The 223,892-nt window shown below is 59.0% G+C and carries 205 protein-coding genes and 35 pseudogenes (1 of these 240 running past the window's edge); 119 read left to right on the top strand and 121 right to left on the bottom strand.

Annotation, left to right across the window (positions count from 1 at the left end; translation table 11 throughout):
• The 3 genes in view from ACZ9BX_RS21280 to ACZ9BX_RS21270 are tightly spaced (each overlapping or abutting the next) and all read right to left on the bottom strand, a layout consistent with a single transcriptional unit that may run on beyond the window.
• Positions 1–1,024: the 5' portion of an efflux RND transporter permease subunit gene (locus ACZ9BX_RS21280; RefSeq protein WP_132568674.1), read on the bottom strand. 2,048 nt of this gene lie to the left of the window's left edge; 1,024 of the gene's 3,072 nt are visible here — the first part of the coding sequence; the start codon lies at positions 1,022–1,024; its stop codon lies off the left edge, out of view.
• Complete coding sequence (locus tag ACZ9BX_RS21275) at positions 1,021–2,106, bottom strand: efflux RND transporter periplasmic adaptor subunit (protein WP_132568675.1); 1,086 nt, start codon at positions 2,104–2,106, stop codon at positions 1,021–1,023. Before ACZ9BX_RS21275 ends, ACZ9BX_RS21280 begins: the two co-directional genes overlap by 4 nt.
• The gene (locus tag ACZ9BX_RS21270; protein WP_027511246.1) at positions 2,103–3,179 is read right to left on the bottom strand and encodes an efflux RND transporter periplasmic adaptor subunit; all 1,077 of its coding nucleotides are present in this window, start codon (positions 3,177–3,179) and stop codon (positions 2,103–2,105) included. The genes ACZ9BX_RS21275 and ACZ9BX_RS21270 overlap by 4 nt, the downstream gene beginning before the upstream one ends.
• Positions 3,180–3,281: 102 nt before the next feature.
• Between ACZ9BX_RS21270 and ACZ9BX_RS21265 the strand changes: the two genes are divergently transcribed.
• Positions 3,282–3,899, top strand: coding sequence for a TetR/AcrR family transcriptional regulator (locus ACZ9BX_RS21265; RefSeq protein ID WP_027511245.1), 618 nt, complete (start codon positions 3,282–3,284; stop codon positions 3,897–3,899).
• Positions 3,900–4,140: 241 nt separating this feature from the next.
• Here ACZ9BX_RS21265 and ACZ9BX_RS21260 read toward each other — a convergent pair whose 3' ends face one another.
• The 7 genes from ACZ9BX_RS21260 to ACZ9BX_RS21230 form a co-directional block, all read right to left on the bottom strand.
• Complete coding sequence (locus ACZ9BX_RS21260) at positions 4,141–4,806, bottom strand: TetR/AcrR family transcriptional regulator (protein ID WP_027511244.1); 666 nt, start codon at positions 4,804–4,806, stop codon at positions 4,141–4,143.
• 259 nt (positions 4,807–5,065) lie between these two features.
• The gene (locus ACZ9BX_RS21255; RefSeq protein WP_027511243.1) at positions 5,066–7,342 is read right to left on the bottom strand and encodes a xanthine dehydrogenase family protein molybdopterin-binding subunit; all 2,277 of its coding nucleotides are present in this window, start codon (positions 7,340–7,342) and stop codon (positions 5,066–5,068) included.
• Between the two features lie 2 nt (positions 7,343–7,344).
• The gene (locus tag ACZ9BX_RS21250) at positions 7,345–7,794 is read right to left on the bottom strand and encodes a (2Fe-2S)-binding protein (RefSeq protein ID WP_027511242.1); all 450 of its coding nucleotides are present in this window, start codon (positions 7,792–7,794) and stop codon (positions 7,345–7,347) included.
• Between the two features lie 144 nt (positions 7,795–7,938).
• Positions 7,939–8,817 carry an alpha/beta hydrolase gene (locus ACZ9BX_RS21245; protein WP_165928344.1) on the bottom strand — a complete coding sequence of 293 codons (879 nt, stop codon included), beginning with the start codon at positions 8,815–8,817 and terminating at the stop codon, positions 7,939–7,941.
• Positions 8,818–8,897: 80 nt separating this feature from the next.
• The gene (locus ACZ9BX_RS21240; RefSeq protein ID WP_037142513.1) at positions 8,898–10,286 is read right to left on the bottom strand and encodes an MFS transporter; all 1,389 of its coding nucleotides are present in this window, start codon (positions 10,284–10,286) and stop codon (positions 8,898–8,900) included.
• 241 nt (positions 10,287–10,527) lie between these two features.
• Positions 10,528–11,028 carry an aromatic-ring-hydroxylating dioxygenase subunit beta gene (locus tag ACZ9BX_RS21235; RefSeq protein ID WP_087001728.1) on the bottom strand — a complete coding sequence of 167 codons (501 nt, stop codon included), beginning with the start codon at positions 11,026–11,028 and terminating at the stop codon, positions 10,528–10,530.
• 10 nt (positions 11,029–11,038) lie between these two features.
• Positions 11,039–12,388: an aromatic ring-hydroxylating oxygenase subunit alpha gene (locus ACZ9BX_RS21230; RefSeq protein WP_051336652.1), complete on the bottom strand. Its 1,350-nt coding sequence runs from the start codon at positions 12,386–12,388 to the stop codon at positions 11,039–11,041.
• Between the two features lie 551 nt (positions 12,389–12,939).
• Here ACZ9BX_RS21230 and ACZ9BX_RS21225 point away from each other — a divergent pair.
• The gene (locus ACZ9BX_RS21225) at positions 12,940–13,593 is read left to right on the top strand and encodes a TetR/AcrR family transcriptional regulator (protein WP_027511236.1); all 654 of its coding nucleotides are present in this window, start codon (positions 12,940–12,942) and stop codon (positions 13,591–13,593) included.
• Between the two features lie 175 nt (positions 13,594–13,768).
• Positions 13,769–14,017, top strand: coding sequence for a hypothetical protein (locus tag ACZ9BX_RS21220; RefSeq protein ID WP_132568678.1), 249 nt, complete (start codon positions 13,769–13,771; stop codon positions 14,015–14,017).
• Here the strand turns inward: ACZ9BX_RS21220 and ACZ9BX_RS21215 are convergent.
• The 6 genes from ACZ9BX_RS21215 to ACZ9BX_RS21190 all read right to left on the bottom strand — a co-directional run bounded on the left by ACZ9BX_RS21215 (position 13,979) and on the right by ACZ9BX_RS21190 (position 20,208).
• Entirely contained in the window at positions 13,979–14,950 is a 972-nt protein-coding gene (locus tag ACZ9BX_RS21215) for a SphA family protein (protein WP_132568679.1), read from the bottom strand. The two genes, ACZ9BX_RS21220 and ACZ9BX_RS21215, sit on opposite strands and share 39 nt — an antisense overlap.
• Positions 14,951–15,274: 324 nt before the next feature.
• Positions 15,275–16,369 (bottom strand): NAD(P)-dependent alcohol dehydrogenase, encoded by a 1,095-nt coding sequence (locus ACZ9BX_RS21210; protein ID WP_132568680.1) that lies wholly within the window; start codon positions 16,367–16,369, stop codon positions 15,275–15,277.
• 152 nt (positions 16,370–16,521) lie between these two features.
• Positions 16,522–17,055: a flavin reductase family protein gene (locus ACZ9BX_RS21205; RefSeq protein WP_087001733.1), complete on the bottom strand. Its 534-nt coding sequence runs from the start codon at positions 17,053–17,055 to the stop codon at positions 16,522–16,524.
• 9 nt (positions 17,056–17,064) lie between these two features.
• A complete protein-coding gene (locus ACZ9BX_RS21200; RefSeq protein ID WP_165928347.1) occupies positions 17,065–18,201 on the bottom strand; it encodes an acyl-CoA dehydrogenase family protein in 1,137 nt (378 codons plus the stop codon).
• A gap of 393 nt (positions 18,202–18,594) precedes the next feature.
• A complete protein-coding gene (locus ACZ9BX_RS21195; RefSeq protein ID WP_027511232.1) occupies positions 18,595–19,452 on the bottom strand; it encodes a fumarylacetoacetate hydrolase family protein in 858 nt (285 codons plus the stop codon).
• Positions 19,453–19,464: 12 nt separating this feature from the next.
• On the bottom strand, positions 19,465–20,208 hold the full coding sequence (locus ACZ9BX_RS21190) for a GntR family transcriptional regulator (RefSeq protein ID WP_051336650.1): 744 nt from the start codon (positions 20,206–20,208) through the stop codon (positions 19,465–19,467).
• On the opposite strand from ACZ9BX_RS21190, the gene ACZ9BX_RS21185 reads away from it, so the two are divergent.
• The 5 genes from ACZ9BX_RS21185 to ACZ9BX_RS21165 all read left to right on the top strand — a co-directional run bounded on the left by ACZ9BX_RS21185 (position 20,198) and on the right by ACZ9BX_RS21165 (position 23,604).
• Positions 20,198–20,332: a hypothetical protein gene (locus tag ACZ9BX_RS21185; protein WP_260308626.1), complete on the top strand. Its 135-nt coding sequence runs from the start codon at positions 20,198–20,200 to the stop codon at positions 20,330–20,332. The two genes, ACZ9BX_RS21190 and ACZ9BX_RS21185, sit on opposite strands and share 11 nt — an antisense overlap.
• 28 nt (positions 20,333–20,360) lie before the next feature.
• The gene (locus tag ACZ9BX_RS21180) at positions 20,361–21,320 is read left to right on the top strand and encodes a VOC family protein (RefSeq protein ID WP_165928348.1); all 960 of its coding nucleotides are present in this window, start codon (positions 20,361–20,363) and stop codon (positions 21,318–21,320) included.
• A 326-nt stretch (positions 21,321–21,646) separates the two neighbouring features.
• The gene (locus tag ACZ9BX_RS21175; protein ID WP_132568683.1) at positions 21,647–22,006 is read left to right on the top strand and encodes an alpha/beta hydrolase; all 360 of its coding nucleotides are present in this window, start codon (positions 21,647–21,649) and stop codon (positions 22,004–22,006) included.
• A gap of 31 nt (positions 22,007–22,037) precedes the next feature.
• Positions 22,038–22,946, top strand: coding sequence for a LysR family transcriptional regulator (locus ACZ9BX_RS21170; protein ID WP_027511231.1), 909 nt, complete (start codon positions 22,038–22,040; stop codon positions 22,944–22,946).
• A 277-nt stretch (positions 22,947–23,223) separates the two neighbouring features.
• A complete protein-coding gene (locus ACZ9BX_RS21165) occupies positions 23,224–23,604 on the top strand; it encodes a c-type cytochrome (RefSeq protein ID WP_245505962.1) in 381 nt (126 codons plus the stop codon).
• 128 nt (positions 23,605–23,732) lie between these two features.
• On the opposite strand, the gene ACZ9BX_RS21160 is transcribed toward ACZ9BX_RS21165, so the two are convergent.
• The 7 genes from ACZ9BX_RS21160 to ACZ9BX_RS21130 form a co-directional block, all read right to left on the bottom strand.
• Positions 23,733–25,208 carry a carboxylesterase/lipase family protein gene (locus ACZ9BX_RS21160; protein ID WP_132568684.1) on the bottom strand — a complete coding sequence of 492 codons (1,476 nt, stop codon included), beginning with the start codon at positions 25,206–25,208 and terminating at the stop codon, positions 23,733–23,735.
• Positions 25,198–26,208: an ABC transporter ATP-binding protein gene (locus tag ACZ9BX_RS21155; RefSeq protein WP_132568685.1), complete on the bottom strand. Its 1,011-nt coding sequence runs from the start codon at positions 26,206–26,208 to the stop codon at positions 25,198–25,200. The genes ACZ9BX_RS21160 and ACZ9BX_RS21155 overlap by 11 nt, the downstream gene beginning before the upstream one ends.
• A complete protein-coding gene (locus ACZ9BX_RS21150) occupies positions 26,205–27,191 on the bottom strand; it encodes an ABC transporter ATP-binding protein (protein ID WP_476220164.1) in 987 nt (328 codons plus the stop codon). Before ACZ9BX_RS21150 ends, ACZ9BX_RS21155 begins: the two co-directional genes overlap by 4 nt.
• Before the next feature lie 14 nt (positions 27,192–27,205).
• Complete coding sequence (locus tag ACZ9BX_RS21145) at positions 27,206–28,078, bottom strand: ABC transporter permease (protein ID WP_245505966.1); 873 nt, start codon at positions 28,076–28,078, stop codon at positions 27,206–27,208.
• Positions 28,079–28,095: 17 nt separating this feature from the next.
• Complete coding sequence (locus tag ACZ9BX_RS21140; protein ID WP_132568688.1) at positions 28,096–29,037, bottom strand: ABC transporter permease; 942 nt, start codon at positions 29,035–29,037, stop codon at positions 28,096–28,098.
• Positions 29,038–29,106: 69 nt separating this feature from the next.
• A complete protein-coding gene (locus tag ACZ9BX_RS21135; protein ID WP_027511224.1) occupies positions 29,107–30,669 on the bottom strand; it encodes an ABC transporter substrate-binding protein in 1,563 nt (520 codons plus the stop codon).
• Positions 30,670–30,690: 21 nt separating this feature from the next.
• A complete protein-coding gene (locus ACZ9BX_RS21130; RefSeq protein WP_132568689.1) occupies positions 30,691–31,887 on the bottom strand; it encodes an ROK family protein in 1,197 nt (398 codons plus the stop codon).
• Between the two features lie 946 nt (positions 31,888–32,833).
• Between ACZ9BX_RS21130 and ACZ9BX_RS21125 the strand changes: the two genes are divergently transcribed.
• Complete coding sequence (locus tag ACZ9BX_RS21125) at positions 32,834–33,055, top strand: hypothetical protein (RefSeq protein ID WP_027511223.1); 222 nt, start codon at positions 32,834–32,836, stop codon at positions 33,053–33,055.
• Positions 33,056–33,220: 165 nt separating this feature from the next.
• On the opposite strand, the gene ACZ9BX_RS21120 is transcribed toward ACZ9BX_RS21125, so the two are convergent.
• From ACZ9BX_RS21120 to ACZ9BX_RS21085, 8 genes and pseudogenes are all read right to left on the bottom strand, one after another.
• Positions 33,221–33,454, bottom strand: coding sequence for a hypothetical protein (locus ACZ9BX_RS21120; RefSeq protein WP_087005425.1), 234 nt, complete (start codon positions 33,452–33,454; stop codon positions 33,221–33,223).
• Positions 33,455–33,687: 233 nt separating this feature from the next.
• Positions 33,688–34,284 (bottom strand): hypothetical protein, encoded by a 597-nt coding sequence (locus ACZ9BX_RS21115; protein ID WP_087006344.1) that lies wholly within the window; start codon positions 34,282–34,284, stop codon positions 33,688–33,690.
• Between the two features lie 302 nt (positions 34,285–34,586).
• Complete coding sequence (locus ACZ9BX_RS21110) at positions 34,587–35,057, bottom strand: transposase (protein ID WP_087006347.1); 471 nt, start codon at positions 35,055–35,057, stop codon at positions 34,587–34,589.
• Between the two features lie 175 nt (positions 35,058–35,232).
• Entirely contained in the window at positions 35,233–36,273 is a 1,041-nt protein-coding gene (gene ligD, locus ACZ9BX_RS21105; protein ID WP_132568958.1) for a non-homologous end-joining DNA ligase, read from the bottom strand.
• Between the two features lie 176 nt (positions 36,274–36,449).
• Positions 36,450–36,710 carry a hypothetical protein gene (locus ACZ9BX_RS21100; RefSeq protein WP_132568959.1) on the bottom strand — a complete coding sequence of 87 codons (261 nt, stop codon included), beginning with the start codon at positions 36,708–36,710 and terminating at the stop codon, positions 36,450–36,452.
• 287 nt (positions 36,711–36,997) lie between these two features.
• The gene (locus tag ACZ9BX_RS21095; protein ID WP_132568960.1) at positions 36,998–37,201 is read right to left on the bottom strand and encodes a cold-shock protein; all 204 of its coding nucleotides are present in this window, start codon (positions 37,199–37,201) and stop codon (positions 36,998–37,000) included.
• Positions 37,202–38,512: 1,311 nt separating this feature from the next.
• Positions 38,513–39,739, bottom strand: a complete 1,227-nt coding sequence (gene pepT, locus ACZ9BX_RS21090) for a peptidase T (protein ID WP_476220157.1) — start codon at positions 39,737–39,739, stop codon at positions 38,513–38,515.
• A 141-nt stretch (positions 39,740–39,880) separates the two neighbouring features.
• Positions 39,881–40,471: pseudogene (locus ACZ9BX_RS21085) on the bottom strand (CapA family protein); the annotation flags it as partial.
• Between the two features lie 2 nt (positions 40,472–40,473).
• On the opposite strand from ACZ9BX_RS21085, the pseudogene ACZ9BX_RS21080 reads away from it, so the two are divergent.
• Positions 40,474–41,175: pseudogene (locus ACZ9BX_RS21080) on the top strand (ArdC family protein); the annotation flags it as partial.
• A gap of 38 nt (positions 41,176–41,213) precedes the next feature.
• Here the strand turns inward: ACZ9BX_RS21080 and ACZ9BX_RS21075 are convergent.
• Positions 41,214–42,551: a hypothetical protein gene (locus tag ACZ9BX_RS21075; protein WP_132568882.1), complete on the bottom strand. Its 1,338-nt coding sequence runs from the start codon at positions 42,549–42,551 to the stop codon at positions 41,214–41,216.
• A gap of 509 nt (positions 42,552–43,060) precedes the next feature.
• On the opposite strand from ACZ9BX_RS21075, the gene ACZ9BX_RS21070 reads away from it, so the two are divergent.
• The 4 genes and pseudogenes from ACZ9BX_RS21070 to ACZ9BX_RS21055 all read left to right on the top strand — a co-directional run.
• Complete coding sequence (locus ACZ9BX_RS21070; protein ID WP_132568883.1) at positions 43,061–45,346, top strand: AAA family ATPase; 2,286 nt, start codon at positions 43,061–43,063, stop codon at positions 45,344–45,346.
• Positions 45,343–46,461 (top strand): 5-methylcytosine-specific restriction endonuclease system specificity protein McrC, encoded by a 1,119-nt coding sequence (gene mcrC / locus ACZ9BX_RS21065; protein WP_132568884.1) that lies wholly within the window; start codon positions 45,343–45,345, stop codon positions 46,459–46,461. The genes ACZ9BX_RS21070 and mcrC overlap by 4 nt, the downstream gene beginning before the upstream one ends.
• 14 nt (positions 46,462–46,475) lie before the next feature.
• A complete protein-coding gene (locus tag ACZ9BX_RS21060; protein WP_132568885.1) occupies positions 46,476–46,808 on the top strand; it encodes a hypothetical protein in 333 nt (110 codons plus the stop codon).
• 3 nt (positions 46,809–46,811) lie between these two features.
• Positions 46,812–47,402 (top strand): annotated as a pseudogene (locus ACZ9BX_RS21055) (carbon-nitrogen hydrolase family protein); the annotation flags it as partial.
• Here the strand turns inward: ACZ9BX_RS21055 and ACZ9BX_RS21050 are convergent.
• On the bottom strand, positions 47,305–47,745 hold the full coding sequence (locus tag ACZ9BX_RS21050; RefSeq protein WP_165928370.1) for a Gfo/Idh/MocA family oxidoreductase: 441 nt from the start codon (positions 47,743–47,745) through the stop codon (positions 47,305–47,307). The pseudogene ACZ9BX_RS21055 and the gene ACZ9BX_RS21050 sit on opposite strands and share 98 nt — an antisense overlap.
• A gap of 65 nt (positions 47,746–47,810) precedes the next feature.
• Here ACZ9BX_RS21050 and ACZ9BX_RS21045 point away from each other — a divergent pair, with 65 nt between their 5' ends.
• Entirely contained in the window at positions 47,811–48,881 is a 1,071-nt protein-coding gene (locus ACZ9BX_RS21045) for a LacI family DNA-binding transcriptional regulator (protein WP_245505984.1), read from the top strand.
• Positions 48,882–49,160: 279 nt separating this feature from the next.
• Here the strand turns inward: ACZ9BX_RS21045 and ACZ9BX_RS21040 are convergent, their stop codons facing one another.
• Complete coding sequence (locus ACZ9BX_RS21040; protein WP_132568887.1) at positions 49,161–50,126, bottom strand: LysR family transcriptional regulator; 966 nt, start codon at positions 50,124–50,126, stop codon at positions 49,161–49,163.
• Positions 50,127–50,221: 95 nt separating this feature from the next.
• Here ACZ9BX_RS21040 and ACZ9BX_RS21035 point away from each other — a divergent pair, with 95 nt between their 5' ends.
• The 8 genes from ACZ9BX_RS21035 to ACZ9BX_RS21000 all read left to right on the top strand — a co-directional run bounded on the left by ACZ9BX_RS21035 (position 50,222) and on the right by ACZ9BX_RS21000 (position 56,294).
• A complete protein-coding gene (locus ACZ9BX_RS21035; RefSeq protein ID WP_132568888.1) occupies positions 50,222–51,403 on the top strand; it encodes a CaiB/BaiF CoA transferase family protein in 1,182 nt (393 codons plus the stop codon).
• Positions 51,403–52,347 (top strand): beta/alpha barrel domain-containing protein, encoded by a 945-nt coding sequence (locus tag ACZ9BX_RS21030; protein ID WP_087003479.1) that lies wholly within the window; start codon positions 51,403–51,405, stop codon positions 52,345–52,347. Before ACZ9BX_RS21035 ends, ACZ9BX_RS21030 begins: the two co-directional genes overlap by 1 nt.
• A gap of 109 nt (positions 52,348–52,456) precedes the next feature.
• Entirely contained in the window at positions 52,457–53,368 is a 912-nt protein-coding gene (gene dctP, locus ACZ9BX_RS21025; RefSeq protein WP_165928371.1) for a TRAP transporter substrate-binding protein DctP, read from the top strand.
• Between the two features lie 6 nt (positions 53,369–53,374).
• Positions 53,375–53,962, top strand: a complete 588-nt coding sequence (locus tag ACZ9BX_RS21020; protein WP_087003485.1) for a TRAP transporter small permease — start codon at positions 53,375–53,377, stop codon at positions 53,960–53,962.
• Between the two features lie 16 nt (positions 53,963–53,978).
• A complete protein-coding gene (locus tag ACZ9BX_RS21015; protein WP_087003488.1) occupies positions 53,979–55,256 on the top strand; it encodes a TRAP transporter large permease in 1,278 nt (425 codons plus the stop codon).
• A 26-nt stretch (positions 55,257–55,282) separates the two neighbouring features.
• Positions 55,283–55,819, top strand: a complete 537-nt coding sequence (locus ACZ9BX_RS21010) for a gamma carbonic anhydrase family protein (RefSeq protein WP_087003490.1) — start codon at positions 55,283–55,285, stop codon at positions 55,817–55,819.
• Positions 55,816–56,169 carry a hypothetical protein gene (locus tag ACZ9BX_RS21005; protein ID WP_087003493.1) on the top strand — a complete coding sequence of 118 codons (354 nt, stop codon included), beginning with the start codon at positions 55,816–55,818 and terminating at the stop codon, positions 56,167–56,169. The genes ACZ9BX_RS21010 and ACZ9BX_RS21005 overlap by 4 nt, the downstream gene beginning before the upstream one ends.
• Complete coding sequence (locus ACZ9BX_RS21000) at positions 56,139–56,294, top strand: hypothetical protein (RefSeq protein ID WP_087003496.1); 156 nt, start codon at positions 56,139–56,141, stop codon at positions 56,292–56,294. The genes ACZ9BX_RS21005 and ACZ9BX_RS21000 overlap by 31 nt, the downstream gene beginning before the upstream one ends.
• A 197-nt stretch (positions 56,295–56,491) precedes the next feature.
• Here ACZ9BX_RS21000 and ACZ9BX_RS20995 read toward each other — a convergent pair whose 3' ends face one another.
• Positions 56,492–57,277 (bottom strand): NADPH-dependent F420 reductase, encoded by a 786-nt coding sequence (locus ACZ9BX_RS20995; protein WP_281029999.1) that lies wholly within the window; start codon positions 57,275–57,277, stop codon positions 56,492–56,494.
• A gap of 55 nt (positions 57,278–57,332) precedes the next feature.
• On the opposite strand from ACZ9BX_RS20995, the gene ACZ9BX_RS20990 reads away from it, so the two are divergent.
• Positions 57,333–57,710, top strand: coding sequence for a winged helix-turn-helix transcriptional regulator (locus tag ACZ9BX_RS20990; protein ID WP_087003502.1), 378 nt, complete (start codon positions 57,333–57,335; stop codon positions 57,708–57,710).
• A 7-nt stretch (positions 57,711–57,717) separates the two neighbouring features.
• Here the strand turns inward: ACZ9BX_RS20990 and ACZ9BX_RS20985 are convergent.
• Positions 57,718–60,718, bottom strand: a pseudogene (locus ACZ9BX_RS20985) (Tn3 family transposase).
• A gap of 144 nt (positions 60,719–60,862) precedes the next feature.
• On the opposite strand from ACZ9BX_RS20985, the gene ACZ9BX_RS20980 reads away from it, so the two are divergent.
• The 3 genes from ACZ9BX_RS20980 to nhaA all read left to right on the top strand — a co-directional run bounded on the left by ACZ9BX_RS20980 (position 60,863) and on the right by nhaA (position 64,186).
• Positions 60,863–61,432, top strand: coding sequence for a recombinase family protein (locus tag ACZ9BX_RS20980; RefSeq protein ID WP_087003505.1), 570 nt, complete (start codon positions 60,863–60,865; stop codon positions 61,430–61,432).
• A gap of 80 nt (positions 61,433–61,512) precedes the next feature.
• On the top strand, positions 61,513–62,151 hold the full coding sequence (locus tag ACZ9BX_RS20975; protein ID WP_143534197.1) for a glutathione S-transferase family protein: 639 nt from the start codon (positions 61,513–61,515) through the stop codon (positions 62,149–62,151).
• A gap of 844 nt (positions 62,152–62,995) precedes the next feature.
• The gene (gene nhaA / locus ACZ9BX_RS20970) at positions 62,996–64,186 is read left to right on the top strand and encodes a Na+/H+ antiporter NhaA (protein ID WP_132568780.1); all 1,191 of its coding nucleotides are present in this window, start codon (positions 62,996–62,998) and stop codon (positions 64,184–64,186) included.
• A 143-nt stretch (positions 64,187–64,329) separates the two neighbouring features.
• On the opposite strand, the gene ACZ9BX_RS20965 is transcribed toward nhaA, so the two are convergent.
• On the bottom strand, positions 64,330–65,853 hold the full coding sequence (locus tag ACZ9BX_RS20965; protein WP_132568781.1) for an amino acid permease: 1,524 nt from the start codon (positions 65,851–65,853) through the stop codon (positions 64,330–64,332).
• Positions 65,854–66,292: 439 nt separating this feature from the next.
• On the opposite strand from ACZ9BX_RS20965, the pseudogene ACZ9BX_RS20960 reads away from it, so the two are divergent.
• A pseudogene (locus tag ACZ9BX_RS20960) lies at positions 66,293–66,742 on the top strand (chloride channel protein); the annotation flags it as partial.
• A gap of 1,509 nt (positions 66,743–68,251) precedes the next feature.
• Here the strand turns inward: ACZ9BX_RS20960 and ACZ9BX_RS20955 are convergent.
• From ACZ9BX_RS20955 to ACZ9BX_RS20925, 7 genes and pseudogenes are all read right to left on the bottom strand, one after another.
• Complete coding sequence (locus ACZ9BX_RS20955) at positions 68,252–68,953, bottom strand: alpha/beta fold hydrolase (protein ID WP_207917264.1); 702 nt, start codon at positions 68,951–68,953, stop codon at positions 68,252–68,254.
• Positions 68,851–69,588 carry an adenylate/guanylate cyclase domain-containing protein gene (locus tag ACZ9BX_RS20950; RefSeq protein ID WP_245505976.1) on the bottom strand — a complete coding sequence of 246 codons (738 nt, stop codon included), beginning with the start codon at positions 69,586–69,588 and terminating at the stop codon, positions 68,851–68,853. The genes ACZ9BX_RS20955 and ACZ9BX_RS20950 overlap by 103 nt, the downstream gene beginning before the upstream one ends.
• Before the next feature lie 246 nt (positions 69,589–69,834).
• Positions 69,835–70,023, bottom strand: a pseudogene (locus ACZ9BX_RS20945) (hypothetical protein); the annotation flags it as partial.
• Positions 70,024–70,562: 539 nt separating this feature from the next.
• Positions 70,563–71,054: a DUF305 domain-containing protein gene (locus ACZ9BX_RS20940; RefSeq protein WP_087006157.1), complete on the bottom strand. Its 492-nt coding sequence runs from the start codon at positions 71,052–71,054 to the stop codon at positions 70,563–70,565.
• A 948-nt stretch (positions 71,055–72,002) separates the two neighbouring features.
• The gene (locus ACZ9BX_RS20935) at positions 72,003–72,212 is read right to left on the bottom strand and encodes a hypothetical protein (RefSeq protein WP_087004561.1); all 210 of its coding nucleotides are present in this window, start codon (positions 72,210–72,212) and stop codon (positions 72,003–72,005) included.
• 180 nt (positions 72,213–72,392) lie between these two features.
• Positions 72,393–72,662: a hypothetical protein gene (locus tag ACZ9BX_RS20930; RefSeq protein ID WP_165928358.1), complete on the bottom strand. Its 270-nt coding sequence runs from the start codon at positions 72,660–72,662 to the stop codon at positions 72,393–72,395.
• A 39-nt stretch (positions 72,663–72,701) separates the two neighbouring features.
• Positions 72,702–73,052, bottom strand: a complete 351-nt coding sequence (locus tag ACZ9BX_RS20925) for a hypothetical protein (RefSeq protein WP_245505977.1) — start codon at positions 73,050–73,052, stop codon at positions 72,702–72,704.
• A 48-nt stretch (positions 73,053–73,100) separates the two neighbouring features.
• Here ACZ9BX_RS20925 and ligD (ACZ9BX_RS20920) point away from each other — a divergent pair.
• The 3 genes and pseudogenes from ligD (ACZ9BX_RS20920) to ACZ9BX_RS20910 all read left to right on the top strand — a co-directional run bounded on the left by ligD (ACZ9BX_RS20920) (position 73,101) and on the right by ACZ9BX_RS20910 (position 76,299).
• Positions 73,101–74,146, top strand: a pseudogene (gene ligD / locus ACZ9BX_RS20920) (non-homologous end-joining DNA ligase).
• Between the two features lie 358 nt (positions 74,147–74,504).
• Entirely contained in the window at positions 74,505–74,735 is a 231-nt protein-coding gene (locus ACZ9BX_RS20915; RefSeq protein ID WP_132568783.1) for a hypothetical protein, read from the top strand.
• 639 nt (positions 74,736–75,374) lie between these two features.
• Positions 75,375–76,299, top strand: a pseudogene (locus tag ACZ9BX_RS20910) (ArdC family protein).
• Here ACZ9BX_RS20910 and ACZ9BX_RS20905 read toward each other — a convergent pair.
• Positions 76,278–76,437 (bottom strand): annotated as a pseudogene (locus ACZ9BX_RS20905) (IS1595 family transposase); the annotation flags it as partial. The pseudogenes ACZ9BX_RS20910 and ACZ9BX_RS20905 overlap by 22 nt on opposite strands.
• Before the next feature lie 97 nt (positions 76,438–76,534).
• Between ACZ9BX_RS20905 and ACZ9BX_RS20900 the strand changes: the two are divergent.
• From ACZ9BX_RS20900 to ACZ9BX_RS20890, 3 genes are read left to right on the top strand one after another with little or no spacing between them, the layout of a single operon-like run.
• The gene (locus ACZ9BX_RS20900; protein WP_087004552.1) at positions 76,535–76,822 is read left to right on the top strand and encodes an acyltransferase family protein; all 288 of its coding nucleotides are present in this window, start codon (positions 76,535–76,537) and stop codon (positions 76,820–76,822) included.
• Positions 76,823–76,861: 39 nt separating this feature from the next.
• Positions 76,862–77,137: an ATP dependent DNA ligase gene (locus ACZ9BX_RS20895; protein ID WP_132568784.1), complete on the top strand. Its 276-nt coding sequence runs from the start codon at positions 76,862–76,864 to the stop codon at positions 77,135–77,137.
• 9 nt (positions 77,138–77,146) lie between these two features.
• Complete coding sequence (locus ACZ9BX_RS20890) at positions 77,147–77,413, top strand: hypothetical protein (protein WP_087004546.1); 267 nt, start codon at positions 77,147–77,149, stop codon at positions 77,411–77,413.
• Between the two features lie 328 nt (positions 77,414–77,741).
• Here the strand turns inward: ACZ9BX_RS20890 and ACZ9BX_RS20885 are convergent.
• Positions 77,742–78,155: pseudogene (locus ACZ9BX_RS20885) on the bottom strand (HD domain-containing protein).
• Between the two features lie 321 nt (positions 78,156–78,476).
• Here ACZ9BX_RS20885 and ACZ9BX_RS20880 point away from each other — a divergent pair.
• Positions 78,477–78,971 (top strand): annotated as a pseudogene (locus ACZ9BX_RS20880) (RES family NAD+ phosphorylase); the annotation flags it as partial.
• A 118-nt stretch (positions 78,972–79,089) separates the two neighbouring features.
• Here ACZ9BX_RS20880 and ACZ9BX_RS20875 read toward each other — a convergent pair.
• Positions 79,090–79,200 (bottom strand): annotated as a pseudogene (locus ACZ9BX_RS20875) (recombinase family protein); the annotation flags it as partial.
• A gap of 546 nt (positions 79,201–79,746) precedes the next feature.
• Between ACZ9BX_RS20875 and ACZ9BX_RS20870 the strand changes: the two are divergent.
• From ACZ9BX_RS20870 to ACZ9BX_RS20855, 4 genes are all read left to right on the top strand, one after another.
• Positions 79,747–81,048 (top strand): DUF445 domain-containing protein, encoded by a 1,302-nt coding sequence (locus tag ACZ9BX_RS20870; protein WP_087004542.1) that lies wholly within the window; start codon positions 79,747–79,749, stop codon positions 81,046–81,048.
• A 241-nt stretch (positions 81,049–81,289) separates the two neighbouring features.
• Positions 81,290–81,517 (top strand): DUF5132 domain-containing protein, encoded by a 228-nt coding sequence (locus ACZ9BX_RS20865; protein WP_087004539.1) that lies wholly within the window; start codon positions 81,290–81,292, stop codon positions 81,515–81,517.
• Positions 81,518–81,623: 106 nt separating this feature from the next.
• Positions 81,624–81,929 carry a DUF5132 domain-containing protein gene (locus tag ACZ9BX_RS20860; protein WP_087004536.1) on the top strand — a complete coding sequence of 102 codons (306 nt, stop codon included), beginning with the start codon at positions 81,624–81,626 and terminating at the stop codon, positions 81,927–81,929.
• A gap of 134 nt (positions 81,930–82,063) precedes the next feature.
• Positions 82,064–85,096 carry a cation-translocating P-type ATPase gene (locus ACZ9BX_RS20855; protein ID WP_087004533.1) on the top strand — a complete coding sequence of 1,011 codons (3,033 nt, stop codon included), beginning with the start codon at positions 82,064–82,066 and terminating at the stop codon, positions 85,094–85,096.
• On the opposite strand, the gene ACZ9BX_RS20850 is transcribed toward ACZ9BX_RS20855, so the two are convergent.
• From ACZ9BX_RS20850 to ACZ9BX_RS20840, 3 genes are all read right to left on the bottom strand, one after another.
• The gene (locus tag ACZ9BX_RS20850; RefSeq protein WP_087004531.1) at positions 85,093–85,569 is read right to left on the bottom strand and encodes an HMA2 domain-containing protein; all 477 of its coding nucleotides are present in this window, start codon (positions 85,567–85,569) and stop codon (positions 85,093–85,095) included. The genes ACZ9BX_RS20855 and ACZ9BX_RS20850 overlap by 4 nt on opposite strands.
• Positions 85,570–85,593: 24 nt before the next feature.
• The gene (locus tag ACZ9BX_RS20845) at positions 85,594–86,058 is read right to left on the bottom strand and encodes a hypothetical protein (protein ID WP_132568785.1); all 465 of its coding nucleotides are present in this window, start codon (positions 86,056–86,058) and stop codon (positions 85,594–85,596) included.
• A gap of 699 nt (positions 86,059–86,757) precedes the next feature.
• On the bottom strand, positions 86,758–87,675 hold the full coding sequence (locus ACZ9BX_RS20840) for a hypothetical protein (RefSeq protein WP_087004525.1): 918 nt from the start codon (positions 87,673–87,675) through the stop codon (positions 86,758–86,760).
• 1,304 nt (positions 87,676–88,979) lie between these two features.
• Here ACZ9BX_RS20840 and ACZ9BX_RS20835 point away from each other — a divergent pair.
• On the top strand, positions 88,980–89,186 hold the full coding sequence (locus tag ACZ9BX_RS20835) for a CsbD family protein (RefSeq protein WP_087004564.1): 207 nt from the start codon (positions 88,980–88,982) through the stop codon (positions 89,184–89,186).
• A 218-nt stretch (positions 89,187–89,404) separates the two neighbouring features.
• On the opposite strand, the pseudogene ACZ9BX_RS20830 reads toward ACZ9BX_RS20835, so the two are convergent.
• The 3 genes and pseudogenes from ACZ9BX_RS20830 to ACZ9BX_RS20820 form a co-directional block, all read right to left on the bottom strand.
• Positions 89,405–89,513, bottom strand: a pseudogene (locus ACZ9BX_RS20830) (transposase); the annotation flags it as partial.
• Between the two features lie 440 nt (positions 89,514–89,953).
• Complete coding sequence (locus tag ACZ9BX_RS20825; RefSeq protein WP_476220268.1) at positions 89,954–90,472, bottom strand: hypothetical protein; 519 nt, start codon at positions 90,470–90,472, stop codon at positions 89,954–89,956.
• 85 nt (positions 90,473–90,557) lie between these two features.
• Positions 90,558–93,965 (bottom strand): TM0106 family RecB-like putative nuclease, encoded by a 3,408-nt coding sequence (locus ACZ9BX_RS20820; protein WP_476220143.1) that lies wholly within the window; start codon positions 93,963–93,965, stop codon positions 90,558–90,560.
• A gap of 107 nt (positions 93,966–94,072) precedes the next feature.
• Between ACZ9BX_RS20820 and ACZ9BX_RS20815 the strand changes: the two genes are divergently transcribed.
• On the top strand, positions 94,073–94,984 hold the full coding sequence (locus tag ACZ9BX_RS20815; protein WP_087004512.1) for an HNH endonuclease: 912 nt from the start codon (positions 94,073–94,075) through the stop codon (positions 94,982–94,984).
• Here ACZ9BX_RS20815 and ACZ9BX_RS20810 read toward each other — a convergent pair.
• Positions 94,876–95,466 (bottom strand): VapC50 family PIN domain-containing toxin, encoded by a 591-nt coding sequence (locus tag ACZ9BX_RS20810; protein ID WP_476220141.1) that lies wholly within the window; start codon positions 95,464–95,466, stop codon positions 94,876–94,878. The two genes, ACZ9BX_RS20815 and ACZ9BX_RS20810, sit on opposite strands and share 109 nt — an antisense overlap.
• Before the next feature lie 124 nt (positions 95,467–95,590).
• A complete protein-coding gene (locus ACZ9BX_RS20805) occupies positions 95,591–96,037 on the bottom strand; it encodes a helix-turn-helix domain-containing protein (protein WP_087004506.1) in 447 nt (148 codons plus the stop codon).
• 1,028 nt (positions 96,038–97,065) lie between these two features.
• Between ACZ9BX_RS20805 and ACZ9BX_RS20800 the strand changes: the two genes are divergently transcribed.
• The 3 genes and pseudogenes from ACZ9BX_RS20800 to ACZ9BX_RS20790 all read left to right on the top strand — a co-directional run bounded on the left by ACZ9BX_RS20800 (position 97,066) and on the right by ACZ9BX_RS20790 (position 97,918).
• On the top strand, positions 97,066–97,344 hold the full coding sequence (locus ACZ9BX_RS20800; RefSeq protein ID WP_087004503.1) for a type II toxin-antitoxin system RelB/DinJ family antitoxin: 279 nt from the start codon (positions 97,066–97,068) through the stop codon (positions 97,342–97,344).
• Positions 97,341–97,632: pseudogene (locus ACZ9BX_RS20795) on the top strand (type II toxin-antitoxin system RelE/ParE family toxin). The gene ACZ9BX_RS20800 and the pseudogene ACZ9BX_RS20795 overlap by 4 nt, the downstream one beginning before the upstream one ends.
• Before the next feature lie 82 nt (positions 97,633–97,714).
• Complete coding sequence (locus ACZ9BX_RS20790) at positions 97,715–97,918, top strand: hypothetical protein (protein WP_087004500.1); 204 nt, start codon at positions 97,715–97,717, stop codon at positions 97,916–97,918.
• A 23-nt stretch (positions 97,919–97,941) separates the two neighbouring features.
• Here the strand turns inward: ACZ9BX_RS20790 and ACZ9BX_RS20785 are convergent.
• Positions 97,942–98,229: pseudogene (locus ACZ9BX_RS20785) on the bottom strand (hypothetical protein); the annotation flags it as partial.
• Between the two features lie 171 nt (positions 98,230–98,400).
• Here ACZ9BX_RS20785 and ACZ9BX_RS20780 point away from each other — a divergent pair.
• The gene (locus ACZ9BX_RS20780) at positions 98,401–100,518 is read left to right on the top strand and encodes a carboxy terminal-processing peptidase (protein ID WP_087004494.1); all 2,118 of its coding nucleotides are present in this window, start codon (positions 98,401–98,403) and stop codon (positions 100,516–100,518) included.
• Between the two features lie 10 nt (positions 100,519–100,528).
• On the opposite strand, the pseudogene ACZ9BX_RS20775 reads toward ACZ9BX_RS20780, so the two are convergent.
• From ACZ9BX_RS20775 to ACZ9BX_RS20765, 3 genes and pseudogenes are all read right to left on the bottom strand, one after another.
• Positions 100,529–100,897: pseudogene (locus ACZ9BX_RS20775) on the bottom strand (recombinase family protein); the annotation flags it as partial.
• A gap of 293 nt (positions 100,898–101,190) precedes the next feature.
• The gene (locus ACZ9BX_RS20770; RefSeq protein WP_132568737.1) at positions 101,191–101,595 is read right to left on the bottom strand and encodes a type II toxin-antitoxin system VapC family toxin; all 405 of its coding nucleotides are present in this window, start codon (positions 101,593–101,595) and stop codon (positions 101,191–101,193) included.
• Positions 101,592–101,864, bottom strand: a complete 273-nt coding sequence (locus ACZ9BX_RS20765) for an AbrB/MazE/SpoVT family DNA-binding domain-containing protein (protein WP_027512589.1) — start codon at positions 101,862–101,864, stop codon at positions 101,592–101,594. The genes ACZ9BX_RS20770 and ACZ9BX_RS20765 overlap by 4 nt, the downstream gene beginning before the upstream one ends.
• A 271-nt stretch (positions 101,865–102,135) precedes the next feature.
• On the opposite strand from ACZ9BX_RS20765, the gene ACZ9BX_RS20760 reads away from it, so the two are divergent.
• On the top strand, positions 102,136–102,702 hold the full coding sequence (locus tag ACZ9BX_RS20760) for an alpha/beta fold hydrolase (RefSeq protein WP_244564830.1): 567 nt from the start codon (positions 102,136–102,138) through the stop codon (positions 102,700–102,702).
• A gap of 300 nt (positions 102,703–103,002) precedes the next feature.
• On the opposite strand, the gene ACZ9BX_RS20755 is transcribed toward ACZ9BX_RS20760, so the two are convergent.
• From ACZ9BX_RS20755 to blh (ACZ9BX_RS20735), 5 genes are read right to left on the bottom strand one after another with little or no spacing between them, the layout of a single operon-like run.
• Positions 103,003–103,878, bottom strand: a complete 876-nt coding sequence (locus ACZ9BX_RS20755) for a sulfite exporter TauE/SafE family protein (protein ID WP_244564829.1) — start codon at positions 103,876–103,878, stop codon at positions 103,003–103,005.
• Complete coding sequence (locus ACZ9BX_RS20750; protein ID WP_132568738.1) at positions 103,860–104,291, bottom strand: YeeE/YedE family protein; 432 nt, start codon at positions 104,289–104,291, stop codon at positions 103,860–103,862. Before ACZ9BX_RS20750 ends, ACZ9BX_RS20755 begins: the two co-directional genes overlap by 19 nt.
• Positions 104,288–104,698, bottom strand: coding sequence for a YeeE/YedE family protein (locus ACZ9BX_RS20745; RefSeq protein ID WP_132568739.1), 411 nt, complete (start codon positions 104,696–104,698; stop codon positions 104,288–104,290). Before ACZ9BX_RS20745 ends, ACZ9BX_RS20750 begins: the two co-directional genes overlap by 4 nt.
• Positions 104,695–105,042, bottom strand: a complete 348-nt coding sequence (gene bigR / locus ACZ9BX_RS20740) for a sulfite-sensing transcriptional repressor BigR (protein WP_132568740.1) — start codon at positions 105,040–105,042, stop codon at positions 104,695–104,697. Before bigR (ACZ9BX_RS20740) ends, ACZ9BX_RS20745 begins: the two co-directional genes overlap by 4 nt.
• A complete protein-coding gene (gene blh, locus ACZ9BX_RS20735; protein ID WP_132568741.1) occupies positions 105,033–106,331 on the bottom strand; it encodes a bifunctional sulfur transferase/dioxygenase Blh in 1,299 nt (432 codons plus the stop codon). The genes bigR (ACZ9BX_RS20740) and blh (ACZ9BX_RS20735) overlap by 10 nt, the downstream gene beginning before the upstream one ends.
• A 116-nt stretch (positions 106,332–106,447) precedes the next feature.
• Here blh (ACZ9BX_RS20735) and ACZ9BX_RS20730 point away from each other — a divergent pair, with 116 nt between their 5' ends.
• Positions 106,448–106,654, top strand: coding sequence for a hypothetical protein (locus ACZ9BX_RS20730; RefSeq protein WP_087006135.1), 207 nt, complete (start codon positions 106,448–106,450; stop codon positions 106,652–106,654).
• Positions 106,655–106,975: 321 nt separating this feature from the next.
• On the opposite strand, the gene ACZ9BX_RS20725 is transcribed toward ACZ9BX_RS20730, so the two are convergent.
• From ACZ9BX_RS20725 to ACZ9BX_RS20710, 4 genes are all read right to left on the bottom strand, one after another.
• Positions 106,976–107,140, bottom strand: coding sequence for an oligopeptide/dipeptide ABC transporter ATP-binding protein (locus tag ACZ9BX_RS20725; protein ID WP_476220256.1), 165 nt, complete (start codon positions 107,138–107,140; stop codon positions 106,976–106,978).
• Positions 107,141–107,144: 4 nt separating this feature from the next.
• Entirely contained in the window at positions 107,145–107,498 is a 354-nt protein-coding gene (locus ACZ9BX_RS20720) for an ATP-binding cassette domain-containing protein (RefSeq protein WP_132568743.1), read from the bottom strand.
• Positions 107,499–107,810: 312 nt separating this feature from the next.
• Positions 107,811–108,050 (bottom strand): RraA family protein, encoded by a 240-nt coding sequence (locus tag ACZ9BX_RS20715; protein WP_087006138.1) that lies wholly within the window; start codon positions 108,048–108,050, stop codon positions 107,811–107,813.
• Between the two features lie 382 nt (positions 108,051–108,432).
• A complete protein-coding gene (locus ACZ9BX_RS20710; protein WP_132568745.1) occupies positions 108,433–109,350 on the bottom strand; it encodes a phosphotriesterase family protein in 918 nt (305 codons plus the stop codon).
• Between the two features lie 321 nt (positions 109,351–109,671).
• Between ACZ9BX_RS20710 and ACZ9BX_RS20705 the strand changes: the two genes are divergently transcribed.
• The 3 genes from ACZ9BX_RS20705 (at position 109,672) to ACZ9BX_RS20695 (ending at position 112,655) form a co-directional block, all read left to right on the top strand.
• A complete protein-coding gene (locus ACZ9BX_RS20705) occupies positions 109,672–110,574 on the top strand; it encodes a LysR family transcriptional regulator (protein WP_132568746.1) in 903 nt (300 codons plus the stop codon).
• Positions 110,575–110,723: 149 nt separating this feature from the next.
• On the top strand, positions 110,724–111,620 hold the full coding sequence (locus tag ACZ9BX_RS20700) for an NAD-dependent epimerase/dehydratase family protein (protein WP_087006143.1): 897 nt from the start codon (positions 110,724–110,726) through the stop codon (positions 111,618–111,620).
• A 66-nt stretch (positions 111,621–111,686) separates the two neighbouring features.
• Positions 111,687–112,655: an aldo/keto reductase gene (locus ACZ9BX_RS20695; RefSeq protein ID WP_087006146.1), complete on the top strand. Its 969-nt coding sequence runs from the start codon at positions 111,687–111,689 to the stop codon at positions 112,653–112,655.
• 425 nt (positions 112,656–113,080) lie between these two features.
• Here ACZ9BX_RS20695 and fba read toward each other — a convergent pair whose 3' ends face one another.
• Entirely contained in the window at positions 113,081–114,145 is a 1,065-nt protein-coding gene (gene fba, locus ACZ9BX_RS20690; protein ID WP_132568747.1) for a class II fructose-bisphosphate aldolase, read from the bottom strand.
• A gap of 932 nt (positions 114,146–115,077) precedes the next feature.
• Here fba and ACZ9BX_RS20685 point away from each other — a divergent pair.
• Positions 115,078–116,256: an acetate/propionate family kinase gene (locus ACZ9BX_RS20685; RefSeq protein ID WP_132568748.1), complete on the top strand. Its 1,179-nt coding sequence runs from the start codon at positions 115,078–115,080 to the stop codon at positions 116,254–116,256.
• A gap of 35 nt (positions 116,257–116,291) precedes the next feature.
• Positions 116,292–117,104 (top strand): ATP-binding cassette domain-containing protein, encoded by an 813-nt coding sequence (locus ACZ9BX_RS20680; RefSeq protein WP_245505971.1) that lies wholly within the window; start codon positions 116,292–116,294, stop codon positions 117,102–117,104.
• A 124-nt stretch (positions 117,105–117,228) separates the two neighbouring features.
• On the opposite strand, the pseudogene ACZ9BX_RS20675 reads toward ACZ9BX_RS20680, so the two are convergent.
• The 9 genes and pseudogenes from ACZ9BX_RS20675 to ACZ9BX_RS20635 form a co-directional block, all read right to left on the bottom strand.
• Positions 117,229–118,203, bottom strand: a pseudogene (locus tag ACZ9BX_RS20675) (glucoamylase family protein).
• Between the two features lie 184 nt (positions 118,204–118,387).
• Positions 118,388–119,002, bottom strand: coding sequence for a MarC family protein (locus ACZ9BX_RS20670; RefSeq protein WP_245505972.1), 615 nt, complete (start codon positions 119,000–119,002; stop codon positions 118,388–118,390).
• Between the two features lie 432 nt (positions 119,003–119,434).
• A complete protein-coding gene (locus ACZ9BX_RS20665) occupies positions 119,435–120,754 on the bottom strand; it encodes a glucoamylase family protein (protein ID WP_165928354.1) in 1,320 nt (439 codons plus the stop codon).
• A gap of 5 nt (positions 120,755–120,759) precedes the next feature.
• The gene (locus ACZ9BX_RS20660) at positions 120,760–124,671 is read right to left on the bottom strand and encodes a GH36-type glycosyl hydrolase domain-containing protein (protein WP_132568749.1); all 3,912 of its coding nucleotides are present in this window, start codon (positions 124,669–124,671) and stop codon (positions 120,760–120,762) included.
• A gap of 78 nt (positions 124,672–124,749) precedes the next feature.
• The gene (locus tag ACZ9BX_RS20655; RefSeq protein ID WP_132568750.1) at positions 124,750–125,319 is read right to left on the bottom strand and encodes a histidine phosphatase family protein; all 570 of its coding nucleotides are present in this window, start codon (positions 125,317–125,319) and stop codon (positions 124,750–124,752) included.
• 16 nt (positions 125,320–125,335) lie between these two features.
• A complete protein-coding gene (locus ACZ9BX_RS20650) occupies positions 125,336–127,795 on the bottom strand; it encodes a phosphoketolase family protein (protein WP_476220134.1) in 2,460 nt (819 codons plus the stop codon).
• A gap of 346 nt (positions 127,796–128,141) precedes the next feature.
• Positions 128,142–128,834, bottom strand: coding sequence for a CBS domain-containing protein (locus ACZ9BX_RS20645; protein WP_087006026.1), 693 nt, complete (start codon positions 128,832–128,834; stop codon positions 128,142–128,144).
• Between the two features lie 317 nt (positions 128,835–129,151).
• Positions 129,152–130,933, bottom strand: coding sequence for an FAD-dependent oxidoreductase (locus ACZ9BX_RS20640; protein ID WP_245505973.1), 1,782 nt, complete (start codon positions 130,931–130,933; stop codon positions 129,152–129,154).
• 12 nt (positions 130,934–130,945) lie between these two features.
• On the bottom strand, positions 130,946–132,376 hold the full coding sequence (locus tag ACZ9BX_RS20635) for a carotenoid oxygenase family protein (protein WP_132568756.1): 1,431 nt from the start codon (positions 132,374–132,376) through the stop codon (positions 130,946–130,948).
• 160 nt (positions 132,377–132,536) lie between these two features.
• Between ACZ9BX_RS20635 and ACZ9BX_RS20630 the strand changes: the two genes are divergently transcribed.
• The 3 genes from ACZ9BX_RS20630 to ACZ9BX_RS20620 all read left to right on the top strand — a co-directional run bounded on the left by ACZ9BX_RS20630 (position 132,537) and on the right by ACZ9BX_RS20620 (position 133,940).
• Positions 132,537–132,818, top strand: coding sequence for a hypothetical protein (locus tag ACZ9BX_RS20630; protein WP_087006029.1), 282 nt, complete (start codon positions 132,537–132,539; stop codon positions 132,816–132,818).
• 134 nt (positions 132,819–132,952) lie between these two features.
• Complete coding sequence (locus tag ACZ9BX_RS20625; RefSeq protein WP_087006032.1) at positions 132,953–133,240, top strand: DUF1236 domain-containing protein; 288 nt, start codon at positions 132,953–132,955, stop codon at positions 133,238–133,240.
• A 499-nt stretch (positions 133,241–133,739) separates the two neighbouring features.
• On the top strand, positions 133,740–133,940 hold the full coding sequence (locus ACZ9BX_RS20620) for a hypothetical protein (RefSeq protein ID WP_132568752.1): 201 nt from the start codon (positions 133,740–133,742) through the stop codon (positions 133,938–133,940).
• Positions 133,941–134,884: 944 nt separating this feature from the next.
• On the opposite strand, the gene ACZ9BX_RS20615 is transcribed toward ACZ9BX_RS20620, so the two are convergent.
• From ACZ9BX_RS20615 to ACZ9BX_RS20605, 3 genes and pseudogenes are all read right to left on the bottom strand, one after another.
• Positions 134,885–135,871: a dienelactone hydrolase family protein gene (locus ACZ9BX_RS20615; RefSeq protein ID WP_132568319.1), complete on the bottom strand. Its 987-nt coding sequence runs from the start codon at positions 135,869–135,871 to the stop codon at positions 134,885–134,887.
• A 470-nt stretch (positions 135,872–136,341) separates the two neighbouring features.
• The gene (locus tag ACZ9BX_RS20610) at positions 136,342–136,473 is read right to left on the bottom strand and encodes a hypothetical protein (protein ID WP_281029741.1); all 132 of its coding nucleotides are present in this window, start codon (positions 136,471–136,473) and stop codon (positions 136,342–136,344) included.
• A gap of 271 nt (positions 136,474–136,744) precedes the next feature.
• Positions 136,745–136,852: pseudogene (locus tag ACZ9BX_RS20605) on the bottom strand (transposase domain-containing protein); the annotation flags it as partial.
• Between the two features lie 196 nt (positions 136,853–137,048).
• Between ACZ9BX_RS20605 and ACZ9BX_RS20600 the strand changes: the two are divergent.
• A complete protein-coding gene (locus tag ACZ9BX_RS20600; RefSeq protein ID WP_165928311.1) occupies positions 137,049–137,387 on the top strand; it encodes a hypothetical protein in 339 nt (112 codons plus the stop codon).
• Positions 137,388–137,483: 96 nt separating this feature from the next.
• Here the strand turns inward: ACZ9BX_RS20600 and ACZ9BX_RS20595 are convergent.
• Both ACZ9BX_RS20595 and ACZ9BX_RS20590 read right to left on the bottom strand, forming a co-directional pair.
• Positions 137,484–138,121, bottom strand: a pseudogene (locus ACZ9BX_RS20595) (IS66 family transposase); the annotation flags it as partial.
• A gap of 63 nt (positions 138,122–138,184) precedes the next feature.
• Entirely contained in the window at positions 138,185–138,511 is a 327-nt protein-coding gene (locus tag ACZ9BX_RS20590; RefSeq protein WP_132568321.1) for a low affinity iron permease family protein, read from the bottom strand.
• Between the two features lie 340 nt (positions 138,512–138,851).
• Here ACZ9BX_RS20590 and ACZ9BX_RS20585 point away from each other — a divergent pair, with 340 nt between their 5' ends.
• Positions 138,852–139,013: a hypothetical protein gene (locus ACZ9BX_RS20585; RefSeq protein WP_207917242.1), complete on the top strand. Its 162-nt coding sequence runs from the start codon at positions 138,852–138,854 to the stop codon at positions 139,011–139,013.
• 268 nt (positions 139,014–139,281) lie between these two features.
• On the opposite strand, the gene ACZ9BX_RS20580 is transcribed toward ACZ9BX_RS20585, so the two are convergent.
• Together ACZ9BX_RS20580 and ACZ9BX_RS20575 are read right to left on the bottom strand one after the other, a co-directional pair.
• Complete coding sequence (locus ACZ9BX_RS20580; protein WP_132568322.1) at positions 139,282–140,001, bottom strand: SOS response-associated peptidase; 720 nt, start codon at positions 139,999–140,001, stop codon at positions 139,282–139,284.
• Positions 140,002–140,226: 225 nt separating this feature from the next.
• Positions 140,227–140,433, bottom strand: a complete 207-nt coding sequence (locus ACZ9BX_RS20575) for a hypothetical protein (protein WP_132568323.1) — start codon at positions 140,431–140,433, stop codon at positions 140,227–140,229.
• A 409-nt stretch (positions 140,434–140,842) separates the two neighbouring features.
• On the opposite strand from ACZ9BX_RS20575, the gene ACZ9BX_RS20570 reads away from it, so the two are divergent.
• The 4 genes from ACZ9BX_RS20570 to ACZ9BX_RS20555 are packed head-to-tail and all read left to right on the top strand — an operon-like array spanning position 140,843 to position 145,212.
• Positions 140,843–141,151, top strand: coding sequence for a hypothetical protein (locus ACZ9BX_RS20570; RefSeq protein WP_087001662.1), 309 nt, complete (start codon positions 140,843–140,845; stop codon positions 141,149–141,151).
• Positions 141,152–141,153: 2 nt separating this feature from the next.
• On the top strand, positions 141,154–143,790 hold the full coding sequence (ligD, locus tag ACZ9BX_RS20565) for a DNA ligase D (RefSeq protein ID WP_132568324.1): 2,637 nt from the start codon (positions 141,154–141,156) through the stop codon (positions 143,788–143,790).
• 23 nt (positions 143,791–143,813) lie between these two features.
• Positions 143,814–144,728, top strand: a complete 915-nt coding sequence (locus ACZ9BX_RS20560; protein ID WP_132568325.1) for a hypothetical protein — start codon at positions 143,814–143,816, stop codon at positions 144,726–144,728.
• Positions 144,703–145,212 carry a DUF4334 domain-containing protein gene (locus tag ACZ9BX_RS20555; RefSeq protein WP_132568326.1) on the top strand — a complete coding sequence of 170 codons (510 nt, stop codon included), beginning with the start codon at positions 144,703–144,705 and terminating at the stop codon, positions 145,210–145,212. Before ACZ9BX_RS20560 ends, ACZ9BX_RS20555 begins: the two co-directional genes overlap by 26 nt.
• Before the next feature lie 133 nt (positions 145,213–145,345).
• Here the strand turns inward: ACZ9BX_RS20555 and ligD (ACZ9BX_RS20550) are convergent, their stop codons facing one another.
• The 4 genes and pseudogenes from ligD (ACZ9BX_RS20550) to ACZ9BX_RS20535 all read right to left on the bottom strand — a co-directional run bounded on the left by ligD (ACZ9BX_RS20550) (position 145,346) and on the right by ACZ9BX_RS20535 (position 147,824).
• The gene (gene ligD, locus ACZ9BX_RS20550; protein ID WP_132568327.1) at positions 145,346–146,389 is read right to left on the bottom strand and encodes a non-homologous end-joining DNA ligase; all 1,044 of its coding nucleotides are present in this window, start codon (positions 146,387–146,389) and stop codon (positions 145,346–145,348) included.
• Positions 146,386–147,198 carry a non-homologous end joining protein Ku gene (gene ku, locus ACZ9BX_RS20545; RefSeq protein ID WP_132568328.1) on the bottom strand — a complete coding sequence of 271 codons (813 nt, stop codon included), beginning with the start codon at positions 147,196–147,198 and terminating at the stop codon, positions 146,386–146,388. The genes ligD (ACZ9BX_RS20550) and ku overlap by 4 nt, the downstream gene beginning before the upstream one ends.
• Before the next feature lie 5 nt (positions 147,199–147,203).
• Positions 147,204–147,501: pseudogene (locus tag ACZ9BX_RS20540) on the bottom strand (divalent metal cation transporter); the annotation flags it as partial.
• 92 nt (positions 147,502–147,593) lie between these two features.
• A complete protein-coding gene (locus ACZ9BX_RS20535; RefSeq protein WP_132568329.1) occupies positions 147,594–147,824 on the bottom strand; it encodes a hypothetical protein in 231 nt (76 codons plus the stop codon).
• Positions 147,825–148,366: 542 nt separating this feature from the next.
• Here ACZ9BX_RS20535 and ACZ9BX_RS20530 point away from each other — a divergent pair.
• The 3 genes and pseudogenes from ACZ9BX_RS20530 to ACZ9BX_RS20520 form a co-directional block, all read left to right on the top strand.
• The gene (locus tag ACZ9BX_RS20530; protein WP_132568330.1) at positions 148,367–148,873 is read left to right on the top strand and encodes a ferritin-like domain-containing protein; all 507 of its coding nucleotides are present in this window, start codon (positions 148,367–148,369) and stop codon (positions 148,871–148,873) included.
• A 45-nt stretch (positions 148,874–148,918) separates the two neighbouring features.
• Positions 148,919–149,206, top strand: a complete 288-nt coding sequence (locus ACZ9BX_RS20525) for a DUF2934 domain-containing protein (RefSeq protein WP_132568331.1) — start codon at positions 148,919–148,921, stop codon at positions 149,204–149,206.
• A 48-nt stretch (positions 149,207–149,254) separates the two neighbouring features.
• Positions 149,255–149,435, top strand: a pseudogene (locus ACZ9BX_RS20520) (SOS response-associated peptidase); the annotation flags it as partial.
• A 324-nt stretch (positions 149,436–149,759) separates the two neighbouring features.
• On the opposite strand, the gene ACZ9BX_RS20515 reads toward ACZ9BX_RS20520, so the two are convergent.
• The 5 genes from ACZ9BX_RS20515 to ACZ9BX_RS20495 form a co-directional block, all read right to left on the bottom strand.
• On the bottom strand, positions 149,760–150,737 hold the full coding sequence (locus ACZ9BX_RS20515; RefSeq protein WP_476220128.1) for a DUF3618 domain-containing protein: 978 nt from the start codon (positions 150,735–150,737) through the stop codon (positions 149,760–149,762).
• Positions 150,734–151,153 carry a phage holin family protein gene (locus ACZ9BX_RS20510; protein WP_132568333.1) on the bottom strand — a complete coding sequence of 140 codons (420 nt, stop codon included), beginning with the start codon at positions 151,151–151,153 and terminating at the stop codon, positions 150,734–150,736. Before ACZ9BX_RS20510 ends, ACZ9BX_RS20515 begins: the two co-directional genes overlap by 4 nt.
• 10 nt (positions 151,154–151,163) lie before the next feature.
• The gene (locus tag ACZ9BX_RS20505; RefSeq protein ID WP_132568334.1) at positions 151,164–151,703 is read right to left on the bottom strand and encodes a nutrient deprivation-induced protein; all 540 of its coding nucleotides are present in this window, start codon (positions 151,701–151,703) and stop codon (positions 151,164–151,166) included.
• A 424-nt stretch (positions 151,704–152,127) separates the two neighbouring features.
• The gene (locus ACZ9BX_RS20500; protein WP_165928313.1) at positions 152,128–153,117 is read right to left on the bottom strand and encodes a YihY/virulence factor BrkB family protein; all 990 of its coding nucleotides are present in this window, start codon (positions 153,115–153,117) and stop codon (positions 152,128–152,130) included.
• A 443-nt stretch (positions 153,118–153,560) separates the two neighbouring features.
• Positions 153,561–153,794: a flagellin gene (locus ACZ9BX_RS20495; protein ID WP_245505932.1), complete on the bottom strand. Its 234-nt coding sequence runs from the start codon at positions 153,792–153,794 to the stop codon at positions 153,561–153,563.
• A gap of 319 nt (positions 153,795–154,113) precedes the next feature.
• Here ACZ9BX_RS20495 and ACZ9BX_RS20490 point away from each other — a divergent pair, with 319 nt between their 5' ends.
• Both ACZ9BX_RS20490 and ACZ9BX_RS20485 read left to right on the top strand, forming a co-directional pair.
• Positions 154,114–154,377 carry a hypothetical protein gene (locus ACZ9BX_RS20490; protein WP_165928314.1) on the top strand — a complete coding sequence of 88 codons (264 nt, stop codon included), beginning with the start codon at positions 154,114–154,116 and terminating at the stop codon, positions 154,375–154,377.
• A gap of 293 nt (positions 154,378–154,670) precedes the next feature.
• Entirely contained in the window at positions 154,671–155,117 is a 447-nt protein-coding gene (locus ACZ9BX_RS20485) for a hypothetical protein (RefSeq protein WP_132568337.1), read from the top strand.
• Positions 155,118–155,402: 285 nt separating this feature from the next.
• Here the strand turns inward: ACZ9BX_RS20485 and ACZ9BX_RS20480 are convergent, their stop codons facing one another.
• The 4 genes from ACZ9BX_RS20480 to ACZ9BX_RS20465 form a co-directional block, all read right to left on the bottom strand.
• The gene (locus ACZ9BX_RS20480; RefSeq protein WP_132568338.1) at positions 155,403–155,663 is read right to left on the bottom strand and encodes a DUF982 domain-containing protein; all 261 of its coding nucleotides are present in this window, start codon (positions 155,661–155,663) and stop codon (positions 155,403–155,405) included.
• A gap of 968 nt (positions 155,664–156,631) precedes the next feature.
• Entirely contained in the window at positions 156,632–157,489 is an 858-nt protein-coding gene (locus tag ACZ9BX_RS20475; protein WP_132568339.1) for an SDR family oxidoreductase, read from the bottom strand.
• A 20-nt stretch (positions 157,490–157,509) separates the two neighbouring features.
• Positions 157,510–158,040, bottom strand: a complete 531-nt coding sequence (locus ACZ9BX_RS20470) for a DUF4142 domain-containing protein (protein WP_132568340.1) — start codon at positions 158,038–158,040, stop codon at positions 157,510–157,512.
• 218 nt (positions 158,041–158,258) lie between these two features.
• Positions 158,259–159,266: an SDR family oxidoreductase gene (locus ACZ9BX_RS20465; RefSeq protein WP_476220126.1), complete on the bottom strand. Its 1,008-nt coding sequence runs from the start codon at positions 159,264–159,266 to the stop codon at positions 158,259–158,261.
• 677 nt (positions 159,267–159,943) lie between these two features.
• Between ACZ9BX_RS20465 and ACZ9BX_RS20460 the strand changes: the two genes are divergently transcribed.
• Entirely contained in the window at positions 159,944–161,629 is a 1,686-nt protein-coding gene (locus ACZ9BX_RS20460; RefSeq protein ID WP_132568342.1) for a glycoside hydrolase family 13 protein, read from the top strand.
• A gap of 145 nt (positions 161,630–161,774) precedes the next feature.
• Here the strand turns inward: ACZ9BX_RS20460 and ACZ9BX_RS20455 are convergent, their stop codons facing one another.
• Positions 161,775–163,751: a potassium transporter Kup gene (locus ACZ9BX_RS20455; RefSeq protein ID WP_425376438.1), complete on the bottom strand. Its 1,977-nt coding sequence runs from the start codon at positions 163,749–163,751 to the stop codon at positions 161,775–161,777.
• A 138-nt stretch (positions 163,752–163,889) separates the two neighbouring features.
• Here ACZ9BX_RS20455 and ACZ9BX_RS20450 point away from each other — a divergent pair.
• Both ACZ9BX_RS20450 and ACZ9BX_RS20445 read left to right on the top strand, forming a co-directional pair.
• A pseudogene (locus ACZ9BX_RS20450) lies at positions 163,890–164,426 on the top strand (chloride channel protein); the annotation flags it as partial.
• A gap of 133 nt (positions 164,427–164,559) precedes the next feature.
• Entirely contained in the window at positions 164,560–164,994 is a 435-nt protein-coding gene (locus ACZ9BX_RS20445; RefSeq protein ID WP_132568345.1) for a hypothetical protein, read from the top strand.
• 357 nt (positions 164,995–165,351) lie between these two features.
• On the opposite strand, the gene ACZ9BX_RS20440 is transcribed toward ACZ9BX_RS20445, so the two are convergent.
• The 5 genes and pseudogenes from ACZ9BX_RS20440 to ACZ9BX_RS20420 all read right to left on the bottom strand — a co-directional run bounded on the left by ACZ9BX_RS20440 (position 165,352) and on the right by ACZ9BX_RS20420 (position 168,539).
• Complete coding sequence (locus ACZ9BX_RS20440; RefSeq protein WP_132568346.1) at positions 165,352–165,849, bottom strand: YciE/YciF ferroxidase family protein; 498 nt, start codon at positions 165,847–165,849, stop codon at positions 165,352–165,354.
• A gap of 425 nt (positions 165,850–166,274) precedes the next feature.
• Positions 166,275–166,532 carry a hypothetical protein gene (locus ACZ9BX_RS20435; RefSeq protein WP_132568347.1) on the bottom strand — a complete coding sequence of 86 codons (258 nt, stop codon included), beginning with the start codon at positions 166,530–166,532 and terminating at the stop codon, positions 166,275–166,277.
• Between the two features lie 303 nt (positions 166,533–166,835).
• A complete protein-coding gene (locus ACZ9BX_RS20430; protein ID WP_132568348.1) occupies positions 166,836–167,303 on the bottom strand; it encodes a DUF2269 family protein in 468 nt (155 codons plus the stop codon).
• A pseudogene (locus tag ACZ9BX_RS20425) lies at positions 167,303–168,131 on the bottom strand (SDR family oxidoreductase); the annotation flags it as partial. The pseudogene ACZ9BX_RS20425 and the gene ACZ9BX_RS20430, both read right to left, overlap by 1 nt.
• 267 nt (positions 168,132–168,398) lie before the next feature.
• Positions 168,399–168,539 carry a hypothetical protein gene (locus tag ACZ9BX_RS20420; RefSeq protein ID WP_165928315.1) on the bottom strand — a complete coding sequence of 47 codons (141 nt, stop codon included), beginning with the start codon at positions 168,537–168,539 and terminating at the stop codon, positions 168,399–168,401.
• A gap of 455 nt (positions 168,540–168,994) precedes the next feature.
• On the opposite strand from ACZ9BX_RS20420, the gene ACZ9BX_RS20415 reads away from it, so the two are divergent.
• The 4 genes and pseudogenes from ACZ9BX_RS20415 to ACZ9BX_RS20400 all read left to right on the top strand — a co-directional run bounded on the left by ACZ9BX_RS20415 (position 168,995) and on the right by ACZ9BX_RS20400 (position 171,530).
• Positions 168,995–170,563, top strand: coding sequence for an alpha-amylase family protein (locus ACZ9BX_RS20415; RefSeq protein WP_207917243.1), 1,569 nt, complete (start codon positions 168,995–168,997; stop codon positions 170,561–170,563).
• A gap of 109 nt (positions 170,564–170,672) precedes the next feature.
• Positions 170,673–170,773, top strand: a pseudogene (locus ACZ9BX_RS20410) (IS5/IS1182 family transposase); the annotation flags it as partial.
• A 20-nt stretch (positions 170,774–170,793) separates the two neighbouring features.
• Positions 170,794–170,929, top strand: a pseudogene (locus ACZ9BX_RS20405) (IS5/IS1182 family transposase); the annotation flags it as partial.
• A gap of 370 nt (positions 170,930–171,299) precedes the next feature.
• Entirely contained in the window at positions 171,300–171,530 is a 231-nt protein-coding gene (locus tag ACZ9BX_RS20400; RefSeq protein ID WP_244564633.1) for a hypothetical protein, read from the top strand.
• A gap of 1,098 nt (positions 171,531–172,628) precedes the next feature.
• Here ACZ9BX_RS20400 and ACZ9BX_RS20395 read toward each other — a convergent pair.
• The gene (locus tag ACZ9BX_RS20395) at positions 172,629–173,120 is read right to left on the bottom strand and encodes a hypothetical protein (protein ID WP_087001689.1); all 492 of its coding nucleotides are present in this window, start codon (positions 173,118–173,120) and stop codon (positions 172,629–172,631) included.
• A 213-nt stretch (positions 173,121–173,333) separates the two neighbouring features.
• Here ACZ9BX_RS20395 and ACZ9BX_RS20390 point away from each other — a divergent pair, with 213 nt between their 5' ends.
• Positions 173,334–173,909 carry a cysteine hydrolase family protein gene (locus ACZ9BX_RS20390; protein ID WP_280173974.1) on the top strand — a complete coding sequence of 192 codons (576 nt, stop codon included), beginning with the start codon at positions 173,334–173,336 and terminating at the stop codon, positions 173,907–173,909.
• A 265-nt stretch (positions 173,910–174,174) separates the two neighbouring features.
• Entirely contained in the window at positions 174,175–174,360 is a 186-nt protein-coding gene (locus ACZ9BX_RS20385) for a DUF3008 family protein (protein WP_087001690.1), read from the top strand.
• A 417-nt stretch (positions 174,361–174,777) separates the two neighbouring features.
• Here the strand turns inward: ACZ9BX_RS20385 and ACZ9BX_RS20380 are convergent.
• Positions 174,778–175,158: pseudogene (locus tag ACZ9BX_RS20380) on the bottom strand (FAD-dependent oxidoreductase); the annotation flags it as partial.
• 195 nt (positions 175,159–175,353) lie between these two features.
• Here ACZ9BX_RS20380 and ACZ9BX_RS20375 point away from each other — a divergent pair.
• From ACZ9BX_RS20375 to ACZ9BX_RS20350, 6 genes and pseudogenes are all read left to right on the top strand, one after another.
• Entirely contained in the window at positions 175,354–176,706 is a 1,353-nt protein-coding gene (locus tag ACZ9BX_RS20375) for a di-heme oxidoredictase family protein (RefSeq protein ID WP_132568350.1), read from the top strand.
• 49 nt (positions 176,707–176,755) lie between these two features.
• Complete coding sequence (locus ACZ9BX_RS20370; protein ID WP_132568351.1) at positions 176,756–177,082, top strand: twin-arginine translocation signal domain-containing protein; 327 nt, start codon at positions 176,756–176,758, stop codon at positions 177,080–177,082.
• A gap of 111 nt (positions 177,083–177,193) precedes the next feature.
• Positions 177,194–177,605, top strand: a pseudogene (locus ACZ9BX_RS20365) (DUF2231 domain-containing protein).
• Between the two features lie 55 nt (positions 177,606–177,660).
• Complete coding sequence (locus ACZ9BX_RS20360; RefSeq protein WP_132568352.1) at positions 177,661–178,404, top strand: PQQ-dependent sugar dehydrogenase; 744 nt, start codon at positions 177,661–177,663, stop codon at positions 178,402–178,404.
• Positions 178,391–178,774, top strand: coding sequence for a PQQ-dependent sugar dehydrogenase (locus ACZ9BX_RS20355; RefSeq protein ID WP_132568353.1), 384 nt, complete (start codon positions 178,391–178,393; stop codon positions 178,772–178,774). Before ACZ9BX_RS20360 ends, ACZ9BX_RS20355 begins: the two co-directional genes overlap by 14 nt.
• A gap of 445 nt (positions 178,775–179,219) precedes the next feature.
• Complete coding sequence (locus ACZ9BX_RS20350) at positions 179,220–180,107, top strand: MBL fold metallo-hydrolase (RefSeq protein WP_165928316.1); 888 nt, start codon at positions 179,220–179,222, stop codon at positions 180,105–180,107.
• A gap of 1,098 nt (positions 180,108–181,205) precedes the next feature.
• Here the strand turns inward: ACZ9BX_RS20350 and ACZ9BX_RS20345 are convergent.
• Together ACZ9BX_RS20345 and ACZ9BX_RS20340 are read right to left on the bottom strand one after the other, a co-directional pair.
• Positions 181,206–182,189, bottom strand: coding sequence for an NRAMP family divalent metal transporter (locus ACZ9BX_RS20345; protein WP_281029753.1), 984 nt, complete (start codon positions 182,187–182,189; stop codon positions 181,206–181,208).
• Positions 182,190–182,196: 7 nt separating this feature from the next.
• Positions 182,197–182,451 (bottom strand): annotated as a pseudogene (locus ACZ9BX_RS20340) (divalent metal cation transporter); the annotation flags it as partial.
• Between the two features lie 426 nt (positions 182,452–182,877).
• Here ACZ9BX_RS20340 and ACZ9BX_RS20335 point away from each other — a divergent pair.
• Both ACZ9BX_RS20335 and ACZ9BX_RS20330 read left to right on the top strand, forming a co-directional pair.
• Entirely contained in the window at positions 182,878–183,108 is a 231-nt protein-coding gene (locus ACZ9BX_RS20335) for a hypothetical protein (RefSeq protein ID WP_087001696.1), read from the top strand.
• Between the two features lie 363 nt (positions 183,109–183,471).
• Positions 183,472–183,747 (top strand): hypothetical protein, encoded by a 276-nt coding sequence (locus ACZ9BX_RS20330; RefSeq protein ID WP_087001697.1) that lies wholly within the window; start codon positions 183,472–183,474, stop codon positions 183,745–183,747.
• Between the two features lie 56 nt (positions 183,748–183,803).
• Here ACZ9BX_RS20330 and ACZ9BX_RS20325 read toward each other — a convergent pair whose 3' ends face one another.
• Both ACZ9BX_RS20325 and ACZ9BX_RS20320 read right to left on the bottom strand, forming a co-directional pair.
• Positions 183,804–185,279, bottom strand: a complete 1,476-nt coding sequence (locus ACZ9BX_RS20325; RefSeq protein WP_087001698.1) for an FAD-dependent oxidoreductase — start codon at positions 185,277–185,279, stop codon at positions 183,804–183,806.
• A 206-nt stretch (positions 185,280–185,485) separates the two neighbouring features.
• On the bottom strand, positions 185,486–185,728 hold the full coding sequence (locus ACZ9BX_RS20320) for a hypothetical protein (protein WP_244564635.1): 243 nt from the start codon (positions 185,726–185,728) through the stop codon (positions 185,486–185,488).
• On the opposite strand from ACZ9BX_RS20320, the gene ACZ9BX_RS20315 reads away from it, so the two are divergent.
• From ACZ9BX_RS20315 to ACZ9BX_RS20295, 5 genes and pseudogenes are all read left to right on the top strand, one after another.
• Positions 185,618–186,175 carry an alpha/beta fold hydrolase gene (locus ACZ9BX_RS20315; protein ID WP_244564636.1) on the top strand — a complete coding sequence of 186 codons (558 nt, stop codon included), beginning with the start codon at positions 185,618–185,620 and terminating at the stop codon, positions 186,173–186,175. The two genes, ACZ9BX_RS20320 and ACZ9BX_RS20315, sit on opposite strands and share 111 nt — an antisense overlap.
• Before the next feature lie 596 nt (positions 186,176–186,771).
• Positions 186,772–187,730 (top strand): annotated as a pseudogene (locus ACZ9BX_RS20310) (S1C family serine protease).
• A 201-nt stretch (positions 187,731–187,931) separates the two neighbouring features.
• A pseudogene (locus ACZ9BX_RS20305) lies at positions 187,932–188,087 on the top strand (transposase); the annotation flags it as partial.
• A gap of 509 nt (positions 188,088–188,596) precedes the next feature.
• The gene (locus ACZ9BX_RS20300) at positions 188,597–189,676 is read left to right on the top strand and encodes an ROK family protein (RefSeq protein ID WP_132568357.1); all 1,080 of its coding nucleotides are present in this window, start codon (positions 188,597–188,599) and stop codon (positions 189,674–189,676) included.
• Between the two features lie 1,497 nt (positions 189,677–191,173).
• Positions 191,174–191,428 (top strand): hypothetical protein, encoded by a 255-nt coding sequence (locus ACZ9BX_RS20295; protein WP_132568359.1) that lies wholly within the window; start codon positions 191,174–191,176, stop codon positions 191,426–191,428.
• Between the two features lie 116 nt (positions 191,429–191,544).
• Here the strand turns inward: ACZ9BX_RS20295 and ACZ9BX_RS20290 are convergent, their stop codons facing one another.
• Positions 191,545–191,838 (bottom strand): hypothetical protein, encoded by a 294-nt coding sequence (locus ACZ9BX_RS20290; RefSeq protein ID WP_087006277.1) that lies wholly within the window; start codon positions 191,836–191,838, stop codon positions 191,545–191,547.
• A 395-nt stretch (positions 191,839–192,233) separates the two neighbouring features.
• On the opposite strand from ACZ9BX_RS20290, the gene ACZ9BX_RS20285 reads away from it, so the two are divergent.
• The 4 genes from ACZ9BX_RS20285 to ACZ9BX_RS20270 all read left to right on the top strand — a co-directional run bounded on the left by ACZ9BX_RS20285 (position 192,234) and on the right by ACZ9BX_RS20270 (position 194,206).
• A complete protein-coding gene (locus tag ACZ9BX_RS20285; protein ID WP_245505933.1) occupies positions 192,234–192,779 on the top strand; it encodes a sigma-70 family RNA polymerase sigma factor in 546 nt (181 codons plus the stop codon).
• Positions 192,780–193,198: 419 nt separating this feature from the next.
• Complete coding sequence (locus ACZ9BX_RS20280) at positions 193,199–193,423, top strand: hypothetical protein (RefSeq protein WP_132568362.1); 225 nt, start codon at positions 193,199–193,201, stop codon at positions 193,421–193,423.
• Between the two features lie 45 nt (positions 193,424–193,468).
• Positions 193,469–193,705: a hypothetical protein gene (locus ACZ9BX_RS20275; protein WP_132568361.1), complete on the top strand. Its 237-nt coding sequence runs from the start codon at positions 193,469–193,471 to the stop codon at positions 193,703–193,705.
• A gap of 54 nt (positions 193,706–193,759) precedes the next feature.
• Positions 193,760–194,206, top strand: coding sequence for a CBS domain-containing protein (locus ACZ9BX_RS20270; RefSeq protein WP_087003815.1), 447 nt, complete (start codon positions 193,760–193,762; stop codon positions 194,204–194,206).
• A gap of 427 nt (positions 194,207–194,633) precedes the next feature.
• Here ACZ9BX_RS20270 and ACZ9BX_RS20265 read toward each other — a convergent pair whose 3' ends face one another.
• Both ACZ9BX_RS20265 and ACZ9BX_RS20260 read right to left on the bottom strand, forming a co-directional pair.
• Positions 194,634–195,659 (bottom strand): Gfo/Idh/MocA family protein, encoded by a 1,026-nt coding sequence (locus tag ACZ9BX_RS20265; RefSeq protein WP_280173984.1) that lies wholly within the window; start codon positions 195,657–195,659, stop codon positions 194,634–194,636.
• Positions 195,656–196,645, bottom strand: a complete 990-nt coding sequence (locus tag ACZ9BX_RS20260) for an MDR/zinc-dependent alcohol dehydrogenase-like family protein (protein WP_087003818.1) — start codon at positions 196,643–196,645, stop codon at positions 195,656–195,658. The genes ACZ9BX_RS20265 and ACZ9BX_RS20260 overlap by 4 nt, the downstream gene beginning before the upstream one ends.
• Before the next feature lie 270 nt (positions 196,646–196,915).
• On the opposite strand from ACZ9BX_RS20260, the gene ACZ9BX_RS20255 reads away from it, so the two are divergent.
• The 8 genes from ACZ9BX_RS20255 to ACZ9BX_RS20220 all read left to right on the top strand — a co-directional run bounded on the left by ACZ9BX_RS20255 (position 196,916) and on the right by ACZ9BX_RS20220 (position 206,348).
• Positions 196,916–198,022, top strand: coding sequence for an NAD-dependent epimerase/dehydratase family protein (locus ACZ9BX_RS20255; protein ID WP_087003821.1), 1,107 nt, complete (start codon positions 196,916–196,918; stop codon positions 198,020–198,022).
• Entirely contained in the window at positions 198,019–200,043 is a 2,025-nt protein-coding gene (locus ACZ9BX_RS20250) for an NAD-dependent epimerase/dehydratase family protein (RefSeq protein ID WP_087003824.1), read from the top strand. The genes ACZ9BX_RS20255 and ACZ9BX_RS20250 overlap by 4 nt, the downstream gene beginning before the upstream one ends.
• 83 nt (positions 200,044–200,126) lie before the next feature.
• Positions 200,127–201,200, top strand: coding sequence for a glycosyltransferase (locus tag ACZ9BX_RS20245; protein WP_087003884.1), 1,074 nt, complete (start codon positions 200,127–200,129; stop codon positions 201,198–201,200).
• A 3-nt stretch (positions 201,201–201,203) separates the two neighbouring features.
• A complete protein-coding gene (locus tag ACZ9BX_RS20240; RefSeq protein ID WP_087003827.1) occupies positions 201,204–202,334 on the top strand; it encodes a CgeB family protein in 1,131 nt (376 codons plus the stop codon).
• Positions 202,331–203,419 (top strand): CgeB family protein, encoded by a 1,089-nt coding sequence (locus tag ACZ9BX_RS20235; protein ID WP_087003830.1) that lies wholly within the window; start codon positions 202,331–202,333, stop codon positions 203,417–203,419. Before ACZ9BX_RS20240 ends, ACZ9BX_RS20235 begins: the two co-directional genes overlap by 4 nt.
• Positions 203,416–204,519 carry a CgeB family protein gene (locus tag ACZ9BX_RS20230; protein WP_087003833.1) on the top strand — a complete coding sequence of 368 codons (1,104 nt, stop codon included), beginning with the start codon at positions 203,416–203,418 and terminating at the stop codon, positions 204,517–204,519. Before ACZ9BX_RS20235 ends, ACZ9BX_RS20230 begins: the two co-directional genes overlap by 4 nt.
• A gap of 21 nt (positions 204,520–204,540) precedes the next feature.
• On the top strand, positions 204,541–205,584 hold the full coding sequence (locus tag ACZ9BX_RS20225; protein ID WP_087003836.1) for a UDP-glucuronic acid decarboxylase family protein: 1,044 nt from the start codon (positions 204,541–204,543) through the stop codon (positions 205,582–205,584).
• A 14-nt stretch (positions 205,585–205,598) separates the two neighbouring features.
• Complete coding sequence (locus ACZ9BX_RS20220) at positions 205,599–206,348, top strand: TIGR04290 family methyltransferase (RefSeq protein WP_425299087.1); 750 nt, start codon at positions 205,599–205,601, stop codon at positions 206,346–206,348.
• Between the two features lie 196 nt (positions 206,349–206,544).
• Here the strand turns inward: ACZ9BX_RS20220 and ACZ9BX_RS20215 are convergent.
• A pseudogene (locus tag ACZ9BX_RS20215) lies at positions 206,545–206,784 on the bottom strand (thiamine pyrophosphate-binding protein); the annotation flags it as partial.
• A gap of 80 nt (positions 206,785–206,864) precedes the next feature.
• Between ACZ9BX_RS20215 and ACZ9BX_RS20210 the strand changes: the two are divergent.
• Positions 206,865–207,128 (top strand): hypothetical protein, encoded by a 264-nt coding sequence (locus ACZ9BX_RS20210; RefSeq protein WP_087003887.1) that lies wholly within the window; start codon positions 206,865–206,867, stop codon positions 207,126–207,128.
• A gap of 36 nt (positions 207,129–207,164) precedes the next feature.
• The gene (locus ACZ9BX_RS20205; RefSeq protein WP_087003842.1) at positions 207,165–207,371 is read left to right on the top strand and encodes a hypothetical protein; all 207 of its coding nucleotides are present in this window, start codon (positions 207,165–207,167) and stop codon (positions 207,369–207,371) included.
• 234 nt (positions 207,372–207,605) lie between these two features.
• On the opposite strand, the gene ACZ9BX_RS20200 is transcribed toward ACZ9BX_RS20205, so the two are convergent.
• The 5 genes and pseudogenes from ACZ9BX_RS20200 to ACZ9BX_RS20180 form a co-directional block, all read right to left on the bottom strand.
• Positions 207,606–207,809 carry a hypothetical protein gene (locus ACZ9BX_RS20200; RefSeq protein ID WP_244564738.1) on the bottom strand — a complete coding sequence of 68 codons (204 nt, stop codon included), beginning with the start codon at positions 207,807–207,809 and terminating at the stop codon, positions 207,606–207,608.
• A gap of 129 nt (positions 207,810–207,938) precedes the next feature.
• Positions 207,939–207,989: pseudogene (locus ACZ9BX_RS20195) on the bottom strand (hypothetical protein); the annotation flags it as partial.
• A 60-nt stretch (positions 207,990–208,049) separates the two neighbouring features.
• Positions 208,050–208,304 carry a biotin/lipoyl-binding protein gene (locus tag ACZ9BX_RS20190; RefSeq protein ID WP_244564739.1) on the bottom strand — a complete coding sequence of 85 codons (255 nt, stop codon included), beginning with the start codon at positions 208,302–208,304 and terminating at the stop codon, positions 208,050–208,052.
• Positions 208,305–208,442 carry a hypothetical protein gene (locus ACZ9BX_RS20185; RefSeq protein ID WP_244564740.1) on the bottom strand — a complete coding sequence of 46 codons (138 nt, stop codon included), beginning with the start codon at positions 208,440–208,442 and terminating at the stop codon, positions 208,305–208,307.
• A 194-nt stretch (positions 208,443–208,636) separates the two neighbouring features.
• The gene (locus tag ACZ9BX_RS20180; protein WP_087003890.1) at positions 208,637–208,834 is read right to left on the bottom strand and encodes a hypothetical protein; all 198 of its coding nucleotides are present in this window, start codon (positions 208,832–208,834) and stop codon (positions 208,637–208,639) included.
• On the opposite strand from ACZ9BX_RS20180, the gene ACZ9BX_RS20175 reads away from it, so the two are divergent.
• From ACZ9BX_RS20175 to ACZ9BX_RS20125, 11 genes are all read left to right on the top strand, one after another.
• Positions 208,803–209,357, top strand: a complete 555-nt coding sequence (locus ACZ9BX_RS20175) for a recombinase family protein (RefSeq protein ID WP_425299088.1) — start codon at positions 208,803–208,805, stop codon at positions 209,355–209,357. The two genes, ACZ9BX_RS20180 and ACZ9BX_RS20175, sit on opposite strands and share 32 nt — an antisense overlap.
• Positions 209,358–209,599: 242 nt before the next feature.
• Complete coding sequence (locus tag ACZ9BX_RS20170; RefSeq protein ID WP_087003845.1) at positions 209,600–209,905, top strand: hypothetical protein; 306 nt, start codon at positions 209,600–209,602, stop codon at positions 209,903–209,905.
• A 19-nt stretch (positions 209,906–209,924) separates the two neighbouring features.
• Entirely contained in the window at positions 209,925–210,302 is a 378-nt protein-coding gene (locus tag ACZ9BX_RS20165; RefSeq protein ID WP_087003848.1) for a hypothetical protein, read from the top strand.
• A 114-nt stretch (positions 210,303–210,416) separates the two neighbouring features.
• Entirely contained in the window at positions 210,417–211,874 is a 1,458-nt protein-coding gene (locus tag ACZ9BX_RS20160) for a multicopper oxidase family protein (RefSeq protein WP_087003851.1), read from the top strand.
• Between the two features lie 57 nt (positions 211,875–211,931).
• Positions 211,932–212,192: a DUF2933 domain-containing protein gene (locus tag ACZ9BX_RS20155; RefSeq protein ID WP_087003854.1), complete on the top strand. Its 261-nt coding sequence runs from the start codon at positions 211,932–211,934 to the stop codon at positions 212,190–212,192.
• Positions 212,185–212,862: a methyltransferase family protein gene (locus ACZ9BX_RS20150; RefSeq protein WP_087003858.1), complete on the top strand. Its 678-nt coding sequence runs from the start codon at positions 212,185–212,187 to the stop codon at positions 212,860–212,862. The genes ACZ9BX_RS20155 and ACZ9BX_RS20150 overlap by 8 nt, the downstream gene beginning before the upstream one ends.
• On the top strand, positions 212,855–215,059 hold the full coding sequence (locus tag ACZ9BX_RS20145; RefSeq protein ID WP_165928318.1) for a copper-transporting P-type ATPase: 2,205 nt from the start codon (positions 212,855–212,857) through the stop codon (positions 215,057–215,059). The genes ACZ9BX_RS20150 and ACZ9BX_RS20145 overlap by 8 nt, the downstream gene beginning before the upstream one ends.
• A 95-nt stretch (positions 215,060–215,154) precedes the next feature.
• Positions 215,155–215,574, top strand: coding sequence for an EF-hand domain-containing protein (locus ACZ9BX_RS20140; protein ID WP_087003860.1), 420 nt, complete (start codon positions 215,155–215,157; stop codon positions 215,572–215,574).
• 101 nt (positions 215,575–215,675) lie between these two features.
• A complete protein-coding gene (locus tag ACZ9BX_RS20135; RefSeq protein ID WP_165928319.1) occupies positions 215,676–215,822 on the top strand; it encodes a hypothetical protein in 147 nt (48 codons plus the stop codon).
• A gap of 94 nt (positions 215,823–215,916) precedes the next feature.
• Positions 215,917–216,483 carry a recombinase family protein gene (locus tag ACZ9BX_RS20130; RefSeq protein ID WP_087003863.1) on the top strand — a complete coding sequence of 189 codons (567 nt, stop codon included), beginning with the start codon at positions 215,917–215,919 and terminating at the stop codon, positions 216,481–216,483.
• A gap of 531 nt (positions 216,484–217,014) precedes the next feature.
• Complete coding sequence (locus ACZ9BX_RS20125) at positions 217,015–219,489, top strand: glycoside hydrolase family 3 C-terminal domain-containing protein (RefSeq protein ID WP_087003866.1); 2,475 nt, start codon at positions 217,015–217,017, stop codon at positions 219,487–219,489.
• 32 nt (positions 219,490–219,521) lie between these two features.
• Here ACZ9BX_RS20125 and ACZ9BX_RS20120 read toward each other — a convergent pair whose 3' ends face one another.
• On the bottom strand, positions 219,522–219,671 hold the full coding sequence (locus tag ACZ9BX_RS20120; protein ID WP_280173985.1) for a hypothetical protein: 150 nt from the start codon (positions 219,669–219,671) through the stop codon (positions 219,522–219,524).
• Positions 219,672–220,140: 469 nt separating this feature from the next.
• Between ACZ9BX_RS20120 and blh (ACZ9BX_RS20115) the strand changes: the two are divergent.
• The 6 genes and pseudogenes from blh (ACZ9BX_RS20115) to ACZ9BX_RS20090 form a co-directional block, all read left to right on the top strand.
• A pseudogene (blh, locus tag ACZ9BX_RS20115) lies at positions 220,141–221,436 on the top strand (bifunctional sulfur transferase/dioxygenase Blh).
• A gap of 5 nt (positions 221,437–221,441) precedes the next feature.
• Positions 221,442–221,780 (top strand): sulfite-sensing transcriptional repressor BigR, encoded by a 339-nt coding sequence (gene bigR / locus ACZ9BX_RS20110; RefSeq protein WP_087003896.1) that lies wholly within the window; start codon positions 221,442–221,444, stop codon positions 221,778–221,780.
• Positions 221,777–221,911 (top strand): annotated as a pseudogene (locus tag ACZ9BX_RS20105) (YeeE/YedE family protein); the annotation flags it as partial. The gene bigR (ACZ9BX_RS20110) and the pseudogene ACZ9BX_RS20105, both read left to right, overlap by 4 nt.
• A 52-nt stretch (positions 221,912–221,963) precedes the next feature.
• Positions 221,964–222,395 carry a YeeE/YedE family protein gene (locus ACZ9BX_RS20100; RefSeq protein WP_087003869.1) on the top strand — a complete coding sequence of 144 codons (432 nt, stop codon included), beginning with the start codon at positions 221,964–221,966 and terminating at the stop codon, positions 222,393–222,395.
• Entirely contained in the window at positions 222,392–223,171 is a 780-nt protein-coding gene (locus tag ACZ9BX_RS20095; RefSeq protein WP_476220105.1) for a sulfite exporter TauE/SafE family protein, read from the top strand. Before ACZ9BX_RS20100 ends, ACZ9BX_RS20095 begins: the two co-directional genes overlap by 4 nt.
• Positions 223,172–223,287: 116 nt before the next feature.
• Positions 223,288–223,503, top strand: a pseudogene (locus tag ACZ9BX_RS20090) (zincin-like metallopeptidase domain-containing protein); the annotation flags it as partial.
• 5 nt (positions 223,504–223,508) lie between these two features.
• On the opposite strand, the gene ACZ9BX_RS20085 reads toward ACZ9BX_RS20090, so the two are convergent.
• Positions 223,509–223,685, bottom strand: a complete 177-nt coding sequence (locus ACZ9BX_RS20085) for a hypothetical protein (RefSeq protein ID WP_476220104.1) — start codon at positions 223,683–223,685, stop codon at positions 223,509–223,511.
• Positions 223,686–223,892: the final 207 nt, after the last annotated feature.

Genomic DNA, 223,892 nt, shown 5'->3' with positions numbered 1-223,892 from the left:
ACAGCGCGGTCGTGAACCCTGAAACAGCCTCTTCAACGACCGCCGGCTGGTCTGACACGCGGTGCACGTCCGCCCCGATAGGCAGGTCGGCAACAATCCGCTGCATCTGGGCATCAAGCGCTTCGCCGAACTCAAGAAGATTGGCCCCGGCCTTCATCCCGATGGCCAGGCCGATCGCCGGCTGGCCGTTGAACCGGAACAGCGATGACGGAGGATCCACGTATCCGCGCCTGATCGTGGCAACATCGGTCAGCGGGAAGAAACGGTCGTTGACACGCAGATTTATCGACCTCAGGCTCTCCTCGGACGTGAACTGCCCTCCCACCCGCAGAGCGACACGTTCCGGCCCGGCATTGACGAAGCCAGATTGCGTTACCGCGTTCTGTGCCTGAAGCGTCTCAATGATGGATTGACGGTCGATCCCAAGCGCCGCGATCTGACGCGTCGAAAACTCGAGATAGACGGCCTCGTCCTGTGCCCCGATCACGTCAACCTTGCCGACATTCTCGACGGTTAGCACCTTAGCGCGAGCATCTTCGACTAGGTCGCGGAGCTGCCTTTGTGTCAAACCATCGCTGGTGAAGGCGTAGATGTTTCCGAAGACGTCGCCGAAGCGGTCATTAAAGAACGGCCCGACCACTCCGCTTGGGAATTCACCTTTTATATCGCCAATCATGTTGCGGACTCGGACCCATATGGGTTCGACGTCCCGCGCCTTGGTTGTGGGGAGCAGTTCGACGAATATGGTCGTCTGGCCGGCGACGGTTTGGCTCCGGAGATAATCGAGGCTGTCGAGCTCCTCGAGCTTCTTCTCGATCCTGTCTGTGACCTGGCGAGCTACTTCTTCCGCTGACGCACCTGGCCACCGTGCGTTGATCACCATCGTCTTGATGGTGAAGTTCGGGTCTTCCTCACGTCCAAGATTGAGGTAGGAGAATGTTCCGGCAAGAACGAAGACCAGCATGAAGTACCAGACGAGCGAACGATGCTCGAGCGCCCAGTCGGAAAGGTTGAACTTCTTCACTCGCTGATCTCCTGGTCAATTCTGATGGTCTGGCCATCTTTCAATTTGTGGACACCGGCGACGACGATGCGATCGCCTGGTGCAACGCCTTGCACTACCCAAACCATCTCACCGGCGATGATCTGGCCGTCGATCTTTACCTCCCGAAGCGTGACCTTCTTATCGGCCGCATCGACAAGCCAGACGCTCATCGATCCTTCCTTCTGCAGCACCGCGGAAGCCGGCAAAAGGACCTGCGGTTCGTTTGAGATGGTTGCAGCGGCTGTGATGATCGAGCCCAATCGGAATGCCGCCGGGGGATCAACGAGGCTGATCTTTGTCCTGCGTGTGCGTGTCGCCGTTTCGGCCTCTGGGGCGATCTCCCGTATGACGCCGCTTGTACGAATGGTCGGGTCGAGTTGCAGGGTAATCTCGAACGGCTCTCCCGCCTTCAAACGCTCCGCCGCGCCTTGAGGAACATCGACGACGGCGTCGCGCTCGTCCGGTCGGGCGATCGTAACGACGACCTGCCCAGCAGATACGACCTGACCGACTTCCGCTGATGTGGCGGTGACCACGCCATCGAATTCGGCATGCAACTGTGCGTAGCCAAACTGCTCTTCAGCCTTATTGAGATTGGCCTGTGCTTTCGCAACGCTTGCCGCTGCACTGCGTCGCCCCTGTTCCGCCTCTTCCAGCGCAGCTTCGGTACCGGAGCGAGCTTGAGCGAGGGCCCTTTGGCGTTGCTCGGTGGTGGTGGCGTTGCGGAGTTGAGCCTGCGCATTCGAAAGGTCCGATTGCGCGCTGCGAACCGCAAGCTCAAGTGCCAATGGATCAATCGCTGCGACGATATCGCCTTTCTTCACGAGATCTCCGACGCCGACATTCCGGGCGATAACTCTTCCGAGCACCCGAAAGCCAAGCTCGGTCTCTATTCTTGGCTCGACTGTTCCCGTCAGCCGAAGCGAGGCGACGGGCGTCTGCTTGGCAGCGATGGAAAGCACCGGACGAGGAACGTCCTGCGCCACTTCCTCCTGTTTTTGGCACGACGCGAGGACCGTTGTAGCGAGCAGCAGGGCGACCAACTTAATGCGAGTGCTCATTTTACAGCTCCCCCGTCATACGAAACGATCTCGTTCGGCCTGAGGAACTTTGTGCCGTCCGAGACGACGATGTCGCCGGCCGACACGCCCGCTTTGATAGTGAAGTTGTTGGTCTGATACCCTTCGATCTCGATTGCTCGCAGCGCAGTCTTGGCGGATCGGGGGTCCACCACCCAGACCGCAGGCATGCCGCCTTTGGAGGCCATCGCAGACCATGGAAGCTGGATCATGCTGAGTGGCTTGTACCGGAAAGATCCGGCAACAGGAGCTCCGAGTGGCATCGACGTGTTGCCGTTCAAGCTAAGCTTGACCTTGATCGTCCCGGTGGAGGGGTCAATTGTCGGAGAAACCTCCCGCACTTTGGCATCGATTTGACGCGATAGGTCCGATAACAGTTTGACGGTCACCGATGGCTCTACCTCCCGCCCTAAAAAGAGCGTCTCGACGACCTCGAAGACGGCGTCGCGGGGGCCGTCATGGGCAAGTGTGAAGACGACCTGCGCGGCTTGAGCTACTTGACCGACCTCGGCATTGCGGGCGGTAATCACGCCATCGGCGTCAGCGCGGAGCTCGGTGAAGGAGAGCGCGTCCCGGGCGGTTTCCAGCTGTGCCTGCGCCGACTTTGCACTCCCCTGTGCCGTAAGCAGAGCCTCCTGGGCCTGGTCAAGCGCGGCGCGAGTTGTAACCTGCGTCCGAAACAGATTCTGCTGGCGATCGAAGGCGAGTTGCGCCTGGGTCTGTTGCGCCTCGGCTGCTTCCAAATTCGCCACAGCGACTTCGAGATCGGCTCGCTGCTCCTCCGCGTCGATGCGGGCGAGGATCTGGCCGGCCTTGACCGCCGCTCCGACATCCACAAGGCGCTCGATGATCTTGCCGCTCACCCGGAATGACAGGTCGCTTTGCACCCGCGCGCGGATATCGCCTGTGATCGTCCCGCCTTGGATCAGCGGCTGTTCCGTTGCCGTAACAACCGCTACTCGTCTCGGGGCTGTTTCCTGCGGACCTTGTTGTTCGCTGCATGATGATAGTACAGCGACGCTAGAAAGCGCCGTCGCGGCAAGAATGCGTTTCATTGGAAGACCTCTTGCTGTCCATGGCGGCGTCTATATAATTGACTGACGCATTAGTCAATAGATTGACGAAATTGACCACGCCAACTCGTGGAGGAAGTAAAAATGCCCGAAGAAAAGAAACTGACACGCGCTGAACAGAAGACACTGCGACCGCTGCAAATCCTTGAGGCGGCGTTCGAGGAATTCGTCAAGAACGGCTATTCGGCAGCCAGGGTAGAGGATGTCGCCGACAGGGTTGGCGTCACCAAAGGCACGGTTTATGTTTACTTCGAGACCAAGGAGAAGCTCTTTGAAGCAATGATCCAGCATATTTCGACACCATTCAAAGAGGTGTTGGAGACATCCGTGACCCTGAAGGGACGGTCAGCCGAAAGGCTGCAGCAATTCCTGGAACTTCTCTATGGTCAGCTTGTCGATAACCGGAAGACCAGGGAGCTGCTGAGATTCGTTATAGCTGAAGGGGCAAGATTTCCGGATCTGATCGATCGGCATCATCGGGAGTTCATCGCGCCCATCCTGAAGAAGATTCAGGAAATCTTGGACGAGGGGGCAGCGGCGAAGGAGTTCCCTCAAAAACCCGCCGAGTTTGCTGATGTCATTATGGCGCCCGCGCTGGCAATGATAATCATCCGGCTCATTTTCGATGATCGCCATACCATGGATCGACGTTCCTTTCGTGATGAGCACCTGAGAATGGTGCTGAAAGGGCTGACGGGCTAGGGGAGGCGGGTGGTGCCGAACATGCCGCGCAACCGGCCTAAAGCGTGTCGCACGTAACCGGATTCGGGATTGAACTAAGCCGCTATGGCGGCGAATGGCTCTGGCCTACTTCCGGTAGTAAAATGTGCTTTTGGGAAGGTCGATCGCACCCTCGTCTGACAGAGCAGGAACCGCACGATGTGAAAGCAGCCAGCCGGAAAAAGACGCCAAAGCTGACACTGGCGCTTGGGCATGCTCCACTTCATCGCTGGTCTGGATGCAGGAATGCGGCAAGGAATGTGGCGATGGCCGCCTCGGCGTGCCGCCGAATCTCCTGCTGGGTCGGAATCGCCTCGCCTCCCAGCATCATCACCCGGTTAACCGGGTCCGCCATCACTAGCCAGTTGAACTGCGACGCGGCGACCGTTGCGTCGGAGAACTGCAGCAGGTTCTCGTCGGCCAATTGTTCGAAGGCGCTAGCCAAGACCTCAAGCTCCCTTGCAGAGCCCCGCGCGTAAAGCACCTTGGCTAGCTCCGGGAACCGCTGCGCCTCCGCAATCACAAGCCGGCGCAACTGCATCAGCCCGGGCATGAGGACGATGGTGAGCTGCCGAACGGCATAGGCGAGGAGATAGGCTTTGAGCTGAGCGCGGTCTTCCACTTTGGGGAGGCCTATGCGAACGGCAGTATCTGCCTCGCCCGTCATCTGACTCATCACCGCGACAAACAGCGCCTCCTTGCTTGAGAAGTGCTTGTAGACCGTCTGCTTGGATACGCCAGATCGGCTGACGATTGCGTCCATGCTGGCTCCGGCATAGCCAGTGCTGAGAAAGACTTCGGCCGCGGCGCCGACGATAGCGGTCTGCTTGCGCTCCGAGCGTGTGCCAGGGACATGGGCTAGGTCGGCTTCAAGACCCGGTATCAACATTTTTCGAACTCCGTAGAAGTCTTTCCTATGTCGATGCCCAAAATCGAAAACATCACGGATCAGTTCCTCCTCCTTCAATGACGAGACATCATATTCGATGCCTCGAAAGGGCGGGCCATCCCATAATCAACAGCCGGACCACCTTTTAAAAAATGGCATCGCCAGCTTACCGCCGACCGGCGACCGTCGGGCACCGCCGACAGTCCTGGAGAACCGATGGCCGCTTGAAGACCTCTAGCGGCCTGTCAGCAGGCGTTCATCACGCGAAGCTCACGGCAAGGTTGAACGGCGTCTTGCGCAGCCGCTTTCCCGTCACCGCATGAATTGCGTTTGCCAGTGCCGGAATCGACGGCGGGACGCCACATTCTCCCGCTCCGCCGATCCGAGGGGAGTTTTCCAGGAGATGGACTTCAATTTCCGGGCATTGGGCCATGCGAATGGCGTCGAAGTCGTAGAAATTTTCCTGCTGGACGCGCCCGTCCTCGAACGTGATTGCCTGACCCATGGCGGTCGAAAGTCCGAAAATGATGCCTGACATCATCTGATCGGAATAGATGGCGGGATCCAAGACATGGCCCGGGTCTGCAACACACCAGACCTTGACGATGCGGATATCGCCATCTGTCACAGCAACTTCAACGACCTCGCCGACCCAGCTCCCATATGAAAGCGTGAAACCGACACCCTTTCCATGACCTGGCGGCAGTGCGCGCCCCCAATTGGATACGTCGCGCAGCTTTTCCATGACCAGTCTTGCGGGTCTGTGTTCCGCGGCGCTCATCATGGAAATGCGCATATCGATCGGGTCGAGCCCCGCCTTTTCGGCAAGTTCGTCCATAAAGCCTTCGTGGAAGAAGCCGTTGTACGATCCGCCGACCGAGCGCAAGAGCCCGACCTGGATGGCCGTCTTCATATTGTGTGCGGCAAAACGACTGTTCGCCCACACATTGGGCTGCCCGGCCATTCCCTCCAGCGTCTGTTCGTCCTCGGCGGGAAGAGGTGTTTCGGGTGCGAAACGCCCGAAAAGCCCTGCCATGACCGATGGTGCGGCAATGCTGACATCGATGGTTTCCGGCGATTTGCCCGGCTGCACGATCGCCCTGAGTTTCGCGAGCGCGCGCGGGCGGTAAAAGCCGTGTTGCATGTCCTCTTCCCTGCTCCAGGTGACTTTCACCGGCCGGCCTTCCGCTGCGGGCGCAAGAGCTGCCGCATAAAGCGCGGGGTCTCCGGCACGTCGACCGAAGCTGCCGCCCAGACGGGTAACATGAACAGTGACATCCTCCGTCTCGATGCCGAGAAACTTGGCGGCGACCTGTGCGTCGACGCCGGGCATCTGCGTGCCCGTCCATATGGTGAGTTTTCCATCCCGGAATTGTGCGGTTGCGCTCATCGGCTCCATGGTGGCATGCGCCAGGAAGGGCACTTCGTATTCCGCTTCGACAACGGTTGCGGGCTCGGCATCCGCGAATGCCTTATCCACGTCGCCGGCCTCGTCTCGGATCCAGTCTGGTGCGCGCGCCAGCGCATCCCTGTAGAGGGTTTCGATCCCGGCGTCATCGGCAGGATAGGGAGCCTCACCCCACTCGACCTCCAGAGCCTTTGCACCCTGAAACGCGGCCCAGGTGTTGTCGGCGATGATGCCGAAACCCGAGCCGACGGCGGTGTCGATCTGAACGACCTTCCTCACGCCCTTAATGGCCAGGGCAGGTGCATCGTCGAATTTGACGGCCTTCGCGCCCATGCGCGGCGACATACGTACAGTGCCGTAGATCATATCGGGCAGTTGAACGTCGATACCGAAGATCGGCGCGCCGGTCACCATTTTGCGTATATCGACCCGGCGTTGCGGCTTACCCAGGATTTTCCAATCCAATGAAGATCGCAGTTCAACGCTTGAAGGAATTTCCAGCTTTGCGGCATCGGTTGCCAGTTCGGTATATTCGAGTGTCCTGCCATCCGGATGAATGACTTTTCCAGCCTCGGTTTCCAGCTTCGAGACGTCGACATTCCAACGCTTGGCCGCCGCAGCCTTCAGCACTTCGCGGGCTGCCGCGCCGGCCCGGCGCATCTTCTCGTAGCCGTCGATGGTTGAGCTTGAGCCGCCGGTTGCCTGCATGGCGATGAATTTCGACATGACGCGCATCATCTCGCGCGTCGCCGTCGCCTTCAGCCCGTCGTCAAACCACGGAAAGGCAGCGACCTGATTGAACATCGCCTGATTATAATAGGCTTTCCCAGGCAATCCATGTTCGACCTTGATCTGATCCATGCCGACATCGAGTTCCTCGGCCACTAGCGCCGCCAGTGTCGTATGGATGCCCTGGCCCATCTCGGCGCGCGGCGCGATGATGGTGATGCCGCTTTCCTTGCCGATCCTGATATAGGGCGTGAACGCAGCCTCTTCCGCTGGAAGGTCTTCTTCAAGCGGATTGCTGTAGGGGCGCTTGTACATGTAGTAGCCGACGGCCAGCCCGCCCGCGGCGGCGACGCCAAGCCCGAGGAAGGTTCGACGAGCGATCTTTGCAACGCGGCCCATGTTCAAGCCTTCACATGCTTGGCCGCGGCGAGGATCGCAGCCTTGATTTTGGGATAGGTTCCACAGCGACACAGGTTCGTCATGGCATCGTCAATGTCCGCCTCGCTGGGGTTGCTGTTCGTGTTCAGCAAGGCGACGGCGGCCATGATCTGGCCTGACTGGCAATAGCCGCATTGGGGCACGTTGTGATCGATCCATGCATGCTGCACGGCGTGCAGCCCGCCCGGCGCCAGTCCTTCGATGGTGGTTACGCTCCCTTCGACGGCAGATACGGGATGAGAGCACGATCTTACCGGCTCACCATCGATCAGGACGGTACACGCACCGCAGGCACCGACCCCGCAGCCGAATTTCGGGCCCTTGATGTTCAGGAGATCACGCAGCGCCCAAAGCAGGGGCATATCCGGTTCCGCGTCCACATCATGCTTGGTTCCATTGACTGTGATTTGCATAACATTCTCCTCTCACCACGACGCAGATGCTGTCCTTCGCGATTATCGATGGTCCTCGTCTCGCAGCGTCGCTCCATCTTCCACCGGAGCGCCAAGCGGCCGTTTCAACCGCCCGGCCGGCATTCCGGTGCTGCAATTCGTCACTCAAAGGAACTGCTTGAAGAAACGCAAAAGCCGCGGAGCGATGTAACCCGTGTAGCCGCGCGGGTCGTCGATCGGTTCTTCGCCGAACCAGAAATGGCCGGCGCCGATCACAGGGAAATCCCGGACCATGAAGCCGGCCTGCTTGAGCGCCCCGATGAAAGGTATTGTCTGAAACTGCGGGTTCACGGTTTCATCCGCAGTTCCATATGCGATGAACATCGGGATCGTGTTCACCGCATATCGGACATAACTTATCGGGGATGCATCGAAGTAGCTCTGCCGGTTCGCGAAAGGTGGCGCACCGATCAGGCACTCGGAGCGCCGTTCCTTCGGGTCGGTGATATCGGCAATTTCCTGCTGCCACAGCGCAAACAGATCATAGACGCCGTAAATGCCGGCAAAGGTCTTGACGCTTGCATCAGCGCTCGAGAAGTCATTGGCCGGCTGCGCATTCCGGAAATGCGGAGAATCCCCGCCAAGCGTCGCCAACGCTCCCACATGGGCACCTGCGGACGAACCGAGCATTGCTATTCGGGCAGGGTCGATTCCAAGTTCGTCAGCAGCGCCGCGGACAAACTGTATAGCACTGACCACATCACAGACTGCCTCCGGAAACATCTTCGTCTTGTCTGCGACACGATAGTTAAAGCCGAACAATGCGATACCGTTCATGGCAAGAAACGGTCCCCAGACCTTGGCTGCTCTTGGATCGCAAAGACGCCACCCGCCGCCAGGGGCCGCAACCACGACCGGAAACGGTCCGTCGCCGGCGGGCAGGTACAGGTCACCCCGCAACTCTACATTACCATGTCGCGCATAGGCGATTCCTTTGCGGACGACCACTCCTGCGTCTTCCGTTGTTATCGTTGCGGTATCCACACCCAATCTCCTTGCCGTGCGCTGTTTCCGATTAGATACAATGGGCTGGCAGCACCCGCAAACATGGCGAGTGCTGTCGGTCATTTGACGGCAGTCAACTCCGCCGTCGGCACAATCGTCGCCTGGGGATCGGACGATTCATTGACGTGCAGGCTACCAAAGCGCTGCTTGCACAACACGACAAGAAAAATGGAACCGATTGTTCCGATGGCCATGGGAATGGCCGCGAAAGCGATCATGTCCTTCGCAGGCAGTTCAAGTGTTAGTATGGCACTGCCGATCATCGGGCCGACGATTGAGCCGAGGCGCCCCGCACCGAGACCCCACCCAATGCCGGCCGCCCGAACCCTAGTCGGATAAAAAAGCCCGGCGATGGTCGAACAACCGACCTGCAGCGCACCCACGGACATCCCTGGTATCAGGACGCACAGGACAATTCCCGCTTGTGGAAGATCATACCAAGAGAACGCAAGCAGGAAGGGGATTGCGATGACAAACAGTATCGGCAGCAGCAAGACCCCGACACGCGAAACCAGCAGGGCGATTACGATGCCGCCAAGAATACCGGCGCCAGCAAATATCGCCGAAAACTTACCGGCTTCCTGAATGCTGTAGTTGAGGCTTTGCAGCACGAGCGGAAGCCAGCTGATGATCAGGAAAAGCGCCATCCCGGTGGAAAAGAAGGCCAGCCAAAGCATCAGGGTCATAGGACCCTTTCCGCCGTCGAACAGACGTCCGACAGAGCGGCCATCACTTTTTTCCGTTAGCTGATTTTCAAGGCGCGGAACCCAGTCGGGGCTTGCATCGAGCCGCTTGAGCAGCGACTTCAGTTCGCCGTGTTTTTTCGGGTTGTTTGCCAAGTATTTGACCGATTCCGGCATCGTCAGCAATAGCACAGCTGCCAGGATGATAGGACCTACGCCTCCAATGATGGCCAGAATGTGCCAGCCGTAGGTCGGCACCAAGACAGCTGTCATCACGCCGGGAGCCATCGCGCCAAGCGGAACGCAGCTGGCAGCAAGCGCCAATATCCTGTTGCGCGACTTCTTCGGGGCGAATTCCGCGACCATTGCAGCCGCCGTTGGCATCGCGCCGCCCAGACCGACACCGATCACGAAGCGACAGAGGATCATTTGCGATATCGTCGTCGCCCACAACATCGCGAGCGTCCCGAGACCAAAAGCGAGGCAGCTTCCGACGATCGTCAGCTTGCGACCGTAACGATCGCCGACCAAACCGAGTAAGGGTCCGGCAAGCGCAAAGCCGACCAGGCTCGAGACAAAAACGGGCCCAAGCGCGGATTTATCGAACCCGAATTCCTTTACTAGTTCGGGGGCAATAAATGTAATGACGGTCAGATCGTAACCGTCCAAAAAAAACACTAGGCCGCAGAGGATCCATACAAGGATCATCAGTCCACCCGGTTTGGCCATGTCCAACGGGCCGTCCACATCGCTTGCTCCTGCCACAGTCCTCTCCCTTTTTTCCACCTGCGCATCTGACGCCGCCACGGCTCTTCCGTCTCTTTAATATCGGACCCGTAGTAGCGACCTCGACGTTTATGAATGCCATGCCTGCATTACCAAAGGGGCGTTACCCAACTCACGCGAGTCTGCATCGTTGGTTCCTTGAGGCCATCCCCCTCAAGGCGCTGCGTGCTGCATGTCGGCTTGCATGTATGGCCGCCCGGCATGCTCCGGGCGGCTTTCTTTAGAGATAGATTTGAAGGATCGTGTCGTGGAGTCCGTCGCAATCGATGAGGTCCACGCGCTGTCTGCGGATTTTGAAGCCCTCGTCCGTAGTGACAAGGTGATGTGTGAAGCCACCTACATATGTCTTCAGCACATCGCGACGGAATTGGGTGACATGAAAGCGGGAGTGTACGACAATGTCGCCATTGCTATCGGGCTCGCCCAAGCGGACATTTCCGACGACATGGCTGCTGCGCGTGATCGGCTGCTGCCCTGCGGTTCCGAATGCCAGCAGACGCTCGCAGCGGGCAACCATCGTCGGCAGGTCGTCATACATGAATGACAGCTGCATCTCGGGGTCGGAGTCGTGCGGCGTCGCGGGGATCCAGTAAGTCCCGTCGTCTGTGAAGAGGCTCAGCCAAGATTCATAGTCACGAGCATCGATGAACTCGGCCTGCTGGAAGATGAAATCTTCCACCTCGGCCCGGGTGACGGTTACGTCTTTGGGTCTATTCAACATAAATTCTTCCTCAAATTTCGCGACGGGTCGTTTCGGCGGTCATATATTCGCGCCATGCCTTGTACATGTTGCGCATGCAGACCTCGGAATTGCCGGTGGCGCCCTTGAAGCTGCCCTCTCCGACCTGGACGTCGCGATTGGCCTCGCGATGCAGACTGATCCATTCCGACTGAGGCCCCTTGAGACCCTGATGAACGCGGAAATAGGCTTCGAAATCGTCCGCCGCGACGACATTCGACGGGGAGTTGGCGAGGTTGCCGCCGGTGATCGCGCGACGCGTGAAGCTGTCCGGAGCGCCCTTGAAGCGGAACACCCAAATCTCCAGTGCGGTCTTATCGACGGAAATCGGACGCAGGACGCGCATCTGCTGAAGCGACTGCTGCATCACCAACGTCGGGAACATCATCACATTATGGAAATTCTGCTTCAGCACCGCGGCCGCCTTGTCGGCGCCGTGCCGGGCGATCAGGGCGGCCTTGTAGTGTTCCCCGTCTTCGCCCGTCAGTTCGGGCGCGAATGCCGCCATATCGAAATGTCCGTGCGGATGGGCGACGAGATCGATCTTCGCCATCTGGTCCGGCTCGCCGGCAAGCATCGCCGCCACGTCGAGGCCGCCCGGACGGGCGCGGCCCTTGAACTTCTCTAGCGTGCGCTGGGCGGCCCGCGCCATCTGGTGATGCACGAACGAGGTGTGCATGCCGTCGCTCATGTTGTCGAGGAAGATCTTCCAGTTGCTGTTCTGGACGGTGCGGTAGCAATTGCCGATGACCTCCAATTCGCCGCTCGGCGAGCGGTCGATGAGGTTGTCGAGACCACGCAGCCCTTCGCCGGCCCATGTCTTGAAATCCAGACCTTCCGGGGAAAGCGATGCGAAGACGAACCCGTGGTGATTATGCACGCGCGGCAACTGGCGCATCCCGTTCTTCGGATCCTTCACATTGAATTCGGTTCCGTCGTAGCCGGATTGCACCGGAACGGAAATGAGCGAGCCGTCGCCGTCGAAGCGCCAGCCGTGATACATGCACATGAAGTGCTTCGCGGTGCCGTTTCGGTCGGGACAGACGAGCGCGCCCTTGTGCGGGCAGCGGTTTTCGAGGACATAGATCTCGCCATTCTTGTGGCGCGTCATGACCACCGGCTGACGTCCGACCTGGGTCGAGAAATAGTCGCCGGGGTTGGGAACTTGGCTTTCATGTCCGACATAGATCCAGGACTTGCCGAAGATCTGGTCCATTTCCTGCTCGAACACATCCTGATCGGCGAAAACGCGCCGGTGAATGCGCTCCTTCTCGACCAGATCGCCGACATCAAGATCGTATTGTGAATCGTAGCTTCTCGGTGTTGAGACCTTTGTGTCCATAATTTCACTCCTCCAGGGATGATTTGTCTTGTGAGCGCCGGATGTGGCGCTCGGCTGCAATTCGAGCCGCGTCGGCTGCGCAGACAGCCGGCAGCGGCCAACGCGAAACTCCGTCTGTTTTGCGGAGGCCTTTTCGAGATTCTACGGAAATCGCCCGTCATCGCCGACCGTTGACGCGGGCGCGTCCCGGCGCAAACATTCAGCTCGTCGACGGCTTAGCGGAAGCCGTGAACGGCTCGAGATCCACGGTGACGATCATGAAGGCATGCCCGCTACGACAGTCGAGCGACGCCATTGATGCTGGCACGGCCGTGGGTCCGGCATGATGAAAACTCGGCATTATGATTTTCTCCTCCAAGGCGCACTCCCGCTGCGCCAACGTTCAGCTTGGACTTGTATCGGCTGCCTTCCCGCCCGAAGGAGCCGGCAGTTTTCCGCCGCGCACAAACGACATTCATACGTTTGTATGATTTGTGTATATGCTGGTATAGTTTCTTGTCAACCGGATTCAGCGAAGGTAGACCTTTTTTGTCAAAAGGACCGAGCGCATTATGAATCGCCGAAAGATCCAGAAACCCAATGCCAAGCAAGAAATATTGGACGTCTCCATTCGTCTTTTTGCGGAGCGCGGCCTCGATGCGGTTTCCATACGCGACATCACCGGTGCGGCAGGCGTCAATCTCGGCGCTGTCACCTATCATTTCGGCTCCAAGGAACAGCTCATCCACGAGATTTTCGAGATGCTGTTGGGTCCGCTTCAGGAAAAGCGCATGGAGCTTCTCGATCGGGTGGAAGAGCAGACCGGAGACGGCCCCTTGGATGTGGAGCTGGTTCTGCGGGCGATGATCGAGCCGGCGATCACCAACTCCATCGGTAAGAAGGGCATCGTAACCTATCTTCCCCGTCTGATGTTTCAGGCCTATTCGGTCGAACGACCGTTTCTGGACAACAAGCTTTCCGAACAAAGCGACGCAGTCGCAAGGCGCTTCATCGACGCCATCGCGCGCGCCATGCCGGATATGCCATATGAGCAGGTGTGCTGGCGCTACTACATGGTCTTGGGCGGACTTCTGCAACTGACCTCCGATGCGCTGGGCGCAAACCGCCTGTGGCGTCTGTCGGGCGGACTCTGCAAGACCGATGATCCGACAGGAATGATCGAGGAGCTCGTCGCATTTTCCATGCGAGGCCTGGTTGGCCGGTAGAGTCACCTCAAGTTTTTCAGTGACACGGCCGGGGGATGACTACAATATCCTATGCGACCTCCATTGGCCTGCGTCATGTCGAGGCTTTATCGGTGCCCTGAGCATCGCCCGGCACAAAGTCACCAAGATTCAGCTGGAATTCTGATCCCCCCGCCCGACAGCGGGCGAGGGCGTGATGGGTCAAACCACCGGCGCGACACTGCCATTTCCTCACATCACGGTCGGATTTCCAACACCATCCTTCGTCGCCGCAATCATGGAACTGCCGCTGAACATTGCGAACCGTGCGTTGCAGCTTCCGCTGTCCGGCCTTAAATCGCTTTTTGGCACGCCACCTGATGGTTACTCCGACACTTTTCCGCCGCTTGGTGCGTACAAGGCGACGTTACCTATCCGCTTCGCTCGGCGGTTTCGGCATCCATAGCGGGACCGCCAGGCTGACCCAAAAGGAATTCGATTTGGTGGTATTCCGGGCAATGGGGGTTGTTTTGAAGTTGAAGTTCAAGATAGGCCCGCCGAAATCGTAGGAGATGGACGGACCGATGGACAACAAACGCGTCTTGCCATTCACTGCACCGTCGCCGCTATCCGACTGGAACTGGTCGTAGAAGCCGCCGACGACACCAGCCCTCCAGTTGCCGGACTGCCATCCCGAACGAAAGTCCACGTTAATCGCATTTCCGGTCCTGTAGTGCGTGGTGTCATTTGTTTCGTTGAAGATCCCACGAGCGAGGGCCGCGAAATAGAATCCATCTTTCCCGGCGTGGGTGAAACCGAAAGTCGGTTGGTGGGACGCGTAACCCACCGCGGGGCTGAAAGCGTCCGTGGCGCTATAATTTCCCAGCTTACTGGCGTAATCATATCCGAATGTTATCGAGTTATATTCATCAAAGTCGTATTTCCCAATGATTGGCCCGAAGAAGATATTGCCGAATCCCGTTTTACTCCCGTCTGCCGCAGTAAAGCCCCCAAATTTCACGGTCGTGTCGCCATGCACAACGGGGACAATAATCTGACTGTAAAGATGGAGATCGCCGATAGATCCCCAGGAAAACAGAAAGCGCGACGTACTGGTGGTGACATTCAGGTCCAGATCGCTGCCTGGAATTGTTTTTCCGTCGTCGCCAACCAGGGCATAGCTGTTCGAATACGATAGGTTCTCTTGCATGAAGAGCCCGGGTATATACGGAAGCACGCCGATGAAATCGCCGCTCGAACCCGGTTGATACGGCAGCGCGCCACTCTCCGCTGCATAGGCAGACGTTGCGACGGTATTCGCCGCGAAAGAACAAGAAATGGCCAGAATGCTAGCAAGAACTCTCAACTTCATCATGTATTCCCCCCAAGTGGCGTTCATTCTCTATTTCGTCTGTGTGGTGGCCTTTCCTTCTCCGAAGTTTCCGCGACGGAGAAGTTACGGCTCAAGCCGCGCTGGATCGCTCTTGCGATGCTCCAGCAGAAATTGATCGGATAGTTTGCTCTGCCCCGAAGACTTCCTCGCCCTTGCGTGTCGTCCGCATGCCTCCCCGCCGCATGGACGAAAACGGCTCCCGGTTCATGGATTCGGGAAGACGTCTAGCCGGCTATAAAAGTTCATGCGTATGGTCTTGAAACGTGGGACGCTGGATCGAACCATTCCAGGCGCCATGTCCCCGCTGTAAGCATTGAACGATCGCTGTCCTCACATGTTCAGGATCGGCTTGATGACCTTACCAGTGCGATATTGCTCGAAAGCGTCGGCGATCTGATCGAAGCGGAATTCGGTGAGCAGCTTTTCAAACGGAAACAGTCCCTTGCGCCAGTAGTCTATGAGCAGCGGGATTCCGACCTTAGGATTGCTGAAGCCACCGATGATGCCCTGGAGCTTGCGCCCGCCCGTCATCAATTCCTGCATGTTCGGCACCCAGGGCGCACTTGGAAAAATTACGAAGCCGGCCGTACCCTCAACGGCAAGGCATGCCGTCGCCGCATCGAATACCGCCGGTGGCGAGGCTGTAATGAAACTGAAATGGAAGCCGTGCGGCTCAAGCCGTTTTAGGGCATCACCGGCGCGGCCGTCCGAGAGCACGATGTCGGTCGCGCCGACTTCCCGCGCCAGTTCGAGCCGTTCCTTGTTGACATCGACCGCGGCGATCCTCGACGCTCCGGCGATCTTCGCGGCCATCACCGCCGAAAGACCCACGGCGCCGGTGCCGAAAATCGCGATGGATTGGCCGGGCCGAACGGCAAGCGCCTCCAACACCGAGCCTGCGCCGGTGGCCATGCCGCAGCCCAGCGGGCCGCACAGATGCAGTGGTACGTCCTTCGGCACCTTGACAGCCGTCCGTTCGGAGGCGACGACATGTGTCGCAAACGAAGATTGCCCGAAAAACACCCCCGACACGGGTGTCCCGCCTTGGCTAATCGGAGACGAGCCGTCGGCGCGGCAGCCGCACCAGCAGAGCTCGACCATATGATCGCAATAGACCGTGCGGCCCGTGTGACAGCTTGCGCAGTGGCCGCAGGAATTCCCACTGAGAAGGACGTGATCTCCGACCTTCAGCCCATGCACGCCGGGGCCGACGGCTTCGACAATGCCGGCGCCCTCGTGGCCGAGCACCATTGGCTTGGTGGCGAAACGAGCGCCGAAGGGACCGTGAAACATCAGATCTGAATGACAGATGCCCGTCGCGACCACCTTCACCTTCACCTCGTCGACCAAATGTTCGCCGAGCTCCACCGTTTCAAGCTGCGGGGCAGATTCATTTTCTCGCGAAATCGCGGCCGTTATCTGCACGAATTACCTCCCATTGCGCTGAACCGGCAAAGTCGGTCGGCGCTCCTCCTCATTCCGGCGCCAAAAGCCGAGCATTATTCAAATCCACCCTGTTTGCCGCCTTTCAGCGGCCTGCAGACGGTGCGAAGCCCGTCCTAGGCGGGGCCGAAAAGTCAGGCGGGGGCCTGCAAGAGCTGCGCGGGGATGACGAAGCCACCGGCAAAATATCCCAGCGCCTTGTCGTCCTGCGATCGAGAAACGGCACGCACCTGGCCGATAAAGATGCGGTGAGAGCCGCTGTCCAATTCCTCGACGACCTCGCAATCGAAGCTGGCGGAGCTGTTCTGTAGGATCGGAGCACCGGTTTTCAGCATGGTCCATTCGCCCACCGAAAAGCGATCCTGAAGATCAGCCGGTGCGCTCGCGAATGTGCTGGCAAGTTCGACATTTTCCGGACCTAGCAGATTTACCGAAAATGCGCCGCTCTCGCTCACCGCGGAACAGGTGCTCCCCTTTCTATTGAGACAGACCAGCAGCGTAGGCGGGTCCGCGGAAACGGAACACACGGCCGTCGCCGTCATTCCATACGGACGGTTGCCGCTGTTGGTGCAGATAAGCGCGACGCCTCCGATGAGCTTACGCATGGCCATCCGGAAATCGTCCCGGCTGCATTCTGTAAGGTCCTGTTGTCCGGCGCTATGGTCCATCGCTTCCTCCTAGAGCAGCATGTCGTCGGGCACCCGCCCCATCATAACCCTGCTGAATGATTTGCCCGCCGCGTCGAAATTCAACACGACCTGCCCGGCCACCGCGTGCATGTCGCGAAATGCTTGCTGCATGCTGTTGCCTTCGTAGATGGCGTAAGCGCCGGCTGCGGTATAGAGCCGGTCAACCGCGACCATGCAGAGCCGCGTCGCAAAGGCCTGGTCACGGCGGCAACGGGCGCGGGTCCCGATGGTCAGCGTCCCAGTCGCGGCGACCTCGGCCATCGCCTCCGCGGTGTTTGCCTTGAGGATTCGAAGGGCGGCCTCCGCCTCTGCCGCCGATTCCGAAATCTTCAGCTGAATCGTGTCCAGATCGCCCATGGTCGCGCCATTGAGAATCTTGCGGTCCCGCGCATAGGCGGTGAATTTGCCGACGAAGCCGAGCGCGATTCCGACGCCAACCGCTGCCAGCCCTGACGGAGCCCAGGCATGCCGCGGTGAACGATAATACGGCGTCTCATAATCCAGCGCTCCAATCGCGTTGCCGTCCATCAGCTGACGGAAAGGCAGGGTCCGGTATTCGGGCACGAAAACGTCGGCGACATGAATGGATTTGCTGCCCGTGCCGCGGAGTCCCACAACGTGCCAATCGTCCTCGATCCGGATGTCCTTGAACGGGATCAATGTGAAAATCATCCCCGGCGCCTCGCCTTCGCCATTCTCGACGCGCGCGCCGGCGAGAGCCCATTGAGCATAGTCGCAGCCGCTGGAAAAACTCCACTTACCGCTGACGGCGAAGCCGCCGTCGACCCGGCGGGCGATCGCCGTCGGCGCCACTGCCGAGGAAGCGACAGCCCACGGATATTCAGTCCAGATTTCCGTCTGCGCTTCGACGGGGAAACAGGCGATCGCCGTCGCGTGAGCGGACAGGACGCTGTATACCCACGCAGATGATCCACATTCCCGGGCCAGTTCGACGATCAGGTCGAGCCATTCCGCATTGTCTATTTCGGCGCCGCCCCAACGGGCAGGCTGAAGCGCCCTGAAAAGGCCGGCATCCCGCATAGCGGAAACGACCTCGGCCGAAACGACCCGGTCCCGGTCTGTCTGCGCGGCCCTCTCGCCTGCGGACTTCGCGATCGACTGCATCGCGATTTTCAAATCGCGCGCCCTGGGTTGCGAAATAGAAGTTATTGACGCCGTCTTCTTCATGAAAATCCTCCGACTGAACCGACCATAGCAGCCGGCCCGCCGATTGCTTTATGCTCCTTTGCGATACCGTTATGCGGGACAGGAACTGGCGTGAGCGCATTCGAAGAACGCCAACCGGCGTGACGGTGGCGGCGGAAGAGGCCGGCGGTAGTGGCTACAGGCCCGTCACTGGGCGCTTTCCTGCCGCGGTTGAACAATCAGCGACAGGCAGGCGTTGAACATTAGGATTAGGGCGCCGACCTGGTTCAATCGGGTCGGCGCCCTAACGACTTGTTTGCAAGCCATAGTCTTGTCGGTCCTCGTTTCACTCCGGTTGGACTTGCTCCAAAATCAGGCGGCGCGCACCGCGACGTTCATTTCGCCGATGCCGTCAATGCGGCAATTCATGATGTCGCCGGGCTCGATCGGCGCGACACCTTCCGGCGTACCGGTCATGAAGATGTCGCCCGGCTCCAAGGTGTAGGCCTCCGAAGCGTAAGCGATGAGCTTACGGCAATCGAAAATGAGATCGCGCGTGTTCGCCTTCTGGCGCGTTTGGCCACTCACCTTCAATTCGAAGTCCACAGCAGAGGGGTCGCCGAATTCGTCCGATGTAACGAGCCAGGGGCCGAAGACGGAGAATGTGTCGCGCGACTTGCGGTAGCTCCGCTCTTCCGGCCCGCGAATGGTCATGTCGAGACCGATCATGAAGCCGGCGATATAATCCAGCGCATCCGCCTCGCTGACGTGGCGCGCCGTCTTGCCGATGACGAAACAAAGTTCGATCTCATGGTCCGTACGGCGATCCGTGCGGTCGGAGACCACGGCATCCGCCGGCCCGATCATCGAGCTTGTCGCCTTCAGGAAGACGCCGCATTCCTGTATGGTCTTGACTTGGGTGCCGAAATGGATGCCTTGATCGGCTCGGGACTCTTCAAGATGAAGCTTGTAGTTGACCGGCGCCGCGATGATTTTCCCGGGCTGCGCGACTGGACTGCGCAGCTTGACATCGGCCACTTTCACGCGCTCGGCGGACGGCAGCAGCTTCTTCATTTCCGGTATGAGGATCGGCAAGTTCGCAATCAACGCATCGCCGCGTGGATAGGGCCACCTAACCGTCGGCAACTGCTCCAGAACCGCCGAAACATCGGCGATTTCGTCTCCGTCCACAACCCCGATACGGTTGTCGTCAAAACGGCAGATTCTCATTTTTCTTCCATCCTATCCCTGTTCGGTGACTTTAAGCGCCGGCCTCATGCCCGCCTTCGGATCGAAGCCTGCCAGTTTTGCTTTCAGAAGCTCGCCAGTGCGGCGGTAGTGTTCCACGAGAAGGCTTCCCGCCAGATCACCATTGCGATCCAGCGCGGCGTCGGCAACCCGCTTGTGCTCCTCCACTGCCCCGGTTCTCGGCCCGCGCGCCAACCGCGCGATATAGCGATACCGGTTGCTCTCGTTGTAAAGCTGCTCACAAAAGCGCAGCAGCGGCTTCGACGGGCAGGCCGAAATCAGCGCCGCATGAAATTCGAAATGGGCGGCTTCCCACTGACGTAGTGAACCGTCATCCTTTTTATCCAACCGCGCCGCCTCCCGTTGCAGGTGAAACTGGGCGAGGACGATCTTTTCCTCCCACGCCACGTCGCCGTGGAGCACCGCCTCGCGGACCGCGCGCTCCTCGACGAAACAACGGGTCCACAATATTTCCGCATAATGCTCGGGGCTGACGACCGCGACCCGGAAGCCGCGATTTTCCACGCGCTCGACGAGGCCGGTGGTCGAAAGAATCGACAAGGCTTCGCGCACCGGCGTCGCGCCCGTGCCGTATCGCTCGAGAAGCAGTTCGATCTTCAACTTCGAACCGGGTTCCAGTGCGCCATGCAGAATGTCGCTGCGAATTTGCTCAAACACAACGGTCGTTTGCGAAAGTGGCGCACTCTTCTCTTCGGGAGATTTTGCAATGCCTGCCACGGCCGATACTCCGTTTTCAGATTATGAAGAAGCTATATTCATCCAAGTCATGCGCTGTCAACAAAATATCGATAAAGATACGTTTATGGGTAAAACTGTTGCAATGGAACAAAAATCGATATAGGCAAAGCGCGCAAAAGGAGCGCCTGTCAATGAGTGTGCCGATCACAAATCCGACCCCTGCTTTTTCCATCCGAAGAGCAAGCCATATCTCGCTGACAGTCGCAGACCTGGAGGTGAGCCTAGCTTTTTACACCGAGGTCATCGGGCTCGTGGTTTCGGCGACGGGTGATGGCGTCGCTCATCTCAGAGGCGTGGAGGAAAGCGCGCATCACAGCCTGACGTTGGTCCAGACGAAGGGCGAGCCAAGCTGTCGCCGCCTGGGTTTCCGGGTCGAAAGCGATGCTGATCTCGACCGCGCCTTCGGCAATTTTTCGCATCTCGGACATCGGCCCGAATTTGTCGACCTGCCGCATCAGGGCCGTACGCTCCATGTCAGCGACAGCGTCGGATCGCCGCTTGAATTCTGCGCCACCATGCCTGTCCAGCAACGTCCGCACGACCAGTTCCAACTGCAGAAAGGGGCCGCTGCGCTACGCTACGATCATGTGCAGCTTCTGGCGCCCGACGTGGCAAAGGCAAGCGCGTTCTACACCGCGCTTGGCTTTCGCATTTCCGACTATTTCGTCGACCTGGAAGAAGATGAGGAGCCTCTCGGCATCTTCATGTATCGGAAGAACAATCCGCACGATATCGTCTTTCTGACGCGGCCGGGACCGGTTCTTCACCACTTCGCCTACGTCGTCGCGGATTCGACCTTCCTGTTTCGCGCCCTGGATACGGCCGGCGCGCTCGGCTTTTCGGGCAATCTCGAGCGTGGACCGGCGCGGCATGGAGAGGGACATGCGCTTTATGTCTATTTCCGCGATCCCGACGATCATCGTGTGGAAATCCTGACGCCCGCCGATCCAGATGGGCGATGCGGAGGATGTGCCGATGCGCTGGCATCGCGGCAACAGGCATTCATGGGAATTCCCGGCGCCGAAAAGCTGGCTTTACGAGGCCTCGAAGTTCGAGGGCGTGGAAATTCAGGGCAAGGGGGCGGCCGCTAAACTTCGCAACCTTGAGGATTTTCTAGCAAGCCGCCCACTCAAGATGCCGGAATAACCATGTCCACCCTTCTGGAACTGGAAGGATTCGAATACCGGACCTTCTGCGCTCAGGCCTTGGGAGGCCGGCCGCTGCTCCTCCTTCACAAGACCGGGGGAGGCGAGAGCGAACTCGTTCCGCTTGCCCCGACGGTCGCTCCGGATATGACCGTTGCGGGCATCAGAGGGCAGGTCGGGGAAGATGGCAAGCGCCGCTTCTTCAAGCGGGTCGGCCCCGGATTGTTCGACGAAGAGGATTTGCGTGACAGGGCAGCCGTCTCAACGATTTCATGCGTAGATTTATTTCTAAGGACGCCGTGCAGCCGCCGCTCGTTCTTGGCCTGTCGAACGGAGCGAATATCCTGATGGCTTGTCTCTACCGTGGAAATGCGCCCTTCGATGCGGCGATCCCGCTTCGGCCAGCTATTCCCTTCGAGGATGTCCCTTCGGCAAGGACCGATGGCGCGGCTGTCCTTATCGTTGCGGGCTCCCTGGACGAAACGGTGCGGCCGGACGAAAGCCTCAAACTCGCGGCCCACCTGGCGCTTGCCGGTGCCGATGTCAGCCTGGAGATGGTGGAGGCGGGGCACCGGCCGGTTCGGGCGGATGAGGAGGCGATACGGGAATGGCTGCTGAGAAGAGCAGGATGAGCCAGATCGTTTGGCCTGGGGAAACGGCGACATGCATTGGGTAACTCTGAACGGCCTAATGACGTTCCATTCCATCGTGGAACTGGGGAGCATCAACCGCGCCGCCCATGGGCTCAACGTATCGCAGTCGTCCCTGACCCGAACGCTCCAGCAGTTGGAAGCGCGGCTTGGAGGCGCGCTTGTCACCAGAACTCCGAAGGGCGTCGAACTGACCGCATTCGGAGAATTGGTCTTCACGCATGCCACCGACATAAAGAAACAGGTCGGAAAGACCGAAACCGCCATCAAATTGCATCAGGATACGTCCGCCCAACTTCTCAGGGTGGGCGTGGTCATGGTTCACCCGCTGCTTCCCTTCTGCAAAAGCGTGGTGCGCCTGGTGGAAAAGCATCCCGAATTCCGCATCGAGCTTCGGTTTGGCTCCGCAGCGGAGATGCTGGCGGGATTGCAGCAGGATAACCTCGACATCGTGCTCTACTACATTCTCAAGGGGTCGGAGGCGGACGGGTTGGTGCAGGATGTCCTTGCCGAAGAGGAGGTGGCCGTTTTCGCAAGCTCCTCCCATCCTCTGGTGAATAATCCGTCGCCGTCGATCAAGGATATCGCCGGCTCCAGATGGGTTCTGGGGCCGCCGGATGTGTCGATCACTCGTCTAATCACCTCAGTATTCGAAGAATCCGGGACGCCAGGCCCCGACGTTGCCATCGAGGTCGACATGATCCCCTTGCGGCGCGCGATCACGCAGAATTCCCAGTTTCTCTCGGCATTTCAAACGCATCATGTCGATCCGAAGCTGGCGAACGGGAAACTTGTCAGGATCGCCTTTCCGATCAAGCAGGAGCACCGGCCGATCGGAACCATCCGCATAGGTCAGCACACGCGCCTCACGCGCACGTTCGTTTCGATTTTGAAGGAGATTTACCAGGCCGAACTGGGGTAAGCCCGGTTTACACGCATCAGCTTCAGCGGCTATGGCGGCTTGGAGCGTTACAGGTGATCAGGTTTTCACCGGAAGCTCCAGGATATGTTTGGCAGGCGCAAGACTGGCCAGAAGCTCTTCTTGGGAAACGGAGTACGGCGCCCTTCAAATCGCGGCGCGATGGCGGCGCTACCGCCTAATTTCCACAGCCAGTATCTCTGTGGAAACAATGTCTGGCACGAAGCGTAACCATACGGAGTCGCACGGCGCCTGGAAGCTTAAGCAAAACGAGTGAGGAATGACCACGTCGATGAATATGCTACGCCCGTCAATAGTGCTGCTCTTTACGTTAGTGCTGTGTCCCGCGGTTGCTCAAGCCGAAGGGGATGTGGCTCGAGGGGAGAAGCTCTTTGCCCGCTGCAGTGCCTGTCACTCAACTGATGGAACCCGTAAGATCGGTCCAACGCTGGCCGGCGTTGTTGGGCGCACGGCCGCAACTGTCGGAAACGCGCGCTTCTCTAAAGCGTTGATTGAATCGGAAATCATTTGGACAGAGGAGACCCTTGAAGAGTATTTGAGCGAGCCGAAGAAGCTCGTTCCCGGCACTACGATGGTTACTCGCATCCCGGATCTACAAGATCGGAAGGACGTCATATCCTACCTCAAAACCCTCAATTGACGTGAACTTGTTCTCTCGGGCTGGACCACCGGACCTGGAAAAACTGACACGCTCTGTGGGCCATAAAGCGGAGTTCTACATCGAGGCCCTGCCGTAGCCGCTTTCCCGGCAGCCCTTCAGTAGGATTATTATTCGGGATACGCATCAGCTGTATCTTCGAACAAATTACGAATGTTCCGAGAGGGATCATCTACCACGCAACGTGAATTCCCAAAGAGCGCCGTGCGACGGTGCGGGACACTATACTGGTCCCACGATGCACGATTCTCCTTCACAAAATTGCAGATCGTTATATGGAGATCATCCATCCCGCGCCGGTGTTGGGCGTCGGATGACCGCCCCCACACCCAGTTGAGGTCAGATATATGGGGGGCAAAGCCAGCAAGCGGACCGGCCGCCAAGCCGCGATCGTGCCGATACATCCATGTCGGATTACCCGCCGACGCATGGGCATCCGCGAGACGCACGGAAGGGAGGCCGTACTCCTCGGCCGACAAAAGGCGCAGGCGGCTCTCCCTCCATGTCAGTTCAGGATAGGCGGCTCGGAACCGCGTCTCGACTGCTGCCAGCCTCTCTGGATTCAGATGGCTGAGTTGATCCTGCCGCCAAGATTCTTCTGCAATCATCGCTTGGACGGCTGGAAGGGACTCGTCGCGAGACGTTCCGATCAGCAAGGGAACCGAGACTCCCTGACCATGTTCGATTGCAGCGAGCGGGCTCCGTGGTAGAAAATCGCCGCCGTACACCGGACGGAAAGGAAGTTTTCGGATCCCCGAACGCAAGAGCATCGCTTGCCAGGTCAGGATTTTCTCCATCGAAGCATCCAGCAGATGCGAAGCGGGAAAGCCCGCAATGTCGATAAATCGCTGAGTAACAGCTTCCGCTTCTGCCCGAGACGAGACGGTATCCGCGCCTCCCGAAATGACGATGGCGGCATGGAACAATCCCTGCGCGGCGGGGGCTGCCATCAGGGCCGCCACATTCTTGCCGCCAGCGGATTCCCCGCCAAGGGTGATCTGAGCGGGATCACCGCCGAAACCGGCAATATTATCCCTTATCCACTCCAGAGCGGCAAGTTGGTCACGAAGCGCGCAGTTGCCGCTGTCAACATACTCCGTGCCAAGCTGCTCTCCGAGTTCCAGGAAGCCGAACGCGCCAAGCCGATAACCAACTGTCACACATATGATGCCGGCACGGGCAAACACGCTCCCGTCATAGACCGGGCGTGAGGTTCCGCCGATCAACTGCGAGCCACCGTGAAGCCACACGAGCACCGGATGGGGTCCTGGCGATACGGGCCTCCAGACGTTGAGATAAAGGCAGTCTTCGCTCATCGGACGAGGCGGCATTGCGTCCGGATCGCCAGGGTAGAAGCCCGAATCGGGTAGCTGCGGCGCGACGGATGCGAAACCGTCAGTCGATCGCACTCCCGCCCAAGGCTCCAGGCTCTCCGGCGGACGAAATCTGGCCTTGCCCGTCGGGGCCTTGGCACAGGGAATGGCCAGGAACCGTATAGCTTCGCCAGTATGCCGTCCTTCAAGCCTTCCCGCATCCGTCGTGACGAAGCAGCCCGAATCAGGATCTCGCGGAAGATCAGTGTGCATGCTGTATCAGAACCCCATCACGGTTGAAGTCGTAATGGCAGGCGACGGAGTGATCGCCTCCTACCGGACGTAGCCGTGGCACTTCAGCGCGGCAGCGGTCAATGGCAAAGGCACAACGGGTATGAAAGCGACAACCAGACGGTGGAGCAAGCGGGCTTGGAACGTCGCCTTTCAACAAGATGCGAGGCTTCTTTTCTTCCACGGTCGGGTTGGGCGCGGCGGAAATCAACGCACGCGTATAGGGATGAGCCGCCGTCCCGAATATTTCCCGTCGTGCTCCCTCTTCGACAACGTGACCGAGATACATGACCGCGACACGGTGCGTAAGATGCTCAACGATCGCCAGATCGTGACTGATAAAGATGAGCGCCAGACCGGTTTCCTTCTGTATGTCGCCAAGCAGGTTGACGATTTGCGCTTTAACGGAGACGTCCAGCGCGGAAACAGCCTCGTCGCACACGATAACGTCCGGACTCGGTGCCAACGCTCTGGCAATGGCTATACGCTGCCTCTGGCCACCAGAGAACTGGTGAGGGTAGCGGTTTGCGGCATCGCGCGGCAAACCGACCATGTCGAGAAGAGATGCTATTTTTGCGTCGATGTCGGCTCTGCTCGCCGCTAGCCCGAAGTTCACCAGTGGCTCCGCGAGAGTTTCACGGACGCTCATCCGCGGATTGAGGCTCGAAAAAGGATCCTGGAAGATTATCTGCACCCGGGCGCGGAATGCCTTCAGAGCAGCGCCTTGAAGCCTATCCGCCCTTTCGCCATTCAGCAGGAATTCGCCGCTTGTGGGGTCTTGGAGACGAACAATTGTCTTTCCGAGAGTGGATTTCCCACAGCCGCTTTCTCCAACAATCGAAAGCGTCTCTCCGCGCTTGAGCGCCAAGCTCACGTCATCCATGGCATGCACGGTTGCCGTCGGCCTGCCCCAAAAGTCCGGGCGCAGGAAATAATGCTTCTGCAGGTTTCTAAGCTCAAGTACGGGGGTTTCATTCGTCATGCCTGCAGTCTCCGTTCAACGTGATGGCAAGCAACCTTGTGGCCCGGTTCCACCGCTTCAAAGCCAGGGGCGGTATGACGACAGAGAACCGTGGCATGCGGGCAGCGTGACGCGAAGGCGCAACCCGGTATGAATTCGTGAAGGCTCGGCACCTGGCCGGGGATCTCCGTCAGTCTGGACGGGGCATTGTCGTCAAGCGACGAGCCGAGTTTGGCGATTGTTGCGAGCAAACCACGCGTATAGGGATGAAGGGGCCGCCGAAAGAGATCCTTCGTGGTGGCCTCTTCGACCGTCCGCCCGGCATACATCACGATGACTCGATCGGCGACATCCGCAACCACCCCGAGATCGTGCGTGATCAGAATAATTGCCGTGCCGGTGCGCTTCTGCAGATCCGCCATCAGTTCGAGGACCTGGGCCTGTATCGTCACGTCGAGTGCAGTCGTCGGTTCGTCGGCGATGAGCAGCTTCGGCTCGCAAGCCAGCGCCATCGCGATCATGACCCGTTGGCGCATGCCGCCGGACAGTTGATGCGGATACTCGTCGATCCGTTGTTCGGCAGCAGGTATATCCACCAGCCGCAACATCTCGATCGCGCGTGCGCGCGCCTGCGCCCGGGAGAGGTGCTGGTGCAGGATCAGCGTTTCGGCAATCTGCCGACCGATGGTGAGGACCGGATTGAGGGACGTCATGGGCTCCTGAAAGATCATGCCGATCTCATTGCCCCTGATCTGCCGCATCTCGGCCTCGCCAAGCGAAAGAATATCCCGCCCTAAAAACTCGATCCGCCCGCTGCTACGCGCCCTGCCGCCTGCCAAAAGTCGCATTATGGACAGTGACGTCACCGATTTTCCTGAGCCGGATTCGCCGACAATTGCTAGGGTCCCGCTCTCCAGCGTAAACGAGACGTTCTCCACCGCGCGAACCGGACCGCGCTCGCCGCGGAAGTGGGTGCGCAATTCGCTCACATTGAGAATGGGCATTTTTTGCTCCTCCTTCAGATTCGGCTTGCCGCACGCGGATCAAGTGCATCGCGCAGACCATCCCCGAGCAGATTGACAGCCAGCACGGTCAACGACAGGAAGACCGCCGGGAACAGAATGATGTACGGCTTGATTTGCCAGAGCATTCGGCCCTCATTCATGATGCCACCCCAGCTGGGGATGGACGGGGGCGTTCCAGCGCCAATGAAGGACAACGCGGCTTCGGTGATCATCGCAGCCGAACAGATATAGGTCGCCTGGACCATCACCGGACCGAGCGTGTTCGGCAGGATATGCTTCACAATGATCTTCGGCGTGGAGGAACCCGATGCGATCGCACCGTCGATATAGGCCTGTTCGCGGATCGAAAGCACAAGCCCCCGCACCAGCCGGCTCATCCGCGGAAATTCTGCGATCGAAATCGCCAGGATCACGTTGAAAACCGAACCGCCGACCGCCGCCATCAGCGCAATAGCCAAAAGGATGGGAGGAACGGACATCAAGCCGTCCATCAGGCGCATGATCACCATGTCGAGCTTTCTGTAGGCGCCTGCCGCCAGTCCGGTTAAAAGCCCCAGAACCGTGGCGCACACGGCCACCGCGAAGCCCACGAGCAGCGAGACGCGCGCGCCGTACACGACACGCGAAAAGAGGTCGCGCCCCAGCATATCGGTTCCGAACCAGAACTCGGCCGTGGGTTCACGGTTGCGTTTGATGGGAGCGATCTTGTCGGGATCGATCGTTGCGATCCACTGCGCAAAAACAGCAATCAGCACCATCAGCAACAGTATACCTCCTCCCGCGACAATAGTGGGATGGCGGCGAACGAACGTAGCGACCCTGCCGCGCCTCGGTTCCGACGGGAAAAGATCGCCACTCGCGATCATATTGGATTTGATCGTCATCAGTAGCGCACCCTTGGATCAAGAACGGTGTAGAGAAGGTCGATTGCAAGATTGATCAGGACGTAGGCGACGCTAAACAGCAGGACGACACCCTGGATGACCGGATAATCGCGCCGTAGAATGGCATCGACGACAAGGCGCCCGACTCCCGGTATGGCAAAGACAGTCTCGGTGACCACGGCGCCACCTATCAGCAGGGCGATGCCGATACCGATGACCGTGACGATCGGAACCGATGCATTCTTCAGGGCATGGATGAAGAGAACGGGACCTTGACCAAGTCCCTTTGCGCGCGCGGTGCGAATGTAATCCTGCGACAACACGTCGATCATCGAGGTTCGTGTGATGCGTGCGATCAACGCTATATAGACGCAGGAAAGCGCTATCGCCGGAAGGATAAGATTGGCAAGAAATGGAGCAAAACCTTCGGCCAGCGGGGTATAACCTTGAACTGGCAGGAGGTCGAGCCGAATGGCGAACACCCAGCTGAGAAGATAGCCGACCACGAAAACGGGCACGGAGAAACCGAACACGGCGATCGCCATAACAGCCCTGTCGATCCAGCGTCCCTGATTGGCTGCCGCCAGAACACCCATCGGAACTGCAATGCAGACGGATATGATCACGGTGAGCAGCATCAATGAGAGCGTTGGCTCCAACCGTTGACCGATGAGAGTTGTGACCGGCAATTGAGAAAAGATTGAGATACCCAAATCGCCGCGCAACGCATGGCCGAGCCAGCCGACGAAGCGAATATAAAATGGCTGATCCAATCCCAAGGTGACACGAATGGCATCGATCTCCGTCTGCGACGCCTGGTCGCCCGCAATCAGCGCGGCGGGGTCGCCCGGTGCGAGATAGAGAAGGCTGAATACGAACAAGGCGATGAACAGCATCACGGGTATTGTGGACAGCAGCCGTCGACATACGAAGGTAAGCATTCGAGACTCCTCGATGGTGGCTAGAGTGCAAGCCCGGGGGGCGGCTTCGACCCCCCAGGAGGAAGAATGCTACTTCCGCTCGACATTCCAGTAGACGGGAGCAGGGGGCGTGAGGAGACCCGACAGATCGTTGCGATAGGTGCGGATCTGATACTGCGTCGCGATCGGAATGTAAGGCACCGTCTGAAGCGCGCGAAGCTGGATCTTCTCGGCAAGCGCTTTGCGCTCATCGAGATTTGTCAGGTCGGCAAAGCTTGCTCGCATCGCCTCGATATCAGCGTCACAAGGCCAACCGAACCAAGCCTTTTCACAGTTCGATCGCAGTCCCAGATGGCCGACCGGTTCAAGGAAATCGAGCCCCCCAGGACCGGAAATGAAGATAGACCATCCGCCGGCATCAACCGGCTCCTTGCTTGCACGACGGCTTGTGACGGTTGCCCAGTCCATCGCCTCGACCTTGGTTTTGATGCCGATTTCCTGGAGTAACTGGTCAGCCACTGTCACAAACGCATGAATGTTGGCATTTTCCGTCGCATCAAGCAGGACCGCAGGGGTGCCGTCATAGCCGCTTTCGGCGACCATTTTTTTGGCCGTCTCGAGATCCGGAGAAGGGAAACCAGCCTCCGTGTGGTACGGTGAGGAGCAGGTGTAAAAGGACTTACACGCCTTGCCCAAAGATGGATCGCTGATAACCGCCGCGAGAAAATCATCCCCGTTCACCGCATACAGCAATGCCTCGCGTATCTTCACATTGTTGAAGGGTGGCTTGATGGTGTTGAGACGGATTTGTTGCGCGACGCCGATGTCGTCCTGTTTGGCTACCGTCACGCCCTTCGTCTCCTTGGCCAACGGTATCAAGTCAGCAGAGAGATCCTCGTTGATGTCGATCTCACCTTTGCCAAGGGCGTCGAGTGCGGTCTGCTGGTCCGGTATGATCACCCATTCCACTCGATCCATTTTTGCGGTCTTGCCGCCTGCAAGACCACTCGCCGGTTCGGCGCGTGGCGTGTAGTTCGGGTTTCGTACAAAAGCTAGCTTGGCACCGGGAACCCACTCTTTTGCAAGAAACATGAATGGTCCCGAACCGGTATAGTCGGTCACCGGAGTCGTCGGCGGTGTCGCGTCGGCGACGCGAGCCGGCATAATGAAAGGAACCGGCGCGCCCGCCTTCCCAAGAGCGTCAAGCACCAAACCCCAGGGTTTCGACAAGGAGAGGGTGAATGTGCGATTATCGACCTCGACGAAGGTTGCTCCGTTGGTCATCATCTGCTGACCAAGGCTATCGTTTACACTCCAGCGCTTCAGTGAAGAAATCACGTCCTTGGCTGTGATAGGAGCGCCGTCGCTGAATTTCAGACCATCGCGCAGCGTAAAGGTGTATATTTTCCCGTCTGAGGACGTCGCCCATTTCTCGACCATTTGCGGCTGGATTTTCAGATCGGCGTCCAAGGCGAACAGGGTGTCGTAGACCATGTAGCCGTAGTTGCGCGCCATCGAATCCGAGCCAAGCATGGGGTCGAGAGCCTTGACGTCGCCCGACGGCTTGATGCGCAGTATGGACTCAGCGGATGCAGCACCTGCAAACGCCACGCTCGCCGCCAGAAAGCTGGCGACCAAAAGATGTAGTTTCATATCGGATCCTCCCGTTTGAAGTTAGTCCTGCACGCCGGCAATGTTTCCCGCAGTCGCATTTTTCACTATTGCAACCTGTGACGATGTTCCTCCGCGGCGCAGATATGCAAAAGTCGCAAGGGACAGGGCCGAAGAAGGCTCCCGACCCAACTCCGATTCCACCAGCCGCAATTCGACATCGTCGGCCCCACCGAACAGCGAGGCGTTTATGCCCTTGCGGATAGCGGCAATGCTCTTGTTCCCAAGGCCGACAGGCCATCCACCAACCAGGACACGACGGGTCTGGACGATGTTCAGCGCATTGCCGATGGTAAGACCCAAGCGAGTCAGCCGCTCGCCAAGTTCTGCTTCCGCTTTCGACGCGATGGGAATGCGCTCGGGCCACTTGTCGCCGAGGTCCAAAATAGCGACCTCTTCAACCTTCAGGCACGGCGCGATCGCGGCAGTGGAGAGATAGGTTTCGACGCAACCGAAATTGCCGCAGCGACATTTAGGACCCTTCGGATCAAAGACCATATGGCCGATTTCACAGGGCGTAACGTCTCCGCTTTCAGCAAACTCATCGACGACGGCTGCCGCCACACCATGGCCGACGAACACATAAAAGCTGGGACTTCCGAGATGCCCGACCCGCATTCGGGTACGATGGGCGATCGCACGCGCAGCAATTGAGTTGGCAATCTCCGTGGCCACGTCTGGAAATGCATGCTCTAGGCTTTTGAGTAAATTTCCTGTGTTAAGCGGTATGATCGGGTTCGTGATGCGCCCGACGCCATATCCGGGGAGGGCGACGGCAATCTGTTCGAGTTGTGTGCCGTATCTGGCGCAGCCGCTGGCCAATGCACCTACCGCCTTTGACATGGCATCCTCCACGACCAGCGGATCCGCCCCGTCGACAAGGGGGAGACGTTCGATGAATATCGGCTCGCCGGTCACCGCTGCCACGCCCACGTGGATTGAATTGTTGGAGACCTCAATCGCACCGACATGCCTATTTTTACTCAATGTAAAAAACGCGCTCGGTCCGCCTTGATAAGGCGCCGTATGGCGCGTCTCGGCGATCACGCCCTCTGACTTCAGCTCGGCTACAATCCGGGAGATACTTGCATCAGTCAGTACAAGATTCTCAGCCAAATCAGGTCTGTAGGCGCCACCATTGCACCAAATGTAGTTGAGGGTCGCCGCACGGGTCTCGCGTCGGCTACGGTTCGGCTTCAACGCATCTGCTCCCTAGAGACGTTTTATTTTTACAGAAAGTAAAAATCAGTTAGCCGAAAATAAATGGGCGGTCAAGTGTGTTATCACATCTCGATGGCTGATCACTTCGGCGGGATGGCAAGGCATGTCTTCGGCAAGTAACCTCGAGACTGCTTTGGCGAGCTCCTCTCTGTGGACGACCAACTTGACGCCATAAAACTGTTTGAACAACGAGCACCGCAAATGGAATCCAACCTACTCGACGCCTTGCGCCACCGCGGGAGGACGATATGAGCAATCGAAAGCTTGTGCTGGTCGTCGGCGCTCGGGTGTCGCATTTCTGAATGGCTGAAGACGCCCAAAATGCCACTTCTACTTTGCACACAAACGGACATTCCAACCTTGCTGCCACATGGATGCCTCGAGCACCGCACTTGAATTGAGAATCGAATGGGTTTTCTTGCGGGTATCGCTGTGTTTCACTGCCTTTGGAGGTGAATCACATGGGAAAATCTCATTCTGTTGATCTTCGTCGGCGCGTTGTTTCGACGCTCGCCAGCGGCCAATCACGCCGCGCCGCTGCCCGGCATTTCGCTATCAGCGACAGCAGTGCGATCAAACCGCTGCAGCGCCGAGACCGAACCGGCACGATAACGCCTGCCGGACAAGGACGGCCGGTGGAGGAAAGCTGTCGCCCTATCGGGACTTCCTGGTTGCACAGGTCGAAGACAAACCTGACGTCACCATGCCTGAACTTGCTCCAACCGCGCAAGGTCGTCCCGCCTCCCACCACGAAGAGGATTGGATGGATTCGCTCCTCAGATGGCTGGAGTTCACGACCAATGGAAAAGACGTAGGAATTCAGCCGCCATAAATCGCGCATTATCCAATATGGCGCGGGAGGGCTTTGCTCTTCCCATTACAGCGAGTATGCCTATGCGCAACACCGACGAAGAGGACCATTGTCATGTCGAGTTTTGAAGAGCTGAACGGAAAGCGGCACATTTTCCAATTTTACGTCGCCAAGGCCGAGGCACGAGCCGCAAAGGCCGCAGAGGATCGTGACTTCGAACTGGCTGACCTTCTAGGCAGTCTCAGCAGCATTGTTCGCGAGGACATCCAGGTCCTCGACGATGCAATTGCAGATGAGCAGTTTGAAGGCGAAGGAGCGTCGGTAGCGGTACGCTAGGGTTGGAACCGGCCGGCTGCGGCTCGGCGTCGTACCGAAATCTCTGACAACGACGCGCACCAAGTCGTCTGCCCCGCCTGATTGACCGAAGACCCCAACCGCACATCCGAGAAAAAAGAATTCGTCACGGTTGCAGGCCGCAGTCGGCCTTTCCACCGTCGGTGCTTACTCGGCGGCCTGCGATAGAGGAGTAATATCGGCCTCCGGCAGTGCAATTCTCACCAGAAACTCGTAGTCGTCCACCATCTGGTGGACATCCGATCCGGTCCTGGCGACGGTCCAATAGTCGCGAGCGGCGCCAAACACCGTTGAAATTTGCACGATCTCCCAGGCGCCTCCGGTTTCCCTGCGTCTTGCCCAGTAGAAGCATTCAGGCTCCAAGGCCGACAACTCAAGCATCCGCGAACTCCCACTTTGCCCACGCTACCATTGAACCGTGCATCGGACCGAAGTCCTCCTTGATGCCGGCACCCCGCCGGGCGGCAACCATACATGAGGATCCCTCGGCTGTCATCGCGCATCTGCCTTAGCCTGGGTCGCTTCCACTACTTGTTTGCAGGCGTCTCATCGCCGAAACCGGCAGTATCGAGAACCACGGCCTCGCCCCGGCGCGGGACATTTCTCGGAGCAGCTTACGTGACATCATACCGCTCAAGCATCTTCTTGAGCTGCAAGTTCTGTCGATGGAGCTGTTCAGTCAGTAGTTTCTTGAGCCGCTTATTCTCTGCATCAAGGGTAGCTACTTCCTCAAGGGAAATCACATCCCGAGCAGTCACGGATTCCGCACTTCGGGGCTTGTTCCTGACCATCGCAATGGGACCGCGCTTAACATGCTTTCGAGGAGTACCCGTTGACGTTGTCCGAGGCTGCGGCCCTGGTTTACTCTCCGGCACTTGCGCAACAACTTCGGCGGCAAGTACGCTGGCCTCATGTTGATTTGGCACTTCACCGACTGCGCCGTTGCCCGATGGTGTCGCCGTGCCTGCAACGATGGCCTCACTTGCGTGTTCGCTAGCGTTACCCGGGTTCATCGGATCACACGGCATTTCTCGACCTTGGTCAGGCGTACCGGGTGCTCCATCTGAATTGAACGGATGCGGTGCGCTATCTTCCGCTTCACGGGCGAGGGCTTTGAGATCAGTGTCACCCCAAATTGATTTGGTCCGGGCCTTCATCGCTCGCCGACCCGACTTGAATTCAACAACGAATTTCCGTTGTGGCGTTTTCATATGATTTCAACCTTAAGCAACTCGTAGCACAGCCAGCGCCGACTGGCGCCACTGCGTTCCTGCCCGGCGGGGCCTATATATCGCCTCACCGGGCGCTGCAACTGGCCAGCGCGCGAGACAACGACGAATACTTCGCGTCGGCAACCTCGTAGTCAACGGGCTTTGAGGAGCTATCCGCAGGAAATATTCGCCCAGCAATCGCTCGCCCTATCGGCGGGATTTGGAGGCGAGCCCAGTCTCCGGCGTTACGCAATCAGGCGGCCAGTCGAGAAAATGACCGCCTGCACGGCCCCGCTCGTGAATCAATCCAGCCCGAGCCTCTTGCGCAGTTCCGTATTTTCCGCGCGCAACTTTTCCGCCAGACGCTTGCGAAGCTTCTGGTTCTCCTCTTCGAGCTGAACAAGATCTGCCAGCTCATCGCTGGCCGGAGCCGGCTTCTCGTTCTTCTGAACAGCTGGCGTCGCGCTCCGCTTCCAGTTATAGTAGGTCTGCTCCGATATGCCGGCAGTCTTGATCGCGTCCTTGAGGCTGCTCTTTCCTTCGGTGACTGCCGTCTCGATCAGCTTGAGCTTGCCGGTTTTTTCCTGCTCGCTATATGCCCGTGGCTTGGTGACCTGCGACTTTGCAGCATCTGCCTTTGATGCAGATCGCGCCGGTTCGACGGCCGTCGTCGGGCGCTGTGGCGACCTCTGCTTCTTGGCAGCAGGTGTTTTTGCCTCCACCTCCGTCGTCTCAACTGCAGCAACCGGTCCTATGTTGTTCTCATCAGCCATCATTATTTCCCCTCTATTTCATCGCCTGTTCTCGGCTGAACGGACTATAGAGTCAACACTACCGCCAGCCTCATCTTTGCGGGCAGTCGAACGTAATTGGACGCGCTCGAGATGGCATGCAGGAGACAATCTGACGGCGCGTAAGATCGCTGAAGCATAGTGCTTCTCGATTGGGTCACTCGATTTCGTAAATCGCGGCGTTGTCCTGCACCTCGCGCAGCCCCTTGTATGACGAGTGCCTGAGCTTGCCGTCGTGCGTCCATGCCCGGTATTCGATCTCAGCAATCAGCGTCGGCTGCACCCAGACAATGCCCTTCGATCGGTCCTTGTATTCGACGGGCGGCTTCTTCACCGTCAGGCGATCGAGCATAGAGCGCAGCGCCCATGCGACACTTTCCTTGAAGCCGGTCCCGACATTCCCGACATAGACGAGCCCATCGCCCTTGCGCGCCGCAAGCAGCAGGGAGCCGATTCCGGCCCGCGCGACCATGGACTGCTCATAGCCGACGATCACAAAGCTGTCGCTCTGGAGGCATTTGATCTTCAACCAATCGCCGAGGCGGCCGGAGCGGTAAGTGCTGTGCCGGTTCTTGGCGATGATGCCCTCGAGGCCGTGCGCGCACGCGGCAGCAAGCAGTTGATCGCCGTCTGCCTCGACCTCTTCGGAAAGTCGAATGTCGCCCTCCTTGCCGGCGACCAGGTCTTCGAGCAGATGACGCCTGCCGGACAATTCCACCTCGGTGAGGTCATGTCCATCGAAGTAGAGCAGGTCGAAAGCCATGAAGAGTGCTTCGCCGGACGTGCGTTTGCCGCCACGCCCGCCAAGCGATTGCTGCAGCAATCCGAAATTCGGCCGCCCCTGCTCGTCGAGAACGACTGCCTCGCCGTCAAGTATCGCAGTAGCTACGCCGAGCTGCTTTGCGGCTTCTGCGATTGCCGGAAAGCGATGCGTCCAATCATGCCCGCCTCTCGTGATGATCCGGACGCGCCTGGGTTCGATGTGCACCGCGAGACGATACCCGTCCCATTTGATTTCGAAGACCCAGTCTGGTCCCTTCGGCGGCTTCGCTTTTGCAAGTGCCAGACATGGCTCGATGCGCGCGGGCATGGAATCGAGGGGAAGGTTCGGCTGGGCCGGATCTCGCGGCCTGCGGGCTCTTGAACGAACCGGCATATCGGTGGCGAGCAGCGGTTTTGGTGGCGGAGATTTGACCATCCGACGATTACATCAGGGAATGCATAAAAAGAAAATGGCATTTGAGATGATGGCATCGGAAGAATACAAGCCGAAATGCAAATGGTCGGACGCATGGCCGATGGCGCAATCAAATTCTTAACGCCTAGAAAATTGCAGGGCTTGCCGATTGCCGACGAGGTCGCGGCGGAGCGGGCTCAGAGATGTCTCTCCACGTAGCCGTTTAGAAAGTCCCATCTCATGCCGAGCGGCTGCCTGACCAGATCGTAATGATCGTTGAACCGCTTGATCAAGGAGCCCTCCAGGTCCGGATCCCACATCGTCGCCTCATAGCCCAAACGGCCGCTGGCAAATACCGAAAACTCTCTGAGCCCGAACGATCTTTCGTCATCCGCGCGCACGCGCTCGATAAACTCATCGGTAAGAGCGATAATTTGGTTGTGCATGATATTCGACATGACCAGACCTGCACGTTGCGAGATGGCGAGATGGCGAGATGGCGAGATTTTAGCAACTTTCGGTCTGACTTGTCATCTTAGAGCGAGCATCCCGAGTTGTTCCGAATTTCGGACTGTATGGCGAGCGTGACCCGGGCGGGCAAAGCGATTGGAGGAGGGATATGAGCCCGCCGAACTCCATCTCAAGCATGGCGTCATGCTTTTGCATCTGCATTCGACGAGGTCCGAGAGGCCGGCGGTCGTTCATTAGGATGCCGGCAGCTCACTCCGACCGTCTTAAACGTTGATCAGAGCGCGCTGACGTTTTCCGCTTTCGACTTTCCAGTTTTGCGGTCCTGGCCTAGCTCGTAGCTTACCCTTTGTCCTTCTTTCAAAGATCCGCCTCGTTGCAGAGCGGAGACATGCACAAATACGTCCGTCCCGCCATTCTCGGGGGTGATGAAGCCAAAGCCTTTGTCTTCGTTGAAAAATTTTACAGTCCCGGTAGGCATGAAAGCTCCTGATGATAGGGCGGCCGATTGCCGCGCCTGTAAATCTATAGTGCAATCTTCTCGCTATCAATGGCGTGTCAGATTTCGCTGTTAAGTAGCCGGAGTTTTCTGGAGCACTTAGCCGCCCACGCGGGGCCTTTCGTGCTTGGGGTCGATGCTGGCGAAGGTGTCGGTTGGCACTTAAACGTAAGAATGCGGCTGTTGAGATCTAATTTGGCAGATAATTTGAGATTCGCGGTGAAGAAAATCTCAAACTAAGTGCGACTCCGAAGACGTCCGCGTCTGACGTGCGCAGGCCCAGATGTCATTGAAAGTGTAGCCAAAGTGATGGTGCCTAACATCTCGTGCCGCGCGAAGTTCCAGACGCAATGTTCAAAAAAAGCCCCGCTGTCGATCGGCGGGGCAGAGGAAAGTGATGATCTCGCCGCGCAAAATGGCGGCTCTCTATTACATGGGTGAGACGATCTGCCGGTAAACCAGCCTGAAAGTATTAGTGCGATTTCGCACAAAAGCGGTTGCCGATGCGCGAAGAATTGAGGTGGATCGCGCAGCGACGTGCAAAGGGCGTATGCACGGTCATGGGATGGTGGGGGCCGCACGATCCAGTCCACCCAACGTTCGAGAAGGTCGAATGTTCCTTGGTTGTCCTCTTCATACTCCTCGTCGGTATGGCGATGGGCGTCACCTTCACTGATGCCATCCGGCGGCTAGGGGATCGTTCGCGGGAGGTAGCGGGAACTTGCGCGGCGTTCGTGAAAGGCGATTGGCAAAAAAGAGCCCCGCGGTCGATCGGCGGGGCAAAAGGGAAAAGTGACGAATACCGCTCATAGGGGTGCGCGGCCCTTATAAAATGGGCGAGACTATCTCCCGGTAAATTAGCCCAAAGGTATTAGTGCGGTTCCGGACAAAAAACGGCCCTGACAGACGGGGTGTTCAGCACAGGGCCAGGTCGCCGGCCGGATGCGCGTTTGTGGATGGCCGCGCAATCCGCGATTTCAACGACTTAACTGCCGAGAGCGTTCCGCCAGCACACAAAAAGCCTTCCGTAAGGTAAGATACCAATGCGTGAAGAATCGAGGTGGACCGCGCAGCCACGTGCAAAGGGCGGAAGCACGGTTACAGGAGAGTTTGGCCGCACGATCCATTCCGCTGAACATTTGGCAAGGTCAAATGTTCCTAGTCGTCGGCTTCAAAATCCTGATCGGCAATTTCATCGTCGAGAACTTGGATATCCTCGCGAATAATGCTGCCTGAGGCGCTGCCTAGAAGATCAACCAGTTCACAGTAGTCAGCCATCGGCTTGCAACACTCTCAGCAACTCGCCGCCAATTGGCAAATTTTTAGCGCAACTTCCAACGACCTTTCGAATGCTGGTACCGGCAGAAACTCGTAACGTGAATGGAAGTTGTAGGCGCCGGTGAAGAAGTTCGGTGTCGGTATCCCTCTGGCCGAGAGGACCGCGCCATCGGTGCCGCCGCGCATCGGGATCACTTTTTTCTCGATCCCGAGATCCTCCATGGCATTGAAAAGAAGAGCGACGGCACGATCGTCGCGAGCGAGGCTCGTGGAGATGTTTCGATAGGTGTCGGTGACCTGGTAGCGGACATTCCCGGTGGGATAACGTGATCGCATTTGTTCCGCGACCTCGGCGATCCGGCGTTTTCGCCGATTGAAGCCATCTGTGTCGAAATCCCGGATCAATGCCGTCAATACTGCCTCGCTGTCGGTGGCGGTGAGGTCCTTGAACCAGAAAAAGCTCTGGCGTTCCTCCGTGCATTCAGGCGTCTCCTCGCGGTCGAAGTGGGAGATGAAGTCCATCGCCATCAGCAGCGGATTGACGAGCGTTCCCTTTGCGGACATCGGGTGCGCACTGACGCCGGTTAAGACGATCTCGCAGGATGCAGCGTTGAATGTCTCCAGGACCACCTCGCCAAGTTCGCAGCAGTCGATCGTGTACGCAAAATCACAAGGGAAGCGGGAGAGGTCCAACGCCTTGGCGCCGCGCAATCCGATTTCCTCGTCCGGCACGAAGGCGATGAAGACGTCGCCGTGGCCGACCTGCTGATCGAGCCGGGCAAGCATCGTCATGATGATTGCGATGGCGGCCTTGTTATCCGCACCGAGCACGCTGGTGCCGTCACCGACGATGATGTCTTCCCCCAACCAGTCAAGAACTTCCGGATGTTCGGCGACCCGGAGCCAGATGTCTTCTCGGGCGTTGAGGCAAAGGTCCTCGCCTTCGAAGCGAAGGATTTGTGGGCGGACGAAGGGCGAGAGGCCGACATCGACCGTGTCGAGATGCGCGATGAAGCCGATCCGTGGTACCTCAGACCGGTTGCCACGTTTGACTCCCGTCACGATGGCATGCTCGTCGATGAGGACGTCCTCCAGTCCTACGGCGCGCATCTCGTCGACGAGCAAGGTGGCAAGAGCAGCCTGTCCGGGTGAGGACGGCAAGGATTGCGAGCGGCCGTTGCTTTGGCTCTCGATCGCGGCATAGCGAAGAAACCGGCTGATGAGTTCTTCCTGAACTTCCATGTTCATCATCCTCGTCCTGAAGAAGTTCCGGCCCTTGTCGGCCGACGTTTTTATCTGAGATGGGCCGGCTCACTGCCGCTTCCGCTGTCGTGGTGGACAGCGGAGCTAACCAGTGAACTCCTTGGTACGGCGCGCTGCAGGCTAAAACCTGATGACACCGACATCGCCGGAAACCTCGATGTCGACGCCGAGCCTCGCCGATTGTTCCGAAAATCGGCGCAATATCCGTTCGGCGCTTTTGCCTGCTGCGAGATGCGGCGCCAGACGACGTTCCAGCACCCCGTCAGTCAGCGCTTCATCGCCTCCGATGATGACGGGATGAAGCGTGATCTCGATAAGTCGGTTGTCTTCGCCGAACGAGCATAGGCCGATGACGCTCTCCCAGACTTCGGGTGCCGTCCAGGTCGACTTCTCCGAACGCACGTGGAAAATGAAATTCCCCAGGCTGTAGAAGATCGGCCGACCCCGGTAGACCTCGATCGGCTGGAGAACGGGCGCACCGTGGCTCACGAACATGGCAGCACCAGCATCGATGCATCGTTTGGCAACGCCACTCACCCAGTCGGGGACCTGATACCAGTCGGACGCCCAATGGTGATGGTGGAGATAGGCGACCACCAGAGATCGGTCGGCGGCCGCAGCCGCGATCGAGGCGAGGTTCCTGGCAAGATCGGCCTCATCGATCTTGACGCTGCGTCCGAACCTTTCCGATCGCCTGAAGACCGCACGCGCACTACGCCGCGCCGATCTGGATGACCTTCAAGCAGGCCATCGAACTGGGTGGCCATGTCCGCAAGGGCGAGAAGGGCGCGCCGGTTGTCTACGCGGACACAATGCGGCGCACCGAAACTGACGAGGCCACGGGCGATGAAACCGATCGGGCCATTCCCTTCCTGAAGGCCTACACAGTCTTCAATGTCGAGCAGATCGAAGACCTGCCGGGACACTTCTACGCCCGCGCCGAAATCATCCGGAACCTGGATGAACAGAATGAAGGTGCCGAGGCCTTCTTTGCCGCCACGCGGGCAGACATCCGCCATGGTGGCGATTGCGCCTACTACAGCCCGGCACTCGACTACGTTCAGATGCCTGCTTTCGAGGCCTTCCGTGATGCGCAGTCCTACTACGCCACCCTGGCCCACGAGCTGACGCATTGGACACGGCATGCGACCCGGCTTGACCGGGATTTCGGCCGCAAGCGCTTCGGCGATGACGGCTACGCCCGCGAGGAGCTCGTGGCCGAGCTGGGTGCCGCGTTCCTCTGCGCTGACCTGGGCCTGCGCCTTGAGGATCGTGCCGACCATGCGGCCTATATCGGCCACTGGCTGGCTGTCCTGAAGGAGGACAAGCGGGCGATCTTCACCGCCGCTGCGCATGCGCAACGTGCCGCTGACTATCTGGCGCACTTCAGTGCCGCCCGGGAGACCGCCGTGTAAGCGGCGGTCTTTCGCAAGCATGGCAGAATCCTCGCGGCTCATGACAGTCCGCCCGGCAGTTCCTGCCACTCGTCTTCGGGCTTCTGGACAACCGTCGGCTTGCGGTTGACGATGCCGTTCATCATCTCATCGCAAAGGGCGAGCCGCGCCACGATGGCCGCAGCTTCCTTGCGGCCCATCACTTCGGCAATGTCGAAGCGCTGGCCGAAATACTCGAACGCCACGATGAAGGCGGCGCTGTAGTACCGCGTGATGGGCTTCGCCTGACCTTTGACGGAACCCTGGCGCTGCTGGAAGTCGAGGTCGTCATTCTCAGCGCGCGTCTTGTCGTGCTCCAGCAGCACGAAACGATGCGTATGATGGCGGTCGAATGTGCGCCACTGGCCGTTCCAGCTCATCCCAATGCTGGTTTCCGTGAAGCGGACTCTTGCGACTTCCCGGGCCGTCTCGCGAAAGCAGAAGCTGATCGGGCCTTTGGCAACCACACCCGCAGCCATCACGCACCCGAGCAGCGTGTTGAATTCCTGAATCATGTAGATCGTCATCCCGCGGGGGGCCGTCTTGAGTTCGGAGAGGTCAAAGTTGTGCCGTTCGAGCACGCGGCCCATCGCCTGATAGTCGAGCAGCTTTCTATGACGGCGCGTGGTTGACAGAACACCCGCACGCTCGTTCGGCGGTCGCTCGAAGAAATCGCGCGCCGCCTGTTCGATCACCTTGCCGATATGCGCGGTGTCGGTGGTGCGCTGCAAGCGACCCGCATTCGTGAGCATCGCCAGCTCCAGGGCGAACGGATCATCCTCGCCCGCATTCGTGCGTTCCTGGCGGCGGAGTTCCCGCCGGAATCGCTGCCGAGCGTGGAGGAAGCGCTGGCGCTGGCGGCGCAGCATCGCAAGGCGCGGGAGGCGTTTGCGAAAGCGCGCGAGGACGGGCAGGAGCAGGAGCAGCTGGCGCGGGCGCAGGAAGGACGGCGCGCGCGGCAGCAGGAGCGCGCGGCGCTGATGCAGGCGCATCGGGGTGCGCGGCAGGTGCCGCACGCCGAGTATCTTGCCGATGTGGCCCGCGTCCGGCAGCAGCGGCAGGAGGCGCGGCCGACGGGGCTGGCGGCGTTCCTGGGCCGCGTGACGGGCGTCAGCGCGATCATTGATCGGGTGCAGCGCTACAGGGATGCGCAGAAATATCTGGCGTTTCGAGAGCGCAAGCAGGCACTCGGTGAAACGCAGCGCGGGCAGGCAGAGGCCTTGCAGCGCCGTCATAAAATGCAGGTGCTGGATATGGCCCGCAAGGTCAAGCCTCTGGGCGCGGTTGAAGCGCGGGAGCGCCGGGCGCTTGAAGAAAGGCGCGTGCGCGAGCAGCGGATGGTGAATCGGGCCCGGCATGAGCACATGCCGGCATTGAACCTGGAGCTTTCGCCGCGTGGGCGAAGGCGTCGGTGCGCAAGGCTAAGAACCGGTATCAGGACTCGCTGCGGGAGCGCGAGGAGCGCCAGCCAGTAAGCGGGAGCGGGATGAAGAGCGGGAGAACGAGGTGCTGCATGAGGGCCATGGCGCGGGCCGTCGAGGACGCGCTGTCGCCGCTTGATCTGCGCGCGGCGTGTAGCGCAGGAGCATCTGCTACATCGCTGCCCGCGGATTCCGGTCAGGATGGTGCGCGGCATTAGGGCGCGTCCCGCCTGCGCCGGACTTCGGCGGGTCAGGTTCTAGGCTTTTGCCCGGAGCCCCGCTGCCCGGTCTCCGCCCTTGCGGGTGACGACCCTTCGCGCAGGTAAAGAGGGCTCGGGAGCCCACCACCAAAGCACGGCCGGATTGTGCTTCGTTGTCTCAGCCGTCACCCCTCATCGGTGAGGGTGACGGATGGCTCCAGACGAAGCAGGTAAATTTGCCAACTTATGAAAACGAGAATAGCGCAAGCCTTTGCTTGCTCTCGACACGATGAATCCGCACTATTGGCCGCTACGGGGGAATCAATGAGCCTGAACATAAATAAAAGCTATAAAGCTATTCTCGACGGCGCACGGCAGGGCCGATTTGTAACCTACGGAGATGTCGCGGCTGCCAGCAATGTCGAATGGCGGATCGCCCGACGCCCGCTGCCCTTGCAGCTCGACCAGCTTGTCAAAATTTCACATGACCGTGGCTGGCCACTGATCTCGGCCATCGTCGTCAACAAGAACAATCTAGACACGGGGAAATTGGAGGGAGAGTCCCTCACCGGGTTCATTAGCGCCGTCAAAAAACTTGGCATCCCGGTCAACGATCCGGAGGCATTTCTGCGAGAGCAGCAGCAGGCCGTCTTTGAATGGGCAAAGACGGCACCCGATGAACTGGCCGTCGAGATCGACGATGATGATGATCCTGGCGGGCCTCGCTTTGTTCGGTATTTCGGCCCTGTGCTTTCCGCCCTTCAGTCCTTTGGCGGGAAAGCAAACCCCGAACAAGTTTTTGAATGGATCAAGGAAAACCTCGATGTTCCGGCGGATGAGATCACCGCTGTCACGAAGGGCGGCCAGTCAAGGTTTGAAAACAAGGTCGGCTGGGCGCGTTTTTATCTGGCCAAAGCAGGGCTGATCGACGGCAGCAAGCGGGGTGTATGGGCTCTTACACCCGAAGGACTTGAAACAACTTTGACTCATGCGCAGGCGCTGGCCCTGTTCAAAGATGTTCGCAAGCAGTTCAGCACCACCGATGATGAAATCGATGAACAAGCAGCGCCTGACATAGTTGCCGGACACGAGCTGTTTGCCGATCCGGAGCGGCAGTTCTGGTTTGTAGGAGCCGCGTGGGGAGGCAACGACGACCAGACGGAACGCTTTTATTCTGAAGGCATCTGGCAGAACGGCTTGCACAACAAGTTCACCGACGAAATCCGGCGCATGAAGGCCCGCGATAAAATCGCCATAAAATCCTCCTTCGTACGCAAGCACAATCTGCCATTCGATAACCGCGGCCAGCCCGTGTCCTGCATGCGCATCAAAGCGATCGGGACGATCACCGAAAACATGGGCGACGGAAAGACCGTCAAAGTCGATTGGGAAGTGCTCGATCCGCCGCGCGACTGGTTCTTCTACACCTACCGGGTGACGTTAGTCGAAGCCGATCCCGACGACGAGATGGCGCGCAGGCTGGTCGCCTTCGCCTTTGCCGGTGCCAAACAGGATTATGATTTCTGGATCAAGCAGCCATACTTTGCGAAGAAGTACGGCCCGGAGCAGGAGACCAACACCCTCCACGAGCTCTTCGACAACGATGTTCTTGAGACCGAAGAGGAAGCAGCAGCGCCATCTTACACGGTCGACAACATCATTGATGATGGCTGCTTCCTGGCACGCGAGGAGATCTACCGGATTCTGGGCCGCGTCGAAAGCAAGCGCAACCTCGTGCTGCAAGGGCCGCCCGGGACTGGCAAGACATGGCTGGCTAAACGGCTTGCCTATGTCCTGCTCGGATCAAAAGACCCCAAGGTCACGCGCGACCGGCTGCGCGTCATGCAGTTCCATCCCTCTTTATCCTATGAAGATTTCATCCGCGGCTGGCGTCCGTCGGGTGATGGCAAACTCGCCTTGATCGACGGCGTGTTCCTTGAAATCGTGGAGGCCGCGAAAGCCGAACCCGATCGGCCTTTCGTCCTCGTGATTGAGGAAATCAATCGTGGAAATCCGGCGCAGATTTTCGGGGAAGTGCTGACGCTTCTTGAGGATACCAAGCGCTACCGGGAAGAGGCCATGGAACTCGCCTATCGGCGCGCGCCTGGCGAGCGGGTTTATGTGCCGCGTAATCTCTATGTCATCGGCACAATGAATATCGCCGACAGGTCGCTGGCCCTCGTGGACTTGGCGCTTCGTCGCCGGTTTGCGTTTGTCGGCCTTGAACCGCAGCTCAATGGGCTCTGGCGCGCATGGTGTGTCAACAAATGTGGTCTGACAGACGATTTCGTCGCGCTTGTCGAAAAGCGCATGAACACTCTTAACGAGGAGATCGGCCAGGATCGTGCGCTAGGGCAGCAATATCGGATCGGTCATAGCTATGTCACGCCTTCTGGCGCTCTGACAGGATATGCGCAGGATTGGTTTAGGCAGATCGTTCGCACGGAGATCGTGCCGCTGCTCGAAGAGTATTGGTTCGACGCGCCAGAGAAGGTCAACGCAGCACAGCAAAAGCTGCTCGCAGACCTATGATGCAGGCCGGGACGATTGAAACGCCAGCAGCAGAAAGCCGCCTGATCGCGCGCATCCCTGTTCGCAACATCTGGCTGCTCTTTCTTTATGCCCACAATCTTGCGCGATTCCATGGACGGCATGAAGCTGCAGTGGAGGAGGCGCCGGACTTCCCTTCCTTGATCGCCAGGATTCTCTGCTACGCGGTTGATCGGCGTTTACGGCGGAATCTGAGCCGCGGCTATGTGCAAAAACAAGCGGTACTCACGCGCGTAAGAGGGCGCATCGACATTCTCGATACTTTCGCAGGTGATCTACTGAGCAAGGGCATGATCGCTTGCCGCTTTGAAGAGTTCACGTTCGACACGCCGCGCAACCGTCTTGTGCGTACCGCCTTGGACGCTCTCGCAAGCCGTGTCGATGATTGGGTTTTGGCCCATGATTGCGGGCGTCTGGCTGGTGACTTGGGGGGGCACGGCGTAAGCGGGCTGCCACCCTCCCGCGCCGAGTTGAGTGCAGACCGTATCGGCCGGCACGATGCCGACGATCTGTTGATGGTGACCCTTGCAAGGCTGGTGTTTGAATTGGTGCTGCCCACTGAGGATTCAGGCGGCCATGCGCTGACCCGTGTCGACAAAGATGTCGTGCTTGTCCGTCATTTGTTTGAGAAAGCGATCGGCAATTTCTACGCCATCGAGCTGCCACAGCTCGGCTGGAAGGTTTACCAGGGAAAGTCTCTGAAATGGCAGATTGACTCCGAGACCCCGGGGATCGCGGCGATAATGCCAGGGATGATCTCTGACATCATTTTAGAACGCCCGGCGCTAGAGCAGCGCCTCATCATCGATACCAAATTCACGTCCGTTTTTGGCCGGTCGCAACACCGCGCCGCCGTTTTGAAAAGCGGCTACATCTATCAGATGTACGCCTATCTTCGCAGCCAGGAACGGGCGGAGGATGCGCTCTCTCTGACCTCTTCGGGATTGTTTCTTCATCCGACCGTGGACGGTGATGTGGATGAAGCGGTGAGCATTCAAGGACACAATATCCGCTTCGCCACAGTCGATCTCTCGCAGCCTGTATCGGCCGTTCTGGATCGGCTCCGTGGACTCGTCCCGTCTCCGGGCAAGACGTAAAGATGGGAGAAAAAATGAACTACGGTGACATCCCGAAGACTGTGCTGGCTGCCATGCGGCAAGCCGCGGAAGACGGCTGGGGCGATGAGGAAGACTTGATCAAGGATGCTGTCGCCACGGAGGTGGACGCGTATCGCGCTTTGCAGGTTTTCGATTTCGGGGCGGCAGTTAGCGTCAAGAAAGAGATTCTAAAGCATGTGAACGATCTCACCGATAGCTGGGAGGAGCGTCTTTCGCTGGCAGAGGATGAGATTGCTGCATTTAAGGAACTTCAGGAATTGTCGGAAGACGATCTCCCCAAGAAGCTTGTCGCCGAAGCTAACCATATAGTATGGCGGTTCTGGTAAGGCGGCTATCTGACTGACGAACCGTCCGCTCGTCGTGTCGCCGTCGATCTCCGATCAGATGTCTTCAATTCCGTGTTGAGACGGTTCTCGAAAGCGCGGCCGATGATCGTCCTCGGTTTAATCGAAATAGAGGATGGGCGAATATTCAATACCGCCGTTGTTGTGAAACGCGGGGTCGTTGTCGGTCACTATCGCAAGCAGCACCTTCTCGATGGCGAGCGGGCGGTGTTCGACGCGGGAAATGAAACCCTTGTCTTGGAAGTCGATGGCCTACGTTTCGGGATCAACATCTGCTACGACACCAACTTTCCCGAGGCGGCGCGGAAGGTCGCCGATCTTGGGGCATCGCTGATTGTGATGCCACGGCAGAGGGCGCAAGTTTTCAAGGATTTGCACAATGCCGTACGAGCCGATCGATGCCAAGAGACGGGGTTGTGGCTCGTGTCCTCAGATGTCACCGGCGAGCGCGATGGGCGGGTTGCCTGGGGACCAACTGCTATTTTGAATCCTGAAGGTGAAGCTGTGGCGCAACTACCGCTTGGCGAACCAGGATTGCTGTGCTTCGATATTCCCTGCGGCGATTGTCACCGATAGCGCGTCGAAAGGTCTCGACAGCCGTGGTGACGGCCTCCACCGTTACGAAATCGAGGCTGACCGGCTTCTCGCAGAAGATCGCTTTGCCGGCGCGGGCGGCTTGAAGGAGCAGCCCGGCATGCGTATCGGTCGAGCTGGCAATGACGATCCCGTCGACCGACGCGTCGGAAAACACGGTATCGGCCGAGACGATGTCCGCCCCGATCCTTACCGCAAGACCGGCCCGCTGCTCGCTTGCGACCGGATCGACGAGGTACTTTACTCGCACCGAAGGCAAGCTGGCGGCATTCAACGCATGCACATGCCCGATACGACCCGCGCCGAAGACAGCGAGATCCGTCATTGATTGCCTCCCATTCTCGGGCGGCGTCGTTTCCGCCTCCATCCCGTTGCCTGCAGATTAGCCGAGTGTTACTGAAGGAGAACGTCAATTTTGAAGAGATTTCTTCAAACGGAGAGCGGGCGATGGGAAAGCCGACGGCGCGGGATCTGGCTGCTGCGGCAGGGGTGTCGCTGTCCACGGTCGACCGAGTTCTCAACAACCGCGGCGCAGTAAGCGAGGACAAGGAACGTCGCGTGCTCGAATATGCGCGCAAGCTTAAGATCGACCGGGCGATGAATCAGCGAGCCGCACGCACCCTTCGCATTGCCGTGTTGATTCAGTCACGCACCAATCCGTTTCACGCCGCGGTGCAGGACAGTTTTGAAGCCGCAAATAGAGATTTCCTCCAATATAATCTTCAGTTTCAAGTCCACCACATCGATCCAACGCGGCCGGCGGCGACGGTCGCCCTCACAAATGCACTCTCCTTGCGCTGCGATGGACTGGTCATTGTCAGCCCCCAGAACGAGGACATCGCAGCCGCCCTAAGGGCATTCGGCCAGAACGGAAAGCCTGTCATCACACTGGCGACCGATATTCGTGATGCCGAAAGATACGCTTATGTTGGACCAGACAACAGGAAGGCAGGCCGTGTCGCCGGCGATTTGATGGGGCGCCTGCTTGGTAAGGAAGGGGGTGAGATCGTCGTCATCTCCGGCATGCTCAGCATGATTGGCCACGAGGAGCGCGAGATGGGTTTTCGCGCGGTGTTGCGCGAGCGCTATCCCCTGTGCAAGGTGGCAGAGGTCCTAGAGAGTATGGAGCGGGGGGAAAGGGCAGGGGACCTCGTCTTTAATGCCTTGATAGGCAACCCTCGCATTCGAGGCATTTACAATGCTTCCGCGGGAGCGCGATCGGTGGCCAGCGCGATGAATGCTCTCGGGAGGAGGAGTGACATCGTCTTCATCACGCACGAATTGACTGACGAGCGCCGCCAATTGATGCGCGAAGGCATGATCGACGCAATCATCGACCAAAATCCAGTAGTTGAGGTGCGAACTGCAGTCGAAGCGCTTGCCGCATATTTTCGGAGAAAAGATGAACCTCCGATCTCGCTGATGACGCCTATTCAGGTTCACATGATCGAGAATTGTTGACGAATTGTACATTATACATTCGTAGCGGGCTTGGCGCAGGGGCGGCTTCACGGTGTGCCCACGATATGTCCAGCCAAGTGGAATGGGCTTGCCACCACAGTGCCGGCCGCATCCAAGACAAAAGCACCAACGTCGCCGACGGTCGACCGCCTGCTGCTTTCAAACGTGGCAAGCTGTGCGCCGAACTTGGCAAGCGACGCGTACCGATCGTCTCGTCATGTGCGGAAGCAACGAACCGCAATGCCTGCTCTCAGGCTGAGATGCTCTGACCAGATCTTTTCAGTGCGCCGTTTTTTTGGACCGCGCTTTTTCGGTCTTAACCATGAGTGATCGACACTTCCACCTACCCGCTTCGATCTCCTTGGACATGACGTCCAGAATAAGGTCGCGAATATAGATCGCCGAGCGAGACGGTGGTGTGTCCCGACGCTCGCACAGATAAAGCGATCTTGTAAGTGAAGGGTTGACGATTTCGCGCCCGATGACGCCCGTTGCAAAGACTCCATGTTCCAAGTTTGCACGCGTTGCCAGCATGACGCCAAAGCCCTGATTTACGAAGAGAAGCGCAGCCGCCACATTTTCGGAATAGAACGCGGCGTTGTGTTCCAGCCGTTTCTGGATGTCGGTATCCTCAGGGGTCGGCCTGCCGCGACGCCCCTTCTTGGTGAGCACATAGTGCATCGTCAGGAATTCTTCGAAAGACAGGGGAGTGGCGGGGTCCCCGACAAGTTCGGGCAGTCCGACGCAGATCATTTGTTCTTCAAGCAAGGGCTTCACAGAAAGCCGTGGGTCACGTGGCGGATTGTATGCCAGCGCCAGATCGACATCCGCCGCGATGAGCCTCTCTATAGTCATGCCAGATACGCTTTCGGCGATGTCTATACGCAGTTGCGGCTGTTCTTCTTCTAACCGGACCACCATCGGCATTGCCGCGCCCAGAACAGCCGAAAATGCCATCCCGATTATGACATGGCCCGAAAGCTTTTCGGTCTGGTCGCGCATGTCGCTTTCGGCATTCTCGAAGGCTCGCAGGATTGCAGATGCATGCGAATAGAAATGTTGACCTGCCGGGGTTGGAATCACGCCTCTGGAGGAGCGTTCGAACAGTGGCTGCTTCAGGCTGTGTTCCAAGTTGGCGAGGTGATGGGCAATAACTGAGGGGGCACTACGCTCGATCTCTCCTGCACCTACGATGCTTCCAGCTTCGTAGACCGCCTTGAAAATACGAATCTGACGGATGTCCATGGCAACACTCTCTAAAAACCTGAGATCAACTCGCTAGACTATGTAATTCCTCAGTGTCGCGATGTCAGCTACCTTCTTATTAAGAGGAGAGTTACATGTCAGCTACGTTTCGTCCCTTGGAGGGCATTCGCGTCGTCGAGATGAGCCACATGATTATGGGCCCGTCCTGCGGCATGTTCCTCGGCTATCTCGGTGCGGAGGTCATCAAGGTCGAACCGCCCCAAGGCGACAAGACACGGACGCTGACCGGCATGGGGCGCCCGATGTTTCCGCTCTTCAACCGCGGTAAGAAGTCTGTGACCATCGATGTCAGGACCGAAGCGGGGCGGCAGGCCTTGGAGCGGCTGCTCTCGACGGCAGACGTGTTTGTCGAAAACTTCCGCGACGCCTCGCTGGTCAAGGCTGGGGTAGATGCAGAAACACTGCGCAAGAAGTTTCCGCGTCTGATCTTTGCCGCGTGCAAAGGGTTTTTATCCGGTCCGTACCAGAACCGGACGGCGCTGGATGAGGTCGTCCAGATGATGACTGGTCTTGCCTATATGACCGGCCCAACGGGCATGCCGCTGCGTGTTGGATCGTCGGCCAACGACATCATGGGCGGACTTTTTGCCGCGTTCTCCGTGCTTGCGGCCATTCTGGATCGCCAGAGCAGCGGCAACGGACACGAGATGCGCATCGGTCTTTTCGAGAACTGCCTCCTGCTTGTTGCGCAGCACATGGTACAGTTCGAACTGGAAGGGAAAAACCCGCCTCCGATGCCGGAGCGTGAATTTTCCTGGCCGGTCTACGACATCTTCGCCGACAAGGACGGCAAGCAGATGTTTGTCGGGGCGGTTACGGAAGGCCAGTGGGCGACCATCTGCCGCCTGCTGGACCTCGACCATCTGCTGACGGATCCGCGCCTGCAAACGCGCATGGACCAGATCAACGCCCGCAGTTGGACGATTCCGCTCGTTGCCGAGAAGATCGCGCAACACAGCGTGCAGGAATTGGAAACGCAATTCGAGGCAGTAGGACTGCCGTTCTCTCCGATTTCGAAGCCTTGCGACATGTATGACGATCCACATGTCATGCGCCCAGGCGGTATCGCGGTGTCATCCTATGAAAACACCACGTTCCGGGCGCCCGCGCTGCCTTTTGAGGTCGACGGCACGATGTTGACGGGTGGCGGCGACGTGCCCACCGTCGGCATGGACAATGCCGAAGTGCTGGGGGCACTGGGACTGACCATAGCGGAAGTCGAGGCGGCGACCGGCGTCAGCAAGGAAACCGCATAATGGACGCGCGACGCCTTTTCCCGGTGGATCAGGTCGTCCTGAGAGAAGTCGGTCTCCGCGACGGTTTGCAGCTGACCAGGCACTATCCGACGACACAACAGAAGCTGGATTGGCTAAGCCGCGAATATCGCGCGGGCGTACGGCACTTCGAAGTCGGCTCTTTCCTGCCCAGCACCCGCTTTCCGCAGTTTGCGGACCTCCGTGAGTTGATCGACGCCACGAGCCGACTGGAAGGCGCTTACGCGACGGCATTGACCTTGAACGAGCGTGGCGTCGCAGATGCGCTGGAAACGCAGGTCGACGAGATGATCTTCGTCGTTTCCGCCACCGAAAGCCACAGCATGGCGAACACCCGGCGGAGCCGCGCGGAAGCGATCGAGATGCTCGCGCGGATAGATGCACAGCGCCGTGCAGGGCGCTCTGATCTTCCTGTCTTGACGGCCGGGATAGCCATGTCCTTCGGCTGCTCGCTGGAAGGCGAGGTGAACCCGCGCGACGTGATCGATATCTCGGAACGCGCGATCAAGGCGGGTGCCGATGTTCTGGCAATTGCCGATACCGTAGGATTTGGCGGCCCGGCGCAAGTGGCGTGGATGGTCCGCGAATTACGGCGCGCTCTCGGGGATGACCAGCCGATCGCCATGCATTTTCACGACACGCGCGGGCTTGCCCTCGCAAATTGCGCGGCGGCATTGGACAACGGCATCCGCGTTCTTGACGGTTGCCTCGGCGGACTGGGTGGATGCCCCTTCGCCCCCGGAGCGACCGGAAACACGGTCTTCGAGGATATGGTTTTCCTCTGCAAGACGATGGGTTTGCAAACCAATATCGATATTGACGGCCTTCTGGCTGCGCGCAAGGTCGTCGCTGCCTCGATGCCGGACGAACCGCTGCACGGGGCCCTGGCGCGTGCAGGTCTGCCAAAGGTGTTGGAGGACGCCTGAGACCAGACTGAATGAACATCATTGGAGGAGTAAGATGAAGAACTTCGTAATTCCAGTGTTTGGTCTTGCCGCTATGTTGGCAAGCCCCGTCATGGCGCAAGATTATGTCATGCGCATCAGCCACCAGTTTCCGCCGACACACCACACGGCGATCCGTCTGGATAAGTTCGCCAAGGACGTGGAGGCCGCCACCGACCGCGCGGTTGACGTCCAGATCTTCGGTGCCGGGCAGCTTTACAAGCCGCAGCAGAACCATGCTGCGGTGGCCTCGGGCGAGATCGAGGCCGCTGCCATCGTGAGCCTCCAATGGGGCGGCACCATCCCCGAGATGGCGGTTACGGTGATCCCATATCTGATCTCCTCGCCCGAGGCGCAGAAGAGCTTCATCGGCTCCGAAGCGTCGGAAATCCTTGATCGCAAGATGGCCCAGCGTGGCGTCCAGAACATCGGCTGGATCGTCGATACCAACGATCTGATTTTCACATCCTCAAAAGGGCTGATGATCAAGCCGGAAGACTTCCAGGGCGTTAAGATCCGCGGTTTGACACCGCTATTCGACAAGGGTCTGGAAGCTTTGGGCGCTACGCCGGTCCAGCTTCCGGGATCCGAGGTATATCAATCATTGCAAACCGGCGTGATCGACGCAGGTATCACGGGTGTGTCCGCTGCCTTCAGCCGCAAGTTCTACGAAGTGCAGGACTATGGCACGGCCTCGCCCATTTTCATCGCTTTTGACAACCTGGTCGTGAACCCCAAATGGTGGGGCGATCTGCCGCAAGACATCCGCACGGCCATTCAGACCTCTGCGGATTCGGCGGTGGAAAGCTCCATCATCACGCGTGAGGGGGTGAACCCCGATGACGTCACGGCGCTGACCGGTGCAGGAATGGAAGTTCACGTCCTGAGCGGCGAGGAAATCTCGGTACTGCGTGACATCATGCAACCGGCCGTGAAGAAAGCCTTCTTGGCCGAAACGGGCCAAGATGGCGAAAAGCTTCTCTCCATGATCAGCCCGCGATAAGTCATCATGGCGGGACTTGATCACAAAGCAGGTGGCCAAGCCTGGCCTGTCTCGGCGTCACCGGCCCTGCGGACATATCAGCGTGGCGTCACGCTGATATGCAACGCCGCTTTTTCCGTAGCGACCATGTTGGTTCTGGTTGACTTTTGTTTGCTGGGAATTTCGGTCGTTGCAAGGTATTTGGCCAACACTCCGATCACCTGGGCAGACGAGCTCGTCGCGTTATCCCTGACGGCAATCACTGTTCTAGCTGCGCCACAGGTGCTGCTGGACAAGGGTCACATCGAAGTGGACATCGTGACGGAACTGGCCAAGGGACGCCTGTCTTTTCTTATCCGGTTGTGGTCTTCCTTGGCCGTTTGTCTGACGGCCATGCTTTTGATCTTTAACGGTTGGTCCCTGGCGATGTTCTCGCGCATGATCGGTCTGCTCACCGAGGGGCACTTGGAATTGCCGCTCTGGATGCTCCAACTGTTGATGCCGCTCGGCGGCTTCCTCCTGCTCCCCGTTGTCATTCTTCAGTTCTGGCAGGCAGTCTTCGCTTGCAACCACCCAGAGACTGAGGCGGTTCATGAACCCGCGGTGCTGGATTAGGAACGGAACGAACAAGATGATCATTATCGTTATTTTGGCCACTCTGCTGGTTTTGTTGTTCACCGGCCTGCCCATCTTTGCCGGTCTGACTCTGTATGGCGGCGCGCTGCTGTTGCTGACGCAGGGGAATCTGGGACCGGTCACTGATATCGTCTTCCACGAGATCAACCGCTATCTGCTCGTGGCCATTCCACTTTTCAGCTTCATGGCCAACATCATGATCAAGGGTAAGGTGGTCGACGATCTGTATGACGCGGCCTACACCTTCACCCGGCACCTGCCGGGCGGACTGGCCGTGGCGACTATTCTGGCGTGCACGGTTTTTGCGGCGATCTCGGGCTCCAGCGTTGCGACGGCCCTGACAGTCGGCGCGGTCGCAATCCCGCAGATGCTGCGCTTTGGCTACGACGAACGCTTTGCCTATGGTGTCGTTGCGGCGGGGGGCACTCTTGGCATTCTCATACCTCCATCGGCACCGATGATCCTCTACGGTGTGGCCACCGATACGTCGATCGGCGGTCTGTTCATGGCGGGCATCGTACCCGGCTTCATGTTGGCCGGGATTTTCATTCTTTGGGCAATCTTCCGCAACGCGACGGCAGGCACCATCAAGCGTGAAAAGATGGCGAGCCTCGGCGAACTGGCAAGGGCGGTGAGGAAGTCGTTTTGGGCCATCCTCATGCCCGTCTTTGTCCTTGGCGGCATGTATGCCGGTATTTTTACTGCAACCGAGGGCGCAGCAGCCGGGGCATGGCTTGCGTTGGTGATCACCATTTGCATCTATCGCACAGTCGGATGGCGCGAGATCTGGAGTTCGGCCGGTGAGGCCGCGCGGATGTCCGGCATGCTGTTCATGATCCTGGCAGGTGCGACCGTCTTTAGCCACGTGCTGACAAAGATGCGGGTACCGCAGCAAGTGGTCGAGACATTAGTCGCGGCAGACTTCGGGGCCTTCGGCTTCGTGTTGATCATGATGATCATGGTCCTGATCCTGGGCATGTTCCTGGAATCGGTTGCCATCATCCTGATTACGGCCCCTGTGATCCTGCCGGCCATGATCCATCTGGACATCAACCCGATCTGGTATGGCATCCTGCTTGTCGTCAATCTTGAACTTGCCATGATCACGCCGCCGGTGGGAATGAACCTATTTACCATCAAGGCAATAACGGCGGCACCCATGGGCAGGATCGTCAGCGGCGCGGCGCCATATGTGATCCTGATACTCTTGTTTCTGGGCCTGCTTATCGCCTTTCCCGACATCGCACTTTGGCTTCCCGAACGCCTTTTGTGACACCTGTTTGATTGGAGACCGAAATCGTGGCCGCCTATGCCCTGGACGATCAAAGCCCCACCCTGCCCGAGACCGGATCGTTCTGGATTGCGCCTGGCGCGCACGTCATCGGTCGGGTGGTTCTTGCCCGCGACTCAAGCGTCTGGTTCGGCGCGGTCCTGCGTGGCGACAACGAGGTGCTGGAGATCGGCGAAGGAACGAACATTCAGGAGCACGTGATGGTCCATAGCGATCCAGGCTATCCCGTGTCCATCGGCCGCCATGTCACTGTCGGGCACCGCGCGATTGTGCACGGGTGCACGATCGGGGACAACACTCTGATCGGGATGGGGGCAACGGTGCTGAACGGCGCCCGGATCGGCCGGAACTGCCTGATCGGGGCCGGGGCACTGGTGACGGAAGGGAAGGAGATTCCGGATGGCTTGTTGGTCATGGGGGCACCGGCCAAGGTCGTGCGCGCCCTGGACGAGGCCGCGATTGAAGGGCTGGAGATTTCCGCCCAGACCTACATCCGCCACTGGAAACGCTTCATCACTAAACTGAAAGAGATAGATACCAAATGAACGACCGGGCAGATGGTTTCCGTCTGGATGGGCGCATCCTGATCCTGGGAACTGCGCCGGGCGCGGTCGAGCATCAATTGGCCGGGCAGGACCTCACCTTGGCTGAGGCGGGGCCGCTGCGCGACAAAATATCGACAAACGAGATCACCCCGCTGCCAGCACTGCTTCATTACGGAAAGGCACTCGCTCGCGAATCCCATACCGGAACCCGGATCGGCAACGACACGCCGCTGGTTCAAGGCGTCTTTGAGGATCGCGCTGTCATTGTGCTGGTGGCGGGGTACGCTATGGCGAGGGGTCATCGCGCGAACATGCGCGGTTGTCAGAGTATTTGGCCGGTGTTCGATTGATCATCGCGGCAAGCTTCGAGCGGATCTACTGGCAGAATTGCGACAGTATAGGGCTGCTGGCCTCTGCCGATACGGGGTCTTTGACCTTAGTCCTAAGAACCACATCAGCGAGCTCGCCTGGTTGAGTTCCAAAGAGTGCGGTTTCGGCATTGAAGCTGGGTGAGTGAGTGGAGACATTGCCCCGCTTCGCAGGCCTTTCGCGCTACTCGATGATGGAATGACTGTTGCACACCCAATCTGCGGTGGTTTGTTGCTTTCCGGTAGACGCCGGTCCGCAACACGATCTCTTCGTGTTGCGAATCGAGAATAGCGTGCTGTTGCGTTATCGAAGCGGTGCAAACGAACGGTTCATCGCCACGCGGTCCTCGTGAGTCGCGTCCGGCCCTAGCGTTGCCATCTTGCTCTTGAACACCGGCCATCTCGTGGGTGCCTCACCCTCAACTGCAGCGTCGAGCGCCTTGCGCATGGTGGGGGCGTCGAAGTCGCAGCAATATCCGGGTGTCAGCGGCTGCTGCCTCCAGGATTCGGCGAGCGATCCACCGTCGACCGGATCGAACCCAACCTCGTTCGCTATTACCATGGCGATCTTCTTCGCGGCGTCGTCGTCTCCTGCGACCGCCACGGCCAGACGACCGGGTGTACCCTCGGGCTGGCCCAGTTCCGCCAGGGAATACGCAAGGATGTTGTTGAAGGCCTTGATGATGGGGCGACCGATCTGTCTGGAGACCCAGACGCTTTCCACCTCGCCTGCGTCGAGGTCGGCGATCTGCGGGTCACGTAGGCCCGGATAGTAGTTGCTGGTATCGATGACCGGGACGTTGGCAGGTAGGTCCTTGAAGAGGTCCTTGGGCAGGTTTTCGATGGCGAGAAGCGGAATTGAAAGGATGACCGCGTCCGCGCCGGAGATCGCGCCCTTCGTGTCCGTCGCAGTGGCTCCGATCTCGTCGGCGAATGGCCTGACGGCGTCGGCTCCCTTCGAGTTCGCCACCCAGACCTCATGTCCCGCTGATGCGAGCTTACGGGCGAGAGTGCCACCGATGTGGCCAATTCCGATAATGCCGATTTTCATGCTGGTGCTCCTGTTGTGCTGCCTACCAAGATAATGGATACTGCGACTTCAACAAGAACCGACAGATAAGTGGGTTACCCACTAAAAGGTAAGTATGGCGCAGGACCGAGAGTGGAGATGCGGAGACCCGCAGCAGCAGCGCAAGTGGGCGGACGCGACGACGGACGCCCTGCGGGTCCTCGAAGGCAAATGGAAGATCGTCATCATCTGCCAACTATTCGGAGCCAAGGAGGCCCTTCGTTTCTCGGAACTCGAACGACGGTGCGAAGGCGTGAACCAGAAGATGCTCATCCAGCAACTCAAGGAGCTGGAGAAGGACGGGATCGTGACACGTACCGTCTATCCCCAGGTGCCGCCAAAAGTGGAGTACGCGCTGACGGAGATGGGCAAGGCCCTGGGGCCGTCCATGGCCGAACTCATCGACTGGGCCTTCATGCGAAGGGAGTGGGTGGCGGGCGAACTCACACCGTGAGCCATCGCTAGTTCTCGTCGAACCGGAGCGCCGTGGTTCGCTGCAAGCTCGCCGGAGCCGCCAAGACAATCTCGTTGATGAGAGCGATGTCGCCGACGAGAACGACGGTCTCTATGCCGCGAGTTATAGCGGCGGAGAAGGCGATGTGCTCCCATCCGACCGGTGAGGTGTGGGTCAAGAGATCGTCCGGGACGATTTCGCCTTGCGAGCGCAGGTGCGCCACGGCGTCGGCCATATAGATCGAGTTCCAATAGACGATCGCCGCGGTGACGAGGTTCAAGCCCGACGCCCGGTATTGCTGGGCCTCATGGCTGCGGTCTATTACGCGTCCCTGTCCGAACGTGTAGACGGCCTGCGCCAGAGCATGGCGCTGCTCGCCTTTGTTGAGCCCGGCGTGGCATCGGCGGCGCAGCACCAGATTCTCCAGCCAGTCGAGCATGAACAAGGTCCGCTCGATCTTGCCGATTTCCTGGAGGGCGATATCCACCTGGTTCTGGCGCTCATAGGCGGCAAGCTTCCGTAACATCACCGAGGGCGCGACATGGCCGGCCTTGAGCGAGGCGACAAGCCGCATGACGTCATCCCAATGCTCGCGGATGACGTCGGCGCGGATGCGTTTTCCGAGAAGCGGCGCGATCGTCGGGTAGCTCGCGGGGTGGTCGATCGGGATCAGCCGCCGGTCCGGAAAGTCACGCAGTCTCGGGCAAAAGCGGAAGCCGAGCATGGCGCAGAGTGCGAACACATGATCGGTGGCGCCGCCAGTGTCGGTGTAATGTTCCATGATTGAGAGATTGCTTTCATGGTGAAGCAAGCCGTCGAGGACATAGGGCGCCTCGTGCGTCGCCGCCGAAATGACCTTGACGTGATAAGGGCCGTGCTGGTCGGAGATATGAGTGTAGAAGCTGAAGCCCGGATCAACGCCGTAGCGGGCGTTGATGTCGCCGCCCGAGGCGCCGCGCTTTCCGCCGCGGAAGAACTGCCCGTCCGAGCTTGACGTCGTGCCATCGCCCCAGGCCCGGGCGATCGGCAGACGATGTTGGGCGTTGATGATGGTGGCGACCGCTGCCCGATAGGTATCTTCGCGGACATAGGCATCCTGCGTCCAGATGAGTTGATCACGCGTCACACCCTGGCTGGCGGCTGCCATCCGGGAGAGCCCAAGATTAGTGGCATCGGCCAGAATGGCGGCGAGAAGTGCGCTCTCGTTGGGGCAGCGTTCGCCGGTGCGCAGGTTTGTGAAGGCGGCCATGAAGCCGGTTTCGCGAGCGACCTCGTGCAGGAGTTCGGTGATGCGAATGCGCGGCATCATCGCATCGAGCCGATCGGCGAGCGCTTCCGCTTCGGAGGGAATCGCCGTCTTGACCGGCGAGATCTGCAGCCGATCCTCGACAAAGCGCACGCCTTCGAGCTCGTCCCGTTTGACGCGCTGCGCAAACTTCTTCAGCCGCCAGTCGAGCTCGCGGCCACGTTGTTGGAGCCATTCGTCGGCGGCCGTTGGCAGCCGAGTTCGGCAACGATCGGCGCGGCGGCAGGCTCCGGCAGGAGATAGCTGTCGAAACGCCGATAGGCGGCAGATCGCTCGACCCAGACGTCGCCCGAACGCAGCTTGTTGCGCAGGTGAGCGAGCATCGCGGTCTCGTAGAGCCGGCGATTGATCTTGCCATCCGGCCCGATCACGAGTTTGCGCCACTCCTTCTTGAAGGGCATCGGCGCATCGGGCGGCACATCTCGTTTGCCCGCTCTGTTGAGATCGCGAAGCAAATGAATGCCGGCGAGGGTCCGGGCGCTTCCCCGTCCGGCCTTGAAGTCGAGCACTTCGATCAGCGCCGGCGCGAACTTTCTCAGCGTCGCATAGCGGTCCACCGCTACCACGAGCGGATCCACGTCCGCCGTTTCGGCGAGCGCTGCGACTTCGGGTCTAGCCTTGAGCAAGTTCACCCAGCCGACGGTCTCGTCGATCGCCTCAATCGGATCGGAGTCATTGTTGAGAGCGGTGGAAAGTGCGTCGATCGTCCCGTGAAACAAGCGCATCAGTCGGCCGACATCCTTGGCGGTGGCAGCGTAGTGCCGGCTTTGTTTGTTCTGGGCACGGCTGAAGGCATTGCCGATCAGCTTGTCGGCCAAGCCAATGGCGGCGTCCGTCAGACGTTCTTCCAGATCGATCAGGCAAGCGACCAGTGTCGCGCGCCGGCGTGGCGTCGTGTAGCGTTCGAGCAGATAGGCTGGAGACGCGCGACCCTCGCGCACAAACTGTCGATATCGGTCGGGATGCACGGCGGCGCTCAGTTTCGCCGGAATCCCGATTTCCCTTACCATTCGCAGGCGCTCGAGGACGTCGCGGACGTGATCGGGCTTCGCAGTCGCCGGGATTGCCTTGAGCCACGTGAGCGGTATGGCACCCTTGGTCGCATCGGGGATCAGTAGGGCATCGAGCGCGTTCAGTTGTTCCGGCCGAAGACCGGAGAGAAGCGCATGAGCCGCCTGTTTCCTGGCGGGCGCCCGGCCCGCTCAATCGTCGAAACCGCAGGGAGGAGAATTTTGGCCTCACGCAGCGCGTCAATGATGCCGGCGGCGATCACGATACCCTTGTCGGTTGCCCAGGCAGCCTTAGCAGCCGCCTCAATCATGAACGGGATATCTGTCCTGGCCGCCCCGCGAAGCTCATACGCGCCCGCGAGCTCACGGGCGTGATCCGTCATCGTCTGTTCCCGACCCGCGTAATCCGCGAGGGCAATCGCTGATATGTCGAGCTGCTCGGCGACGAAGGATACCAGTTCTTCGGGAAGCCCGGCGGAGCTCTGAAGAATCTGAGCGAGGGTCATGCCAGGGTGTCGAAACAGCGCAAGCTGTAGGGCAACGCCGAGGCGATTGCGGTCTTCCCGCCGCAGCCGGATCTGGTCGATCTCGTTCGGCTCAAGCGTATAGAGCCGGACCAGGTCATCCCGGTCGATCGGGATTCCCAGCAGTTGTTCCCGCTCGGCTTCGCTCAGCAGTTCGTGCTTGCGCATAGGCGGTCCTCTCGGCGTCCATAAAAGGCTTCACGAGTTCCTGGACAGACTGGAATAAAGAGACATATTCTGTGGACGGAATCGAATCCGTGCGACATACATAATGCCGGTTGTCCACAGAACGGCCGTTTCGGGGACAGTTTTATGGTTGGCATTCTCGGCTACGCGCGCGTTTCGACTGGCGATCAGGATGTCGCCGGTCAAACGATGCGTCTGAAGGAGGCCGGCGCCATCAAGGTGTTCACCGACATCAAGTCGGGCAAAACCATGGATCGACCGGGGCTAGCGGAATTGCTCGCCTATGCTCGCGCCGGCGACACGCTGGCGATCGTGCGCCTGGATCGGCTCGGTCGGTCGCTGGCGGAATTGCTCGAAACCGTGAAGATGCTCCGCGAGCGCCAGGTCGACCTGCTGAGCCTCGAAGAGAAGATCGACACGTCTTCAGCCGCTGGCGAACTGATCTTTCATGTCTTCGGTGCCATCGCTCATTTCGAGCGTCGGCTGATCTCGGAGCGGACGAAGGACGGCATCGCCGCCGCGCGGGCAAAAGGAAAGTTGCCTGGTAGGCAGCCCCTCGACATGAAGAGGGTCGAGGCGGCGATTAAACTCATCGAGGCAAAAACAACTCCGGCTGAAGCCGCCCGACAGCTTGGGCTTGGGCGCTCCACCGTCTATCGGGAAATGCGCCGGCTGGGCATCAGCCGCCCAACTTGAGCGTCTTTCAAATCCAGCAAGACGTCTTTGGCAACTCAGTACAGAGTGAAACAGGAAAGATACGGTTTTCGGAGGAACTGATGCATTACACGCTTCATGCTGCGCCAGGCTCGTGCTCTTTTGCACCTCACATCGTGATGGAGGAGATTGGAAGGCCCTATTCGCTGGCGTTGATGTCGCCAGGCCATCCCGAAGCCAAGACCGACGAGTTTCGCCGCTTAAACCCGAAAGGGCGAATCCCTGTTCTCATTGCCGAGAATTTCACTCTCACTGAAGCGCCGGCAATCTTATTTCACCTGGGCCTGACGAATCCAGGCGCGCGGCTCCTGGGAGCGGATGCCGAAAACATCGTCCGTTCCATCGAATGGTTTAACTGGCTATCGAGTGCGGTTCACGCCGTCGCCGTCCGAATGATCTGGCGCGCCGACTTTTTCTTACCGGATCAATCGATGTACGGGCCCTTGGTTCATAAAGGAAAAGAGCACTTGGCTTCCGCGTTTGCGCTTATAGAATCCAAGTTGACGGACCGAGATTGGGCCATAGGAGAGGCCTATTCAATCGTTGATCCGTATTTGCTCGTATTCTACAGGTGGGGAAATCGTATGGCCGTTGACATGCGAAATACCTACCCCGCTTGGACCGCTCATGCACGTCGGTTGGAGGAGCGGGCGGCTGTGCAACGAGCCTTAACACAAGAGGGAATATCCCTCTGGGAGTAGCTGTCGCGTTGCCGAATCCTAAAATTAGCAAACCATCGATCATACCCGGTCGTGTTTAAATGTCTCGTAGCGTTGTTTAGCGGGAAACCAACGCTACGGCCTCAAAGGATGCTACCCTCGTCGTCTTTCACACAGCCGTCCTCGACTATGTTTCCGACCCCGCAGACAGAGAGGCTTTCGCTGAGCAGGTGATGCGTCTCTCTCCGTATTGGGTATCGAACGAGTTCCCTCGCGTATTCCCCGTGCATCGCAACACGCGCCGGAAAAAGCCGGCCGCCAGGCCGCTTCCTCCTATCTGTGAACGGCTCCCCTGTCGCTTGGACCGACCCGCATGGCGCCTCGCTCGAATGGATCGCGGACGGGGCGTAGGCGGCTGGCAATGAAAACGTCTCCAAACCGCTCGCCAAAGGTCAGCTATAGGTCCGGCTCGAGCCGTTGCGCGAAGGGCAGCTTTGAGGGAGCGCCATGAAGGTCGCCTTAGTCCGCACGTGGTCGGTTCGTGCGCTCAGCCTTCAGATTGCGCGATGAGGTGGATGTATTCGCAGAGCTCTTTGTCAGTAAGATCATTCGCACATCAACAAGTGTGTGGTAGACGCGCTTGCGTTTCATTTTGATCGGGCGACCTTCCTAAATCGAGTTTTCACAAACAACCTCAGCTTGGAGAACCGCAACAGTAGCAGCGCCATCGCGTGACCGCCGGCAATCTAGCTTCGATCACACGGATTTCAGTGGCACGACTGCGGTCAATGACCTAGATTACAGGCGATGGCGTGTGCTGCGTGCGCCACGGGATTCCCGAAATTGACGGAGACTTCGATCAACTCTCACACGGGAGCGTGACCCTATGTCTTTGTCACACCGCCCGAGCGGCCAGGGCCCGATCCATGCTACTGTCCGACGATTTCTCGGCAGCGAGACGTCCGCAGGCATGTTGCTCATGATCGTCGTTTTGCTGGCTGTCGTTACCGCCAACTCGCCGTTGGCCTCCGTGTATTTCGATGCACTGCACGTTTTCATTGGGCCGATGAGCCTGGAGCACTGGATCAACGATGCGCTGATGGCGCTTTTCTTCCTGCTCGTCGGCCTTGAAATCAAGCGTGAGATGCTGGATGGCCAGCTTTCAAGTTGGTCGCGCCGCGTCCTGCCGGGTGCTGGCGCCGTTGGCGGCATGGTCGTTCCCGCATTAATCTACATTGTTTTCAATCAGGGCGATCCCACCGCAGCACAGGGTTGGGCGATCCCGACAGCGACCGACATCGCCTTTGCGCTTGGCGTCCTGTCTTTGGCTGGCCCGCGTGTTCCGGTAACTCTCAAGGTCTTCCTGGCAGCCCTTGCCATCATCGACGACCTCGGGGCGGTCGTGATCATTGCGCTCTTTTACGCAAACGACCTGAACTACTGGGCCCTTGGCGGTGCGGCGGTCATATTCTTCGCCTTGATAGGGATGAATCGATTGGGGGGCCGGCGTCTCGCTGCCTACCTAGTTCTGGGGGCTGCACTTTGGTGCCTGGTTTTCCTGTCGGGCATCCACGCGACGATCGCAGGCGTTCTTCTTGCCCTCACCATCCCCCTGAAGCTGACGCGAGAAATGACCGAGGCGTCACACTCGGAGTCACCCCTGCATCGGCTGGAACACGGCCTTCAGGGTCCCGTTGCCTTCCTGATCGTGCCCTTGTTTGGCTTCGCCAATGCCGGCGTTTCCTTGACGGACGTAACGCTCGCCTCGCTGTCAGAACCCGTCACACTCGGTGTCGGATTGGGATTGGCAGCGGGCAAGCTCGTCGGCGTCCTGGGCGCTGTCGTGTTGATGGTACGAGCCGGATTTGCGGGTTTACCGAGAGCCGCGAGCTGGCCGCAGGTGGTGGGCATCGCGTTTCTGTGCGGCATCGGCTTCACGATGAGCCTCTTCGTCGGGCAGCTCGCCTTCGAAGACCAGGCGATACAGGATCGTGCCAAGCTCGGCATCCTGATCGGCTCGTCGGTTTCCGGCATCGCCGGTTATCTCATGCTTCGGTTCTCGTCGCGCCGAGCATGAATACCCATATGAAAAAAGATGGACCTTGAAGGTTTCGACTCTTACGACCTGCGCGATCGCGGCCGTATGCCTGATGTTGGCAGGCATAGTGATGATCGGGCATACTGTCGCGCTACCGGAACGCTGGTGGCGACCTTATTTGGTTAGGCAAGGTCGCGGTCGATGGAAGCTGCACCTTGGCGCTGCTTAACCGCAAACTCCTCCTCCGGCGAATAGACAAGCGTCTTGCGGCCATGAGCGGCGAAGTATGCGATCGCGAGCGCATACCAGATTGCCACGCCGATGACACCCTTCTGATAGAGCGGATCGGTGAGCTGGAAGAAGATCGTGACCAGCGCAATCACAACAGTGAGGACCGCTCCCGGTACGCCGAACGGGCTGCGGTACGGCCGCTCGATGTTCGGGAAGGCGCGTCGAAGCTGGATGAACGTCAGCCCTTGCAACAGGTAAGAGAACATCGCGCCGAACACGGCCATGTTCAGAAGCACCCCGCCGATGAAGGAGCCCGCCTGCTCGCCGCCCTGGGTGAACCACACAGCCAGCATGACGAGGAAGCCGACGAGTGAACCGGCGATCAACGCGATATTCGGTGTCTTGTGCTCGCCATGGGTCACTGACAGAAAATGTGGGAAGTAGCCGGCGCGCGACAGTGAATAGATCTGCCGGCCGAACGCGAAGATTATGGCGTGGAAGCTGGCAATCAGCCCGGCGACGGCAAACAGTGCGAGAATCTTAGCCCAGCCCGTTCCATAGATGGCGCGGAAGCCGTCGAGGATTGGCTCGCCCGAAGAACCGAGCTTGAATGCGCCGCTCGGAATGGCCGGATTGATGATAAGCACGAGGAAGCCGGTCGCAATCAGCGTGAACATGCCGAGCATGATGCCCCGTGGCATGTCGCGCCTCGGGTCAACCGATTCTTCGGCGGCAAGCGGCAGTTGCTCGATCGCCAGGAACAGCCAGACGGCGAAGGGCATCGCGGCCAGAACGCCATAGACGCCAAATGGCAGAAACGGCCCGCCGCCGTCCGGAAGCTCGACGGCTGCACCGGTCGCGGGATCGACGCCGATGTTCATTGCATATTTGCCGAAATCGATGAACGGGACGGCGCTCACGAAGAAGAATGCGAGGACGGCAAGGGCAATCAGTGTGACGATCACTGTCACGTTAAATGAGAGCTCCACCCCCCGCACGTTCAGGCCCACGAAAACGATGTAGCCGATAAGCCACCAGATAGGTTGGAAGCTTTGAGGGGTTTCGAAAATTCCGGTCAAGTAGGAGCCGATGAAGAATACCACGACGGCAGGTGTCAGCACATATTCGATGTTTTCCGCGACGCCGGTGATGAAACCGCCCCACGGCCCGAAGGCCGTCCGGGCGAACGAATAGGCGCCGCCGGTGTGCGGCAAGGCCGGGCTCATTTCGGCGATGGAGTAAGTGAGGCCGAGATACATGATGGTAATCAGGATGGTGCCGATGAACATGCCGCCCCAACCACCGACCGCAAAACCCAGATTCCAGCCGGAAAAGTCACCGGAGATGACCGCGCCGACGCCAAGGGCCCAAAGCGAAAAGACGCCAGCGTGGCGCCGCAATCCGCGCAGTTCGAAATATTCCTGCCCCGGTATATGGTAGATCACTCCGCCTTCATGCTTGCTGTCATTGGCCATGGCAGTCGCCTCTCGATCCTATTTCACGGCATTCTTCCATCGTCCACGCAACGCCGCTCGAGCGCGGCGCTCAAACGAAGATTGCTGCGTGCTCGTTGAGCCAGACCTTGGAGGCGCACGGCGCGTTGCATCGGGGGCGCCACCAGCGGCCGGATAGGCGGCCAACCGGAAGGCTCCTGTCTGGTGCACGCGAAAGTTTGACGTGGAATAACGAGCCGAACCCGTCCGCGCCGTTCAATATCGGGGCGCAATTCGACTGATCGGGCTCGTTGTGCCGCGCAGCTTCCATCGTCTCATCACCCGGTGGAGCGCGATAGACAAAGTTGCCTACGACGCCCCGTCTCGGACAATGACTTCATGCCTAAATGCAGACTTTGTCAAACAACTTTGCGCGGGCCTTCGCGATCTTGAAAACAGTGTAAATATCAATCCCTTCACATCCGGCGGCGCAACCTTCGGCACCGGCTATGAGCAGGCCAAGGGCGCGGTGGAAGGGCAAGCGCTTTCCTTGCTCTTTTTTATCGAATAGCTCGTCGCCAGTTTACTGTCGATGATATCGGGCATTCCAGGCGGCATCTTCGCGCCATCGCTTGCGGTCGGCGCCGGTTTCGGCGGCACCGTCGGTTCGCTGCTTGGAACAAGCATCGCCCTCGCTGCTATCCTTGGAATGACGGGATATTTCTCCGGCGTCGTGCAGGCGCCGATGACTGCCTTCGTGATCATTCTGGAAATGACCGGCGACCATCAGGCGGCCACTCCGATCATGGCCGTCTCGATGATCCGCTACGTGACATCACGGATCCTGTCACGAGAACCGCTGTATCATTGCCTTTCGCGGGTCTTCCTTGCGGCAGCCATCAGGGCACGGCGAGCCGTGAAGAGCCAATGATCAACTCACAGTCAGCGCAGCCGGCCGGTTAGGTCCGAGCAGGCGTTCGATTTCGTCATTTTTGGCTCCGAGGAGCGTACTTCTCAACGAAACAAAACAGAGGGCCAAGGGTTGTACAGATTTCATCTCATAACCAACGACACGGCGCATCTATACCCAGGGCATATCATTCACGTCGGCGGGAGCGCAGATAGGATGATTGGTGTGCTCCAGACCAGGGATGGTCTTGCCAAACTGGATGAAGAACCTCAAGAGTCGGCAATTCACCGCGCCCTCCTCGTCCGTCAACGAGATGCGGGGGCGATAGGGGTTAAGGATGATGACGGTCTGGTATGCTTGTTCACTGGGAGTCGTAAATCTACTTGCACCGTCTTTGTGGTCCGGGACACCACTCATTGGCAGCGCACTTCACGTAAATAAGGCCGGGGGGTACGATCCACTCACCTGGGCGAAGAACTTCTACATCAAGTCGGCCAGACGAGTCTCTTACCGCAGTGCCGACAAATCGATATCGGCAACCGTCGGCGTCGATCACAAAGTCTCGAATTGCGCGCCCCGCGACATAGCCGACGACTGCTCCGTCACATTGAACGGCGTCCAACACAAAAAACTCAAAAGGGCAAACTTGGACTTACCATGAGTCCGACTCCAGCGGCGCTGACATCATAATCCATTGTAATTCATTTGCACGTGCTGGACAATTTTCTGTCGTTATGGGTGCTTCAAAGCACCGCAACTTAGAGGCGCTCGCGATTGATGCCGGTTCGGTGTGCGACGAACGATGACGGAGCTTCCTCTCTCGGCGAGCCAATTGGAACTATGACGGGAATACGGGCAAAGTGGCCGCGCGTACGTAATCGAAGTCCGCGCGTCGATCGTTGCGCAAATCTCATTTTGAAATGGAAATATTGATGATCTCTTTCGGTCGCAAGGGCAGGACAGTTATCGGAGATCGCGGCATTATCAATGCCTTACGACCTTACCAGTTGTCCATTCAGACACTGTTTTCGCCCGTCGCCGCGGCAACGGCTGTGGCTTTTACTTCCCGATTTCAATTGAAGCGCTAAGCTGAAAACTCGACCCTCAATTTTGACCTAACCGCTTCACTTCGGGCAGAAGGGGAGGTGCCTGTTAAAGCCCGAACGCAACCTGCGGAGTTGCTGTCATCATGAGCTCCTGAATTTTGAGATTACGATCGTACGACAATAGCGCTTGAACGCAAGGATTAAATTATGTTCGTACTCTCACGCAGGGGCGAGACGAGGACCACAGGGGGCCGGGCGGGTGAGGTATGCCGGTCCCGCATGGCCGGCCTTCGTCGTGGTCGACGTGGATTACATCGGCGATCCAGCGACCGTGGTCGAGGTCTTAAAGGCTATCTGGCGACGCTGATTGTCGAGTGAATGATTGACGCTTGGTACCGGAGTCGTAAGTCCGCTCAGGGTGGACAGCAGAAGTTCAAAGCGAAACCGCTTAAAAGCCGCTTTGCGCGCCCATAGCGGTCATATTTCACTGATTGTACGCTGTCAGGAACCTGGAGCACTCGTCAAAGAACTGTTCGAAGGCAGCCGTGTCCTCCATGAGCACATGATTGTTTCCAGGAAGCTCGACGAAGGTCGCGTTAGGAATAAGCGTAGCCATGAGACGCCCTTCTTCTATCGGCGCGACGCGATCGCCGATGCAATGCAGGACCAACGTCGGAACATTGACCTGCTTCGCCAACTCCGTCACATCGACCGTGCTGTTCATTTTCCAGATCGGCATCGCCGCTTCCGGACTCGTAGCAATGCGCTGAAGTTCGTCAAAATTCGCAGCCATCTCGGGCTGAGCGTCGGGCATGAAGGTTGTTGTAAAAAAGTGCCTGAAGACTGGATTGGTCGAGCCCCAGCCGTCGCGGATCATCATCGTCCCGACTTTATAAAGGTGCTTTTGGTCCGGTTGCGTCCGCTTGAGCCGACCCCGAAGAAATCCGCCCAAGAGGACGAGGCAGGTCACCTGTTCGGGGTTCTCCACGGCGTAGCGGACACTAAATGAGCATCCTTGCGAAATGCCGAGAAGCGCGAACCGGCTCAGTCCAGCAGCGGCTGCGACGGTCGACATGTCGCCAGTCATTGCCCCCTCGGATACAGCTTCGACGCCCCAGTCCGATAGGCCATTTCCCCGCTGGTCGAATCGTACCAGCCGGCAGAGCCTCGCCAACCTGACAGCCATGGGTGCCAGATCGGACTGCGCCATTCATACTCCAGATGGTTCAGCCAATTCGGTGCCTTCAGCACCGGCATCCCTTGGCCAATACTGGCCCACGCGATCTGCACTCCGTCTGGGGCAGTGGCGAACTGTACCTGTTGTTGCTGCGCAGCTTTGGGAAGCTCCGGGTTAGGCAGCGAAGCGTCGGGTGTCCACTGCCAGACGCGGATGGGCCGGGAGATATTCTTCACCCGCTGGTTGCCCATGTCGCGAAAAGGCACTTTGATCTTATCCACGACCGCTTGATGTACAATGTCGGAGATGCAGATGCCGCCTGGCTTCGCCAGCCCCTCAAGGCGGGAAGCCACGTTGACGCCATCGCCGAAGATATCTCCATCCTCGAAGAGGACATCCCCGAGATTGATCCCGAGGCGGTAGAGAATGCGGCGTTCTTCCGGTGACGCTCCCTCGCGGTCTGCCATAGCCACCTGGATGTTGATGGCGCAGCGGACGGCATCCTGTGCTGAAGCGAATTCGACCAACATCCCGTCGCCCGTGGTCTTGACGATGCGGCCTCCACGACTTGCGATCTGGGGATCGAACAACACCGTGCGGTGCACTTTCTGACGCGTAACGATATCTTCCTCATTTTGCTCCATTGAGGCGGCTATAGCCTGCCATGTCGACGGCCAGAATCGCGGTCAAGCGGCGTTCCATAGAGCGCGTCCCCAGAGTTTCAGCCAAATATCACACTACCATACCACATGTCGGCGATCGGATTTAGATTGAGCGCGAGTGCCGAGCCTTTGAGAAAATGCGCATCGTAATGCGACGACCGGCTGACGGCCGCATCGGGGTCGGAACTTAGCAGTCAACTTTTACGCGGGAAGGTCTTAAAAGGGTCCGATCGTCATCCAGTCGATGCGGCCATTTAGGATTGGCGGCGGCTTTCGGTAGATAATTAGGCTGATGAGGTAAGGGCGGATATTCTCCAGCACCCGCATCGGAGCTATCGGCGCGATGCGCACCTCGAAGAATTCCGAGATTTTTCGCTGAGAATGACGTGATGAAAGATCTTGCTTGGTCATGCTCATTCCATTTCTCTCGGCACCAATGCCGAGGGCGAGCGGGAATAGGAGCGCAGTTTTAAGAAATGATGTATTAGAGGACGGCCGGTCGGTTGGCGGCTAAATCCATCTGCACCATGGTTTCAGGGAACTGGCCTGGAATCCGGCGCCTGCGCTTGACGCAGTGACAACGGTCTACGTTAATTAAGCGCGCTTACCTAAGCTTGATGCTTATTTAAATAAAGGGGCGCTTACTTAAATAACGGACGGAATTCATATTAGGCTATGTCTGATTCCGAACCTAATTTGCGGAGGCCGCTTTGTTGCGCTGAGGTTGACTGTGTGTCCCACGCCTCGATTTTGTTTCGCGCTACGGCCGGCGTAGCAGCAAATAACGCGATGATAATCAGTATACGAAACATGGCATTCTCCTCAGCGAACATTGAACAGGTCACATAGCGACGAGCCGATGGCGGCGTTGCAGGTCGCCATCAAATGCCAGCCGGGAACGACGCCGTAGGCGTATTAGAAGCATCACAAACCTCCGCGGGCGCTGTGGAAGGCGATCAGTCGAGATCGTCGAGGCGAACTCGGATCGCATTCATCTGTTCGATCTCCTCGCGCTGGCCACGCGAAATTTGCGCGCATAGTGCAACGAGTTCCTGATCCTTGAGATCCGCATCTGCGCACATGAGGATCGCGCCTGAATGATGAGGGATCATTGAGGCGATGAACTGCCTGTCTCCTATGAAGGCCTGCGTGCGCGTTCCTGCGAAGGCGGCCGCGAGCAGGATCACCAGGCTGACATGGATGAGTGCGTTTAACCTCTTGTTCCGGTACATGCCACCCATGGTTGCAAGCATGATGATGCCCATGGGCGCAACCATCGTCAGCGCCATGTAGAACATGTTGAGGTTGTTCCGGAAGTCGCTCCATCCGTCGATCATGGAGAACATGACGAAGTACATGACGACGAGGCTGAGGAACATGTTGACGGCGAACATCGTGTATGGATTCCTGCCCATGCCCTCATGTTCACTATGATCGCGATGTTGCATGACTGGCTTCCCTTGGCCCTCAGATGCTGGATGGGCACAAATTTCCCCGTCCGTGGTGCGTCGCGGGAAATGAGATTTTTTCTAACCTTGCAGGCGCGATTTGGTTCCCGGTCGCCGGAGCCGGACTTCGGGAGACTCGACGAATTCAGTCCAGCCTTCGATCGTAGCCGTCCACTCCATCGCCATCTTTGCCTGTGCCGGTGACTCGCAAGAGAAGCGCGAGCAGTATGATGCCGACCAGACCAGCAACGAATACCAACCGCTGCCAACGCTTCGTCAGGATGATTCACCCTGGCGGACGTCTTCCGCAGAGAAAGTCAGGGCGATTTCTTTCTTGGTGCTGCTGCTTGTTCATCCAGACACTCTACCTTTTCCTCACTGCGACTGGTTCTGTGCGGGAGGGGTAGGCAGCTGCCCTTATTGCTCAGGTATATTGCGGCCAAATTGATTGATGATCAGCAAAACAAAAGCGATTAACGACGTTCATGATGGCTGGAATCATCTCAGTTCCCTGTTTCGCAATGGGCTCGTTGTCCAGCCAGAGGTCGAATCTCTCTCGCGCAGAACATCTATAATGTCCATGATGGTGGCTTCATCGAGGTGCTGGAGAAGCACGGTTTCCGCGATGACAACGATCATTCCGGTCCTTATGTCAACTATCGACCAAGTCGCGTCCGGGTCACGTCTCGCATAGTAGGGCGGGTACATACGCACAATCATGTTCGCTCCTCATTACAAAGAGCCCCGACGTATCGGCGCTAGTTGTTGACAAAGAGGAACGTCGGGAGACGTTCAAAATATTAACGTGCTATGTGGATCATGGTTTCCGTACGATAACGTACCAATGCGCGAGGAGTTGAGGTGGACCGCACAGCCACGTGCAAGGGGTAAAGCACGGTTACAGGAGAGCTTGGCCGCACGATCCATTCCGCTGAACATTGGAGAAGGTCAGAGGTTCCTAGTCGCTTCAAACTCCTGATCAGCAATTTCATCGTCGAGAACTTTGATGTCTTCGCGAATAATGCTGCTGAGGCTGCCGAGAAGACCAGCCAGTTCGAAGTCACGATCTTCCGTAGCCTTTGCAGCTCGCGCCTCGGCTTTGTCGACGTAATGTTGGAAGATATGCCGCTTTCCCTTCAGGTCTTCAAAGCTCGACATGACAACGGTCCTCTGAATCGGCGTAGCGGATAGGCATACTCGCTGTATTGGAAAGAGCAAGGCCCTTATCGAAGCGCCGCTCCGCAACCGAAGGGGCGTTAGCCGCGTGGTCACAAAATTGACTATCGCGCCGGAACACTTCTTCGACTTTCCGATTTAGGTTGTCAGGCTTACCGAGCATTAAGAACGGAGTACCACGATGAAACGGATGTTATTCGCGTCCGCCATGCTCGCCTTGTCGGCAGGCATTCCCCTTGCCCAGACGAGCACAACGAGCGGCACGACCACGACGACGACCACGACGACCAAACCAGCCACCACCGATAAGGGAACCGACACGACTACCACTGGCAGCACTACGAAATCGGACTCGGCTAAGGACTGCGCGCCCGGCCAACAGCCGGGAAGCGCAAAGCAGGCGGCACCCGGACAGCAGGACACTGACGCCAACACTGCCGCTCCCGGCCAAATGAAGAAGACAACTAAGTGCTAATAGGCCGATAACCGGGCGCAGGGATCGCGCTCCTTGGCCGGGGGCAACGCGTGAAATAGCCCCGGCCAAAATTCGTTACCGTCCATGCAGTTCCTTGATCTGCTCATAGAGCTCTTCGACGCCTCCCGAGCCGTGGGCGCCCAGCCGCTGTGAGGCAGGATGCTCTGCCTCTGCCAAGGGATGGTATTGATCGCCCATCGCCAGTGGAGGGCACGCGACGCTGTCGTCAGGTCGAGCAGGATGCGGCCGAACTGCAAATCGCCCTCCCAGGAAACGAAGTCCTGGTGGCCTTCGCCCGGCCATGTCTCCCGCCATTTGTATTTCGGCTGATAATCTTCCGTCGTCATTGTCTCAAATTCGTTCTCTTTTTGAGTATTCCCTGATGTAATCGTCAGATGGCAAAGTCTCCAGCTTCAAAGCCGCTGCTCTCTTCCGATAAGCCGGTTCGTTCAAGAGCCCGCAAGCCACGCGATCCAGCGCAACCTAATCTCCCCCTCGATCCCATGCCAGAACGCATCGAGCCGTGCCTGGCGCTGTTGAAAACGAAGCCGCCGACGGGACCGGAATGGGTCTATGAGATCACATGGGACGGCTATCGTCTGGCGGTGCACATCGAGCCGAAGCGGGTCCGGATCATCACGCGCGGCGGGCACGACTGGACCCATCGTTTCCCTGCGATCGAGCAAGCCGCCAAGCAACTCGGCGTGGCGACGGCTATCCTCGATGGCGAGGCAGTCGTTCTCGACGAACAGGGAAGGCCGAATTTCGGACTGCTGCAGCAAGCACTCGGCGGCCGGGGCGGCAAACGCAACTCAGGTGAAGCGCTCTTCATGGCGTTCGACCTGCTCTATTTCGATGGTCGTGACCTGACCGAAATGGAGCTGTCGGCGCGACGCCATCTGCTCGAAGGGCTGATCAGCGGGCAATGACGGCGACATTCGTCTTTCCGAAGAGGTCGAGGCCGACGGCGCGCAGCTGCTTGCCGCTGCCTGCGAGCATGGCCTTGAAGGCCATCATCGCGAAGGATCGGCACAGTACCTATCGCTCCGGCCGCCTCGGCGATTGGGTGAAGGTCAAATGCCTCCAGAGCGACAGCTTTGTGATCGTCGGCTATGAGCTCTCCATGGTCGCACGCGCCGGCATTCGCTCGCTCATGTTGGCGGCACGCAAAGGTGACCACCTGGTCTATGTCGGCTCGGTCGGGACCGGCTTCAACGAACGCACCGCGCGAGAGCTGCGCGAAAAGCTGGATCGCATAAAGGTGAAGAAACCGACCGTCGAATACGAGCGCCGCCGGAAGGACATCGTTTGGGTGAGGCCGACGCTGATTGCCGAGATCGAATACCGGGCCTGGACACACGACGGAAACCTGCGGCATTCCTCGTACAAGGGACTGCGCGATTGGCAGGACGACGCTACGATTTATGTGATGGAGAGCTGACCGCTCTGCCAGGACATTCACAAAGATGACGAATTTGTCTGCCGCGGGACAACGACCGGGCTCGCCGTTGAGGGGTTGAGACGAGCCCTGCCGCATCCTGGCTGCGGTTGTCTGGATCTTACAGCACAGGCATCGCGCGACTCCGTTGGGCAACGAGGGGCGCACGCCAGCCGTAATTAACAGGCGAGCTCGTCGCGCGACATATAGTAAACGCAAAGCGCATCAAAAGGTTCCGGTGCTCTATGAACGTATTGCATCACGACATGGCGGGCGTATGCTGCCTTGCCGGCCCCGCGTTTAACGGCTGAGACCGGTTGAGAGACTCGTTGCGCTCTTGCCATTATTGGAGGGGCTATAGATGTCTCTTCTAGACCTTCTTCCGCTCAATGAAAATGAAATCGAGCTGGTCACAACAGTGGTTCGCCAGTGGTGCGAAGATCATCGTGTCCTGATAGAGAGCGGCCGCGGCCGCGTAGCCATGACGACAGCAGTGGGTCTGGTGATCTCAGGCGACCACTCGCCTGAAGGGCTCGCGGAGGCTCTTGGCAGTTGTATGCGGATCGAGCAGTACAAGCGGCCCACAGATTAAGCATCCGCCTTGTACCGCGGCCGGATGGCAGCTTTCGACTAACCGCCGCGGGGCTAGGTTTCGGCCTCGCAAGTATCGTTTCTCGAGAAAGGCCGGTCTCCGAGCGGGCCCATTCTTCGTGGCTCTGTGGCCCGCGCGGTGCGGCAGGGAAAGGTGTGCAAAGGGCAGGGCATGCGTGGTCCCATCCCCGTCACGGCTATCGGTCCTGTCGAGGCCGACGGCTTCGCCGTCCTCCATTGGGTTGCGGTCGAGCGTGGCGCGGAGATGGCGAACTACGCGGCCTTGTCCGACGCTCGCTCAGCACATCCGGGCGCTGCTGTTGCACGTTACTCAGCGGAATACCGTTCGCGAGGGGCTGCGGCAGGCACTGGCCGATCTGGTGACACCGGGTGGTCCCCTGAGCGCTCGCCTCAAGACGACGCCCCCTGAGACCTGCGCGTCATCCGGGGGCCAGGCGCCAATCGTGGTCGGCACCTCCTTAAGCTCGCCCGTCGAGGCAGAGCTCGGGTGTTGCAGACGCTGCCTGCCCATCAACCCTGTTCCGCACCAGCACCGAGAACAGGGTGTGACGGACCGGCCTCCCGCGTCTGCCCCGGCCGCCTCGCCCTCGACGGAGAGGACGAGCTTAAGGAGGCACCCATGACCACAGATCGCAACCACCAGACACCGACCGATATCTACGAGCGCGTCACCAGCCAGATCATCGCCGCCATCGAAGCCGGCGCCGGCGACTACCGGATGCCCTGGCACCACGACGGAGCGGCCATCACCACGCCCGTCAACGTCGCCTCCAGCAATGCTTATCGCGGCGTCAACATCCTCTCGCTCTGGGCTGCGGCGCACACTGCTGGCTATCCCGCCGGCATCTGGGGCACCTATCGCCAATGGCAAGCGCTCGGTGCCCAGGTGCGCAAGGGCGAGCGCGGCCATCTTGTCGTGTTCTGGAAGGCCATCGATCGCGGCGAGGCGGACGACCAGGACGGCGACTCGGATCGCGACGAGCCTGGCCGGCGCATGTTCGCCCGCGGCTACACTGTCTTCAATTGCCGCCCAGGTCGATGGCTACACGCCGCCCGCAATGCCGGTGCTGCCCGAGGTCGAGCGGATTGCGCAGGCCGAACGGTTCTGCGCCGCCCTCGGCATCGACATCCGCCACGGCGGATCACAGGCCTACTACCGCCCATCTACCGACCATGTGCAGATGCCGGAGTTTGCTTGCTTCCGTGACGCCGTCGCCTACTACGCCGTGCTGCTTCACGAATGCGGCCACGCTTCCGGCGCCAAGCATCGCCTCGACCGCAATCTTTCCGGACGCTTCGGTTCGGCCGCCTACGCCATGGAGGAATGCACCGTCGAGCTCTTGAGCGCGATGATCTGCGCCGATCTAAGCCTCAGCGTCGAGCCGCGCCCCGACCACGCCCGCTACATCGCCTCCTGGCTCGAGGTGCTGCGTTCCGACTCGCGCGCCATCTTCACCGCCTCGAGCAAGGCGCAGCAGATCGCCGACTGGATGCACGCGCAACAGACCGGCGCTCGCCAGGACGAGGTACGGGGCGCCGCATAGGCGCCCCCTCTCGCTGCCTCCGCGGCACGCGCGTCGCCCGCTGGAGCGGCCGGCATGTCGTCGTTCGGCCGCTGCACCATCGCCATGACAGGCGCTTTTCTGCGTATTCGCCTGACCTTTCCGGCCTCTTCCGGGCGGTGTTCGCAGGCATTTTCATCGCTGTCTGATACCTGTCCGTAGGCGCTGCCAAAAACCATGGGTGGAGCCGCCCGACGGCGGATCTCGGAGAGCCGTAATGTGGGGATTGCCTGCGGCGCTCTTATTGATTGGTGCACTCTCGTACGAGCGCAACGGAAGGCTGCGGAAGGTCGAATTTCTTCGTCACATCGGCGATGCCTCCTACGCGATCTACCTCTCGCATCTGATCACCATCGCCTTCTGCAAGTATATCTTTGACGAGACTGGCTTAGAGACTGGGAACGCTTCGCTCAGCCAGCAGCTGAGCCTCTTCGCGGGCGTCTTGTCGCCTGCATGGCTGGGGAATGGCATGTTGCTACGCACTCGACAAACCATCCCAGGATGAAGCAGTGGCTACGGCGTTATTGGGAGCGACCGACTGCCAATGCAATCCCGCTTCTCGAGCTCCGGGATCGCGATCGCGAGATCGGTAGTCGACACCGGCCGGAAGAAAAGGAATGTCGTATACGTGCGGCCAAAGCGGATTGCCGAGATCGAGTATCGCGCCTGGACCCATGACCAGAAGCTGCGGCATGCGTCATATAAGGGGTTTCGTGACAAGCAGGATGACGCGACGATCTACGAGAGGGCTCAAGAAGATTGGAGGGAACTCATTTTTCGCGCCGGAGTTCAGTCCGTCAGAAGCAACATGCAAGAATAGGAGAATCCAATGCTTCTGAAACTCATCACCGCCTCTGTACTTTCGATCGGTCTTGCAACTTCAGCGCTGGCTCAGGCCAGCGGCGCTTCTGGTGGAACTAGCGGTTCGAGCCAGTCCGGCGGCACCTCCACCTCCGATGTGAACGCTTCCGACAAAGACAAGGACGCTGCCGGCAAGCAAGACTCTTCCGACTGCGTCCAGGGCAAAACAGCGAAAAATGAAGCGACCAAGCCGGTACCTGGTACGGCCAAGGATGCCGCAGGTAATTGCCAGTAACACTCAGATGACGGACAAAGAAAAGACTCCGCATTCTCTCTGCGGGGTCTTTGGTATTGTACGAGACCGAGGGCTAAAAAGGGGTTTCCCATTTTGTTCCCGTGTCTTTACGGGTTGTCATAGCGAGCTATTGGAAACCACCTTCCTTCCTTCTCAGGGCGTGTCGAGATTTTTCGATCACTCTTAATCAGCGGGTCGTACGTTTCGAGCCCTACATCACCCACCATTATTTCAAGCACTTAACAGGAATTTGAAACGAATGGTTCCCAATAAATTGGAAGCGGTTTTCCAATTCACGCTCCGTTCCTGTTCCCTGAAAGCAGCGGGTTCAATCTCGCTCCAGCGGCTCTCCATGAGCTTCATCGCATCCCGCGCCAAGCTGCGCAGTGCGACCCTCCTCCAGTATGTCTTCAAGGTCGGTCTGCTTGACCTGCCGGGCGATATCGTTCGAGGCCCGCGCGGCGGATAAAATTTTCCTCGTTTTCATTCGGGCGCCTGGTAAGGGCATCGACAGCCGAAAGCACCGCCGGCGGGAAACGTTCTTCAGACGGTCAAGCGTCTAGCCTGTATTTTTCTCCGCCACGTCATGGAGGTATGCGACGATCTTCTCCTCGTCACCCGTCACGGCCGCGGCGACGCGGCGGCAGTGATCGATATAAGGCCGGCCAGTCTTGTCGGTCTGACCCGCATGGGCTTCGACGGCAATCTCGGCGGCGTGGTCGAGATGAAGTGAAGCTCGCATTTTTCGTCATCGCTCGTTTCGACCTCCATTGAACGGTCAGGAAGCGCACTGGTTCCAGCAGCCGACATGTCCAGCGCCTGGAGTCGCCGTCAGCCGAAATCAGGGTTGGAATGCTGCGTTCGCCGCAACGGCTCAGGCGAAAGCTCTGGCAGTGGTGGGCATTGACGTTCGCCGCTGAACGGAGCGCATGTTCAACTGTCCACCGTTGTGCTCAACTCATCGACGCTCAGATACGGCTCGTCCGTCCGGAACTCGGCCTTTTGGAAGAGCGCCGGTGGCCTTTCTACGGGCGATGCATGTCATGCTCCGAGCCTCCGATGATCGCACCGGAGCAGGTGGACACGATCGAGGCTTCCGTCCTGCAGCGGCGCGGCGATCAGGGGTGCACGTTTCAATCCCAAGGGTGTGCCAGCGCTCTATCTGGGCCTGAGCATCATGACGGCTGTGAAGGAGGCCAACCAAGGGTTTGCCCATCGGATCGATCCGTGTGTGCTCTGCTCCTACGAGGTCGATTGCGACCATATCGTGGATCTGACGGTAGAAGAGGGAAGGGTAGAATTCTCCGTCGCATTGGAGGATATGGCCTGAGCATGGGCTACGGCTCTCAGTATTGGAGATCGGCCGGCGTCGTGGGCGATTTACGATCGCCTGCGACCTCAAGGCGTTTCAGGTATTCTTGTTCCGAGCTTCGCGCCCGGGGCTGAGGGCGATGACAAGAACCTCGTGCTCTGGGGCTGGGGCGCGGAGCTACCGCACAAGGTAACGGTGTTCGATCCAAGCGGTCGGCTACCGAAGGACCAGCTGTCCTGGCGCTGAAGCGACGGGATGCTCTTAGGGTGGTGCGTCCAATCGAATTTCACAATCGGGGGCCGCTTTGTTGAAGCCACGGGCTGACAAGCTAACAGGCAGCTCGGTCGGCTCATCAGCTAGGCTCTCAAGAGCGAACCAGCCCGAAGCGACGGGCCTCGTCCAGCAGTGCCCTGACGGAAGACGGTTGCCATTTCCGACTCCCATGCGCCGGCGGCTCACGCATCTGGTCTAACTGTCAAGCGACCCGAGGAATTGACCAACCCTGATTGATTGTCGCCGCGCACTTCACAACGCTCGCGCTAAGATTTGTCAGCGGCAGGCCGGTTGGGAGCGTGGCGCGGCTCCGACGAACAGGCTGGGCTGGGCCTGAGGTGCATTGGGACGGAGAGGAAGAGGGCGGGGCTTTAGGCCGCCCTCCTGTATTCTAGGACACCGGAATGTCTACGATCAGTTTGGCGCTTAGTGCGGCAGGTGACAATAGTCGCCGATAAAGGTTTTCCTCAAGGGATGATCGGATCGGTTAGATCCATGCAAACATGCAAATAGTCCGGAGAAAATGATGATTCGTGCAGCTTTAAGGCAACGTCCTCCCGTCAGCAGGACCTTTGATGCTTGAGAAAGACTGTCGGCAGCCTACCTCCTCTCTCAGATGATCGCCGCAAAAGAACCGAAGTACCGTCAGTCCGAGCTCGGCTACGCGACCGCGATCCTTGTCCGAGCAGCCCTGTCTCACGACGGCTCTTGCCACGCCGGCCACCCCTTTTGAAGAAGAGGTCGAGAGATGTCATCGGATCATTCTCGCTCGCTCGACACCTCCGGCCGGTTGCCGCCGCCGGGAACCATTCAATCCGTCTCGGAAACAGATCTGCGACATCGCCTTAAGCGCAATCGCGCTTTGGCGACATCACTCCTGGTCACCATGGGCGCGCTCTTCCTGGCTACCCACTTTGTCACCAACCCCGGCTTCCTCGTCAGATTGTTGGCCGCCGCTGCCGAAGCTGGAATCGTGGGGGGACTTGCCGACTGGTTCGCCGTGACCGCGCTCTTTCGGCACCCGCTTGGTTTGCCGATTCCGCACACGGCAATCATACCCAGCAGCCAGGAGCGCATTGGGCGATCTCTCGGCCGCTTCCTGGAACGGCACTTCCTCACTGAAGAGGTGCTGGTGCGGAAGTTACGGGACGCGCATGCGGCAAAGCGCTTTTCGAGCTGGCTGGCGAGCCCGGAGACCGCACCAATCCTCGCCGATGCTGCGGCTGCGGCATTGCCTTATGTTGTCCGCACCCTGAATAACAACGACCTGCAGGAATTTGCCCGACGGACGCTCGGCGAGCAGGTGCAACAGGCCGATATAGCGCCAGTGATGGGCCGTGCCATTCATATAATGACGGCGAGTGGCGAGACCGACGTCTTGTTTGAGCGCGCCATCGGCATTGCGGCCCAATGGATGGAGGAAAACCGTGAGCAAATCTTCCATCTGGTTCGAGAACGCAGTCGCTGGTGGATTCCCCGCACAGTTGATCGGAAGGTCGCTAACGCGATCGTCACCGGCTCCATTGAGCTTCTCAATAATTTGCGTGAGCCGGAAAGCGAAGTTCGGCTGAAGTTCCGGGAAGCGCTCTTCCATCTGATCGACGAACTGATCAACTCGCCGGAGCAGCGCGAACAGATCAACGCTTTTAAGAGCCGTATCATCGAGCATCCAGAAGTTCAGGCATGGGTCGCAGCCGTATGGCACGAGACCTCACGGGTGATGCTGGAAGACCTCTCGCGGCCGGACTCGAAAGCGCGCATGGCCCTGGAAAGGATCTGCCTGCTGGTTGGCCGGACGCTCGCGACCGACGAAGCCATGCTGAAACACATTGACGCGCTGCTGGAGAAGCTTGCCGTCTACCTGATCTCGTGGCGTCACGAGATCAGCGCCTTTGTGGATGAAGTGGTCAGAAGCTGGGACAGTGCCACGCTTGTGGATCGCCTCGAACTCGTCGTTGGTAGCGATCTCCAATATATTCGTATGAACGGCACCATTGTCGGAGCGTTCGCGGGCTGCTTTATTTTCCTGGCCTCCCAACTGTTAGTTTGACCACGATCCCAAGCACCAGGGTTAATCCGCAAAGCGAAGTATGCTTGGCTACGCACTCACGATTGTGGCCTGACGTTTCCCAGCGGCCGTGGCGCTCTCTGCTGTTAAGCGCGCGCATTTACGGTACGTCATAATGAATGTGACAGAGCAAAGACAAACTTGCGACAAAGTATCGTGTTCCTTTGAAACAATCCCGGTTGGAAATCGTTGAGTACGCTGGAGAGCCTCGAGGAGGAACGACATGGCGCTCAATTTCATCGCTGGCTTGGCAATCGGCTTCGGAGCAGGCCTGCTTGCGCCGAAGATCACTCCCGCGGTGAAGCCGTTGGCCAAATCGGCCATCAAGGCGGGGCTTATAACTTACGACCAGGCAAGGGTTACACTCGCAGAACTCAACGAGAATACCGAAGATGCCATTGCCGAGGTCAGATCAGAAATGGAAGAAGAGCGCAAAGTTGCAGGCGGGTAGCCGCAATTTCAAGGTTAATCTCCTGACCGGTGCCAGATGCGGAGCTACCGCGTTCGGCTAACGACGAAAAATCAAGAAGAAAAATCAAGAAGAAGGAGACAGCTCAATGGCTATACTCGAAGACGCACTGAAAGGCGGGAACGTGGTCACTGGCTTGGCGATCGGAGTAGGTGCCCTCGTTTTAGCGCCGCTTGCAGCTCCTTTGCTGCGTCCGATAACCAAGACTGTTCTTAAGGCGGGCGTGGTTGCCTATGATCAAACCCGAGTTGCCATAGCCGAGATGAGCGAAAAGGCGTCCGATCTCGTCGCCGAGGCCAGGGCTGAATTGGCTGAAACTGGAGCCGAGCAGCGGCCACCTGAGAACGAGCAGCGACCAGCTGAGAAAAAGACGACGCGCGCTGCCAACAGCTAGCGGGGAGCATTTGTAAAAAAGAGTGCCTGTCGCCGTGATAGCTTTGAAGGGCTTACACGGCGGATAGATGTTTGTGAAAAATCCACTGAAAACGGTTGACTGGTTAGCTGTTAAGCCGAGGCACCGGTCCGGATATGGCCATGCAGACTTTCGCCAAGCCAAGGAAGCCTAAAGCCTTCAACAGTCGTGTCGAAACCGCCATCGTTCCAATCCATGTGTCCGTGCCGGGACGGGCACGGCTGCATGTGGACGCCTTGCAAGGGGCAGGCGCGGTCAAGGACCTGCTCGAGCGGGAAGGTTGCGCGGCGCCGGGTGTGTTCAGTATCACTGCCAACGATCTGACTGGCAACGTGCTCGTCAAGTTTGAGACGACGTCAGATCTCGAATCCATCGTCAACTATCTTGCAGTTTTGCTGAGGGGGGAGATCGTAGCGCCCAGCGCTACATCACATCCCGAATGGCACACGCTGTCGGCTGGACGACTGAGTTCCTTCCTCGATGTCTCGACCGATACCGGACTTTCGCGACCCAATGCCCTTGAGCGCTTGGCCAGCAGCGGTCTCAATGCCCTCGAAGCCATTCAGCCTCGGTCGAGCGCGAACATACTTGCCGGTCAGTTTCAAAGCCTGCCAGTCGCTATGCTCCTCGGCGCCGCGGCGATCTCGATCCTGACGGGCGGGGCACTTGAAGCTGCAGCCATTCTGGCGGTGGTCGGCCTGAATGCCGCGATTGGCTATCAAACCGAAAGCAGTGCAGAACGGACGATCCAAAGCCTGGGAGCAAACGGGCCAGAAACCGCAGAGGTTATACGCGAAGGCGTCACCGCCGCCATCCCGATCAAGGAGATCGTTCCCGGCGACATCATCTCGGTGGGTCGCGGCGACGTTATCTCAGCTGATGCGCGCCTTTTGAATGCCCGGGCCCTCACTGTCAGCGAAGCGATGCTGACCGGCGAAAGCGCACCAATTTCGAAAATCGTCAGAACAGTCAAAAGATTGAAGGTACCTCTCGGCGCTCGTTCCAACATGATCTATCGCGGAACGATCGTGACGGGAGGCAGCGGTCGTGCGATCGTGGTGGCAACGGGACCACACACGCAAGCCGGCCGGATCCAGCGGCTCGTCGGAGCAGCAGTCGCTCCTGAGACGCCCATCCAAAGGGAACTGAGGTATCTCGGACAACGTCTGGGTTGGCTGACATTAGGCGCATGCGCATGCCTTGTATTGGTCGGATGGCTGCGTGGCTTCGGTTTTCTGCAGATGGCGCGCTCGGCGCTTTCCGTTGCGGTCGCCGCAGTGCCTGAAGGTTTGCCCATGGTGGCGACGACCACGCTCGCTCTCGGCGTTGAAAGACTGCGACGTGAAGGTATTCTCGTTCGAAAATTGGACGCCATCGAAACGCTTGCCGCGGCACGGGTTGCATGTTTCGACAAGACAGGCACGCTCACCTTCGGCCGCATCTCGGTCGAAACTGTAAGAATCGGCGACAAAGCCTACTCAATCGAGGACGTCAGGCGAGGCGGTGCAGACTCGAAGAGCATTTTGCGCAGCCTGTTGGAAACTTGCTGCCTTTGCAATGATACCAAGATCGATCGGGCGGGCGAGGAGCCGCATCTGGACGGCTCACCCACCGAGAGCTGCCTTGTTGAGACTGCCCTCGACAGCGGCTTGGACGTTGTCTCGTTGCGAAAGCGTTATGCCCGGATGTCCGTTCAGCATCGAAGCGAAACCTCTCGTCTCATGGTGACGCAGCATCTGACGGAACACGGTATCCTGGTGGCCGTGAAGGGAAGCCCGGACGATGTCCTGCAGCGGTGCGGAACAGAAATCCTTCCGGATGGCTCCAGCCAAGAACTCACAAGAGATCGACGCATCGCCATAGAGAAAGCAAATCTTGACATGGCATCCCGCGCTCTGCGCGTTCTCGGCGTGGCGCGCAAGCAGACGAGCGGTTCCAAGCGAAATGGGCATGATATCCAGAACCTCGCCTGGCTCGGGCTGGTCGGGATGGCCGATCAGGTGCGTCCAGGTGTTAACCGGCTCATGATCCGGCTGCACGAGGCCGGTGTTCACACAATCATGCTTACCGGCGATCAGAAAGCGACAGCCGCCGCCGTCGGCGAGCGTATAGGGCTAAAAGGCCAGGGCAAACTATCGATTGTCGATGCGGCAGATATCGAGGAAATGACGCCGGAGCAGCTTGTGCTGACCGCTCGGCGAACGCAAGTGTTCAGTCGCGTCAACCCTGCCCAGAAGCTGCAAATCGTTCGCTCACTTCAGCAGGCCGGTGTGACGGTGGCGATGGTCGGTGACGGAGTGAATGACGGACCTGCATTGAAGACCGCGGATGTGGGCATCGCGATCGGGCGAGACAGCATGAGTGCAGCCCGGGAAATAGCGGACGTGATTATCAACTCCGCTGATCTGCACGGCCTCGCGCCAACCATAGAGACCGGACGCACGACCCGACGGAACATCCGTAAAACCCTGCGCTATCTGATCAGTACCAATTTGAGCGAGATCCTCCTGGTCGTGGCAGGGACTTCAATCGGCATGGCGGCACCGCTCACGCCGATGCAGCTGCTGTGGATAAACCTGATTTCAGATGTATTGCCCGGCATTGGGCTGGCGATGGAACCACCGGAACCCGACGTCCTTCGACAGGCACCAAATGAAGGCGATTCGGCAATATTGCCGGGCAGAGAGCTCGGACGCTTAGCCGGCCAGGCTACGATCATGGGTGGTGCCGCGATGATGGCAGGTCTGTTTGGCGCGTCACGCTATGGACTGAATTCTCCGCAAACGAGAACCATGACCTTCATAAGCCTCGTCATGGCGCAGTTGCTTCACGCTTTAACCTCGCGGTCCGATGCTGAAAGTATCTTCGCTCGCAGCTCACGACCGCCCAATCGAGCATTGTCGTTGATCATCGGGGGATCAATGGTTGTTCAGACGGCGGGGCTGTTCACGCCCTTTGTGAGAAGGCTCCTCGGGATAGCGCCGATCACGGGAATGGACGCTGCCGTGACGCTTGCCGGTGGAACTCTGCCGTTCCTCACCATGGAATGGATGAAGTCGCAGCATGGTCCCGCTGAAAGGGGGCTGGCATGGAGCCGCAAGATGAAGCCAAAGGGTCCTTCGCAACGGCGTGCCGGCACCGATGCTTAAGCCGCGATTGCGATGGGTTCCTCACCTTGTTGGGCACGGGCAGGCAATCGGTGAGACTGCGGTCGCGTCATGGCGGCGACAACCGCTCGAAGGATCGGCTCGCCAAGGAGCTCCGCCAATTGGGCAACGGGATGCCGTGCGAACATGAGAGGCAAAAGTTTTGCCAGCAGGAATGCAACTTCCATGTCGCGTCCGCCGACATTATCAGCCGGCTCAATCGCTTCGCGATGGGCATGAACGGCAGATGATGTGACGATCAATCCGTGTAGGCCGAGACCGAGAGATTGCGGATCGAGGCTATCATCATGCAGGATCACCACGCTCGCCGCAGCGGGATTGATTCTGACGCTTAAGACACCCTCGGCACCGAGAAATTTTTGCTGCAGGTCAGTCAGAAAACCAATCTGATCTCGTGCTGCAGGTATCTTGAGCCGCAGACGGCCCGGTATGGAGTGAACGATCTGAACGTTCAATTATGGGCACCTCTAGCATATGTTTCACGCGTGCCATTTGCGGCGGCCGCTCGCAGGCTCAGATAAAAGATGCACGTGAAGGTCTGATGACAGTCGGAGGATCTGGCTGTGGCCGCGGTAACGCTTGGTGGCGATCGGCGCTGGCGGCAGGGATGCCCGAAAGCCGGCGACGTGGGGATGGATTGCCTCGGAATCTGCACCTTTGACTCGAGCGAGCGCAATTGTGCTGGTGGGAGACGCTTCATTATGCGAAAATAAAATTTGCTCTATCTTTCGTTCACCAATGGACCGATAGGGTCTGATGAGGCGGCGGTCATGCTTCCCACAGCAGTCATTGAACATTTGATGCCGGGCCGTCTGCGGGTGAGAGTTCCGGATCGCCGCGGCGACGTCTCCTATTTCCGCTCGGTAGTCGAGAAGCTTTCCGAGCGTCCAGAGATCGCTGGCTTGCGGGCGAACCCAATGACTGGAAGTATTCTTATCCGGCATGAAGCCGATCCGGCTTCAATTCGCGCGATTGCAACCAGCAGCGAAGTTTTCGATCTGCAGGAGGCATCAGCGCGGCGGCCTCGTCGGGTGACGGACGCCCGGAATAGACAGACGGCGGACGATGGCGCTACCGCTTCGAGAGCAAGCAGCGGGCCTGCAATTGGCTTGATGAGCCTGGCTTTCTATCAGGCATTGCGGGGCAACGCAGTGGGTCCCGCCACCGAGAATTTCTGGAACGCGTACGGCGGGCTGCGAATTCTCAATAGTCCATTGATAGCTTTCGTCTTTTGTGGCCTCGGATTTCTGCAACTGATGAAAGGCCGATGGGTAGGATCGGCATCATCCCTCATCTTCTACGCATTCGTCGTCAGGCAGCTGGCCGGTTCCGGCAATTCACAGCCTGCCAGCCGAACCGATAGAAGTCCGGAGAACCCTTAACGCATACCGTGATTTGCAGAATCTGCGATCGTGTCTCGCCTTTGCGGTATCCGACACTAACATGACAGCCGCCGTGGTGCGCCGTCCGAACCCTCTTATGCGCGGATTGGATATCGGATTTCCGTGTGTTCGTCTGGGGCCGCCGCTGTCTAAGGTCGGGCATGGATTTATCCGCCACATAGAGACATCGCCCCGTTCCGCCCTGAAGGGAATTTCTCTATGCCACAACGGACCTCGCGGTCTCGCCTGATGTTTCATCGATCAGCGTTCAGACAATCCTTGCAGAGCAAGGTCCTCTTCCTCATCCCGCTGCCGGCCTCCGAGTGCTGCTGCAGCAGAAGCAATAAAAGCACCTGTTATAAGAGACAGCGCACCGAGCATGGCCGTTGTTGCCGCTGCCTTTCGCGCCTCGTCTGCGGCTTTCTGCGCAGCGACCTTCGCGTCTTCCACACGCTTTAAGATAGCGTCGACACGGGCCTTGGCATCGGCCTCCGAAAGACCCGTGCGCGATGCCACGAGCGTAGCAAGGTAGTTTTTGTCCTCGTCTGGGATCCCGCCTTGAGCGGCGCCCTGAAGAAGTATTCTGGACACCTCAGCCGTGGCTACACCTTGGTCGGCCGTGGCCTGCGCGGGGGGCCGATCGGATCGCAGCAAAGCATCGGTGAAATAGGACGTCGAAAGATTGACCACCTGCGAGTCTGAAGATGCTGCTGCAATAGTGCCGGCAAGACCGGCCGTCGTAGCGGCGTGGCTCACGCCCTGAACTCCGGCGCCTGCAAGCGAGGTCAAAGAGGACGCGAGGAAGCCTGCGACAAAAACCGTGGCGACCGACCAACTGATCAAGCCATGGGCGGTGTCTCTGAAGAACACCTCATCAGTGTGGACAGCCGCCCATTTCGTGCGGAGCCGTCCTGTGAGGTAGCCGCCCAACGCTGCCGAGAGCCATTGCACGACCACAAGCCAAATCGCAGCGGTGACGCCGATTGACCCTGCCGAACTGCTCTGGCCCGGCCACGGCGACACCATCGTGAGCCCGACACCCGAGCCTAAAAGCAGAAGGATCAGAGTGACGCCTACGGCGGCAAAGGCGCCGCCGAAGATCGGTCCCCACGACATCGCAGACTTGGACGATTCAACCGGAGTGGCCGCGACGTCCGGGCCCGTCATGGACGTGGACATGAGCGCCTCCTATCGCATGAGGAGGACAAGGAGAATGACGATTGGCAGTGGGATGCCGAGAAGCCAGAGAAGAATACCGCGACCCATGGCGTTGCCTCCGATCTTGAGCTTTGTATATATTGCAACGTCTTAACGCTGACGTGCATGCAATGTTCCGGAAAACGGCCGCGTTCGGCGCGTACCGTACTGCAACAACCTCGATACTGGCGAAGTCCCGGTGCGCTGCGTCCGACTTCCGCAGGAGGATGCATCGTCGGCCCCCCTGCGCGGTCTCTGACCTGCTTTCCGCAAGCTCGGCGATCTCACCGGGAAAACAAAAGGTTTCGAGGTTCAGCAAGCCGACGGAAGCCCTCGGTAATGTAGAGGCCGACGGGGGCTTCGCGGAAGGGAAGAAAGGTTTGAGCGTCGGCCCCAGGCGGCAAAGTGTTTCCAGTCTGCGGCATGGGCCTTGCGGGTGTTGGCGGAATTCGCTGTCTCCACATAGCCGCGCGCCGGGTGGCGAGTTGATAGAGATGAGCCGGCAGCCTTGCGGTCTCTTCCGAAAAAAGGAAAGCGAGCCTGCTTGCATCGGACGACTGCCGCGGCATGGAAACATCACCATCGGTCGCTGTGCGCTCAGGCGGAGCAACCTTGATCTTGAACGCACCAAGACTGGCGGCATGCGAAAAGAGCCCACAGAATGCATCATCGCTCAGATGGAAATCGACACCGCTGGCGTAAGCGCACACCCGGGCTGCTCACTAAATCAAGGAGAGCGAGCTTGCCCCAGTTCGGACCTTGCCAAGCAGCAGGAGCCGCTTTCGGCCGAACTGATTGTTAAGCTCTCCCCAGTCGCTCAGCAGACAGGTCCGAGACGGCGAAGCTGGAACCGCGGCCGCAATCCAGCAACTATCGGAAACACGGCACGCTTCCTCTCGCTGGCCTTTGGATCGGGCTCTTTGGACGAGACGCTCGCCCGTCACCCCCCGAAAATGAAGCAGAATTCTTCGAATGATGTCCGATCGTTGCAACCTGTCGTAGCTTTCGGCAAACCTCGGCAACTATCTGAGGGCCTTGTTGATGGCCTGCCTGGTTTCGCTGGATCAGCGTCACGTATTCCGCAATCGAAGCCTACTTCTTCCGTGCGCAATTTGCTCCGAGCTTCGCGGCAGTCTGCGAGAAATCGCCTCACAGGCCCGCGATGAGAACAGGGGCCAGCTGAATTTTGAGACCCATCAATGGCTGCGATTTACGTGGCTTGCGATGAACAAAACATCACGGGCAACGTTTCCTCGACACCTCGATATTCAAGAAAGGAAACGATCATGGATTGGAACCGCGTCGAAGGTAACTGGAAACAGGCCAAAGGGAAAATCAAAGAGCAATGGGGCAAGCTGACCGACGACGACCTTGATCAGATCGCCGGTAAACGCGAGCAACTGGAAGGCAAGATCCAGGAGCGCTACGGCCTCGAAAAGGATCGCGTGCGTCGCGATATCGATGACTGGTATAACCGCCAGACTTGGCATTGAAACCCGGCCAACTGGTGACGAGTGATGCGGCCAGTGTGATCTGGCAATCGGTTTTTCCCAGCCGCCGGGTTCTGTGCGCGGAGCAGGAAGGCTGCAGCCGGATCCGATTTGGCCTCCCTTCGCCACGTCAGTAAACGCGAAGGGTCCTTCGGGTGAGGGCTCTTCGCGTTGATTTAAATGTTCGCCGACCTCTCAATTCTTGAACGCTTTGCGGATAACGTTTCCAGCAGCAATGCGCCGACTAGACGGACGATGGCATCGTTGTTGGCGAAGATGCCGACGACCTCTGCGTCGCTTGATCTCGCCATTGAGCCGCTCGACCGGATTGATGGAAACAAAATGACGAGTGGGCCGTGCAGCGGGCTCGCTATAATGACGCTGGAAACCATGAGCCAGATGAGCTGATGATCCCCTCATCAGCCTGCCGGCAGTGCCACGCCGATCAGTCCGGCTCACACCAGAGAGCATGTGGCCAGAGTTGTCCAGTTACACCACCACAGCGGGCACGATCCTCAAACAGCATGATCGTCGGTCCAAGCTTCGGAACTTTCCGACCCCTCCGCTTTCCGTCCGCAGGGTGCCATAGCGGGCGCTCAGCTCAACCAGCCAGCGGCCGTATCTCTCGAATAAGCTCGATGAGCAGACGCAATGCGGTTGGGACCTGTCTACGGCTAGAACAGTAAGCATGAAACCGCGGCTGATGATCTGACCGAAGCGAACGTTCAGGGCTCTTAGTGGCGGGCCTTTTCGTTTCAGTGCTTGCTCCGTCAGATGAGGTAGGGGGCGATGGGTGGTTGCGCCGCTTTGGACTGTTGCAGCGGCGCGTGCGGCCCCTCGGCTTTCAACAATCCTTCGGCACGCAATCCAGCCTCGACGTCGGCGCGCACCAAAACACGCTTGATCAAAGAAATGTTGGCGCGAATGAATGCAAAACCCGATCGCGTGCTGTTTCCGAAGAGCAATTTGAGGTGAACTTCCTCACGCCACGCCGGCGAGGAGCCACCCCCGCCCGCGTTGCGGCAGGCTGGCCCGGATATCGTAGAGATCACAACGGGAATGAAACTGACGAGCAGGGGACCATAGGCTTTGATCCGCCGTTGCGAACCTTCTTTCTGCAAGGCTTTCCGCATCCGGAAACCGACGAGTGCGCGTTGTGGTTCGGCGCGTTCCTCGAGGAATATCCCACACTCGAATCCATCATCGAAAAAGCCCGGGCGGCCGGCTACGAGGTGCGCGGGCTGACGCGGGAAATGATGGGCGATGATCAAGGAATCCGGCTGCTTCATCGAAGTCAGGTGCAATCTCCGCGATGCGTGCAATGATTTGCTGAAAGGCAAGGCGTGTCGGTCTCGGAGCAATCTCATCTCGTGGCTACTGAACGGTGCTGGCCAACTCGAGATACCTGCAGAAGGAATTGGCCAACTGCATTTGCCGAGGCGTTTTGCAATCGACGTCGAAGATTGCCGGCGATGCGACCAGTATTGCCAGACATTTCGCGCGGGAGATCGCAACGTTGAACCGATTGGAGCTGTAAAGAAACTCCATGCCTCGCGGGGCTTCCGCATAGCTCGACGTCGCCATCGAATAGATCGCGATCGGCGCTTCCTGTCCCTGGAATTTGTCAACCGTGCCAACCCTCGCGGACGGTAATCGCTTTTGGATCTCCAGCACCTGGGCGTTATACGGAGTGATGATAACTACGTCGTCGAGCGAGAGCGGGCAGACCTTGCCATCACGATCGACCCATTGGGGGTTCTCCTTCAGAATTTTGGTAACGAGCGCCGCGACCGCCTCGGCTTCCTCGATCGAGGTACTGGCATTTCCTGAATGCTGCACGGGCAAATATCGCAGCCCGGAGCCGTTTATCGCTCCGGTCGAGATTATCCGTTGTTTTCTGCAAGCGGCAACCGGGGCCAGCTTGCTCTCGTAGAATAGCTCCGAAATAAAATCACAGACGTCGGGGTGCATGCGCCAGGTCTCGGCAAGGAAAAGACCTTGCTCAGGCCGGATAGTCTGCTGGCCGCCCAATACGTGTTCAAGCGATGACACGCCAACGCCATCCGGATGGGTGCCCTGGCTCGGTTGGTCGAGCTGCTGCGGATCTCCGAGAAGCACAAGACGCTTTGCAGCTTGCGATACCGCGAGTACGTTCGCCAACGACATCTGTGCGGCTTCGTCGACAAACAGTACATCTAGGACGTCTTCGGCGTCAGCGCGTGACCAGAGAAAGCTCGTCGCGCCGGCAACATGAAAGTCGCCGGACGTCATGGCATCGATCAGATCCTCGTTCTTCTTTGCGAAGCCAAGGCGAGCCGTCCCAACCTCCGAGTTGTCGGCTTCGGGTTTCTGTATGCAACGGATGTCTAAATTCAGCTCTTCCGCCGCCTCGATGACCTTATCCAGCAGATTGCGGATCACCTTATGGCTGTTCGCCGTTATTCCAACCTTCTTGCCGTCCGCCACGAACTGGCAGATCATCCTGGCTCCGGTGTGAGATTTGCCGGTTCCCGGCGGCCCCTGTATCGGAAGGACTCCTTGCTCAAGCTTGTTTGCGATCCTTTTTGCGGTAGCCAAGGTGCTCTCACCTGCCTGCTGAAGCTCGCTTCCATCGATATGCGGAGGAAGGCGCATCAGAAGCTCGCGAGCGGCTTGAAAGCGCCCAGTGCCCGTGATGCCATTGTCGACTACGAAAGCGCCGATCCTCAACAATGCGCCGGCCTGCTCATCGGCACGGATATGTTCGTGCACAAAGACTGCTTGGGGGTGAACGGCGGCTGTGTCGGTCCTCTTTTTGATGTCGATCGTTCCGCTCTCGCTGGAGATTTCGACCACACTACCGAATTTGTTGCCACCAACCTGGCAGAGCGACTTGCCGGGCCGGACGTCCGTGTCCTGGACCACAAACTTGTATCGGTGCGTTGGCGTCTTTCCTTTGCTTACCGCGGCCTCGCCGACGAACGTGAGGCCAGCTACCGCCGCTCGCTCGTCGATAAGTTCGTCCGCACTAAGGTCCTTGAGGCGGAAATACTCCCACCAGACAGCCTTGTCTTCGCGCCGGTGCCAATCGAGAATATTGGCGAGTATCCATTGGGCATGTTGCTCGGGAGACCGTTCCGATTCATCGATGGGAATGTTCACGAGCAACTTTTCGGTCAGTTCGGCGACACGTTTCTGCCGGTCAGAAAGATCCTCGCTTGGCACTTCCTCCATGAGGGGACGGCGGGGCACATCGATGCCATCGGCGACAAGCTGCGATCGCCGCTCTTCCAGCCAGTCCCTCAGATGCCGCGTCGAAATGCAGTCGTCCTCGTTGTAGCCTTTGACGATATCCCGTTCAGCTTCCGTGATGGACGAAACATCATCGAGTTCAAGCCCCGCCTGAAAAGCGGAGAGGGCGATGTTCGCATCCCGGAGCGTCACGTTGCGCTCGTAGCCATAGAAAGTCTCGAGCCGTTTGATCGAGTAGCTCTCGACGCTCGCCCGGACACCGTTTCTCACGACGCTATAGAGATCGACGAACACCAGATTTCGAAGGAAATGATCGATTTCGTCTTCGCGTGTCGCATAGCGACCCATCAGTCTCTTCAACGCCGCCGGCTCATAGGGTGCAAAGTGGTAGACGTGCAGACCAGGATACGTCTTCCTTCGCTCGACAACGAAGTCTACGAACCGCTCGAACGCTGCTTTCTCGCCCGCCCGGTCGAAAGACCAATCGCAGACATAGGCGGGCTGCCCACCATCGTCTTGGTAGTGATATCCGAACAGGTACTCCAGCCCGTGTTCACCGACAAAGGGATCGCCTTCGAGATCGAAGAAGACATCTCCTTCGTTGGGTTCCGGCAGCCCTGAGAGCCCCAGCCCGGTTTCGACGGGAAGAAGCTCGAAGTTCGGTTTGCAGGTGTGACGGGCTTCCGCCTGGATACGCGCCTGCTCACGCACGCGCTCATAGGATTGAGCCGCCCCGCGTTCTGGTTTCCAAGGCATCGGCAATGGCATCTGGGCAAGCGCATCCAGAGTGTTGATATCGTGCGATGTAAGTTCCGCTATCTGATTACGGCTGATGCCTGCCACGAACGACAGGTGGTCGTCGTCGCGCCGGCGTTTGTCGCAGATCTCAAACCACCGACAGATGTCGCAGTGGCCCGTCGGCTCTGGATAGGTGTCCCTGACGCCATTGGCGACGGCAGCCTCCGTAGCGCTCTTGGCCTTGCGATAATATGCGCCATAGTCGGCGACGCGCAGCCGTTCAGGTTTGAATTCCGTCCAAGGTACAACGACATAGGTGAACTCCGGCTCGCAGCCCTGAGCCGCGGCCAGAAGATCAGAGTAAAGACAGAGCTGCAGGACCGTTCCGCCGCGTGTCTCCCGAGCCAGTTTGGTGTCATAGATCTCGTATGACCAGTCACCTAGCTTGCTCGGTCTGGCGACTTTCCGCAGCACGTCGACACGGCCAGCCCAGTTTCCGTTTCTCAGCGCTCCTTGCACGATGACATCCACGCCGCGCTTCATTGCCGCGATCGTCGCCGAGACGTAAGTGTCCTCGATGCCAACGCCTCCGATCTGTTCAACACTCAGGGCTAAGCTAACCAGATGCTCGATGAAAGCTGCCTCGTGCCGGAACCCTCGCTCACGTAGGATTTCGAGAAGCGGATCCCATTGTGTCGGCTTTGCAAGCTCACCCGCGATGGATCTGAGATCGAGACCGGTGAGATGTCCACAGTTAAGATGGCCCACCAGATCGGAGGAGCTCAGTTGTATTTGGTTGAGAACCGCTTTCATGAGCTCATCCTATGAGAGAGAAAACGAGTATGCCAGTGGGCATTTTGATGTCGGCGAATCACCGATCTCCCTGTTTTGAATCGCGGTCACCATGGTAGAGATCCCATATGGGATTCGGGGTTTTCATTCACCGCACAGATTCGATCTACGACGATAGCCCGGCTGAGCAATATCAGTTTCCCGGCCAGTATCTTGGTCGGGTCAAAGCCTGTGTCGGAGACTGGATTATCTATTACGAGCCCCGGAAGGTGGCGGCGACGCGCGGATATTTTGCCGTCGCCAAGGTCGCGCAGGTCATTCCGGATCCCAAAGCACCGGGCATGTATCTGGCGCTGATCGAACGCGGCAGCTATCTCGACTTCGTCAATCCCGTTCCGTTCAATGGGCCAGATGGTGTTATCGAACGAGGTGTGCTGAACGAGGAGGGCCGGATCTCCGGGCGGGCGCAGGCAGCGGTGCGCCCGGTATCGGCTGCGGATTTCAATCGCATCCTATCGATCGGACTTGCGGAAGATGAGTCTGAACTGCCGCGATCGGGTGAACCAGTGGAAGCGCCATCGTCGGTCGGGTTTTCAGATGGCGGCCAGGCGCCGTTTGTGTTCGAACAGGAGCGGGATCGGGTTATCCAGTTGTCGTCCCGGATAGTTCGCGACCGACTGTTTCGTCGTCTGGTGCTGCAGGCTTATGACAAAAGATGCGCGATCACGGGATTGAAGCTGATCAATGGTGGCGGCCGCGCCGAGGTCGATGCGGCTCATATCCGTCCGGTAGAGGCAAATGGCCCCGATATCCTATCCAATGGCATCGCACTGTCCGGGACTGCCCACTGGATGTTTGACCGCGGGCTCATCGGCCTGTCGGATGATCTCGAAATCCTGATCTCGCGTCAAGCGAACGATCCTGACAGCATTCAAGGCCTTCTGATCAAGACCGGCAAAGCGATCGTGCCGAACGGAATTTCCGAGCGGCCGCATCCCCAGTTCCTCAGGTGGCATCGCGAGAGCTGCTTCAAGCAATGAAGGCGACGACTGCGGTAAGTTGATCGGATCATCCGGATCAGTCCAGCGAGGCCGATGTTCTGGCGGAGCATCCTTGCAAATTTCTTCAGCCCATTTTGCTGAAGCGCGTCGATGAACCCTTCAGCCGTTGGCGTTGTCTTGCGCAGATTAAGCCGCGCAAGTCTGACACTCGAAAGAAGCGTCTCGGGAAACGTATTGTGAAGGTCAGCCAGGAAATCATCTGGCGACTTGCTCGTTACGCCGTAAGGACGCAGGTCTTGTCTCGGGAAATCCTTGAGGTTCCAGATGACGATGGTAGAAGCTTTTCCAGCAATGGCAGCGGCGAGTACATGCCGATCGTCAAGGTCAGCTAGTTTAAGACCCTCGATCAACGGACGATAATTCACCACGTCCGCCTCCGGGAGGACGACCTTCATAGGGTCGCGCGTGAGCTCCAGGCGTTCCATGGGCAAATCCGGAGTGTTAGCGGCGAGATTGCGCATCCACTCGCCGTGGATATCGTCGGTCCAGCGCGCTTCGACAAGGCCATCAAAGGCGCACTGGATCAGGACATTCCGCAGATGAAATGGATAGAGGACGCAGGCATCATAGACCGCGACAGGCGGTTTAGAGGCCATGGGTCTGGATCAGGTCCTCGGTATCTTCGGCAAGCGCGTCAACCGCCGCTTGACGGACGTCGAGCCTGGATTTCAGCTCGAGCACATCCTTTAGAAGAGCACGGCGATGTTTGCCCACGTAGCGGAACGGCAGATCGCCCCGATCCATGCGCAGGACGACGAGGGGACGAGAGATGCCGAGAATAGCCGCCGCCTCGGTCGGGCTCAGTTCTTGGTCTTCGGCCAGCACGGCAACACGTTCGCCGCGCAGCATGTGCGCCAAAAGCGCCTCAACTGCCGCGGCGGCCGAGGGCGGTATCGAGAGCGTCTGTTCCTTCCCGCCTTCATGACGAACATGAAGTTCCAGCCTGTCGCCCGCGCCCAGTTTCGGCAGAGGCGAGGCTGCCTTGCGATCGCGATCCGACAGTCCGGCGAAGTGAACGATTTGGCTGGCCATGGCGATATCTCCGGATATCGCCAATATAGTGCCTGCAGCCGGTAACTGCAATAACTGAAAGTTTGCGAAATGCGATTGAGTTAAGGGATTTGGCCGTCTGACCGAAGCCGCTCAGAATTTCATCTCTAAATCAAATAACTAATCCATTGGACGGCGTCGCGATGGGTTCGAGTCCTTTCAAGAGCGAGGGATAGAGAACTGCCTTCACACCGACGCGGCGGTCTCATTTGGCTGTAGCCGATCGTCCGCGATGGGGTAGGGAGCCGACGTCCCAAGCGAACAGGCGGGCTGAGGGGCACGATTTCCCGGCTGCCGTATGCGCACAGATCATGGGATGGCTACGCGGATTTAGGCGCGAATCCTGGCGATGTTCCACCCTGAGCGGGTCAGGTCTGCAGGGCAGATTTCGACTACCGATGCAGTTGCCGTCGTTTCAAAGAGGCTTTAGGAGGCTGAAAAGCTCACGGAGCGGCCGCGCTGTTCCCGTGCTTATACCGAGGAGGCAAATCAGATGCCGTCCACCCGCTTGGCCGAGGCTGGCATTCCAGCAAGCTTTGGTCCTCAAGGGTAGGGAAAATGACGAGGGCCATGAATCGATTACGCGGACGCCGATGGAGGTAACCGATCGCTCGCAGAACAGCGGAACCGAGGTTTGCCGTTCTCAAGAGTGAGACGCTTGCATTCGGTCGGAACCTTGCGTCTGCCGACCAGTTCTTCTTGTTGAAAACGCGAGTACCGAGCTTTTGACTGAGAAAGTTGCCACTCCGCCCAAAAAGGGCGATCCCAAAGCACAGCCCGTCCGTCGTCCCGCTCCTCAAGATCCGGCGCCGAAATCCGATGAACGCCAAAAACCACCTCGGGATACAAGAGATGCGCCGGCGCCAAACCCGAATGGCGAGCCCTTCGACGCCCCTCGTCGCGCCGAAGGCTAGCCGTCCTCCGGAAGCTAAGTAGCCATCTGAGATCAAGTTCCAGAATGCGTTGATGTGGCCAGGCGACTAGGGGCTGAGTGAAAACTCCAGAACCGAATTGATGCTGACGTGAAGGAGCGTGCCACTGCGGTTTTAGAGAACATGGGATTGACCGTTTCGGACGCCGTCCGAATTCTCTTAACCCGGACAGCCAATGAGGGCACCATACCGCTTGAACTTGCAAGCCACTGCGAGGCTCGCGATGCTTGGTTTCGGGCTAATGTGTTGGAGGCGCTTGAGGATACTCGAGCCGATCTCGATTATGCTGACGCCGATGCGATTTTGCACGAGCGCCGAGCGGCGGCTTTGCACAAAGCACAGGCGCGTGATCGATGAAGCTCGTTTGGGCGCGATATGCGCTTGACGATCGTGCAACCATCTTAGCTACATTGAAAGAGAGAATCCACGGGCAGTCCACGTTGACGAGGAGATCGTCCGCGCTACACGTCGTTTACTTGAATAATTCCGAAAGCGATCTGTCCTGGCCGGATTGCTGGAACTCGGGAGCTTATTATGCCGCGCACGCCATACGTCGCAGCCTATGTCGTGACAGCCGATAAGATATGCATCCTGCGTGTTCTGCACGGCGCGCAGACGTGGCCTACCGAGCTCGAGGGCGACTAGTCACAGCTACATCATGGGTCTTGGTGGTCGCTTTACTCCTGGACATATAGACTGTCGCAGCGCCTTCGAAGACAGGAAAATCATGATCGCAGCTTACATTGACGAATTCATCATGTTTTGCGCCGGCCTGTGGATGACGGCCGTTGGCTTTGATCATCTGCCGCTATCAAGGAACCCGCGCAACAGATTGCCCGTAGTTCGACACTTCAAGTGGATGGGTCCCTTGCTACTCGCGATCGCCATCGTTCTGGCCGCCGCCGAACCAATGGCAGTCGACGCTTACTGACGCAGGCTCTGAACCACCGGCCATTACAAAAAGCGACTGCGGTAGATCAAGGGGCTGACGCTATAGTGCCTACGAAACTGCAGCCTCAGGTTTTCGGCGCTTCCAAGTCCGGCCACGCTCGCGATGTCGCCGGGTGCGAGGCGGGGTTGCGGGATAAGCGCGCGGACGACGGCGACGCGCTGAAGCTGGCCACCGGACAATTCGCGGGGAAATTGGCCTTTCACTTCTTCAAGGGTCAAGCCGACCTGCATCAGGGTGGCCCGCTCCGCCTGCCGCCGGTCCGGACGATTTCTCGGCGCCGACAGATTGCGGGGCCGTCTCGAAGATAACGATACGCTTCATTTTCTTCCGCCTGATCATGCCGGATACTTTTTCCGCGGCTTTGCAGACGATGCCGTTTGCCACCTGGTTACCAAAAAACCACAATTGCCTCACCTAGATCATACGTCGACAACAGACATAAAGAATTGGATCAACGCTGAATGCGCATACCCTACGTTTTTCTCGGTGCATTTCTTGCAATCGTACAGTCCGCATATGCTGAAGTCGCACCACCGCCTCTTTTGAAGCCGCTGACGCGACAGGCGCAAGCCGCCCAGTTAAGTGCGCAATTTTTTACGCGGTATAGCTACAGGCCCATTCCGCTCGACGACACCTTGTCGGCCAGGATCATGGATCGGTTCATCAAGTCACTTGATCCCGACCGCATGCTCTTCCTGCAAGCGGACGTCGACAGGTTCATGTCTGACCGCAGCGAGATAGACAATGCGATAGAACGGAAGGACTTGAAGATCCCATTTGCCATCTTCAACGCCTATGAACAGCGCGTTGTTGATCGCATGAACTACGCGCGCAACTTGCTTAAGCAGGACTTCGACTTCGGCGCACAGGAAAACTATTCCGTGCTGCGCGATAAAGAGCCTTGGCCACAGTCGGAGGCCGAGAGCAATGAGCTTTGGCGCAAGCGCGTCAAAAGCGACTGGTTGCGGCTGAAGCTGGGCGGCAAAACCGACGCGGCTATTCGCGAAACGCTCGATAAACGTTATGAAAACACGCTCGAGCGCGCTTACAAGTTTAAAAGCGACGATGTTTTCCAGTCGTTCATGGACGCCTATTCAACGTCGATTGATCCGCACACGGACTATTTCGGCGCGGCCGCTTCAGCCGACTTCAATGTCTCGATGAAGCTCTCGCTGTTTGGTATCGGTGCTGTGCTGCAGGAACGCGATGACTACACGACGATCCGTGAGCTCGTGCCTGGCGGGCCGGCGCAGCTGTCCGGCAGCCTCTCGGTCGGAGACCGCATTACCGGCGTTGGTCAAGGCAAGGATGGGGCGATCAAAGAAGTGGTGGGCACGCGCCTTGATGAAGTCGTGCAGATGATACGCGGGAAAAAAGGCTCCGTCGTGCGGTTGGACATCCTGCCGGCAGACGCTGGAGCAGATGGCACGCATCGCATTATCAGCCTGGTGCGCGATAAAATCAGTCTCGATAAGCAGGCTGCCAGGAAGGCTGTGCTGTCCGTGAAGACGGGCGACGCCACGCGCAAAATCGGGATCATTACTTTGCCGGTATTCTATGAGGATTTTGAAGCCAAGCGCAAAGGAGACAAGGATTACAAGAGCGCAAGCCGCGACGTCGCCAAACTTCTCGACGAACTGAAGCAGGAAAAGGTCGACAGTGTTCTCATTGACCTGCGCAACAATGGCGGCGGTTCATTGGACGAGGCGATTGATTTGACCGGTCTCTTCATCGGCAATGACCCGGTTGTTCAGCAACGCAGCAGCAACGGCAAGATCGAAGTCAAAAGCGCTGAGTTTGCAGCGCCTGTCTGGACAGGCCCGATGGGTGTCCTGATCAATCGCGGCTCGGCGTCGGCTTCGGAGATTTTTGCCGCGGCCATCCAAGACTACGGTCGAGGCGTGATCGTCGGCGAACCCAGTTTCGGGAAGGGCACCGTTCAAACCGTCATTGATCTTGACCAGATCGTTCACCACAGCAAACCCGAATTCGGGGAGCTGAAAGTGACGATTGCGCAGTTTTTCCGGGTCAACGGCGGGACCACGCAGCTGCGCGGCGTGAAGCCTGATATCAGCTTGCCGGGACTTTCCGATCCGACGAGCATCGGCGAGACCAGTTATGACAATGCGCTACCGTGGGCGCAGATCAAGCCCGCGAACTACGCTTCCGACGACACGGTCAAGACTTTGCTGCCGACATTGCAAAGCCGCCATGATGCGCGGGTTAAGGGTGATCCGGATTTCCAACGTCTGCTGCAAGACATTGCCGACCTCAAGGCGCAGCGCGAGAAAGGGGTTGTTTCCCTGAATGAAGCGGAACGTCGCAACGAAGCGACTGCTCGAAAGAATCGGTTCAAGGCTCGAGCGCAGGCAAGCGATGGCGAGGATCCTGGTGGAGATGATGGTCTGGAGGCAGATGAGCGCAGCCTGAGCGCTGCTATTGCCATCGAGAATGCCCGCAAGAAGGCAAAAGACGTCCTGCTGGACGAGGCCGCCGCGATTCTTGCAGACGAGACGGATTTGCAGGAACACGTCGGAGAGGCAGCCACAAAGCAATCGGGAAACGCGAACGGAAAATAAGTCACACCGACCGGGGCAGCGGTATGGGTAGCTTCGCAATCGTCAGGTCCGGGTTAGACGAATGGATGCCGGCGACTAATGTCATCAATCGATCTTCGGGCAGACGGGGAGGGGATTTACGAAGCAAGGCGGGATCGGCGATGCGCTCCGCGACCATCCACTTCACGGCGCGGCGAAGGCGTTCCGGCGTCCAGTCGAGCTGCTTGAGCACGTGAGCGATGTCGTCCCATGTGTGGTCCGGCCTCATGCGCCGGACGGTGGGAAGCCATTGGCTCGCGGAAGCGATGCGATCGCCGTAGGCGGCTTTCTGCGCGGCAGTCATTTTGGCCAACGCATCTGGGCGTTTTTCCCGGATCTCCGGGTTGCCAGGCAGCCGGCCGAGCGGAGCTCAATCTCCTGGGCCTCAGTCGCTTGCTCGCTCCTCCGTCGAAACGCGTGCGTAGCCTACAAGTTGGCCTTTCGCCTGTTTCATGTCGGTCTCGCCTGAGAATCACAGCAGACACGATATGACGATCCGATCAACATTTCCGAAAAACGTGTCGATGAAAAAGAAAAATGGCGACATATCACCCTCAGCACTCATCAGTGCATGCCCTTTGAGCTTCCCTGCGCTGGCCGGGGAAATGGATGCGAGCGTTTCGGAATTTGCTACTGGCCCCATGATGCACGCCGCTATCTCACAATCCAGTTTTCGAGGGTGAGGCCGCGAATGCGCTGGAACTCGCGTGTATTGTCCGTCACAAGTGTCAGGTCTAGCGCACAGGCATGCGCGGCGATCAATAGATCGTTGAGGCCAAGCGTCTGCCCCGCTGCTTCCAACTCCGCACGGATGGCGCCGTATTTGATGTCGGCGGGGATATGCATGGGCAGTATGGGAAGCGTTTCGAGCACGCTTTCGACCTTGGCCAGTAGCTTGGCTGATCCCTTTTTTGCGCAACCGTATCGCAACTCCGCTGCGACGATGATGCTGGTGCAAATCTCTTTGGGATCGATCTCTTCGATGCGGCGAGCCGCCGGTCCGAAGGGATTGCGTATGATGTCGCTGATGATGTTCGTATCAAGCAAGTACCCGTTCAAAAAATGTTCTCCGGCTTTGCAGGCATATCCTCAATATCCGGGAACTGGTCTTCGGGCCCGAGCGGAGGCTCCTTCTTCCACTCGGCAATAAGCTCCGCGAAATTGGACGGCCCGGTTACAGGCTCGATGATGAGCTTATCCCCCTCGCGGTGGATCATCACGCGATCCCCTGGCAACTCAAATTCCGCAGGGATGCGCACCGCCTGACTACGGTTGTTGCGGAACAGCTTCACTTCTTTCGGTCTTGATGACGGCAATGAAATAGGCATATGGCAGCCTCCGTTGTATATGCCACAATGTATATGCCGTGTTGCGCCGATTCAAGTCCGACTGCTCGTTCATCGCGGCGCAAGGTCGGGCGCAGGAGGTCGCTCGGCCCACCCCCTAATCCTAGCGGCTTTAAAACTCGGTGCCGATAAGAAGGCCTTGCGCACTAACGGTGGTCGGCTCACACCGGATTTCCAAACGCAGAAGATGCGGATAAACGATCGTTTGTGGGCGTTTCTGTAGGAAGTGCCACCTATTGCTTGGCATGAGAACGTGGACTATATATCCCAAAGTATCTATATCATTCAGGATATGATCGCCGTTTCCGGTGATGACGACCCGGTGTGCCCGCCAGCCGACCTGGAAAACATTACCACCCGCGTGCAGCAGGGCCGGCATCTGTCGTTGCCGGGCCGGCATATCGTCAACATCGAGTCGGCGCACGCGTTCAATGCCGCACTTCTGGAATTTTCGATAACAAGGCGGCAGACGTTGGCTGCGACAATTGTGCCGATTCGCTTCCCTGCTACGCGGGCAGGGATATCAACTCGTGCAGGAGGCGTGATGCGACGCCTCTTTTGGAAGTTTTTCGTGGTGGTCCGGTTGACCTTAACCGCCGCGATCGCATTCGTCGCGCTCAATTTAATTTTCGACTTCGTGCCGCCGAAGAGGTACAGTCACGAAATTCTTGAGCGGACGACTTTGGATGCTGCCGCCGCGATTTTGTCAACGAAAGGGCTCGATCTGGCGGACGCCTTCGCGACTGCAACAGCAATCGTCCGCTGTCGGCTCCCTCACTGCTCTCATGCGTTCTTCCGTTGGCCAATGTTGGTCAAATGAGAACGAAAATGGGTACTTCACAATATGATCCTAACGCACTGGGACGTCCGGCTTGGAAAGCCAGCCGAAAGGTCGGTATAGAGAAGCCGCTGAAACAGCGCCAGATTTGGGCGATCCGCTTCTTCCTCGATAGGGAAGGGCGCACGAGAGACCGCGCGTTATTGATCTCGCAATCGACAGCAAGCTTCTAAAATCGGAAGTCTTGTCACGGGAACGGAAATCCGAACCCGGGCCATGGTCGTTCAGCAAAAGACCGGTCGTCCGGTTCAGTTCGAAATTACTGCAGATGTGAGGGCAAGTTTACTTGCATGGCTTGAGCGTCGTGGTGGAACAGTCGACGACTACGCCTTTCCCAGCCGAGTCGACCATGCCGATCATCTGAGCACCCGCCCAGTATGCTCGATTGGTGGATAGAATGTAACAAGCCACTACGAGTACGAGCGCTGCGAACATGCGGTTGAGGATGTTCTTGTAGGCGCTGAGCCGTGTAGCGAGGAGCATGCCGAGTACGCCGCCGACGATGCCACCCCCGATGAACTCCGCGGCGAGCCACCAGTCCACCAAGCCTGAGCTGGCATAGTTCAGGGCCGTCGCCAGCCCGAACGCACCGACGGAGAGGAGAGATGTGCCGATGGCGTTGATCATCGGCATGCCCGTCGCCAGCATCAAGCCGGGAACGATCAGGAAGCCCCCGCCGATGCCGAAGAAGCCGGAGGCAGCGCCGGCGACGAGTGCCACGGCCGCTGTTGCGAGGCACATCCTGAGGTCGACGGGACGGCACTCGACCGCCATTGCCTTCTTGGGCTTCAGCATCAGGACACCGACGACGATCATGAGGACGCCGAACAGAAAGATCAGGCGGTCCCCTTCCATCGCCTTGCCCAGGCTGGAGCCGCCGAGGGCGCCGAGGACGCCGAGCGCAGAGAAGACGGCTGCGCAGCGCCACCAGACGTGACCCCTGATCGCGTGGCTCGCGAAGTTCGTAAAGGCATTCAGCGAGACGGCAAGCGCACCCGTTCCGATCGCGATATGCGGCTGCGTCACCCCGACGACGTAGAGGATCAGCGGCGTCGCCAGGATGGACCCGCCGCCGCCTAGGAGGCCGAGCATGAAGCCGACGATCCCGCCGGAGCCGACTGCCGCCAAAATAGAGGTGCTCACGTCCGTCTGCTCCATACTCTGTCGTACAAGGTCATGCCGACCAACATCGCGAGGACGAACAGCGCTGTCTGCGGGATGCCACTCGACAGGGACGCAACCGCCGGACCCGGACAGAAGCCGCCGATCCCCCAGCCCAGGCCGAAGAAGGCCGAGCCGATCACCAGTGGCGCGTCGATCCGCCGGCTCGTAGGCACATGGAAACTGTCGTCGAAGGCTGGATGCCGCATACGCTTCATCACCTGCATGCCGATGAAGGCGACGACGACGGCGCCGCCGAGGACGAAGGCAAGGCTCGGATCCCATGTGCCGAACACGTCGAGGAAGCCCTGGACGCGGACCGGGTTCAGCATGCCGGATAAAGACAGGCCGAAACCGAAGACGATGCCCGAGGCGAGAGCGGCCCCGAACTGGTAGATGTTCCTGTTCATAGTCCGAGACCTCGCAGAACTGCGACGGCAAACACGCCGGCCGTCAGGAACGTGGCGACCGCCACCATCGATCGCGGCGACAGGCGGGCAAGCCCGAGAACGCCGTGACCGCTGGTGCAGCCCGATCCCATGCGCGAGCCAAAGCCGACGAGCAGCCCCGCGACGATGATCAGCGGCCAGCCGGCGGTGATCTGCACGGCCGGCCAGCCGCCGAACACCAGCAGGTAGGTGAGCGGCCCAAGCAGCAGCCCGAGCACAAACGCGAGATTGGTGGTCAAGCCGACGCCTTGGGCGAGACGCCCGACGATCCCGCTGATCCCGGCAATCCGGCCGTTGAGGAGCAGAAGCATGACGGCCGATGCGCCGATCAGCATGCCGCCGAGCAGAGGTGGGAGGTACGTGCTCATTTGTCTTCCTTCACGCAGAAGATGTCATAGAGCGCGGCCACCAGTTGCGCGGCCTTCTCTTCCGTCAGGCCGTAAAAGATCTGTTTTCCCTCCCGGCGGGTTTCGACGATGCCCGAGCCGCGCAGCACCGTCAGGTGCTGCGACAGATGCGGCTGGTGGACGTCGACCTTCTCTTCGATCTCGCCGACCGAATACTCGCCCTCCACAAGAGTGCAGACGATCATCAGGCGCGCCGGATGGGACAGCGTTTTCAGGAGGACTGCGACTTCTCCGGCCCGGTTGGCCATTTCGGCGGGGGAAAGCCCCGCCTTCATCATTGCCTTAAGGTCGATACTCATTCCCATGCTGCTCCCTGTAATGTATCGAGGGGAAACTTGAGGTAGCGCTTGCCGTTGGCTTCCGGCTCCGGTAGGCGCCCGCCGCGGATGTTCACCTGCAAGGCATGCAGGATGAGCTTCGGCATCGGCAGCGTCTTGTCGCGCTTTGTCCGCAGCGCCACGAACTCTTCCTCGCTGACGCCGGCAAGATGCGGGTTGGACTTCTTCTGCTCGGCCACCGTGCTTTCCCAACGGGGTGCGCGCCCGTCCGGCTGATAATCGTGGCCCGTGAAGATCCGCGTCTCGTCCGGGAGTGCGAGGATTTCCTGGATCGACTTCCACAGGACGCGGGCATCGCCGCCGGGAAAGTCGGCCCGAGCCGTGCCGCTGTCGGACATGAAGAGCGTGTCGTGCACGAAGGCCGCGTCGCCGATAACGTAGGTAATGGAGGCAAGCGTATGTCCTGGCGAGAACAGCACCTTCGCATCGATGGAGCCGACCTTAAAGGTCTCGCCATGAGCGAAGAGCCGGTCCCATTGCGAGCCATCGGCGGCAAGTTCGGGCCAGTTGTAGATGCCCTTCCATAGCTCCTGGACGTCCACGACCCGTTCGCCGATAGCAGTTCGGGCGCCCGTCTTCTCCTTCAGGTACTGGGCTGCGGAGAAATGATCCGCATGCGGGTGGGTGTCGAGAATCCACTCGACCGTCAGATCTTTTTCGCGGACGTAGTCGAGAATTGCGTCGGCATTGATGGTCGCCGTTGCTCCGGCCTTCTCGTCGAAGTCGAGGACTGGGTCGATGATGGCACACTTGCGGGTCGCGGGATCGGACACCACGTACTGGACGCTCCAGGTGCGTTTGTCGAAGAAGCCCTTCACCTGCGGCCGGCGCGCGGCATGCCTCTCCAGCCAAGCTGCGGCGGAAGAAGTGTCGAAGCCGCGGCTGCGTCCGAATTCAACGAACTCGTCGGCTGACACCCGGCCATCAATCACCTCGCCAATGAGGTAGAGGTTCAGCGAACGCTTGCCGGTCTGGCAATGTGCAAGAACGGGGCCTTCCGACTCATCGACCGCCCGCTGAAAGGCACGTACGTCCGCTTCGGTGATCGTGTCGGCCGTGACAGGAATGAACGCGTAGGACAGGTCGCAGTGCTTCGCTTCCTGGCTTTCGGCTTGCGTTCCCGGCTGGGAAGGATCCTCGTTGTCCGGTCGGTTGTTGATGAGTGTCGTGAATCCTTGGTCGCGCAACGACCGGACGTCCTCGACACTTGGCTGCGGCGAGACCGACAGTTTCTCGGATATTGCGGTGATAGGCATGACTGGCTCCATGTATCATCAATATACGATCTAATATATTGTATAATGATATGCGTTCAAGATCAGGCGCGGAACTTTGTGCTCGCCCGTGGTTCCCGGCGCAGAGGAGAAGCACCATGGCGACGGCAGCGAACCGGGTGAGCGCCCAGACATCCGACGAAATCAACCGACGCCTGCGCTGGCAGATGGAGGAGAGGCTCGCCTACTACGAGGCTCATACCGATCAGATCGAAACAAGGCTGGCGGAACTTGACCGGGAGTGGGAATCAGCAAACGCTCGAGGCGAATGCTTCCACATTTGCCTTCACGGGAAGCAGCAGTAAGGCGCGCCATCCACTGCTTTAGCTAAGGCGGCGATAAATTCCGCTACCTGGGTCGGTGAATGCTTCCGGGTGAAGCGCGGATCGGTGACACCGGCCGTCATCCGTTGAATCAAAATCGCTGAGCCAAGAACGGCAGATTTGTTCAGTCGGGAGCTCGAAATCTACCAGTCCGCAATCGGCCCTATCCAGCGCGATGACGGTGCGTAATGCATTTTATACGCGAAGCGGAAACCATCCGATTTGAGGGTGCGATATGTGGATTTTACAAGCCTCTGTGCAGTCGGGCCGCATCCAAACGTCCCATCAAAGCCCGCCCCCTCCTTATAGAGCTTCGACATTCAAGCATGCGTGAACGTGCCCCGACGCAATCTCTCGCAACTGCGGACGCGTCCGTCTGCAATGCTCGGTCGCAATTGGACAGCGGGGATGGAAATGGCAGCCGGAGGGCGGGTTGAGCGGCGAGGGGATTTCGCCCTGGATCGGCATGAACTTACGTCGCTGCAGTGCGATCTTCGGCATGCCGAGCCCGGGCGATGCCCACGCGCTGACGCTGACCGCCGGAAAATTGATGAGGGTAGCGGCCGACGCTGTCCGGGGGCAGGCCGACGCGCGCAAGGATGTCGACCACATAATCCTTCACCCGTGAGCGCGGCACTAGCCCGTGCAGGACCGCCGCCTCGCCGACGATCTCGCCGACGCGCAGGCGCGGATTGAGAGAGGAAAGCGGATCCTGGAAGACCATCTGGATTTTCAGTGCATCGCGCTTACGGGTAAGGAAGCTATCGTAGGGCTCACCGCGGAAGTGCCGCTCGCCGGAGGAGGCAGGCAGGATGCCGGCGATCATCCGCGCCAGTGTCGATTTCCCGCAGCCGGATTGGCGTGGTCCAGCGGACGCTGATCTTGCTGATCACCATTCCGGCCGGGATTTGGCCAAGCGCGTAGAACAGGAAGAAGGTACTGACGATCAGACCCGCTTCGGTGTTCGAGCTACAATTCTTCCTCGATGTGAGGAAGCGCAATGCCGATATTGGCCCGGTCTGCCGCCGCCAGTGCATATCCGATAAAGATGAACGTGAGAACGACCCAGCGACAGCGTCATGCGCCTCGCTCGTTGCTTGCGACTGTTATTCGTCTGGGGAGCGATTGGCGGACACGCTCACTTCGCGTAAGCGCCGGTGTAGGTGCCAGCCGCGATCTGGGCCATTATGTCTTCTTCCTTACGGGCCTGAGCCAGAGTGGCCTCAAGAAGCGCCGGTGCCTCCTCTTGTGTGAAAGCGACGACCCCATCCTGATCACCGACCACGATGTCACCAGGGGATACGACCATGCCGTTCAACGGGACTGGCGCATTGATAAAGCCCGGTCCATTTGTCGTTTGGCACTTAAACGTAAGAATGCGGCTGTTTCTTTCTTGTTTGGCATTTAATTTGAGACTCTATGGGCAAAGAATCTCAAATTAAGTGCAACTGCGAAGACGTATAGTTTGACGGTTCGTAGCGATCGGGGAAAGGCTTTGGGACGCGCCGCATCAGCAGGCGGCGGGCAATCTCGCTTGGCGACACCCAGTTTTGAATGCCATGCTCGGCCTCGTCGTCGAGTGTCCGTTCTCCTATCAGCGCAGCATGGTGGTAACGACTGAAGGGAGAGGAGCGGTCAAGTCCGCCAATGCCCTGAAGGGGGGCCTCAAAAAGCGGGCAGGTGATCCGCCACCCTTCGGCATGCGGAGCCGATAAGTACCAGCGACACCAGACGATCAAGTTTCATGTTTGGTCGCTTTTCTAACGTGCAAACGCCTCGAACGGGTTGGCTTCGGTGATTTGACTCAGTAAAGCCTCATCCACTCCAGCAACCTTGAGCGAAGGCATCAGCCTGCTAATAAGGTGAGTATACGGTTTCGGCACGCCACCGCCGGGCTGCGCGGGGTCGTACCACCCGGCGTCGTGACTCAGCAATAAATGATGGACTAACTGTGATTCGATGGCTCGAGTCACCATACCAACCAGCTCATCATCAGGTGCCCGCCCCACATGATCATACTCAATCCATGCTCCGCGATCGACCAGCGCCCGATGCAGTTCGAAGTCCTTTTCCTCCTGGGTGTGAATGGAGATGAAACGACCCGCCGAGCAACCTTCGGCCTCCAGGATGTTCAATTGCTCCATAGCGACTCTGCCCCGAATCGTATGTGAACCGATCACCGCGTCGGTTTGGACGGAAGCCCGCGCCGCTGCCCGAAGAATACGGGCTTCCAGTGGAGTAATCCCATCATCGCCGGCACTTAACTTGATCCATCCTGCAACGACGCCACTGTCCTCGATGCCGTCGGTGAGCTCGCTTACCATCCATCGCTCCAGGGCGTCCTCTGTTGCGCTTGCTATCCAGGCCGGTATCCAGGGCTCCCGATAGTTGCCGGTGGGTACCACGATGGGAAAGTCAGTCGCCTGTGAAACGGCAAGATCGATATCGGCGCGTCGCCCAACGCCGGAGGTCGTGCACTCGACGAGCGCAGTGACGCCTTGCGCCTTGATCGCTTCGATTTGCGGCGCCATCAGCATCACGACCTCGTCGATATCAGCCTGGGCGTAGCCGGTCGCATCTGGCACTCTGAGATCGACGAACACGTGTTCGTGCGGGAGGATTATTCCGATCTCTTCGCGGCACTTAGGTCCCAAGGTCGTGTAAAGGTGCTTCGTCATGTTGACTTCATCAGTCTCTTTGAATCACTGCATGCAGGGCGGTGCTTTGCCCGCGTGACGACAATCTGTCCGGACGGGCTGGCCATCAAGATCTTTTGCACTTCAAAGAAAAAGAGCAAGCAAAAGATACAAGGGACGAGCGGGCGCTTCGTTCTCCCTGAACCGCGCCGTTTGGGTTTCCGACACCATCGCCGAACATTGAAATGCGCCATGATACCGGGTAATTTTATGGTCGGCAGTAGCGCATCGGAGTGTTGTTCTGTGAGCGAGAGCCTTACGACTGTTGGCGAGGCACCGCCAAACTAGCCCCCTGAGATCAACATGCAGTTCAAGCGCAACGAAATTCACGAGCTGTCGACTTTTCTCGCGATCGTCCAGTATCGCAGCTTCCGGAAAGCAGCGGATCATTTGGATGTAACAGCTTCGGCGCTGAGCCACAGCATGAAAGCGCTCGAGCAAAGGCTCGGCGTTCGGCTGCTTAATCGAACCAGCCGCAGCGTTGCGCCAACCGCTGCCGGAACAGCTCTCGCAGAAAAGATTTCTGCCGGGCTCGCGCTTATCACCTCTGGATTGGAAGACTTGAAGGGGCACCATCAGGGGGCGGCCGGCAGCATTCGCATCAACGTTCTGAAAGATGCCGCCGTTTTGCTTTTGAGGCCGGCCATTCCAATCTTCCAGCAGCGCTTCCCGAACGTCGAGCTCGAGGTCGCCGTGGACGACCAATTTGTCGATGTTACCGCGGAGGGCTTCGACGCCGGTATCAGATATAGCGGCACCATCCCGGAAGATATGATCGCGATTCCTCTGACGCCTCCGCTGAAATGGGTCGCGGTCGCGGCCCCTGACTATCTCAAAAACCACGGTCGCCCGGCGATGCCGGATGACCTTCATTCCCACCATTGCATCCGGATCCGGACAGGCCGCGGGCAGATCTACAAGTGGGAGTTCGAACGCGGCGACGATCGGCGCGAGATCGACGTTCCCGGATCGCTGATTTCCGGTGAAACCGATCTCGCAATCAATGCGGCCATCGAAGGCGCCGGGGTGTCCTTTTGCCTGGAAAGACTTGCAAGCCCCTACGTGTCAGCAGGGCGCCTCGAAGTTGTTCTGCCGAAGTGGGCCTCAATGGGGCCGCCGCTTTCAATGTACTACTCCAGCAGACGGCAGCTTCCCTTCGGCGTCGAAGCGCTGATCAAGGTCGTTCGAAACCTCAATGGATTCTAGGGTCGTATCGGACCAATGAATCCTGTTCAACGGTTCAGTGATTTTGAATCTATTGATTCATCGCTGTTCAACGTTGTACCGACTCCTCCGAACCTTCGTATGCACCGGCTTTGAGTGCCGGGCTTCGTTCCAGGAGGAGTGGAAATCAAATGAGTAAGCGGATCGTATTTACCGGCGGAAGCGGCAAGGCGGGCCGCCATGCCGTTCCATATCTGTTGAACAAGGGACATAAGGTACGCAACCTCGACCTCGTCCCGCTGGACTGCCCCGGCGTGCAGACACTAATCACGGATCTGACCGATGGCGGCCAGACCTTCAACGCTTTGTCGATGCATTTCAGCGGCGCGGAGCTGCAGACGGGAGGCGGACCGGCAAAGGTTGATGCCGTCGTGCATTTCGCTGCGATCCCAAGCCTGCTGCTCAAGCCGGACAATCAGACCTTCGCGGTCAATGCGATCTCGACTTACAACGTCATCGAGGCCGCGGTGAAACTTGGCATCCGCAAGGTGATCATCGCCTCGAGCGAGACGACCTACGGCGTCTGTTTTGCAGAGGGTGACAAGGATTTTCATTCATTGCCGCTTGAAGAAGACTACGACACCGATCCGATGGACAGCTACGGCTTGTCCAAAGTCGTCAATGAAAAGACCGCGCGAGCGTTTGCAATGCGTAGCGGGGCCGACGTCTATGCCCTGCGGATCGCCAACGTCATCGAACCGCATGAGTACGACCGTTTCCCGGGGTTCTTTGCTGATCCGCCATCACGGAAACGCAATGCCTGGAGTTACATCGACGCACGGGATCTGGGGCAGATCGTCGATCTTTGCCTGCAGGTCGATGGCCTTGGCTTTCAGATCTTCAACGCGGTTAACGACACCATCACGGCGACGGAGCCAACGCGCGACTTTTTGGGCCGCTGGGCTCCGAACACGCCCATCGTTCGAGAACTCGGGGAGTTCGAAGCGCCCCTGTCCAACCGGAAGATTCGGGAAGTTCTTGGTTTCAAGGAAGAACACAACTGGCGGAAATACGTTCCTGGCTTGTGATTTCTAGCTTGTGATGTCGTGCGGCCCACCGCCGGCAGGGCCAATTGTTAACTTGGAGAAAAAGTCATGAAAACCGTGAGACTTGGCAAGACCGGGCTTGAAGTCAGCCGCATCTGCTTCGGCTGCATGTCGTTCGGCAAGCAGACGGAAGAGCGCCCTTGGGTTCTCGGGCTTGATGAGGCGCGGCCGATGTTCAAGCGCGCCTGGGACGCCGGCATCAATTTCTTCGATACGGCCAACGTTTACGCGCAGGGCACCAGCGAAGAGATAACCGGTGCACTGCTCAAGGAACTGGCGCCCCGGCAGGAGATCGTGCTCGCGACCAAGGTGTTTGGCCGCATGCGTCCGGGGCCGAACGGCCAGGGCCTTTCCCGCGTCGCGATCCTGGCCGAGATTGACAACAGCCTGCGCCGCCTCGGCACCGACTATGTCGACCTCTACCAGATCCACCGTTTCGACCCGTTCACGCCGGTCGAAGAGACGATGGAGGCCCTGAACGACGTCGTGCGCGCCGGCAAGGCGCGCTATATCGGCGCGTCCTCTATGTGGGCATGGCAGTTTTCCAAGCTGCAGCACGTAGCCCAACTCAACGGTTGGACGAAGTTTGTTTCGATGCAGGACCAGGTGAGCCTCACCTATCGCGAGGAAGAACGCGAGATGCTGCCGCTCTGCGGCGATCAGGGTATCGCCGTCTTGCCATGGAGCCCGCTCGGTGGCGGCAAACTCACCCGCCCCTGGGGCACCGAGACTAGGCGCGCCACGACCGACCGCTACAACAAGACGATGTATGAAAAGGCCGATGACCGCGACATAGTCGATGCCGTCGAAGCCGTCGCCAAGGCGCGCAACACCTCCATGGCGCAGGTCGCGATGGCCTGGGTGATGCAGAAGCCGGTCGTGACCTCGCCGATCGTCGGCGTCAGTAAAATGAGCCATCTCGAAGATGCGATCGCAGCTGTTGACGTCGAACTCACCGGCGATGAAATCAAGAGGCTTGAATCCCCATACAAGCCGCTGCAGGTAGGCGGTTTCTGAGCAGAGCGAGGAATGAGACGTTGCGATGCGCTTTACATATTCTAATCATCGACAACACCGGACCCCGCCTTTCGGGACCGCAAATTGGCCGTCTTTCCAGACATCCTCGAGCTTGTCGGAATCGTCGCAGAGATAGACTGGCACATGGTAATTCCGCGTGATGGCAGACTATCGAAAGCTCGTAAAAGTTGGTACTGCGGATCGCCGGCATGCCGTGGTGCTGTACGGGCCTCGCGAATGAAGCTGGTCTTCGCGTCGGTACGCGAAGGTACGAGTATATGTGGTTAGAAACGCCCACGCCTTCGCCGCAACAATGCAATCGATGGACGTTGACACCCCGTTCGGCCGATCGTGGAGGACCGATGCTTTCATTGCTTGCGAGGAAGAGGGCAGCGGACGCTCCGGCGTCCGCTGCCGTTTCGCTATCAAGAAAAAGTCGGGTCTAGCGCGCCCGAGTTGTAACGCTTTGCCATTTCCGAAAGCGGAAGCGGCCGGATTTGCGAAGCCTTGCCCGCCGTTCCGAACTGTTCGAACCGTTCCTTGCAGAGCTTCGTCAGCGCCACCATGGCCGGCTTCAGATATTTGCGTGGATCGAATTCGCTGGGGTCTTCCTGCAGAACACGCCGGACCTGGCCGGTCATCGCCATTCGGACATCGGTATCGATGTTGATCTTGCGAACACCATTCTTGATACCGCGCTGTATTTCCTCGACCGGCACGCCCCATGTCGGCTTCATCTGGCCGCCGTACTGGTTGATGATTTCCTGCAGCTCGACCGGGACCGATGATGAGCCGTGCATCACCAGATGAATATTCGGCAGCTTCTCGTGAATCTGCTCGATGACGTTCATCGCCAGCACCGAGCCGTCCGGCTTGCGGCTGAACTTATAGGCGCCGTGCGATGCGCCCATCGCAATCGCCAGCGCATCGACCCTAGTTTCACGGACGAATTTGACGGCTTCGTCCGGATTAGTCAGAAGCTGATCTTGCGAGAGCTTGCCTTCGGCTCCGTGGCCGTCCTCGGCTTCGCCCATGCCGGTCTCCAGCGAACCTAGGACGCCGAGTTCACCCTCCACAGAAACGCCGCCGAGATGAGCCATCTCCGTCACCTGTTTGGTGACCCCGACATTGTAGTCCCAATCGGCCGGTGTTTTGGCATCCGCCTTGAGCGAGCCATCCATCATGACGGATGTGAAGCCGGCTTGAATGGCGGTCATGCAACTGGACGGTTCGTTGCCGTGATCGAGGTGCACGCAGACCGGGATGTGGGGATAGATTTCGACGACCGCATCCATCATGTGCTTCAGCATGATGTCGTTGGCATAGGCTCGGGCGCCCCGAGAAGCCTGCATGATCGCGGGCGCGTCGAGCGAATCGGCGGCCTCCATGATCGCGAGGGCCTGTTCCATATTGTTGATATTGAATGCGGGCACTCCGTAGCATTTTTCTGCGGCGTGATCGAGCAACTGTCTTAATGTGATGCGTGCCATCAAGCTCTCTCCTTCTGAGCAGCCCTAAATGGGGCAGAAGATAAGTGCATGGATCCTCATTATAGCGAGGATTGGTTGAAACCCGAAGCGTTACTGCGACCTCAGCAAATATAAAAGACCGGCTCCGCATCGCACGGGGAGCACTTCGCGCAAAAGCGGCCGGCATTTGGCACAAATCCAATCCTCGAGAACTATCTGGACGGACTGGGTTTGACACCGGCCGGACATTGCTCAGCGTCAACGTAACGGCTGGCACGACTGCCGCGGCCGCCGGAATCTTCCCCGCCACGTTGCGGGCCTCGCGGGCTCTATGTGGACACCCTTCGACTCTCTCAAAAGCCGTTCGATTCTGACTCGAATAGCCAACGACCTCGGCACCGCGCTCGGCACCGCGCCTCATGAGTTTGGTGGCGTGCCCCGACCGCAATTTGTAGCTCGTGCCGATTATAGCAGCATCAGAGAAGATCGTTCGTAGCTTCCAACTCCGCTGGTCAACGATTTCTTGCCTAGCTCGACCTGCATCTCGATGGACTCTGGGCGCACTCGACTTGTTATGGTAATGGTATTGCTGTAAATTCTAAATTAGTTACTTGAGCTAACGATCCGGAGACCACTTAGATGCGCGGGGACAAAAAGCAGCCAGTAAGATGAGAAGCCTGATCAACGATCAATGGCCCTGTTCACGCTCTTCATCACCGACCCGGTCGTTCAACATCTTCCCGGCCTGATGTCAAACGCGATATGGCGCAGAATGCTCCCCGTGGCAGGCCGGGCACAAATGCTGGTGGGCCGAATCTTGAGGCATGCCGACGACGCGGGAATCGTGCTAACCTTACATTGGGGATTCCGTGCGCAGCCGACTGGCATCGTGCTCGCTCACGACGCTCTACGCCGCCGCCCGTCGGCGTAAAATAGAAGTGGCGGCCTGAGCTATGGACGCAATTCTTGTCATCAATGCAGGCTCGTCGAGCCTGAAATTTCAGATCTTCGAGATCCCCGACACCGGCCCCAAACGCTGCATCCGGGGCCAGATCGATGGCATCGGCGTGCGACCTCGTCTCGTGGCGAGCGCCGCCGACGGAGCGGTCCTGGTTGATCGCCGATATACGCCAGACGTGGTCGACCACCTGCCGGCGGCAATTGCTGAAACCCGCGCCTGGCTGCAGACTCTCGAGGGTTTCACGCTCCGCGCCATCGGCCATCGCGTTGTCCATGGCGGTCCGGACTACGCAAAACCGATCCTGATCAACCACGACATCCTGGACACGCTCGCCACTTTCCAGGAGCTTGCGCCGCTGCACCAGCCAAACAACCTGGCGCCCATCCGGCTCGCCATGGAGATCAATCCGGATGTGCCGCAGGTCGCTTGTTTCGACACGGCTTTCCATCGCGGTCACGCCCCGCATACGGATTGTTACGCCTTGCCATCGACCTATTACGAGCATGGCGTGCGCCGATACGGCTTCCACGGCCTGTCCTACGAATATATCGCCGAGCGGTTGACCGAAGTCGCCCCCGGCATCGCAGGTGGACGCGTTATTGTTGCCCACCTCGGCAGCGGCGCCTCCATGTGTGCGCTGAAGGAGGCGCGCAGCGTGGAGACGACGATGGGCTTCACTGCGCTCGACGGCTTGCCGATGAGCACCCGGCCGGGACAGATGGATCCCGGTGTCGTGCTGTACTTGATCGATCAAAAGGGCATGACCGCAGCGGAGGTGACTGATCTCCTTTACAGGTCGTCCGGCCTGAAGGGCCTTTCCGGCTTCTCAGGTGATATGCGCGATCTTCTTGTCAGCGCCGACGCGCGTGCCGCCTTCGCGATCGATCACTTCGTCCATCGCTGTGGGCTGAGTGTCGGCACGCTTGCCGCCGCGCTCGGAGGTCTCGACGCGTTCGTGTTTACAGCCGGCGTCGGGGAGAACTCAGCCCAGATCCGCGCCCGCATCAGCGAACGGCTTGCCTGGCTCGGCGCCGAACTCGATCCCGCGGCCAATGAAGCGGGCGCGACTCTCATTTCCGCTCCGGCAAGCCGCGTTGCACTCTATGTTCTGCCGACGGATGAGGAACTGATGATCGCGCGCCATACGCTTGCGCTCATCACAACGTCCTGAAAGCTGCATTCATAAGAGGAGACATCGAGTTTGGCGTGATCACACAGTCGGCCGCAGCCTTCGCGATGCTCGTAGGCGCGTTCTCGCTTATTGTCACCCAGTTCCACTCTATCTCGAACTTTGCCGTAGTGGTCGCTCGGCTCAACTCCTTACTGGAGGCAATCGAAAAATCACGAACAACCGCAGAGTCGGCCATCGAGATTGTCGAGCGAGGAGGGTGTTTGGCCTACGAGCGGCTATCCTCGCTGTCATCAAACGGCACTCCTCTGCTGAAGGAGTTGTCGGTATCGATCCCGCTCGGGACCCTCGTGTTGCTCACCGGACCTAGTCAGGCTCCGGGAACGGCGTTGTTCAGAGCGACGGCGGGCATTCCGACGCCCGGCACAGGGCGCATAATTCGCCCTGGTTCCGACGACATCGTGTTTCTCAAGCAACGACCTTATCTGCCGCCAGGTACGTTGCGCCAGATTCTTGTGCGTCTGGAGAATGCAGGCGAAATTTCGGATGAACGAATGTTCCAGGTGTTGCGCGAACTTGATCTCGAACGGGTCGTGAGCCAGACGGGCGGGTTGGATAAGGAGCAAGGCTGGGAAATGTCGCTTTCGCTGACCGAGCAGCAGCTCTTAGCCGTTGCGAAAGTTCTGCTCGCGCCGCCGCAGGTCGTCTTCCTGGATCGAGTCGACACGACGCTGGGGTCCAAAAAGCTCCGCAAGATCCTGCGCCTCCTTTCCGACCGTTCGATCACCTGCATCAATAACGGAGAAGCCCACGACGCGCGTGATCTGTATCACGCGGTCCTTAAGTACAGTGAGGATGGTCGGTGGAAGTGGACACCGAACCGAGCCTGATCTTTACTGGAATGGCTCGCAATAACTACCGACCAATCACGGTCAAGAGCAACGCCGGTACAGCCGCCGAGGTGCTGAGCCGCGATCAAGCTCCCTGCGGAACGTTCTTGAAAGCACGTGGCTTTCAATCAGACTGCAGCGACAGCCATCCGCCCGAGAAGCCCGCCCGGCACAGGCCAGCCAGTAGGCCCGTCCGGTAGTTCTCGACCGCCAGCACGATCGGCCCCTAGTCGATGCCGAAGTGACACGGAGATATCCACCATTCTGTGGGATTGTCTTCCACCGCAAACGACTGATTGAATGACGGCTTGAATCCGTAAAGGCGCGTCATTCCAAGGGGCATCCGGGCAAAGTTGCGGACCGTCGGTACGACGGTCTCTGGTGCGAATGGCAGCGAGGCAATGACAACCCACGGGGCGATCGTCCCATCGTCAGGGCCAAACGGAGCAACGCGGGCGATATAGTCGAAGAACTGCCGCTCGACACCATTGACCTTCCGCGTGATCCAGCCGAGCCCGTCGCACGCCGTGAAGCCCCAGCAATATTGCCCGTAGCCGACGAAGTTCATTGAATTGCGTATCGCGTACTCCTGCTGCGCAAAGACCCCGAAAGTCCACCCAAAGATGCGACAGCTGATGGGTGAAAAAGGGCCCCCCGAATAGAGCAGCCCGCGGCCGTAGATGCCTTTCCATTCGTAGGTCGCGGTGCAGGCGGCATAGCTTTCCGGCTCCAGCCGGTGGTTCGGCGAACCCAGGCCCAGGAAGTAAAGCAGCAAGCCCTCGTCGTAACCGCGCCAGCGGTGAGGAATGAATCCATTTTCTGGCGTCCAACCGTCCGTCAACGTGAGTTCGCCGTTGCAGGCCCAGCTCCAGTCCGCACGATCATAACGCTGGTTGGCAAGCCGGCGGACTTCCGCTTCCTCGGCGGTGTCGCGATCGAAAAAGGTGGCAACTGTCAGAGCACCTGCGAACAGGAATGCCGAATCTATGGTGGACAATTCGTATTGCCAGACTCGGCGACCGTTTTCGATGTCCAGAAAATGGTAGAAGAAGCCCTTGTAGCCGGATGCGTCCGGCTCCGGCCCCTGCGGCAACTCCATCAGATATCTTAACTGCCTGCGAGCGATCTTCGCCGCAAATTGGCGGCTGATTACGCCGCGCTCTACGACAACGGGACTTGACGTGCCGCTCTGCGCGTCACCGCGGATGAAGAGCATGACTGCTGCACCCAGTTCCGAAAGCAGCCAGTGGGCTTTGCACGAGCCATACCCGCGAGCGAAATTTCTACCAGGCAATCATGCGTAAGCTATGCAGGATGACCTGCAGACCAAGAGCTGCCTGGGTTACCCCGAGCACCACTGCCAATACCTGAAGCGAAGTTCCTATCCACCTCAGAATGGTCTCTGCGAACATCATGGCCACCCAGTCCAGCGCCAGGATCAGCAATACGATAGCAGCCACGGTGAGGCCTTCCGCGTTGCGGCCGCCCGCCAACGTCGCGAAAACGATTACCGCGGCGATACCATAAGGCGTGACAATCGTCGGAAACGCCAACGGTGTAAGGGCCAGTCTCAGATCTGGCGGTTGGCCCGGCTCAGTCGGCCGATCCGGCAGGCTGGCAGATTGCTGCAAGATGGTTCGCAAGGCCACGAGAAACAAGATGATGCCTCCGGTCATCGCCAGTACAGGCAGTGAGATTTCGAAATTCTCAAGCATGGTACGGCCAAGCAAGCCGGCGATTGCCAGCGCGGCCGCCGAAAAGAGGATCGCTCTCCTGGCCATCGAACGTCGAAAGGGAGGATTGCAGTTGCTTGTGATGGTCACGAAAGGCACCAGGATCTTGATCGGGCCAAGCATCAGAAAAAGCATGAAGAACATTTTCCGCGCGCCGAACTCCACCTCCGGCGTGCCCGCTCCAAGCGGCGACTGCGCAAAGGATTGCATCGGAAAACAGGCAGGCAGGATCATCGCCAGAGCGAGGATCAGGAGAATCGATCGACCAGCGCGCCGCTGCCGGGGTTGTTCATGATAGATTGATTGGCGCAAGCCAATAAGGCCGAGCCCGTAAGATAGGGCAGCCCCAGGGGATATGTCCCGCAGCCACGTCAACGATGACCAGTCTCCAGCCAAGAGAGCGCCTTCCTTTCGCTTGGAGCCGAAAAACCGGATTTCGAGGTGAACGAAATAGCTGGCGATGCGCTGAATGATCTTCAGGACTCCGCTGCGATACGTTCGATCCCTCGAAATCGGGCGCCTCACCTGAAGCCCAACCTCTGCGTTGAAACGAGGGCGGTAGTCGGCTCTATCCGCGCGAGACGATACACATCCGACCTAGAGCCAGCCCCCTGAAAAACCTGCTCGGCGCAATCCCGTCACGACGGGCTTGCATCGGCGCATGATGTTCCAGAGCAAACCGGTCCGGTAGTTTTCGATCATCAGCACCACCGGACCTTGGTCGATGCCAAAGTGATAGGGAGTTACCCACCATCCGGTCGGACTGTTTTCGACGGCATAGGTCTGGTTGAACGACGGTTTGAAACCGTAAAGCCGGGTCATGCCGAGGTGCATTCGCGCAAAATTGCGCACTGTCGGTACGACGATCTCCGGCGCGAACGGCAGCGAGGCGACAACGACCCAGGGCGCCACGGTCCCATCATCGGGTCCGAAGGGGGCGCCTCGGGCAATGTAGTCGAAGAACTCCCGATCGACCCCATCGATCGTTCGCTTGCCCCAGCCGGGTCCATCGCAGGCGGTGAATCCCCAACAATTCTCCCCATAGCCTGCGAAGTTCATCGGGTTGCGGATTGCGTATTCTCGCTGGACATAGGTCGCATGCCGGCTGTTTTCGAAATAGTCGGTGTCATGGTGGCGCATGAACGCATCTTGAATGCCGCGAAAGTCTATCCACATGTGCGACAATTGATGGGTAAACAGCGGCCCCGAATACAGCAGCTCGCGGCCGTAGATATTTCGCCATTCATAGGTTTCGGTGTAGGCGGCATAGCATTCGGGCGGCAAAGGGTGAGTTGGGGATCCTAGGCCGATGATGTAGAGCAGCAGGCCTTCATCGTAACCACGCCACCGATGGGGAATGAAACCACTCTCCGGACGCCAGCCATGCGTTAAAGTTGCACCGCCATCGCGAGCCCAATTCCAGTCGGCACGCTCGTAAAGCGCCATCGCGAGCTGGCGGATTTCCACCTCATCGGCCGTGTCGCCATCAAAATAGGTGGCAACGGTCAAGGCGCCTGCGAACAGGAAAGCCGAGTCGATCGTCGACAGCTCACATTGCCACACCCGGCGCCCCGTTTCGATGTCCAGAAAATGATAAAAAAACCCTTTGTAGCCGGATGAATCCGGCTCCGGCCCCTGCGGGCATGCCATCAGGTATCTCAACCGATTGCGGGTAATCTTCGCCGCAAATTCGCGGATGAGGACGCCGCGCTCCACAACCACGGGGATGGTCGCCAGCGCCATGCCGATCGCCGCGATGCTTGCCGGGGCGTTCGGTTCTGTCTTGTCGCGCGCCAGGCCGTTGTCCGGGTTGGTGCAGTGGAGATAGTACAGCAGGGTGGTGAATTGCAGCCGACCGAGATCCTGGTCGGTTGGCATGCGGTCGAGATCGGCGTCGGTTGAGAGCGTTTCGGGCATGGCCGTTAACCGACTATGACGTGGACATCGTGCGTACGTCCGTCTTCCGCAAGCCGGACGGCTCCGTTCGCGACAGGTTCACTGTCCAGTGTGACTGAATGCACGCCTCGGCCGATGCCCTTTGCGTTGTCGAAACGGATTCGATAGGTCGTCGATCCAGTTCGGTATGTGATCTCATAAGCCAGCCAGCTTGCCGGAACGCATGGTTCGAACTGCAGAAACTGTCCTTGCCGACGAAAGCCAAGGATCGCGTCGAGCGCGGCGCGATAGAACCAACTGGCGGATCCAGTGTACCAGGTCCATCCACCGCGCCCGGTGTGTGGGGGCGCGCCATAGATATCGGCGCTGACCGCATATGGTTCCACCTTGTAGCATTCGATTTGATCTCTCGTCGCGCCATGACAAATCGGATTGATCAGGTTCCAAAGCTTCAGCGCGAGATCGCCGTCGCCCTGCAAAGCCGTCGCCCAGACAACCCAGGTTGCCGCATGCGTGTATTGCCCGCCATTTTCACGGATGCCGGGGACATAGCCCTTGATGTAGCCGGGCTGCAGCACGCCTTCGTCAAAAGGTGGGTCGAAGAGTTTGATCAGCTTGTCCTCTTGGCGTACGAGCCGGTCGTGGACCGCACGCATTGCCTGCGAAGCGCGTTCAGCATCGGCTTCGCCGGAGATGACAGCCCAAGCTTGCGGGATGGCGTCGATCTGGCATTCGCTGTTCAGGGACGACCCGAGCGGCGTGCCATCGTCAAAATAGGCCCGGCGATACCAGCCACCGTCCCAGGCGTTGGCCTCAATGGCAATGCGCAGGGCCTCGGCTCGTTCGCGGCACCAGGCGGCGCGGCCTTGATCTCCGCGTGACGCTGATATCGTGGCAAATGAATTCAGGACCGTGAGAAAGAACCAGCCGTTCCACACGCTCTCGCCCTTGCCTTCGGCGCCGACCTTATTCATGCCATCGTTCCAGTCACCCGTTCCCATAAGGGGAATACCGTGACTGCCTAAACGGTAGCCATGCTCCAGCGCCCGGACGCAATGCTCGTAAATGGTGCCGGACTGCTCGCTGATCGCTGGTCGGTTGAAGTCTTCCTCTTGGTCGTCTCTCAGCAAAGGTGACGTGATGAATGGAACCATCTCATCGAGGAGTTGAACGTCGCCTGTCGTGGAAACGTAGTGGTGAACGACAAGGGGTAGGAAATACAAGTCGTCGGTTATCCGAGTACGCACGCCGATGCCAGACGGTGGGTGCCACCAGTGCTGGACGTCCCCCTCCTCGAATTGGCGCGCCGCCGATCGCAGGATGTGTGAGCGGGCCTCGCTCGGCACGCTGTAGACCAGTGCCATCACGTCCTGCAGTTGGTCCCTGAATCCATACGCGCCGCCAGACTGATAGTTGGAGGTGCGCGCCCATACGCGGCATGCCAAAACCTGGTACAACAACCAGCGGTTCATCAACAAGTTCAAGTCCGCGTCCGGCGTCGAGACCTGAATTGTGTTCAGAATGTCATCCCACTGGCGGGAGACAGCCGACAGGCCCGCGGCTGCGCGATCGAGGTCGGCATGCTCCTGGACGAGCCTACGGACCTCATCGAGGCCGGCAGCCTCTCCAAGGACGAAGACAACCTCTCTGCTTTCGCCGGGGGGCAGGGAGATATCGACCATCAGCGCAGCGCAGGGATCCAGTAGCGGACCAAAACGTTCCGCCAGATCTATTCGCTCCAGGGCCGCCGGGTTAAACACGAAACCATATTTGCCCAGAAACTCTCTACGGTCAGCCGTGGCCGACCTTGCCGGCCGACTGGCGCCTGCAAACGCCAGCTTTCCGGCAAAATCGCCGGCCCAGGGATTGTTGGCTACGATCGCACCGGATATGGCATCCCGCTGGCAGACGATCCGCGTTGCTGTCTCTTCGCGCTGCGTCCCAAGCACCCACTCGGCGAAATAGGTTGCGGTGACATGCCGAGCGCGGGTGTCCTCGTTGCTAAGCCTGAGGCGTATGATTTTGACGGGATCGTTCGGCGCGACCGATACCGTCAGCTCTTGATTGAGATGACGACTGCAACTTGCATACCGGCTGTAACCTTGGCCGTGACGAACAGTCACGACCGCACCGGGACCGAGCGGTAGGGGCGTCGGCGTCCAGACATCGCCGCTTTCCTCATCCCGCAAATAGAGGACCTCGCCCGGCGCATCCGTAACCGGATCGTTCGACCACGGCGTCAGCCGGTTCATCTGGCTGTTCTCTGACCAAGTGTAGCCAAGACCGGCTTCGGTTGTCAGACAGCCAAAATCGGGGTTTGCGATCACATTGGTCCAAGGCGCCGGTGGCAAGGCGGGGGCTCGGGGTTTGACCGCATCCACGCGCACGACATACTCGCGTCCGTCGGGCGTGAAGCCCCCGAATCCGTTCCAGTGCTGTAAATCCTCGACCGGGTCAGAATGTGGGGCCGCAGGTTGCCCGCTCACCCGAACGGCTAACGTCTGTAAAAGAGGTGACAGAGCGGGGGAGGGCAGGTTGAGCTGATCGGCAAGTGTGCCGCCGCTTCCCAGCAGGACAATGCGCGCTGCCGCGGCGATGGTCGCCACGTGATCGCTTTCGGTATCGGGTTCGGAAAGCACAAAGATTCCGCCGGGTTTGCCGATCATTTCGGCTTGCGGGCCTGACTGCAGCTTTTCAGTCTGTCGCTTGGCGCTGGCTGCACCACCGTCGTCGAGCAGCACCAGGTCGTATCTCAGGCCCCTCCGACCGGCGAAATCGTGGCCCATCGTCACTTGGTTAACGAAGGCATCATCCCTGTCGCCATTCGCTCGGACAAGCACGATCGGAAGGTCGCCGGAGATACCATGAGCCCACAGAGCGGTTCGATCCAATCGATCTCTCTTAGGCCCGGCCGCCTGCCGCATGGCCGGGTTCGCAAATACGACATTCCCGGCCAGCCGATTGAACAGCGAGACATCGTCAGACTTCAGGTTCGACGTGCGAAGCTCATTTTCGTATTTCTCTGAAGCTTCGGAGAACACTCGCTCGACCGTGTCGAACTTGGCATATCTTTCGGCGATGAGCTGCACGGCTGACTGGTCATCCGCAGCGCCTGTGACGAAGGCCACGCGTGCGTCGGCGCCAGGCGCCAGACGAACCGTCCGCCGCAGGCAGAAAATCGGGTCGAGGACAGGGCCAGTCGTTCCGGAGAGCGATGCACCCGCGTCGAATACGACGGGGTTGGCTGTTGTCCGGCCCCGGCCAAGAAATCTCAGCCGATCGGTTTCATATTGGACCGCTTGGGAAGGCGGCAGGTTCGATGAAGAAACGTGCACGGCCCAGGTGGCTTTCTCCCCGGCAGCACGTGGCCTGCGACGCGCAAATAGGGCGCCTGTCGCCTCGTCATATCGTGTTTCGACAAAAAGCTTGGCAAAACCCGGATGCGACATGTCCGCGCGACGATTGTTCAGGCAGACTTCGGCATAGCTTGTCAGTTCGAGGATTCGCTCCCGTGTGCCATGGTTCGTGACTGTGAGCCTACGCACTTCCGCGTCCAGATCGGGTGCGACACAGATTTTCGTGAGAATTTCAATGTCACCGGCATGACAGCGGAACTCGGCCCTGTCTCCGTAAAAGGCGTGTTCGTAGACATTCGAGGACCGAAATAATGGCTGCTTTCCGATGGACCAGAGGTCGTTGTCGGTCAGATCCCGAACGTAACAAAATTGGCCCCAGCAATCGCGGGTGCTGTCCTCGCGCCACCGGGTGATGTCGAGGCCTTGCCATGTTCCGTAACCGGCCCCGGCGGCTGTGACCAGGACACTATACCGATCGTTGGAAAGCAACGCGACAGCGGGACTCGGATCCGCCATTTCCGCGACGCTATCGTGTCTCGCCGCCGCCTCAGGCGTTCTGTGGCCGTGAATTGATTTTACCATCAACGTTTTTCCCACTCAGAACGACGACACCCGCCTCGAAAGCAAGACCATCACCAACTGCTGGCAGTTTCCCGCACACTACTCATAGACTTGTCCATTCCAGACCCTCACTGCGGGTATCTCGTGGTAGTAGGTGAGGATGCTCAACGTGCCGGTATTCAGGAGAAAATGCTGTCCGGCACGCGGTGGCAGGCCAATCCATCGCGCTGCAAGCACGCGCAGCACGTGCCCATGCGCGAACAACGCAACGTCGCCGTCCGCAGCCCGTGTGCGCGCCACGACTTGATCCACTCGAGCACCAATTTGCCTCGGCGTCTCGCCTCCGGGGCATCCATCACGGAAAATCAACCAACCCGGTCTTTTCGCCTGAATTTGCTGGGGCAGCAGGCCCTCATATTCGCCGTAGTTCCACTCCATCAAGCCTGGATCGATGATGGCCTCGGCGCCGAAGCCTACCAAGTCACACGTCTCCCGTGCCCGCTGCAGCGGACTCACAAGAACGAGCGCGAATGTTTGCCGAGCCAACACCGGCCGCATCCGTTCCGCTTGTTGTCGTCCGTTGTCGGTCAAGGGGACTTCTGTCATGCCCGTGTGTTGCCCGGTCAGGCTCCACTCGGTCTCCCCATGCCTGATCACGAATACTTTCACGTCCAGCCCTCCTGGCTTAGACGTTGTCTGCCTCTGTCGATCGCAGCTCTCCCAAGGCAGCCGCCTGTCCCCACGTCCAGCCCGAGATTCCCGGCACGTCGTCGCCATATTTTTCGATGTGCTGCCGGTGTTCGATCAGCTTCTGGTGAATTGCCTGTTTGAAATAGGCAGCGCGAGCGCCGAGTTGCGGTAGCCGGTCGATCACGTCCTCGACCAGATGGAAGCGATCCATCTCATTCAGCACCACCATGTCGAATGGCGTCGTCGTCGTGCCTTCTTCCTTGTAGCCGCGGACGTGCAGATTGCCGTGGTTGGTGCGGCGGTAAGTGAGCCGGTGGATGAGCCAAGGATAGCCATGGAAGGCGAAGATGATCGGCTTGTTCTTCGTGAACAGCGCATCAAAATCGCGATCCGACAGTCCGTGCGGATGCTCTTCCGGCGGCTGCAGCTTCATCAGGTTCACGACGTTGATGACGCGCACCTTCAGCTCCGGCAGGTGCTTCCGGATCAGATCGACTGCCGCAAGCGTCTCGAGCGTTGGAACGTCGCCGCAGCATGCCATCACGACGTCAGGCTCGGTGCCCTTGTCGTTGCTTGCCCATTCCCAAATGCCAAGGCCTTCACTGCAATGCTTGATGGCCTGATCCATCGTCAGCCACTGCGGGGCAGGCTGCTTGCCGGCGACAACGACGTTGACGTAGTTGCGGCTGCGCAGGCAGTGATCGGTCACGGAGAGCAGCGTATTGGCGTCCGGCGGCAGATAAACCCGGACGACATCTGCCTTCTTGTTGACCACATGATCGATGAACCCTGGGTCTTGATGGCTGAAACCGTTGTGGTCCTGCCGCCAGACGTGGGAACTCAGGAAGTAGTTAAGCGAGGCGATCGACCGCCGCCATGGGATCTCGTGGCAGACCTTCAGCCACTTGGCGTGCTGGTTGAACATCGAGTCGATGATGTGGATGAAGGCTTCGTAGCAGGAGAAGAAGCCATGCCGGCCGGTTAGCAGGTAGCCTTCCAGCCAGCCTTGGCATTGATGCTCGCTGAGTACCTCCATCACCCGGCCGTCGGGCGCCAGATGATCATCCTCCGGATAGATCTCCGCCATGTAGCAGCGGTTGGTGACTTCCAGCACATCCTGCCAGCGATTGGAGTTGTTCTCATCGGGGCTGAACAGGCGGAAGTTGTTGCTCTCCATGTTCATCTTCATGATATCGCGGAGAAACGCGCCCATCGTCCGCGCCGACTCGGCGATGGTTGCCCCGGGGCTCGGCACGGATACCGCGTAGTCCCGGAAGTCGGGCATCTTCAGGTCCCGCAGCAGCAATCCGCCGTTGGCATGCGGGTTGTCGCTCATTCGCCGATGCCCCGCCGGGGCAAGCGTTGCCAGCTCCGGTTTGAACCGGCCTCCGTCGTCAAACAGTTCCTCGGGGCGGTAGCTCTTCATCCATCCTTCGAGAATGCGGATGTGCTCTGGCTTGTCCATGTCGCCCATCGGCACCTGGTGCGACCGCCAATAGCCCTCGGACTTCTTGCCGTCTATCTCAGGCGGGCAGGTCCAGCCCTTGGGTGTGCGGAAAACGATCATCGGCCACATGGGACGTTTCACGTTGCCTCTGGTGCGGGCATCCGCCCAGATTTCCTGGATATCAGCCATTGCGGTGTCAAGTACGCCTGCCAGTTGCTGGTGCACGCTCGCGGGGTCATCGCCCTCGACGAAATATGGCGTGTAGCCCATGCCTTCGAAAAATTTCCTCAGCTCGTCGCGGGGAATGCGGGCAAGGAAGCACGGGTTGGCGATCTTGTAGCCGTTTAGGTGCAGGATCGGTAGCACGCAGCCGTCGCGAGCGGGATTCAGGAACTTGTTGCTTTGCCAGCCTGTCGCAAGTGGCCCCGTTTCGGCTTCCCCGTCGCCGACAACGCAGGCGACAATCAGATCCGGGTTGTCGAACGCCGCGCCGTAGGCGTGGCTGAGGGCATAGCCCAGTTCGCCGCCCTCGTGGATGCTGCCGGGTGTCTCCGGCGCAACGTGGCTTGGGATGCCGCCGGGGAAGCTGAACTGTTTGAACAGCCTTCTCATACCTTCCGTGTCTTGGCCAATGTTGGGGTAGACTTCGCTGTAGGTGCCTTCGAGATAGGCGTGCGCGACGAGCGATGGCCCGCCATGTCCCGGTCCAATAACGTAAATCATGTCAAGATCATCGCGTTTGATAACGCGATTGAGGTGAACGTAGAGCATGTTCAAACCTGGCGACGTGCCCCAGTGACCAAGCAGCCGTGGCTTTATGTGCTCGCGCCTTAGCGGTTCTTTCAGGAGTGGATTGTCGAGAAGATAGATCTGGCCAACGGAGAGGTAGTTCGATGCCCGCCAATAGGCGTCCATTGACTGCAATTCTTCCGTCGAAAGGGGGCCGCCCGTTGGCATGTTCTCGTTTACAGCGCCCTTTGCATCTCGTGCCGTCTTGAGCGAAACCATGGGTACCTCCTCCTCTGAGCCCAGATTGCTACGGTAAGATCTTCCACGGTGAGAAATCGTCGAATTTTCTAACTTCTAGCGACTGGGGCGAACGCCTCGGCATGGGATGCTGGCGGCAAGGGCACAATTCGTAGCGCGGTCGTTATCGACCGATTATTTGCCACATGCAGCGTGTTTGGACATCAGCCTGAAACGCTGGCACGCCCGTGATTACCGCCCAGCCTCCATTTCCTATGTCCCGCTCGGCTATCCAAAACAGCTTCGTCCCAGTTCGCAAATATTCAGGCGTGCTAATATTCGCACGAAATGCATCCGAAGCACAGCTAAAATCGAATGTACCCGAGGTTTAATCCGAAGGCGTGATCGCAGATCCTTTCGGATCTTCGGAGAAGTGCTCAACCACTCCTCTCACGCCGCGAACACTTTCGGCAGCAACGCGCGCCGCCTTCTTGCACTCTGCCGTGTCAACGTTTCCCCATAGGTGAGCCACACCGTCGGTTACGGCTACGGTCACGTCTTTTCCGAGAAGACCCGTATTTTCGCTGAGCCGTATCGCAATGCTGCGACGGACGGCTTCGTCACCTCGCGCGGTTTCGTCTAGGTCGGCTGTAACAATCACTCTCAGAAGATCTGCACGACTGATGATGCCGACCAGCACGCCCTCTCTCATAACGGGAATGCGCTTGATGCCATGCTTCTGCATCAACCCGGAAACCCGCCCAAGCGACGCGTCCTCTTCCACGACCACTGGCGCGCGGCTCATGACGTCTGCAACCCGCCACGCGTTACTCTTAACGTAAGCCGTAGCTTGCTCCTCGGCGGTAAGTACTGACGTTCCGAGTTCGGCGATGGCTCCCCGTCCTAACTCCGTTCTGCGCAGCAGATCACCCTCACTGATGATCCCGACGAGGCAACCCGCATCGTCGATGACCGGAACACCGCTAATGCGATTGGTAAGCATGACCTCGGCGGCTCGCCTGACACTGTTATCCGGTGATACCCCGACAACCTTCGTGATCATCACATCTTTTACTAGCATCTCCGCACGACCTCCCCCTGAGGACACCGAGGATCGAACAACATAAACCTGGTGCGGGAGTTCGACAACCAATTTACCGGCTTTCGTTGCGGCTGACCGAGCAGCGCAAGCAGGCTGTCAGAGGCACGCTCCGCAATCCGATATCGCCACCGTTCGCTACGCAAACGCCGCCGAAAACCACCGATTGCCGCATAGTGGGAAATATCGGCATCATTGTCAGTTGCTTATGAAGATTTGATAGTGCTCATCTTCGTCGACGCTGCCCGCGACAGGCGGGTGGCCGCGGGTCATGCTGACGATCGCCCCAAAACGGCTGCTTAGATCGTTGCGAGGACGCCGTGGTGGACTCGGAACAGATTATCGGGGTCGTAGGTGGCCTTAGCTTTCTGCAGGCGTGCATAGTGCTCGCCCCAGAAGGCGTCTTCCCACTCTGCTTCGAAGTAGTCGGCCTCGGCGACATAGGAACCTTTTGCCGGCACGCGGGCTTTCAACGCGGCCATGGCGGAGCGGACCCGCTCCGCCTGTCGGCGTGCGAGGCCGACATCTGGCTCAAAGTCGCGAACGCCGGGATAGGCCGATGGGCCTTCCGCGCCGCAGATGACTAGCGCGAAACTGTCGGTCACAACGGGATTGGTGGCCGTTTCCGCGCGCACGTGGACGCGGACGTCGTCTGGCGCGCCTGCAAGACCCTTGTTGGTGTGGAGCGTGATGCTCCAGTGCCGCGACGCCTCGAACAGCCCGGCGACGAGCGCCTCTCGCGAGGCCGGGGCGAGTGAGACGCCCGGTATCCAGGCCGATGAAAAGGCGTGCAGGAATTGTCCTGATTCCTCTCTGTTGCCAGCCCAGTATATCCTATCCTGGTCAGCTCCAGCTTGATTATCGGTCAACACGATACCCGGAAGCGTCTTCAGGAAGTCCGGATCCCAGAATTGCCGTCCATTGACAACGATGATCGGCGGCTCGGAAAGGCTGTAATCATCCGGACGCTCACGTAGCCAAGCAAAGAACGGCGCCCACGCCTTCTCGGCTTGTTCATGGCTCAATCCTTGGCAAAGCATCGAAATCCTGAGCGCATTATCCGGTCGGAAGCCGATTTGCTCGCCCCACGTCGGATTCTGGAGGTCCTCGGCATAGAACTGCAGCATCTGCCCGATGAGAGCGCGATAGGCCTCGTCCGAGCTTGCGGAAATGTCGGCGAAGACGGCACCGATCGTCGGCGGCATGTCATGGGTCCGCAGGGTCACGCGCGTGACGACGCCGAAGGTTCCACCGCCACCGCCCTTCAGGGCGAAGAAGAGATCAGGATCTTGAACAGCATTGACAACGCGAATCGCGCCCTCTGCCGTTACGACTTCGGCTTCCAGCAGACTGGCCGCAGCGGTGCCGAAGGCCTTCGAAAGGCTTCCGAAGCCACCGCTTTGGATCAAACCGGCAACGCCGACGGTCAGGCAGCCGCCCCCCTGGACATAACGCCCCGCTCCGGCGCAGACGTGTCTGTAGATTTCTCCCCACATGGCTCCCGCGCCCACGGAGACGCTGGGCACAGGTTCAGCATCGCTGCCGGCCGGCGTGAAGGCATCGTGCAGTTCAATGGCATTCATCCGGCGGGTCCAGATCAGCAGCGAGTTCGGTGCATTGGAGCCGCCGGTATAGCTGTGACCGCCACCCTTCACGACGAGCCGGACCTTATGGTCGCGCGCAAAGCGGACCGCTGCGGCGATGTCGGCCGCGGAGACCGCTTCCAGCACTCTGTCGCTCGGCTGACTGACCCAGGCATCGGCCCAACCCATTGTCTGGGTGAACGCCGGGTTGTCTCCGAGAAAATAGGGGTTTCGGGCGGATGCGAAAAAGCTGGCGCAGTTCTCACCGCCGGCGCCGGCAAGGCAACGTTCCAACGGCCATTCCGGCCGGAAAAACCTGCCCTCAAGCTCGCCTGCCAGTGCTGCCCAGGGCGGTTCATTGGGATCCGTTTCCGACCGTGCCGGCGGTAGCGGGAGCAGACCCGTGGTCAGACTGGCCCCCGCCAGGAGCAGATCGCGTCTCTTTATCGCCGTGCTGGTGCGCCGCTTTGTCATCTGCGCGAGGTTTGCCTTGGTCACAGCGTTATGATCTCATTGATTTACGTCGGGAAAGTGATTGCCGTGAAAACCGAACGGAATATGGTGCGGCACCGCAGCCCTTGCGCGCTCGGTAAGCGTCGCTGCGTCGAGGACAAGCAGGAACGAGGTATGTGCACGAGCATCCAGCACCACCGACAGTAGGATACCGTCGTCCTCGGCATCGCCATCCGGGCGGGCCACAAACACCGGTTCGCCGGCATAGCAGCCATCTTCATGCCATCGCCGAACGACGGGTATCGCATCGGCGAGCTCGGCCTTCACGATCGTATCGAGAAATGATGCCGGTTCGCTCTGGCCCACACCCCAGACACAGGTGTGCCGCCTGCCGGCGCGGCGCAGATAATCGATGCGCGGCAGCTCGAAAGGTGTGCCGCAAAGCCCTTTTCCTTCCACTGCCACTAAGGTCTCGCTGCCGGCCGCATCCAGCGGTATCGAGAAGCGGGTCAGGGTGGAGACCGCGTTGGACGGGGTGCCGGCGCGCAGCCGGTCGAGGCGGAGCCGGTCGATCACTCCGGCATCGGGATAGGCGAGAAAGTCGACATGCACTACGCCGCTCTCCTCGAAGGCGTTGACATGGTGGAAGGCGAAGCAGGACGGTGCCTTGGCCCTCGCAACCACTGCGCCGCTCGTCCTGTCGATCACGCTAAAGATCGTGCCGTGCTCCGGCTGCCAGCGGTAGTTCGTGATGAAGGGCTGACCAGACAGTGCCAGGCGCAGCGGGTTCACGCGCAACGGGAATTCCGTGAGAATCAGGTGCCTTTCCGACATGCCGAACGAATGCATGTAGCTCGGTTGATCGACGGGCAGCTCGGCAAGAACGCGCTGCCGGCCCCCCTCATCGACGAACAGGCGGTACGCGCTCTTGCGCCCCATCTTGATCACGTAGGAGTAGCCGAGCATTCCATCGGTGTGCGGGTGAGCGGTGGAGATCTGTCCTTTCACCGCCTTGCCGAAGGCGAGATGCCCCTGCGTTTCGAGCGTGTGTGGATCGAAGCGGATGGGCATTGGTGTCTCGGTGAGCGCGACGATCCGCTCGCCGAGCATCGCGACATTGACATTGGCATTGTCGGTGGTTTTGGGGTCGAATAGCGCCATCACCCGGCCGAAGATGGTCCGGCACGGATCGGTCATGAATTCACCGCGCACGATACGGCCGTTCTCCTCGGCTTCGCACCAGCTCTTCGAGTGAATGAACCGGTTAGAATAAGAGGCCAGTCCGGAATGGAAGGCAAAGGCGTGCAGCATGGCGAGGCCGTCGAACCAGTGAACATAGGCCTGCTCGCCCACCTCGAACCGTGCAGGCCCGGTGCGGATCAGGCTTCCGGCCAGCCAGCCGGGAAGGGCGCCTGTCACCGTAAGCGGCACGTGGTCGACTTCGTGGTCCAGTGTCGTGAAGCCAAGTGCATAGGGGCTGGAATGCATCATGCAGTTCCTCGCGTACGTCCGACTTCATCCGGAAACGCCTGAGACAACGGGGCGTTGCAGAGAATTTAGAATAATCTTCACCAGCGCAATAGACCATATTCGTTGAAGTAGCCGCCGCTTGGCCGGAATACTGAAAAAGAAAACGAAATTTGAGCCAATGACGACGGAAGAATTTCAGCCGAAATACAAATGGCGGGAGTCGTGGCCGGGCGAAGGCCACCAGGACTTCGTTTCCTGGGATGGCGATTTGCAGTTCGGCCGCATCCTGCTCGACCTGGCCACTGCGTCGCGCGCCCTCCAATGGCGATGGGCGATCAATACCATACCTTGGCAGAGGCAAAACATCCTGCCTCACAGCGGCTGGGCGCCAACGGCACGCGAGGCATCGAGAAGGGTTGAAGAGCTATACGAGCAAATCAAAGGGCTGCACGGACGCTAGCCAATTTTCTTTTCATCGTGCGTTTAGGATCGATCTTCGAAAATACGCGTCGCGCCGCACTCACTCCGTGCAACGGAGGAACTATACTTAGCCGGCAGCGTTTTCCCGGCACACTGAAAATCCCGGAGGATAACATGAAAAAACTGGTCATCTCTGCCGTATCGCTGTTCCTGTCGCTCGGCGGGGTGGCGATCGGGCAAACTGCGACGGTCACCGTTCCCGGCGAGGTCAGAACATATGTTCTTAAGCAGAAATCGCCGTCGGTTAAGTTCGAGGGTGATGTTGCAGTCGGCACGCCGCTTCCTGATACGGTCGAGATCCAAACGATCCCCGATCAGCCGGATTACGGTTATGTGGTCGTCAACGAAAAGCGCGTGCTCGTCAATCCGAAGACCCGCGCGGTGATCGAGGTCGTCGAATAACTTGAAAGCACTGCGGGCCCGCCCTCGGGCCCGCGATTCCTCCCATCAAAGCATCGCCGAGAAAAGCCGACGTGAATATACGACCGCAGTACTACGCTAGACGCGACGGGGATGGCAGCTGGTCGATTGTCCATAAGCAAACGCACAAGGTCGCTGTCATTGCTGAAACTCTACCGCTAACACGCCTGGATGAATCCACCGCCATGGAGATTATCGAAGCCCTGAGTGAAAGGTATTCGGCGTCCGAAGCGCCGGCACCTTCCCTAAGCCGTTTTAACTAATTTGAGCTCTTTTGATCGTCTGTCATTCTGGTAATGCGTGGCGGAGGCCCCCCTATGTCACGCGGTGCGAAAGGGCTCGCGGTGATCGATGGCCAGCGCGAGCCTTTTCCTATTCAGGCGGGAGCACTTATAATCAGATCTCGCGCCTCCTTATCTTGGGGCTCTTTCCAATACAGCGAGTATGCCTATCCGCTACACCGATTCAGAGGACCGTTGTCATGTCGAGCTTTGAAGGAAAGCGGCATATCTTCCAACATTACGTCGACAAAGCCGAGGCGCGAGCTGCAAAGGCTACGGAAGATCGTGACTTCGAACTGGCCGATCTTCTCGGCAGCCTCAGCAGCATTATTCGCGAAGACATCAAAGTTCTCGACGATGAAATTGCTGATCAGGAGTTTGAAGCGACTAGGAACCTCTGACCTTCTCCAATGTTCAGCGGAATGGATCGTGCGGCCAAGCTCTCCTGTAACCGTGCTTACGCCCTTTGCACGTGGCTGTGCGGTCCACCTCAACTCCTCGCGCATTGGTACGTTATCGTACGGAAACCATGATCCACATAGCACGTTAATATTTTGAACGTCTCCCGACGTTCCTCTTTGTCAACAACTAGCGCCGATACGTCGGGGCTCTTTGTAATGAGGAGCGAATATGATTGTGCGTATGTACCCGCCCTACTATGCGAGACGTGACCCGGACGCGACTTGGTCGATAGTTGACATAAGGACCGGAATGATCGTTGTCATCGCGGAAACCGTGCCCCTCCAGCACCTCGATGGAGCCACCATCATGGACATTATAGATGTTCTGCGCGAGAGAGATTCGACCTCTGGCTGGACAACGAGCCCATTGCGGAACAGGGAACTGAGATGATCTCGATTACGGTTCGTCATCGTGCGGCCGACATATCCTGTGACCCGCGCTTTACCCACTTGCTCGTGGCTGGCTGTCCGCCTCAGATTCTTCGCGCATTGGTATCTTACCGTACGGAAAGCTTTTTTTGTGTGCTGGCGGAACGCTCTCGGCAGTTAAGTCATTGAAATTGCGGATTGCGCGCCCGTCTACAAACGCGCATCCAGCCGGCGACTTGGCCGTGCGCTGCACCCCGTCCGTCAGGTCCGTTTTTTGACCGGAACCGCACTAATACCTTTGGCTAGTTTACCGGCAGACAGTCTCGCCCATTTTATAAGGGCCGCGCACCCCTATGAGCGGTGTCCGTCACTTTCCCTTGCCCCGCCGATCGACAGCGGGGCTCTTTTTTCCGCTATTCGGGAGCAAATGCCACCAACTCGGTTTTGGAATAAACGCAGTCTCCTCAAGTACCCGACTAGGGTCCGCCCCCCGCTCTCGATGCTTCGCCATCGAATCAGTTGAGGCGAAATACTCCAATCAAGAACTTCTTCACCGTGGCTTGTGCTGCCTCGGTCGCAGCTTTGTCGTAACCCACGGTCGAACCGAGTTCCACACAAGCATCATTGAAGGTGAAGGGCTCGCCAGTCTCGACATTGAATATCTTGCCGTCTTCCTCGCGGCGCTGACAATTGCGAGAAGATTGTGCGCTTTGGGTAACCGAAACCGCCCGCGCATCGGGGTTATCGAACCCGTGGTGCGCGCCGGGATACTCGGTCATGACAGCGTCCTTTCCGGCGGCGTTGAGACGCGTGATGTAATCAAGGCACGTCATAGCCAGGGTCGTGTCGTCCGCCGCGCCGTGGAATTCGCGGACTGGGGCGTCGGCAATGTCGAGTTCATCGACGAAGCGAATGTTGCACGCAGGATAGAATGAAAGATGTGCGGCAATGCGCGCCTTTGCCGACCCATGGAGAGCTTGGAAACGCCGCATGCTGGTATAGAGCGCTGCGGAGCCACCGCGCGAGAAGCCCATCACGGCGATGCGTGATGGATCGATCCGCGGGTGGACCGCGAGCACGTCGACGGCGCGATAGGTATCGTAGAATTGTGCGAAAGAGCTCAGCCGCGACTGATCTGTCTCGACCTGATCTATGCCTCGACCGCCGAAACTATCAAGGCGGAACGTGGCGATTCCCATTCTGTTGAGAAATTCGCCCCAGCGGACTGCTGGCGTGCTGTTGGCAGCACCATTGGAACCATGGAGCAGAATGACGGCCGGCAGATGCTCATTCCAACTCGGAAATCGGAGTTGGCCAGTCAGCGTCACAGCAACTCCGTTCGCCGTATTCCCCTGCAAGAACTGCTTGTCCGTCAGGGTGAGCGACGGCACTGTCAATGTCTCGTCCGGGGGAAATTTCGGCCGGATTTCCCCGACGTGTCCGTGCGATGCGAACAGTGTCACGATGAACATAGTGAGGGCGGCTCCGATAAAACGTGCCATGTCAAGCACCTCCGACTTGGCGCTCAACTTAGCACGTTAAGCCGTCAAACCGTATGGCTCCCTCAACTTGGATTGATGCAGCCAACCAGCAAGCCCTTTTTGCACTGCAAGACTCATCCATCCGACGTCTGGTGGCATTTGCTGCCGAACTCCTTTTTTGCAATCGCCTTTCGCGAACGCCGCGCAAGTTCCCGCTACCTCCCGAGAATGATCCCCGCTATCCGCCGGATGGCATCAGCGAAGGTGACGTCTATCGCCATACCGACGAGGAGTATGAAGAGGACAACTAAGGAACATTCGACCTTCTCGAACGTTCGGCGGACTGGATCGCGCGGCCCACATCATCCTGTGACCGTGCTTACGCCCTTTGCACGTGGCTGCGCGATCCACCTTGATTCTTCGCGCATCGGCAACCGCTTTTTGTACGAAATCGCACTAATACTTTCAGGCTGGTTTACCGGCAGATCGTTTCACCCATGTAATAGAGAGCCGCCACTTTGCGTGGCGAGATCATCACTTTCCTCTGCCCCGCCGATCGACAGCGGGGCTTTTTTTGAACATTGCGTCTGGAACTTCGCGCCGCGCGAGACGTTGGGCACCATCACGCGGCATCCACCATCGTTCCAACCGATCCGCGCGATCGTGGCAAGAGGTCGATCAGCCTCTTGCACGATGCGGTGAGGGTTCGTCTCAGCGACTCTTCATGACGAGCCCTTGCCGTTCGGTCTGCGTTACCGCCCCAGAACGATCCCTATCCGCCGGATTGCATCAGCGAAGGTGACGCCCGGCGCCGCACTTGAATAATCTGCGTGTACGTCGCCACTGCCACCATTGGAATTGGCATCTACGGCGAGTGAAGCTCAAGCGGTTCTATCAGGCTGCGGGCTTAAGCCTGGCGGCGTAGGCCCACGGCAGCAGATCGTCGATCTGGCTATTTGGATGCCCGTTGACGATCTGTGTGAGAACGTCTGAGAGATAGGCCGTAAGCGGTGTCCCGCTTCCATATTGACTGAGCTGCCTTTTGCAGTGCCGAGCACTGGAGGACATGAAGGGGATGCCAACTATTACCCCAACAGCCGTCATCCTGCGCCTCGCGCCACATCTTGGACTACAGGGGGTGTTTCCCGACGCCCGGCATGTAAACTGATAGCCATCTAAGCCAAGGGAGGTAACGCCGGTGCCCCGATTTCTTGCCGTTTACACTATGAAGCCCGAAGACCTCGCGTCATTTCGAAGCCTGCCCAAAGCCCAGCAGGATGCAGTCGATGCTGTGGGCATACCACGGTGGGTGGCGTGGGAGGAACATAATGCTGCGTTCATCCTTGATCGCGGTGGCATGGTGGGCAAGACGACGCGTGTGACAAAGGACGGTGTGGCCGAAGCCGTGAATCCATTCTGCGGCTATCTGGTAGTCGAAGCGGAAACCGCTGATGCCGCCGCACGGCTGTTCCAGGACCATCCGCACCTCACCGTATTTCCTGGTGACGGTGTAGATATCATGCCTTTTCTAACTTGAACTCCTTTTGGCGAACATCACCCACTTCCGCCTACCTTACCTTCGCTCGGGAGGTGGCGGACGTCTGCTTCGGGTCAACTGCCGCCTCGGGTGCATTTACTCGGCCGGGTAATTCCAAGGCAGCAGCTCATCGATCCGGCTTTGCTTGTGGCCGTTGACGATGGCGGCGAGTGTGCTGGTCAGGTAGGCCTGCGGGTCGACGGCATTGAGTTTGCATGTCTCGATGAGCGAGGCGATGGTTGCCCAGTTCTCGGCTCCGGCATCGTGCCCCCGCAAAGAGTGCGTTCTTCCGATTGCTATCGGCCAGATGGTTCACTCGACACTGTTGTTGTCGATCTCGATGCGGCCGTCGGTCAGGAAGAGCTTCAAACCATCCAGTCGTTGGCGATGTAGGCCAAAGCCTCGCCAAGCGGAGATTTGGTCGCGACACGGGCGTCGTGGTGGAGAAGCCAAGTCTGCATGTCGGCGATCAGCGGCGCTGGCCGTTCCTGCCGCCTGGCAAGACGAGCCGGCGGATCAAGGCCACGCAGTTCGGCCTCAATCCGATACAGCTCGCCGATCCGTTTGAGGCTTCCTCGGCAATAGGTGCTCATGAGCTTGCGACGGGCATGCGCGCAGCAATAGGCAAGTTGGATGTCCGTGCCGGCGCGGTCAGGTGCAATCAGCCTGTTGTATCCGGCATAGCCGACGACCTGCAGGATGCCAGAGAAGCCCTGCGATATACGTTCGGCATGGGAGCGTGCCGGCGTCGAGCCTAGACAATTCCGCTATATAGTGGTCTGCCGAGGGGCAGGGTTTTACTTGTCCGCTTCCTGTTCGAGCCGTTCGACTTCCGCCGCGATGCGCTCCGGCTGTTCGTGCTCGAGGCCGACGACCCCGTTCCGGGTCTCACGCATTGACACGATGATTTCATCGAGCTTGGCGTGGATTGCCGCGGTGTCGCGATAGCCTTGGATCAACACGATGCTAGTGATCACGATTGCGGCGACCGACAGAGCATAGGTGACGACGTTTGTGAGCCCGAACGGCACCAGCGCGGTGCTGCCAATCATCGCTGCAATAACGAAATAAAAGCCGGGAGGGCGGGAAAGAAAATCCGCCAGTCGAAAAAGAACCTCGGTCACGTCAGTCCTCCGCAATCGGTGCCAAAATTAACGCGCCAATGCGGATCTTGTTCGGAGACACTGCTTGTCGTTTCGCACTTAAACGTTAAGAATGCGGCTGTTTCGTTGTTGTTTGGCTTTTTATTCGGACCTTGGATAAAATTACCGAACTCAACAACCTGATCAGTACTGGGTTCGTGAAAGCACAGCGCACGCTTGACGTGGGTAAGCGGGGCGACACCGACGTCATCGGCAATCTGCTCAACAGCTTTTCAAGACGGCGAATACGCTCACCGCATCGATCAACGATCAGCATATCGCTGACCGACTCAAGGCCTCTGTCGCCCATCTGGAAAAGTCAATGCAGGAAGATTTTGACGACCGGCTGAAGGCGCTGCTGCCGGCGCTCAACACATTCGGTTTTCCCAGCCTCAACGATACGGAACTGCGGCCGCAGACGACGATCGACGTTGAGAGCCTTCTCGCGGACAACACGTGCATCCTTGTACACCGGCGCGGATGAGGCCCATTTGCCCGAAGGCTATAACGGCCTCTGCACCCGGCATCTGATTTACATCCTGCTCCAGCCTGAAGCGCTGCATAAGACCTATCGCAGCATGCCTATGCGCCCGGACCGTCGAATACGAAGGCCGCCGGAAGGACATCGTTTAGGTGAAGCCGACTGATTGCGGAGATCCAGTACCGGGCGTGGACGCACTACGGAAACCTGCGGCATTCGTCCTACAAGGGGCTCCGCGAAGTGCAGGATAACACCGCGAAACAGGTCCTGATCAGAACAGCGTCGGCTCGGGATCGGGACCGATCTCCTCGATGATCTCTGGATTGTCATTCTTCGGTGATCCGACGGCCTTGCCGATTGGCCACATCGTCATCAGCTCGGAGGGGAATGGCCTCATCAGCTCGTGTGGGTCCGGCTCTGGCGACAGCCAGCGCTCGTATTCCTCCGGATGCAGGATCACCGGCATGCGGTCGTGGATCGCCGCCATAATTTCATTCGCCGGACAGGTGATGACGGCGAAGGTACGGATATCGACGTCGGCCGGATCGCGCCGTATCTCCCATATGCCGGCAAGCGCAAAGGGCACGCCCGACTTCATCGCAACGGCATAGGGCTGCTTATTCTTGCCGGTGCCGAAGATGTCCTTCCATTCGAAGAAGCCGTCGATCGGCACCAGGCAGCGGCGCGAGCGATAGGCGGATTTGAACATGCCATTCGCGGCAATGCCTTCGCAGCGCGCGTTTATCGGCGGCGGCCGCCCGCCCGGCTTCATCCAGCCCGGCATCAAGCCCCATCGGGCGCTGACGAAGACCGTGCCCATGGTGACGGGCTCACGCACCAGGTCTTTGATGATGATCGGGTAATCGAGCGACGGCGCACCGTTATAGCGCGGGAACTGGTTGGCGAGGCCAAGCGCGCCCTTGCGATCGGCGAAGGCAAAGGCATTCATCATGCTTTCGAGATTGGTCTTGATGAATATGCGTCCACACATGATCGCCCCCTTGTTCTCAAAATGTTCTGCCGAGCATCGAGAGTCAAGGGCGCGAGTTGGCGAGGTCGAGTGAGATAGTCAGGACGGAAAACATAATGCTTCCGTCATCATCTCGCCTGCCTCACAAATCGTTATGCGTTGACTTCGCCCGCTTGCGTTACTCCCGCATAGGTTCCGCCGATTACTGCAGGGTCGGTGGTTGCGACTGGCGGCCACTTGTTCTCATTATGTTCGCGTCGGGGGTAGTGTCAAGTTGACTCCAAGGCGGCCGACTGTATCAGCGAGATAGATGATGAGCAGGAAACCGCCGATGATCATTGTCGCAGCGATAAGGGCAATCAAAAGCGCCCGTCCGCTCTCTCTCCTACGCTGCCTATCGATCTGCTCGATCTGGTCTCGCGGCTCGTTTTCTTTCTTATCCTTGTCTGCCATGGCAAGTTCGTTGGCGCCTGGTTAACAGCGTCCTTCGAACGACGACGCAGGGGCCCAGGTTCCTACCAATGGCCAGAATTTAACTGGTGATATCTCAAGCGCTCGCCGAGGCCCGCGGCCGCTCGATGCGGATCGAGCAGTTCAAGCGGCCGATGGAATAGCATCCCTGCCGAATTGGCGGTGGTTATTTGCAGATTGCGTGATTTAATCGTCGAATGGCAAAGGCCCCGCACCACGATCAGCATCGCCTTCAAGGATCGGCCAGTCTTTTCATGCCGAGACAAAAGGGGAACATACCAGCCTTCGCCGCGATATCAACCATTTCAATCGCGCCGGTGACCACGTCGCGAAACTACCGGCCGCCTGACGCGTTCTCGCCCTGTAAACATCAGTAGCAGGAGACAGCCAAATGGCGGACGACAGCACCACGACAATCCGGGCCACATTCGAAACACGCGAAGCAGCCGATCTTGCCGTCGAACATCTGGTTCAGCAGCACGGGATCTCGAGGCCCGATATCTTTATCCAGTCGGCGACTGACCGCAATTCCGCCGGCTCGGCGCCGTCGGGCGGGGATGCCTCTCATGACGAGGGCGCCCGTCGCGACGCGCCGCTCGCAGGCGAGATCGAGGTTTCGGCAGATATCGCATACAGCCAAGTCGCCGCCGTCCAGCGCAGTTTCCGAGCCGCCGGCGCAATGCGTGTATCGAGCCGCTGAGCATGGTCGACAATCTCTCAAAATACCGCGCCAAGCGCGATTTCAAGAAGACGAGCGAGCCGAGCGGCGCGACCCACATCAAGCCGTCGAACCGCAGGCGGTTTGTGATCCAGAAGCACGACGCGACGCGGCTCCATTATGATCTGAGACTCGAGCTTGACGGGGTGTTCAAGTCCTGGGCGGTGACCAAGGGGCCGTCGATTGATCCCCATGACAAGCGACTGGCCGTCGAGGTTGAAGACCACCCGCTCGACTACGGTGACTTCGAGGGCACGATCCCGAAGGGCCAGTACGGCGGTGGCACGGTCATGCTGTGGGATCGCGGCTATTGGGAACCGGAAGGCAGGAAGTCACCCGAAGAAGCCCTGAAGAAGGGCGATTTCAAGTTCACGCTAGAGGGAAAACGTCTACATGGCAGCTTCGTCCTGGTCAGGATGCGCAACGACCGCGATGGCGGCAAGCGGACCAACTGGCTGCTGATCAAGCACCATGATGATCATTCCGTCGAGGAGAACGGCGCGGCGATCCTGGAGGAGAATGCGACCTCGGTCGCGTCGGGCCGCAGCATGGAGCAAATCGCCAGCGGCAAGGGGCGGAAGCCAAGACCGTTTATGATGGGAAATGCGAATGTCGAGGCGGATGCCGTCTGGGACAGCAAGCATGGCCTGGCGGCCGACGAACGGAAGAAGAGGTCCCACAAGGACGTGGCGACCTCGACCGCGGCCGACCTGCCGGATTTCATCCCCCCGCAGCTATGCGCGACGTTGGATCGGCCGCCGGGTGGCGACGATTGGCTGCACGAGATCAAATTCGATGGCTACCGGATCCAGCTGCGCGTCGCCAACGGCACGGTGACCCTGAAGACACGCAAGGGCCTCGACTGGACAGGGAGATATCCCGAGATCGCCGATGCGGCTACCGAACTGCCGGATTGCATCATCGATGGCGAGATCTGCGCGCTCGACGAGAATGGCGCACCCGATTTTGCGGCTCTCCAGGCGGCCCTGTCGGAGGGCAAGACGGGCGATCTGGTCTATTTCGCGTTCGACCTGCTGTTCGACGGCGGCGAGGACTTGCGGGCCTTGGCCTTGGTCGAGCGGAAGAAGCGGCTGCAAAATCTGCTCACCGATGCGACTGATGATCCTCGTCTCCGCTACGTCGACCATTTCGAATCCGGTGGTGATGCGGTGCTGCGGTCTGCCTGCAAGCTGTCGCTCGAAGGCATCGTCTCCAAACAGATGGATGCGCCCTATCAGTCCGGCCGTACCGACACATGGGCGAAATCTAAATGCCGGGCGGGCCATGAGGTGGTGATCGCCGGTTACGCCAGGACCAACGGCAAGTTCCGCTCCCTGCTGGTCGGTGTTCACCGCGGCGATCACTTTGTCTATGTCGGCCGTGTCGGAACCGGCTACGGCGCCAGGAAAGTCGAGATGCTCCTTCCGAAACTGAACGCGCTCGAGACGGCGAGATCGCCGTTCACCGGTATCGGTGCTCCCAAGAAGCAGGCTGAAGTTGTTTGGGTGAAGCCCGAGCTCGTCGCCGACATCGAATTCGAAGGGTGGACGGCAGACGGCATCGTGCGCCAGGCAGCCTTTAAGGGACTGCGGGAAGACAAGCCGGCGAAAGAGGTTGAGGCCGAGAAGCCAGCATCGCCCGCCAGGACTGATGCCGCTGAACCTGCTCCGACTGACAAGTCAACACCCGCACGGCGCAAAGGCGCCAAGGCCGAGGTCATGGGCGTCTTCATCTCCAATCCCGACAAGCCGCTCTGGCCGGACGTGGGTGATGGCGAGCCGGTCACCAAGGAAGATCTCGCCCGCTACCATGAGACTGTTGGCGCTTGGCTGATCGAACACATCAAGGGTCGGCCTTGTTCGATCATTCGGGCGCCGGATGGCATCGGCGGAGAACAGTTCTTCCAGCGCCATGCGATGCCCGGCACCTCGAACCTTCTCGAACTGGTGAAGGTCTTCGGCGACAAGAAGCCGTATCTGCAAATCGATCGGGTCGAGGGTCTCGCGGCAATCGCCCAGATCGGCGGCGTCGAGCTGCATCCGTGGAACTGCGAACCCGGCCGGCCGGAAGTGCCTGGTCGGCTGGTGTTCGATCTCGATCCCGGCCCGGACGTAGCTTTTTCGAAGGTGGTCGCGGCGGCCCGCGAGATGCGCGACCGGCTCGAGGAGCTCGGCCTCGTCAGTTTCTGCAAGACCACCGGCGGCAAAGGGTTGCATGTCGTCACCCCGCTTGCTGTCAACAAACGCAAACCTCTGTCGTGGGCCGAGGCAAAAGGCTTCGCCCACGATGTCTGCCAACAAATGGCGCGCGACAACCCGGAACTTTATCTCATCAAGATGACCAAGAGCCTTCGGGGCGGGAGGATCTTCCTGGACTATCTCCGCAACGATCGCATGGCGACGGCCGTCGCGCCACTGTCACCGCGTGCGCGACCCGGCGCCACCATATCGATGCCGCTCACCTGGACGCAGGTGAAGTCCGATCTCGATCCGAAGCGGTTCACCGTGCGCACGGTCCCGGCGCTGCTTGCGAAAACTTCGGCCTGGCAGGACTATTGTGACGGCGAGCGACCGCTGGAGCAGGCGATCAAGCGCCTCGGGAAATCAAGGCGGGCAGCCTGATCTCTGAAGCGTGGCGATGTGACATGGACATGGAATCGAAGGACACATCCGACCCACGCCCGCGTGAGGGTGCAACGACCGACCTGCCGCACGACCGGATGACGGTGCAACGGTTTCGGGAGGCGTTTCCGCGCGCCCGGTGGAGCGACCGCCTGAACGCCTGGTTCGTACCGGGCCGCACTGCTCAAAAGCGCATCGGCCGCTGGCTGGCCGAGATGGAGGCGGAGGCAGACAGGTTCGCGGACGAGAAGGGCAGGGATGCCTTTGCCTTCGAGCCGATCGTAAGCCGCTATCTCGAAGCAGCACCCGCGACCTTGCAGATCCGAACGCCATATTCACGCAGCGTCATCGATGAGATCCGGGAGATCCCCTATGCGCGCTGGGACGCGGATCGCCGCTTATGGACCGTACCCTACCGTTCGTTCGAGGAACTCCGGAGGCGATGGCCGGCGATCGAGGCGGCCGCCGAGCGGAGTGAGCCGGAAGCACGGCGGGCGCGGCGCGAGGCCATCAGGGGCACCGAAGAAGATGAGGCATCCAAGGCGAGGACAAGGGAGCGCCGGCGGAAGCGATATCCGATTCCGGTCGATGACGCCCCGCCCTTGGAACGCGCGATCGGCACATATGTCGGCGTCGTCTTCTTCACCGGCACGGACGGCGAGCTGGCGGATCCGGCTACGGTCAGTGCGTTTTACTTCCCGGCGGCGGATGGCGAAGGTTATGTCTGGGCATCCTGGCGGTCCGGCTCACTCGAAGAATTGGTGACGACCTGGCCGGCACGAAGGCCACCGGAAACGCACGAAGTTAATCGGGGCTGGTGGACGCCAACGTTGGAAGAATTGCGGATTGCCCCGCGCAACGCCAAATCCAGGCAGCGGGCCAGAGAGCGCCGGGAAGAAAAAGGTTCATCGGGTGAGAGATCAGCAGAGAGCCTCTGAGGCGTTTCGACGCTTGCCGCCGATCGAGCCCCGCGAGATGGTCGGGCTGTGGAAGGGGCAGTGCATCCCGACGGGGCATCCGTTCGATGGCGTGCTGGAAAATCTCGGCTGGTTCGGCAAGCGGTTTAGGCCGGACATGCGCGCCGATGCATTGCTGTTTCGGTCGGATGAACACCGGCTGGTTGCCATTGATCCGAGATGGATACCCCTTGGCCTTGCGCTGCGTTTCCATGAGATCGGCCGGACGCGCGCCGCGCGCAACCTGTTTTCCTATCTCCAGCGCCGACTGCGGGCGAGGGGGCCGGTCGCTTCCCTGAAAACCATGCTGTTTGGCGGCGTCGACAGTGCCGCCATGATTTATGACGACCAGCCGATCATCGATCATTTCCGCCGCATTGATCAGCACTGGGTGATGGGAGCGATGACGATCAGCGGTGACGAGCGGTTCTATTTCTTTGAACTCGAGCGGGTAGACGAACCTTGAAAACCGGCCAACCTGATATCATCTGTTGCCTACCACCCGTTTCGATGACCGCGTGCCGAGCAGCCTGTCTGCCGCGCGCGGTCGTCCGGGTCCGACAGGGCGCTCCCCGCAAGGGTCGAGCGCTCTGTCTTTTTCAGCCGGTCGCCTTTTCGTTCATGTCAAAAACGGCGGCATTGTCCTGGACCTCGCGCAGGCCCTTGTAGGATGCGTGTCGCAAATTGCCGTCATCAGTCCAGCCGCGAAACTCGATCTCCGCGATCAGTGTCGGCTGACTGAACACCAGGTTCTTGCCCTTGAGTGGCACGGCCGGCTGTTTGGTCTTCAGCTCATCCAGCGTCCTTCGCAGATATTCGGCATCCCTGGTGTTGAACCCGGTGCCGACCGAGCCGACGTAAACCCAGTCATGGCCCTTGCGGCCGGCAAGAAGCAAGCTGCCGATTCCGCCGCGGGCAGAGGTCGACTGCTCATAGCCGATCACCATGAAGCTTTCGCTCTGGACGCACTTGATCTTCAGCCAGTCGCCGGTGCGGCCGGAGCGATAGGGCCGGTCGCGATGTTTGGCTATGATACCCTCGAGTCCTAGTGAGCAGGCATTGGCCATAAGTGCGGCACTATCGCCGTACACTTCCTCCGACAGCTGAATTGCGCCGGTGGCGCCATCGAGAAAATCCTCCAGCAGGTGCCGGCGGACGGAGAGTTCGGCTCCTGTCAGGTCATGGCCATCGAAATAGAGGAGGTCGAACGCAAAAAACACCGATTCCGCCGACGAACGCTTGCCGCCGCGCCCGCCGAGCGAGCGCTGCAGCGCGCCGAAATCCGATCGGCCCTCTTTGTCCAGCACGACTGCCTCGCCATCGAGGATGGCGGTGCCTGCGCCCAATTTCCCGGCGGCGTTAGCGATCGCTGGAAAACGATGCGTCCAGTCATGGCCGCCGCGAGTGATGATCCGCACACCCTTCGGCTCGATGTGGATGGCCAGACGATAGCCGTCCCACTTTACCTCGAATGCCCAATCCGGACCCCTGGGCGGAACCGTCTTCAAAAGCGCAAGGCATGGCTCGATCCGTTCCGGCATCGGGTCAAACGGAAGATTGGGTTGGGCCGGATCGCGCGGCCGGGCCGGTTTCGACTTGGCGACCTGATCGTCCTGAAGCAGCGGTTTGGCACGCCGGCTCATTTGCCTGCCCGTTTCTCGGCCGCGACCGACTTTTTCAGGGCATCCATGATATTGACGACGTTGCTCGGCGGAGATGGCGTGGATTTTCCCTTGGCTTTGGCAGGCTTCTTCAAGGACTTCTTCTTGGCCGCGATGATGTCGAGCAGCCGTTCCTGGACCGGGTCGGCAACCATTTTTGGGCTCCAGTCCTTCGCTTGCTTTTTGATCAGCTGCTGGACGAGCGGCATCATTTCGGAATCGGCTTTCTCATCGCCGATACCTTCGAAATAGCTATCCTCATCGCGGACCTCGCCTCCATAACGCAGCGTCCAGAGAACGATACCCTTGCCACGTGGCTCGAGCATGACGGCGCGCTCGCGCCGCGAGATTACCAGCCGGGATATGCCGACCATGTTCTGTGCTTCCATCGCATCGCGAATGACGGAAAACGCTTCCTGCCCGACAGGATCGTTCGGAGAAAGATAATAGGGCGTGTCGAGCCAGATCCAGTCGATGCTGTCGCGCGGCGTGAATATCGAAATGTCGATCGTCTTCGTGCTTTCGAGCGCGACATTCTCAAGCTCCTCGTCCTCGAGAATGACGTATTCGTCCTCGCCACGCTGATAACCTTTGACCTCGTCTTCTTCCTTCACCTCTTGTCCGGTGACGGAATCGATGTAGTGGCTGACGACGCGGTTCTGGGTTTGCCGATTGAGGGTATGGAAGCGGACCTTCTCACTTTCGGAGGTGGCCGGCATCATCTGCACCGGGCAGGTCACCAGCGAGAGCTTGAGATAGAGTGCCTGGAGGGGGTGGCGGAATGGCTTCACTCCCTTGCCGCTGTCTCGCCCGCTTTCCTGGAGAGGCCGACAGGCCGTTTAAAGCCTCGCCGATGGCATTGGCGGCGGCGCCCGCAAGGACTGGGACAGCAAGCAGCCCCGTCCCCAATATGCCCATCGAGAACACAATGAACGCAAATCGCCTGCGATTGGCCGCAAGGCATCGGCTGCCTCAGCCGAGGATTGAATATCTGTGACGCCCGCCTTGTTGAGAGTTGCAGCGCTCGTCACAATGATAGCGAGAGCGATGGCATTCGAGAACGCCACACCGATCAAGGTGTCGGCGCGAATGCGCCCGATGCAGCCGGTCGCGAAATTCCGGAATTTTGACACTGGGTTCCGGAATTTTCGAAAAACCATTTACGGCCAAACCAAGTACTTGGTGCTTAATCTATGGGCCGCTTGTACTGCTCGATCCGCATACAACAGCCAAGAGCCTCCGCGAGCCCCTCAGGCGAGTGTTCGCCTGAGATCACCAGACCCACTGCTGTCGTCATGGCTACGCGGCCGCGGCCGCTCTCTATCAGGACACGATGATCTTCGCACCACTGGCGAACCACTGTTGTGACCAGCTCGATTTCATTTTCATTGAGCGGAAGAAGGTCTAGAAGAGACATCTATAGCCCCTCCAATAATGGCAAGAGCGCAACGAGTCTCTCAACCGGTCTCAGCCGTTAAACGCGGGGCCGGCAAGGCAGCATACGCCCGCTATGTCGTGATGCAATACATTGACAGCGCACAGGAACCTTTTGATGCGCTTTGCATTTATCATCTGTCGCGCGACGAGCTCGCCCGTTAATCGCGGCTGGCGTCCGTACCCCGTTCGCCCAGCGAAGTCGCGTGATGCCTGTGCTGTAGGATCCAGACAACCGCAGCCAGGATGCGGCAGGGCTCGTCTCAAACCTCTCAATGGCGAGCCCGGTCGTTGTCCCACACCGGACGATTCGTCACGTCCCGGGGTGCCTTTGGCGGAAGCGGTGCTTCGGCGCCACGTTGTCTCGTCAGGCATGGTCTGTGATCGGCTTTCCATGGCGCAATTCAGGTTGCTGGCACAAATGGCTTCAGGCGCGTGTCAATGAAATCCTGCACAGATGACACCACCGGAACATTTCATAAGACGGTCCGTTAGCATTGGCGCCGCACAACACTGGAGGATCTCATGTCAACTGCACAAGACAATCTCGTCGCTTGGCTCCGTGATGCTCACGCCATGGAAGAGCAGGCCGAAACGATGCTGAAGGCGCAATACGAGCGGATCAAAAACTATCCGGATCTGAAGGCACGCATCGGCCAGCATCTCGAAGAAACTAGGCAGCAGGCAAAATCGCTGGAGACTTGCCTGAACCGCATAGGTGGCGGGTCCTCGACCATCAAGGACATGGCCGGAAAGATAACCGCCTTCGGGCAGGGCCTCAGCGGCCTGTTCGTGAGCGATGAGATCGTCAAAGGCTCGCTGGCGAGCTACACATTCGAGCATTTTGAGATTGCGAGCTACAGGATTCTCATTGCGGCCGCAGAGTTCGCCGGAGATCTGCAGACGAAGGCGGTCTGCGAAGGCATCCTCAAAGAGGAACTGGCCATGGCAAAATGGCTGGAGGACAATCTTTCCGGTGTAACCGAGGCCTTTCTTACGCGCGCCGACGCCGACATCACGGCAAAGCGATAGGTAGCTCGCTGGCGCTCGCGACGGCAGTCTACCAGGGAGGAATCGATGGTTACCGCAAATAAAAGGAACGAAGATCCGGTCGAAGGCTCCGCGGAGACGATTGAACGCGAGCTGGAGCGGCGCAACGACACTGGGACTAAATCGCCGGACAGAAGCCCCGGCGATAGGGAAGACCGCATTCGCAGACGCGCCTACGAAAAGTGGGAGCGCGAGGGGCGGCCCGAGGGAGAGCATGAGCGGCACTGGCAGCAGGCGGAAAAGGAGATTGAAGGAGAGGACGGGACCGGCCGCAGCGGCGAGCATTTACCTGCACCTCGCCCGCCTACAGAATAGCCGTTCAAAAGGCACTCCGGCATTGGTGCGCTGTGAACCGCATCCCGGGTGATCCTGTGTCCGGAGGATTACGAGCGCTGGCTGTCGCCGGAGCCGGACCGCATGATCTGATGAAGCCGTTCCCTTCGGAGCTGATGACGGTGTGGCCAATCAGCAAGGCCTTCGGCTCACCGGAGAAAACAATCCAGAGATCATCGAGGAGATCGATCCAGAGCCGACGTTGCTCTGATCAGGACCTGTTTCACTCGATTTCGTAGATCACCGCGTTATCCTGCACTTCGCGGAGCCCCTTGTAAGAGGAAAGCCGCAGGTTTCCATCGTCCGTCCACGCCCGTATTCGATCGCCGCAATCAGCGTCGGCCTCACCCGAACGATCTTTTCCGCCAGCCGTCGTATTTGACCGTCGTCTCTTCACCCTTATGCGATCCAGCTTATCACGGCGTTTAACGTAGCGCGCTCTTCATCGCTCCGCCTATTCCAGCATAACCAAGCGTCCGCAACTGAAGGGTTTGATGCAGCTCGATCCATCGCGGGTCCCACCTCAGAGGGGCGGTCACCGTGGCGAATTGGCCGGATTATCAGCAGCTTGGAAGTCCCGCGCCTCTTCCTTTATGCGGTCTTTGGCTGCTTGATGGACATCGGACGCGACGTCCTTTGTGCGTTCGTAGATTTCCGACCCTGCTTCGACCACCCGAGCCATCACCCCGTCGGCGCTCGACGACAGGCTCTCGCGGACGGCATCCGATGTCTCTCCGATCGCCTCGTCTTCCTGCTCCGTGTGTGGAAGCGCAGCACCGATGGCAGCCCCGACGGCAAAGGCGAGTGCGCCACTCACCAACGGCTGGTCCCGCAATTGCCGCTCTAGTAGTTCATTGAGCCGCGCACCCTGATCATGGAGCGTTCCGCCAGTGTCGAAGATCGTCGCCTGCACCTTCTCGGCAGACTGCGTGAGCCGGCGCCAGGACCGCGCGGCCCAGCCGGAAGCCTGGTCGAATAACGCGCCGGCCTCGTCGAAGATTTCATCTATTTGCCTACCCGCTGCATCGGCAAAGCCGCGATAGGTCTTACCACTTTCATCAATGAAGTGCCCCGCTCGTCGACCGGCGGTATCGGTCAGTGCTCTGAAGCGCTTGCCGCTCTCGTCCGAGAAGTGGCTGTAGCGCTCGCCGAAGCTCTCCTCTACCGGACCAATTCGCCGCACCGTGCCTGTCACCGGCGCAAGCGGATAATCGTCCAGCGTCTCTTCATGCTCCGCTGCAGGGGCCGTGGTCTGCGGGGTTTTGGCCATCAGCCATGCCAGGCTCACCCCCATAAGAGCGACTGGAACAGGATTTGTCTTCATCGTCCGGCCGAGATTGCCGACATATTCGGCACCCCCGCTATTCTTCGTGTAGGCTATGAGTTCATCGATCAGTTGTCCGGGCGACATTCGCTCCTGTATCGCGTGGAGCTTTTCTTCAATTCGTTGGCGGTCGGTGTCAATCTCGCGCTGAAGCTCGGCCGCCGTGTGGTGATTGGAGGAATAGGTCATTGCGTTCTCTCCTTTATCACGTCGACATCCCGTCTGAGGGATGTTGCCGTGCGGTCAAGCGTTAGGTTGCCGGCGCGCAAGTTCGCTAGACCGCGCGAAATCATAGCCCAGGCAAGCACCGCCGCCAGGACGCCGATGATCACCGATGACAAGGCGTCTGCATTTGGCTCGGTAAAACCTTGGGCCACGAGAAAGGCGGCAACGCCGGTAACGGCGGCACTTAAGAGAACACCCAGCGCGCCTATCGCGAGCACCAATCCGATGGCGACGACTTCCAAAGCACCCAGCGCGCGATCGAATTTCTCGGAAGCTTCGGCCTTTGCGAGATCGATTTCCTTGCGGAATAGACCCGAAATATCTGCCACAAGGCCGGTGAGGAGCTCTGGAAGGGCGCGATTGTTTCCGTGATTTGCCATAATAATGCTCCTAGCCGATCCGACCTGCATTCGACGAAGTGGACGGTGGCGTTGTGGTGGTGGATTGAAGGTGTCTCGCTCTACGTTCAGCCGAGGCGGTCAGGAAACGGCTTGCGGCGAAACCGGCAAGAGCGGCCATACTCAGGAACGCGGCTGGCTTTCTCCGGCCGAAGTCCTCTGCTATGCCCGCTATGTCGCCAAGATTGCGGTCCTTCAAGTCGCCCGCCAGTGATTCAAGCGAGCTTCCGAGGTTCCTGGTATACCGTCCAAGAGATTTCTGGTCCGACTGCTCAAGTTCGGAACCCACTTTCCGCAAGACGGTTGCAACGCCGCCAAGCTGGCGCGCGGCGAAGTTCTTCTCGTCCGTGGCCATTTGCTCTGCCGCGTCCCTGGCCTTTTCAGTCTGCTCTTCCGCGAACTGCTTCATTTCTTTCAAATCGCCCCGCAAGGCCGGCTCCCGGGCCGTAGCCGGATTAGCCTCGCCTCCCGGTGTACTCGGGCTTCCTTCGGGCGGGCGGCCAGATCCTTGGCCATACGTTGTATCACTCATTTTGTCCTCCTACTGTCTTTGAACGGAGGTGCCGCTATCCATTGCTAAAACAGTGCTACAGTCCCTTTGTTCCGAAGGTCGATTATTCCGCGATCGGCCCCAGCGCGACAATCGTGATGAGCGAGAGCGGCGCCTTAGGTGAGCAGTTCTCTTATCTCTCCGCGCTCAGAGCCGGCGGGAACGAGAAACTCCTTCCGGCTTAGCTTTTTTGACTATTGAGGCCTTCGGATGCATGGATCCTTGGGACGCCCGGTTAAACATCCTGAACATCTAGATGAGGTCCGAAGGGGTGCCATGGACGTATGTAACCGGGCATGGCTCTTACGCCGGGCCGCCTGTCGGCCATTCGAATCCCTTCGCGCTTTCAGCTTCCCTACCACAACTGTAGACGACTAACTCGACGCGTGTGGCACCGACGGCGCGTTCAATCGCTGGACTCGCCGAGGGTATCGGCTACGTAGGCATCGCGCTCGCCCATTTTCTTGGGCCGACCTTTCGTCGAATCGCGCGCCGTCTGGTGCTCCAGTTCCGCGTTGAGCTCCGCACCGACGATGATGATGATCGTCGACACCCAAATCCACAGCATGAAACCGATCAATGCACCCATAGCGCCGTAGGTTGCGTTATAGTCCGCGAAGTTGTCGATGTAGAATGAGAATAAAAGGGACGCTGGTAACCAGCAAAGCGTGCTAAACGCCGCGCCCCAAGTGACCCACCTTAGCTTCGGTGGGTCTCGATCCGGCCCGTATCGGTAAAGCAGGCTTATGGCCGCGCCAATCAGCAGCAAGAGCACGGGCCAGCGTGCAATTCTCGCGAGCCTTTCCAGCCATGGATCAGGCGAAAGAAGGGCAAGAACCGCCGGCAAGACAGCGATGGCAGCGATCAGCAAGGCTGTGACCAGGATACCACCTGCGGTAAATCCAAGGCTGAGAAGTGTTAGTCGGATAAAGCCGCGCCCGTCGCTTTCGTCATAAGCTATGTTCATCGCCTCGAAGAGTGCTGCCACACCGTTCCGCGCGCTCCAGAGTGCGATCAGCAGACCGGCAATGAAGCCGGCACTCAAACTGGAGGTCCTCTGAGACGTTATGGCCTGCAACTGGTCTGTCATCAACTGAAGCGACTGCGCCGGCAGGACCCCCGCCATGAACGTGATCTGCTCGCCAATTGCGGCCGGGTCTGAAATGAGGCCATAGATAGACACCAGCGAAGCGAGTGCCGGAAACAGGGCGAGAAGGATATAGAACGTGACGCCGGCTGCAACGAGAGTTACCCGATCTTCACCGACCTGTGAGACGACGCGCCAGAACACGTCGCGTAATCCGCGCGCCGGGATGTCGCCTGGGTTAATAGCGGTCCGTCCCCGCCCCGGATCCTGCCGTTCCGCCGCCTCTTCTTCGTTTTCGTGAGGATTCATTGAGACCTCATGCTTTTTGGAGCGTCCCTCAGAAAGCGGCGCCGCAATTTCAAGTCGGCTCGCGTCATGCGCGTCGATGCTCGATGCCTCGTGAGCTTCCATACCAACGGCCCACCTTATGCCTTGTTCCGCTTGGGCCGGAGGCGAAGAAAGCCGTCCCGAGCCTCCACAACTCTGCCATGGCTGTGGTCGCATCCGGCGCTGGCCATCGGCGAAGCGATGATTTCCGTCGGCGATGATCGATACTTCAATTCTCGATCGGTTCCAGGACAGCGAGTTACGCGCCATGTGGTTGCCCGGGTGAAGCCGGACTTTAAGGAACTGGCGCCTTTTGGCCCGGAGCTTGATGAACGAACTGGAGAGTGCCTACTGGATGGGCAGCGACAGCAGCATTTTCAAAAACGCTCTCAGAAGCGTTGACCCCGTACGGCCCGTCGACCGACCTAGCCGAACAGGTTGAGTAGGGCTTGCGGTGCCCTGTTGGCGATCGACAAGGACTGGAGCGCGAGCTGCTGTTGGGTCTGAAGGGCGCCCGGCCTGGTCGACTCCTCTTCCATGTCCGGGTCGACCAGTCGTCCTACTCCGGAACTGATCGCATCGATCAGCGTCTCCGTATAGTCCGCCTGGAAGTCGATCCGCCTCTTGAGCGCGCCAAGCGCCGCGGTTCCGCTCGTCACCCGCGCGAGCATGATGTCGAAGCTGTTCTGATATTAGTTCACGGCGCCGGGGTTATTTATCGATATCGACGTCCAGCACCCCCATTTCCGGAATTGGCTCGACGATTGACGGACATGTTGGTAAATCCGATGCTGGTTTTTTAACCATTCAGTCGGTCGTCGAGTGGATCAGACCTGACAAGAATAACAGAGACGCTTGCTTCGATAATCGTGTTCGGGAGGGTGATGAGCGCCTTCACGATCATGACCATGTCGTCCGCCGCATTACCTACCCGCCCCCGTTTCCCAGGCCCGTATTGATCGTGTTTCGGTCGATCGTATGCGTTTCGGTGGCAATGGTTCAATGCCGTTGCGGCGGTCGGTGAATTTCTTTTCCACCGCATTGACCGAGCGGCGCCGAAAGCAGGCAAACCAGCTGCGCCGGATGCTCAAGCTTGATATGTCCGAATGGTTCGAGACGACCGGAGAGAGCTATTTCAAGCACGTGATGAAGCGGCGACGGCGCTACGATGCGGTAATTGATGCAGCGATGATCCACGAGATCCCGAGGGTGACCGGGGGGCTTATGGCGCGCGAGATCTGATAGCGCGGCCGCCACCGCCATCCGAAGATCCCTGCCAACCTTTAGTACGATCATGTCTTGCTCGATCTTTATCAAACGATCGGTCGGGCGCCATCTGACGGAACCTTCAGCCTTTGATGCGGTTTAAAGGACTAAGACAATCCAGTCGGGCCGGCGGAAGGATCATTGCGATGCAGGTCAGCAAGACCCAAGAATCTCTGCCGCGTGTCGACTGGTGAACGGATGGAGTAAAGGCTCGATCTGGATTGGCCCAGATCGATATGACCAGCTATCGTCTCAAAAGGAAGACTTCTATGAAGCACCATGCCCTTGAACAACTGCAGGCCGTCGCCAACGTCAATCCCGACTACCCGCGCCCGGTACCGGAAATGTCCCGCCGCCAGCGTCTTGAGCGCTGGGCACAGCTCCTGGAACTGAGCCGGCACGATGGGCTCTCCACCCTGCGCGAGACGGAATACAAGCCGGCCAAGGAGCGGGCGCTCATGCGCGTCGACAATTCGCCGATCTCGGTGGCGTTTGCCGACCCCGTCCTGCAGGCGGCAGGGCTGGAGAGCGACAGCTACGGCGAAGCCAAGCAGTTCTTCGAACTGAGTGACCGTCAATTGCATCACCTCGTCTGCTATTGCCACTTCGGGGCAACGGTCAGCGCGGCGAGAGCCGCCGGTTATGTTCGTGCAATGGCCGCCGCGGGCGACCGGAAAGGCATTTTAGCCCGGCTGCGCAATATTTTCGTGATATAAGATCCCGTTGTTCGGACGACCACTGTTGAAGCGCCGGCACGAGGGCCCGGCCGTTGTCGTTCAATGTCACCCGATCGGCCGAAGCACGGGCTATATATGATTATGTCCGCCTATTTGGATCGCCGCGCCAGCGTCTTCGGAATTGGGTTTCCGGGTCACCACGCGCCGAACGGACGATCAAATCGCTGAGGTCGACGGCAGCGTTCGTTGCGCGATGCAGCGCCGCACGCCAGATGCGACTTTTGCCCTTCGGTCAGCTTGGGATCACCGTCCGAACCAAAGCACTTAGGCCAACATGTCCGCTTCAATACTGGCAGCGAGAAATGCTTCGCGAGCAAAATCGGGCGGTTCCCTTCTGTCGACCGCCGCCCTGCAGATACGCAGCGCGTTGAAATAATGCGGGCCATTTCTCGTTGGCCATCGATGCTCAAGATAGTCGAGTGCGGTTTCTGGGCCAAAAATCGCTTCCCTGAAACCGTTTCCTACTCTGACATTCACCGGTGCGCTCCAATATATAAGAGGAGGGTTTCTCGCTTCGATGTTCATCGCTGGGCTCCTCCTGAAGCCTAACCGTAAACGACAGCAAAATTGGAAACGTTCCATCAGGGAAGTTGCGCTGCCACTGTTGTCGGTTGGCAACCGAAACGGTGCGTCTGGGTTGAGCCAGCATTCAGAAATTGTCCGATGTCTGCCGCTTTTGAAGTTGCCGGCCGCTCCCATCAAACGGACTCGTTTCGGTGGTCGTTTTGGAACATCGGCCGACGCATTTTGTTGTGATGGTAGAACGCGCTGGCGGAAGCTTCCCTTCCTGGACAACACCTACCGCGATCTTATCAGAAGAAGAGCTTGATCTTGCGGGGCTCTCTTTCGCAAGGCCGGCTTCGCCAGCACCTGTCGCTGAGTGAGCATAACATGGTTGGCCGGCCCCGATATGACGATATGGACGGCGCAGCCGCTGGAAAGGAGTGCATGAGATGTCACTCTTAATCTACTGTTCTACCCTCGAAGACCAAGACATCGATACCGTTACCACCGTTGTCAGAAGCTGGTGTGAAACCCACAATATTTCACCTGAAAGCGAGTGCGGACGTGCTGCCATGATTGCGGCCGTAAATTGCGTGACCGCTGCCGAGAAACGCCAGAGTCGCTATATGGGGCTGTGACTATCCAGATCCATGTAGCAGGGTACAAGAGCCCGCTTGCTTAAGAGGCGACACGCCGAATAGCGCCGGCGGGAGTACCAAAGCCGCTCCCGGCGGAGCTTACCGTCCGGTGTGTCCGGTGCGAATTCAGGCAACATGTCAGCGATCGCAAATGTCGATGTCAACCATGACAATCCGGCATGCACGACCTGCCTGAGCTTGGGGTCGAGCTTGTGCTTCGCCTCGTCCCAGACGTGGGTGTTCGGCAGCGTGCCCGGCCGATCGTCAGCCAGTTCTCGATGTCGACGCCGGCATGCTCGTGGACGCCTTCCAGGAGCGGTGCCAGCCTGGTGGCGGCATCGAGCGCTGCCATCAGATGATTGGTTTGCCGCCGGTGACGGCAATTGTCGCGCCGGAGACGTAGCTTGAGAGCGGATCTGCCAGCATGACATAGGCCGTAGCCAGCTCTGCTGGTTGCCCCGGCCGCTTCATCGGCACCTGTTTCCCGAAGTTCTTGACAGCTTCTTCCGGCATGGTCGACGGAATAAGTGGCGTCCAGATCGGGCCCGGCGCCACAGCATTCGCCCGGATGCCTTTTGCCGCCAACATCTGCGCGAGGCCGGCCGTGAAGTTCTGGATCGCGCCCTTGGTCGTGGCATAGGCCAGGAGGTGTGGACTTGGGCTGTCAGCATTCACTGAAGCGGTATTGATGATCGAGCTGCCCGGCTTCATATGCGGGATGGCGGCCTTGGACAGATAGAACATCGCGTGGATGTTGACCTTGAAGGTCAGTTCCCATTCTTGGTCGCTGATCTCTCCAATGTCCTCAAAGCTCGCCTGATGAGCGGCATTGTTGACCAGGACGTCGATACCGCCGAGCTCGGCTCGCGCCGTGTCGATGATGTGACGGCAATGCTCCGGTTTCTGAATGTCGCCAGAAACGAGTACGGCCTTGCGTCCGGCTTCCTCGATCCACTTCTTGGTCTCGTTGGCATCCTCGTCTTCGTCGAGATAGGCAATCAGAACGTCGGCCCCTTCACGCGCGAAAGCAATGGCAACGGCGCGGCCGATACCGCTATCGCCGCCGGTAATCACTGCTTTTTTGCCGCTCAGTCGGCCGGAGCCGCGATAGGTATGCTCACCGTGATCGGGCAGCGGCGACATCTCTTTTGTCGTCCCAGGCATTGGTTGCTGCGGCGTGTCGAAGGGTGGTGTGGGATAGTTTGTCACGACATCTGCTCCTCTTGGAATTACTTGTTCAAGTCGGTCGCCATCTGCAGGTGATGCTCCAGGGCTGGGCGCATCTTTGCGGACCACGCCTTCAGATCCGCGTTCTCGCCCTCGTCGCCGGAGCGCTTGAAGAGATCAACTGCGTCCTCGTGCACATCCTCCTGGCCAGAGTGGTACTGGCTTGTGAAATCGGCACCATTCAGCTTTTTCAGATCGTCCAGCATTCCCTGATGAGACGAGGACATTGCCATAGGGATCGTCGCCTTGACCTTGCCACCTGAGACCATGGCCTTCAGCTCGTCGGAAGTCTTTTGATGATCCGTCAGCATCTGCTGCGCAAATGTCTTCGTCTTCTCATCGGAGCGTTCGAGGGCGAGCTTGCTGGACTCGATTTCGAACATGTCGCTGCTTGCCGCTTCCGTGACGAAATCCTCGGTCTTCGGCGCGACACCCAAGAGCGAATTGACTCCTGTCTTTTCGGTGGCGGATTGGGCAAAAGCGGCCGAGCCGGCCGTTGCGAGAATGACAGATGCGTAGATGAGGGTTTTCATGAGAACTCCCTGTTTCGCCATACCGAAACTTCCATCGGGCTTCGTGGTTCCTCACGAGGGAAACTTCGAACAGAAATTCAAGTTGACGCACTACAGAACGCGGAGGACCTCGGGATCAACGAGGAGACGGCACATCAATTGCTTTGGAACTTTGCGCAGCCGCCCCGTCATCCTCAAAGTTAAGACCGACCTGGCAGCGCAACACGGCCGGCATTCAACTACGAGAGCCAGTGGGATGACGACGGTCCTCGCCGTGGCCTAGATATCCTCGACGCAACCGTGGCGCCGAGGGCGACCGCCGCAAGCGCGGTCAGGCCAAGAAGGAGCGGCGCTGACAGCCGATGCTGCGACCTTAGTCCGCCATCGATTCGCGCGGCGTCTGACGAAGGCCGATAGAGGTTGCCGTCGCTCTCAGCGATGCGCGGCGCCCGCTCGAAATAGGCTGCCATCAAGCGACCAAGAACCCGCGCAGAAAGATTGGGCGCCAGCAGGTGGGCGAGCCGCGTCGCAGTGGTGACTGCTCCGACCGTAGTGGTCGCTCGTGGTGATATGGCAACCTTAACGACCGCCTCGGCCACACGTCGTGCGTCGAGAACCGGCGGTGGCGCCGACACTCGTCGCCCAACATAGTTGGCGCCATGACTGAGGCCGGGCGTATCGACAAAGGCTGGGTAGATGTCACAGATTCGGATGTTCGGCTTGTCAGCCAACTCCGCTCGCAGCGCTTCTGAAAAGCCCCGCAACCCGAACTTGCTGGCGCTATAGGCTGTCGCGAACGGTGCCGCCGCAAACCCGCCGAGCGAAATCATATTGATAAAGGTGCCTCTGCCCTGCTTCAGGAAGATCGGCAACGCTGCGTGGGCATCATTCATGTGGCCAATCAGGTTGGCCCGAATGACCTGCACATGCGCCTCGATGGGCGTCTCCTCAAATCGACCGACGGCGCCAACGCCAACATTGCTGACCCAGACATCGATCCGGCCGAGCGCATTTGCTTTTTCGGCAAGTGCTCTGACGGCCGCGGGATCGATGACGTCGGTCACGACCGAAATGGCGTCGCCGCCGATGCACTTGCAGGCTTGGGTCACCTTATCCAGCGCATCGCCATTCCGCGCTGCCAAGACGACCTTGCTGCCCCGTCGCGCGAAGGACTCCGCAGTCGCCTGACCTATACCGCTCGATGCTCCGGTGATGACCACCACTGCGTTATTAAGATCGAGAGACATCGAACACCCTTTCTAACTGCCACGGGAGCACGCGAGACGCTGGACATCGAACACATGCTTGAAACAAAAGTTCCCAGACCGTTCCAGTGAAGCGCAGGTGTCAATCAGCCTGCGTGACCTCGTTTGGCAGGTTCCGCATGTGAGGGCACAGCATCAGATTCAGGCCAGCGGGCGGAATTTCCATCACGGCCTAAGCGTGAGGAGCATCGGGCGATCTTGCAATTGTCCGCAAAGTTTATTTGATCATCACGTCACGAACACCTGCCTGCCGAAAGCCTTGTTCTGCTTTCGCGATTTCGTCGCTCCTGACATGGGCCGATATTTGGATCTCGCCGCGCAAAGCAGCGAATCGTGGATATCGTGACCTATCGTACTCCTCTTCATGCGAGGCATCGCCGCCGGAACGTGCCCGTGCCGGCGGTAGTCCGGCTGTTCGATTGCACGGAAATGTCGGCACGCGCGATGCCATGTTGCTGCACGAGGTTCTCAACCGCCAGATTCGCTGCCGCGCTCTCTGATCGACGCGGTTATCGCAGCGCGGCAAACTCAAGAACTAATGACATCAATGTTTCGTCCGCGAAGGAAAGCCGAAAAGACCACGACGCCACTTTCGTAGCTGGAACCTGCCGCCATCACAGGTGTTCTCTCAAGATCCCAAATAAGTAGGAAAGCCATCGATGGAGCAGTCCACTACACCGCTGAGAGGTCCTGCGCGATCACCTCTCCAACCGAAATGGTGGCATACGGCGACGGTCTACCAGATCTATCCGCGCAGCTTCTGCGACTCGAACGGAGACGGCATTGGCGACATTCCCGGCATCGCCTCAAAGCTCGATTATCTGAAGAAGCTCGGAATCGACATCATCTGGCTGTCGCCGATCTATAAGTCGCCGATGGACGACAACGGTTACGACATATCCGACTATCGGGACATCGCCCCCGAATTTGGCACGCTAACAGATTTCGACCAGCTCGTGGCGGAGGCGAAAGAACGGGGTATCGGCATCATGCTCGATCTGGTCGTGAACCATACGTCCGACGAGCACCCATGGTTTCTCGAATCCCGTCAGGGGCCCGACAACCCGTTCCGCGAGTTTTACATCTGGCGCAAGCCAGCCCCGGACGGGGGACCGCCGAACGGCCTGAAATCTTCCTTCGGTGGACCAGCCTGGACACTCGACGCGGCGAGCGGTGAATATTACCTGCATATGTTCTCCCGCCGCCAGCCGGACCTCAACTGGGAGAACGAGAGGGTACGGGCGGAAATCTATGACATGATGAACTGGTGGCTTGAGCGCGGCGTTGCCGGGTTCCGCATGGATGTCATCGACTACATCGGCAAGCAAGTGGACCTGGAGCTGATTAAGGACGGACCGCATCTGCACGATTATCTGCAGGAGATGAATGCGAAGACCTTCGGCAGCCGCGACATTCTTACGGTTGGCGAAGCCTGGAGCGCCACCCCCGGCGCGGCCCTCCTCTATTCTGGGCGTGACCGTCAAGAATTATCCATGATCTTTCAGTTCGAGCACGTTACCCAGCAGTGGGACGAGCTCTACGGGAAATGGCGCCCGAAACCGTTCGACCTCGTGAACCTCAAGACGATCCTCAGCAAATGGCAGTTTGCCTTATCCGACGATGGGTGGAATTCCCTCTTTTGGGGCAATCACGATCTGCCGCGTGCCGTCTCGCGCTACGGCGATGTCACCGGATATCACGTCGAGTCAGCCAAGATGTTGGCGACAGTGCTGCATTTCCTTAAAGGCACGCCCTTCGTCTATCAGGGCGAGGAGATCGGCATGACAAACGTGCCCTTCACCTCCATCGAGCAGTTCCGGGATATCGAAACGCTCAATATGCATAGGTTGCACGTTGAGGCAGGCCTTTCACCGGAGGATTTTATCCGAGGGGCAAATGAGAGCGGCCGCGATAACGCCCGCACACCGATGCAATGGAGCGCGGCCCCCTATGGCGGTTTCTCGACCGGCGTACCTTGGATCGAAGTCAACCCCAATTATCCGAAGGTCAACGCCGAAGCGGCCATCCAGGACGAAAAGTCGATCTGGAATCACTACCGCACATTGATCTCTCTCCGAAAGATTCACCCTGTAATCGTCTACGGGGAATACCGCTCCTGGCTCGACCAGCATCCGGACGTCTTCGTCTATACCCGTACGCTCGACGTGTGTCGGATTATTGTCGTCGCCAATTTCACACCGCGGCCCCTTGCGCTGAGTTTGCCGTCAGAGCTTGAGATGAACGGACAATGTCTCATCTGCAATTATGAACCGGTGAACATGATCATCGAAACCATGGATCTGCGTCCATACGAGGCGTTCGCCGTTGCGTCTAAATTAAGCTGAGATCCCGATCGAGAGGGAAGCCTGAAATAGCGGTGGTTGACCCAGGCGAACCCGGCGGTGAGCGCCAGGAGCAGCGAAATGAGATCGAAGACGGACATTTAGCGTTCCTCGCAACGTGACGGGAGACCGACACTTCTTTACGCCGCTAGATGGTTGTCTGTAGCCCGAGTTCGACAACTCGCCCCGACGGCAGCCCGAAATAGTCTGTCGCATTGCTGGCGTTCCGCGCAAGCGAGATGAACAGCCGGTCCTGCCAGAACGGCATGCCGCCTTTCTTCGACGGCAAGATCGTTCGGCGAGACAGGAAGAAGGACGTCGACATGATGTCGAACTTCAGGCCAAGCTTGCGGGCGAGGACGAGCGCACGAGGGATGTTGGGCGTCTCCATGTAGCCGAACGTGATTACCAGCCGGCTAAAGCTGGGGTTGAAGCTTTCAAGGAAGATTTTCTCATCGTCCGGGACGAATGGCGTTGTCGAGGTCACGACGCTGAGAATGATGTTCTGCTCATGGAGCACCTTGTAGTGCTTGAGGCTATGGAGAAGTGCCGTTGGCGCGCCTTCGATGTCGCTGGTCAGGAACACTGCCGTCCCAGGCACTGTGAGGGGCTTCTTCCGGGCCAGGTTGTCGATGATCGCCGCCAGTGGGATTTCGTCGGCCTTGGTGCGAGCGGCAAGCAGCCGACGCCCCGCCGTCCATGTCTGCATGACGATCGCCATCGTCGTCGCCACCGCAGCGGGAACCCATCCGCCATCTGCGAACTTCGCGACGTTTGCGGCTAGAAATCCGGCGTCGATCAGTGACATCGGCACAATGACTGCAAGAGCCGTCGCCAGGTTCCAGTTCCAGATATGCCGCATCACGATGAACAGGAGGATCGAAGTGATGAACATTTCGCCAGTCACAGCGATACCATAGGCGGCGGAAAGGCCGCTTGAGTTTCGGAAGAAAAGCACCAGAGCAATTACGAACATGAACAGCAGGTTGTTCACCTGTGGCATGAAGATCTGCCCGGATTGCGTTTCGGAGGTATGGAGGATCTGCAGGCGCGGAAGCAGGTTGAGGTGCATCGCCTGACGGACGAGCGAATAGGCACCGGAGATCACGGCTTGGCTGGCGATTACCGTTGCCGCGGTCGCCAGACAGATCATTGGAATCCTCGCCCATTCTGGATGCATGCTAAAAAAAGGATGCTCGGCCATCGGGTTCGCGAGCACGAATGCTCCCTGCCCGAAGTAATTCAGAAGCAGACTAGGGAAGACGAGCGAAAACCACGCCGTAACAATCGGACGGCGTCCGAAGTGTCCCAGGTCGACATAGAGGGCCTCGGCTCCAGTCACAGCAAGGAAGACGGCCCCGAGCACCGCCACGGCCGAGCCGATGTTGCTTGCGACATACCGGAGCGCGTGGACCGGGTTCACTGCGCCTAACACCGACGGATCGTCAAAGATATGGATCGCTCCGCTGAGACCCAGGACGACGAACCACAGAGCCGTTACGGGACCGAATACCGACGCCACGCCGCTCGTCCCGAACCGCTGGACGAAAAACAGGACCGCGATGATCGTGACAGTGATCGGCACGACCCAGTTGGACAGGGCCGGTGCGACCACCTCGATGCCCTCGACTGCAGACAGGACGGAGATCGCAGGCGTGATGATCGCGTCGCCGAGGAAGAGCGAGGCGCCGATCACACCTAGAACAAGGACCCACTTGGGGCGCCCCGTCAGACCTTCGCGAGCGAGTGTCATGAGAGACAGCGTGCCGCCTTCGCCCCGGTTGTCCGCCTTCAGCACGAACGTCACGTATTTCAAGGTGACGACGATCGTGAGCGCCCAGACGATCAGTGACAGAATTCCAAGCACGTTCGCATGATGCGCTCCGGATCCGCCGGTGGCGTGAAGGGCTTCCCGAAAAGCGTAGAGCGGGCTGGTCCCGATGTCGCCATAAACGACGCCCAAGGCAGCGAGCACGAGCGATGGCAGTCCTCGCCGGGTCTGGTGTTCCAGTTCCGGATCTGCTGATCGCAGCTTGGCATCGGTCAAATGGCATGTCCTGTTGGGCGAACGGTGACACGCGAAGTTGCCACTGGCTTCGCCTGATGGCAATGCAAAAACGGACATGCAATGACCGCTCTCGTTTCGCAAAGGTATTGGCGCCGACAGCCATTGCTTCTTGAGAAAGCTGCCCCATCGACGTTACGCCGCACCATTGAGGTCACGGGTCTGCGGTCCGTATCTCTTGACATCTTCCGGCAGGCCCCGCTCGGCTTCCTGCTGTCTGCCTATGTTGCGGCGACGCTCTTTCCCAATTCGCAGGGCAGCGGCATACCGCAGGCGACCGCCTCCCGGCATCTCAGGTACGCGGAAGATCGCGCCCGGCTGCTGTCGCTAAAGATCGCCCTCGGCAAGATCATACTGACAGTTTTTGGACTGTTCTCCGGCGCCTCGATCAGCCGCGAAGGGCCGACGGTACAGGTCGGCGCCTCGATCATGCTGGCTGTGGCGCGCTTCGGCGGCAAGGCGCAGACCCGCGGCCTGATCCTCGCCGGCTCGGCAGCGGGCATCGCGGCAATCAACACGCCGCTTGCCGGGATCGTCTTTGCCATCGAGGAAATGAGCCGCACCGCTGAATCACGGGCGAACGGCCTGGTTCTCACCGCCGTTATCCTTTCCGGGCTTGCGGCCCTCGGGCTTTCCGGCAGCTACAATTATTCGGCATGGCGTCTGCCGCGCCGACGGTGATGCGCAACTGGGGGCTTGTCTTCGTCTGCGGCGTTCGGTGGCGGCGCACTCGGAGACCGGCCGTCCCGCCTCGATCGATACAAGATGACCGCGGCGACTTGAAGAGTTCGCGCAGTGTCGCCCAACAGATGCATCCTTTTGAGGGGACGTGCGTTGTGCTGTGATCGCAATATTGGGAGAAAACATCATGGCCCAGCGAGACACAGCACCTCCAGAAAGCCGCGACACTGACGCAAAGCTGCAGGCTCACCTTGCCGAGCTCGAGGCCGAAGCGCTAGCCGAGGAGGAACTCACTTCTCCTGCAGACGGCGTTCTGTCGGAAGCAAGCCCTTTCCAGCGCGTCAGAGACGACCTCGATCATGTGCGCAATGAGATCGAACTGCTCCGGAAAAGGCTGTCCCCCGTCAGGCGGCAGACGACGGCCGTTGCGCGGTCCAACTTAAAATGGGCCGACGCCAGCGCTCACGCTCAGCTCGGCGCATATCCATGGGCGAAACTTTTCGCCGCGATGGCCGCGACCGTCGCCGGCGCGCAGGTACTGAGACGGCTTCCCTTGGGTGCGATCGCGGCAGCCGTCATACCTTTGCTCGTCGCTCAGCTCGAGGCGAAATCCCGCCGATGACAGGAGACCGATCCCAACTGGGCAAAACCCCAATATGAACGTCACACATGAACTTCTCGCTCCAGGTCGATCAGTACGGTACGCCGGCGCAGGCCCCGTTTCGTGCCGAGCCTTCATTCTAGAGGCATCGTATGACCGTCCAAGCGGTGCTCCCGTTGAAGAAAATCCGGCCTGACGTTTGCGCCCGCTCGCACTGGATCGCGCGTCGAGACCTGTTTCTTCATTCTTGCGTCAGCGAAACGAGCAAAGCGCGTGTCTCGTGCAGCGGGATTGTCAACCACTCGACCGCCTGGCTTAGGCCGTGCAGCGATGCCCGCGGCGAAGGCGGCCGGCGGCTTTTCAGCATTCAGAAATGGCTCAGGCAGCTTTCGTTGCCTTCACATTCGCCGACGCCAGCGCAAGTTTCGTTAGCTTCTTGTCGGTGGCTTCCTCTTCCGCGAGGCTTGCCTGAAGGAGCGGGACAGCATCGTTCAAGCCAAGCTGCTTGGCCCATGCGATAAGCGTGCCGTAGCGGGCGATTTCGTAATGTTCGACGGCTTGGGCCGAGGAGATCAATCCTGCGTCAAGCGCGGCCGAGTCCTTGAATTCTTCCATTATCTCCTCGCTTTCGGCAACGAGCCCCTGGATAGCCTCGCACGTCTTGCCGCGTGCAGGCTTGCCGAGGATCTCGAATACCTGAACGAGGCGCTCGACTTGACTTTCAGTCTCGTCACGATGTTGCAGGAAGCCCGCTTTGCCTTCCTCCGACTGCGTTGCGCGCGCCATCTTCGGCAAGGCTTTGAGAATTTGCCTTTCGGCAAAGTAGATATCTTTCAGTGTTTCGACAAACAGGTCGTTCAACGTTTTCGCGGCCATTCTGGTCTCCTATGGTGGGATGAGTCACCACGTCTGAACGCGGCGCGCCGCGTGATGTTCCGACCAGCGACCATAAGTTCATTGGCATCGGGAGGCTCGAAAAAAGTCGCGCTATCAGGCTGAGCAGACGACCCCTATGTGAGTTGTTTGACTGAAAAACATAGGAGCTATCGGGCATGTACAGGAAGATTGTCGGAAACGGCGAGGGATGGCGCGTGAGCATCTGCGAGCGAACATGATGGAGCCCCCACCTTTCGCGGGCATCTTTTGCGCCATCCGCGCTCGCGTCGCGGATAAGACAACGGCCCGCCTTGGATCTGCTCCGGCTCCACGCGACAGTTGAGTCATCGCTGGCGGCGAGACCTCCTGCTGGCGACGTGTAAAAAGGGCAGTTTGCCAGTGGGTTTCCTAGCTAATCGGAAACGCTATTCTCCTCTTGCGGTATTTCCGGACAGCCGGTCCTGTTTCCATTTCTTAAACGGCGCGAGGAGTTGGCCTGGAAAGCGCGTTTCGATCTCGTTTCCCACGACGATGATTTTTGCCTGAAGATCGGCGTCTACCTCGTCACTTGATGACGCTTCCTCGCTCTCGCTTTCGAGCTTCGCCAGAAGCTCGAAAATCTCTTCGTCTGTCCATTTCTCGATGGACCGGGCGAAATCCGCCGTAGTGATCTCCTGCTGCATCATCGCCTCCGATCGTCATGCCGAGCTCGCTTTGCGGCACTTCCGTCTGTTTGGCTACCTCGGACGTCAACTATCTCTTGCGTCGCCTTTCGACCTGGACCGGCCTCTCAAGATCGCGGCAGCGGCAGACTTGAACTGCCGGGCACTCGGGAATGCTAACTCGGCGCCGTAATACATGTTCCAAAAATAGAACCTCTCGCGAGACAGCCTTCTGGGTATGCCCGACCTGCATTTCCTTCAAGAGCCGCCCTGATGGGTGGAAAAAATTTGGTGCCTTGCGTATTTTGCTGGAGGCGACCGGGTCTACCAGGCTGGGCGACTGATCATCAGCCAGACGATCATCAAAACGGCGGCGAACGCCGGAAAGCCGAAAAGGAACCAGAGCCGGAACAGCTTATAGTATCGGCGCGGCAGGGGTTCGTCGTTGTCGGCGGAAGCCGTCGCAAGATTGCGCATCTCGATCTGCATCCATACAACTGGGAGCCAAAATGCGCCGGTCACCAAGTACAGCATGATCGAAACGGCGAGCCACGGATCGGAGAACGAATAGCCGGCAATCCAGGCAAGCAGGATGCCCGTGATCGGCTGTGCCACGACTGCAGTGGCGGTAAACAAAAAATCGGCAATGACGACAATGCGGGCGACGGCGGCAATTGTCTTAGCATTGTCGGTGTAATGCGCGAGGAGCATGAAGAACGCGATTCCCGCACCAGTCCCCAAAAGCACGCACGCACCGACTACGTGGAGAAACTTTAGGAAGAGGTAGACCATCAACGCTCCTCCAGAACAGCAAGCGCGCACAGGTGCAGAACCAAGATTGGAAAGATCTTTACGATCGGTCCCAAAGGGTCGTTCCACAGTTCCGGCAGGAAAAATGTTGCTGCCGCGCCGTAGAACAATGAGACTGCGATCGCGGCGAAAATGCCTGCACGAGACAAGCGGCGAAATACTATCGCTGTTCCGATGCCGATATCAGCAATTGCCCCGGCAATGACGACTGGAGCCGATAGCGGTCCGGCTCCGGTCCTCAACATCAAGTCGACGCCCGCTTCGAATCCGACTGTGAGTGAAATGGCTCCAGTGGCAATCCAGAATACTGCCAGAACCACGAATATCAGCGGCTTTAAGAAATAGAGCCTTGCAAACCATCGATCCTGAACAGTCGCCGGCGCGGCGCAAAGCGCGCTTTGCAGTGACGTTGGTCGAATGCCCGTCGTTTCGACCCATTGCCGGGAATCACCGGTGGCGCCGCGGGCGATCTCCAACCTTGCTGTTGTGCGTACCGGTGGGCGCCAGCCGAATAGGCTGGCTGCGTCGCCGAGCCGGTAGAGGCCGGAGGGCAGCAAAATCCGGAACCGGCACTCGTCTTGCCGGCGGCCAGCCGAACCAGCGTCTATAGACCGTCACCACCTCGTCGAAGGTCAACTGCTCTGGTCCGGAAAGCTCGAGGACAACCTTTGATGGCGCAGAAGGATCAAGGAAAAAGAGCACCGTGGAGACCACGTTCTGAAGCTGCACCACGCTGAGGCCGCCGGTTGACGGCATGCCAGGCACAATCGGCAATGCAGCCAAGCCGCGCATCAGCGCGCTTGCACCGAAAACCGGCCGGTCACGGTTCGGTGGCATCCCGCTGGAGACAATCGGCTTCAGGCCGGCACGTGGTGATGCGGCAGTCGATCGTGAAGCACCGAAACGGACTGTAGACGACGTCGGCTCCTTCCGCGGTCTTCATCATTTGGTGCTGACTCGATGCGATCTGGCGTGCCAGATAAACCTCGTCCATTGCCGTCAAACCTGCGAAAGCCAGTTCAAACAATCGCCACCGGCACATCTCCCGGCGACCCAATAGCGAAATGTTGCAGACGCTTACTGCGATTGACCAATGGCATTTGGTGAGCGCCGTTCTTCGACTTGGTCGCCTCTTTGGCCGAAAGGATGAGTGCCGACGATCAGGATGAAGGCGATCACTGCAGCAACCAAAGCAATGACGATGTAACGCATCTTCATGTTTAGCCTCCCGCTGCCCCACCAAACAAAAATGCAACTGAAAGGTTCCGGCAGCATGATTTGCCGAAACCGGGCCTGACCGCAAAGGCGCATGCGATCCAAATAGAAGAGGCGAAACCTTTGTTCAGCTCCACGAGGGAAAAGACAAAAATGCGCAACAGAACTTGCGACCGTTTCTGCGGGTCACTGGAACGCTTTCGTCTTTCGAAAGTTAATAGAGGCAGCGATTCAAGGAAAGCGCGATAAAACGATGCCGACCAACAGATAAAGCTGACAACTGCCAGGAAACCATGAGGATGGCTGAAGCAAGTCCATGCGGATGAGACCGGAACAACCTTCGGGCCATCGAACGAGACAGCTATCGTTGCTTGCTGCTCCGCTACGCCGGGCCAACGCCAGTGATTGACCTCTGGTATAAGAGCGCTGTCATCTACAGCCTGAATGTTGCAACTTTCATGGACAGCGACGGTGACGGAATCGGCGATTTCAAAGGCCTGACCGATCAGCTGGATTACATTGCACGCCTTGGCGTCACCTGCTTATGGCTGCTGCCGTTTTACCCGAGTCCCCGCATGGACTACGGTTACGATGTCACCGACTACTATAACGTTGCACCAGAGCTCGGAACGCTGGGCGACTTTGTCGAATTCAGCCACCAAGCGGGCTTGCGAGGCTTGAAGCTGCTCATCGATCTGCCGATCAACCACACGTCGGAGCAGCATCCATGGTTTCAGCAGGCGCGATCGCATCCGCACTCCCGTTATCGTGACTATTACGTCTGGTCGAAGGAGCAGCCCGCCAATGCCAATCACGGCATGGCCTTTCCTGGTCATCAATCAAGCGTGTGGTCCTATGATCCACGCGCAAGAGCCTGGTATTATCATCGCTTCTATCCGCACCAGCCGGATCTCAACATTGCAAATCCCGCCGTTAAGGAGGAAATTTTCAAGATCGTGGGCTTTTGGCTGGAGCTTGGTATTTCTGGCTTCCGTATAGACGCGGCGCCATTTGTGGTCGAGGAAGTTCGTGCCAACCAGGCCACGTGCAGACACTACGAATTCTTCGGTGAACTGCGCGATTTCCTATCCTGGCGACGGGGCGATTCCGTGCTGCTCGCCGAAGCAAATGTGCCACCGAAGGAAATGCTGCATTTCTTCGGAGACGGCTCGCGGCTTCACATGCTGTTCGCCTTCCTCCCAAACCAGCACTTGTATCACGCTCTTGCAAGTAGCCGTGCGGCGGTTCTGGCCCAGGGACTGGCTCGCCTCCCGAAGCTGCCACAGCTTTGCCAATGGGTGCAGTTCCTGCGCAATCACGACGAACTCGATCTCAGCCGCCTCACGGAGAAAGGGCGCAAGGAAGTCTATGAGGCATTTGCACCCGACGCTGACATGCGGCTCTACAAGCGCGGCATTCGCCGCCGGCTTGCACCCATGCTCGACAACGATCGAGCAAGAATCGAACTCGCCTTCAGTCTGATGTTCAGTTTGCCGGGAATACCGACCATCTACTATGGTGACGAGCTTGGCATGGGTGACGACCTCGGGTTGCCGGAGCGTTGGCCGGTGCGGACCTGCATGCAGTGGTCTGACGATAACAATGCCGGATTTTCGACCTGCTCCGAAGAACATCTTATTCATCCGGCGATCGTCGACGGCACCAACGGCGCCAGGCGGATCAATGTCGAGACACAGCAGCGCGATCCGAGATCACTGCTGAATTGGGTAAGGCGGCTTGTCGACGCCCGGCAATCCTGCCCTGAGGTCGGTTGGGGCACATGGGCTCACATCGAAACGGACAATCAAGCGGTGTTTGCCCAGCGTTTCACATCGGAACAAAATTCTCTTCTCATCCTGCACAACCTTGCATCGAGAAGCTGTCGGGTGAGGCTTGATCGGGAGACTGGGAAGGCCGGAGACTTGATCGAGCTGTTTGGCAACAGGGTCTATTCTGCGAACTCAAGTGACGGCGCGATCGTCGAACTGGATGCCTTGGGCTATCGTTGGTTCCGGATCGGTCAATAAACGAACCCGGACTTTCGGATCGGCGCCGTGCTGTTGAACCTTCACTCGACCTATCGTTTACGGACGATCTTTGGAGCCCGCCTCTGATTCTTACAGCGACGGCGACCTTCCCAGCGCGGCTGCCGCAATCGTCATTCCGCCGCCTGCCAACGCGGTAGAGCGGGCAGATGCTGAAATCCGGATCAACGGAACAACCGCATCGCGGCGATCGAAAGAGAGTGATGGATGGCATCACGGGACGGCGTCTGCGGGGCCCGCTCCCTTGCCGCCCAGCAGGCAGCAGTTGCCATCGCCGCGGCCATCCTCAACCGCATGCTCCAATGCGCACGCCCAAAATCTGTGCGCCGCAAAGTTGTTGCCGCATAGCCAGCAGTATCTAAGATCAGCTGCCTCGAAAACCATCCGTGAACGAACGCCAGGAAGTCCCCGTAATTATTAGAAATTAAAGGCGAGCTGATTTTAAAAGAAACTCGGCGATCTGCAGGGAACTCTTCGCGCACAGCTTCGTTTGCTCGACACGTGAATCGGATGCGTCGCATCCCTAAACAGCGAGCGAGGAGCAAAAATGTTGATACGTCTCATAGTCGCTACCGCCGCCCCCCTTCTCCTGGCTGCGCCGGCATTCGCGGACTGCAGTCAAGAACTCGCGAAACTCGAGCAAGCTACAGTTTCCGCGGAAACGGGTGCAAGCGGGAGCAAGTCCGGTGTTCCCGTTACGAAGCACCAGGAAGAAGTTATGGCCGGCAAACAGAAGCAGGGCGTTGGAACTGAAACAACAGGATCAACCGGTACCCAGACGAAAGCGATTTCGCCCCACGAGGAACAGGTAACCGGGAAAGGGACTGGTGAAAGTGCCGACAAGCCAAGCAAGATCCTGGCGGAAGCCCGCAAAATGGCCCAGGCCGGTGATGAGCAGGGCTGCATGAAGAAGCTGGCGGAAATCAAAGGTCTCATTGGAGAAAAGTGAGGACCTTATCTACCAACGACCTGCTAAAACGCCTGTCCGACCGCCCGTGATCGGCCCCCAAGGGCATGGGCGTGCGAACGAGTATCAAATGCAACCTCTCCCCGCTCTGGTGGGGAGGCGCAATCGATCTCACCCTCCTTTGTAACCATCCAGATTCGCCGACGCGCTGACCCCTTTGGGCGGCGACCGACTGCAAATCGGCGAAGCCTTGCAAATTTTGGAACACGCGCGACCGGTCCCAACAACTTGCTGCTGCTCGACCCGGCAACATCGCGCTCACCGGCTTCTCTCGGGACGAGTGCCGTCCGGCAACATCAACGCCGATTCCCTTCCTCAGCCGCAAAGCGCATGCCACCAGTGTTCCGCTGTGGCTCACGGAAAGATAGCGGCTCTCGTACGGACCCAGAGCGATAGAGGCGCCGGAGGAGCGTGACCGAGCCAGCGAGCGGGTCATAACAGTCTCATGGCGGACCGCCCGTCGTCTGGTTGTCGGCGCAAGCAAAGTCACGCAGGGCCGGTGGATAGGTCGGACGTGCCTAAGCCGAAACCCTTGGCTTGTTCAAAATTATGGTCACGAAACCACTTAGTGATCAATCCAATGAACAAGGCTTTGACTTTATTAAGGCCATGGCCATTGAGGGGTTGGGTGGAAACAAGGCGCTGCAAGACGCATCCCGTACCGCACGGGAGGCGCTGATTGCAAGCGGAGGCGCCTATAAATGACAACGCCAAAGCAGCTCAAGAGATGCGCATGGCCGGCAGCGTTGCTTCGCTTCCTCGGCCATGCGTCATAAAGATCAAAACTCGCCTATTTCCGGCGCCGCCACAGGGTCTGTGCTCTTGCCGCGTATTGCCGGATCATTCCAAAGGGAGAGAAGCGAGTATGGAACTATGCTGCCTACGCCTCCGGAAAGCCAACTGATCGAATCAAGCATTCCTGAATAAGTGCGCGTTCCACTGCGGAAGCGCTGTCGCAACGGCGTTTACAGGCAACGTCTCGTTGATCGCGCCGGCGATTGCTTTTACATCGGTGGAGATACGGTCTTTTGATTTCCACAACAGCGCAATCCCGCACGAGGCAGCCTTGTTGCTGGTCGCTCAGCGGGTTGCGCCCCAAACATACGCGATCGCTGCCACTATGCCGACGCTGAGGAGCGGCCTTTCTTTTATCTGGTCCTCAATTCCGGCTACGAAACGTTCCGCTCCCGTCTTTGCCACGCGCAGCGTGCCGGCAGCAACCGCCGATGCCGGTTCCACCAGCTTTGCCTCGGACTTGGGCGGGACGGCGGCCTCACCGCTCCGCCCGGCTGCGTTCCTTCGGTCCCCTCGAGGCTCAAGCACTTCGTCGGCCAGTGGAAAGTCCGGCTCGTTCTCCGTTGACACATCAGGCTGGTTTTTCAGCCGCTCGGCCTCCGTCGTATCCGCCCGTCCCGAAGGTCTGCTGCTGCGGGTGACGGAAACCGGATCGGAAGCAGGGAAGGTGTCCTCAAGGCCCTGGTCGAGCTCGCTCTTCCTAGCCCTCTCGCGCTGTTCCTCCTGTTCCTGTTTCAGAGATTCTACCGCGGGCGATGCCACTTTATCGATAGGCATGGCATGTTCTCCTCTAGACTGAGTATCCAGCTCGTGAAGGTCCCGGCCGCTGTGCGAAACCCTCGCTGCTCAGGACATGGTGACAACTCAACTCGATGGGCGGGTGCTTGTTCCGCGCATAGAGCATGGGCCTCAACAGGCGGCGGCCGGCAATAGCTTACGCGGAACGTACTTCGCCGGCGCGGGTTAGAGAGTTTGAAGGAAAGGGTAAACGTGACAGGCAAATGGATTCATCTTTGCGTCGATATGCAGCGAATGTTCTCGGAGGATACGCCTTGGCATGTCGCATGGATGCGCGAGGTCTCGCCCGAAATCGTGGAGCTTGCCCGTTCTCATCCGGAAAAGACCGTCTTTACACGTTTCATACCGCCATCCCGCCCGGAAGCCCTGCCGGGCATGTGGAGGGACTACTATGAAAAGTGGCGGATGATGACGACGGAGTATCTCGATCCTCAGCTGGTCGATCTCGTTCCTTCACTGAAGGCTCTGGTTCCCCCTGCACGCATCTTTGACAAAATGACATATTCGCCATGGGTTTGCGGACGGCTTCACGGGCTACTGTCGCAAGAGGGCGTCGAGACCCTCGTGCTGACGGGGGGAGAAACTGATGTCTGCGTCTTGGCTGCCGCGCTTGGGGCGATCGATCTGGGATACCGGGTCATCCTCCTGAAGGATGCTGTCTGCAGCGGAACCGATGACACGCATGACGCCTCCCTTGAGCTCCTTGGCGGTCGGTTTTCTGTCCAACTCGCCATCATGACCACGGAAAAATTCCTGAGCGAGGTCTGATCTGGCAAAAGCATGCTTGCCTGGAACAGTGATGACGTCATCGCTGCCGGTGTGTCTCGCCAATCACCGAGGCTTTTTGATCCGTCGAGACTTCTGCGGGCTCTATCCTCCCATTCGGTGGGTTCCCTTCGAAGTATTGCGCCAGTCGCGCGCCGACCGTTTCGGCTGCATGCGAAGACATTGCCGGACGACAGCGGCCATGACCGCTTTTCGACCAGGAACCATCGCTTCGGCCGGGCGTTCTCGTTGCAGAAGGAGAATAGCCATGCCAGCCAAGTCGAAAGCGCAGCAGAAAGCCGCTGGTGCGGCGCTGTCTGCAAAGCGTGGTAAAACATCGAAGAGTAAGCTCAAGGGTGCGTCAAAACAGATGGCCAGTTCCATGAGCGAAAAGCAGCTCGAGGAGTTCGCGTCGAGCAAAACCAAGGGTAAGCCCGAGCATTCTTCGAAATAAACGACGGTGCATCATCTCGAGGCCGGCAGGCGATCTGGCCGCTGGAGATGTAGTGTTGTTCATCACAAACGTCTGATTTTCCGCGCGTGCCTCTAATACATTTCAATCTCCGGTTGCAAGCTTTATCGTGCTCGGGAAGCACTCCATTGGTCTCCGAATGCGCAGAGGGCAAGACCGATCCTTGCCCGATCCTCGCTTCCTTTCGAATCTGAGTTCGGATCAGTCGGAGTAGAACTCGGGTGTTGGAGACGCGGTTTGCTGCTTTCGAGAAGAGGGCTGCGTAGCCACGGCAGGTGCCGGCGAAGCGCCCCGAATGACGGTTCAGCTCACAGGACCTAGACCTATTCGATCTCGGGCAGGGGCGAAACCGCTGGTCCGTTCAGGGCCGTCCCATCAACAGAGAAGTGCGAGCCATAAGCCATCGACACGCCGGAAGTCGCATGCGATATTCTCCGCGTCCTGAACTGCCTCGATACGCGCGATCGCGGCAGAATGGCTCTGATAATAAAGTCGCGCCAGTTCCTCTCCGCGCAACCGAATTAGTTCCGAAAAGTAGTCGTCGCACACTGACGTTAGGTGTGCCGTCGTGCGGGCGGTCATGCCGCCACCAATCCGGCCGCGGTCGAGGACAGCTACCTGTCGGCCCGCGGCGGCCAACTCATACCCGATCGACATGCCTGCAATTCCAGACCCGACTACGATGACATCGAAGTCTTCATCGCGAGCGAGTGGGGTAGCATCGGGCGCGGCCGCGACCCCCGCCCACAAAGATACGGTCCTTTCATCGCTCGCATTCATGGCGGAACTCTCCCGATCTATCGCGGTAAACTGACGGGTGGAACCGATGTTCCCGGGGATGCCTGCGATAGTGGCGAGAGTAAAGGAATCCATTGCTACTTTAGCAAATTGTAATATAATAGTGGGACTTGTTTTCCTCAGCCCAAATCCAGGTCGCGCCGGCCCGAAAAAATCGGCCGCGTGGAGGGACGTGCCATGACGCGACGCTTTCAGGGTACAGCAGTTCTCTTCGTTCTTCTCCTCTCCTCCACCATGATTCCCGCAACTGCCCAGATGGGCAAAAAAGGCTCCATGAGCGGCAAGGATTTTGACGCGGCGGCCACCGATCAAGCCAGACGATATCTGGAGGAGGGCCGCGAGACATTCCGCTTCGACACTTTCGGCAGCGAGGACTTCTGGGGAGGCAAGCTCAAGCTCCACGAGGCGATCGCCGGTGAGAAGCTGGGTGGCAAGGGACCGGGCCTCAGCCCCGAAAAAGCTCTGGAGCTCGGGCTGAAAGTGGATGTCAACGCGATCCCAAGGGATGTTGCCGTAGCGCTCGACAAAGGCAAGGTTGATCTTACCGATCCGGCGAGTACGGTTCTTCTGCTGAAGGCCAATGCCGTTGTTGGTGTTACCGGATTCTTCGGCGAAGACGGAAAGACGCTGACGTCGGTCGGCATCCAGTGCGCGGTGTGCCATTCGACGGTCGACGATGCCTATACTCCCGGTATCGGCCATCGCCTGGATGGCTGGCCCAACCGCGACTTGAACATCGGCGCGATCATAGCGCTAGCGCCTGACCTGACGGCGTTCACCGAGATGCTGCAGATTTCCGAAGCGGAGGTGAAGAAAGCGGTGGAGGCCTGGGGACCCGGCAAGTTCGACGCCGAACTCAATCTGGACGGCAAAGCGTTCCGGCCGGACGGGAAAACCGCCGCCACGCTCAATCCACCGGCCTTCGGGCTCGCTGGCGTCAACAACCACACATGGACGGGTGCTTGGGGCACGGTAAGCTACTGGAACGCTTACGTCGGCAATCTGGAGATGCACGGAAAAGGCGTGTTCTACGACCCCCGCCTTGACGACGCCGAGAAGTACCCGGTGGCCGCGAGAACGAAGCAGGGCCACAAGCAGGATCAGGACGACCGCATTACCGGCAAGCTGCCAGCCCTTCACTTCTATCAGTTGTCGCTGCCCGTCCCGAAGCCTCCCGAGGGTGCCTTTGACAGCGCCGCTGCGGGAAAGGGCAACACGCTCTTTAACGAAAAAGCCAAGTGCGCCACCTGCCATGTTCCGCCGCTCTTCACGGAACCAGGCTGGAACCTGCACAAAGCGGACGAGATAGGCATCGATGATTTCCAGGCGATGCGATCTCCAGACGAGCGCTACCGTACAGTACCGCTACGGGCGCTCTGGGAGATGGAAAAGGTCCACAAGGGAGGCTTCTACCACGATGGCCGGTTCGCCACCCTCGACGAGGTCGTCAAGCACTACGATCAGCATCTCAAGCTAAATCTTAGCGATCAGGAGAGGAGCGATCTGATCGAGTATCTGAAGTCGATCTAACCGCCGCACGGCGGATAGGTATTCTCGAATTTCATTGGGAGGAAAGACCATGAAAAAGAAACGTGGCGAGGTAGAGCGAGATCAGACAGAATGTGGCCCGGGTCAATCTGTGTCCCGACGGAAATTCTTGAAGGCGACGATGACCGGCGTTGCGATCGCCGGCGCAGCCGGACTTTCGGGATGCATGACGGGGCAGCCTGTGGCTCGCGGAGCCGGAACGACGCCGAAATCCGTCGCCCATTATCAGGATAGGCCGAACAAGGGTCGCCGCTGCGGCGGGTGCACTCATTTCCTTGAGCCGAATGCGTGCGAGGTCGTTGCGGGCGAGATCAGCCCCAACGGCTGGTGCCGTTTCCACGAGCCACGGCCTGCTTGAGGAGCAAAGCCGAGCAAGGAGTAAGGCACAGTGACGACTACCAAGGAATCTCCGCTTATCGAAGGAAATCCGCGCAGCACTGCGCATATTGCAGATCACCCTATCCACCCGATGCTGATCCCGTTCCCGGTGGTGTTCGTCGTTTCTACACTCTTCTGCGATCTCGCTTTCTGGCGATCCGGTTCGCCGTTCTGGCCGCAGGCGGCGCTGTGGCTGCTCGGAGGAGCGCTCGTCTTCGGAACGTTGGCGGCGTTGGCGGGCCTGACCGATTTCCTGGGTGAGAAGCGCATCCGCGCCCTGAGCGACGCCCTGGCAGCATTTCATTGGCAACGCGATCGCGATCGTCCTGACGCTCGTCAACTTCTACCTGCGCTATCAGAATGGCGATCCAGCGGTTCTTCCTGAAGGACTCCTCCTATCCCTGATCGTGGTAGGCATCTTTCTGTTCACGGGCTGGAAGGGCTGGGAGATGGTCTACAGGCACCGCGTCGGGGTTGCCGACGAAGAGACCAGACTGAGATAGGCGACTGCGCTCGTGGTGTGGAGCCATCAGGTCACCGCTGAACGGGAGTGTAGATATGATCACAAAAGCCGCTCTGCTGGTTGGCATCGCGCTCTTCCCAACAGTTGTCTGCGCCCAACAGGAAGGCGTCCTTCATAAAGTTGAGACGAACGTCTTTCGACCTAAGCATGAGCCCTTCAACGAGGATGTGTTGAAGCGACTAAAGGTTCCGGAAGGCTTCGAGGTCAGCGTCTTTGCCCGCGAGCTCGGCAATGCCCGCATGATGGCGGTCGCGGAAGACGGAACCGTCTACGTGACGCGACCCGAGGAAAAGGACGTGATCGCCATCAAGGAAGGCGATCCAAAGCCTCATATGGTTGCCTCCGATCACGACGGCATCCACGGCATTGCGATCCGGGACGGCCGTATCTTTCTCGCCACTGTCCACGCGGTGATGGTGGCGGACCTGAATGAGGACGGCACCATCGGCAAATTGGAGACGATAGTCGATGACCTGCCGGATGGTGGCCAGCATGGGCGGCGAACGCTTGCCTTCGCGCCCGACGGAGCGCTGCACATCAACGTCGGTAGTTCGTGCGATGCCTGCTTCGAAAGCAGCGATGAAAAGGCCGCCAACCTTCGGCTGGACCTCAAGGACAAGAAGCGGACGGTTTTCGCGAAGGGGCTGAGAAACATGCTCGGCTTCGACTGGCACCCCGAGACGGGCCTTATGTGGGGCGTCGATCACGGTGTCGACCATCTAGGCGACGAACGGCGACCGCCAGCCGGACTGGGCCAGTTTCACCATGCCGGAGGATGAGCCGAAGGATGAATTCTGCCGGACCAAAACTCTCGGGCCAGCACTGACTTTCGACGCCCATGCTTCCGTGATCAACATCCGCTTCTACGATGCGCAGCTGTTTCCCGAGGAGTATCGCAACGATGCCTTCGTCACGCTGCGCGGTTCGGCCAACCGGGCCGAACCGGCTGGCTATAAGGTCGTGCGGGTCAACTTCGACAAAGGCGAGCCGACTGACACAGAGGACTTCCTTACTGGCTTCCTGAGCGAGGATCGTAAGTCCGAATTTGGCCGCATTGCAGGATTGGCGATTACTCCGAACGGCTCGCTGCTGATTTCGGAGGACACGAACGGCGTGATCTATGAGGTGACGTACAAGAAGGGTGGATAGAGCTCGCCGCGTGCCGTCTTCCGCCGTGGCCTGGCCTCGGTGGAGCTGATTTCCGAGGGCTGCTTTGCTCACCGACTCCGGCCGACAGCTCGCGGAGCTTTGCCGAGAACGGCACCAGATCGTCGAATCCTTCCTGTGGTCCAACGGTGTATCGCCCCAAACGGCGCATCGACGCGGAGGGATGGCGCATCATGCCAGCGCGGAGACGCTCGAGGCGTTCAAGAACTTTCTCCCCCGCTCCAACGATCCTTCCCCATGTTCCGTTTCGATCGCGGTCCATCTCGCCTCGGTTTGTTTTTTGCAAGTGGAAGAAGCTCGGACCGATCGTCGGCACGCCGTCGCGTCTCTTCGTGGGCGGTCCTCCAGCGGAGGACAAGAGGGCACTGCCCTTTGGAACCTTGCGGGCTGTAGCAAGTTAGCTTCTCGTCAACGGCGAGGATCGCAAATGCACACGCAAATCGGGTTGACCAGAGAGGATGTGGCCGGCTTTGAAGAAGCCCCCGACGGCTCACGTATTCTCTTGGCCGACATCGCCTATCTCAAGCTCTCAATCGTCAACGCAATTTTTTGTGGCAGTCCAACAGCAGGTGACGGCAGCTGGGTCTTGGTCGATACAGGGCTGCCGACTTCAGCCGAAACTATCGCGCAGACAGCAGAACGGAGATTTTCTGCTCGCTCACGCCCTGAGGCGATTGTCCTCACGCACGGCCATTTTGATCACTCCGGTTCGGCTGAAACGCTTGCCGCGCGCTGGGACGTACCCGTCTATGCGCATCCCCTTGAGCATCCCTATCTTAATGGCGGCGCTAGCTATCCGCCGGCGGATCCATGGGTCGGTGGAGGTACTTTCTCGCTTCTGTCGCCGCTCTTCCCGCGCAAACCAATCGATCTCGGCGACAGGCTAAAATCGCTCCCGAGCGATGGCAGCGTGCCCGGCATACCAGAGTGGTCGTGGATTCATACGCCTGGACACGCTCCGGGTCATATTTCTCTCTGGCGGGAGCGAGATCGAACGCTGATTGCGGGAGATGCGGTGATTACGACTGGCCAGGAGTCAGCCTACGAGGTTCTGACCCAGACGCCGGAAATGCACGGACCGCCGCGATATTTCACGATCGACTGGCTTGCCGCCGAAGCGTCGGTAACAGCACTTGCCCGGCTGGAACCCGAGAGAATAATTTCAGGGCACGGGCCGCCGCTTTCCGGGCCCAATATGCGGTCCGCGTTATGGAAGCTGTCGGATAATTTCCAGCAGGTGGCGGTACCGCGAGAGGGAAAATACGTGGCAAAGCGCGCGGCCGCCGACGATGATTCCGCCTACCGCTCGCCCTGAAGACCTGCCGCAGGGCTTCGGCGAAAATAAGCCGGTGCCGGGTGATTACTCTGCGACCTCCAGCCGAAGCATTGCGTTCGCCGAGGAGCGGCCGGTGGCGCTTGTCCGGAGCATGCTTTTCGAATGGCTGCGCCCGTCCAATCCGCTCGGTCAACTGCCAACACTTCGCTCATGACGTGTCCATGAAAGGCATGTGAATACTCGTTTTCCCGTCTCCTCCTTTGCCGCCGATCTGCAGAGGGTGGATCTCTCGGCGGCTGCGGCGGCTGCATTGATTTCCGCGGGCAGATCGGGATCAATCGAAGCCAATGAGACGGCGTGCATTTTCTCATCAAAGGCGGCGCTTTTTTGCACCTCAGCGGGAACATCTTGAAGCTCCGCTTGTTTACTGTCATGTCGCGCGGCGGGTCTTCCATATTCCACGGACGGCCTCAGCCCCTTTGCTAGTGCTGCCGCACGATCGCCGCTGTCGCGGACCATAAGCGTGAGCACGTGACATTCGGCGCGACAGGGCCTGTTCCGAACGAACGAACAGGTCCTGTCGTTCGGACTGAGGCCCCAAAATGATCGGTACTTGCATCCAGCCGCAATACCGCCCGAAGCGGCCCTCAATGCGCGTGAAGGACGCGCGCCAACGCTTGAAGCCGTGCTGCCGGACACTGTCATGCGGCAGGAACATGCAGCTGCGCAGCTCTCTCGATCCGGCTTTGATGTCAGAAAAGAAAAGCTTGCCGAATGAAGACTTGGTCGGGCAGCGTACAGTTCGAGTCCGGGCATCTTATATGTCTTGATTCTAAATTAGACTTCGGTATCGTCCTCCTTTCGCAATATGGGAGGAGTTACACATGGAACGTGTGGAGCCGAAGAAAACGGATACCGGACCAACAACCAGGGTGTGGTCGGTGCGGGAATATTCGAAACGGCACCAGATTGGCGAAACGGAACAGGCTCGATTGCTTCAGTTGTTTGGCCCATTCGCGACCGCATGCGAGCTTATGTACAATGCAAAGCGGAATCCGAAGTGGCGTTAATGCCTCGCCGAAGTGGCACGCGGACTCAAGCAGTTTTGCAAAAAGGCCGACATGACAACAAACCACTTTAGATGAACGAAGTTGCGACAAGCCCGAGGCTTGCGGAAAAGACCGCCGCCGTCGTCACCCAGGCCATCACGTTCATCGCTCGGGAATTCACCTGCTTACCCATGATGTTCCTGTTGTTTGTCATCAGCACGATCAGGAGCAGAAGCGGCGGCGTCGAAAATCCCTGTACAATACCCGCCCAGACCAGGGCTTTCATCGGGTTGAAGCCGAGGAAGTTCATGCCGACGGCAACAAGCGTGATCACGCCGATGACGAGATAGAACCTCGGAGCCTGACGCGCCGTTGCGTGCAAGGTACCCTTGATACCAACTGACTGCGCGAAATCATATGCGGCGCCGGTGGTCATGACGGGCACTGCGAGGAAACCAACCGATATGACGCCTGCCGCGAATAGAAATCCAGCCGCATTTCCGGCAATCGGCTTTAACGCCTCAGCAGCCTGTGCAGCGGTCTCTATCTCCGTTTGGCCATTGGCATGCAAAGTTGCGCCTGTCGCCAGAATAATGAAATACATGATCAGATTGGAAAATGTCATGCCAATCCAGATATCGCGCTGAGACCGGCGCAATTCTTTGTCGCTCGCGCCCTTGCGCTGGTTCAGCGTTGTTTTGCCGTCCGCAATTTGGTCTTCGACTTCCTCGTTTGACTGCCATGCATAAAGATAGGCAGACAGCGTCGTCCCGATTATCGCGACGACGATGGACAGGAATTCCTTACTGAATTCGATCGAAGGAACGACGGTGCCCCTCAAAACCGCGAAGAGATCCGGCTTTGCTAGAAAAGCGGCAGCGGCATAAGCAAGCAGCGACAACGCCAGCCAGCGGAAAATACTTCTGATGAGCGTATAGGAGCCGAATATCTGCAATGCGAAGATCAAGGCCGCTACGGCCGCCGCAATTATCGGCACCGGCAGCGGCACGAAGAGGCCCGATCGCCGCCGCCATGCCACCGAGATCTGCCGCGGCCTCGATCGCGTTGCCAATCACCACGCCGGCCAAAACACCCCAAAGCAGCCAGCGGGGGTAGAAGTCATGGATCGCCTGAAACAATCCTCTCCCGGAGACCTGCCCGAGCTTGGATGAGAGATAGACGACCGTGAACATCATTGGCAGCGTGATCGGTGCTGTCCATAAGATATCAAGCCCAAAACGCGCACCAGCACTGGCATAGGTGCCGATAGCAGACGGATCGTCATCCGCCGCGCCTGAAATTATGCCGCGTCCGAGTGATCCTCCTACCGCCATCGACCTTCCTCGTTCGCCGCGGGCGGAGGATCGTAGTTCATCGTGGTTTAGCTCGCGTTTTAAGAACGCGCCCGCATCGTTTGACGCTTTCATACGCGATCATCAGAGGGCACACGAAGCCTCTGGTACGGATACCATGACCGCTGTCCTCGTGGTGGGCATCATGACCGAGGCGTAGCGTCAGATAACCGTGGCGGATGACAAATGTTCCCTGTCGCTGTTAGCCCGGTCCAAGGCGGACGGGCGCCTCGGCCTCGAATTCAACCGCCTTCGTCTCGCAGCGTCGGGTGTCATCTGCGTCGATGCACCGCCCCGTACCTGTCGTAAAGCTTGTTTACCGCAACCTCCCCAGGGATCGGCACATAGGCGAACAAATGCATTCCGCGAGAGTTCGGAGGATAAAGCTGATACCGTGAGGAGTTGGAAATGGTCGTAATTCATTTAGACGACGCCAGGAATGAACCGGACGCGGATCTGATAAAACATGACGGCACAGGCCGCAGCTTTTATAAGTTTGCCTGCGAATTCGAGATGGACGGGCGGGCTTGGGCAGTAGCCTTTTGGGCGCATTCGCAAGGCGACGCCGAACATCGCGTCGAGGCAATGAAGCGCAGCCTGCGTTGCCTCGGTCAGATCTACAGCGAAGGCGAGATGTAGTGAACAGGCCCGCTCAATTTTTCACGTAGCTGGCGAAGCTCTCCGCCGGCGGTAACATTCCTGCCCCGGCGGCAGGTTCCTGCGGCCCCACCGGGTCTCTCTTGCCGTGGTAGGGGTCCAACGGCCTGATCACGTTGATTGCTGCCGTTGAGTCGCGCCACACTCAATGAAACGGCAAGGATAATGTGGGTAAATATCCACTGAAGATGTTTCCGTTCGAAATGTCGTGCGCGATTGTTACGCCCGGGGCGTGAACCTTGCCACTATTGAAGCGACGAGACCTTGCACTACCCTTTATTGGGTCGGCCGCTCTGGGGCGAATCGCAACAGTTCCTGATGCCCGCCATTCACGGAAACCTACGAATGAAGGACTTCTTCAAGATTGGAAAGGCAACTCTTTTGCTGAAGAGACCTTTTTTGCGCGGGACGCTGTCCGGTGCGCCTTTGGACGATCCTGCAAGCGAACTACTGCGGACATTCGGAAAGGCGATTGACCGTCGCGACAACGTGAAGCGCAAAGGTGAGGATCCTGTCATAATCAAAGAGAATGATGATATTTGCGCCGAGCTGGAGCTCGAACTCATCGTGGTGCTTCGCGCGCTAAGGCAACGAGAGCTGCGGCAACGGTCGAGCCAGTAAGGCGACCGGAATTTAATGGTTGTTGTTTATCGGCAAGCGTCTTTGTTGCACTAAGGCTATAGCCTGATTTTCGGCAGCGGCTTTCTGGCCGGGCCGTGGATGACTGATCCGTCCGCGGCGAAAATCGAGCCGTGGCAAGGGCAGTCCCATGTGCGATCCGCGTTATTCCAAGTGAGCGTACAGCCCTTATGCGTGCAGGACGCGGACAAGGTATGGATCAGGCCGGCATCGTCTCGCCAAGCTGCAATCTTCTCCTGCCCGCGCACAAGCACGCCGCCTTGCCTAGCCTCAATTTCGTCCAGGCTCCGGACGATCGATTGGCTGTCGCCGCTCTTGTGGAAATCTTTCGGATAGGGTCTTGTCGGGTCGTAGAGCCTTGCCCAGGCATTGGGATGGCCGGCAATTAAATCGGCGATTAACATACCGACAGCCGTGCCATTGCTGATCCCCCAAGCGTTGAAGCCGGTGGCGATGTAGAAGCCTGGGGCGCTCGTCGGGTCGGGCTCGCCGCCGTATGGAACCCGGTCTGCCGTGTCGTAGTCCTCGTTGCACCAGCGCCAAAGCGCCTCGCCAACGCGCAGGTTGGCACGCACCCAACGTTCAAGCTCCACGAATCGCGCCGCCACATCGCCGTCCTGACCCGTTCTGAAATGGGGGCCTAGCGCCACCAGCAGCGGTCCTTGCGCGTCGCGGCCGGTCCGCAGCGAGCGCGATGGTTCTTCGACGGTAATGAACATGCCGTCGATCAAGGCAGCATCGTCGAGGCGGAAGGCCATGGCAACGTGGCTTCTCGGCTGCGTGCGGTGCGACATGCCTACGGGACTCTTGACCGTCATGTTTGTTGCTACAACGACATTTTCGGCGTGCACCGTGCCACCGTCGGTGACCACGCGCCAGCGGCTCGCCTCACCAATGAGCCGTGCGCGACTATTTTCGAAAATCTTGCCGCCTCGCGCGGTTACGACCGCGGAGAGTCCGGTCAGATATCGGGCGGGATTGAACTGCGCCTGGTTTGGGAAGCGGAGTGCGGCGGCGGTTTCGAAAGGCAGGGGCGCGCGGTCGAGCACCTCCGCCTGAAGACCGAGGCTTCGCGCGGCCTCCGCCTCGACCTTGATAAGGGCGGAAGTCGCGGGATCCTGCGTATACGCATAGGCTGACTTAGCCTCGAGATTGCAGTCAATGCCGTGTTCTGCAATCCAGCCCTTGATGCAATCTGCCCCTGCGCTGTTGGCTTCGGCGTAGGCGCGGGCATGCTCAAGGCCGATCGTATCGATCAGGTGACGATAGATGAGCCGATGCTGCGTGGTGATCTTAGCCGTTGATCGGCCAGTAACCTGCCTTCCCACACGCAATCCTTCGATCACGATTACGGAACGTCCCGCCTCAAGCAGCCGCAGGGCCGTTGTGAGACCCACGATGCCTGCGCCCACAACAACCGTTTCGGCATGAATGGAAGCGTCGAGAGGAGGATAGGTCATGGCTCCGGCTGTTTCCGTCCAGCAGCAGCCTGATTTTCCCGAGAGCATGCCCATCGGCTCAGGCCTTGGCGCGGATGCCGATGAGCTCGACTTGCGAAATTACATCCCGGGCCTGTTTGTGGGATGTCCGTGCTTTCTTGTTGAACGCCTGGTTTTCAAAGGCCAATATCATCGATTTTCTCCAATGTTGCTCAATTGGGCTGTCCGTCTAACCCGGCAGTGCGCCAACGGTTCCGGGACGGCGCACAAGGTCTTGCAGTCTAATTTGACGGAACGGTCTCCAACGGACCGGCGCCGGCGCAATTCTCGCTGCTCGACGCGTTGTCAACATCGCGCTCGGGGCGATACTCACTGAGGGGCAGTTCCGAGTTGCCGCCATCGATCTTCCGGGCATCGGGGGCTCGGTCGCGCCGCTGCCCAACGCCGATAAACGAACCCTCGCGAGTTACGTCGACCGTCTCATCAAGGCGGCCCGATTCGAGGACGTGACGGTGATCGGTCATGATATCGGCGGCCAGATCGTCTATGCCTATCTCCGAGCTTTTCCGAACGCCGTTTCCCGGGCCGCCATTCTGCCGGGCGTGCCGCCGTGGGATAAGGTGATCCGAAATCCCCGCCTCTGGCACTTCGCCTTCCACGCGGTTCCGGACTTGCCGGAGCGATTGGTCGCCGGGCGTCAGCAGGAGTATTTCGACTTCTTCTTCGAGGCGATCTCGGCCCGTCCCGCCGCTGTTTCACAAGATGCCCGCCGCCGCTATGCGCACTCCTATGCCACGCCGTCAAGTCTCAAGGCCGGTTTCGATTGGTACCGGGGATTTCCGAGGATGAGAATGACAATTCCTCGCGTGGCAGCTCCCCGACGCCGGTGCTGTATGTGCGAGGCGAGGCTGAGGGTGGTGAATTTCAGGCTTATCTCAAAGGATTGCGAGGCGCCGACCTTGCTGACCTGACAGACGCGCTGATACCGGATTGCGGTCATTTCTCGCCGGAAGAGCAACCGGGCGCTCTCGCCGAGGCCCTGCGCGACTTCATCGCGGCGTCCGGTTGATTTACGATCTACGCGGTCAGAGGCCGCCACAGGTGCGCGCCTGCGCGGCGCCGTTGTGCCGGATACCGGACATTGGCTGCCGGACGAAAACCCGGCTTTCGTCCCGCAGCAGCTCTTGGCCTTCTTGGGTGACGGCGCAACTGGAAGCACGAAATAGTTTTGGGAGCGAAGCGCGCGGGCGCGGATGCGCAGAAGAACTAAATAAGCAGACTGAGCTCCTCATGTGAAGGGGCGCGGCCACCTCGCATGTAACATTGAAGAGATCGCACGCTCGCTCGCAAGGCCAGCGAAATGGGAGGATGGCGCTCCTGCAGGATGTCCTGCGCAGCGCATTGTCGAGCACTTGCCGACAGCCGCGGCGATAGCTGGGCCGGTGACTTGAATAAAGTCATCACAACCATCATCTGAATGCGGATTTAAATCTGTCGAACTGACAGCCTCTCGCTTGTTTTGCGGCCGCTGCCGGTCCTCAACGCGACGCATCCTGCGGAGTTTTTCATGGGCTTCATTGATCGCGACATCCAGCCGTCTTCAGACACCGGTTGCTGGATGCCTATTCCCTATCGGTGTCTTCCTCAGTCGATCTTGTCGGTCCCGCGGTCAGCCGAATCGAAAGAATCGGTGACCGTGCCGGTCATGGCTCAGGCTTTGCAATTTCGCCAGATGGTCTTGTCGTCACCAACAACCATGTCGTGGGTGACACCAAGAACATCCTGATCACAACGCCGGAAGGAGCAGTCATCGAGGGCAGGGTGCTCGGGCGCGACGCTGACACGGACCTCGCTTTGATCCGCGCGAACGACTGGTCAGGTGTCTGGGCGAAATTGGGAGACTCAAAAAGTCTAAAGCGGGGTCATATCGCCATAGCAATCGGCAATCCTCTGGGCTTTGAATGGACGGTTACGGCAGGAATCATATCTGCGCTGGGCCGGTCAATGCGCGCTGCCAGTGGTCGTTTGATGGAGGACATCATCCAAACTGACGCGGCGCTCAATCCCGGTAATTCCGGCGGCCCTCTGGTATCGTCTGCGGGTGAGGTGATCGGCGTTAACACGGCCGTGATCCAGGGCGCGCAAAGCATCGCATTCGCAGTGGCGTCGAATACAGCAAAGCATGTAGTCTCTGAGCTTCTGCGTTTCGGTCATGTTCGCAGAGCCTATATTGGCATTGCCGCGGACACCGTCGAGCTGCATCGAAGGATAGCCTTGGAAGCGGGCATGGCACAGACTACGGCGGTCCGACTTCGCCGCGTGGAGCCGGGCAGCCCCGCCGAGAAGGCAGGGCTGCAAGAGGGCGACTATCTCCTGTCGATCGACCGCCTTCCGGTTTCCGGCATTGATGACGTCGTGAGATTGATGGATGGAGAGAGGATCGATACCGACAGTGATTTCCTGATCTTCTCGGTCGCAGGACGGATAGAAAGCCGTACCGTAAGACCGCAGCGCCGGCATGAATAGCGCGCAAGGCGGCGAGTTCTGTCCAAGTGAAGCCGAGTTCGATCTTCGATAGGATTCGCGATCTCCCGTGCTGGGCTGATCACGGCCGGACGCAACTTGGCGAAATGAAACGTCATGGCAGCAGTTGCGGCTCTGTCGATACCGGAGCAGTGGATGAAAGCAGTAATCGCTCGATTACACGGCCGGGTGGACGCGGTCGAGGATATCGAAGGCCGGCGCCAAATGTTGGCGGTCGACCTGGCCAACCGTGAGAGGCACTCGAGTTGGAAGGACTTCCTGGCCAAGCTGAAGCAGCGCCATCTGCACGGCTGGAATTCGTCGTCTCGGACGATCATGCCGGATTGAAGAAGGCGATCGCCGTCGCTGCCCCCATCTTCGTTACCTTCATGACCGACACTGTTCAGCATACTTAAGCTTCGACTCTGCTATCGATGATAACGCCGCCGAGATTGTCGCTGCGCGACAGCCTGAAACGAGCGACGCCCGGCCAGCGTCAATTGCGATGCCACAGTCGCCGACGACACCACCGAATTCCCATCCAGATGTCGCACTATAATCTGGATAGCAACGGTTCTCACGGCGCCCCTTTGTACCCCACCAGCTTGAAGCATTTCCCAATCCTCAATGTGGTGCAGTCGATCATGCGCCGCTAGCCAGTCCCAAAGGCCGGGCGAACCCGGCCTCGACGTGGTGATAGACTAGTGCCGGTACTGGCGACCGTTAGAGCAGGCGTACAGAAGTAAGCGCCTGCCGCATTTCAGCGCTTCTTCCGAGCCCGTTGATCTCACCCGGGTGTTCGACGGCTCCCAAGGAACCGAGTATCTGCCGTGAACGTTGAGGATGTACGTCGGGACTTGGAAAACGAAATGGCAAAACAAAATGGCCGTCCCCTCCTCAACCACGGTGCGGCAGACCTGCCGTCCGTCACGGTGGATTGCTACAATCTCGAACTCCGCGACGAGAGTGGTTTCATAGGCGATCGCGCCAACAAGCGGGCTTTCCGACAGAAACTTGAAGATTGGCGCCAACGCATTCGCAAGGGCGGCGATGACCCGTTTGGTGATACAGCGACCGAAGAACTGTCAAAAAAGCAGATCGACGCCTTGCTGAATGGCGAGGATAGGGAAGCCTCGGCATTGATCATGGGGGCAATCGAAGATTTCGCTGCGGAAATTGCCTATGTGCTGCAACGGTTTCTCAGTGAAGATGGCTGGAACGGCACACAGCGTATCGCCGTCGGAGGGGGTCTGAAAGAGAGCGTCTTCTGTGAGCTCGCAATCGCGCGGGCGATGATTAGATTGAAGAGCGAGGGGCTAACAATCGATGTCGTGCCTATTGTCCACCATCCTGACGAGGCAGGGCTGCTCGGCTCGGCGCACCTGATGCATTCTTGGATGCTAGACGGGTATGACGGCATCCTCGCAGTCGACATCGGAGGGTCAAATATTCGAGCAGGCGTCGTGGAAACCCGACTCTCCGTTCGCCGGGACCTGTCACAAGCTCGAATCTGGAAATGCTGCATCTGGCGATATGGCGAAGACTGCAAGAGCCGTAAAGCGGCCATCGAAAAGCTGGTGAAGATGCTGATCAAGCTAATAAACAGGGCGGAGAAGCGGCATTTCTCGTTGGCGCCGGTCATCGGCGTGGCATGTCCCGGAGTCATCGAAGCGGATGGCTCCATCGTACGTGGCGGCCAGAATCTTCCGGGCGGCAATTGGGAGGGCAGACGATTCAATCTGCCTCGCGAGCTGATGGAGGCCATTCCGATCATCGGCGAACATGACACGCTGGTGGTGATGCACAATGACGGCGTCGTCCAGGGTCTCTCGCAGGTTCCGGTCATGCAAGACGTCGCACATTGGTCAACCGTTACGATCGGAACCGGTTTCGGAAATGTTCGCTTTACGAACCGGACATCAGCCACATCCGGAAAAACCAAGGCCTGAGGCGGTTTAGTCCTATTGCGATGGGCGCTTGTGCTGCGCGTCCGTTAAATGACCAGGTGGCTCAAGCTGTCCTCATCCGTCGTGCCGTCCTGGTATAAATGGATTATTTGGATCGCCAAATGATCGCGGTCGTAGTCGCTCGTGATACGCTTTGCCGCACACACACGATCGAATACCCGCTGGCAGATGGCAACGTCTACTTCTTGCATTGGCTTCTCGCTCGCACTGATACGCACTTGTAACATCACATGGACCTATTCTGAGATCGAAAGGGGAGACTGGCAAGGCCGCAAAGAACCGCCGGCGCGGGCCAGGTGTCATTTGCGAGAGGAAACCGGCTCAAGGGGAGGAGCCAGAGCCGGTTGCCGATAGGATGCGACAAGGCCCGTCTCTTGAGGGAGGAGGCGAGCCCGGCCGCACTTAGCACAACGGAGTGATTCTCAGCCCCCGTTGCACTGGGCGGATCGTACAGTGCAAGACAGGGCCGTCGATTCCGTCATGACGAGATCACCACGCGATCCGTCTGTTAAACATGCAGCACGATCGAAAGTTCCCTGTGCGAAAGCGTGCAAAGAATTCTGCGCCTGGAAGGTATGAGCGATACTGATGCCGCAAAATTGGCGCTTCGGCGGCCTTGCCACTGGCATAACGATCGTCTTGCTGCGCGTGATCGCCCTGACTTTTCGCACTTTACCTTCGGCGTTCGTCCTGGCGCAGATGCCGTTGGTCTCGCATAGACGCCAACTCCAACCATTAATACGCCCGCGGGGGATGGAGAGACGAAATGACTATCGCGTCGCCTTGCATTGGATGATCTTGTCGGCGCCTTCAGCAGTCGCAACGATCGCTTCTTCGATTTCGAGACAAAGGCCTACAGGGAAATTCCCATAGGCGTCGAGTATGGCAATCGCTGTTCCCGCGGCGTTTGGATTTTCGCAAACCAACTCCGAGGTCGGCCCATGCTCATTATCTTCGGTGGTCTGCCCGGCAGTGGAAAGCGGAGTCCGGTCCTATTTGCCCTTCGGCGGAACTGCCACCTGCTGGAAATTACTTGCCGCAAGACATTCCCGGGTGCACGACATCAAGCGGCCAGATTTCAATGGAACCATCGCAACGGTTGGAGTGTTAGATATCAGATCCGCGTAGCGGGGGCTGTCAACTCCAGTTCACACCGCCACCTGCTAGAGCGATCGTCCGAGTGCCGCAGGATTACGGTCCCTCCACGCTGCGGCACGTGATGCGACAGGCCTCGCCTTTCTTCTCAGTCTGGCGGCGCTTGCCGCATCTGTATACGCCCAGCTGATGCTTCCGACATGAATCTCCATCCAATCGGACGGCCATGCGATCAGTCAGTGACGTCGTAAAGAGACCAGGTGGATGGCCCCGCCAGGAAAGGGCAGCCGTCTAAGAGACTATCCGCATGCAGGGCTGCGTGCGGCGCTATTGTTTCCCTCTCTGAGACAGGGGCATTAACATGAGAGCGAAGGAGAAAGGATAATGCGCCGAGCCGCAAGAATTCCTGATGTCATTTCACACGACGAACATATCGTCACCGCCAAGGAGGCGTTGGAGGGTCTCTATCTGAAGCTCGAGCAGGAGTTGGAAGTGCGTTTAGTCGCGGCCGCGTTGCGCGCCGGTTGGCAGGCTGACGAAGCCATGGAGGCGATCGCTCAGCTTCGCAACGAGGACTTGGCGAACTTTGAAGCACGCAGCCGGCCGCGAGCGGAGGAAAACAACCGCCATCGGATTTGATGCCGTTGGCTCAGGTTCACAGTTTGAGGCCGCGGCCCGTTGTCAAGACAATGCCCCCACCGGCTGGGCATCTCCGCCGGAAGAGTAACGGCCGAGTTTTCGCCACCCAAGCATGCTTATTCCGAAACCTCGCTTTGCTTACCGATCAAGCGCGCATAGTCTGCAAATTCCGGGTTTTCACCTCTTTCCGCGGCCTCGTTGGCCAGAAGCAGAAGCCGGATCGGGAAAACCACACTTTTTCGGTTGGAATCGGACAGCTGAGGCAAGTTACCCGCGCTGACACCTGCTTCCGCCTCAGTCAGCGCGGCGCAAACATCTGAGTGGCTGATGATGCCCTTTTCGACCATCATTTTATTCATTGCTACCAGGGCCATGTAGAGCCCCTCTAACTGCAGATTGGCGGTATTCAAATCGGTCCCTTTCAGTCAGAGTTGAACTTATACCATAGGTTTCCTGGTCCGACGTACCCGGCGAGATTTGCAGGGATTTTCACCCTGGCTTCGCATCAGAAGAACCGACCAAGCCGATGTTCCGCCAGAACGGCCGCAGACTTTGGTCTGCAACGCCGCTTGTCCCAGATTTCACTTATTGAAGGACAGCCATCTTCACAGCAAAGGAGGAGCGATGGAGCTGAGTGATTTAATCCAGCGCCAAAATGGAGATGGTTTTGCGCCGCGTCTAAGAGGGCGACGGATGCATAATAATCAGAATTTCAGGGCAGTGTGCGCTTTCGCACAAACTCCGTGTCGATCGGAACACATTTTTTCATCGATCATTTTCCAATTACCAAATGGAGAATGAAACCGTGAATTCACAACCCATTCGGCCCACGCCACAAGAGCAAATTGTTTCCCTTGTTCCTGCACTTCGAGCCTTCGCTCGCCAATTTGTTCGCAATGGGAGTGACATTGATGATCTCGTGCAGGAGGCTGTCGCCAAAGCACTGGCGCACGTAGACCGGTTCGAGCCTCGCGGCCCCGACGCGATGAAATCGTGGCTGTTTACCATCATGCGCAACACTTTCCTCACGCAGTGCAAATCTCAGAAGCGTTCGCCTATCGGCTCGGTCGATGATCTGGCCAGCTTAGACGTGCCCGTTCACTCGAATCAGGAAATCGCGCTGTTTGCGAACGACGTCCGGGCGGCCCTGAAGAACCTCCCTGTGAAACACCGAAAGGCTCTTATCTATATTGCTTGGGGGCTAAGTTACGAGGAAGCAGCCGGTCTCTGCGGCTGTGAGATCGGTACGATAAAAAGCCGTGTCAATCGCGCCCGCGGTCATCTCGCTGCCCGCCTCAACGGCGCAAATGTCTCTCCAGATACGCGAGGATCACCGATAAGAAAGTCTTAAGTTTCCTTTGGCGCAACGGCTGGGGCATTGGTTTCTTCAGCGCCAATCCAAAAATGTCATCCTTGTTGCGGCGGCGTTGGCGGGCGAAGATGCGCATTGAACCAATCCGTAGCGTGCCGGACCACTTCATCGAGGGTACCGGTTTCTTCAAAAAGATGGCTCGCGCAAGGGATCGGTTCATTGCCGGCATCTCCGTGAAGTATGGGCCGCTTGCCATGATCACCAGATTTGGTTTTCCGGGTCGCATATATCATTCGCGCCGCGGCTGCCGGCCCAAGCCGATGAAGAGACAATAGAGCCAAATGGCGCCTGATCTGACCCACTGGCAAACCTCAGAAGTGCAAGCTTCCTTTCCGGAGTCGGGAACAATTGTCCGGTCGGGTGGTTCGTCAAATGTTCTAAGCAAAAAGGACGGAAAAATGATAGACAGCAGCAAGAAGCATATCGGTCGCGGCTCGCAAGGCAAGGGCGACGCATCAGGGGCCGCTTCGACGGTTGACGATGAGCGCCTCGGTGAAAACATGGTCCTGTCAAACCGTGATAAGGCCCAGCACTCAAAAACGCGTGGTCTCGACAGCAAGAACATCAAAACCGAGCAATATCAAGATCATGCCGCTAACCGCCGGCCAGCAAAGCGATCTTAGTGCGATCGCGCGGACCAAGCTCGCGAAAGCCATAAGGAGGCAATGATGGTAGGTAAGAAGACTCACGAACAGCAGCTTCGCGTCATCGAAAAGCGGGAGAATACTGCCAATGCCGACAAGGATTTTGACGCAGCGGCGGACCTGAAGAAGACCGAGGCTGCGAAGAAGGCGTATCGCAAGGGCCAAAGTATCGGGCCGTCGCCTGAAATCCAGGAAGACGACCGCAGCGTGCTTCGTGGTCGCAATCAGGAAAGCCCGCACCGAAAGCGCGGTGGCGCGTAGCGGGCAAAGCACGTTCGGCCGCTGTGACAATCCATACAAGGCGGAGGAAGAATCATGAAAGTGCGCGAAGTGATGACGCTGGGTGTCCGGCTGGTCACCCCGGAGCAGACGATACAGGAAGCAGCAAGGCTCATGGCCGAACTCGACTCTGGTGTCGTGCCGGTGACGGAAAATGGCCGGCTCGTCGGCATTTTGACAGATCGCGACATCACGGTGCGCGCTGTCGCTGAGGGCTGGGGCCCCGAGGCGAAGGTCGGCGGTATCATGACGTCGAAGGTCAGATACTGCTTTGATGATCAAGACACGGAGGAGGTCTGCCAGTATCTCGCCGATCATCAGATTAGGCGGATTCCAGTCGTCGAGCGAAGCAAGGTCCTTGTCGGCATCCTCTCCCTCGGCGACCTGGCCCGAGCTGCAGGGAATCGCTCAGCAGGTGCCGCGTTGGCAGGCATATCGCGGCACGGCGGCGAGCACTCGCAGTCGAGCGGCCCAGGTCACTAGCGACGGCAGCGTGTTGCGGCAGGCTGGCCGCGTGCGATTAGCTCTCACCTTCAATACGAGCAATCTGTTCGGCCCGGATTATGTCGGCGGCGCCTTCGCCTATTGAGGCGAGGATTACGCCCGCAAATCCGGCAATATGAAAAAATCCCCCACCACGTCATTCACCTTCCGATCCACGGCGATGGATTCGGCAACTGCGGCAATACCGATGACGGCAGGCGCTTCGCATCGGCCACGAACCGGCGCGGATGCCGCCGCCGGAGACGGAGGAATGCTATGCTATCCCCGAACTGAGCCAGCAACAGGTATGGATCCGGCAAGCAAGGTCGCGAGGCACGCCAATGAAGCCTGCAGGAGCTTCGACTGATATTTTCGCTGTTGTCCGGAGCGGCGGGAAGGCGCGCCTTGGAGTACCGACTGCAGCGGACTACCGCTTGTAGATAGCATCAAGAAGCCGCGCGACAGCGATGAGATGCTCTGATTGCGGATCGAACCGGCGGCTTTCGGCCAGCCTCCAGGCCCAGTCGGCTGCGGCACGCCCGCCCCAATCATCGGGCGGTGCCGTCAAGAGGGCCTTATGCGTTCCCTCATATTGTTCAGCGACGAAATCATAGAACGAACCGTCGATATTGCGGAATTCCGCACCGCCCTTGGTGCCGTAAAAGCAGGCGCCGATCACCGCATCGCGACCGGCCTGCAGACGCCAGGAACACGTCAGCCGCAATACTGCGCCGGTTGCAACGTCGATGGTAGCCACCGCGAAATCTTCGACCTCGCAACTGTTGTTGCCGATGGGCTTACCTTTGCTGTAAAGCCTCGCGGAAACGTGCTCAACCTCAGGAAAATCGAACGCCCAAAGCGCGAGATCGGCGAGATGTACGCCGAGATCCATGACGCAACCGCCGCCGGATAGCGATTTGTCGTAGAACCATGGCTTATCGGGACCATAGGCGTTGTGGAAAGTGAGGTCCGCGGCAAAAATCTCGCCAAGCGTGCCGCTGCGGACAAGATTGCGAATCTCCTGCATGGCGGCGGTGTGGCGATAAGAGAGATCGACGCCGAGCAGGCGATCGGCGCGGCGAGCGGCCTCGATCACGGCCGTGACTTCCTCAGTGCTCCGCCCGAGCGGCTTCTGACAGAAGACTGCCACACCGCGCTCCAATGCCTCGATCGATTGTTCGGCATGCAGCGCACTCGGTGTGGCGATGACGATACCATCCAGATCTAGATCGAGAAGCCCGTCCAAGGAGGCCGCGACCTTAGCCGATGGCGCGGATTTCAGCGCGTCTTCGATTGCGCCGGATGAAGGATCGGCGATTGCTGCCGCGTCAGCGAGGCCTGTTTTCAGGATCGCCTCCATCCGGTGGCGGCCGATCCATCCGAGGCCGAGAAAGCCCAATCGCGGGCGGCGCGTATTCAAAGTGGGCGTCGGGCGAGAGATTGACCGGTTCACGGGTAGATCACCAAGGCCTTCAGGAAGCCGTCTGGGCGATCGCGCGTCGCGTTAAGTGCCTCGTTGAGCCGTTCGAGCGGAAACCTGTGAGTATAAAGGGGTAGGGGATCAAGTTTGCCTTTCGCCACCGCCTCCACGGCATCGCGTATGCCTTGAATGTAAATGGCTGGATCGCGTTCATGAGCGTTGATGACATCGAGGCCGCGCCAGTTCCAAAGCTGCATGTTGACCTGCCGTACGCCGTCCTGGTGATAACCGGCGATGATCAATCTGCCGCGTTCCCGCGTCAGTTCGGCAGCGAGATCGAGCGGCCATTGTTTGCCGACGGCTTCAATGACGCAATCGCAGAAGCGGCCATCGGTCAGTTGGCGCACCTCGTCAATGATTTGGCGGTGATCCTCCATTGGGATGGTATCGGTTGCTCCCAACCGACGTGCAAGTTCAAGCGAAAAGGGGCGCCGGGAAATAGCGATCACGGAGGCACCCGCCGAAACTGCAAGCTGGGTCAGCAATGCCCCAAGAAAGCCAATACCGATGATACCGACGGTCTGCCCGCCCTTAATGCCGCTGCGCTTGAAGATATTCATGGCACAGGCGAGTGGTTCGCCCGGAAAAGGCTGGCCATCGAGTTCGCTTGGCAGGCGCACCACTGCGTCGCTATCGCCAAAATCGTGGGTAGCATAGGCATGATAGGTGAGGGCCGCCACGCGATCGCCGGTGACAAGGCCGTCGACGCCGGCGCCAACGGCATCGATCACACCCCAGCCTTCGTGACCGAGACCGCCAGGTTCGGTCGGGAACTGCATCCATTCGGCTCCTGCCCATGGCGTTAGGTTTGAAGCGCAGACGCCGCAGCCTTCAAGCCTTATCCTCACTTGTCCATGACCCGGGTCTGCCAACGCAACACGCTGCACCTTCAGTTTGCCCGGCCCAGTCACCACCGCCGCCTGCATGAACCGGGTGTGTTCTGGTGTCGCTGCATCCATTGTCCGTCCACCTTTTCTCGGGAATAGCGCCACAAACCGACAGCCATGGCGTTAACTCCGAAAGAGACTTCCGGTTCCGACAAGACGCGGAAGGTCGGTGACGCTCCGACGTTTCGTGGCATCCGACAACCGCGCAGCGCCATAGAGGGTTGATGTCAATGAAGAAGAAGACATTAAAGACGACAAAGATGACATTGATGAAGGAACTTTCGCCGTGTGGCTCAGTTCGACACAGGTCAACCTATTGATCCACATAGCTTCAGGTGAACGATGCCAAAAGTTCTCATTACTGGAGGGTGCGGCTTTATCGGCCGATATGTCGCCCAAGAGTTGCTTGAACGGGGATATGATCTTCGCATACTCGACGCTCTGATCGATCAGGTGCATGGAAATGCCGGACCTGCCATGTCGACGGAAGCCGAAATTGTCCGCGCCGACGTTCGCGACAAGGCAGCAGTCCGACAGGCTCTCGATGAGATCGACTATGTGATCCATCTTGCGGCGGAAGTCGGCGTCGGCCAATCCATGTACGAGATCGTCCGCTATGTCGGCAGCAATGATCTCGGAACAGCAACGCTTCTCGAAGCGATGATCGGCATGCGGGTCAGGCGCGTCATTGTCGCTTCGTCAATGAGCGTTTACGGCGAGGGCCTCTATGAAACGAGGGACGGGCGGCGCCTCGGCTTCGTCCGCCGCAAAGGTGCCGAGGTCAAGGCCGGACAGTGGGACCCGCTCGGTCCGGACGGCGAGCCGCTCGTTCCGGTCGCCACCGACGAGGAGAAGCAGGTCGATCTCGCCTCCATCTATGCACTGACGAAGTTCGCGCAGGAGCGACAGGTTTTGATCTTCGGCGAGGCTTATGGTGTGGAAACCACCGCGTTGCGCCTGTTCAATGTTTTCGGTGCCGGCCAGGCGCTGTCGAATCCCTATACCGGCGTGCTTGCGAATTTCGCCTCACGGCTTTCAAACCGGCAGCCGCCGATGATCTTCGAGGACGGCAGGCAGCGGCGCGACTTCGTTCATGTGCGCGACATTGCTCGTGCCTTCCGGCTTGCGCTCGAACAACCTCGGGCGCCAGGACAGGTCATCAATGTCGGCAGCGGCCTCGCCTATACCATCACCGAAGTCGCGGCGCTGCTTGCAGAGGCAATGGGCGTGCCTGAAATCACGCCGGACATCATGGGCAAGGCCCGTTCGGGCGATATTCGCAATTGCTTTGCCGACATTTCCAAAGCGCGTGAACTGCTCGGATTCGATCCGCAATACCGTCTTGAGAATTCACTCGGCAGCTTTGCCGAATGGGTACGCGGAGCCGGCGCGATCGACAGGGGCGCGGAGATGAAACGGCAACTCGAAGAACGGGGGCTCGTATCATGAGATCAAGTCGTCGGTCGATCCGTCAGCGGCAATATGGTTTCGTGGAATGGTTCCGTCCCGGCGAGTACGAGCGTACGGAAACGGTGCTGCCGGATATCCTCGCCGCTGGCGCAAGCTATCTTCGCACGCATCTCTCATGGGCCGAGTATCTCGCGCCCGGCGGCAAGGAATGGTTCGATTGGCTGCTTCCGAAGATCGGCAGGGAAATCGACCTTCTTCCCTGCATACACTACACGCCACCCTCGCTTTCTCGAACCGGCCGGTCTTCCGGCGCGCCGCGCGTGCTCAAGGACTATGCTGATTTCGTCGATCATGTGCTGACCCGCTACGGTCGCCATTTCCGCCACATCGAGCTCTGGAACGAGCCAAACAACCTGCTCGACTGGGACTGGCGGGAGGATTCCGATTTCAGGCTTTTCTGCGAGATGGTCGGCGCAGCCGCCTATTGGGCGAAACATCGCGGATGGTCGCCGATCCTTGGCGGACCGTGCCCTTTCGACCCATACTGGCTGAACCTGATGGGTGAACGCGGTGTGCTCAACGTCGTTTCGGCGGTCGGCTTCCACGGCTTTCCCGGCACGTGGGACAGCGAAGCAAGTACCTGGGGCGGTTGGGACCTGCATCTCGGCGAAATGCGCGCGATCCTCGACCGTCACAACAAGGATGCCGAAATCTGGATCACCGAGACCGGCTATTCCACCTGGCGCAATGATGAGATGGAGCAGGCCCGCCGTTTCGTGACGGCACTGAGCGTGCCGGCCGACCGGATGTATTGGTACGGCTGGCGGGACGTGCCGCCGGACGTTCCCGTGCAGGAAGGCCTCTGGTTCGATCCGCGCCACTATCATCTCGGCGCCGTCGACGCCAACAACCAGCCGAAGCTGCTTGCCCGCCTTTTGACGGAAGGCGGTATCAAACGGCTTGAAGAAGTGACGCGGCTGACGACCCCGTCGCTTGCAAGCGGGGCGGCGCCGATCGTCATCGCCGGAGGCTGTGGCTTCATCGGCTGCAATGTCGCAGACAGCTTTTTAAGGCAACATGAGGATGTCATCGTTCTCGACAATCTGAGCAGGCCCGGTGTCGACCAGAACCTGCGCTGGCTGAAAGATAATCATGGCGACCGCGTGCACCCGGTGCTCGCCGACGTGCGTGATCTGCGCGGCATCGAACCTGCGTTTGCTGATGCCAAAGCCGTATTCCATTTTGCGGCCCAAACGGCGGTAACGACCAGCCTGCTGCAGCCGATCGATGATTTCGAAGCCAATGCACGCGGCACGATCAACGTGCTGGAGGCGGTGCGCAGTGCAGGCCGCAATGCTGCTGTGATCTTTGCCAGCACCAACAAGGTCTACGGCAACCTCGAAGACATGCAGATGGTCGCTCTCGACGATCGCTATATCCCACTCGACGAAACCATCCGCGCGCATGGCATCAGCGAGGAGCACAAGCTCGATTTCTGTACGCCATACGGTTGCTCGAAGGGAGTAGCCGATCAATATGTGTTGGACTATGCGAAATCATACGGTCTTCCGACAGCCGTGTTGCGGATGAGCTGCATTTACGGGCCACGGCAGTTCGGCACGGAGGACCAAGGTTGGGTTGCGCATTTCCTGATCCGCGCGCTTCAGGGCGAGGCGATCTCCATCTATGGCGACGGCAAGCAGGTTCGCGACATTCTTCACGTCAATGATGCCGTCGCCGCCTATCGTGCAGCGCTTGCATCCATCGACCGGATCAAGGGCCATGCCTTCAACCTCGGCGGCGGTCCGCACAATTCTGTCAGCATCCAGATAGTGCTTCGCGAAATCGAACACCTTGCAGGTCGGTCGCTTCACACATCGCATAGCGATTGGCGTGCCGGCGACCAGCTTTTCTTCGTCGCTGACACGCGCGCACTTCAAAAGGTATCGGGCTGGAAGGCGCAAATAAAGTGGCGCGCCGGCATTCGCGACTTGCATGAATGGCTCATCGGAAACCGCTTTGGTGGGGGCTTGGCGCAGGCACGGAGAGTGATGGCATGACCTACCCCGCAAATGAAAGACGGTTACAGCGCCAAGCGCATCACGGTCAACTCCGCGACGGCGAGCTCCCAGACCGGATCCTTATGACGGTCGATGCCGTCGGCGGCATATGGCGTTATGCGATGGATCTTGCAGGCGAGCTGCGCCACGGCGGGGTCGAAACGGTGTTTGCAGGTTTCGGACCGTTGCCGTCGGCCCATCAGAGGCGCGAAGCTCTGTCGATCGGCACCCTTATCTGGTTGGAGGCTCCGCTCGACTGGACCGTCGATCAGGAGGGGCGGCTGGTCGAGATCCCGAAGCTGCTTCGCAGACTGGTGGAGGAATATCCCGTCGATCTCCTGCACCTGAACTTGCCGTCACAGGCCGCCGGCCTTGCGATCGGAATTCCAATCGTCGCGGTTTCGCACTCCTGTATCGCGACATGGTTCGATAGCGTGCGCGGCTGCGGCCTGCCCCACGGCTGGCGTTGGCAAAACCGGCGCAATCGCCTTGGCTTTGATCGCGCCGACATCGTGCTCGCACCGAGCCGAAGTCATGCCGATGCGCTGCGCCGCTGTTATGGCCAGATTACCAATCTCGAGGTCGTTCATAATTGCAGCCGCCTCGTGCCTTTGCCTGCTCCCAAGAAGGATTTCGTTTTCGCCGCCGGACGCTGGTGGGACGAGGGCAAGAATGGCGTCGTTCTCGACCAGGCTGCGGCCTTCGCCGATTGGCCCGTCGTCATGGCAGGGGCTGCGGCGGGACCAAGCGGGCAGCTGTTTAAAGCCCAACATGCCGAAGTTGCCGGCGAGCTGACGCACGAGGAGACGATGGTGCTGATGGCCTGCGCGGGAATTGTCGCTTCGCCATCTCTATACGAACCGTTCGGGTTGGCCGCACTGGAAGCGGCGCGTGCTGGCGCGGCACTCGTCCTTGCCGACATTCCCACCTATCGGGAGCTGTGGAACGGGGCGGCTATCTTTGCCGATCCGCGCGCTCCGCGCGCCTTTGCGGCCGCAATCAACCAGCTCGCTGCCGATCCGGTCATGCGGCTCGACCTCGGCCTTCTGGCGCGGCGACGCTCCGGCGAATTTTTACCCGACGTCCAGTGCCACGCGCTGCTGGATGTCTATGCACGCGCGATGCAGCACAGGCACAAGTTGACTGCGGCGGAGTGAACAATGAAGTTCCTGTTTTATACCCATTCGCTGATATCAGACTGGAACCACGGCAACGCCCACTTTCTAAGGGGCGTCATGCGCGATCTCATCCGTCGTGGTCACGAAGCGCTGGCGCTCGAACCGGAAAATGCCTGGAGCCGACTAAACCTTCTCGCCGATCAGGGCCCTCAGGCACTTGAGGACTTCGAAAAGGCTTTTTCGCAACTGCGCTCGCGCATCTACGATAGCGGCTTTGATCACGAAGCGGCAGTCGGCGAGGCCGATGTCGTCATCGTCCATGAATGGACAGATCCTGCACTCGTCGCCCGGCTCGGCCGGGCCCGACGGAACGGCGGAAAATTCACGCTTGTCTTTCACGACACGCATCACCGTGCCGTTTCGGCGCAAGGCGATATCGCCGCTCTTGATCTTGAGGACTACGACGTCGTCCTTGCCTTCGGCGAAACGCTTCGGCAGCGCTATCTGCGCTCCGGGTGGGGCAGGAACGTCTTTACCTGGCATGAGGCGGCGGACGAGGCGCTGTTTTACCCGATGCCGGAGGTTGAAAAAACCGGCGATCTGATCTGGATAGGAAACTGGGGAGACGACGAGCGCAGTGCCGAGATCGCGGCCTTTCTGGTGGAGCCTGTCCGGTCAATCCGTCTGAAAACCACCGTACGAGGCGTCCGCTATCCGGATCATGCCCTGCGGGCATTGGACGGCGCGGGGATCGTCTATGGCGGCTGGATCGCAAATGCATCGGTGCCACGCGCATTTGCAGAAAATCGCGTGACCATGCACATACCTCGCCGGCCTTATGTCGACGCTCTGCCTGGCATTCCCACCATTCGCATATTCGAGGCTCTTGCCTGCGGCATTCCATTGATATCGGCACCGTGGGACGACGCCGAAGGATTGTTCCGCCCGGGCAAGGATTTCCTCTTTGCCCGCGATGGCCGGGCAATGAGGCGGCTGCTCATCGACGTGCTGCGGGATCGAGCATTCGCCGCCGATCTTGCGGCTTGCGGCATAGAGACAGTTCACGCCCGCCACACCTGCCGCCATCGCGTGAATGAACTCCTCGACATCCTCGCCACGCACGGCACCCATCGCGTCACCAGCGCTATCAGCGGAAGGGAGGCTGCGCAATGAAAATCGCCTTTTACGGATCGAGCCTGGTTTCGGCCTACTGGAACGGCGCGGCTACGTATTACCGCGGGCTGCTGCGGGCGCTTTCGGCCAAGGGCTACGACATCACTTTCTACGAGCCGGATATCTACGACCGTCAGAAGCATCGCGATATCGAGCCACCGGACTGGTGCAACGTGGTCGTCTATGAGGGCACGGTCGAGGCGCTGAAGAATGCCGCCGTCGAAGCCGGGAACGCCGATATTGTCATAAAGGCAAGCGGCGTCGGATTTGAAGACGACCTCCTCCTGCAGGAAGTCATGCTGGCGGCGCGTCCAGGCGCACTGAAGATCTTCTGGGATGTCGATGCGCCGGCCACCCTTGCAGCACTTCGTGAACAGCCTGATCAGCCGTTGCGGCATGCGCTTCCCACTCTCGATCTCGTGCTGACCTACGGCGGCGGCAATCCCGTCGTCAAAGCTTACCGCACCATCGGCGCCAGGGACTGCATTCCAATCTACAATGCGCTCGACCCTGAAACCCACCATCCTGTCAGACCTGATGCACGGTTTGCCGCCGATCTCGCCTTTCTCGGCAACCGCCTTCCGGACCGGGAAGCACGTGTGGAATCCTTTTTTTTGGAACCTGCCGCGCGGCTGGAGGATCAGGTTTTCGTGCTCGGCGGTTCCGGCTGGCACGGCAAGCCGATGCCGCCGAACGTCAAATACATCGGCCACGTCCCGACCTGCGACCACAACGCCTTCAATGTCACGCCAAAGGCCGTCCTCAATATCTCGCGCGCCAGCATGGCGGCAAACGGCTTTTCACCGGCCACGCGGGTCTTCGAAGCAGCAGGGGCAGGGGCATGCCTCATGACGGACGACTGGGAAGGGATCGAGCTTTTCCTGAAGCCCGGCGAGGAGGTGCTCGTTGTCCGCGACGGGAAAGACGTCGCTGACCTTCTGGCCAATCTCAGCCACCAACGAGCCGGAGAAATCGGCAGGCGCGCATTGGAGCGCGTCTTGCGGGAGCACACGTACGACCATCGCGCCAACGAAGCAGACCGCATCTTCCGATCGCATCCGCACCGGATGGAGGCCGCCGAATGACCCGGCACCTCGATATCGTCGTTCTCGGCCTCTCGCTCTCCTCCTCCTGGGGAAACGGTCACGCCACCACTTTCCGCGCATTGCTACGCGGCATGAACGCGGAAGGGCACGATGTCCTGTTTCTGGAGCGCGACGTTCCCTGGTATGCGAGCCAGCGCGACCTGCCGGCGCCGGATTTCTGCGAGCTGTCCTATTATAACGGCATTGAAGAACTCGTCTCCCGCTTCGGCGACAGGATGAAGCGCGCCGATGCCGTCATTATAGGCTCTTACGTGCCCGAAGGCATTGCCGTCATCGACATGGTTGCAGCCCTTGAGCCGAACCGCCTCTGCTTTTATGACATTGATACTCCGGTCACGCTCGCGTCACTCGATCGCGGCGACGAACAATACCTGGCACGCCGGCAGATCGCGCGCTTCGACATCTATTTCTCCTTTTCGGGCGGTCCTATGATTCTCGGCCGGCTTACGAAATCGTATGGCGCACGGCGGGCCGAAGCGCTCTATTGCTCGGTCGATTCCGAGCGCTACCGCAATACAGGCGAGCCGCTTGCATGGGATCTTGGCTATCTCGGCACATACAGCCCCGACCGTCAGGCAGCGCTTTGCCGCCTTCTGATCGAACCGGCAAGCCAATTGCCCCACATGCGCTTCGTCGTTGCGGGTCCGCAATATCCGGAAGATACGACGTGGCCCGATAACGTCGAGCGGATCGACCACCTGCCGCCTTCCGAGCATCCGTCCTTCTATAGCCGGCAGCGCTTCACGCTGAACATCACTCGCGCCGACATGATCGCTGCGGGATGGTCGCCGAGCGTCAGGCTGTTCGAAGCCGCAGCGTGCCAGACCCCGATCATCAGCGACTTCTGGGAGGGGCTCGACGAACTGCTGCCGGAAGGAACAGCCGCCATCGTCGCCCGCAATACTGCTCAGGTTGTCGCGGCATTAACCGGGCTTGGCACAGAGCGCCGCAAGGCCATGGCAGATGAAGCGTACAAAAGGGTCGCCAGCCACCATACGGGTTTGGCACGCGCCAAGGAATTTGCCGCGATGCTCGCAGATAGCGGCATCGAACGGCAAGATCACCGGATTTCCGCTTGAGTTCAAAAGGAGAAAAGGCCGATGCTGGATAGGACCAAAGCAGGGAAGGGCAAAACCATTCTCGTCGCCGGCGGCGCTGGCTTCGTCGGATCGCACCTGTGCGATGCGCTGCTTGCTGCCGGCAACCGCGTCATCTGCGTGGACAGCTACCTGACCGGTTCGCCGATCAACGTCGCTCCCCTGCAGAACCACCCGAAGTTCAGCCTGATCGAGCAAGATATCTGCGACGAGCTTCAGATCGGCGAGCCGCTCGATCAGGTCTATAATCTTGCCTGTCCGGCTTCGCCTCCACTCTATCAGGCCGACCCGGTCCATACCATGATGACGAGTGTCGCCGGCACCGGAAAGCTGCTGCGGCTCGCCGAACGCCATGGCGCAACGTTCCTGCAGGCATCGACCAGCGAAGTCTATGGAGACCCGGAGGTGCATCCGCAGCAGGAGGACTATTGGGGGCACGTGAACTGCACAGGGCCTCGCGCCTGCTATGATGAAGGAAAGCGGGCCGCAGAGACGCTCTGCTTCGACAGCCTGCGTGCAGGCCGGGTCGATGCTCGCGTCGTGCGCATCTTCAATACCTACGGCCCGCGCATGAAACCCGAGGACGGCCGCATCGTTTCCAATTTCATCGTTCAGGCACTCCGCAACGAGGCTCTGACGATCTACGGCACCGGCGAACAGACAAGAGCGTTTTGCTACGTCTCCGATCTCATCGATGGTCTGGTACGGCTGACGAATATCCAACCCAATCCCGGCGTGCCGGTCAACATTGGCAATCCTGGTGAATTCACCGTTGCCGCACTGGCTGAAATGGTGCTGGCCATGGTGCCGACACGATCAAAGGTCGTCTACAAGCGGTTGCCTGCCGACGATCCGCAGCGCCGCCGTCCGGACATCACAAGAGCACGCATGCTTCTGGGATGGGAACCGAAGGTTCCACTTTCGGAAGGCTTGCCGCAGACGATCGCCTGGTTTGAGCAGACGCTCGCCGAACGTACGCTGATGCGCCGCGCCAAACGGCGAGAAGTGGCCGTAAATCGTGCAGCCAGCCGAGCGATGGGCATTTGATCATGAACTTCAGCATGACGGACAGGGAAGATCTTGAACGCCAGATCAGGGCGCTCGGGCCATGGTTTCACAATATTCGCATCCAAGGCGTCGAGACCGCCCCTGATCACTTTCTCGGCGATTATCCGAGCTTCAAGTGGGCGGGCTTCAAGCATGTCGTACCCGATGATCTGGAAGGGCGCAGTGTCCTCGACATTGGCTGCAACGCCGGCTTCTATTCGCTTGAGATGCGCCGCCGCAACGCTGGGCAAGTGGTGGCGATCGATTCTGACGCGCGTTATCTGGAGCAGGCGAGATTTGCGGCAGATCGCACAGGCGCGGACATCGATTTCCGGCAGATGTCCATCTATGACGTCGAAAAGCTAGGCGAGAAATTCGACCTCGTGCTTTTCATGGGCGTTCTTTACCATCTGCGTCATCCCCTGCTGGCCCTCGATCTCCTCTACGAGCATGTCGTCGGCGAGACGATGCTGTTTCAGTGCATGCAGCGCGGCGATGACACCATCTCTCGCCTCGAGGGAAACTATGACTTCTCACGGTGGGACATGTTTGAGCGATCGGATTATCCGAAGCTGTTTTTTGTGGAAGAACGCTATTCCGACGATCCGACGAATTGGTTCATTCCAAATAGAGCCGGCATCGAGGCAATGCTGAGGAGCTCAGGTTTCAACATTGAGCAGAACCCCGAGCGTGAGGTTTATCTGCTCAGCCGCGGCAAACGGCACTACGCGGTTGAAGCTCCGCCTGCGATCTCGAAGGCATGAACATTCCCGTTCGACCGACCAGGACCTCCACTCTTGAACTGGCACCGGGCGCTTTTTGTCCTGGAATGTCTAAATCAATCGGCCGCAGGCGGGGTCCCAGCGGACGTCCTCCGCCAAAGGTGGGTGTTCCCGGGGCCTCTCTATGATTGTTTCGGCCATGAAAAATGCATCTTGGGCCCGCAATTCCTCGCTTGGAAGACGCGCCCGGGCCCGAGGTTGCGATGCAGACACCGAGATCCCCTGAGAATTTCGCATAGGCTGAAGCCATGAATGCCGCCATTTCCTCGTGACGGGCATGAATGAACGAGACCTTGTCATGCGCGCGGTTCAGGGCGCCGAAGACGCCGTTGATGCCGTCGCCGGGATAGCCGAACATATGCTTCACGCCCCATTCGTTGAGACGCGAGACAATAAAATCGCCAACGGTGATTGCCAGGTCATCGGCAATGGCGGGAACAATCCAGGTCGCTGGAGGTTAGCCGGACATGCTCAAGTGAATCTCGAATGGAGGATTTCATGAGTGCTTCGAACACGACGACGGATCACCAAGAGATCCGCAACTGGGTGGAAGCCCGACAGGGTCATCCGGCTCGGGTGAAAGGCCGGGAGCCGGGAGGTATCCTTCGCATCGATTTCGGGGAACCCGAAGAATCGCTGGAGAAAATTTCCTGGGACAAGTTCTTCGAAATCTTCGACGAAAACAAGCTCGCCTTCCTCTATCAGGAAAAGACGGACGACGGCCGAACGAGTCGGTTCAGCAAGTTCGTGGCACGCCACTGAAGCCGACCCGAGTGGCCCGCACGAAGGGAGCCGATCATGACAGCGACCAAACATCCGAAGACCCGCAAGCCGAGCGATCGCGACCTGAAGGAAGATCCCGGCATCGGCCGGTCCAAAGGCCTTTCAGAACCAACGGATGACGAAGCCCTGCAGGGAGAAAATACGATTGAAGGCGATGTCGCCAATGACACCACGCCGCAGGGCGGTATCAATCCAAGGCAGCGCGGGAGAACAAATAAGTAAGGCAATAGGTGTCAAAAGCAATCCAGGCGCCTGCGCCTCAGTCCCGCGTGATAGCAGTATCGCCAGGCAATCCCATTGCACCGCGCGGTCTCAAAGCGCGCTTATTTGATGGCATATGCGCTCTTGCCGATTTTCCGGGCGCGTGTGCAAGCATGTCACCGAGTGAGTGTCGCAGCCGCTTCGCGCTGACGGGGTGCCTGAGACGCGCGCGCATGGCGAAAACTTGAACGATCCTCAGGCCAACGGGCTGACCGGGGCGCAGTCTGCAAGCTGTGTCTCCTTGAAATTGGCGCTGACCCAGATCTCGTCTGGTACGAACATCGCAACGGCCTGGCCGGCTTCGATATATTCACCTTTCGATCCGCTGAGGCGGGCCACGCGGCCCGGCTGGGCGGCAGTGACGGTCGTATATTGCAGGTTCTGGCGGGCAGCCTCCACCTGCGATTTCGCTTGAGCGAGACTTGCGATGGCACTTGCTTTCTGCGCCTCGGGCGCCGCCTTGTTCTTCGCAGCCGAGGTAACCTTCGCCTGGACCTGAGCAAAACTCGCCTCGGCCTGCCGCAGCGTCGAACCCGACTGTTTCGGAGCCTGCTGCGAGCCGGCGCCGCTTTTGACCAGCTGTTGCTGGCGATTGGCGTCGTCTCTTGCGAACTGGAGTTCGGCGGCGGCCGAGTTCAGTTATGCCTTCGCCTCGTCAATCGCTGCCGCGCCGGCTGCAATCTGCGCCACGACGGCCCTAATCGCGGCACTGGCAACTCCGACCTGCCCATTGGCCTGTTCCAGCGCGATCTGGTAGTCTCGAGGATCAATTTTCAGGATCACGTCGCCTGCCATGACGTGCTGGTTGTCGGTAACGGCAACCTCCGACACATAGCCGGAAACCTTGGCCGCCACCGAAAAGCGCCGGGCCTCCACAAAGGCATCATCCGTCATTTAATATGGATGGAAATAGACGAGCCAGATGAAATAACCTGCGATCGAGAGCAGCAGCAAAGAACCTATGACGAGAACGACCATCAGCGGATGGCGGTGAAGGAAAGAGCGATTGTCCTCCTTCTCGTGTGCATCCATTTGCTGTTGGGTCCTTTCCGCAGGAACCTCCCGCGGATATTCCGTTTTCTCGGCTTTCTGAGAGGTGCGCTGATCCAGGGACACGTGAGATTCCCGCGTTTTGGATTGAGCAAAAAGGCTAGCGCCGACTAGTTCTTGCGACGAAAGCCGGAGAAAAATGCGATCCGGCTTTTTCATTCAACGCGGTGCAGCCGCTACCGATTCTTCTTAGTCTTGAAAGCGTCAGACACCTTCCTGACCTTAGGATCGTTCAAGTTTTCGCCATGCGCGTCGCGGTCGCGTTCAGGGTTATCCTTGGCCGGCAGATATCCGGAGGGCTTTGTCGCGGGAGGGCCTTCCCAGCGTGGCGACTGATCCGTCGTGCCTGGCGTACCATCTCTCGGCTTCTTGATTGCCATAGCATGCTCCTTTCGTTGCGGAACGAACACGGCAGTCGAGCAATTGTTCCGATTGCTTCACCTTCGGCCGCTATGCACTCAACCAAGCTACGCTCGCGCCGATCGGCCGGAGCTGCTGCGTCTGATAGCGGATCTTCAGCCCGGCGAAGTCGTAATCGCGGAAAAGATCGACCGCATCAGTCGTCTGCCTTTGCCCGAGGCTGAAAAGCTGATCGAGACAATTCGGGATAAGGGCGCACGCCTTGCCGTGCCCGGTATTGTGGAACTTACCGACATCGCGGCGGGTGCTGACGGCATTGCGAAGATTGTAATCGAATCTCTCCAAGGAATGCTGCTGAAGCTCGCCCTGCAAATGGCTCGGGACGATTTCGAGGATCGCCGTGAACGCCAGCGGCAGGGCATCGAACTGGCAAAGGCGAGCGGCAAGTATGCCGGTCGTCAGGCAGACCAGGTGACACATGAACGCATATTGTCTTCCGGTCTAGCGGCAACAGCATCAGCAGGACGGCCAAGCTGACCGGATGTAGCGAAGCCCAGGTGAAGCGCGTTTGGGCTCGACGTCAAAGGGAAAGCACGAAGACGGAAATCTTGTCTCAGATATATCCGCTGTTTTTTGGATCAGCCGCATCCTGAGATGTTTCCTGGCTTCAATGGTCCATTTCGGCATTATTGATTTGAATCAAAGAACCCGCCGAAGGAAAGGTTCAATACTAATCTATCATCATGGCTGTACGGACAGCCGCGATGGAGGATCGTTCAATGGCGAACATAACCTTGCAGTCCCATCCCGAAGCATCTCCGGCGACGCCGGCGCATGTCTCCGTCCCGATCCTTGGCGCAACACTTGCCGCCTTCGCGGCCACATCGTTCCTGCTTTGCATGCTTCTCGGCATCGTCGCTCCCGAATGGGGCCTGCACAGGCCCTGGCTGCAGTTCTATCTCGGCCTGACGGGCTTCGATCTCAGAAGCTTGGCGCTAGGCCTCCTTCAAAGCGTCATCTTCGGCGGATATGCAGGAGCATTGATCGCTGCGATCTTCAACTTCATCAGCCGGCGCTTCGGCTGAGCAGGGGAGCGGAGCCCACATGGTCGCCGACCGTCGCAAGTTCGCATGGGTGAACGCAGTGCTGACCTTCCTGGTCGCACTCGCGCTTCTGCTTGCGCCCGCGGCCACAGCGCAGGCGATGCAGTGCCATGAACGCCCGACCCACGGGCACGCCGGGTTCGAGCATTCCTCCTTTGTGACAAAGGACGCCCACGTCTCGCTCCAAGGCGGCCTTCACACTCCTGATCACAAGCCCTGCTGCGCAGTCCCATGCGGCTTCTGCATCGTCCTGGCCAGCATGGACAGGACGGGCGCTCCCGCAGCCATAGGTTCCTTCCTCCGTTTCGCATGGGGCGACCAGACCGGAAGCGGTCTGGCGCTCCCGCCCACGCTCGGTCCTCCTCGTCTTCCGGTCTGAGGACACCAGAAGCCGCATTCGTTGCGGCTTCTGGTCGCTTCCACGGGCTTCCTCCTCTGGGTGCCCAAGACCAATGGTCGGCTATGCCGACCCGGAACCAAGGACCGCACCACAATGAAACGTCGTGACTTTCTCAACGGCCTGATGGTCGGCGCAGCAGCGCTTGGAACATCGCCCGCCCTTCATCCGATCCGCACCTGGGCACTGGACAGCGCCGCTAAACCGTCGGCTTCGCCGCGTGCCCTGTCCGTCGGCTACCGGACCATCGACGTTAAGGGCAGAGCCGCCCGCGTCTTCGGGCTTGTCCAGCCCGACGGCAGGCCGGGTCTGGCGCTGGAGGCCGGAACCGAATTCGACGTCGCGCTGTCCAGCGCCATCGACGAGCCGACGCTGATCCACTGGCATGGTCTGACGCCGCCGTGGGCGGCCGACGGCGTGCCGGACAATCCGGCGGCACTGCTGCAGCCGTCCGAAACCCGCCGTTACACCTTTCCGGTCGGCGCCGGCGGCACGCACTGGATGCACGCCCACACGCTGCAGGAGCAGAACCTGCTCGCCGCCCCGCTGATCGTGCGGACCGCCGACGACCTGAAGCGGGACGAGCAGGACGTCATCGTCCTGCTGCACGACTTCTCCTTCCTGTCAGCGGAGGAACTGCTGGCGAAGCTGAAGGGGAATGCCGCGCCCGGCGTCATGCCGATGGATCACGGTTCGATGAAAGGAATGGCCGGCATGCAGCATATGGGCATGGCGATGCCGGGAATGGCGGCCATGGACCTCAATGATATCGACTACGACGCCTATCTCGCCAACGACCGCGCGCTCGACGATCCCGAAGTCGTCAGGGTCGACAAGGGCGGCCACGTCCGCCTGCGCATCATCAACGGCGCGACGGCGACCGCCTTCACCATCGACACCGGCCGCCTTTCCGGAGAACTGGTCGCCGTCGATGGGCAGGACGTGGCGCCGGTCGCCGGGAAGTCGTTCCCCATCGCCATGGGCCAGCGCCTGGATATCCGCCTGAGCCTGCCGAAGCAGGGCGGGGCGTTTCCCGTCCTTGCCCTTCGCGAAGGTGCTGCGGAACGCACGGGCGTCCTCCTGGTCACTGCAGGCGCGGAGATCCGCAGGATTCCGGTCGCGGGCGAAGCGAAGGGGCCGGTTCTCGGGCTCGATTTCGAACAGCGGCTGCGCGCTGTCAGTCCCCTGGGGGCACGTCCGGCGGACCGCCGCTTCGAGCTCTCGCTGACGGGCAACATGGCCGCCTATACCTGGGGCATCGATGGCGCTGACGGTCTTCTCGTGAAGCGTGGCGAGCGGATCGAGGTCGCCATCAGCAACACGTCGATGATGGCGCATCCGATGCATCTGCACGGCCATCATTTCCAGGTAACCGCCATCAACGGGACGCCGCTTGCGGGCGCCGTGCGGGATACGGTCCTGGTGCCGCCGATGGCGAGCGTCACCTTGGCCTTCGATGCCAACAATCCTGGCCGCTGGCCGCTTCACTGCCATCACCTCTACCACATGGCGACGGGCATGATGGCCTACGTCACCTATGACGGCATGGGCTGACGCGATCTCCGAGACCGCGAACCCCTTTCTGCAACTCTATGGAATCGAGGCATCCTCATGGATCAGAACCATCCCTCTCCGTCGGCATGGAGCACGTACAGCCGAACCGTCTTTATCGCCTTCGCCGTCATCGCGGCAGGGCTCGTCGCCTACGAGCACCGCGTGCACGTCCTCGGCATCCTGCCGTGGCTTCTCATCCTGGCCTGTCCGCTCATGCACATGTTCATGCATCACGGACACGGCGGCCATTCCGGCCACCACGATCATTCGGGTCGCGATGCGCGCATGACGCAACATAAGGAGACGGACGATGTCTGACACCCCGGCCTACGGGCTCTGGAGCCTGGTGATTATCAATTCCGTGGTGTTCATTGTCTTCGCCGCAAGCTTCATGAGGCTTGACACAAAGCGGGACTGGCGAACGCTCGGAGCGTTCTCCGCCTTCGTCGTCGCGCTTTTCACGGAGATGTACGGCTTTCCGCTGACCATCTATCTTTTGTCGGGTTGGCTCGGTCGCCAGTTTCCAGGTATCGATTTCTGGTCGCACGACGCTGGCCATCTGCTCGAGATGATGTTCGGCTGGCGCGTCAACCCGCATTTCGGGCCGTTCCACCTTCTCAGCAACACCCTGATCATCGCGGGCTTCTGGCTGCTCGCCTCAAGCTGGCACGTGCTCTACGCCGCGCAGTGTGACCACCGTCTGGCGACAACCGGACCATATGCCCGCGTCCGCCATCCGCAATACGACGCCTTCGTCGTCATCATGATCGGATTCCTACTGCAATGGCCGACCGTGGTAACGCTCGTCATGTTTCCGGTGCTGGTATGGGTCTATATTCGCCTTGCGGACCGCGAGGAGGGGGCCTCGCGGGCCGAGTTTGGAGCCAAATGGGACGCCTATGCCAGGACCGTTCCCCGCTTCATCCCAAGCCTCGGCCGCGGAACGGATGCCGCCGGCAGCCATCGAGGAGGAGCCGTCCATGACTGACCACAACGTCCAGCAGGGCCATGCCCATGGCGGCCATCACCATCACGAGGAAGAAGCGGTTTCCAAGCCGGGGGCCCCAGAAGGTGCGATCTATATTTGCCCGATGCATCCGCAGATCCGGCAGATCGGCCCCGGCACCTGTCCGATATGCGGCATGACGCTCGAGCCGGAGGTCACCACGAGGGAGACCGGACCAAGTGCCGAACTTGTCGATATGACGCGGCGGTTCTGGATCGGACTGGCCTTGTCGCTGCCCGTTCTCGCGCTCGAGATGGGCGGCCATCTCACCAACCTGCACATGTTGCTCGGAGCGCAGCTTTCCAACTGGATCCAACTCGTGCTGGCCACGCCCGCGGTTCTATGGGCCGGATGGCCGTTCTTCAAGCGCGCGTGGGCCTCGCTCGTCAACCGCAGCCTCAACATGTTCACGCTGATCGCGATGGGCACGGGCGTGGCCTGGATCTACAGCGTCGTCGCTACGGCCGTGCCTGGCATCTTCCCGGCCACGTTCCGCGCTGTCGACGGTTCGGTCGCGATCTATTTCGAGGCAGCGGCGGTCATCACCGTACTCGTGCTGCTGGGCCAGGTTCTGGAACTGCGGGCGCGTGAGCAGACCGGCGGCGCCATCCGGGCGCTGCTCGACCTCGCACCGAAGATGGCACGCCGCATCAAGGACGACGGCTCCGACGAGGACGTCGGGCTGTACGCCGTTGCGGTCGGTGACCGCCTGCGCGTCCGTCCGGGCGAAAAGGTGCCTGTCGACGGCGAGCTCGTCGAGGGGCGCAGCTCCGTGGACGAATCCATGATTACGGGCGAATCCATGCCGGTCACGAAGGACGTCGGCGCGAAGGTGATTGGGGGCACCATGAACCGGAGCGGCGGCTTCGTCATGCGGGCCGGCAAGGTCGGGCGCGACACGATGCTGTCGCAGATCGTCCGCATGGTCGCAGACGCCCAGCGTTCTCGCGCTCCGATCCAGCGTCTCGCCGACCAGGTATCGGGCTGGTTCGTCCCGGCGGTGATCCTAATCGCGGTCGCCGCCTTCGTCGCCTGGGGCGTATGGGGACCGGAACCGCGCTTTGCCCACGGCCTCGTCGCCGCCGTCGCCGTGCTGATCATCGCCTGCCCATGTGCTCTCGGACTGGCGACGCCGATGTCGATTATGGTGGGCGTCGGGCGCGGTGCGCGAATGGGCGTCCTCATCAAGAACGCCGAGGCGCTGGAGCGCTTCGAAAAGATCGACACGCTGATCGTCGACAAGACCGGCACACTGACGGAAGGCAGGCCGAAGGTAACCGAATTGAAGGCAGTCGGAGGAATAGACGAAGCGGAACTCCTGAGGCTGGCCGCAACGCTCGAACGTGCCAGCGAACATCCCCTTGCCGCGGCCATTGTCGCAGCGGCGCAGGAGAGGGGCATTGCCCTGAGCGAGGCCCGCGAGTTCGACAGCCCCGTCGGCAAAGGGGTTACCGGTACGGTCGATGGCAGGAAGCTGGTCATCGGCAGCCACCGGATCATGGCTGAGGCAGGCGTCGATCTTGCCGCTCTCATGGCCGAGGCCGACGCGCTGCGCGGCGAGGGCGCGACAGTGATTTATGTCGCCATCGACGGCAAGGTCGGCGGTCTTGTCGCCATCGCCGATCCGATCAAGGCGACGACGCCCGAGGCGCTGCGCTCACTCAAGGAGGAGAACATCCGCGTCGTTATGCTGACCGGCGACAACAGGACGACGGCGCAAGCGGTGGCGCGCCGGCTCGGCATCGACGAGGTGGAGGCGGAGATCCTGCCGGAAGACAAGGGAAAGGTGGTCGCCAGGCTTCGAAGCGAAGGACGCGTCGTCGCAATGGCCGGCGACGGGGTCAACGACGCCCCGGCGCTTGCCGCCGCCGACGTCGGCATCGCCATGGGTACGGGAACCGACGTCGCGATCGAAAGTGCCGGCGTGACGCTGCTCAAGGGCGACCTGCAGGGCATCGCCAGGGCGCGCAAGCTCAGCCATGCCACGATGAGCAACATCCGCCAGAACCTGTTCTTCGCCTTCATATACAACGCAGCCGGCGTGCCCATAGCAGCCGGCGCGCTCTATCCGGCCCTGGGGCTGCTGCTCTCACCGATCATCGCGGCCGCCGCTATGGCGTTGTCCTCTGTCAGTGTCATCGGCAACTCGCTGCGGCTGCGCCGGTCGTCCTTGGACTAGGCCGCCGGCGCCTGCTGGAGGATGATCTGTGAATGCCTGTCCTGCGCAGGATAGAGGACGCAGGTGGAAGAAGACCACGCAAAAGGAGAATGGACATGACGACAACAAGATTGCCACATGCGGCCATGCTGGCCATGCTGGCCACGCTGATCGCTGTCGGCGGAGCTGGTGTCGCGCTCTCACAAACGAACGAAGCCGACCCGCATCATCCTGCGACATCGGCGCAGGCGTCCGAGGCGGACGAGGGAACAACGGGTCAGGGCCAAGGGGCAATGCCCGGCGGTCCCGGCATGATGCCCGGCGGGATGATGGGGCGGGGCATGATGAGCATGCCGATGATGGACATGCGCGGGCATATGATGAAGATCATGTTTGCTGTCGCGGACTCCGACGGCGACGGTGCGCTTTCCTTCGAGGAAGTGACGACGATCCATAAACGCATTTTCAACAGTGTCGATGCCGACAAGAACGGCAAGGTCACGCCTGAGGAGATGCAGGCGTTCATGCGCGAGTAGCGAACCGCCGGGCGAGGTGCTCCCTTCGGGGGCGTGATCCATGGTCGCGGTGTTACCAAGGATACGATAAGATCGGTTTGCATTGACCATGGAAGGGGGCGATGTTGCGAGTCCTTCTGTTCCTGATCCTGTATGGGCAATCCGCGCCCCTTGCGGCCGCGCCCGGACCTGCCGTCCATACCGCTTCGTTCGGCGGCGGCCGGTCGGTCAGCCTGAAGTCAGAGGCGGTGCTGTTCCTCGCAAGATGAGCTAGCTATTTGCCAGCCTATTGGGCCATCCGGCGCAGCTCAATCCGAGCCATGGCGCATGGGGGTATACCCTATTTGACCATCAGGAGAGGCAATGCACATCGCCCGAGTGTATCTGCGCGTAAGTACTCAAGGACAAGACCTGGATCGCCAAGAGACGATCATCGGCGACGCGAAGCAGGCCGGTTACTATGTCGCCGGCGTCTACCGCGAGAAGGCCTCAGGCGCTCGCGCCGATCGGCCGGAGCTGCTGCGCCTGATCGCGGATCTTCAGCCAGGCGAAATCGTCATCGCCGAAAAGATCGACCGCATTAGTCGGCTGCCATTACCTGAGGCCGAGAAGCTGGTCGCGGCGATCTGGAGCAAAGGTGCACGCTTGGCCGTGCCCGGCGTGGTGGATCTCAGTGATCTCGCTGCCGGCGCGGATGGCGTTGCCAAGATCGTGCTCGAGGCAATCCAGGACATGCTGCTGAAGCTGGCGCTGCAAATGGCTCGGGACGATTTCGAGGATCGGCGTGAACGCCAACGGCAAGGCATTGATCTGGCGAAATCGACCGGCAAATTGGGAGGAAATAGTATTGCCCGGACAGCGAAGCTCGCCGGTTGTAGCGAAAGCCAGGTCAAACGAGTTTGGGCTCGTAAGGGCGCCAATGCAGGTTGAATCTAACTACCTTTACTCCACCCTTTGCGAGAGGATCGTAGAGCACGTTTTCGTTGGGGATGCCCTCCGGGAGCTGTGGCGAAAAGGCGTCTACGATGTTGAGATGCTGCGCTCGGAATTTGATGCTCACGGATACGATCTCGTCATGTCTCGAGGGAAGGTCGTTCGCCACATATGGCGGCCGGCTTCACGTCGGAATTAGCACTCATTGGTTCATCGTTGCCAGATCGATAAACTTACGCACTTTGGGAGCAAATACGGAAACCGCCCCCCCTTTCGGGGGCCGATGAAACCCTAATGACCTGCGGTGAAGATCCGCCATGGCTTAGAGGCCGGATTTTACCAGCCTCGCTGCGATCTGTCTTTCCGTCACGATTTGGTTGCACTCGGCTCAGGGTTTTCCATCGAACAGCGCGTGCCTTTGGTATAGACCGTAGCCGCTTTTTGCGATTTTGTGCATGTCTTGCTGAGCGCGCTGGTTCCCGGCGTCAGGTGAAACCATTCGAAACATCGTCATAAGGGAGGGAACCGATGATCGACGCACTTCTGGACAAGATGACCCTTGAAGAGCAGGTATCCCTGTTGTCGGGCGCGGACTTCTGGACGACGGTTCCGATCGAGTGGCTCGGCATTCCAAAGATCAAGGTAACCGACGGGCCGAACGGAGCGCGCGGCGGCGGATCGCTTGTCGGTGGCGTGAAATCGGCCTGTTTCCCGGCCGCGATTGCGCTCGGCGCGAGCTGGAATCCGGAGCTGGTGCGGGACATGGGCACCGCTTTGGCCGAGGAGGCGCGCTCCAAGAGCGCCCGCGTCCTGTTGGCACCGACAGTCAATATCCATCGCTCCGGCCTGAATGGCCGCAATTTCGAATGCTATTCCGAAGATCCGCATCTGACGTCCGAACTGGCTGTCGCCTATATAGAGGGCGTCCAGGGTGGCGGGGTCGCGGCAACCGTCAAGCATTTCGCAGCGAATGAATCCGAAATCGAACGCCAGACCATGTCGTCCGATGTCGACGAGCGGGCGTTGCGCGAAATCTATCTGCCGCCCTTCGAAGCGGCGGTGAAGAAAGCTGGCGTCATGGCGGTGATGTGCTCCTATAACCGCCTGAACGGCACCTATACCAGCGAGCATTCCTGGCTTTTGACCGAAGTGCTGCGCGAGGAGTGGGGTTTCGAGGGCATCGTCATGTCGGACTGGTTTGGCTCTCATTCGACTGGTGAGACCGTCAATGCAGGGCTTGACCTAGAAATGCCGGGTCCGGCGCGCGATCGCGGGGAAAAGCTCGTCCAGGCGGTAAAAGACGGCAAGGTGAACCCCAAGACCGTGCGGTCATCGGCCCGTCGCATGCTCTTGCTTCTGGAGCGCGTCGGCGCATTCGCCGATCCGCTGATGACTGATGAGAAGGCCGAGGACCATCCGCATCATAGGGCGCTCATCCGCAAGCTCGGCGCTGAGGGCGCCGTGCTCTTGAAGAATAATGGCATCCTGCCGCTCGACAAGTCATCGCTGGACAGGATCGCCGTTCTCGGGCCGAATGCCGATGAAGCCCGCGTCATGGGTGGCGGCAGTGCTCAGATCAACGCCCACTACAAGGTCAGCCCGCTCGAAGGCATCCGCAAGACGCTTTCCGGCGCCAACAGCGTGTTTCATGCCAGGGGCGTACAGAACAATCGTTTGACCCGGCTGTTCTCCGGTCCGCTCGCTGTAGAATTCTTCGCCAGCACCGATTGCAGCGGCCCTGTTGTCTGGCGTCAGGATGGCACGGCGGGTGAGTTCTTTTGGTTCGATCTGCCGGATGTGGTCGACCGCAAGAGCTTCTCTGCCCGGGTCACCGGGAGCTTCAAGCCCGAGACAAGCGGCGAGCATGTCTTCGGCATGACCACCGCCGGCCTCGGCAAGCTCTTTGTCGATGGTCATCTGTTGGTGAATTGCCAGGATGGCTGGCAGAAAGGCGACAATTTCTTCGGTCTCGGCAATGTCGAGGTACGCAACGAAATGACGCTTGAGGCCGGCCACGTTTACGCGGTGTCGATCGATTTCCGTACACTCGACGAAACCTTCGAAGGGATCGCCTTCAGCGCCATCCGCTTCGGTGTCGAAGTGCCTCTGGGTGATGACGCTGTCGAGGAAGCGGTAAGCCGCGCCCGCGAATGCGATGTGGCAGTGGTGTTTGCCGGCCGCGAAGGCGAGTGGGATACTGAAGGCCGCGACCTGCCCGGTCTTTCCTTACCCGGTCGCCAGGACGAGATGATCGCCCGCATCGCTGCGGTCAATCCGCACACGGTCGTTGTCCTGCAGACCGGCGGGCCGATTGCCATGCCGTGGCTTGGCGACGTCGCAGCCGTCCTGCAGATGTGGTATCCGGGCCAGGAACTCGGCAATGCTGTGGCCGACGTGCTGTTCGGCGATGTCGAGCCGGGCGGCCGCCTGCCGCAAACCTTCCCGAAGTCGCTTGCCGACAACTCGTCCTTTACCGACGATCCGCTGACCTATCCGGGCAAGGACGGCCATGTCGTGTATAGCGAAGGCATCTATGTCGGCTATCGCCATCACGACACGCGCGCGATCACACCGCTTTTTCCATTCGGCTATGGCCTTGGCTACACCAGCTTCGAGTGGAGCGCGCCGCGGCTCTCCTCATCAACGATCGGAGAAGCGGGCGTTTCAGTCGAGGTGGACGTGACGAATACCGGGGCTCGAGCCGGCTCGGACGTCGTGCAGCTCTACGTTCGTCCGATCGGCTCAAAGATCGACCGGCCAGACAAGGAACTGCGGGCCTTCGGCAAGCTGCGTCTGGCGCCGGGCAAGAAGGGGACGGTCAGCCTCGGGATACGCCTGCGCGACCTCGCTTATTTCGATGTCGAAGCGAAAGCGTTTGTCGCACCAGCCGGCGAGTACGAGCTCGTCGTTGCGGCCCATGCGCTGGATATCCGCGGCACAGTCCGGATCGCCCTGTCCGAAACGTGGCTTGAACCTGAGCGGCCAGCGCCATTGCGAACCTAAAGCCACGGATCCGATGAGAATTCCGTTGTGCTTCAGACTGCGTTCATAATCAGGATCGTTCCTGCGATGAAGACGAATGCAGCTGCCGCAATCGCCGGGCTGATATTTTCACGGATGGTGGAGAACATCTGGCGGGCCAGTGTGCGCTGCACTTCAGTGTAGCGCGAGAACGCTACAGCCAAATGACCTTTCACAAGGTTTCGGAAGGTTGCCTAAAAGGTCATTAGGATCGAAAAAGCAACATTGCCCAAATGACCGTCATGTTCCAAAGAGTGCGGTTTCGGTGGGAAAAGCAACACTTCCGAAACCGCAGCTTAGTTCCATAATTCCTATTATGTGATATGTTATAACGTAACATAGAGACATCGATCCTTTCGCCACTTGAAAAGTCCTGCCTTCGGTGGTGTCGAGAGGCAGGACCATCGCCGAGATCGCCTTGCTTGAGGGCAAAAGCGTCCGCGAAATCGAGCTTTACCTGGAGCGTGCGCTCGTTGCGACTGCAGACGAACCCTTCGGCGGCTTCGCGCCAAAAGGAGACGTGCATCTGCGGTTCCTATTGCACGCGCTAGCCGCCACACGACAGTCGAAGGACACCTTGACAGCCATTCAATATACATTATATTATTATGTATATTGAATGAGGAGTAAGTCATGTCCGTCACTCGGATAACAGAGCAGCTTTGGGTTGGCGCACAGCCGGATATGGATGCGATCGGCCAGTTTGGCTCCCAAGGTTTCAAGACTTTGATCAACGTCCGTCCCGACCTCGAAGACGCCGATCAGCCTGGCAACGTCAGGGAACGAGACGCAGCCCGACGCGCCGGGATGAAGTACACCTTCATTCCCGTCACAGGTCCGTCGATCACTGAAGCTGATGTGCGCGCGTTCCAGAAGGCTTTCGTCGATGCGGGGGGAAAGGTGATGGCCCACTGCAAATCCGGCACCCGAGCGCTGCTTCTTCATGTCGTTGGCGAAGTCCTCGACGGCCGCATCGGGCAGAGTGACGTCGCGGCGTATGGCCGGAAGTACGGCTTTGACCTTTCGGCCGCGGAAAAATGGCTTTCGCGCCACTATTTGGTGCGGCCCGAGGTCAAGGGCTTTTTTGATCCGCGCACATGGAGCGTCCAATATGTGGTGTCGGACCCGACCACGGCAAAGTGTGCGATTGTCGATCCGGTCCTGGACTTCGATGAAAAGTCCGGCGCGACGGCAACCAAGAATGCGGACACCATCCTTGAATATGTCGCCACGAAGGGCCTCTAGGTCGAATGGATTCTCGACACCCATCCGCATGCGGACCATTTCTCCGCCGCCCAATACCTGAAATCGAAGACAGGCGCACCGACCGCGATCGGTGAACGCGTCGTGGATGTCCAGAAACTCTGGAAGGGCATCTACAACTGGCCCTCACTGGCCACAGACGGTTCTCAGTGGAACAAGCTGTTCGCCCATGGCGAGGAATTCACGGTCGGATCGATCAGAGGACGCGTGATGTTCTCGCCGGGCCACACATTGGCATCGGTGACCTATGTTATCGGAGATGCGGCCTTCGTGCACGATACAATCTTCCAACCAGACAGCGGCACAGCGCGCGCCGACTTCCCGGGCGGCAACGCATCCGACCTCTGGAATTCGATCCAAGCAATCCTGACGCTCCCGGACGAGACGCGCCTGTTCACGGGGCACGACTACCAACCGGACGGACGCCAGCCAAAATGGGAAAGCACGGTCGGCGAACAGAAGCGGCAAAACCAGCACATTGTCGGCCGCGATGTCGCCGGCTTCGTCAAGATCAGGACGGAGCGTGACAGGACGCTGCCGATGCCGAAGCTCATCCTGCATTCGTTGCAGGTCAATATCCGCGGCGGTCGGTTGCCCGAACCGGAGGATAACGGAAAACGCTACCTCAAGATTCCACTGGACGCCTTGGAGGGCGCTGCCTGGTGACGGACATGAATCCCGACAAGTCAGGCCAGCGCGTGGCGGACCTCACCGACCTGCAGGACAAAGCATCCGAAGTCTCGGAGCTTCTCAAGACGCTCGCCCATCCGATGCGGCTGATGATCGTCTGCACCCTTATCAAGGCCGAGTATTCGGTCAGCGAACTCGAAGAGAAACTCGACATCCACCAACCCAATCTCTCGCAGCAACTGACCGTTTTACGGGAGGCGGAGGTCGTCGAAACGCGCCGGGAAGGCAAACAGATTTACTACAAATTGACGGCACGGAAGGCGGAGCGTCTCGTTGGCGCGCTCTACGACATCTTCTGCGCCGACGGAGACATCGAATGATCGAATTTTTCCCATCATTGGCAGGCGGCATGCTCATCGGCCTTTCGGCGTCGATGCTCCTGCTCCTCAACGGCCGGATCGCTGGAATCAGCGGCATCGTCGGAAGACTGGCGCAGGGCTCGCATATGTCACCTTCCTGACCGCTGGCGTCGTGACCGTCAGTTTCATCAGAGGGTTTATGTCATGAGGAACAGCGTTCCCAAGATCGCGACGGCTTTGGTTTCCGGTCTTATATTCGGACTGGGTCTGTCGCTCTCCGGCATGCTCGACCCCGTGCGCGTGCAAGGTTTTCTCGATGTGTTCGGCGCGTGGGACCCGAGCCTGGCATTCGTTCTGGGTGGCGCTGTTGTCGTCGCCTTCCTTGGCGTAGCCGTATCCCGCCGTCTTTCGAAGCCAGTATTCGACAGGGAGTTCCACCTTCCCGGAACGCAGACGATCGATCGTCGTCTCGTGGTCGGTTCGGCCCTGTTCGGCATCGGCTGGGGCATTGCCGGATTTTGTCCCGGCCCGGCGATTTCGGCGCTCGCTTTGGGGAAGGTGGAGGTCATTGTCTTTGTTTTTGCGATGGTGCTCGGGATGGTCGCTCACGACAGATGGGCTGGGCAAGTCAATTGAACACGAGCATCATAGCGGCTGTCGTGTCAGGCGGCTTGGTGGGTTTCATGTTGGGACTGCTCGGTGGCGGAGGCTCAATCCTTGCCACTCCGCTTCTGCTCTACGTCGTGGGGGTCGCCCAGCCGCATGTCGCGATCGGAACAGGAGCGCTTGCCGTCTCGATGAACGCGTTCGCCAACCTCGCCTCACACGCCACGAAAGGCAAGATTTGGTGGCGCTGCGCCTTGGTCTTCGCCGCAATCGGATCGATCGGAGCGCTTGCTGGGTCGTCACTCGGCAAAGCCATGGATGGCTCCGCTCTCCTCTTCTTCTTCGGCATCGTGATGATTGTGATCGCGACTATCATGCTGCGTGGACAGAAGGCCGTGCATGCCGCTCCGCGGCCTGTTGATACGAGAATGTGCCTGACCACCACTGCCGTTGCGCTGGCGTCTGGCGTAGCGTCCGGATTCTTCGGCATCGGCGGAGGGTTCCTGATCGTGCCGGGCCTGATGGCCGCTACGGGCATGCCGATGATCAGCGCCGTCGGCTCGTCGCTGCTGGCTGTTGGTGCATTCGGACTGGCGACTTCAATCAACTACGCGATGTCGGGATTGGTCGACTGGACATTGGCGGCCCAGTTCATCAGCGGCGGCGTGGCCGGAGGCGTTTTGGGTATGTTGCTTGCGACAAGGCTTGCGGCCTACAAGAACGTGCTCAATAGGATTTTCTCGATACTCATCTATGCTGTCGCCGCCTGCATCCTTTACAAAAGCGGTTCAGCGTTCCTTGTGTGAGCGCCGCGATGAAGAGCATCAGGTCCACAGCGCTGTTAGCCGGCTGCCACTTTTTGAGAGGCGTAATGACCGCTTCGGGCCGAAAGGCGACCTCGCTCTCTTGACTGTCAGGATATGTTGCCGAGCTCGGCAGCTGCTTCCTTTGCGCCGATCTCGGGATCGCGCCGGAGCTGGAGCCACGGCCGGACCATGCGTCTTACCTCAGCTCGTGGCTGCAGGTTCTTTCCAACGACAAACGGGCTATCTTTCAGGCGGCGGCGCATGCCCAGCGGGCTGTCGGCTTCCTGCGCGGTCTCCAACCCATTCAGGCCGACGAGAGAGCGGCCGCGTAGAAATGCTAAGGTCGGTCGTTGTCATCCGCAACGGCAGACAGCCCTTTCGGCTCTCTCTCCCCCAAGGTGTTCTGATCGGACGTGAGGTCCAGCTTCCCCCAGATCGATGGTTTCCGGTCGGTGGCTTTCAGCTTTCGGGATTGCTTGATTTCGACGATAAACGGCTTTGTCTGCTGACGCATAGATCCTCCAGGCGACGAATCACGGTCCGACATTATCGCGTTGATAACAGGAGGCAACTGCCCGGGCGGCCGAGTTTGTCGCATCCAATGTCAGCGCTGTGACACCGAGACAGAGCAGCGGGTTCGCGGCTGCGATGTTCCGACATGGCACGCGCTGACGAGGCCGGCACGTCCAAGTTCCCTCCCATTGCTGTCATCGGCCACGTC

The sequence above is a fragment of the Rhizobium sp. USDA 3886 genome (genome assembly GCF_056279785.1).
The sequence above is the reverse complement of the archived record's forward strand: the minus strand, read 5'-3'. Positions and strand labels throughout refer to the sequence as shown.

Excerpts from the sequence above, each read along its gene's own strand:
- ACZ9BX_RS20330 (WP_087001697.1), top strand. The coding sequence starts at position 183,472 with ATGAAGGACTTCTTCAAGATTGGAAAGGCAACTCTTTTGCTGAAGAGA.
- ACZ9BX_RS20620 (WP_132568752.1), top strand. The coding sequence starts at position 133,740 with ATGTCGAGCTTTGAAGGAAAGCGGCATATCTTCCAACATTACGTCGAC.
- ACZ9BX_RS20165 (WP_087003848.1), top strand. The coding sequence starts at position 209,925 with ATGGTCGCCGACCGTCGCAAGTTCGCATGGGTGAACGCAGTGCTGACC.
- ACZ9BX_RS20615 (WP_132568319.1), bottom strand. The coding sequence starts at position 135,871 with ATGGCACGTTTTATCGGAGCCGCCCTCACTATGTTCATCGTGACACTG.
- ACZ9BX_RS20220 (WP_425299087.1), top strand. The coding sequence starts at position 205,599 with ATGACGGACAGGGAAGATCTTGAACGCCAGATCAGGGCGCTCGGGCCA.
- ligD (WP_132568958.1), bottom strand. The coding sequence starts at position 36,273 with ATGGTCAAATCTCCGCCACCAAAACCGCTGCTCGCCACCGATATGCCG.
- ACZ9BX_RS20490 (WP_165928314.1), top strand. The coding sequence starts at position 154,114 with ATGCGTTTCGGTGGCAATGGTTCAATGCCGTTGCGGCGGTCGGTGAAT.
- ACZ9BX_RS21115 (WP_087006344.1), bottom strand. The coding sequence starts at position 34,284 with ATGAAAACGCCACAACGGAAATTCGTTGTTGAATTCAAGTCGGGTCGG.
- ACZ9BX_RS20335 (WP_087001696.1), top strand. The coding sequence starts at position 182,878 with ATGGTCGTAATTCATTTAGACGACGCCAGGAATGAACCGGACGCGGAT.
- ACZ9BX_RS20935 (WP_087004561.1), bottom strand. The coding sequence starts at position 72,212 with ATGTCGAGCTTTGAAGACCTGAAGGGAAAGCGGCATATCTTCCAACAT.
- fba (WP_132568747.1), bottom strand. The coding sequence starts at position 114,145 with ATGGCACGCATCACATTAAGACAGTTGCTCGATCACGCCGCAGAAAAA.
- ACZ9BX_RS20240 (WP_087003827.1), top strand. The coding sequence starts at position 201,204 with ATGAAGTTCCTGTTTTATACCCATTCGCTGATATCAGACTGGAACCAC.
- ACZ9BX_RS20580 (WP_132568322.1), bottom strand. The coding sequence starts at position 140,001 with ATGTGTGGACGCATATTCATCAAGACCAATCTCGAAAGCATGATGAAT.
- ACZ9BX_RS21265 (WP_027511245.1), top strand. The coding sequence starts at position 3,282 with ATGCCCGAAGAAAAGAAACTGACACGCGCTGAACAGAAGACACTGCGA.
- ACZ9BX_RS20250 (WP_087003824.1), top strand. The coding sequence starts at position 198,019 with ATGAGATCAAGTCGTCGGTCGATCCGTCAGCGGCAATATGGTTTCGTG.
- ACZ9BX_RS20515 (WP_476220128.1), bottom strand. The coding sequence starts at position 150,737 with ATGACCTATTCCTCCAATCACCACACGGCGGCCGAGCTTCAGCGCGAG.
- ACZ9BX_RS20650 (WP_476220134.1), bottom strand. The coding sequence starts at position 127,795 with ATGGTTTCGCTCAAGACGGCACGAGATGCAAAGGGCGCTGTAAACGAG.
- ACZ9BX_RS21100 (WP_132568959.1), bottom strand. The coding sequence starts at position 36,710 with ATGTCGAATATCATGCACAACCAAATTATCGCTCTTACCGATGAGTTT.
- ACZ9BX_RS21235 (WP_087001728.1), bottom strand. The coding sequence starts at position 11,028 with ATGTTGAATAGACCCAAAGACGTAACCGTCACCCGGGCCGAGGTGGAA.
- ACZ9BX_RS20950 (WP_245505976.1), bottom strand. The coding sequence starts at position 69,588 with ATGGAGCAAAATGAGGAAGATATCGTTACGCGTCAGAAAGTGCACCGC.
- ACZ9BX_RS21255 (WP_027511243.1), bottom strand. The coding sequence starts at position 7,342 with ATGGGCCGCGTTGCAAAGATCGCTCGTCGAACCTTCCTCGGGCTTGGC.
- ACZ9BX_RS20355 (WP_132568353.1), top strand. The coding sequence starts at position 178,391 with ATGCCGGAGGATGAGCCGAAGGATGAATTCTGCCGGACCAAAACTCTC.
- ACZ9BX_RS20790 (WP_087004500.1), top strand. The coding sequence starts at position 97,715 with ATGATCGCAGCTTACATTGACGAATTCATCATGTTTTGCGCCGGCCTG.
- ACZ9BX_RS20140 (WP_087003860.1), top strand. The coding sequence starts at position 215,155 with ATGACGACAACAAGATTGCCACATGCGGCCATGCTGGCCATGCTGGCC.
- ACZ9BX_RS20845 (WP_132568785.1), bottom strand. The coding sequence starts at position 86,058 with ATGCCGGATAAGAATACTTCCAGTCATTGGGTTCGCCCGCAAGCCAGC.
- ACZ9BX_RS21120 (WP_087005425.1), bottom strand. The coding sequence starts at position 33,454 with ATGCTTGAGTTGTCGGCCTTGGAGCCTGAATGCTTCTACTGGGCAAGA.
- ACZ9BX_RS20255 (WP_087003821.1), top strand. The coding sequence starts at position 196,916 with ATGCCAAAAGTTCTCATTACTGGAGGGTGCGGCTTTATCGGCCGATAT.
- ACZ9BX_RS20385 (WP_087001690.1), top strand. The coding sequence starts at position 174,175 with ATGCCAGCCAAGTCGAAAGCGCAGCAGAAAGCCGCTGGTGCGGCGCTG.
- ACZ9BX_RS20900 (WP_087004552.1), top strand. The coding sequence starts at position 76,535 with ATGTGGGGATTGCCTGCGGCGCTCTTATTGATTGGTGCACTCTCGTAC.
- ACZ9BX_RS20440 (WP_132568346.1), bottom strand. The coding sequence starts at position 165,849 with ATGGCCGCGAAAACGTTGAACGACCTGTTTGTCGAAACACTGAAAGAT.
- ACZ9BX_RS20100 (WP_087003869.1), top strand. The coding sequence starts at position 221,964 with ATGAGGAACAGCGTTCCCAAGATCGCGACGGCTTTGGTTTCCGGTCTT.
- ACZ9BX_RS20155 (WP_087003854.1), top strand. The coding sequence starts at position 211,932 with ATGGATCAGAACCATCCCTCTCCGTCGGCATGGAGCACGTACAGCCGA.
- ACZ9BX_RS20415 (WP_207917243.1), top strand. The coding sequence starts at position 168,995 with ATGGACAGCGACGGTGACGGAATCGGCGATTTCAAAGGCCTGACCGAT.
- ACZ9BX_RS20145 (WP_165928318.1), top strand. The coding sequence starts at position 212,855 with ATGACTGACCACAACGTCCAGCAGGGCCATGCCCATGGCGGCCATCAC.
- ACZ9BX_RS20445 (WP_132568345.1), top strand. The coding sequence starts at position 164,560 with ATGGCCCAGCGAGACACAGCACCTCCAGAAAGCCGCGACACTGACGCA.
- ACZ9BX_RS20375 (WP_132568350.1), top strand. The coding sequence starts at position 175,354 with ATGACGCGACGCTTTCAGGGTACAGCAGTTCTCTTCGTTCTTCTCCTC.
- ACZ9BX_RS20700 (WP_087006143.1), top strand. The coding sequence starts at position 110,724 with ATGAGTAAGCGGATCGTATTTACCGGCGGAAGCGGCAAGGCGGGCCGC.
- ACZ9BX_RS20630 (WP_087006029.1), top strand. The coding sequence starts at position 132,537 with ATGACGACGGAAGAATTTCAGCCGAAATACAAATGGCGGGAGTCGTGG.
- ACZ9BX_RS21060 (WP_132568885.1), top strand. The coding sequence starts at position 46,476 with ATGAACTACGGTGACATCCCGAAGACTGTGCTGGCTGCCATGCGGCAA.
- ACZ9BX_RS20280 (WP_132568362.1), top strand. The coding sequence starts at position 193,199 with ATGATAGACAGCAGCAAGAAGCATATCGGTCGCGGCTCGCAAGGCAAG.
- ACZ9BX_RS21260 (WP_027511244.1), bottom strand. The coding sequence starts at position 4,806 with ATGTTGATACCGGGTCTTGAAGCCGACCTAGCCCATGTCCCTGGCACA.
- ACZ9BX_RS20870 (WP_087004542.1), top strand. The coding sequence starts at position 79,747 with ATGTCATCGGATCATTCTCGCTCGCTCGACACCTCCGGCCGGTTGCCG.
- ACZ9BX_RS20470 (WP_132568340.1), bottom strand. The coding sequence starts at position 158,040 with ATGAAAACCCTCATCTACGCATCTGTCATTCTCGCAACGGCCGGCTCG.
- ACZ9BX_RS20360 (WP_132568352.1), top strand. The coding sequence starts at position 177,661 with ATGATCACAAAAGCCGCTCTGCTGGTTGGCATCGCGCTCTTCCCAACA.
- ACZ9BX_RS20170 (WP_087003845.1), top strand. The coding sequence starts at position 209,600 with ATGGCGAACATAACCTTGCAGTCCCATCCCGAAGCATCTCCGGCGACG.
- ACZ9BX_RS20825 (WP_476220268.1), bottom strand. The coding sequence starts at position 90,472 with ATGAAGCAGCCGGATTCCTTGATCATCGCCCATCATTTCCCGCGTCAG.
- ACZ9BX_RS21270 (WP_027511246.1), bottom strand. The coding sequence starts at position 3,179 with ATGAAACGCATTCTTGCCGCGACGGCGCTTTCTAGCGTCGCTGTACTA.
- ACZ9BX_RS21220 (WP_132568678.1), top strand. The coding sequence starts at position 13,769 with ATGGGTCAAACCACCGGCGCGACACTGCCATTTCCTCACATCACGGTC.
- ACZ9BX_RS20085 (WP_476220104.1), bottom strand. The coding sequence starts at position 223,685 with ATGCGTCAGCAGACAAAGCCGTTTATCGTCGAAATCAAGCAATCCCGA.
- ACZ9BX_RS20730 (WP_087006135.1), top strand. The coding sequence starts at position 106,448 with ATGGCGACGGCAGCGAACCGGGTGAGCGCCCAGACATCCGACGAAATC.
- ACZ9BX_RS20815 (WP_087004512.1), top strand. The coding sequence starts at position 94,073 with ATGGGATTCGGGGTTTTCATTCACCGCACAGATTCGATCTACGACGAT.
- ACZ9BX_RS21185 (WP_260308626.1), top strand. The coding sequence starts at position 20,198 with ATGCCTGCCACGGCCGATACTCCGTTTTCAGATTATGAAGAAGCTATA.
- ACZ9BX_RS20865 (WP_087004539.1), top strand. The coding sequence starts at position 81,290 with ATGGCGCTCAATTTCATCGCTGGCTTGGCAATCGGCTTCGGAGCAGGC.
- ACZ9BX_RS20915 (WP_132568783.1), top strand. The coding sequence starts at position 74,505 with ATGTCTCTTCTAGACCTTCTTCCGCTCAATGAAAATGAAATCGAGCTG.
- ACZ9BX_RS21230 (WP_051336652.1), bottom strand. The coding sequence starts at position 12,388 with ATGGACACAAAGGTCTCAACACCGAGAAGCTACGATTCACAATACGAT.
- ACZ9BX_RS20370 (WP_132568351.1), top strand. The coding sequence starts at position 176,756 with ATGAAAAAGAAACGTGGCGAGGTAGAGCGAGATCAGACAGAATGTGGC.
- ACZ9BX_RS21015 (WP_087003488.1), top strand. The coding sequence starts at position 53,979 with ATGATCATTATCGTTATTTTGGCCACTCTGCTGGTTTTGTTGTTCACC.
- ACZ9BX_RS20965 (WP_132568781.1), bottom strand. The coding sequence starts at position 65,853 with ATGGCCAATGACAGCAAGCATGAAGGCGGAGTGATCTACCATATACCG.
- ACZ9BX_RS21195 (WP_027511232.1), bottom strand. The coding sequence starts at position 19,452 with ATGAGAATCTGCCGTTTTGACGACAACCGTATCGGGGTTGTGGACGGA.
- ACZ9BX_RS21225 (WP_027511236.1), top strand. The coding sequence starts at position 12,940 with ATGAATCGCCGAAAGATCCAGAAACCCAATGCCAAGCAAGAAATATTG.
- ACZ9BX_RS20745 (WP_132568739.1), bottom strand. The coding sequence starts at position 104,698 with ATGAGCACGTACCTCCCACCTCTGCTCGGCGGCATGCTGATCGGCGCA.
- ACZ9BX_RS20125 (WP_087003866.1), top strand. The coding sequence starts at position 217,015 with ATGATCGACGCACTTCTGGACAAGATGACCCTTGAAGAGCAGGTATCC.
- ACZ9BX_RS20940 (WP_087006157.1), bottom strand. The coding sequence starts at position 71,054 with ATGCAACATCGCGATCATAGTGAACATGAGGGCATGGGCAGGAATCCA.
- dctP (WP_165928371.1), top strand. The coding sequence starts at position 52,457 with ATGCGCATCAGCCACCAGTTTCCGCCGACACACCACACGGCGATCCGT.
- ligD (WP_132568324.1), top strand. The coding sequence starts at position 141,154 with ATGGTCGACAATCTCTCAAAATACCGCGCCAAGCGCGATTTCAAGAAG.
- ACZ9BX_RS21165 (WP_245505962.1), top strand. The coding sequence starts at position 23,224 with ATGACCACGTCGATGAATATGCTACGCCCGTCAATAGTGCTGCTCTTT.
- ACZ9BX_RS20560 (WP_132568325.1), top strand. The coding sequence starts at position 143,814 with ATGGACATGGAATCGAAGGACACATCCGACCCACGCCCGCGTGAGGGT.
- ACZ9BX_RS20325 (WP_087001698.1), bottom strand. The coding sequence starts at position 185,279 with ATGGGCATGCTCTCGGGAAAATCAGGCTGCTGCTGGACGGAAACAGCC.
- bigR (WP_132568740.1), bottom strand. The coding sequence starts at position 105,042 with ATGGGAATGAGTATCGACCTTAAGGCAATGATGAAGGCGGGGCTTTCC.
- ACZ9BX_RS21145 (WP_245505966.1), bottom strand. The coding sequence starts at position 28,078 with ATGATCGCGAGTGGCGATCTTTTCCCGTCGGAACCGAGGCGCGGCAGG.
- ACZ9BX_RS21005 (WP_087003493.1), top strand. The coding sequence starts at position 55,816 with ATGAACGACCGGGCAGATGGTTTCCGTCTGGATGGGCGCATCCTGATC.
- ACZ9BX_RS20420 (WP_165928315.1), bottom strand. The coding sequence starts at position 168,539 with ATGAAGATGCGTTACATCGTCATTGCTTTGGTTGCTGCAGTGATCGCC.
- ACZ9BX_RS21050 (WP_165928370.1), bottom strand. The coding sequence starts at position 47,745 with ATGACGGATCTCGCTGTCTTCGGCGCGGGTCGTATCGGGCATGTGCAT.
- ACZ9BX_RS20665 (WP_165928354.1), bottom strand. The coding sequence starts at position 120,754 with ATGCCCGAAACGCTCTCAACCGACGCCGATCTCGACCGCATGCCAACC.
- ACZ9BX_RS20235 (WP_087003830.1), top strand. The coding sequence starts at position 202,331 with ATGAAAATCGCCTTTTACGGATCGAGCCTGGTTTCGGCCTACTGGAAC.
- ACZ9BX_RS20245 (WP_087003884.1), top strand. The coding sequence starts at position 200,127 with ATGACGGTCGATGCCGTCGGCGGCATATGGCGTTATGCGATGGATCTT.
- ACZ9BX_RS20210 (WP_087003887.1), top strand. The coding sequence starts at position 206,865 with ATGAGTGCTTCGAACACGACGACGGATCACCAAGAGATCCGCAACTGG.
- ACZ9BX_RS21175 (WP_132568683.1), top strand. The coding sequence starts at position 21,647 with ATGCGTAGATTTATTTCTAAGGACGCCGTGCAGCCGCCGCTCGTTCTT.
- ACZ9BX_RS20890 (WP_087004546.1), top strand. The coding sequence starts at position 77,147 with ATGCTTCTGAAACTCATCACCGCCTCTGTACTTTCGATCGGTCTTGCA.
- ACZ9BX_RS21125 (WP_027511223.1), top strand. The coding sequence starts at position 32,834 with ATGTCGAGTTTTGAAGAGCTGAACGGAAAGCGGCACATTTTCCAATTT.
- ACZ9BX_RS20525 (WP_132568331.1), top strand. The coding sequence starts at position 148,919 with ATGGTTACCGCAAATAAAAGGAACGAAGATCCGGTCGAAGGCTCCGCG.
- ACZ9BX_RS20975 (WP_143534197.1), top strand. The coding sequence starts at position 61,513 with ATGCATTACACGCTTCATGCTGCGCCAGGCTCGTGCTCTTTTGCACCT.
- ACZ9BX_RS21275 (WP_132568675.1), bottom strand. The coding sequence starts at position 2,106 with ATGAGCACTCGCATTAAGTTGGTCGCCCTGCTGCTCGCTACAACGGTC.
- ACZ9BX_RS20765 (WP_027512589.1), bottom strand. The coding sequence starts at position 101,864 with ATGCCTATTTCATTGCCGTCATCAAGACCGAAAGAAGTGAAGCTGTTC.
- nhaA (WP_132568780.1), top strand. The coding sequence starts at position 62,996 with ATGTCTTTGTCACACCGCCCGAGCGGCCAGGGCCCGATCCATGCTACT.
- ACZ9BX_RS20780 (WP_087004494.1), top strand. The coding sequence starts at position 98,401 with ATGCGCATACCCTACGTTTTTCTCGGTGCATTTCTTGCAATCGTACAG.
- ACZ9BX_RS20895 (WP_132568784.1), top strand. The coding sequence starts at position 76,862 with ATGCAATCCCGCTTCTCGAGCTCCGGGATCGCGATCGCGAGATCGGTA.
- ACZ9BX_RS20925 (WP_245505977.1), bottom strand. The coding sequence starts at position 73,052 with ATGACGACGGAAGATTATCAGCCGAAATACAAATGGCGGGAGACATGG.
- ACZ9BX_RS20720 (WP_132568743.1), bottom strand. The coding sequence starts at position 107,498 with ATGATCGCCGGCATCCTGCCTGCCTCCTCCGGCGAGCGGCACTTCCGC.
- ACZ9BX_RS20810 (WP_476220141.1), bottom strand. The coding sequence starts at position 95,466 with ATGCGCAATCTCGCCGCTAACACTCCGGATTTGCCCATGGAACGCCTG.
- ACZ9BX_RS20510 (WP_132568333.1), bottom strand. The coding sequence starts at position 151,153 with ATGGCAAATCACGGAAACAATCGCGCCCTTCCAGAGCTCCTCACCGGC.
- ACZ9BX_RS20135 (WP_165928319.1), top strand. The coding sequence starts at position 215,676 with ATGTTGCGAGTCCTTCTGTTCCTGATCCTGTATGGGCAATCCGCGCCC.
- ACZ9BX_RS20185 (WP_244564740.1), bottom strand. The coding sequence starts at position 208,442 with ATGGATGCACACGAGAAGGAGGACAATCGCTCTTTCCTTCACCGCCAT.
- ACZ9BX_RS20755 (WP_244564829.1), bottom strand. The coding sequence starts at position 103,878 with ATGGAGCAGACGGACGTGAGCACCTCTATTTTGGCGGCAGTCGGCTCC.
- ACZ9BX_RS20295 (WP_132568359.1), top strand. The coding sequence starts at position 191,174 with ATGCGCCGAGCCGCAAGAATTCCTGATGTCATTTCACACGACGAACAT.
- ACZ9BX_RS20685 (WP_132568748.1), top strand. The coding sequence starts at position 115,078 with ATGGACGCAATTCTTGTCATCAATGCAGGCTCGTCGAGCCTGAAATTT.
- ACZ9BX_RS20430 (WP_132568348.1), bottom strand. The coding sequence starts at position 167,303 with ATGGTCTACCTCTTCCTAAAGTTTCTCCACGTAGTCGGTGCGTGCGTG.
- mcrC (WP_132568884.1), top strand. The coding sequence starts at position 45,343 with ATGATGCAGGCCGGGACGATTGAAACGCCAGCAGCAGAAAGCCGCCTG.
- ACZ9BX_RS20695 (WP_087006146.1), top strand. The coding sequence starts at position 111,687 with ATGAAAACCGTGAGACTTGGCAAGACCGGGCTTGAAGTCAGCCGCATC.
- ACZ9BX_RS20500 (WP_165928313.1), bottom strand. The coding sequence starts at position 153,117 with ATGAATCCTCACGAAAACGAAGAAGAGGCGGCGGAACGGCAGGATCCG.
- ACZ9BX_RS21040 (WP_132568887.1), bottom strand. The coding sequence starts at position 50,126 with ATGGACATCCGTCAGATTCGTATTTTCAAGGCGGTCTACGAAGCTGGA.
- ACZ9BX_RS20570 (WP_087001662.1), top strand. The coding sequence starts at position 140,843 with ATGGCGGACGACAGCACCACGACAATCCGGGCCACATTCGAAACACGC.
- ACZ9BX_RS21095 (WP_132568960.1), bottom strand. The coding sequence starts at position 37,201 with ATGCCTACCGGGACTGTAAAATTTTTCAACGAAGACAAAGGCTTTGGC.
- ACZ9BX_RS20625 (WP_087006032.1), top strand. The coding sequence starts at position 132,953 with ATGAAAAAACTGGTCATCTCTGCCGTATCGCTGTTCCTGTCGCTCGGC.
- ACZ9BX_RS21160 (WP_132568684.1), bottom strand. The coding sequence starts at position 25,208 with ATGCACACTGATCTTCCGCGAGATCCTGATTCGGGCTGCTTCGTCACG.
- ACZ9BX_RS20275 (WP_132568361.1), top strand. The coding sequence starts at position 193,469 with ATGGTAGGTAAGAAGACTCACGAACAGCAGCTTCGCGTCATCGAAAAG.
- ACZ9BX_RS20990 (WP_087003502.1), top strand. The coding sequence starts at position 57,333 with ATGGCGCAGGACCGAGAGTGGAGATGCGGAGACCCGCAGCAGCAGCGC.
- ACZ9BX_RS20955 (WP_207917264.1), bottom strand. The coding sequence starts at position 68,953 with ATGGCTGTCAGGTTGGCGAGGCTCTGCCGGCTGGTACGATTCGACCAG.
- ACZ9BX_RS20820 (WP_476220143.1), bottom strand. The coding sequence starts at position 93,965 with ATGAAAGCGGTTCTCAACCAAATACAACTGAGCTCCTCCGATCTGGTG.
- ACZ9BX_RS21170 (WP_027511231.1), top strand. The coding sequence starts at position 22,038 with ATGCATTGGGTAACTCTGAACGGCCTAATGACGTTCCATTCCATCGTG.
- ACZ9BX_RS21200 (WP_165928347.1), bottom strand. The coding sequence starts at position 18,201 with ATGCAGTCGATCGCGAAGTCCGCAGGCGAGAGGGCCGCGCAGACAGAC.
- ACZ9BX_RS20575 (WP_132568323.1), bottom strand. The coding sequence starts at position 140,433 with ATGGCAGACAAGGATAAGAAAGAAAACGAGCCGCGAGACCAGATCGAG.
- ACZ9BX_RS20980 (WP_087003505.1), top strand. The coding sequence starts at position 60,863 with ATGGTTGGCATTCTCGGCTACGCGCGCGTTTCGACTGGCGATCAGGAT.
- ACZ9BX_RS20805 (WP_087004506.1), bottom strand. The coding sequence starts at position 96,037 with ATGGCCAGCCAAATCGTTCACTTCGCCGGACTGTCGGATCGCGATCGC.
- ACZ9BX_RS21215 (WP_132568679.1), bottom strand. The coding sequence starts at position 14,950 with ATGAACGCCACTTGGGGGGAATACATGATGAAGTTGAGAGTTCTTGCT.
- ACZ9BX_RS20660 (WP_132568749.1), bottom strand. The coding sequence starts at position 124,671 with ATGGTAAAATCAATTCACGGCCACAGAACGCCTGAGGCGGCGGCGAGA.
- ACZ9BX_RS20320 (WP_244564635.1), bottom strand. The coding sequence starts at position 185,728 with ATGACCGATCACCGTCACGTCCTCGAATCGGGCCGCCTTGATGAGACG.
- ACZ9BX_RS20710 (WP_132568745.1), bottom strand. The coding sequence starts at position 109,350 with ATGACGAAGCACCTTTACACGACCTTGGGACCTAAGTGCCGCGAAGAG.
- ACZ9BX_RS20460 (WP_132568342.1), top strand. The coding sequence starts at position 159,944 with ATGGAGCAGTCCACTACACCGCTGAGAGGTCCTGCGCGATCACCTCTC.
- ACZ9BX_RS20635 (WP_132568756.1), bottom strand. The coding sequence starts at position 132,376 with ATGCATTCCAGCCCCTATGCACTTGGCTTCACGACACTGGACCACGAA.
- ACZ9BX_RS20205 (WP_087003842.1), top strand. The coding sequence starts at position 207,165 with ATGACAGCGACCAAACATCCGAAGACCCGCAAGCCGAGCGATCGCGAC.
- ACZ9BX_RS20225 (WP_087003836.1), top strand. The coding sequence starts at position 204,541 with ATGCTGGATAGGACCAAAGCAGGGAAGGGCAAAACCATTCTCGTCGCC.
- ACZ9BX_RS20750 (WP_132568738.1), bottom strand. The coding sequence starts at position 104,291 with ATGAACAGGAACATCTACCAGTTCGGGGCCGCTCTCGCCTCGGGCATC.
- ACZ9BX_RS21075 (WP_132568882.1), bottom strand. The coding sequence starts at position 42,551 with ATGCCGGGCCCGATTCACCATCCGCTGCTCGCGCACGCGCCTTTCTTC.
- ACZ9BX_RS21020 (WP_087003485.1), top strand. The coding sequence starts at position 53,375 with ATGGCGGGACTTGATCACAAAGCAGGTGGCCAAGCCTGGCCTGTCTCG.
- ACZ9BX_RS21140 (WP_132568688.1), bottom strand. The coding sequence starts at position 29,037 with ATGCTTACCTTCGTATGTCGACGGCTGCTGTCCACAATACCCGTGATG.
- ACZ9BX_RS20855 (WP_087004533.1), top strand. The coding sequence starts at position 82,064 with ATGGCCATGCAGACTTTCGCCAAGCCAAGGAAGCCTAAAGCCTTCAAC.
- ACZ9BX_RS21205 (WP_087001733.1), bottom strand. The coding sequence starts at position 17,055 with ATGGACCATAGCGCCGGACAACAGGACCTTACAGAATGCAGCCGGGAC.
- ACZ9BX_RS20130 (WP_087003863.1), top strand. The coding sequence starts at position 215,917 with ATGCACATCGCCCGAGTGTATCTGCGCGTAAGTACTCAAGGACAAGAC.
- ACZ9BX_RS20485 (WP_132568337.1), top strand. The coding sequence starts at position 154,671 with ATGAAGCACCATGCCCTTGAACAACTGCAGGCCGTCGCCAACGTCAAT.
- ACZ9BX_RS20455 (WP_425376438.1), bottom strand. The coding sequence starts at position 163,751 with ATGTCCGTTTTTGCATTGCCATCAGGCGAAGCCAGTGGCAACTTCGCG.
- ACZ9BX_RS21070 (WP_132568883.1), top strand. The coding sequence starts at position 43,061 with ATGAAAACGAGAATAGCGCAAGCCTTTGCTTGCTCTCGACACGATGAA.
- ACZ9BX_RS21250 (WP_027511242.1), bottom strand. The coding sequence starts at position 7,794 with ATGCAAATCACAGTCAATGGAACCAAGCATGATGTGGACGCGGAACCG.
- ACZ9BX_RS20230 (WP_087003833.1), top strand. The coding sequence starts at position 203,416 with ATGACCCGGCACCTCGATATCGTCGTTCTCGGCCTCTCGCTCTCCTCC.
- ACZ9BX_RS21110 (WP_087006347.1), bottom strand. The coding sequence starts at position 35,057 with ATGGCTGATGAGAACAACATAGGACCGGTTGCTGCAGTTGAGACGACG.
- ACZ9BX_RS20725 (WP_476220256.1), bottom strand. The coding sequence starts at position 107,140 with ATGCCGATCCAGGGCGAAATCCCCTCGCCGCTCAACCCGCCCTCCGGC.
- ACZ9BX_RS21155 (WP_132568685.1), bottom strand. The coding sequence starts at position 26,208 with ATGACGAATGAAACCCCCGTACTTGAGCTTAGAAACCTGCAGAAGCAT.
- ACZ9BX_RS20705 (WP_132568746.1), top strand. The coding sequence starts at position 109,672 with ATGCAGTTCAAGCGCAACGAAATTCACGAGCTGTCGACTTTTCTCGCG.
- ACZ9BX_RS21035 (WP_132568888.1), top strand. The coding sequence starts at position 50,222 with ATGTCAGCTACGTTTCGTCCCTTGGAGGGCATTCGCGTCGTCGAGATG.
- ACZ9BX_RS20610 (WP_281029741.1), bottom strand. The coding sequence starts at position 136,473 with ATGGTGCCCAACGTCTCGCGCGGCGCGAAGTTCCAGACGCAATGTTCA.
- ACZ9BX_RS20270 (WP_087003815.1), top strand. The coding sequence starts at position 193,760 with ATGAAAGTGCGCGAAGTGATGACGCTGGGTGTCCGGCTGGTCACCCCG.
- ACZ9BX_RS20535 (WP_132568329.1), bottom strand. The coding sequence starts at position 147,824 with ATGTCTCTTCTAGACCTTCTTCCGCTCAATGAAAATGAAATCGAGCTG.
- ACZ9BX_RS20530 (WP_132568330.1), top strand. The coding sequence starts at position 148,367 with ATGTCAACTGCACAAGACAATCTCGTCGCTTGGCTCCGTGATGCTCAC.
- ACZ9BX_RS20505 (WP_132568334.1), bottom strand. The coding sequence starts at position 151,703 with ATGAGTGATACAACGTATGGCCAAGGATCTGGCCGCCCGCCCGAAGGA.
- ACZ9BX_RS20465 (WP_476220126.1), bottom strand. The coding sequence starts at position 159,266 with ATGTCTCTCGATCTTAATAACGCAGTGGTGGTCATCACCGGAGCATCG.
- ACZ9BX_RS20160 (WP_087003851.1), top strand. The coding sequence starts at position 210,417 with ATGAAACGTCGTGACTTTCTCAACGGCCTGATGGTCGGCGCAGCAGCG.
- ligD (WP_132568327.1), bottom strand. The coding sequence starts at position 146,389 with ATGAGCCGGCGTGCCAAACCGCTGCTTCAGGACGATCAGGTCGCCAAG.
- ACZ9BX_RS21030 (WP_087003479.1), top strand. The coding sequence starts at position 51,403 with ATGGACGCGCGACGCCTTTTCCCGGTGGATCAGGTCGTCCTGAGAGAA.
- pepT (WP_476220157.1), bottom strand. The coding sequence starts at position 39,739 with ATGGAAGTTCAGGAAGAACTCATCAGCCGGTTTCTTCGCTATGCCGCG.
- ACZ9BX_RS21180 (WP_165928348.1), top strand. The coding sequence starts at position 20,361 with ATGAGTGTGCCGATCACAAATCCGACCCCTGCTTTTTCCATCCGAAGA.
- ACZ9BX_RS20840 (WP_087004525.1), bottom strand. The coding sequence starts at position 87,675 with ATGTCCACGTCCATGACGGGCCCGGACGTCGCGGCCACTCCGGTTGAA.
- ACZ9BX_RS20860 (WP_087004536.1), top strand. The coding sequence starts at position 81,624 with ATGGCTATACTCGAAGACGCACTGAAAGGCGGGAACGTGGTCACTGGC.
- ACZ9BX_RS20645 (WP_087006026.1), bottom strand. The coding sequence starts at position 128,834 with ATGCTAGTAAAAGATGTGATGATCACGAAGGTTGTCGGGGTATCACCG.
- ACZ9BX_RS20150 (WP_087003858.1), top strand. The coding sequence starts at position 212,185 with ATGTCTGACACCCCGGCCTACGGGCTCTGGAGCCTGGTGATTATCAAT.
- ACZ9BX_RS20480 (WP_132568338.1), bottom strand. The coding sequence starts at position 155,663 with ATGAACATCGAAGCGAGAAACCCTCCTCTTATATATTGGAGCGCACCG.
- ACZ9BX_RS20350 (WP_165928316.1), top strand. The coding sequence starts at position 179,220 with ATGCACACGCAAATCGGGTTGACCAGAGAGGATGTGGCCGGCTTTGAA.
- ACZ9BX_RS20260 (WP_087003818.1), bottom strand. The coding sequence starts at position 196,645 with ATGGATGCAGCGACACCAGAACACACCCGGTTCATGCAGGCGGCGGTG.
- ACZ9BX_RS20395 (WP_087001689.1), bottom strand. The coding sequence starts at position 173,120 with ATGCCTATCGATAAAGTGGCATCGCCCGCGGTAGAATCTCTGAAACAG.
- ACZ9BX_RS20435 (WP_132568347.1), bottom strand. The coding sequence starts at position 166,532 with ATGCAGCAGGAGATCACTACGGCGGATTTCGCCCGGTCCATCGAGAAA.
- ACZ9BX_RS20835 (WP_087004564.1), top strand. The coding sequence starts at position 88,980 with ATGGATTGGAACCGCGTCGAAGGTAACTGGAAACAGGCCAAAGGGAAA.
- blh (WP_132568741.1), bottom strand. The coding sequence starts at position 106,331 with ATGCCTATCACCGCAATATCCGAGAAACTGTCGGTCTCGCCGCAGCCA.
- ACZ9BX_RS20400 (WP_244564633.1), top strand. The coding sequence starts at position 171,300 with ATGGCCGGCAAACAGAAGCAGGGCGTTGGAACTGAAACAACAGGATCA.
- ACZ9BX_RS20190 (WP_244564739.1), bottom strand. The coding sequence starts at position 208,304 with ATGACGGATGATGCCTTTGTGGAGGCCCGGCGCTTTTCGGTGGCGGCC.
- ACZ9BX_RS20300 (WP_132568357.1), top strand. The coding sequence starts at position 188,597 with ATGGCAAAACAAAATGGCCGTCCCCTCCTCAACCACGGTGCGGCAGAC.
- ACZ9BX_RS21135 (WP_027511224.1), bottom strand. The coding sequence starts at position 30,669 with ATGAAACTACATCTTTTGGTCGCCAGCTTTCTGGCGGCGAGCGTGGCG.
- ACZ9BX_RS20585 (WP_207917242.1), top strand. The coding sequence starts at position 138,852 with ATGCAGGAAGATTTTGACGACCGGCTGAAGGCGCTGCTGCCGGCGCTC.
- ACZ9BX_RS21150 (WP_476220164.1), bottom strand. The coding sequence starts at position 27,191 with ATGCCCATTCTCAATGTGAGCGAATTGCGCACCCACTTCCGCGGCGAG.
- bigR (WP_087003896.1), top strand. The coding sequence starts at position 221,442 with ATGAATCCCGACAAGTCAGGCCAGCGCGTGGCGGACCTCACCGACCTG.